At 67.0% G+C, this 169790-nt stretch carries 169 protein-coding genes and 4 tRNA genes (1 of these 173 cut by a window edge); 97 read left to right on the plus strand and 76 right to left on the minus strand.

The window, feature by feature from the left end; genetic code table 11:
- Positions 1-603, minus strand: the 5' portion of a protein-coding gene (locus N536_RS0125235) for a DUF6474 family protein (protein WP_029116168.1). It extends 54 nt beyond the left edge of the window; the window shows 603 of its 657 coding nt (coding positions 1-603); its start codon is at positions 601-603; its stop codon lies off the left edge, out of view.
- 208 nt (positions 604-811) lie between these two features.
- On the opposite strand from N536_RS0125235, the gene N536_RS40880 reads away from it, so the two are divergent.
- The 3 genes from N536_RS40880 to N536_RS0125250 are packed head-to-tail and all read left to right on the plus strand — an operon-like array spanning position 812 to position 3726.
- The gene (locus tag N536_RS40880; RefSeq protein ID WP_155948717.1) at positions 812-2062 is read left to right on the plus strand and encodes a hypothetical protein; all 1251 of its coding nucleotides are present in this window, start codon (positions 812-814) and stop codon (positions 2060-2062) included.
- Positions 2063-2119: 57 nt separating this feature from the next.
- A complete protein-coding gene (locus tag N536_RS0125245; RefSeq protein WP_029116170.1) occupies positions 2120-2611 on the plus strand; it encodes an ImmA/IrrE family metallo-endopeptidase in 492 nt (163 codons plus the stop codon).
- Positions 2608-3726 (plus strand): hypothetical protein, encoded by a 1119-nt coding sequence (locus N536_RS0125250; RefSeq protein ID WP_029116171.1) that lies wholly within the window; start codon positions 2608-2610, stop codon positions 3724-3726. The genes N536_RS0125245 and N536_RS0125250 overlap by 4 nt, the downstream gene beginning before the upstream one ends.
- Positions 3727-3777: 51 nt before the next feature.
- On the opposite strand, the gene N536_RS0125255 is transcribed toward N536_RS0125250, so the two are convergent.
- From N536_RS0125255 to N536_RS0125270, 4 genes are all read right to left on the minus strand, one after another.
- Positions 3778-4176, minus strand: coding sequence for a helix-turn-helix transcriptional regulator (locus N536_RS0125255; RefSeq protein WP_029116172.1), 399 nt, complete (start codon positions 4174-4176; stop codon positions 3778-3780).
- A 407-nt stretch (positions 4177-4583) separates the two neighbouring features.
- Positions 4584-5324: a TMEM165/GDT1 family protein gene (locus N536_RS39395; protein WP_036437620.1), complete on the minus strand. Its 741-nt coding sequence runs from the start codon at positions 5322-5324 to the stop codon at positions 4584-4586.
- 259 nt (positions 5325-5583) lie between these two features.
- Positions 5584-6117 carry a hypothetical protein gene (locus N536_RS0125265; protein WP_029116173.1) on the minus strand — a complete coding sequence of 178 codons (534 nt, stop codon included), beginning with the start codon at positions 6115-6117 and terminating at the stop codon, positions 5584-5586.
- A gap of 187 nt (positions 6118-6304) precedes the next feature.
- Positions 6305-6595, minus strand: a complete 291-nt coding sequence (locus N536_RS0125270; RefSeq protein ID WP_197040231.1) for a S26 family signal peptidase — start codon at positions 6593-6595, stop codon at positions 6305-6307.
- A gap of 86 nt (positions 6596-6681) precedes the next feature.
- On the opposite strand from N536_RS0125270, the gene sodN reads away from it, so the two are divergent.
- Positions 6682-7104, plus strand: coding sequence for a superoxide dismutase, Ni (gene sodN, locus N536_RS0125275; RefSeq protein WP_029116175.1), 423 nt, complete (start codon positions 6682-6684; stop codon positions 7102-7104).
- Between the two features lie 73 nt (positions 7105-7177).
- Here sodN and N536_RS42660 read toward each other — a convergent pair whose 3' ends face one another.
- Complete coding sequence (locus N536_RS42660) at positions 7178-7336, minus strand: hypothetical protein (RefSeq protein WP_197040226.1); 159 nt, start codon at positions 7334-7336, stop codon at positions 7178-7180.
- Between the two features lie 477 nt (positions 7337-7813).
- Between N536_RS42660 and N536_RS0125285 the strand changes: the two genes are divergently transcribed.
- The 3 genes from N536_RS0125285 to N536_RS0125295 are packed head-to-tail and all read left to right on the plus strand — an operon-like array spanning position 7814 to position 10067.
- Positions 7814-8155 carry a rhodanese-like domain-containing protein gene (locus tag N536_RS0125285; RefSeq protein WP_029116176.1) on the plus strand — a complete coding sequence of 114 codons (342 nt, stop codon included), beginning with the start codon at positions 7814-7816 and terminating at the stop codon, positions 8153-8155.
- Positions 8156-8173: 18 nt separating this feature from the next.
- Positions 8174-9226 (plus strand): DUF4328 domain-containing protein, encoded by a 1053-nt coding sequence (locus N536_RS0125290; protein ID WP_029116177.1) that lies wholly within the window; start codon positions 8174-8176, stop codon positions 9224-9226.
- Between the two features lie 4 nt (positions 9227-9230).
- Positions 9231-10067: a glycerophosphodiester phosphodiesterase gene (locus N536_RS0125295; RefSeq protein ID WP_029116178.1), complete on the plus strand. Its 837-nt coding sequence runs from the start codon at positions 9231-9233 to the stop codon at positions 10065-10067.
- Here N536_RS0125295 and N536_RS0125300 read toward each other — a convergent pair.
- The 4 genes from N536_RS0125300 to N536_RS0125315 all read right to left on the minus strand — a co-directional run bounded on the left by N536_RS0125300 (position 10064) and on the right by N536_RS0125315 (position 13588).
- Entirely contained in the window at positions 10064-10609 is a 546-nt protein-coding gene (locus N536_RS0125300; protein ID WP_029116179.1) for a ferritin, read from the minus strand. The two genes, N536_RS0125295 and N536_RS0125300, sit on opposite strands and share 4 nt — an antisense overlap.
- A gap of 125 nt (positions 10610-10734) precedes the next feature.
- Positions 10735-11979 carry an LCP family protein gene (locus N536_RS0125305; RefSeq protein WP_081809371.1) on the minus strand — a complete coding sequence of 415 codons (1245 nt, stop codon included), beginning with the start codon at positions 11977-11979 and terminating at the stop codon, positions 10735-10737.
- 18 nt (positions 11980-11997) lie between these two features.
- Complete coding sequence (locus N536_RS0125310; RefSeq protein ID WP_029116181.1) at positions 11998-12765, minus strand: CPBP family intramembrane glutamic endopeptidase; 768 nt, start codon at positions 12763-12765, stop codon at positions 11998-12000.
- Between the two features lie 31 nt (positions 12766-12796).
- The gene (locus N536_RS0125315; RefSeq protein ID WP_029116182.1) at positions 12797-13588 is read right to left on the minus strand and encodes a DUF2470 domain-containing protein; all 792 of its coding nucleotides are present in this window, start codon (positions 13586-13588) and stop codon (positions 12797-12799) included.
- Positions 13589-13703: 115 nt separating this feature from the next.
- Between N536_RS0125315 and pheA the strand changes: the two genes are divergently transcribed.
- Together pheA and N536_RS0125325 are read left to right on the plus strand one after the other, a co-directional pair.
- Positions 13704-14633 (plus strand): prephenate dehydratase, encoded by a 930-nt coding sequence (gene pheA, locus N536_RS0125320; RefSeq protein WP_029116183.1) that lies wholly within the window; start codon positions 13704-13706, stop codon positions 14631-14633.
- Positions 14630-15316, plus strand: a complete 687-nt coding sequence (locus N536_RS0125325; RefSeq protein ID WP_029116184.1) for a histidine phosphatase family protein — start codon at positions 14630-14632, stop codon at positions 15314-15316. The genes pheA and N536_RS0125325 overlap by 4 nt, the downstream gene beginning before the upstream one ends.
- 7 nt (positions 15317-15323) lie before the next feature.
- On the opposite strand, the gene N536_RS0125330 is transcribed toward N536_RS0125325, so the two are convergent.
- The 3 genes from N536_RS0125330 to N536_RS0125340 are packed head-to-tail and all read right to left on the minus strand — an operon-like array spanning position 15324 to position 17335.
- Positions 15324-15524 carry a hypothetical protein gene (locus tag N536_RS0125330; protein ID WP_029116185.1) on the minus strand — a complete coding sequence of 67 codons (201 nt, stop codon included), beginning with the start codon at positions 15522-15524 and terminating at the stop codon, positions 15324-15326.
- A 48-nt stretch (positions 15525-15572) separates the two neighbouring features.
- The gene (locus N536_RS0125335) at positions 15573-15923 is read right to left on the minus strand and encodes a metallopeptidase family protein (RefSeq protein WP_029116186.1); all 351 of its coding nucleotides are present in this window, start codon (positions 15921-15923) and stop codon (positions 15573-15575) included.
- A 5-nt stretch (positions 15924-15928) separates the two neighbouring features.
- A complete protein-coding gene (locus N536_RS0125340; RefSeq protein ID WP_029116187.1) occupies positions 15929-17335 on the minus strand; it encodes a septum formation family protein in 1407 nt (468 codons plus the stop codon).
- Positions 17336-17466: 131 nt separating this feature from the next.
- On the opposite strand from N536_RS0125340, the gene serS reads away from it, so the two are divergent.
- Genes serS through N536_RS0125355 form a run of 3 tightly spaced genes read left to right on the plus strand, consistent with a single transcriptional unit; the run spans position 17467 to position 20548 of the window.
- Positions 17467-18720 (plus strand): serine--tRNA ligase, encoded by a 1254-nt coding sequence (serS, locus tag N536_RS0125345; RefSeq protein WP_029116188.1) that lies wholly within the window; start codon positions 17467-17469, stop codon positions 18718-18720.
- Positions 18717-19547, plus strand: coding sequence for a DUF5718 family protein (locus N536_RS0125350; RefSeq protein ID WP_029116189.1), 831 nt, complete (start codon positions 18717-18719; stop codon positions 19545-19547). The genes serS and N536_RS0125350 overlap by 4 nt, the downstream gene beginning before the upstream one ends.
- Before the next feature lie 8 nt (positions 19548-19555).
- Entirely contained in the window at positions 19556-20548 is a 993-nt protein-coding gene (locus N536_RS0125355) for an MOSC domain-containing protein (protein ID WP_029116190.1), read from the plus strand.
- Here N536_RS0125355 and N536_RS0125360 read toward each other — a convergent pair.
- From N536_RS0125360 to N536_RS0125370, 3 genes are all read right to left on the minus strand, one after another.
- Positions 20545-21540: an esterase family protein gene (locus N536_RS0125360; protein ID WP_029116191.1), complete on the minus strand. Its 996-nt coding sequence runs from the start codon at positions 21538-21540 to the stop codon at positions 20545-20547. The genes N536_RS0125355 and N536_RS0125360 overlap by 4 nt on opposite strands.
- Positions 21541-21685: 145 nt before the next feature.
- Positions 21686-22030 carry a hypothetical protein gene (locus N536_RS0125365; RefSeq protein WP_036437585.1) on the minus strand — a complete coding sequence of 115 codons (345 nt, stop codon included), beginning with the start codon at positions 22028-22030 and terminating at the stop codon, positions 21686-21688.
- On the minus strand, positions 22027-23571 hold the full coding sequence (locus tag N536_RS0125370; protein ID WP_029116193.1) for an MBL fold metallo-hydrolase: 1545 nt from the start codon (positions 23569-23571) through the stop codon (positions 22027-22029). Before N536_RS0125370 ends, N536_RS0125365 begins: the two co-directional genes overlap by 4 nt.
- A 131-nt stretch (positions 23572-23702) precedes the next feature.
- Here N536_RS0125370 and N536_RS0125375 point away from each other — a divergent pair, with 131 nt between their 5' ends.
- Genes N536_RS0125375 through N536_RS0125385 form a run of 3 tightly spaced genes read left to right on the plus strand, consistent with a single transcriptional unit; the run spans position 23703 to position 26046 of the window.
- Positions 23703-24479 carry a 1-acyl-sn-glycerol-3-phosphate acyltransferase gene (locus N536_RS0125375; RefSeq protein WP_029116194.1) on the plus strand — a complete coding sequence of 259 codons (777 nt, stop codon included), beginning with the start codon at positions 23703-23705 and terminating at the stop codon, positions 24477-24479.
- Between the two features lie 8 nt (positions 24480-24487).
- Positions 24488-25234 carry a 1-acyl-sn-glycerol-3-phosphate acyltransferase gene (locus tag N536_RS0125380; RefSeq protein ID WP_029116195.1) on the plus strand — a complete coding sequence of 249 codons (747 nt, stop codon included), beginning with the start codon at positions 24488-24490 and terminating at the stop codon, positions 25232-25234.
- On the plus strand, positions 25234-26046 hold the full coding sequence (locus N536_RS0125385) for a Cof-type HAD-IIB family hydrolase (RefSeq protein ID WP_029116196.1): 813 nt from the start codon (positions 25234-25236) through the stop codon (positions 26044-26046). The genes N536_RS0125380 and N536_RS0125385 overlap by 1 nt, the downstream gene beginning before the upstream one ends.
- Positions 26047-26052: 6 nt before the next feature.
- On the opposite strand, the gene N536_RS0125390 is transcribed toward N536_RS0125385, so the two are convergent.
- The gene (locus tag N536_RS0125390; protein WP_029116197.1) at positions 26053-27669 is read right to left on the minus strand and encodes an N-acetylmuramoyl-L-alanine amidase; all 1617 of its coding nucleotides are present in this window, start codon (positions 27667-27669) and stop codon (positions 26053-26055) included.
- Positions 27670-27805: 136 nt separating this feature from the next.
- Positions 27806-28717, minus strand: coding sequence for a hypothetical protein (locus N536_RS0125395; RefSeq protein WP_029116198.1), 912 nt, complete (start codon positions 28715-28717; stop codon positions 27806-27808).
- A 244-nt stretch (positions 28718-28961) separates the two neighbouring features.
- On the opposite strand from N536_RS0125395, the gene glf reads away from it, so the two are divergent.
- The 14 genes from glf (at position 28962) to N536_RS0125465 (ending at position 50579) form a co-directional block, all read left to right on the plus strand.
- Complete coding sequence (gene glf / locus N536_RS0125400; RefSeq protein ID WP_036437587.1) at positions 28962-30173, plus strand: UDP-galactopyranose mutase; 1212 nt, start codon at positions 28962-28964, stop codon at positions 30171-30173.
- Positions 30170-32113, plus strand: coding sequence for a glycosyltransferase (locus N536_RS0125405; protein ID WP_029116200.1), 1944 nt, complete (start codon positions 30170-30172; stop codon positions 32111-32113). The genes glf and N536_RS0125405 overlap by 4 nt, the downstream gene beginning before the upstream one ends.
- Entirely contained in the window at positions 32110-32646 is a 537-nt protein-coding gene (locus N536_RS0125410) for a phosphatase PAP2 family protein (protein WP_029116201.1), read from the plus strand. Before N536_RS0125405 ends, N536_RS0125410 begins: the two co-directional genes overlap by 4 nt.
- Entirely contained in the window at positions 32643-33560 is a 918-nt protein-coding gene (locus N536_RS0125415) for a decaprenyl-phosphate phosphoribosyltransferase (protein WP_029116202.1), read from the plus strand. Before N536_RS0125410 ends, N536_RS0125415 begins: the two co-directional genes overlap by 4 nt.
- Positions 33538-35544: a flagellar motor control protein ZomB gene (gene zomB, locus N536_RS0125420; RefSeq protein ID WP_029116203.1), complete on the plus strand. Its 2007-nt coding sequence runs from the start codon at positions 33538-33540 to the stop codon at positions 35542-35544. Before N536_RS0125415 ends, zomB begins: the two co-directional genes overlap by 23 nt.
- Before the next feature lie 157 nt (positions 35545-35701).
- Entirely contained in the window at positions 35702-36721 is a 1020-nt protein-coding gene (locus N536_RS0125425; RefSeq protein ID WP_051574758.1) for an alpha/beta hydrolase family protein, read from the plus strand.
- 116 nt (positions 36722-36837) lie between these two features.
- Positions 36838-37830, plus strand: coding sequence for an esterase family protein (locus tag N536_RS0125430; RefSeq protein WP_029116205.1), 993 nt, complete (start codon positions 36838-36840; stop codon positions 37828-37830).
- A 131-nt stretch (positions 37831-37961) separates the two neighbouring features.
- Positions 37962-38843 carry an alpha/beta hydrolase-fold protein gene (locus N536_RS0125435; RefSeq protein WP_029116206.1) on the plus strand — a complete coding sequence of 294 codons (882 nt, stop codon included), beginning with the start codon at positions 37962-37964 and terminating at the stop codon, positions 38841-38843.
- Positions 38844-39005: 162 nt separating this feature from the next.
- The gene (locus tag N536_RS0125440; RefSeq protein ID WP_197040227.1) at positions 39006-39395 is read left to right on the plus strand and encodes a DUF732 domain-containing protein; all 390 of its coding nucleotides are present in this window, start codon (positions 39006-39008) and stop codon (positions 39393-39395) included.
- A 9-nt stretch (positions 39396-39404) separates the two neighbouring features.
- Positions 39405-40418, plus strand: coding sequence for a cutinase family protein (locus N536_RS0125445; protein WP_029116208.1), 1014 nt, complete (start codon positions 39405-39407; stop codon positions 40416-40418).
- 269 nt (positions 40419-40687) lie between these two features.
- Positions 40688-42577, plus strand: a complete 1890-nt coding sequence (fadD32, locus tag N536_RS0125450; protein WP_029116209.1) for a long-chain-fatty-acid--AMP ligase FadD32 — start codon at positions 40688-40690, stop codon at positions 42575-42577.
- A 41-nt stretch (positions 42578-42618) separates the two neighbouring features.
- The gene (gene pks13 / locus N536_RS0125455) at positions 42619-47934 is read left to right on the plus strand and encodes a polyketide synthase Pks13 (protein WP_029116210.1); all 5316 of its coding nucleotides are present in this window, start codon (positions 42619-42621) and stop codon (positions 47932-47934) included.
- Positions 47935-47939: 5 nt separating this feature from the next.
- The gene (locus N536_RS0125460) at positions 47940-49520 is read left to right on the plus strand and encodes an acyl-CoA carboxylase subunit beta (RefSeq protein WP_051574759.1); all 1581 of its coding nucleotides are present in this window, start codon (positions 47940-47942) and stop codon (positions 49518-49520) included.
- Between the two features lie 57 nt (positions 49521-49577).
- Positions 49578-50579: a DUF4331 family protein gene (locus tag N536_RS0125465; RefSeq protein ID WP_029116212.1), complete on the plus strand. Its 1002-nt coding sequence runs from the start codon at positions 49578-49580 to the stop codon at positions 50577-50579.
- 4 nt (positions 50580-50583) lie between these two features.
- Here the strand turns inward: N536_RS0125465 and N536_RS0125470 are convergent, their stop codons facing one another.
- Genes N536_RS0125470 through N536_RS0125500 form a run of 7 tightly spaced genes read right to left on the minus strand, consistent with a single transcriptional unit; the run spans position 50584 to position 65249 of the window.
- A complete protein-coding gene (locus N536_RS0125470; protein WP_029116213.1) occupies positions 50584-51462 on the minus strand; it encodes an MBL fold metallo-hydrolase in 879 nt (292 codons plus the stop codon).
- Positions 51459-54650, minus strand: a complete 3192-nt coding sequence (locus tag N536_RS0125475) for an arabinosyltransferase domain-containing protein (RefSeq protein WP_029116214.1) — start codon at positions 54648-54650, stop codon at positions 51459-51461. Before N536_RS0125475 ends, N536_RS0125470 begins: the two co-directional genes overlap by 4 nt.
- Positions 54647-57898, minus strand: coding sequence for an arabinosyltransferase domain-containing protein (locus N536_RS0125480; RefSeq protein WP_029116215.1), 3252 nt, complete (start codon positions 57896-57898; stop codon positions 54647-54649). Before N536_RS0125480 ends, N536_RS0125475 begins: the two co-directional genes overlap by 4 nt.
- 55 nt (positions 57899-57953) lie before the next feature.
- Positions 57954-61214 carry an arabinosyltransferase domain-containing protein gene (locus N536_RS0125485; protein ID WP_051574760.1) on the minus strand — a complete coding sequence of 1087 codons (3261 nt, stop codon included), beginning with the start codon at positions 61212-61214 and terminating at the stop codon, positions 57954-57956.
- A gap of 16 nt (positions 61215-61230) precedes the next feature.
- Positions 61231-63087, minus strand: a complete 1857-nt coding sequence (locus N536_RS0125490) for a galactan 5-O-arabinofuranosyltransferase (protein ID WP_197040228.1) — start codon at positions 63085-63087, stop codon at positions 61231-61233.
- Between the two features lie 32 nt (positions 63088-63119).
- Positions 63120-63884 (minus strand): decaprenylphospho-beta-D-erythro-pentofuranosid-2-ulose 2-reductase, encoded by a 765-nt coding sequence (locus N536_RS0125495; protein ID WP_029116218.1) that lies wholly within the window; start codon positions 63882-63884, stop codon positions 63120-63122.
- The gene (locus N536_RS0125500) at positions 63885-65249 is read right to left on the minus strand and encodes an FAD-binding oxidoreductase (protein ID WP_029116219.1); all 1365 of its coding nucleotides are present in this window, start codon (positions 65247-65249) and stop codon (positions 63885-63887) included.
- A 105-nt stretch (positions 65250-65354) separates the two neighbouring features.
- Between N536_RS0125500 and N536_RS0125505 the strand changes: the two genes are divergently transcribed.
- The 3 genes from N536_RS0125505 to N536_RS39400 are packed head-to-tail and all read left to right on the plus strand — an operon-like array spanning position 65355 to position 67944.
- Positions 65355-67112 (plus strand): alpha/beta hydrolase, encoded by a 1758-nt coding sequence (locus N536_RS0125505; RefSeq protein WP_029116220.1) that lies wholly within the window; start codon positions 65355-65357, stop codon positions 67110-67112.
- On the plus strand, positions 67109-67624 hold the full coding sequence (locus N536_RS0125510; RefSeq protein ID WP_029116221.1) for an LppA family lipoprotein: 516 nt from the start codon (positions 67109-67111) through the stop codon (positions 67622-67624). Before N536_RS0125505 ends, N536_RS0125510 begins: the two co-directional genes overlap by 4 nt.
- Entirely contained in the window at positions 67621-67944 is a 324-nt protein-coding gene (locus N536_RS39400; RefSeq protein ID WP_036437628.1) for a type VII secretion target, read from the plus strand. Before N536_RS0125510 ends, N536_RS39400 begins: the two co-directional genes overlap by 4 nt.
- Here N536_RS39400 and N536_RS0125520 read toward each other — a convergent pair.
- The 5 genes from N536_RS0125520 to N536_RS0125540 form a co-directional block, all read right to left on the minus strand.
- The gene (locus N536_RS0125520) at positions 67925-68320 is read right to left on the minus strand and encodes a GtrA family protein (protein ID WP_029116222.1); all 396 of its coding nucleotides are present in this window, start codon (positions 68318-68320) and stop codon (positions 67925-67927) included. The genes N536_RS39400 and N536_RS0125520 overlap by 20 nt on opposite strands.
- A gap of 24 nt (positions 68321-68344) precedes the next feature.
- A complete protein-coding gene (locus N536_RS0125525) occupies positions 68345-68788 on the minus strand; it encodes a PAS domain-containing protein (RefSeq protein WP_029116223.1) in 444 nt (147 codons plus the stop codon).
- A gap of 77 nt (positions 68789-68865) precedes the next feature.
- Entirely contained in the window at positions 68866-69624 is a 759-nt protein-coding gene (locus N536_RS0125530) for a GAF and ANTAR domain-containing protein (RefSeq protein ID WP_231514632.1), read from the minus strand.
- Positions 69625-69648: 24 nt separating this feature from the next.
- A complete protein-coding gene (locus tag N536_RS39405; protein ID WP_155948718.1) occupies positions 69649-70359 on the minus strand; it encodes a GAF and ANTAR domain-containing protein in 711 nt (236 codons plus the stop codon).
- 91 nt (positions 70360-70450) lie between these two features.
- Complete coding sequence (locus N536_RS0125540; protein ID WP_029116225.1) at positions 70451-71854, minus strand: PLP-dependent aminotransferase family protein; 1404 nt, start codon at positions 71852-71854, stop codon at positions 70451-70453.
- A gap of 49 nt (positions 71855-71903) precedes the next feature.
- Here N536_RS0125540 and N536_RS0125545 point away from each other — a divergent pair, with 49 nt between their 5' ends.
- Both N536_RS0125545 and N536_RS0125550 read left to right on the plus strand, forming a co-directional pair.
- Positions 71904-72368 carry a carboxymuconolactone decarboxylase family protein gene (locus tag N536_RS0125545; protein WP_029116226.1) on the plus strand — a complete coding sequence of 155 codons (465 nt, stop codon included), beginning with the start codon at positions 71904-71906 and terminating at the stop codon, positions 72366-72368.
- Positions 72320-73096, plus strand: a complete 777-nt coding sequence (locus N536_RS0125550) for a phosphotransferase family protein (protein WP_036437590.1) — start codon at positions 72320-72322, stop codon at positions 73094-73096. Before N536_RS0125545 ends, N536_RS0125550 begins: the two co-directional genes overlap by 49 nt.
- A gap of 6 nt (positions 73097-73102) precedes the next feature.
- Here N536_RS0125550 and N536_RS0125555 read toward each other — a convergent pair whose 3' ends face one another.
- The 5 genes from N536_RS0125555 to N536_RS43610 all read right to left on the minus strand — a co-directional run bounded on the left by N536_RS0125555 (position 73103) and on the right by N536_RS43610 (position 76862).
- Complete coding sequence (locus N536_RS0125555; RefSeq protein WP_029116228.1) at positions 73103-73450, minus strand: zf-TFIIB domain-containing protein; 348 nt, start codon at positions 73448-73450, stop codon at positions 73103-73105.
- Positions 73451-73668: 218 nt separating this feature from the next.
- The gene (locus tag N536_RS41725; protein ID WP_051574762.1) at positions 73669-74544 is read right to left on the minus strand and encodes a hypothetical protein; all 876 of its coding nucleotides are present in this window, start codon (positions 74542-74544) and stop codon (positions 73669-73671) included.
- Positions 74545-74549: 5 nt separating this feature from the next.
- Positions 74550-75545 carry a hypothetical protein gene (locus tag N536_RS0125565; protein ID WP_029116229.1) on the minus strand — a complete coding sequence of 332 codons (996 nt, stop codon included), beginning with the start codon at positions 75543-75545 and terminating at the stop codon, positions 74550-74552.
- Positions 75542-76249, minus strand: a complete 708-nt coding sequence (locus tag N536_RS40890; protein ID WP_369798471.1) for a DUF222 domain-containing protein — start codon at positions 76247-76249, stop codon at positions 75542-75544. Before N536_RS40890 ends, N536_RS0125565 begins: the two co-directional genes overlap by 4 nt.
- Positions 76131-76862, minus strand: coding sequence for a DUF222 domain-containing protein (locus N536_RS43610; RefSeq protein ID WP_369798470.1), 732 nt, complete (start codon positions 76860-76862; stop codon positions 76131-76133). Before N536_RS43610 ends, N536_RS40890 begins: the two co-directional genes overlap by 119 nt.
- A gap of 166 nt (positions 76863-77028) precedes the next feature.
- Here N536_RS43610 and N536_RS0125575 point away from each other — a divergent pair, with 166 nt between their 5' ends.
- Positions 77029-77793, plus strand: coding sequence for a DUF899 family protein (locus N536_RS0125575; RefSeq protein WP_029116230.1), 765 nt, complete (start codon positions 77029-77031; stop codon positions 77791-77793).
- On the opposite strand, the gene N536_RS0125580 is transcribed toward N536_RS0125575, so the two are convergent.
- The 5 genes from N536_RS0125580 to N536_RS0125600 are packed head-to-tail and all read right to left on the minus strand — an operon-like array spanning position 77794 to position 82846.
- On the minus strand, positions 77794-78624 hold the full coding sequence (locus N536_RS0125580) for an ABC transporter permease (protein ID WP_029116231.1): 831 nt from the start codon (positions 78622-78624) through the stop codon (positions 77794-77796).
- Positions 78621-79535: a glycosyltransferase gene (locus N536_RS0125585; protein WP_029116232.1), complete on the minus strand. Its 915-nt coding sequence runs from the start codon at positions 79533-79535 to the stop codon at positions 78621-78623. Before N536_RS0125585 ends, N536_RS0125580 begins: the two co-directional genes overlap by 4 nt.
- Entirely contained in the window at positions 79528-80379 is an 852-nt protein-coding gene (locus tag N536_RS0125590; protein ID WP_029116233.1) for an ABC transporter ATP-binding protein, read from the minus strand. Before N536_RS0125590 ends, N536_RS0125585 begins: the two co-directional genes overlap by 8 nt.
- Before the next feature lie 2 nt (positions 80380-80381).
- Positions 80382-80891 (minus strand): bacterial proteasome activator family protein, encoded by a 510-nt coding sequence (locus N536_RS0125595; protein ID WP_029116234.1) that lies wholly within the window; start codon positions 80889-80891, stop codon positions 80382-80384.
- Positions 80888-82846: a DUF6541 family protein gene (locus tag N536_RS0125600; RefSeq protein ID WP_029116235.1), complete on the minus strand. Its 1959-nt coding sequence runs from the start codon at positions 82844-82846 to the stop codon at positions 80888-80890. Before N536_RS0125600 ends, N536_RS0125595 begins: the two co-directional genes overlap by 4 nt.
- 121 nt (positions 82847-82967) lie before the next feature.
- On the opposite strand from N536_RS0125600, the gene N536_RS0125605 reads away from it, so the two are divergent.
- A complete protein-coding gene (locus N536_RS0125605) occupies positions 82968-84164 on the plus strand; it encodes a cysteine desulfurase-like protein (RefSeq protein WP_029116236.1) in 1197 nt (398 codons plus the stop codon).
- Here the strand turns inward: N536_RS0125605 and N536_RS0125610 are convergent.
- On the minus strand, positions 84161-85144 hold the full coding sequence (locus N536_RS0125610; RefSeq protein WP_029116237.1) for an NAD(P)H-quinone oxidoreductase: 984 nt from the start codon (positions 85142-85144) through the stop codon (positions 84161-84163). The two genes, N536_RS0125605 and N536_RS0125610, sit on opposite strands and share 4 nt — an antisense overlap.
- A gap of 45 nt (positions 85145-85189) precedes the next feature.
- Between N536_RS0125610 and N536_RS0125615 the strand changes: the two genes are divergently transcribed.
- From N536_RS0125615 to N536_RS39425, 6 genes are all read left to right on the plus strand, one after another.
- On the plus strand, positions 85190-85702 hold the full coding sequence (locus N536_RS0125615; RefSeq protein ID WP_029116238.1) for a MarR family winged helix-turn-helix transcriptional regulator: 513 nt from the start codon (positions 85190-85192) through the stop codon (positions 85700-85702).
- 19 nt (positions 85703-85721) lie between these two features.
- Positions 85722-85811, plus strand: a tRNA-Ser gene (locus N536_RS0125620).
- A 202-nt stretch (positions 85812-86013) separates the two neighbouring features.
- Positions 86014-86334 (plus strand): hypothetical protein, encoded by a 321-nt coding sequence (locus N536_RS0125625; protein ID WP_029116239.1) that lies wholly within the window; start codon positions 86014-86016, stop codon positions 86332-86334.
- A gap of 15 nt (positions 86335-86349) precedes the next feature.
- Positions 86350-87912 carry a Tox-REase-5 domain-containing protein gene (locus N536_RS40895; RefSeq protein WP_051574764.1) on the plus strand — a complete coding sequence of 521 codons (1563 nt, stop codon included), beginning with the start codon at positions 86350-86352 and terminating at the stop codon, positions 87910-87912.
- Positions 87913-87928: 16 nt separating this feature from the next.
- The gene (locus N536_RS0125635) at positions 87929-88831 is read left to right on the plus strand and encodes an Imm52 family immunity protein (RefSeq protein WP_029116240.1); all 903 of its coding nucleotides are present in this window, start codon (positions 87929-87931) and stop codon (positions 88829-88831) included.
- Between the two features lie 85 nt (positions 88832-88916).
- On the plus strand, positions 88917-89354 hold the full coding sequence (locus N536_RS39425) for a hypothetical protein (RefSeq protein WP_051574765.1): 438 nt from the start codon (positions 88917-88919) through the stop codon (positions 89352-89354).
- 91 nt (positions 89355-89445) lie between these two features.
- On the opposite strand, the gene N536_RS0125645 is transcribed toward N536_RS39425, so the two are convergent.
- The 4 genes from N536_RS0125645 to N536_RS0125660 all read right to left on the minus strand — a co-directional run bounded on the left by N536_RS0125645 (position 89446) and on the right by N536_RS0125660 (position 92584).
- Positions 89446-89946 (minus strand): isoprenylcysteine carboxyl methyltransferase family protein, encoded by a 501-nt coding sequence (locus N536_RS0125645; protein WP_029116241.1) that lies wholly within the window; start codon positions 89944-89946, stop codon positions 89446-89448.
- A 10-nt stretch (positions 89947-89956) separates the two neighbouring features.
- Positions 89957-91063, minus strand: a complete 1107-nt coding sequence (locus N536_RS0125650) for a type III polyketide synthase (RefSeq protein WP_029116242.1) — start codon at positions 91061-91063, stop codon at positions 89957-89959.
- A 264-nt stretch (positions 91064-91327) separates the two neighbouring features.
- On the minus strand, positions 91328-92152 hold the full coding sequence (locus N536_RS0125655; protein WP_029116243.1) for a crotonase/enoyl-CoA hydratase family protein: 825 nt from the start codon (positions 92150-92152) through the stop codon (positions 91328-91330).
- An 18-nt stretch (positions 92153-92170) separates the two neighbouring features.
- Positions 92171-92584, minus strand: coding sequence for a hypothetical protein (locus N536_RS0125660; RefSeq protein ID WP_029116244.1), 414 nt, complete (start codon positions 92582-92584; stop codon positions 92171-92173).
- A gap of 40 nt (positions 92585-92624) precedes the next feature.
- Between N536_RS0125660 and N536_RS0125665 the strand changes: the two genes are divergently transcribed.
- Positions 92625-93185 (plus strand): TIGR03086 family metal-binding protein, encoded by a 561-nt coding sequence (locus tag N536_RS0125665; RefSeq protein WP_029116245.1) that lies wholly within the window; start codon positions 92625-92627, stop codon positions 93183-93185.
- Here N536_RS0125665 and N536_RS0125670 read toward each other — a convergent pair.
- Positions 93182-93643: a DUF4334 domain-containing protein gene (locus N536_RS0125670; protein WP_029116246.1), complete on the minus strand. Its 462-nt coding sequence runs from the start codon at positions 93641-93643 to the stop codon at positions 93182-93184. The two genes, N536_RS0125665 and N536_RS0125670, sit on opposite strands and share 4 nt — an antisense overlap.
- Positions 93640-94695, minus strand: coding sequence for a histidinol-phosphate transaminase (hisC, locus tag N536_RS0125675; RefSeq protein WP_029116247.1), 1056 nt, complete (start codon positions 94693-94695; stop codon positions 93640-93642). Before hisC ends, N536_RS0125670 begins: the two co-directional genes overlap by 4 nt.
- A gap of 92 nt (positions 94696-94787) precedes the next feature.
- Here hisC and N536_RS0125680 point away from each other — a divergent pair.
- Together N536_RS0125680 and N536_RS0125685 are read left to right on the plus strand one after the other, a co-directional pair.
- Positions 94788-94876, plus strand: a tRNA-Ser gene (locus N536_RS0125680).
- Positions 94877-94914: 38 nt separating this feature from the next.
- Positions 94915-94987 (plus strand) — tRNA-Arg (locus N536_RS0125685).
- Here the strand turns inward: N536_RS0125685 and N536_RS41730 are convergent.
- Positions 94953-96365: an adenylate/guanylate cyclase domain-containing protein gene (locus N536_RS41730; RefSeq protein WP_081809375.1), complete on the minus strand. Its 1413-nt coding sequence runs from the start codon at positions 96363-96365 to the stop codon at positions 94953-94955. The two genes, N536_RS0125685 and N536_RS41730, sit on opposite strands and share 35 nt — an antisense overlap.
- Before the next feature lie 105 nt (positions 96366-96470).
- Here N536_RS41730 and N536_RS0125695 point away from each other — a divergent pair, with 105 nt between their 5' ends.
- The 4 genes from N536_RS0125695 (at position 96471) to N536_RS0125710 (ending at position 98044) form a co-directional block, all read left to right on the plus strand.
- A complete protein-coding gene (locus N536_RS0125695; protein WP_029116249.1) occupies positions 96471-96869 on the plus strand; it encodes a nuclear transport factor 2 family protein in 399 nt (132 codons plus the stop codon).
- Positions 96869-97360 (plus strand): metallophosphoesterase, encoded by a 492-nt coding sequence (locus tag N536_RS0125700; protein ID WP_029116250.1) that lies wholly within the window; start codon positions 96869-96871, stop codon positions 97358-97360. The genes N536_RS0125695 and N536_RS0125700 overlap by 1 nt, the downstream gene beginning before the upstream one ends.
- Positions 97353-97751 (plus strand): MmcQ/YjbR family DNA-binding protein, encoded by a 399-nt coding sequence (locus N536_RS0125705; RefSeq protein WP_029116251.1) that lies wholly within the window; start codon positions 97353-97355, stop codon positions 97749-97751. The genes N536_RS0125700 and N536_RS0125705 overlap by 8 nt, the downstream gene beginning before the upstream one ends.
- A 68-nt stretch (positions 97752-97819) precedes the next feature.
- Positions 97820-98044 carry a hypothetical protein gene (locus N536_RS0125710; protein WP_029116252.1) on the plus strand — a complete coding sequence of 75 codons (225 nt, stop codon included), beginning with the start codon at positions 97820-97822 and terminating at the stop codon, positions 98042-98044.
- On the opposite strand, the gene N536_RS0125715 is transcribed toward N536_RS0125710, so the two are convergent.
- Positions 98041-99354, minus strand: coding sequence for an APC family permease (locus N536_RS0125715; RefSeq protein ID WP_036437642.1), 1314 nt, complete (start codon positions 99352-99354; stop codon positions 98041-98043). The two genes, N536_RS0125710 and N536_RS0125715, sit on opposite strands and share 4 nt — an antisense overlap.
- Before the next feature lie 81 nt (positions 99355-99435).
- On the opposite strand from N536_RS0125715, the gene N536_RS0125720 reads away from it, so the two are divergent.
- Complete coding sequence (locus N536_RS0125720; RefSeq protein WP_029116254.1) at positions 99436-101325, plus strand: alkyl/aryl-sulfatase; 1890 nt, start codon at positions 99436-99438, stop codon at positions 101323-101325.
- 175 nt (positions 101326-101500) lie between these two features.
- Here the strand turns inward: N536_RS0125720 and N536_RS0125725 are convergent, their stop codons facing one another.
- A complete protein-coding gene (locus N536_RS0125725) occupies positions 101501-102262 on the minus strand; it encodes an SDR family NAD(P)-dependent oxidoreductase (RefSeq protein WP_029116255.1) in 762 nt (253 codons plus the stop codon).
- A gap of 58 nt (positions 102263-102320) precedes the next feature.
- On the opposite strand from N536_RS0125725, the gene N536_RS0125730 reads away from it, so the two are divergent.
- The 3 genes from N536_RS0125730 to N536_RS0125740 are packed head-to-tail and all read left to right on the plus strand — an operon-like array spanning position 102321 to position 104813.
- Positions 102321-102920, plus strand: coding sequence for a histidine phosphatase family protein (locus N536_RS0125730; RefSeq protein ID WP_029116256.1), 600 nt, complete (start codon positions 102321-102323; stop codon positions 102918-102920).
- Between the two features lie 9 nt (positions 102921-102929).
- Positions 102930-103952, plus strand: coding sequence for a phosphotransferase family protein (locus N536_RS0125735; protein WP_029116257.1), 1023 nt, complete (start codon positions 102930-102932; stop codon positions 103950-103952).
- Positions 103953-103985: 33 nt separating this feature from the next.
- The gene (locus tag N536_RS0125740) at positions 103986-104813 is read left to right on the plus strand and encodes a transglutaminase family protein (protein ID WP_036437595.1); all 828 of its coding nucleotides are present in this window, start codon (positions 103986-103988) and stop codon (positions 104811-104813) included.
- 3 nt (positions 104814-104816) lie between these two features.
- Here the strand turns inward: N536_RS0125740 and N536_RS0125745 are convergent, their stop codons facing one another.
- Positions 104817-105197, minus strand: a complete 381-nt coding sequence (locus tag N536_RS0125745) for a lipopolysaccharide assembly LapA domain-containing protein (RefSeq protein WP_029116259.1) — start codon at positions 105195-105197, stop codon at positions 104817-104819.
- 123 nt (positions 105198-105320) lie between these two features.
- Here N536_RS0125745 and N536_RS0125750 point away from each other — a divergent pair, with 123 nt between their 5' ends.
- From N536_RS0125750 to N536_RS0125770, 5 genes are read left to right on the plus strand one after another with little or no spacing between them, the layout of a single operon-like run.
- A complete protein-coding gene (locus N536_RS0125750; RefSeq protein WP_029116260.1) occupies positions 105321-106274 on the plus strand; it encodes an ABC transporter substrate-binding protein in 954 nt (317 codons plus the stop codon).
- Positions 106275-106285: 11 nt separating this feature from the next.
- Positions 106286-107401, plus strand: a complete 1116-nt coding sequence (locus tag N536_RS0125755; protein ID WP_029116261.1) for an ABC transporter ATP-binding protein — start codon at positions 106286-106288, stop codon at positions 107399-107401.
- 5 nt (positions 107402-107406) lie between these two features.
- Positions 107407-108105, plus strand: coding sequence for an ABC transporter permease (locus N536_RS0125760; protein ID WP_029116262.1), 699 nt, complete (start codon positions 107407-107409; stop codon positions 108103-108105).
- Positions 108102-108875 carry an ABC transporter permease gene (locus N536_RS0125765; RefSeq protein ID WP_029116263.1) on the plus strand — a complete coding sequence of 258 codons (774 nt, stop codon included), beginning with the start codon at positions 108102-108104 and terminating at the stop codon, positions 108873-108875. Before N536_RS0125760 ends, N536_RS0125765 begins: the two co-directional genes overlap by 4 nt.
- Complete coding sequence (locus N536_RS0125770; protein WP_029116264.1) at positions 108872-109480, plus strand: putative glycolipid-binding domain-containing protein; 609 nt, start codon at positions 108872-108874, stop codon at positions 109478-109480. Before N536_RS0125765 ends, N536_RS0125770 begins: the two co-directional genes overlap by 4 nt.
- Here the strand turns inward: N536_RS0125770 and N536_RS0125775 are convergent.
- On the minus strand, positions 109443-110387 hold the full coding sequence (locus N536_RS0125775) for a prephenate dehydrogenase (RefSeq protein ID WP_029116265.1): 945 nt from the start codon (positions 110385-110387) through the stop codon (positions 109443-109445). The two genes, N536_RS0125770 and N536_RS0125775, sit on opposite strands and share 38 nt — an antisense overlap.
- Before the next feature lie 102 nt (positions 110388-110489).
- Between N536_RS0125775 and N536_RS0125780 the strand changes: the two genes are divergently transcribed.
- The 3 genes from N536_RS0125780 (at position 110490) to N536_RS0125790 (ending at position 111607) form a co-directional block, all read left to right on the plus strand.
- The gene (locus N536_RS0125780; protein ID WP_029116266.1) at positions 110490-111008 is read left to right on the plus strand and encodes a tRNA adenosine deaminase-associated protein; all 519 of its coding nucleotides are present in this window, start codon (positions 110490-110492) and stop codon (positions 111006-111008) included.
- A complete protein-coding gene (locus N536_RS0125785) occupies positions 111005-111469 on the plus strand; it encodes a nucleoside deaminase (RefSeq protein WP_029116267.1) in 465 nt (154 codons plus the stop codon). The genes N536_RS0125780 and N536_RS0125785 overlap by 4 nt, the downstream gene beginning before the upstream one ends.
- 47 nt (positions 111470-111516) lie before the next feature.
- A tRNA-Ser gene (locus N536_RS0125790) sits at positions 111517-111607 on the plus strand.
- Positions 111608-111653: 46 nt separating this feature from the next.
- Here N536_RS0125790 and N536_RS39430 read toward each other — a convergent pair.
- Positions 111654-113396, minus strand: coding sequence for a hypothetical protein (locus tag N536_RS39430; RefSeq protein ID WP_051574767.1), 1743 nt, complete (start codon positions 113394-113396; stop codon positions 111654-111656).
- 207 nt (positions 113397-113603) lie between these two features.
- Between N536_RS39430 and N536_RS0125800 the strand changes: the two genes are divergently transcribed.
- On the plus strand, positions 113604-115970 hold the full coding sequence (locus N536_RS0125800) for an arylsulfatase (protein WP_029116268.1): 2367 nt from the start codon (positions 113604-113606) through the stop codon (positions 115968-115970).
- Between the two features lie 12 nt (positions 115971-115982).
- Here the strand turns inward: N536_RS0125800 and N536_RS0125805 are convergent, their stop codons facing one another.
- Entirely contained in the window at positions 115983-116465 is a 483-nt protein-coding gene (locus N536_RS0125805; protein ID WP_029116269.1) for a DUF2231 domain-containing protein, read from the minus strand.
- Positions 116466-116567: 102 nt separating this feature from the next.
- On the opposite strand from N536_RS0125805, the gene N536_RS0125810 reads away from it, so the two are divergent.
- From N536_RS0125810 to N536_RS0125825, 4 genes are read left to right on the plus strand one after another with little or no spacing between them, the layout of a single operon-like run.
- Positions 116568-117245 carry a response regulator transcription factor gene (locus N536_RS0125810; protein ID WP_029116270.1) on the plus strand — a complete coding sequence of 226 codons (678 nt, stop codon included), beginning with the start codon at positions 116568-116570 and terminating at the stop codon, positions 117243-117245.
- Positions 117242-118459, plus strand: coding sequence for a sensor histidine kinase KdpD (locus N536_RS0125815; protein ID WP_029116271.1), 1218 nt, complete (start codon positions 117242-117244; stop codon positions 118457-118459). Before N536_RS0125810 ends, N536_RS0125815 begins: the two co-directional genes overlap by 4 nt.
- A gap of 29 nt (positions 118460-118488) precedes the next feature.
- On the plus strand, positions 118489-119208 hold the full coding sequence (locus N536_RS0125820) for an MgtC/SapB family protein (protein ID WP_029116272.1): 720 nt from the start codon (positions 118489-118491) through the stop codon (positions 119206-119208).
- 2 nt (positions 119209-119210) lie between these two features.
- Positions 119211-119615, plus strand: a complete 405-nt coding sequence (locus tag N536_RS0125825) for a DUF1622 domain-containing protein (RefSeq protein ID WP_029116273.1) — start codon at positions 119211-119213, stop codon at positions 119613-119615.
- A gap of 3 nt (positions 119616-119618) precedes the next feature.
- On the opposite strand, the gene N536_RS0125830 is transcribed toward N536_RS0125825, so the two are convergent.
- Both N536_RS0125830 and N536_RS0125835 read right to left on the minus strand, forming a co-directional pair.
- Positions 119619-122138: a hypothetical protein gene (locus tag N536_RS0125830; RefSeq protein ID WP_029116274.1), complete on the minus strand. Its 2520-nt coding sequence runs from the start codon at positions 122136-122138 to the stop codon at positions 119619-119621.
- A gap of 20 nt (positions 122139-122158) precedes the next feature.
- Positions 122159-122923 carry a hypothetical protein gene (locus tag N536_RS0125835; RefSeq protein WP_029116275.1) on the minus strand — a complete coding sequence of 255 codons (765 nt, stop codon included), beginning with the start codon at positions 122921-122923 and terminating at the stop codon, positions 122159-122161.
- Between the two features lie 428 nt (positions 122924-123351).
- Between N536_RS0125835 and N536_RS0125840 the strand changes: the two genes are divergently transcribed.
- Positions 123352-123705, plus strand: coding sequence for a hypothetical protein (locus tag N536_RS0125840; protein ID WP_036437598.1), 354 nt, complete (start codon positions 123352-123354; stop codon positions 123703-123705).
- Between the two features lie 51 nt (positions 123706-123756).
- Here the strand turns inward: N536_RS0125840 and N536_RS0125845 are convergent, their stop codons facing one another.
- On the minus strand, positions 123757-125562 hold the full coding sequence (locus N536_RS0125845; RefSeq protein WP_029116277.1) for a bifunctional serine/threonine-protein kinase/transporter substrate-binding domain-containing protein: 1806 nt from the start codon (positions 125560-125562) through the stop codon (positions 123757-123759).
- Between the two features lie 169 nt (positions 125563-125731).
- Here N536_RS0125845 and N536_RS0125850 point away from each other — a divergent pair, with 169 nt between their 5' ends.
- The 4 genes from N536_RS0125850 (at position 125732) to N536_RS0125865 (ending at position 127663) form a co-directional block, all read left to right on the plus strand.
- Entirely contained in the window at positions 125732-125953 is a 222-nt protein-coding gene (locus tag N536_RS0125850; RefSeq protein ID WP_029116278.1) for a DUF3072 domain-containing protein, read from the plus strand.
- A gap of 50 nt (positions 125954-126003) precedes the next feature.
- Entirely contained in the window at positions 126004-126738 is a 735-nt protein-coding gene (locus N536_RS0125855) for a YqjF family protein (RefSeq protein ID WP_029116279.1), read from the plus strand.
- 65 nt (positions 126739-126803) lie between these two features.
- Complete coding sequence (locus N536_RS0125860) at positions 126804-127094, plus strand: hypothetical protein (protein ID WP_029116280.1); 291 nt, start codon at positions 126804-126806, stop codon at positions 127092-127094.
- Positions 127095-127258: 164 nt separating this feature from the next.
- A complete protein-coding gene (locus tag N536_RS0125865; RefSeq protein WP_029116281.1) occupies positions 127259-127663 on the plus strand; it encodes a DUF732 domain-containing protein in 405 nt (134 codons plus the stop codon).
- A gap of 7 nt (positions 127664-127670) precedes the next feature.
- Here the strand turns inward: N536_RS0125865 and N536_RS0125870 are convergent, their stop codons facing one another.
- A complete protein-coding gene (locus N536_RS0125870; protein WP_029116282.1) occupies positions 127671-128297 on the minus strand; it encodes a TIGR03086 family metal-binding protein in 627 nt (208 codons plus the stop codon).
- Between the two features lie 51 nt (positions 128298-128348).
- Here N536_RS0125870 and N536_RS0125875 point away from each other — a divergent pair, with 51 nt between their 5' ends.
- Both N536_RS0125875 and cmaA1 read left to right on the plus strand, forming a co-directional pair.
- Positions 128349-128768, plus strand: a complete 420-nt coding sequence (locus N536_RS0125875) for a MarR family winged helix-turn-helix transcriptional regulator (RefSeq protein WP_029116283.1) — start codon at positions 128349-128351, stop codon at positions 128766-128768.
- Positions 128769-128809: 41 nt separating this feature from the next.
- Positions 128810-129691, plus strand: coding sequence for a cyclopropane mycolic acid synthase CmaA1 (cmaA1, locus tag N536_RS0125880; RefSeq protein ID WP_029116284.1), 882 nt, complete (start codon positions 128810-128812; stop codon positions 129689-129691).
- Here cmaA1 and N536_RS0125885 read toward each other — a convergent pair.
- The 3 genes from N536_RS0125885 to N536_RS0125895 all read right to left on the minus strand — a co-directional run bounded on the left by N536_RS0125885 (position 129675) and on the right by N536_RS0125895 (position 132321).
- Positions 129675-130154 (minus strand): GNAT family N-acetyltransferase, encoded by a 480-nt coding sequence (locus N536_RS0125885; RefSeq protein WP_029116285.1) that lies wholly within the window; start codon positions 130152-130154, stop codon positions 129675-129677. The genes cmaA1 and N536_RS0125885 overlap by 17 nt on opposite strands.
- A 23-nt stretch (positions 130155-130177) precedes the next feature.
- Entirely contained in the window at positions 130178-131641 is a 1464-nt protein-coding gene (locus N536_RS39435; RefSeq protein WP_051574768.1) for a PE-PPE domain-containing protein, read from the minus strand.
- A gap of 182 nt (positions 131642-131823) precedes the next feature.
- Positions 131824-132321 (minus strand): lipoprotein LpqH, encoded by a 498-nt coding sequence (locus tag N536_RS0125895; protein WP_029116286.1) that lies wholly within the window; start codon positions 132319-132321, stop codon positions 131824-131826.
- A gap of 202 nt (positions 132322-132523) precedes the next feature.
- On the opposite strand from N536_RS0125895, the gene N536_RS0125900 reads away from it, so the two are divergent.
- Positions 132524-133435, plus strand: a complete 912-nt coding sequence (locus tag N536_RS0125900) for a haloalkane dehalogenase (RefSeq protein ID WP_029116287.1) — start codon at positions 132524-132526, stop codon at positions 133433-133435.
- Here N536_RS0125900 and N536_RS0125905 read toward each other — a convergent pair.
- Positions 133432-133866, minus strand: coding sequence for a lipoprotein LpqH (locus N536_RS0125905; RefSeq protein WP_051574769.1), 435 nt, complete (start codon positions 133864-133866; stop codon positions 133432-133434). The genes N536_RS0125900 and N536_RS0125905 overlap by 4 nt on opposite strands.
- A 19-nt stretch (positions 133867-133885) precedes the next feature.
- Between N536_RS0125905 and tgt the strand changes: the two genes are divergently transcribed.
- The 3 genes from tgt to N536_RS0125920 all read left to right on the plus strand — a co-directional run bounded on the left by tgt (position 133886) and on the right by N536_RS0125920 (position 137800).
- Positions 133886-135133: a tRNA guanosine(34) transglycosylase Tgt gene (tgt, locus tag N536_RS0125910; protein ID WP_029116289.1), complete on the plus strand. Its 1248-nt coding sequence runs from the start codon at positions 133886-133888 to the stop codon at positions 135131-135133.
- Positions 135134-135275: 142 nt separating this feature from the next.
- Positions 135276-136481 (plus strand): saccharopine dehydrogenase family protein, encoded by a 1206-nt coding sequence (locus tag N536_RS0125915; RefSeq protein ID WP_029116290.1) that lies wholly within the window; start codon positions 135276-135278, stop codon positions 136479-136481.
- A complete protein-coding gene (locus tag N536_RS0125920) occupies positions 136481-137800 on the plus strand; it encodes an acetyl-CoA hydrolase/transferase family protein (RefSeq protein WP_029116291.1) in 1320 nt (439 codons plus the stop codon). The genes N536_RS0125915 and N536_RS0125920 overlap by 1 nt, the downstream gene beginning before the upstream one ends.
- Before the next feature lie 3 nt (positions 137801-137803).
- Here N536_RS0125920 and N536_RS0125925 read toward each other — a convergent pair whose 3' ends face one another.
- The 9 genes from N536_RS0125925 to N536_RS0125970 form a co-directional block, all read right to left on the minus strand.
- The gene (locus N536_RS0125925) at positions 137804-138568 is read right to left on the minus strand and encodes an amino acid ABC transporter ATP-binding protein (protein ID WP_029116292.1); all 765 of its coding nucleotides are present in this window, start codon (positions 138566-138568) and stop codon (positions 137804-137806) included.
- On the minus strand, positions 138565-140046 hold the full coding sequence (locus tag N536_RS41735) for an ABC transporter permease subunit (protein ID WP_231514633.1): 1482 nt from the start codon (positions 140044-140046) through the stop codon (positions 138565-138567). The genes N536_RS0125925 and N536_RS41735 overlap by 4 nt, the downstream gene beginning before the upstream one ends.
- Before the next feature lie 73 nt (positions 140047-140119).
- On the minus strand, positions 140120-142942 hold the full coding sequence (locus tag N536_RS0125940) for a DEAD/DEAH box helicase family protein (protein ID WP_029116293.1): 2823 nt from the start codon (positions 142940-142942) through the stop codon (positions 140120-140122).
- Positions 142943-142953: 11 nt separating this feature from the next.
- Positions 142954-143823 (minus strand): tRNA glutamyl-Q(34) synthetase GluQRS, encoded by an 870-nt coding sequence (gene gluQRS, locus N536_RS0125945; RefSeq protein ID WP_029116294.1) that lies wholly within the window; start codon positions 143821-143823, stop codon positions 142954-142956.
- 23 nt (positions 143824-143846) lie between these two features.
- Positions 143847-144488, minus strand: a complete 642-nt coding sequence (locus tag N536_RS0125950) for an MBL fold metallo-hydrolase (RefSeq protein ID WP_029116295.1) — start codon at positions 144486-144488, stop codon at positions 143847-143849.
- Between the two features lie 101 nt (positions 144489-144589).
- Positions 144590-145366: a GntR family transcriptional regulator gene (locus N536_RS0125955; RefSeq protein ID WP_029116296.1), complete on the minus strand. Its 777-nt coding sequence runs from the start codon at positions 145364-145366 to the stop codon at positions 144590-144592.
- 43 nt (positions 145367-145409) lie between these two features.
- Positions 145410-146189 carry a 3-oxoacyl-ACP reductase FabG gene (gene fabG / locus N536_RS0125960; protein WP_029116297.1) on the minus strand — a complete coding sequence of 260 codons (780 nt, stop codon included), beginning with the start codon at positions 146187-146189 and terminating at the stop codon, positions 145410-145412.
- A 14-nt stretch (positions 146190-146203) separates the two neighbouring features.
- Positions 146204-147193: a phosphotransferase enzyme family protein gene (locus N536_RS0125965; protein WP_029116298.1), complete on the minus strand. Its 990-nt coding sequence runs from the start codon at positions 147191-147193 to the stop codon at positions 146204-146206.
- A 2-nt stretch (positions 147194-147195) separates the two neighbouring features.
- Positions 147196-148467, minus strand: coding sequence for an aspartate aminotransferase family protein (locus N536_RS0125970; RefSeq protein WP_029116299.1), 1272 nt, complete (start codon positions 148465-148467; stop codon positions 147196-147198).
- 206 nt (positions 148468-148673) lie between these two features.
- Here N536_RS0125970 and N536_RS0125975 point away from each other — a divergent pair, with 206 nt between their 5' ends.
- From N536_RS0125975 to N536_RS0126050, 16 genes are all read left to right on the plus strand, one after another.
- Positions 148674-150209, plus strand: coding sequence for an APC family permease (locus tag N536_RS0125975; protein ID WP_029116300.1), 1536 nt, complete (start codon positions 148674-148676; stop codon positions 150207-150209).
- A gap of 14 nt (positions 150210-150223) precedes the next feature.
- A complete protein-coding gene (locus tag N536_RS0125980) occupies positions 150224-152461 on the plus strand; it encodes a propanediol/glycerol family dehydratase large subunit (protein ID WP_029116301.1) in 2238 nt (745 codons plus the stop codon).
- Entirely contained in the window at positions 152458-152793 is a 336-nt protein-coding gene (locus N536_RS0125985; protein WP_029116302.1) for a diol dehydratase small subunit, read from the plus strand. The genes N536_RS0125980 and N536_RS0125985 overlap by 4 nt, the downstream gene beginning before the upstream one ends.
- Positions 152790-154511, plus strand: a complete 1722-nt coding sequence (locus N536_RS0125990) for a diol dehydratase reactivase ATPase-like domain-containing protein (protein WP_029116303.1) — start codon at positions 152790-152792, stop codon at positions 154509-154511. The genes N536_RS0125985 and N536_RS0125990 overlap by 4 nt, the downstream gene beginning before the upstream one ends.
- A 113-nt stretch (positions 154512-154624) precedes the next feature.
- On the plus strand, positions 154625-154834 hold the full coding sequence (locus N536_RS0125995; RefSeq protein ID WP_029116304.1) for a hypothetical protein: 210 nt from the start codon (positions 154625-154627) through the stop codon (positions 154832-154834).
- Position 154835: 1 nt separating this feature from the next.
- Positions 154836-155171, plus strand: coding sequence for a hypothetical protein (locus tag N536_RS0126000; protein ID WP_029116305.1), 336 nt, complete (start codon positions 154836-154838; stop codon positions 155169-155171).
- A gap of 318 nt (positions 155172-155489) precedes the next feature.
- Positions 155490-156224 (plus strand): hypothetical protein, encoded by a 735-nt coding sequence (locus N536_RS42330; protein ID WP_155948719.1) that lies wholly within the window; start codon positions 155490-155492, stop codon positions 156222-156224.
- Between the two features lie 6 nt (positions 156225-156230).
- Positions 156231-157310: an SRPBCC family protein gene (locus N536_RS0126010; protein WP_029116307.1), complete on the plus strand. Its 1080-nt coding sequence runs from the start codon at positions 156231-156233 to the stop codon at positions 157308-157310.
- Entirely contained in the window at positions 157310-157726 is a 417-nt protein-coding gene (locus tag N536_RS0126015) for a gas vesicle structural protein GvpA (protein WP_029116308.1), read from the plus strand. Before N536_RS0126010 ends, N536_RS0126015 begins: the two co-directional genes overlap by 1 nt.
- Positions 157726-158511 (plus strand): GvpL/GvpF family gas vesicle protein, encoded by a 786-nt coding sequence (locus N536_RS0126020; RefSeq protein WP_029116309.1) that lies wholly within the window; start codon positions 157726-157728, stop codon positions 158509-158511. Before N536_RS0126015 ends, N536_RS0126020 begins: the two co-directional genes overlap by 1 nt.
- Positions 158512-158513: 2 nt before the next feature.
- The gene (locus tag N536_RS0126025; protein WP_029116310.1) at positions 158514-158771 is read left to right on the plus strand and encodes a gas vesicle protein GvpG; all 258 of its coding nucleotides are present in this window, start codon (positions 158514-158516) and stop codon (positions 158769-158771) included.
- A gap of 5 nt (positions 158772-158776) precedes the next feature.
- Entirely contained in the window at positions 158777-159088 is a 312-nt protein-coding gene (locus N536_RS0126030; RefSeq protein ID WP_036437653.1) for a gas vesicle protein, read from the plus strand.
- A 6-nt stretch (positions 159089-159094) separates the two neighbouring features.
- The gene (locus N536_RS0126035; protein WP_036437601.1) at positions 159095-159469 is read left to right on the plus strand and encodes a gas vesicle protein; all 375 of its coding nucleotides are present in this window, start codon (positions 159095-159097) and stop codon (positions 159467-159469) included.
- Positions 159459-160235: a GvpL/GvpF family gas vesicle protein gene (locus tag N536_RS0126040; RefSeq protein ID WP_029116313.1), complete on the plus strand. Its 777-nt coding sequence runs from the start codon at positions 159459-159461 to the stop codon at positions 160233-160235. Before N536_RS0126035 ends, N536_RS0126040 begins: the two co-directional genes overlap by 11 nt.
- The gene (gvpJ, locus tag N536_RS0126045; protein ID WP_029116314.1) at positions 160232-160438 is read left to right on the plus strand and encodes a gas vesicle protein GvpJ; all 207 of its coding nucleotides are present in this window, start codon (positions 160232-160234) and stop codon (positions 160436-160438) included. The genes N536_RS0126040 and gvpJ overlap by 4 nt, the downstream gene beginning before the upstream one ends.
- Complete coding sequence (locus N536_RS0126050) at positions 160435-160728, plus strand: gas vesicle protein K (RefSeq protein ID WP_029116315.1); 294 nt, start codon at positions 160435-160437, stop codon at positions 160726-160728. Before gvpJ ends, N536_RS0126050 begins: the two co-directional genes overlap by 4 nt.
- A gap of 27 nt (positions 160729-160755) precedes the next feature.
- Here N536_RS0126050 and N536_RS0126055 read toward each other — a convergent pair whose 3' ends face one another.
- Positions 160756-161961 (minus strand): FAD-dependent monooxygenase, encoded by a 1206-nt coding sequence (locus N536_RS0126055; protein ID WP_029116316.1) that lies wholly within the window; start codon positions 161959-161961, stop codon positions 160756-160758.
- 76 nt (positions 161962-162037) lie between these two features.
- Between N536_RS0126055 and N536_RS0126060 the strand changes: the two genes are divergently transcribed.
- Entirely contained in the window at positions 162038-162580 is a 543-nt protein-coding gene (locus tag N536_RS0126060; RefSeq protein ID WP_029116317.1) for a TetR/AcrR family transcriptional regulator, read from the plus strand.
- Positions 162581-162737: 157 nt separating this feature from the next.
- Positions 162738-163511 carry an SDR family oxidoreductase gene (locus N536_RS0126065; RefSeq protein ID WP_029116318.1) on the plus strand — a complete coding sequence of 258 codons (774 nt, stop codon included), beginning with the start codon at positions 162738-162740 and terminating at the stop codon, positions 163509-163511.
- On the opposite strand, the gene N536_RS0126070 is transcribed toward N536_RS0126065, so the two are convergent.
- The 3 genes from N536_RS0126070 to N536_RS0126080 are packed head-to-tail and all read right to left on the minus strand — an operon-like array spanning position 163508 to position 165876.
- Complete coding sequence (locus N536_RS0126070) at positions 163508-164236, minus strand: peptidase E (protein ID WP_029116319.1); 729 nt, start codon at positions 164234-164236, stop codon at positions 163508-163510. The two genes, N536_RS0126065 and N536_RS0126070, sit on opposite strands and share 4 nt — an antisense overlap.
- 18 nt (positions 164237-164254) lie before the next feature.
- Entirely contained in the window at positions 164255-164866 is a 612-nt protein-coding gene (locus tag N536_RS0126075; RefSeq protein ID WP_051574770.1) for a hypothetical protein, read from the minus strand.
- Complete coding sequence (locus N536_RS0126080; protein WP_231514636.1) at positions 164863-165876, minus strand: AraC family transcriptional regulator; 1014 nt, start codon at positions 165874-165876, stop codon at positions 164863-164865. The genes N536_RS0126075 and N536_RS0126080 overlap by 4 nt, the downstream gene beginning before the upstream one ends.
- A gap of 221 nt (positions 165877-166097) precedes the next feature.
- Between N536_RS0126080 and N536_RS0126085 the strand changes: the two genes are divergently transcribed.
- Together N536_RS0126085 and N536_RS39445 are read left to right on the plus strand one after the other, a co-directional pair.
- Positions 166098-167465 carry a DUF1254 domain-containing protein gene (locus N536_RS0126085; RefSeq protein WP_369798472.1) on the plus strand — a complete coding sequence of 456 codons (1368 nt, stop codon included), beginning with the start codon at positions 166098-166100 and terminating at the stop codon, positions 167463-167465.
- A 143-nt stretch (positions 167466-167608) separates the two neighbouring features.
- On the plus strand, positions 167609-168268 hold the full coding sequence (locus tag N536_RS39445) for a 2-phosphosulfolactate phosphatase (protein WP_369798473.1): 660 nt from the start codon (positions 167609-167611) through the stop codon (positions 168266-168268).
- Positions 168269-168560: 292 nt separating this feature from the next.
- Here the strand turns inward: N536_RS39445 and N536_RS0126095 are convergent.
- A partial coding sequence (locus tag N536_RS0126095) for an HNH endonuclease signature motif containing protein (RefSeq protein ID WP_029116323.1) occupies positions 168561-169790 on the minus strand: 1230 nt, incomplete at its 5' end.

A 169790-nucleotide genomic window follows, 5' to 3' on the forward strand; every position in this document is an offset into this window, starting at 1 on the left:
GGTGATGGCGGCGTGCGCGGCCTTGCGACGCGTCGTTGGCATGTTCTCGGCGGCGGTAACGGCCGCCGCAAGGTCCCTCAAGCGGTCGTTGATGGCGGCCACGAACTGCTTGGTCTCGGCGTCCTTGGGTTTCTTCTCGGCGACCTGCCGCAGCGTGTGCTCGGCGCCGGCGATACGCGCGGACAGTGAGCCTCCGCTGCCGGAGAACTGCCCGAGCTGGCTGAGCGGAATGCCCAGGCGATCCGCCTTGCGCTGGTCCACGAAGCCTCGCGCGGCCACTGAGGCGCGGTAGATGAGCGGCACCGCGACCGGTGCGAGCAGACGCGTGACCGTCAGCACCCGGCGAATACGGGAGGGGGACAGGAGCTTGCCCTCCCTGGCCGCCTTCAACTGGGCCTCAGCAACCTTCAGAGCGGCCTTGTCGCTGTCGCGTTGCGACTTCACGCCCGCCTTGATGGCCGCGGCCTGCCGCCTGGCGTCGGCCTTGATGCGGCGAGCCTCGTTCTTGGCGGCCAGTTTGGCCTCCAGCTTGGCCTTGGCCTTGATTGCGCGGGCTTCGGCCCGCCGGGTTGCCCGGCTCTTGCGCCGCGTGAACAGGCCCATCCCGGCTGCCTCCCAGTCAATTCGTCGAGATCCCCGCGATTATGGCTGCGCTGGTGTGCTCAACCCTATCGCCGGGCAGGTCGCGGATCGGATTCACCCCTGGTCGAACGAGAACATCTGGCACTCCAGCAAACAGGCGACCGGGTTTGTGCGACAATCGTGGAACATCGGGACGTCTGACGGTTGACGCTGGGAGGGTGGTGACGACGTGGCACCACAAGTGAGGATCGCGGCGGCGGCATGCCTGATGGCTTCTGGCCTGCTCGTGGCCGGTACGGGAGCGGCACTGGCGCTCGCCGAGCCCGAAACCGGCTCGGGCGGCGCCACCAACGGCCCGACCAACGATCCCTCCGCTACCCCCACATCCGCGGCTCCGGTAACCGGCGGAGCGGCCGTCGGTTCTGGCCCCAGCGGCGGGGAGACGAAGCCCAGCTCGTCCGTCGGCGACGGCCGCAACGGACTTCCGTCGGGTTCCGTCGCCGCCACCCAGACCGCGACCGCGTCGGAATCCGCAACCGAAGTCGCACCGACGACCGAAGTGACGGAAACGTCCAGCAAACCCGCCGAGTCGGGCGGCGCGGCACCGTCGCCCACCGAATCCGGTACGCCCAGCGAACAATCCTCGGGCGTCACGACCAAGGTTTCCCAGGACCCCACCAACATCGCCGCGAAGCTCCCGGCGCTGGTGGAGGACCTCCCGCTCGGGGTTGAAGAGGTCGTCCCCGGCTCGTCCACTACCGAGACCACGTCCACCAGCGCGCCTCCCGAGCAGACCGGTTACGGCTGGCCCTGGTCGTGGTGGAACTGGTACCCGCAGGCGCCGTCCGGTGGCGGCGGCGGTAGCACCGGGGTGCAGGTGACCTGGCAGTCCCTGCCGTCGACGATGCAGATCCCCCAAATCCCCACGATCCCGCGTGAACTCGTTCCCCAGCTACCGGCGGGCCTCTCGTTCGACCCACTGGTCGACGCCGTCAACGGCGTCGTCACGGGCGTCAACGGCGCCGTCTCGGGTTTGGCCACCGCGGCGTCGGCCCTTCCCTTCACGCAGATCACCCTGCCGGTCGTCGTCATCCCGGGCGGTGCCCCCGCGGGCGCCGGCGGGGGTGGCGTGAACCACGACGCCGGTGGCCCCGGTGTCGTTCCGCATCCCGGCATCGCTTCCGCGCCGAAGCCCCCGATGAGCGTGCAGGGCGGCTCGGCGACGCCGGTGCCCGAACCCCAGCCGCAGCAGTCGTCGCCGAAGCCCAGCGACGACACGGAGGCGTTGTCGGCCCCGAGCTACCGGATGGGTTACGTGGAGTATCTGCGGGCCGCTGGTTTCAGTCAGGTGGCGGCGGTTGCCGTCCCCGGATTCACCGGGATTCTGATCCTGACCGGCGCGGGAGGGTTGATCGGATACCGCCAAGCGAGGGCAGGACGTTCAGTTCGGGCTGGGGCCACGGCGCGCTTCATGGGCTGACGGGTTGTTTCCAAGGGAAAGAACCCGTCATAGTGGACTCGTCGAGAGGGGGTTTGGATGCCTGCCAGCCGTCGCGTCACGCGCGCTGTCAACGAAGTGCTCGATCTCGCTCCCAGACGCGGCGAGGTCTCGCTCGCGCGCCTGGTCGACGCCGTAGCCGCCAATCGTGCGCGGCCCATCGAACTCAAGATGGCCGACCTGCCGTTGGGCGTGTGCGGCCAGTGGCGCCAGTACGGTGACCGCGACGTCTTCCTGATCCAGAAGGGTCTGCCCGCAGGGGACCGGACGCTCGCCCACGAACTCGGCCACCTCGTCCTCGGCCACGAGGGCATCTCCGTCGTCGAGGCCGCTCTCGACACCACGGAACTCGCGAGCTCGGACCTGATCGGATACATGCTCAACCAACGGACCGGTTGCATGGGTCCCAGTGGCGAGGATGCCGAGCAGGAGGCCGAGGACTTCGCGGCGCTGCTCATCTACCGGCTCGGCCGGTTGCCGTCTGACCGTTCATCGATCGTGCAGGTGCGGCTCGGAGAGGCGTTTGGTTGATCGTCTGGGTGATCGCCGGTCTTCTCGGATTGGCGACCGGCCTGCGAATCGGCTGGGCACTCGTCAACAAGCAGTCCTTGGTAAGCGCGGCGATGATCCTCGCGCTGGGCAGCCTCGGGCTGGTGGCCGCATTGAACTGGCAGCCGCTGACTCTGCTGATCGATACGATGCTGCGCTGGCCGAACGTCTCCACCGTGTTCAGCCAGGTGGCCCTAATTGCCTGCGCCGCAGGCAGTTGCGTGATGATCACGTCCGCTTCGTCCAGTCGCAAACCGGCCACCATCCGGCGCATCGCGATCATCCAATACAGCGTGGCGGCCGTGATCGGCGCGCTGACGCTGGTGGCCTTCTTCACGGCGCCGCAGCAGCCCGAGATGGCGCCGGAGGAGTACTTGCGGCGCAACCTCGGCACCGGCTCCACGTCGTTGTCGTGGCTTCTGCCGCTGCTCTACGTGCTGCTGGCGTTGACGCTGGTGGCGTGGGCGGGAGCTCGCCACTCCAACCGCACCCGTCGCGGCAGGGCATTGTTCGTCTTCACCATCGGCATCGCGTTGATCGTGCTGGCCAGCGCCTTCTTTCTGCTCCGCGCGGCAGGCAACACCCGGTTCGTCGGGGTGGGCGCCGCAGCCACGCTGCTGGGCTGCGCGATGCTCGTGGTGGCCAGCGGGTCGCTGCTCCCGAGCGTCGAGGACTGGTTCGGCGCACGACGTGAACTCCGGATCATCCAGCCGCTTCTCCAGGAGTTGAACAAACGCCATCCCAACGTCGGGATCGGCGTGCGCCCGCGAGGACCGCTGCTGTTCCGCGTCGCCGAGCAGATGTCACTCATCTCCGACGCGCTGTACCTGGAGGCCACCGGCGCACTCGAGACGGAGGACGGGATCCACGATTCGTCGGACTCGTCGGTGCCTACGGTGCCGCCGGAGAAACAGGCGCTTCGCATAGCGGAGTGGATTCACGCTGGCCGTGGAGCCGACCGCGATACGGCAAAGTCGCTTTTTCCCGGACCCAATTGGCTACGCCAGCCACAGTCATACTCCGATCGCGAGTGGATCCTCGCGATCGCCGACCAATATCGAACGTTGGAACGAGGAGGCGACGTTGCCGCGGCCTGATCGGATCAGCGATCCGATTTCGCCCACCGCCGCGGCTGTCGCGACCTCGGGCTAATCGTCCAGGTGCTCCATGCGGCGGAGCTCATCGACCTTGTGGGCGATGTCCTGCTTGGCCTCGGAGGACAGGCCCACGGTGCGCGCCGCAATACGACGGATGCCTTCATCGCGCATGTTGGCAAGCCACGTCAGCTCCTTGTCGAGCTTCTCGTAGTACTCGTCATCGGTGAAGTACGCCGGCTTGATCCGGAAGAAGTTGGCAAGTGCGGCCATGGTGGTCACGGACGGATTGGTCCGGTTGCCTGATCGCAGCTGTGAGAGGTACGGAGCCGACATGGTGACGCCCTCGGCCTTGAGTGCGGCGATCACTTCGGCCGACGTATGCGGACCACGTCCTGGCGGGTAGACGGTGTCGAACAGGCGGTTCAGCCTGGCGGCGAAGGTCATGCTCATCGATTAATCCTCCACTTAGCGATATGGGCGGTCGTTCTTCTCGGCGTATTTGCTGATCATCGTAGCGAGAACTGTGCCAACAGCCAAGTGCAAACCACCGAAAACTCGACATTACCCGTTGCCGGAGGTCGGTGCCACGTCGCCTAGCTGGGGTTCCTTGGAAAATCCGCGCCATTACTGCACCGCAGGGCGAAGCAAATAATAACGCTCGCGCAGTTTTGCCCAAGGTGCTGGTCACTGGGTCTTGGTCACAGCAGACCCATAGTTCACTCCCGGCTACCACGCATCCCGCGGAGACCTACTGACATCGTCCTTTGCTCAGAAAATGAGCTGGCCTCGCGATGCGTTGCTGCAGGCATCAACTTCACGCACGTAGCCAGACCGCGCGCGACGCCTCGAGGTGGAGGTCAGTCGGTCGGCTGGTAGTTGCCACGCTGGTTGGCGGCAGATCCTGGCGACGGTTCCCGTTCCGGTGTTTCGCCGCTGCCGGCCCGTCGGCGCCTGACCAGCCGGATCGCGGTCACGATGGCAACCGCGGCGACGACCCCCGCCGTGGACGCAATGGCGGCCCACTGCCAGTGCAGCGCGTTGTCGAACAACAGCCAGAGGCCGAACAACAAGAACAGGACCGCGGCCATCTGGTGCAGGAAGCGCTCCGGCATCCTGCGGTGCAGCAGCCGGCCGACGATGATCGCCACCCCGTCGGCGAGCACCATCCCGATGGTGGCCCCGATCCACACCCCGGCCCAGTTGTAGTCACTGGCGAGGGCGACCGTGGCGAGCATGGTCTTGTCGCCCAGCTCGGCGAGCACGAACGACGAGATGACCGCGAAGATGACGTACCGGGGCTCGGGCACCGCGGCCACGTCGTCACCATCGCCACCGCGACTGTCACGCCACGTCCAGGCGGCGAAGAGCAGAAACGCGATGGCGGCGGCGAACGCAATGGGACGCTCGGGGAGCGTCAGGCCGACGAAGTGGCCGATGGTCACCGACAGCCCGTGCACCAGGAACGACGCGATGGCCACCCCGGACAGCACGACCCACCACCGATGGCGCAACGCGTACGTCATGGTCATCAGCTGCGACTTGTCCCCGAGCTCGGCGAGGAACACGACTCCCAGACTGACCAGGGCGGCGGTGAACATGACGAAACCTTTCGACGCTTCGTCCGAGCGCGCCAACTACTCGCGACGCATCGGACACTCCGTCGAAGGTCTCGCCCACCGCTTCACGCGGTTCGCCGGCCGGGCTTTACGCCAGTATGTCGACACGACGATTGGGGGCTACTCCCCTTCGCTGATGACACGACGATAGCGGCCGTCGCGCGCGCGCGCCACCGCTGGGGCCGAGTTCGGGAACCCGTATTCGCAGTTTCGAGATCCGGATCTCTGGCTTCGAAAACCCTTATGCCGCAAGCAGCATGGCCAGAATGGCGGTGTCGGGGTGGCTGATCGGATCGACCCCGACGCGGCTGACCATCGACGTGACCGTGCCGTCCGATTCGGCCTCCACCCAGGCGGCGCGATGCTCGAGACCCAGATACGGGATGCCGGGTAGCAGAACACAACCCGACGCGGCTCCGTTGCACTCGGGCAGCGACGGCATGGTCTCCGACGGTGGGTGCAGCATCAGCAGGGCCGGTGGCATCCGCTCCGCGAAATAGCCTGGGGGGACGGCAGATTCGCCGACGACGGTGCCCTCGGCGAGGACGAGCCCGACGGTGCCGGGCGCAGGCTCGTCGGGCAGCTCCTCGCGAACGCCGAAAATGGTTGTGGTCGCCAGCAATCCGGGCAGCGACGCCACCCGCACCGCGACCATGAGGAGTTGCGCCCATTCCTTCGTCGAGTCGGGCCAACGACCCGAAACCACGAACCCCTTCAAGGATCCGCCCGCGTGGAAGGGTGCGACTTCGACGGCTCCGCTGGATCCTGTGTCCATCTCGCCTCCGATCGGTGCTAACGCTTGCCTCCGACACGACGGTGGGTCGATCCCGTCAGCATGCGTTAGCTGGTGGTTAGCACGCAAGACGACACGAGTGCCAGCGCGAGATTGAAACGCGATTGGAACGCAAAAGGAGCCAAAGCCTTACTCCCTCAGGCCTCCCGAGCGTCCCGAGCACCCGGTGTTAATTCCCCGGTCGCTTCGCTCCTGCCCTCCGAACCGTCCACACCACCCGGTACGAACCCGCCGCAGGCACCCACCCGAACTGCCGCGAGTCGACGACTCCCAGTGCGCCCGGATTGTCCGAGCAGGCTTCGAACGTCGCGCTGGAACCGGAACCGCGCACATCGCCGACGCGCTTCACCAGCCACCGCGTGGGCAACGTCGGGTCGCGGAACACCCGCAACTGCGCACGGCGGACGCGTCCGCCGCGCCACGCGAGGAGCCCGTCGCCGGGGCAAAGCGATGGCCGCATCGAGTCCTCCACGACGGCGAACCGGCGCAGCGGCCAGCGTCGGGAGCGATGGTTATCGTCCACGTCCAAAGGGTAAGTTAGGGCGCATGCTGCATCGACTCTTCGCCAACGCAACTCCTGCCCATGCCCACTGCGACCTGTACTGCGGCGTCTACGATCCCGCGCAAGCCAAGATCGAGGCGCTGTCCTGCCTGAAGACCCTTCAGAAGTACAACGACTCCGACGACGAGCACTTCAAGACCCGCGCCATCCTGATCAAGGAGCAGCGCGCCGAAGAGGTCAAGCATCACCTGATGGTGCTGTGGGCCGACTTCTTCACCAAGGATCACTTCGAGCAGTTCCCGAACCTGCACCAGCTGTTCTGGGACGGGGTCCACGGCGCGGGTGACGTCAAGAAGTCGACTGACGTCGCCGTCGCCGAGAAGCTGCTCGCCACCATCGACGAGATCTCCGACATCTTCTGGCAGACCGAGAAGGCCAAGGGCATGGGCGTCTACCCACCCGCCTGACAACGACGAAACGACGGCCGGCCCCGAGCATCGCTCCGGGCCGGCCGTCTTCGTTTGAGCTACGGGGTCCGTGTCAGAACAGCACGATCAGCGCGAGCACGCCGAGAAGCAGAAGGGCGATCACGCCGGCACGTACGAAGGCCATCAACTGACCCCGGGTGTAGACGTGGGCTGAGGAATTCCATTCCGAAGGCGGCAATGCGGAACCTGGACCAAAGGGCTGAGCTGCCATCACGAACTCCTGACCTGCACGATCAACGTTGTCCCCCAGTGAGATCTGTCACAACGATGGGCTGTGACGCCGATCATAGCCCTTGTGTAGCCGTCGCAAAAATCGGGCCGCACACCCTGAAACTCGGAGGTTTGCCGGTGTGGGAACGCGGGTATAGAAGCGTCACCTCGCCGAGCGGACGCGCGGCGCAGAAGGCTGTTGGCAGGATTGGTTAGGACGCCAATCCTCTTCGCTCATGTCCTCTGTGCCTGTTGATCGATGCTGTGAAATCCCCAGGTTTATCCCCAGTCAATTTCAGCTGACCCACAGACGGCGCGGTTCAGAGCCCATATCGCCCGTTGGCAGCCTGTGGATGAACCTGTGGAAACTGTGGATAGCCGCCGGATTGCTGCGATGACTCGAGAGCGTCGCCGCGACGAGCGTGCCAGCATGGTGGCATGGACCTGGTGAAGGGATCGTGCGTGAAGGGATCTTGCGTTGTCTGATGTCGAGGTTGGTCAAGCCGAGGTCGCCGACCTGCCCGTCGCGTTCGACGAGTCCGCGGTACTGCTGGACGTCCGGGAGGACGACGAGTGGCAGCGTGGACACGCGGCAGGCGCCAGGCACATCCCGATGGGTGACGTTCCCGCCCGCATCGGTGAGATCGACGCCGACGCAACGCTGTACGTGATGTGCCACGCCGGGGGACGATCGATGCGCGTCGCGCAGTACCTCGCCCGCAATGGATATCAGCCGATCAACGTCAACGGCGGCATGCTCGCGTGGGCCGAAGCCGGGCGTGCCGTCGTCACCGACGACGGCGGCGTGGGCACTGTCTGAGGGCCGTAGGCTGGTCGCGTGATTCAGGTCTGTTCGCGGTGCGGGACGCGGTGGAACGTCCGCGACCGTCGGCGGGACTGGTGTCCCCGGTGCCAAGGCACGCTGCTCGCGCCGACGGCGGACGCGCCTGAGCAGGCCTGGGCTGCCCGGCCCACGGCGTCGGCGCTGAGGTCGGGCCAACGCACCCCGCCGCGGCTGCCACAGGGCTACCGGTGGATCGCCGTGCGGCCGGGTGCCGCGCCGCCACCGCGTCGGCCTCGCCGTCCACTAGGGCCCACACCGCGCTATTCGGTGATCCCCCGCTGGGGTCTGACGGATCACTTCGACGGCGGATACGAGGCAGGTGGTCCGCAGGCCGAGACGCGCTCCGGCCCGTCGGCCGCAATGGTTCGCGGCACCCTGTTGACCACCGCGGTGCTGCTGGGTGCGGCCGCGGTGCTGCACATCGTTCGATACGCACTGCTGCTCATCAACCGCACGACGTTGTTGAACCCGTGGGTCGCCGGCGTGGCAACGTGGCTTGGCGTCGCGGCCAGCGTGCTGGCGTTGTTTGCGGTGATCGCCAGCGTCGTGGTTCTGATGAACTGGCTGATCGCCCGGCGTGGCCGAGCGTTCGCGCAACGCGACATGCCGGACCCGCGCCCGGCATGGGAGATTCGCGTCGGGTGTCTGGTGCCGGTGGTCAACCTGTTCTGGGCGCCGGTCTACCTCATCGAGTTGGCTGACGCCGAGGGGCGCCTCGAGCGGCTGCGCCCCACCATCGTCACCTGGTGGTGCGTCTGGATCATCAGCACGCTGCTGTCGGTCTTCTCGATCGCGACCAGCTTCACCAGCGACCCCCAGGGCATCGCCGACAACACCGTGACCACCATCGTGGCCTACCTGGGCGCCCTGGCGGCGCTCCTGCTCGTCCAGCGGGTGCTGGTGGGCTTCGAGAGCAGGCCGGTCGACCGGCCGGTGAAGCGCTGGGTGATGGTCGCGGACAAGACGTCGGTCCGAGACGAACCTGCCACTGGAGACGGCGAAGCTCCGGGCGCGGTTGAAGCCAAGCAGCGGGAACCGGCAGCATAACCTCATGAACTCGGGCGACGGCGCGCTCGGCGGCCACCCCTTCGTGGTCGCGCATCGCGGAGCGTCGGCCGACCGGCCGGAGCACACCGTCGCCGCCTATGAGCTCGCCCTACGGGAAGGCGCGGACGCCGTCGAGTGCGACGTCCGACTGACCCGCGACGGCCACCTGGTGTGCGTCCACGACCGCAAGGTGGACCGCACGTCGAACGGCGTCGGACTGGTCAGCGAGATGACCCTGGCGCAGTTGCGCGAGCTGGATTACGGTGCGTGGCATGCCAGTTGGCGAGCGGACGGCAGTCAGGGCGACACCGGCCTGCTGACGTTGGATCGGCTCATCGCCCTGGTGCTGGACTGGAACCGGCCGGTGAAGCTCTTCATCGAGACCAAGCACCCGGTGCGCTACGGCGCACTGGTGGAGAGCAAGGTGCTGGCCCTATTGCACCGATACGGCATCGCCGCGCCGGCGTCGGCGGACCTGTCCCGCGCGGTGGTGATGTCGTTCTCCGCGGCGGCGGTGTGGCGCATCCGTCGGGCGGCGCCGATGCTGCCGACGGTCCTGCTCGGGGAGACCTCGCGCTATCTCGGTGGCAGTGCGGCCACCACGGTCGGCGCCACGGCGGTGGGACCGTCGATCGCGACGCTGCGCGAGCACCCCGAGCTCGTCGACCGGGCAGCCGCCCATGGCCGCGCGCTGTACTGCTGGACCGTCGACCACTACGAGGACGTGCAGTACTGCCGTGACGTGGGCGTCGCGTGGGTCGCCACCAACCACCCCGGTCGGACCAAGGGCTGGCTGCAGAACGGGCTCACCGGCGCCGGGCGCGACCAACCGGACGGCTAGACGGCACCGCCCGCTGCCTTGGGCGCCACGGGATCGGCCGTTCCCGTCGCGACTTCACGCGCCACGAAGTCCTCGAGGTGGAACAGGTCCGCCCCGGCGCGTTCGCTCACCCGCACCAGCGTGGTGATCAGCGCGACCTCTTCGACCTGCTCCTTGAGGAACCACTGCATGAACTGCTCGCCGAGGTAGTCGCCCTCGTCGCGGGCGACCGCGGCGAGCCGGGTGATCTGTTCGGTGACGGCGCGTTCCTGCTCGAGCGCCAGACGCAGTGCATCCGTCGGCGAAGCGAACGCGTTGCGCACCGGATCGGTGCCCGGGATCTCCACCTCGACGTCGCGATCGATCAGATACTGCACGAGCATCATGGCGTGGTTGCGCTCCTCGAGGGCCTGCGCATAGAAGTGCTTGGCCAGCTGCGGCAAGTCGTCGGCGTCGAAGTGAGCGGCTATCGCGACGTATTGCTGTGAAGCGGTGAACTCGGTGCGGATCTGCTCCTGCAGCAAATGGTGAAATTTGGTGTCGGCCGTCGTCGCGTCAGTCATGGCACGAACGATAGTGCAGGTCAGAGGACACTGTCATCAAAGGTATGCCTTATTCAGGCAAGGTTGACCTTAGTGCTAGGACACTCGCTACCGGCCGTCGCCAGAGTTTGCTAGGCAAGCCTTGCCTAGCGTTGACCGGCCTCGAGCACGTCGGGCGGGACGGCTTCATCCGATGCCAGCGCGGTGAACAACCGGCTCGCGGCGTCGCCGTCCCACACCACCACCGCGCCCGCGTCGCTCCCGGTGAACTCGCCGATCGGCACAGTGGTGGTCGTGACGGTGCCGTGCAGCGACCACGCCAGCCGGACCAGATCCCAGATGTGCGCCCCGTCGTCGACCGTCACGGAGCCCGACGCGGCGTGGGCCATCGGATACCAGCGCAACGGGTTCGCCAACACCAGCGGGCTGGCGGCGCGGTGCATCAACGCCGACATGAACTGACGCTGGTTGACCATCCGGTCGAGATCGGCCCGCGGCGTGGCCCTGGTGCGGACGTAGCCCAGCGCCGTTCGGCCGTCGAATTCCTGGCAGCCCGCGGGCAGGTCGATGCCGGCGAGTGGGTCGTTGATGGGCTCCGGCGGGCACATCGTGACGCCGCCGACCGCGTCGACCATCTGGGCGAAGCCGTCGAACCCGATCTCGGCGTAGTGGTCCAGGCGCAGACCCGTCGCCTGCTCGACCGTCTGCGCCAGGAGCGCGGCGCCCCCGATGGTGAACGCGGCGTTGATCTTGTCCTCGCCGTGGCCGGGGATGTCGACGTAGGAGTCGCGCGGGATCGACACCATCGTGGTCTCCGTCGCCGATCCCAAGCGCGGCACGTGGACCACCAGGATGGTGTCGGTGCGGCCGTCGCCGATGTCGCCGCCGGTGGCCAGTTCGGCCTGTTGCTCCGGGCTGAGGCCCTGCCTGCTGTCCGAACCGACGAGCAGCCACGTCGTGCCCCGGCCCGCGCTGGGCCGCTCGGCATAGTCGGGCAGCGCGGCGATGCGGCGCAGATTTCCGTCGAGCCAGAATCCGGTGCCCACCACCGCGACGACGGCGACGAGGAGCACGGTCATGGGGTAGACGACGAGGATCCGTCCCCAGCGTCGCTTCCGGCGCGGCTTGCGCGCGGCCGGTGGTGGCGGCGGTGGTGCCGGGCGGGGCGGCGGCCGGTGCGGGGGCGGCGGGGGAGGAGGCCGTCGGTTGGCAGGAGGAGGCGGCCGTCGGATCGGTGGGGGCGGTGGCGGCGCTGGCGTCCGTGGTGGCGGCATCCGTGGTGGTGGTGGCGGCTGCTGATGCGGCGGGCGGCGGATCACCTGCGACGGTTCCCGCGGCGGGACCTGCCGCCGCGGGTCCGGCCACGGTCCTGGCGGCCGGTAGTCGTTCACGCAATGAAATCTACGGGCTCAGCGCAACCAGCCGAGGTGACCCGCTGCCAGCGCGTAGCCCACGAAGGCCACCGCATCGATGAGGCCGTGCGCGACGACCAGGGGCCACAGTCGGCCCGTGCGTTGCCACACGTAGCCGAAGACCAGACCCATCGCGATGTTGCCGATGCCCGCGCCGAACCCCTGATACAGGTGGTACAGGCCGCGCAGCACGCTCGAGGCCACCAGGACGACGACGGGCGTCATGCCGAGTTGGCGCAGCCGCGTCATGAGGAAGCCGACGACGATGATCTCCTCGGCCCACCCGTTGGCGAACGCGACCGCGAGCAGTACCGGGATCCGCCACCAGGTGTCGTTGAGTTCGGCGGGTTCGACCGCGACGCCGATGCCGAGCATCCGACCGACCACGTAGAGGCCGAGCCCGGGCAGGCCGATGATGGCGGCGAGCCCGAGGCCACCGAGCAGGTCGGGCTTGAGCCGAAACCGCCCGAGCCCGATCGTCGCGGGCCCAATGCCGCTGCGCCACAACAGGAACAGCCCGAGGCAACCCCACGCCAGCAACTGGAAGACCGATGCCAGGTTGAGGCCGAGGTCGATCAGGTCGATGGGCGACCGGCGTGGGTTGAGTGCGACGGTCTGGCCGGACAGGCCGAGGATGACGGCCTCGGTGAGGCGCAGTAGTGCGGTGTAGGCGGAGAGGCCGAACGTGACCGCGAGGACCACGGCGATCTCGATGCGGATCGCACGTCGCGCTGGGGTGATGAAGTCGTCGGGCGGCGCGGTCACCGCAGCCACGGTAGTGGGGCGCCGGGAGGGCCTAGATGCGGCGCGCGCGCAGTCCGTTCAGGAAGGGGCACCCCATCAGCACGCGGATGGCCTGACTGAGCCCCGTCACGTCGTCCACCGGCTTGGCGAACGGCAGCCGGACGTCGTGGTCACCGTCCTCGTTCTCCACCCGCAGCTGCACGCCGTAACGGTCCAGTCCGAGCGGACGCACGCGACCGCGGCGGAGCGTGGTCGGCAGCCGGTTGGCCAGCCGGTCGACCACCTCGCGGTGTGCCGACTCGAGGTGCTGCAACCAGGGGGACTCCAGCGCGCAGAACGGATCGGGTTGCGCGTCGAGCAACGTGCTGAGGCCGACCGACTCGGCGCCGGTGGAATCGGCGACCACGACGGAGTCGATCTCGAGGCGCACCAGGGCGTACGGGGTGTCGCCGCTCGCCGCCTCGTCGGAACCCGTATTCACCTGCAGCAGAGCGGGATTGGGATTCTCCGCGGCAACCAGGTCGAGCAGTTCGGCCACGTCGGCGCCCGGGATGTGGTGCACCCGCCCTCTGATCCACACCAGTGACCGCACCGGTTCGCGCAACGGCAGCGGCGCGTAGTCGGTCAGTTCGAGTACCGCCTGTACCCCGGCCGTGCCCGCGCTGACCGCCATGCCCGCGAGCAGGCCGTTGGCAGGCACCGTGATGGCGAACGAGCCGTCGTCGAGCAGATGGTGCACGGGCGTGGCGACCGGTTCGACGCCCTCCACGGCCAGCATTGCGCCGCCCCCGCGTGCGCATGCGCTACGAATTCGCTCGGCCGTGCTCGGTGCCAGTACGGTCATTCGATCGCCTTCCGGTTAATGAGGTAAGCCTAACTTAACTACGGCCCTGGGCCCGCGCAAGGCTTTCCAAACCAACTTCCGCGGCTGTCGTCGGCGAAGCCGATAGGGTTGACGGGTGCCACGCGTCGCCTACCTCGGACCCGAAGGGACCTTCACGGAAGCGGCGTTGTTGCAGATGGCGGCGGCCAGGGCGATTCCAGGAGCCTCGTCCGAACTGGAGCCGGTCTCGTCCGAGAGCCCTGCGGCCGCGCTCGCCGCGGTGCGCGACGGCGCCGCCGACTACGCGTGCGTGCCGATCGAGAATTCGATCGAGGGCTCCGTCCTGCCGACGCTCGATAGCCTGTCGGCGGGTGAGCCGTTGCAGATCTACGCCGAACACACGCTGGACGTCGCGTTCGGCATCGTGGTGCGCCCCGGCGCGGACCAACCCCTCGACCTGATCGAGACGGTGGCCGCCTTCCCGGTGGCCGCCGCCCAGGTGCGGCGCTGGCTTTCCACCCACCTGCCGAAGAGTCGCATCGTGCCCGCCAACTCCAACGCGGCGGCCGCTCAAGACGTGGCCAACGGCCTCGCGGATGCGGGCGTCAGCACCTCGCTGGCGGCCGCGCGGTGGGGACTCGAGTTGCTCGCCGACGGCGTGGTCGACGAACCGAACGCGCGCACGAGGTTCGTCCTCGCCGGCCGGCCAGGGCCACCACCGGCCCGCACCGGAGCCGACCGAACGTCGGTCGTTCTGCGCCTCGACAACGTCCCGGGCGCCCTGGTGGCGGCCATGACCGAATTCGCCATCCGCGACATCGACCTCACCCGCATCGAATCCCGGCCCACCAGAACCGAGTTGGGCACCTACCTGTTCTTCCTGGACTGCGTCGGGCACATCGATGACGATCCGGTGGGTCAGGCACTCAAAGCGCTACACCGACGTTGTAAGGACGTGCGATATCTGGGTTCGTGGCCGACTGGTGCCGCCGTGGGGTCCGCTCCTCCACCGATGGACGACGCCACGCGGTGGCTGACGTCCCTGCGTGAGGGTGGGGAGAAGTGAGCGGCCGCCTGGTGTTGGTGCGACACGGCCAGTCGCACGCCAACGTCGAGCGCCGGCTCGACACCCGCCCGCCTGGTGCGTCCCTCACCGATCTCGGCCACCAGCAGGCCCGCACGTTCGCCGCCGATTGGCAGCATCCGGTCGCGATGGTCGCCCACTCCGTGGCGCTGCGCGCGATCGAGACCGCCGCGGACATCGCCGAACAGCTCGGGCTTTCGCCGCAACCGCTCGACGGCATCCACGAGGTACAGGTGGGCGCGCTGGAGGACCGCAACGACGACGCCGCCATCGAGCACTTCAACTCCATCTACCAGCGGTGGCACGAGGGGCACCTGGACGAGCCGCTACCCGATGGGGAAACCGGTCAACAGGTGCTGGACCGCTACCTGCCCGTGGTGACGCAGTTGCGCTTGCGCCACCTCGACGACCACGCGTGGACGGGCGACATCGTGGTGGTGAGCCATGGTGCCGTGATCCGGCTGGTGTCTGCGGTGTTGGCCGGCGTGGACGGCAGCTTCGCGCTCGAACATCACCTGAACAACGGCGAGTGCGTGGTGCTGACCCCGATCACCGACGGCCGGTGGAGCTGCGTGCAGTGGGGAACGCTGACCCCGCCGTTCTATCCGGAGACCGAGGTCAACCCCGTCGAGGATGCGCTGCAGGGCGCCGACCCGATGGGCTGACCGACCGTCAGATCGCGACGTCGCCGGACGCCGCACCGCTGTCGGCACACGTGCAGCCAATGGCCACGCAATCGAGGCTGAACGCGTGCGCCACGTCGGGGCTGTCACAGTCCGGTTCCGTGCACTCCGCCCGCAGCCCGACGTGGTGAATCAGGGCGCCATGACAGTGCAACAGACCGTCCTGGCAGTCCCGGCACCACGAGCTCATGTCCCGTTCATAGCACCACGCGCCGACGAATCAACATCGGCGCGCGTGTCATGCCCACCCGAGTTCGTGCAACCGGTCGTCGTCGATGCCGAAGTGGTGTGCGATCTCGTGGATCACCGTCACCGTGACCTCCTCGACGACCTGGTCCTCGGTGTCGCAGATGTCGAGCAGCGCATCGCGGTAGATCGTGATGGCGTCGGGCAGGGAGCCGGCATACGACGAATCGCGCTCGGTCAACGCGATGCCCTCGTAGAGGCCGAGCAGGTCGGGCTCGTCGGCATGCCGCGCCTCGACCAGGACCACGACGTTCTCGATGGCCGCGGTCAGCTCGGGAGGGATCTGGTCCAAGGCGTCGGACACCAGCTCGTCGAACCGTTGCGGGCTCATCCGCACGGCCATCGCCGCTACGCCGGCGGAGGCAGGATCGCCGGATCCACCGGGCCGGGGGCCGGTGCGGGTGCGCCCCCATCCGGCGGGGGAGGTGGCACGTCACCGGGTGGAGGTGGCGGACCTTCCTGCGGTGCCCCGGGCGGTGGCGGCGGGCCGTTGAGGAACGTGTTGCCCTGTGGCGGCGGCGCCGGCGACGCAGGGGTGCTGCTTCCGGTGTCGCCGGTCGACGTCGATTGGCCAGGGAGGTGCTGATTGCCCTGGTTGCTGCTCTGGTCTTGCTGGCTGCTGCTGCTCTGATCCTGCTGGCTGAGGTCGATCTGGCTGGACGTGTCGACCGTCGGCATCGGGATCGGCGGCAGGTTGAGCCGCTCGTCGGGGATGTCCGGCGGCGGCACGGGCGCCTGCCCGTTGATGAGCAGCGGGCCCTTGGCGCTGTTGAGCAGCGTCGACCAGCCGCCGTTGCCCAGCGTGGCGCCGATGCTGCACGACACCTGGTGGCTGCCCGCCGTCCAGCTCGGCAGCGAGATGGTGCTGTAGATCAGGGTGAGCGTGGTGCTGCGCAGTTGGATGGGCGCCAGGTAGGCGTCGGTCATGCGGGTGCACTCGTCCTTGACGAACGAATCCTGGTCGGCCTCGGCGGGCGCCGCGCCGGGGAACTTCTCCGCGAGGTTCACCGCGCCGGTGACCTCCATGGCGTGCGGTGCGGCGCAGTCGACCGGGATGTCCGTGGGCTGGTTGGTCGCCGGGTCGATGCCGAGACACGTTCCGGCGGACCACACCTTCGACTGGTCGATGTTGGCGACCTTGCCGCGGAACGCCAACTGCTGATTGTTCGGGCCGGGCAGCTGCAGGCCGCACAGCATCCGGCGTTCACCGGACTGGCGCCATGCCTTGTCACCGGACCAGAGCAGGCTGACGCTGAACTTGCCGTTCGGGTCGTAGCGGGCGCCGAGGTACTGGCGTGCGGCGGCCTGGCACTGCTCCGAGCTGATCTGCTGGATGCGGGACGGTGACGGCGGCGCCGCGTCGGGGCCGTACTCGGTGCCGGGGAACGTCCGCATGTCGATGGCCTCGGAGACCTCGAAGCGGTGCTCGTCGGCGCAGTCGACGACCTGTGCGGCGTCGGGTGTGCGCTCCGGCCAGTTCAGGCAGTCACCGCTCTTGGCGTGGTCGAACGTGTCGCTGCCGCGCGCGCCGAGCGCAGTTCCGCCGCTCAGACCGATGGGGCTGCGGCCGTCCTCACCGGCGGGCAGCGCGGTGATGAGGCCGGCAATGAGGAGGCCGCCGAGGGCCGTGAGCAGCAGGCCGCGCCGCGTCGAGCTGGCGTGCAGGCTCCGCCACCAGGCCATCCGGCCAGGTGGCCGGTCAGCCTCGTCGGTGACGAGATCCGCGCGATCGGGTGCGTCCAGCATCCGGTCCATTGTGACAGGCGCGTCGAGTCCTGTGACAAGTGATGCAGTTGTAATGTTATGTGGTTGTGCCTCAGCGGTCCGATCTTCCGCGCTGACGGGCCGCGCCGCGGCGCCCGCGGGCCGAAAGTAGGGTTGCGCCCGTGATCGACCTCAAGCTGCTGCGTGAAGACCCCGATCGGGTACGCGCGTCGCAACGGGCCCGCGGCGAAGACCCCGGCCTCGTCGATGCGTTGTTGGACGCCGACGCCAAGCGGCGCTCCGTGATCTCCGCCGCGGACAACTTGCGCGCCGAGCAGAAGACGGCGAGCAAGCAGGTCGGCGCGGCGTCCCCCGAGGAACGCCCCGCCCTGCTGGCACGTGCCAAGGAACTGGCCGACCGGGTCAAGGCCACCGAAGCCGAACAGGCAATGGCCGAGACCGCCTTCACCGCGGCGCACATGGCGTTGTCCAACGTGATCGTGGACGGCGTCCCTCCTGGCGGCGAGGACGACTTCGTCGTGCTCGACACCGTCGGCGAGCCGCCCGTGCTGGACGACCCGAAGGACCACCTCGAACTCGGCGAGGCCCTCGGCCTGATCGACATGGAGCGCGGCGCGAAGGTATCTGGGTCGAGGTTCTACTTCCTCACCGGTTTCGGCGCCATGCTGCAACTCGGCCTGCTGCAGCTGGCGGTCCGCCTCGCCACCGACAACGGCTTCACCCTCGTCATCCCGCCGGTGCTGGTGCGTCCAGAAGTCATGTCGGGCACCGGTTTTCTGGGTGCGCACGCCGACGAGGTCTACCGCCTCGACGCCGACGACATGTACCTCGTCGGCACCTCCGAGGTTCCGCTGGCGGGCTATCACTCGAACGAGATCCTCGACCTCTCCGAGGGTCCCCGGCGCTACGCGGGCTGGTCGACGTGCTTCCGCCGCGAAGCGGGCAGCTACGGCAAGGACACCCGCGGCATCATCCGGGTGCACCAGTTCGACAAGGTGGAGGCCTTCGTCTACTGCACGCCCGACGAGGCCGAGGCCGAACATCAGCGGCTGCTCGGCTGGCAGCGCGAGATGCTGGCGCTGATCGAGGTGCCGTATCGCGTAATCGACGTCGCCGCAGGCGATCTCGGGTCGTCGGCGGCCCGCAAGTTCGACTGCGAGGCGTGGGTGCCGACGCAAGGCACCTACCGCGAGCTGACGTCCACGTCGAACTGCAGCACGTTTCAGGCGCGGCGGCTGTCCACCCGCTACCGCGACGAGAACGGCAAGCCGCAGATCGCGGCGACGCTCAACGGGACGTTGGCCACCACCCGGTGGCTCGTCGCGATCCTGGAGAACCATCAGCAGCCCGATGGCAGCGTGCGAATACCGGACGCGCTGGTGCCCTACGTCGGAAGGTCGGTGCTGACACCGTGACGGAACTCAAGACGGTCCAACTGGATGAGGCCGAACTGCGCACCTGGTTCGGGTTCGGCGTCGCGGGCAACTTCGCTGGCCACCTCGAGCAGGCCGGCGAGGCCGCGGACTTCGTCAACGTCACCTCCGAAGGGATCGCACCCAAGGGGATCTTCCCTTGGTACGCACCGGGATACGACGGATACCTCGGCGAGTTCCCGCTGTCCCACGACAGGATCCTGCTGCCGGAGCCCAACCCCGAGGACGGGCCGCTGAACCTGCAGATCGAGCCCGAGGTCGGCCTGGCCTGCCACGTGGTGTGGGAGGGCGACACGGTGGTGACGCTGCAACCGTTCGCGTTGGGTGCGTTCAACGACTGCTCGATCCGGCGGCCCGGCGCGCCGAAGATCAGTCACAAGAAGAACTGGGGTCCGGCGTCGAAGGGCGTGGCGGCGGAGTTCTTCGAGATCGGCGACTTGACCCCGGACGGCCCGACGGCGACCCTGCGGCTGCTCTGCGACCTGCACACCGCGGCGGGCGAGGAGCATGCCTATGGCGTCGACAGTCCGCTGCTCGGCTACTCCTACTACGGCGAGGTGCTGCTCGACTGGATCACCGAGCGCCTCGCCAACCAGAAGGGCTCACCCGAGACGCCGTTGGAGGACGTCGGCGCGCTCATGGTCGCCAGCGGACATCCGCGCAACGTGCTGATCGGGATCGGCGCCACGCGCTACACTCCGCTCGGCGAGTCGACGTTTCTGCAGGCCGGTGACCAGGCGATCGTCCGGGTGTACGACACGGCTTCCGACGCCTTCTCCGAACTGCGGCAGAAGGTTTCCTCGCGCTAGGAGGACCGATGCCCGACGTGACGGTGAGCCAGCTGTGGCGGTTTCCGGTGAAGTCGATGGGCGGTCACCGGGTCGATGAGGTGCGGGTCGAGCGCCGCGGGGTACACGCCGACCGATTGTGGGCGGTGCGCGATCTGGACAACGACATCACCGCGTCCGCGCGCCGGTTGCCCAAGCTGTTGGGCTGCTCGGCGCGCTACGCGGCTGAACCGGGACCGGATGCCGGTCCCGGCAATGTGCCCGAGGTGGTGATCACGTTCCCCGACGGCAGCGAGTGCTCCAGTTCGGATCCCAGTGTGCACGCGCGCCTGTCCGAGGTCGCCGGTCGCGACGTCCGCCTCACTGCCCTTCCTCCCGTCGAGGACACCAGCCTGCACCGGCTCTCCGTGCAGCAGTCGCGGGGCAACTTCGCGCCGCGCGACGTGCGCAGCGACTTCGGGATGGCGGAGTCCGAGGCCTTGCCGGACACATCGGTGTTCTCGGCGAAGCAAATCCTAACCCTGGCCCGGTTCGCCACGCCCCCAGGCACTTTCGTCGACCTGAGCCCGGTACACCTGCTGAGCACGACCAGTCTGGCGTCGCTGGCGGCCGACGCCGAACCCTACGACGTGCGGCGGTTCCGGCCCAACGTCCTGATCGACGTCGATCAGCCCGATGGGGAGTTTCCCGAGGCGGCATGGGTCGGCGGCGACGTCGCTATCGGCGCAGTAGGGCTGCGGGTCACCAACCCCACCATCCGCTGCGTGGTGCCGACCCGTCCGCAGCCCGGCGTCGAGCTGGACCGCGGGCTCACGCGCAGGCTCGCCGAACGCACCGACCGCTTCCTCGGTGTGTACGCCGACGTAACCCGACCGGGTGTGGTGCGCGTCGGTGACGTGGTGTCGGTTCGGCCGGCGCGGCCACCCGGTGCCGGTCGGCGCGCGGCGTCGGCGGCGGGACGCACCGCGATGCGTCAGATGCAGCGATTGCTGGAGGCAACGCTGCTGCGCGACAAGGGTTAACGCGCAGTTGAAGGTGCGGTGCCCAGCACCCGCTGCAGGTCGGGTTTCATCTGCTGCAGCTGTTGACCCCAATAACCCCAGCTGTGGATGCCGTCGGAAAAGTTGAATACGCCGTTGTTGCCCCCGGCCGCGACGTAGGCGTCGCGGAAGGCGACGTTGGAGTCGATGGCGAACCCCTCGAGGAAGCCCAGCCCCGCGATGGGTGCGTCCGGGCTGGCAAGGGCCGGGTCGCCGGGGGTGCCGTTACCGCAGTAGATCCAGACCCGGGTGCCGTTGGCGACGAGCCTCGCGACGTTGACCGTCGGGTCGTTGCGTTCCCAGGCGGGGTCGCCCGGCGGGCCCCACATGGCTTCGGGGCTGAAGCCGCCGTTCCAGGACATCGCGATTCCGACCTGTGGCCGCCAGTTGGGCGCCGAGAGGTTGAGGAAGCCCGACAACGATCCGGCGTAGACGAACTGCTGCGGGTGCCAAATGGCCAGCACCAGTGCCGATGAGCCACCCATGGACAAACCGACCGCGGCATTGCCGGTCGGCGCGACGGCCTTGTTGGCCGCCAGCCACGTCGGCAATTCCTGGGTCAGGAAGGTCTCCCACTTGTAGGTGACGGTCTGACCGTTGCCGACCGCTGGTTGATACCAGTCGCTGTAGAAACTGGACTTCCCGCCGACGGGCATGACGAGTGAGAGTCCCGACTGGTGATACCAGTCGAACGCCGCGGTGTTGATGTCCCAGCCGTTGAAGTCGTCGCCCGCCTCCATGCTGTCCAGGAGGTAGACCGCGTGGGAACCCGGTCCGCCGCTTTGGAACTCGACCTTGATGTCGCGGCCCATCGAGGGGGACGGCACGTCGAGGTATTCGATGGGCAGGCCGGGACTGGAGAACGCTCCCGCAGTCGCCGATCCGCCTGCCGCGCCGATCAGTCCGGGGAACAGCAAGGCCGATATGGCAGCGGCCGCCAGCCGGTGCCACCAGGAGCGTTCGACGAATGCCATCACTGACCCCATTCGCTGGTCCCATACCAGGTCAGCGTTCGGTTCCAGCCTCCGATGCATCCCCCGGGGTACATCGCACCGAACAGGCCCGGTACCCGACGTTAACCCAGCCCGGCTTTGCTGCGCAGCGAAATGCGAACGCGGCCTAGCGTTCGAGGAGTTCGTCGAGCACCGCGACGAACTCGCGCGCACGCAATGGCGTGAACGCCGGGCTGGGCCGGGTGCCGGGAACGTCGAGGGTTACCAGCGTCGACTTGATCGGGCGCCACACGTCGAGCGGAAGCCAGCGCCGGAAGTCCGAGCTGCCCCAGATGCGAAAGCGGTTGAGCACCAAGCCCAGCGACTCCGTCTTGTACCCACGGATCGACCGCAGCGGGATGACCTTCGACGTGCCGGACGGAAAGTGATAGCGGCGCAACGTGATCGCCTGCCGGTCCAGCTGGATGAGGCCGTCGTCGTACTGCGGGAGGGGTCCGGACTCTTGAGTCACAATTTGGACGCCCTCAGCTCGTGCCCCTTCGACGTCAGGCAGCGGCCGTTGGTCAGGTTCCACGACCACCCGTGCAGATTGCACGTCAACGTGGAACCTTCCACCACGCCGAACTTCGACAGGTCGGCCTTCAGGTGTGGGCAGCGGCGCTGGATCTCCCAGCCATCCAAGGTGATCGATGCCGTGGTGTCGTGGGTTTCGGCGAACCAGCCGTCGGCGTAGGCGATGCGTTCGTCGGTCAAGCACTTGAAGAACGTGTACAGGTATTCGTTGTAGCCGCCGACCCGCCAGGCGCGGAACCGGGTGGACAGGAAGATGGTGTTCACCCAGTCCGGTTCCTCGTCGCGTAGCACGGTGCGGATCAATTCGGGCGGAATCTCGAAGCCGTAGCGGAACTTCTCGTCCGGAATCGGTTCGCGCACAGCACGTTTCGGGAAGTCCAGCACGATGATCTCGGGGCCCACGCGCAACTCGACCGGGTATCCGATGCCGTCGCAGATCTGATCGCTCTGGCTCATGATCGGCTCGAGCCGCGCGCGGACTGGTTCCAGCAGCGGCTCACCGGTAGCCGGCGCCCAGCGCGCCTTCTCGGCGGCCAGCACCGGCGCCATTCGCTTGGCGTAGGCCTCGATGTAGTCGGCCTTGTCGCCTGTGAAGATCGCTTCCGGGTCGCTGACCGGGTGGGTCAGCGAATTCAGTTGCGCAGCAGTGAAATCCGCCACCGAGCCGGGGATCATCAGCAGTCCGCGGTCGTGGCCGTTGCGGCGCATCTGGTCGAGGAACACCACCTGGTCCGGGAAGATGTTCGCCGGATCGCCGTGATCGTCGTTGAGGTGGCGCAATTCTGGATCCAGGAAGCACGGCGGCCCCGCGGACGGCACCACCCAGGTCGCGTCGACCTGCGCGATGTACTGGCGGGAGCGGTCCATCTGGCGCTGCCGCTTCTGGATGCCGAAGGCCTCCTTGGCCCGCTCGGGCATGTCGTAGACCATCGGGTACCAGATGGCGCCGGAGTACTGCAGCATGTGTACGTCGACGTGGCCGAATTGGTCGTGCAGAACTTCAAGGTCTACGGGGCGCGCGTCGTTCATGTTGAAGGCGACGGTCTCGCCGTCGGAGACCACCAGGCCCGAATCGCCGATCGGACCGTCGGCCGGTGCGCGCAACGCGATGATCATAACGTCGAGGTCACCCTTGGGGCCGCTGACGCGATGCTTCACCGAGTCGGTGGTCTCGAAGAACCGGTGGAACCCCAGCTTCTCCAGCTCGGTACGCAGATCGGGCACCGGATAGTCGGGCAACAGCACGACCGCGTCCTTGTTCACGTGCTCGCGCAGGTTGACGGGGTCGAAGTGGTCCTTGTGCAGATGCGAGACGTACAGGTAGTCCACGTCGCCCAGCGCATCCCAGTCCAACTGGCTGTTGTCGGGGAAGGGGAACCAGGACGCAAAGTAGGCCGGGTTCACCCACGGGTCGCACAGAATGCTGCCCGCGGCCGTGTCGATCCGAAAACCGGCGTGGCCGACGCTTGTGACCTGCACGAATAACCTTTCCGGTGGTGACCTGCTCGCCATGGAGTTTAGCCGCACCTACGGGCCCATCCCGCCCAGCGCCCCCAACGCCGGCCCGCCTTTTCGTCGGGTTCTCCAGGTAATCCCATTAGGCTGAAGTCGTGGAGCCGGTATACGGGACTGTCATTCAGGCCGCCCGCCTCGTCTGGCGGGTGCAGGGTCTGACGTTCACCGTCGACGGAGTGGAGAACCTGCCCGTCACCGGTGGCGCCGTCATTGCCATCAACCACACCAGCTACTTCGACTTCACCTTCGCCGGATTGCCCGCCTACAAGCAGCACCGCGGCCGCAAGGTCCGCTTCATGGCGAAGAAGGAAGTGTTCGACTCCAAGGTCAGCGGGCCCATCATGCGCAGCCTGCGGCACATCCCGGTGGACCGCGACAGCGGCGCCGACTCCTTCGACGAGGCATGCCGCAGGCTCAAGGAAGGCGAGCTCGTCGGCGTCTACCCGGAAGCGACGATCAGCCGCAGCTTCGAGATCAAGGCGTTCAAGTCGGGGGCGGCCCGGATGGCCATCGCCGCCGACGTGCCGATCATCCCGCACATCGTCTGGGGAGCGCAGCGCGTCTGGACCAAGGGTCACCCGCGCAAGATGTGGCGCCCGAAGGTGCCGATCTCGATCACCGTCGGCGAGCCGATCTACCCCACGTTGCCCGCCACGGAGTTGACGGCGTTACTGCATTCCCGGATGCAACACCTACTGGAGCGGGTACAGGACGCCTACGGCCCCCATCCGCCTGGCGAATTCTGGGTTCCGCACCGGCTCGGCGGCGGGGCACCGACCCTGGCCGAGGCCAACAGGATGGACCTCGAAGAGGCTAGCCAGAAGGCCGCGCGCCGGGCCCAAGCATCCGGGCCGGACGAACCGCCGGAGTAGGACTCGACATGGAACCGGTCTTCCGCAGTCTGGAGATCGCGGGCCGGTCGGCGGTGCGGATCACCGGAACCCGGATCACCTATCACGGCTTGCAGAACATTCCATCGGTCGGCGGTGCGGTGGTGGCGATCAACCACACCGGCTACATTGACTTCCTCCCCGCGGCGCTGGCCGCGATGTACCGCGGACGCCGCATGCGGTTCATGATCAAGGCCGAGATGCAGGACATAAAGGTCGTCAACTTTCTGATCAGGCACACGCGCACCATCCCGGTGGACCGGCGCGCCGGTGCCGGTGCCTACGCGGTGGCCGTCGACCGGCTGCGTGCCGGCGAACTCGTCGGCGTCTATCCCGAGGCAACGATCAGCCGCAGCTTCGAACTGAAGGACTTCAAGACCGGGGCGGCGCGGATGGCCCTCGAGTCAGGCGCCCCGATCGTCCCCCTCATCGTCTGGGGTGCCCAACGGATTTGGACGAAGGATCACGCCCGGCAGCTGGGCAGGCACCGCATTCCGGTCACGGTGGCGGTCGGCCGGCCGTTCCCGGCGTCGGGCACAGTCGACGAGGTGATGGCCGAGCTGCGGGAAGAGATGACAGGAGTGTTGGATCGCGTTCAGCGGGAATACCCGCATCCCGACGGTGCGTGGTGGGTGCCGCGTCGGCTCGGTGGCAGTGCTCCCACGATGCAGGAGGCCAGGATGCTCGACGAGGCCGAACTCGCGGAGCGGGCGCGCAGGCGAGCGGAGAAGAACTGATGTTGCCCGCAATGATCGCCACCGACGTCGACGGCACGCTGCTCGACGCCGATGAACTCGTCACGCCGCGCACCAGGGCCGCGGTGCGCGCCGCCGTCGACGCCGGCACGCAGTTCGTGCTCGCGACGGGCCGCCCGCCCCGGTGGATCGCGCCCGTGGTCGACGCGCTGGGCTTTGCACCAATGGCGGTGTGCGCCAACGGCGCGGTGCTCTACGACCCGACGACCGACCGGATCCTGTCCGCCCGCACCCTGTCTCCGGAATTGCTCGCCGAACTGGCCGAGATGGCGCGGCGGGTAATCCCAGGCGCGGGCCTGGCCGTCGAGCGCGTTGGTCACAGTGCGCACGACACGGCGACACCGCAGTTCGTCAGCTCACCCGGATACGAGCACGCCTGGTTGAATCCGGACAACACCGAGGTCTCGGTCGAGGATCTGCTGAGCGCGCCCGCGGTCAAGCTGCTCATCCGCAAGGCCGGTGCGCGCAGCGCCGACATGGCGGCCGCGCTGGCGCAGCACATCGGCATCGAAGCCGACCTGACGTATTCGACGAACAACGGGCTCATCGAGGTGGTGCCAGTCGGCGTCAGCAAGGCGACGGGTGTCGAGGAGGTCGCGCGCCCGCTGGGCATCACCGCCGAGGACATCGTGGCGTTCGGCGACATGCCCAATGACGTGCCGATGCTGCGGTGGGCGGGGCTCGGCGTGGCGATGGGCAATGCCCATCCGGAGGCGATCGAGGCCGCCGACGAGGTCACCGCCCCCAACACCGATGACGGGTTGGCCCGGGTGCTGGAACGGTGGTGGCTCTAAGGGCGCCTAGCCCAGGTCGACGGGGGTGAACCGCTCCAGCTGCACCGGCATGCCCGGGTTGGCTGGTTTCGGAAGTTCCAGCGGCACACCGTCGATCACGCGGGTGACGGTGCCCTTCTCGCGGTCGAAGTTCAGCGTGCCGTGCTGGAAGTTCTGCACGATCCACTGGGGTTCCTGGATCTCGCCGCTGGTGGGCAGTCCCAGCGCGCCGCGCTCGAACCCCAGCGACGCCCACGCGTCGTAGATGGCGCCGGTGACCGGTTCCGCGCCGCTGTCCGGCGACCAGTACATCGCGCCCCTGGCGAAGTTGACGTACCGCACTGATCCCTCGCCGGACGCCTCCGGTGACGTCGGTGCGCCGAGCGCGCTCGCGTCGCCACCGATCGACGCCCACTTGGCGAAGATGGCGCCGCCGCGCAGGGTGTCGGCCAGATCTTGCGGTCCCGGAGGGGTGTTGAAGTGCGCGGCGATCTCGCGCAGCAGGGGCATCTCGGCGTACGCGGCATTGCCGGGGCATTCGGTGATGCCGACGTCGCGGTGCGCGAAGATGGCAGGCAGAGTCGCGACGACGCCCTGGCCGAAGCTGGTGAACGAGCCGCCAGCCGAGGTGAGGGTCACGCTGCCGAGCGGGTCGACGTGGTCGAGTCCGAGGCGCCAGCCCAGCAGTCGGCCGGTGGTGCGCAACTGAATCGGCGTCGGCGGCACGGTCTCGAAGTTGCCGATCATCGCGACGCCCCAGGTGTTCTGGTTGAAGCCGCCGGCGTGAGCGCCCTCTACCGGCCTGGTGATGCCGCCCGCACGGCCTTCGAAGACCTGGCCGTACTTGTCGACGAGCGCGTTGTAGCCGATGTCGCACCAGCCCAGCGTGCGGGTGTGATAGGCGTAGATCGACCGGACGATGCCCGCCGAGTCCTGCGGCGCGTACTCGTTGCTGCCCGCGGTGTGGTGCACGACGCCGGCGCGAACTCCGTTGTCGTACACGGTGTTTCCACACTTCAAGGCCTCGTCGGCGCCCCACTGGCCCCTGCTGATGATGTTGGGCGCCTCGCCTGGCGCGGGTAGGGCGGTGGGCGGTTCGAAGCCGCCGTCGACCGGTGATTGCGGCGGGCTGATCAGGACCGCGTTGAGGTTCTGTGCGAACGGCTGCTCGACGTTCGCGGGCACGTAGCCGAGTGCGGGTTTGGCGGCGCCTGCGGGCGCGGGTCCGGAGGGAGCGACGCCGGAGGGTCTGGTCACGGCGATCTGTACGGCCGTGGTGCGGCCGACGTAGATGGGATCGGTGCCGGAGCGCAAGGCGGGCCCGTCGCCCCCGCCGTCGACGGCACCGGTGGCGAACCACGGGCCCCAGGAGCCGTCGGCCTGCTTGGCGCGGACCCGCGCCGATGTGCCGGTCAGGTCTTCGGCGGTGAGCGCGACCAGGGAGAACGGCGTCTCTTGACGGACTTCGCGGATGGTCTCGCCGCCGCCGACGCCGGTGAGCGGTCGTTCGACGATCAGCGGGGTGCTTGCCAGCGTCCGATCGGCGTGGTTGCCGGGCAGCCCATCCACGGCCCACGGCAACATCACGACCGTTGCCGCCACCGCTGAGAACAGCAGCGACGGCAGGTTGCGGCGAAACAGCACGGCCTGATGTTACGTATGGGACAGCTGTTACCAGAGTTTCGACACGAATTCCGTAGCCACGAATCTTCGGCGTCAAACCTGCAACGGCACCGCAGAGCCAAGATCCGGCTTCTGCGGTGCCGTTTCGTTACAGGACCTAGGCGGGCGCAGGCGCTGCCGCAGCCGCGGCAGCAGGAGCAGCGGCCCCGGACTGAATGGCACCGGTGATCATCGGCATCACCATGCCCTTGAGCAGATCGATGGCCTGGCTGGCACCGAGCGTCTGCGCGGCGCTCGACAGATCGCCGAGCAAACCTCCGCTGCCGCCGCTGCCGGTGGCAGCGGGCATCCCGAGCGAGGGATCACCGAGGATCGGGTAGGAGCCGGCGCCGCCACCCAACGGGTCGAGCCCGATCGGGTCGGCGATCGGAATCTCGTTGACGCCGGGCAGGCCCGTGGTCGCGCTAGGTGTGGTCAGGCCCGGAAGTGAGCCGGCCGGGCTGGTCAACGCGGGGTTGGTCAGCGCCGGATTGGTCAGGCCCGGTGTGGTGAGGCCCGGCGTCGTCAGGCCCGGTGTCGTGAGACCCGGGGTCGTCAGTCCGGGTGTCGTCAACCCAGGCGTGGTGAGGCCGGGCGTCGTCAGACCCGGGGTGGTGAGACCTGGAGTCGTCAGTCCCGGTGTGGTCAGTGGCGGAGCCGTCAGACCCGGGGTCGTCAGCCCAGGACTGGTCAAACCGGGTGCGGTCAGGCCAGGGCTGGTCAGGCCGGGGCTGGTCAAGCCCGGTGACGTCAGCGTCGTCGGCGACGTCGGTGCGGAACCCGTCAGGATGCCCGTTGGCATCGGCGGCAGGTTGACCCCGAACTGCGAGAGGCCCTGCGACAGTGCGCCGAGCAGCTCATTGGGCAGATCGGTGACGAGGGCGGCCTGGACGAACTCGCGGTGTTGTGGTGCGGCGTTGGTACTCGTGGACGCGTCGGAAAGTGCGGCAACGGCTACTGGACTTGCGACGGCCAGGGCGGCGACTGCGCTCATGGCTGTCGAGAGCTTGCGTCGACGTCGGTTCGGCACGGAAGTCTCCTCAATCTGGACTACGTGTGTTTAGTGCTCGTGCGTGCGGTCTGCCGGTCGACGCAGCCCCTTGTGGAATCCGTCAATACCGACGTGGTCGATGGTACGGATGTGACTGGTGCTTCTAGAGTGACGATGCGGAATCGTGAGCGAATTGCGACCTGCCGCGGGGCGGTTGTCACATTGCGGCGGGCCGCCCGACGCATTCGGGCCCCAGCACCCGAGTCGGATACCCTTGCTGCCGATGACAGCTCCTTCAGCCGGCCCCTTTGACCTCTTCGTCGTCGGTTCCGGGTTCTTCGGTCTGACGATCGCCGAGCGCGTGGCGACACAGCTCAACAAGCGCGTCCTCGTCGTCGACCGCCGCCCGCACATCGGCGGCAACGCGTACTCCGAGGCGGAGCCGCAGACCGGCATCGAAGTGCACAAATACGGCGCCCACCTGTTCCACACGTCCAACAAGCGGGTGTGGGACTACGTCCGACAGTTCACCGAGTTCACCGGATACCAGCACCGCGTGTACGCGATGCACGACGGCCAGGCCTACCAGTTCCCGATGGGGTTGGGGTTGGTGTCGCAGTTCTTCGGCCGCTACTTCACCCCCGACGAAGCCAGGGCGCTGATCGCCGAGCAGGCCGCCGAGATCGACACCTCTGACGCGCAGAACCTCGAAGAGAAGGCCATCTCCCTGATTGGGCGGCCGCTGTACGAGGCATTCGTCAAGGGGTACACCGCCAAGCAGTGGCAGACCGACCCCAAGGAACTGCCCGCGGCGAACATCGCCCGGCTGCCGGTGCGCTACACGTTCGACAACCGGTACTTCAACGACACCTACGAGGGCCTGCCTGCGGACGGGTACACCGCGTGGCTGGAGAACATGGCCTCCGACGAGCGCATCGAGGTGCGGCTCGACACCGACTGGTTCGACGTGCGGGACGGGTTGCGCAAGACGAGCCCGTCGGCTCCGGTTGTTTATACCGGGCCGCTGGACCGCTACTTCGACTACGCCGAGGGACGGCTGGGCTGGCGCACGCTGGACTTCGAACTCGAAGTACTGCCCACCGGCGACTACCAGGGCACCCCGGTCATGAACTACAACGACCCCGATGTGCCCTACACGCGCATCCACGAGTTCCGGCACTTCCATCCGGAGCGGGCGTACCCGACGGACCAGACCGTGATCATGCGGGAGTTCTCCCGGTTCGCCGACGACGAGGACGAGCCCTACTATCCGATCAACACCGAAGCCGACCGGGCGTTGCTCGCGACGTACCGGGCCAGGGCCAGGGCGGAGACGGCGTCGGCCAAGGTGCTGTTCGGCGGTCGGCTCGGCACCTACCAGTACCTCGACATGCACATGGCGATCGCCAGTGCGCTGAACATGTACGACAACACCCTGGCGCCGCACCTCGTCGATGGTGCGCCGCTTGCCCAAGACGAAAGTGGCCCAGCATGAGCGACATTCCGTCCGGCGCGTTGAGCGCCGGGCAGACCCGCGCGGTCAGCTTGCTGTCGCGCGTCATCCTCCCGCGTCCCGGTGAACCGCTGGACGTCCGCAAGCTGTACATCGAGGAATCCGAAACCAACGCCCGGCGTGCGCATCCGCCGACCCGCACCAGCCTGGAGATCGGCGCGGAATCCGAGGTGTCGTTCGCGACGTACTTCAACGCGTTCCCGGCGAGCTACTGGCGACGCTGGTCGATCCTCGAGTCCGTGGTGCTGCGCGTCGAGCTCACCGGCACGGCCCGCGTCGATGTCTACCGCTCCAAGGCCACCGGCGCCAGGATCACGGTCGGGGGAGCACCGGTATCCAGCGGTGACACGACCGAACCCGCCTTTGTCGAGTTCGAGATCGGCCTCGACTCATTCGAAGACGGCGGCTGGATCTGGTTCGACATCACGACCGACACCAAGGTCACCGTGCACAGCGCGGGTTGGTACGCGCCCGTGTCGCCGCCAAGCCGGGCCAGCATCGCAGTGGGCATCCCGACGTTCAACCGGCCGTCGGACTGCGTCAACGCACTGGCCACCCTCACGTCGGATCCCTTGGTGGACGAGGTGATTGGCGCGGTCATCGTGTCGGACCAGGGCACCAAGAAGGCCGTCGACTACCCGGGCTTCGCGGAAGCCGCTGCCCCGCTTGGCAACCGGTTGACGATCCACAACCAGCCCAACCTCGGTGGGTCCGGCGGCTACAGCCGGGTGATGTACGAGGCGCTGAAGAACACCGACTGCGAACAGATCCTGTTCATGGACGACGACATCCGCATCGAGCCGGACTCGATCCTGCGGGCGTTGGCGATGAATCGCTTCGCCAAGTCGCCAACGCTCGTCGGCGGTCAGATGCTCAACCTGCAGGAGCCGTCGCACCTGCACGTCATGGGCGAGATCGTCGACCAAGAGAACTTCATGTGGACCAACGCGATCAACACGGAGTACGACCACAACTTCGCGAAGTATCCGCTCAACGACGAAGAGAATCCGAAAAGCAAGCTGCTGCACCGTCGCATCGACGTCGACTACAACGGCTGGTGGATGTGCATGATCCCGCGCCAGGTCGCCGAGGAGCTCGGTCAGCCCCTGCCGCTGTTCATCAAGTGGGACGACGCCGACTACGGCCTGCGCGCCGCCGAGCACGGATACGGCACCGTCACCCTGCCCGGCACCGCGATCTGGCACATGGCGTGGAGCGACAAGGACGACGCGATCGACTGGCAGGCCTACTTCCACCTCCGCAACCGGCTGGTGGTCGCGGCCATGCACTGGGACGGCCCGATCCGCGGACTGGTCGCCAGCCACATGAAGGCGACTATCAAACACCTTCTCTGCCTTGAATATTCGACCGTTGCCATCCAGAACAAGGCGATGGACGACTTCCTGGCCGGACCCGAGCACATCTTCTCGATCCTCGAGTCCGCGCTGCCCGACGTGCGGCGGATGCGTGAGGACTTCCCCGACGCAGTCGTACTGCCCAGCGCGACGGTGCTTCCGCCGCCGTCGGACAAGCGACGCAAGAAGGTGAAGATCCCGACCAACCCGCCTGCCATCGCGGTGCGCCTCGCGCGCGGTGTCAGCCACCAGTTGAAGCAGCACGACCCCGAGCATCATCGGCGTCCACAGATCAACGTGGCGACGCAGGACGCCCGTTGGTTCTCGCTGTGCGTCGTCGACGGCGTCACCGTCACCACCGCCGACGGTCGCGGCGTGGTGTACCGGCAGCGTGACCGCGCGAAGATGTTCGAACTGCTGCGCGAGTCGACGCGAAGGCAGCTGCGCCTGGCCCGCAAGTTCAATCGGATGCGCAAGGTCTACCGCGAAGCGCTGCCCGTGCTGACGAGCAAGCAGAAGTGGGAGACCGTCCTGCTTCCCGGGGCCTCACAGGCTTCGCGAAGATGAACCCTGCCGACACCGGGGCCCCGCGGGGTGAGGACGCAGTGCTGGTCGCCGTCCAGCAGGGGATCGCCGGTCGGCCAGGAGTGTTGAGCGGTGCCCGCGCCCTTTCGCACTTCGGCGAACACAGCGCAGGATGGGTGGCCATCTCGCTGCTGGGCGCGCTGCTGGTACCGCAGCGCAGGCGGGTGTGGTTGGCCGCCGGTGGCGGTGCGTTCCTGGCGCATGCGAGCGCGGTGGTGATCAAGCGGATCGTGAGGCGCGAGCGCCCGCACCATCCGGCGATCGCCGTGAACGTCGGCACGCCGAGCAGGTTGAGCTTCCCGTCCGCGCACGCCACCTCGACCACCGCCGCGTCCATCCTGCTGGCCCGCGCGACCGGACTGCCCCTGCCGTGGCTGCTCGTGCCGCCGATGGCGTTGTCCCGCTTGGTGCTTGGCGTGCACTACCCGACCGACGTCGTGACCGGTGTTGCGGTCGGTGCGGTCGTCGCGAAGGTCGTGGATGCCATCCGGGTCGAAGGAGACGGGAAGCGATGACTGAGGAAGCCGTGTCGGTGGCCGGTCCGCCGAAGAACCTGGCCACCGGCATCATCAAGGCATTGCGACCACGGCAGTGGGTGAAGAACCTGCTGGTCCTCGTCGCGCCGCTGTTCGCCCTCGGCGGCAACGTCGAGTACGACTACCGGCACGTGGTGATCAACGTCGGCATCGCCTTCGTCGCGTTCAGCTTCGCCGCCTCGTCGATCTATCTCATCAACGATGCTCGCGACGTCGCGGCTGACCGCGAGCACCCCACCAAGAGGTTCCGCCCGATCGCCGCCGGCGTGGTCCCCGTAGGACTGGCCTACGGGCTCGCCGCGGCGCTGGCCGTCACCGCGCTGGTCATCTCCTGGTTCACCACACCGAACCTGGCACTCGTGATCGCGATCTACATCGCGATTCAGCTGGCCTACTGCTTCGGGCTCAAACATCAAGCGGTGCTGGACATCTGCATCGTGTCGTCGGGCTTCCTGATCCGCGCCATCGCCGGCGGCGCGGCCGCGGACATCCCGCTGTCACAGTGGTTCCTGCTCGTCATGGCCTTCGGTTCACTGTTCATGGCAGCCGGAAAGCGTTACGCCGAGCTCCAACTCGCCGAGCGCACCGGTGCCAAGATCCGCAAGTCGCTGGAGAGTTACACCAGCACCTATCTGCGGTTCGTCTGGACGTTGTCGGCGACCGCCGTGGTGGTGTGTTACGGACTGTGGGCGTTCGAGCGCGACCGCATCACCGACGGGTCCTGGTTCGCCGTGTCGATGATCCCGTTCACCATCGCGATCCTGCGCTACGCCGTCGACGTCGACGGCGGCATGGCGGGTGAGCCCGAGGAGATCGTGCTGCGCGACCGCGTGCTGCAGCTGCTCGGCGTGGCGTTGATCGGAACCATTGGTGCCGCCGTCTACTTCAGCTGAGCGCATTCGTCTACGCCCGGCCGCGTGGCCGGCGTTCCCCTACGACGTCTCGGTCCGGATCAGCCTCTGGCTGAGCGTGCTGGTGACGGCAGGGTTGTTCGGCTGGGGCGCCTGGCAGCGCCGGTGGATCGCCGACGACGGTTTGATCGTGCTGCGCACCGTGCGAAACCTGCTGGCGGGCAACGGTCCGGTGTTCAACAAGGGCGAGCGGGTGGAGGCCAACACGTCCACGGTGTGGACGTACCTGGTCACCCTCGGCGGGTGGATCGGCGGCTCGACGCAACTCGAGTACGTCGTGCTGACACTGGCATTGACGCTCAGCGTGCTCGGCATCGTGTTCGCCATGCTCGGCACCGGCAGGCTGTACGCGCCGGGGCTGCGTGGGCGGCGGGCGCTGTTGCTGCCCGCAGGGGCGGTGGTCTACATCGCTATTCCGCCTGCCCGTGACTTCGCCACCTCCGGTCTCGAAAACGGTTTGGTACTGGCCTATCTCGGCCTGCTGTGGTGGATGATGGTGTGCTGGTCGCAGGCGCTGCGCCAACCCGTCGTCCCGGGTGGCGGGCCGGAGCAGAACGCGGTCAGCCGCGCCTTCGACGGATGGCTGGCCTTCGTCGCGGGCCTGAGCGTCCTGGTGCGACCCGAGCTGGCGCTGATCGGCGGGCTGGCGCTGGTGATGATGCTCGTCGCCGCGCGCGGCTGGCACCGGCGGCTGCTCATCGTGGTGGCCGGCGGTCTGCTGCCGGTGGTGTACCAGGTGTTCCGGATGGGTTACTACGGACTGCTGGTGCCCGGTACGGCCATCGCCAAGGACGCGACGGGTTCGAAGTGGGAACAGGGCTTCGCGTACCTGACCAACTTCAACAAGCCCTACATGCTGTGGGCGCCGGTGATGCTGCTCGCGGCGATCGGGTTGGTGCTGTTCGCGTCGAGGACGATGCCGTGGTGGACGCGCCACCAGATTCCGCGCGGCTACGGCAGGCTCGCGCGGACCGTCCAAAGTCCGCCTGCCGTCATCCTTTTCATGCTCTTCAGTGGTTTGGTGCAGGGCATCTACTGGGTCCGGCAGGGCGGCGACTTCATGCACGGCAGGGTGCTGCTGACCCCGCTCTTCTGCCTGCTGATGCCGGTCGCGGTCATACCCATCGTGTTGCCCGACGGCAGCAGGATCGGCCGGGCGACCGGCTACGCGCTGGCCGGCGCCACCAGCGTGATCTGGTTGGCCGTCACCGGCTGGTCGGTGTGGGCGGCGAATTCACCGGGGATGGGGGCGGACGCCACCCGGGTCACCTACACCGGGATCGTCGACGAGCGCCGCTTCTACGCGCAGGCGACCGGCCACGCGCATCCCCTCACTGCGGCAGACTATTTGGACTATCCGCGGATGCGCGCGGTGCTGACCGCCATCGACAACACACCCGACGGGGCATTGCTGCTGCCGTCCGGCAACTACGACCAGTGGGACGTCGTTCCTGCCATTCCTCCGCCGCCGCCACCGCCAGGTGCACCTCCGGTGAAGGACCAGATCGGGCCCCACACGGTGTTCTTCACCAACCTCGGCATGCTCGGCATGAACGTCGGACTCGACGTCAGGGTCGTCGACCAGATCGGCTTGGCCAACCCATTGGCCGCGCACACGGCGCGGCTCGAGGACGGCCGGATTGGTCACGACAAGAACCTGTTCCCGGACTGGGCCGTCGCCGAGGGGCCGTTCTTGAAGGAATATCCGTTCATCCCTTCGTATCTCGACGAGGACTGGATCGCCCAGGCGGAGGTCGCGCTGAAGTGCCCGGCAACCGACGCGATGCTCAACGCCGTGCGCGGTCCGATGGGCCCGCGCCGGTTCCTGTCGAACTTCCTGCACGCCGCGCAGTTGACCCAGTACCGCATCGACCGCGTACCGCTCTACGAGCTGGCCCGATGCGGTCTCCAGCCACCTCCTTCGAAGGGCGTTCCGTACACCGGGCTGCCCGCGACGGGGCCGTGAGCGACGTCTCGACGATTTGTCCGGTGCTCAGGTCTTCTGCTTTGGTTATGCCCTGGGTAACGGTTTCGCCATGTTGAGGCGATAAGCAGTCAGTTGACTCACCGCCTGCCACGACGCCGTGCGCCGGACACGAGAAATTGGATGGTCAGAGCAGTAGATGGGTAGGACTTTGCGTTTCGCCGCCGTGGGACGGGCGACCCGACGCCTGTCGGCGGGATTGGCCCTCGCATTGGCACTTCCCGCGTTGACGGTCCTCGGCGACGTCACCGGCGGCACCCCGAGCGCGGCGGCGTTCTCCCGCGAGGGTCTGCCCGTCGAGTACCTCGACGTCTACTCCGCGGCGATGGGCCGGATCGTCCACGTCCAGTACCAGCCCGCCTCTGGAGCCGCCCCCGGCGCGAGCCCGACCAAGGCCGTTTACCTGCTGGACGGCCTGCGCGCCCAGGACGACTTCAACGGCTGGGACATCAACACCGCCGCCTTCGAGTGGTTCTTCGACTCGGGCGTCGCGGTGGTGATGCCGGTCGGCGGGCAGTCCAGCTTCTACACCGACTGGTACTCGCCGTCGAGCTTCAACGACCAGCCCTATACATATAAGTGGGAAACCTTCCTCACGGCCGAGCTGCCGCAGTGGCTGGCCGCCAACAAGCACGTCTCACCCACCGGCAACGGGGTCGTCGGCCTGTCGATGGCCGGTGGTGCCGCGCTGACCCTCTCGGCGTATCACCCTGCTCAGTTCAGATATGCGGCGTCGCTGTCGGGCTTCCTGAATCCGTCCACGCTCTTCATGAAACAGGCCATCCGCGTCGCGATGCTGGATGCCGGTGGATACAACGTCGACGACATGTGGGGCCCACCGTGGGATCCCGCGTGGAAGCGCAACGATCCGGTCCAGCAGGTCGCCAGAATCGTCGGCAACGGCACGCGACTGTGGATTTACTGCGCCCCGGGCGGCGGCCCCATCGACGAGAACGTCGACCCAGGTCAGTCGTTCAACGCAAACAGCTTGGAATCACTGGCCATTGGCAGCAACAAACGATTTCAGGAGAAGTACGTCGCGGCAGGTGGCACCAACGCCACCTTCCAATTCCCACCCGCTGGGAACCATTCGTGGGCTTACTGGGGTGCGCAATTGCAAGCCCTCAAGCCCGACCTGATCGCCACCCTCAATGGCTGAGCGGCGACCAGGGATGTCACATCCACGACATGAGGGATCGCACACAGGTGTGGTTCACTACATGGGCACGCAGCAGGTCTGCCGTGCGGCATACGACAGATTGGATATGTAGAAGCATGAGTTTCGTTGGAAAGTTGGCGCGCCGTCTCGCGGTCGCGGCTGTAGCAACTGCCGCCCTGCCCGGACTGATCGGCGTCGTCGGCGGCTCGGCGACTGCTGGCGCGTTTTCCCGGCCCGGTTTGCCGGTCGAGTACCTTTCGGTGCCGTCCGCTGGCATGGGCCATGACATCAAGATCCAGTTCCAGAGCGGCGGCCCGAACTCTCCGGCCGTGTACCTGCTGGACGGCCTGCGTGCGCAGGATGACTTCAACGGCTGGGACATCAACACCCCGGCGTTCGAGTGGTACCTCAACTCCGGCCTTTCGGTCGTCATGCCGGTCGGCGGCCAGTCCAGCTTCTACAGCGACTGGTACAAGCCGGCGTGCGGCAAGGGCGGCGCCTGCCAGACCTACAAGTGGGAGACGTTCCTCACATCGGAGCTCCCCGCCTACCTGGCTGCGAACAACGGCGTCGACTCGAGTCGGACCGCCGCGGTTGGTCTGTCGATGGCCGGCTCCGCCGCGTTGACGCTCTCGATCTACCACCCGGGCCAGTTCCAGTACGCAGCATCGCTTTCGGGCTTCCTGAACCTGTCCGAGGGCTGGTGGCCCATGCTGGTCGGCATCTCGATGGGCGACGCGGGCGGCTTCAAGTCCGAGGACATGTGGGGCCCGTCGAGCGACCCGGCGTGGAAGCGCAACGACCCGATGGTCAACATGGCAACGCTGGTCAGCAACGGCACCCGCCTCTGGGTGTACTGCGGTGACGGCACCCCGTCGGATCTCGACGCGGGCACCAGCTCGGGCAACCTGTTCAACGCGAAGTTCCTCGAGGGCTTCACCCTGCGGACGAACAAGACCTTCCAGCAGAACTACATCGCCGCGGGCGGCAAGAACGCCGTGTTCAACTTCCCGCAGAACGGCACGCACAGCTGGGGCTACTGGGGCTCGCAGCTTCAGCAGATGAAGCCCGACATCCAGCGGGTGCTTGGCGCTACGCCGACGGCGTAACGACCAGAACGACTAAGGCGGCGGCGATCCCTTCGGGGGTCGCCGCCGTCGTTCGTTTCGCGCGCGGCCCGTCGCGGTGATGTGGTTCACTTCTTTGCGGCGGGGCAGCCAAACGACGTGAGGTGGCGTAGATGCGTGGGTTCTTGCGAGCGATCGTGACCGTGGTGCTGGCCGCGGGGCTGTGGTCGGCTTCGCCGGTCTCGGCGACGGCGGAAGGCGTCGAGTACCTGATGGTGCCCTCGGGCGCCATGGGACGCGACATCCCGGTGGCGTTCCAGGCCGGTGGACCGCACGCGGTGATCCTGCTCGACGCGTTCAACGCGGGTGACCCGGTGAGCAACTGGGTGACGGCGGGCAACGCGATGAACACCTTCGCGGGCAAGGGCGTCTCCGTTGCCGCCCCTGCCAGCGGCGCATGGAGCCTGTACACCAACTGGGAGCAGGACGGCGGTCGCCAGTGGGAGACCTTCCTGTCCAGCGAGCTGCCGGACTGGCTGGCGGCCAACAAGGGCCTCGCACCCGGCGGCCACGGCATCGTCGGCGCCGCGCAGGGCGGCACCGGCGCCTTGATGATGGCGGCGTTCCACCCCGACCGGTACCGCTACGCCGGGTCGATGTCGGGCTTCCTCACCCCGTCGCAGACCGCGTTGAACGGCGCCATCACGGCGGGCCTGGCGCAGTGGGGCGGGGTGGACACCCGCAACATGTGGGGTTTGCCACAACTCGGCCGCTGGAAGTGGCACGACCCCGACGTGCACGTGCAACTGCTCGCCGACAACAACACGCGGCTGTGGGTCTTCAGCCCCTCGACGCTGGAGTGCAGTGATCCCGCAGCGATGATCGGCTACTGCGATCAGGCGCAGGGCAGCAACCGAACCTTCTATCAGCACTACCGCGCAGTCGGCGGCCACAACGGCCACTTCGACTTCCCGACGGCCGGTAACCATGACTGGTCGAGCTGGGGTCCGCAGCTGGCCGCGCTGTCCGGCGACCTCGCTGCTGCGATCAAGTAGGCCGGCGCTGGCAAAGACCACGACGGTGCTGCGGCGACCAGCCGGTACCTTGGAGACGTGCGATACGAGGTAGGGCCGGCAGCCGGTCCGGCAAAGGGGCTGCCCCGTTACCGCACCCTAGGCACGGTCGCGTGTGCGGCGTTGCTGGTAAGCGGTTGCGGGATGAGCGACAGCATGCTCGCCACCATCGGGGTGGCGACATCGGAGACCGCTCCCGCGGGGTCCGGTGCGCAACCCATCGCGCAGCCGCCGGGACAGGGCGACGGTCCGGCCGAGGCCCTGCACGCGACGCCTCGCCAACGCGGCTACCTCGATGCGCTCACCGCTGCGGGCGTGCAACCGTCCAGCGAACTGCTGGCGCTGAGCATCGGCTCGTACGTGTGCCAGGCCAAGGCTGCGGAACAGAGCGACCAGGCGGTGTGGGACTTCGTGCTGCCGATGGTGCGCGGCGACGTCCGCGACGCCCACGGCAGCTCGCAGGCCCCACCGGTGGGTGAGGTCAACTCCGCCACCGCCGACTACATTCGCATCGCCACCGAACGACTCTGCTAGCAGGAGAACATGCCGACCACCCGACGCAAGCGTCACCGCATCCTCGCCCTGGCTGCCGCCGGGGCCGTCGCCGTGCTGGTGGCCGTCGTGGTCGCCGCGGTGGTGGTCTGGCTGCGGCAGCCCGAAACGCCGCCGTCCGCGGTGCCGCCCATCGCCAGTCCCCCGACGGCCGTCCCGCCGACCAGCGGGCAGCGCAAGCCGCGTCCGGAGTTCCAGAGTGCGGACTGCCCCGACGTCCAGTTGATGTCGATCCCCGGCACGTGGGAGTCCTCGCCGCAGCTCGACCCGCTGAATCCGACGCAGTTCCCGATTGCGCTGCTGCTCAACGTGACCAACCCGCTGCGTGACGCCTTCGACAGTGGTCGCCTCGCGCAGTTCACGGTTCCGTACACCGCGCAGTTCCACAATCCGTTCTCGGCGGACAAGCAGATGTCGTACAACGACAGCCGCGCCGAGGGCACCCGCGCCGCGATCGCCGAGCTGACGGCGATGAACGAGCGCTGCCCCCTGACCAGTTACGTGATCATCGGCTTCTCGCAGGGTGCGGTGATCGCCGGCGACATCGCCAGCGACATCGGCAATGGCCGCGGCCCCATCGACGAGGATCTGGTGCTCGGTGTGACGTTGATCGCCGACGGCCGCAGGCAGGACTCCGTCGGCCAGGACGTCGGCCCGAACCCGGACGGGCAGGGCGCCGAGATCACGCTGGCCGAGGTGCCCACCCTGTCGTCGCTCGGGCTTTCGATGACGGGACCGCGCCCCGGCGGATTCGGCACGCTGAATGACCGCACCAACGAGATCTGCGCGCGGGGCGACCTGATCTGCGCCGCACCGACATCGGCGTTCTCGATCATCAACCTGCCGAAGACGCTTGAGACGCTCAGTGGTGGCGCGGGCGCGCCGGTGCACGCGTTGTACAACACCCCGGAGTTCTGGAACCTGGACGGCAAGACCGCCCCGCAGTGGACGTTGTCGTGGGCGCAAGGCGTGATCGAGAACGCGCCTCACCCGAAACACGGTTGAGTAAAGATCCCGCCAAGGATTTGGCCTGTGCGGGGCGCTCACCTAACATTAAGAGAAACGTAAGAGTAGGGTTCGGCATCGGCCCGAGGGAACCCGATCAGACGCCGTGTGAGGCATCCAGAGAGTGTCTGACCAGTGATCCCGGGGCCGATGGCTACATCCCGGTACGATTCTCGGGGTTTGGCGTATGTGACGGCCGAACGACAGCGCGTCGGCCGGATACTCCGTGCGGAGCGAACCGTGACGATGTGCATTGACAGGAGAGTGAAATGGGATTCCACAATCCGTTCCTAAAGGACGGACTCCTCAGGTTTCCCGACAACGGCAGCGTGGTGCGCCACGTCGAGAAGTGGGCGAAGGTGCGCGGCGACAAGCTCGCCTACCGGTTCCTCGACTTCTCGATCGAGCGCGACGGTGTCGAGCGCGATCTGAACTGGGCGAACTTCAGCATCCGGAACAAGGCCGTCGCGGCCCGGTTGCAGCAGGTGACCGAGCCGAACGATCGGGTCGCGATCCTCTGCCCGCAGAACCTGGAGTACATGGTCGCCTTCTTCGGCGCGCTCTACTCCGGCCGCATCGCGGTGCCGTTGTTCGACCCGTCCGAGCCCGGGCACGTCGGCCGGCTGCACGCGGTGCTCGACGACTGCGAGCCGACGGCGATCCTGACCACCACCGACGCCGCCGAGGGCGTCCGCAAGTTCTTCCGCAGCCGCCCGGCCAACCAGCGCCCGCGTGTCATCGCCGTGGACGCCGTGCCCGACGAGGTCGGCGCCACGTGGCAACACGTCGACATCAGCACCGACACCATCGCCTACCTGCAGTACACCTCCGGCTCGACGCGCATCCCGACCGGCGTGCAGATCACTCACCTCAACCTGGCCACGAACGTCGTTCAGGTCATCGAGGCGCTCGACGGCGAGGAGGGCGACCGCGGGGTCTCCTGGTTGCCGTTCTTCCACGACATGGGTCTGATCACCGCACTGGTGGCGCCGATGATCGGCCACTATGTCACGTTCATGACGCCCGCGGCATTCGTGCGCAGGCCGGGCCGCTGGATCCGCGAGATGGCCCGCAAGCCCGGCGACATCGGTGGCGTCATCTCGGTGGCACCCAACTTCGCGTTCGATCACGCCGCCGCGCGTGGCCTCCCCAAGGACGGCGAACCGCCACTGGACCTGTCCAACGTCAAGGCGGTGCTCAACGGCAGCGAGCCGATCTCGGCCGCGACCGTGCGCCGGTTCAACGAGGCGTTCAACCCGTACGGTTTCAAGCCGGTGGCACTCAAGCCGTCCTACGGCCTCGCCGAGGCGACGCTGTTCGTCTCGACCACCCCGGCCAACGAGCCGCCGAAGATCATCTCGGTGGATCGCGACGAGCTGAACAACCACCGCTTCGTCGAGGTGCCCGACGATTCGCCGAAGGCCGTCGCTCAGGCGTCGGCTGGCAAGGTCGGCATCGCCGAGTGGGCCACCATCGTCGACGCCGAGTCGGCCAGCGAGCTGCCCGACGGGCAGATCGGCGAGATCTGGATCAGCGGCCAGAACATGGGCACCGGCTACTGGGGCAAGCCCGACGAAACCCGCGAGACGTTCCAGAACATCCTCAAGTCGCGGACCAATCCGTCCCACGCCGAAGGCGCGACGGACGACGCGACGTGGGTGCGCACCGGCGACTACGGCGCCTTCTACCAAGGCGACCTGTACATCACCGGGCGCGTCAAGGACCTGGTGATCATCGACGGCCGCAACCACTATCCGCAGGATCTGGAGTACTCCGCGCAGGAGGCCAGCCGTGCGCTGCGGACCGGGTTCGTCGCCGCGTTCTCGGTGCCGGCAAACCAGCTGCCCGACGAGGTGTTCGACAACGCCCACGCGGGCCTCAAGCGCGACCCTGACGACTCCAGCGAGCAGTTGGTAATCGTCGCCGAGCGTGCGCCAGGCGCACACAAGATGGACCTGACTCCGGTGGTGGACGACATCCGGGCGGCCATCGCCGTCCGGCACGGCGTGACCGTGCGCGACGTCCTGCTCACGCCTGCGGGGGCCATCCCACGCACGTCGAGCGGAAAGATCGGCCGGCGCGCATGCCGTTCGGCCTACCTCGATGGGTCGCTGCGCACCGGCAAGGTCGCCAACGCGTTCCCCGATCAAGCGGACTGACCGCGATCCAAGCCGCGCAGCGGCGAAAGTGAGCAGTGAAGATGACTGACGCCGAGAACGATTCGCCAGAGGCAGGCCAGAGCCAGCCACGCACCGACCTCACCGTGCCCGAGATGCGGGAGTGGCTGCGCAAGTGGATCGCCAATGCCACGGGGCAGTCGCCGGATTCGATCAACGAGTCCACGCCGATGGTCGAGCTCGGCTTGTCGTCGCGTGATGCGGTCGCAATGGCCAGCGACATCGAGGACCTCACCGGTGTGACGCTGACGGCCACCGTCGCGTTCCGGCATCCGACCATCGAGTCGCTTGCCACCGTGATCGTCGAGGGCGAGCCGGAACTCGAGGGCGGCGAATTCACCGAAGAGGACTGGTCGCGCACCAAGGACGTCGACGACATTGCGATCATCGGCATCGGCACCCGCTTTCCCGGTGACCTCAACACCCCCGACGAGATGTGGCAGGCCCTGCTCGAGGGTCGCGACGCCATCACCGACCTGCCGGAGGGCCGCTGGGAGGAGTTCCTCAACGAGCCGCGTCTCGCCGAGCGGGTCGCGCGGGCGCGTACCCGCGGCGGCTACCTGAGCGACATCAAGGGTTTCGACGCCGAGTTCTTCGCGCTGTCGAAGATGGAAGCCGACAACATCGATCCGCAGCAGCGGATGGCGCTCGAGCTGGCGTGGGAAGCGTTGGAGAACGCCCGCATCCCCGCCTCGGCCCTGCGCGGCAGCAGTGTCGGCGTGTACATCGGCAGTTCCGTCAACGACTACATGTTCATGTCGGTCGCCGACCCGACCACCGCACACCCCTACGCGATCACGGGCAACTCCAGCGCGGTCATCGCCAACCGGGTGTCGTACTTCTACGACTTCCGCGGGCCGTCGATGTCGATCGACACCGCGTGCTCGTCGTCGTTGGTCGCCGTGCACGAGGGCGTCAAGGCGCTGCGCGCAGGTGACGCCGACGTGGTGCTCGCCGGTGGCGTCAACGCACTCATCACTCCGTTGGTCACCATCGGGTTCGACGAGGTCGGTGGCGTTTTGGCGCCCGACGGCCGGATCAAGTCGTTCTCCAAGGACGCCGACGGTTACGCCCGCTCCGAGGGCGGCGGCATGGTGGTGCTCAAGCGCGTCGCCGACGCCCGGCGCGACGGTGACGACATCATCGCCGTCATCGCGGGCAGCGCGGTCAACCACGACGGCCGGTCCAACGGCCTGCTGGCGCCCAACCCGGACGCCCAGGCCGACGTGCTGCGCAAGGCCTACAAGGATGCAGGCATCGACCCGCGCAACGTCGACTACGTCGAAGCGCACGGCACGGGCACCATCCTCGGTGACCCGATCGAGGCCGATGCGCTGGGCCGGGTGATCGGCAAGGGCAGGCCCGCCGACAAGCCCGCACTGCTGGGCGCGGTGAAATCCAATGTGGGACACCTGGAGTCGGCCGCCGGTGCGGCGAGCCTGGCGAAGGTGGCGCTGTCGCTGCGCAACGACAAGCTGCCGCCGTCGATCAACTACACCGGGCCCAACCCCTACATCGACTTCGAGTCCATCCGGATCAAGGTCAACGACACGGTGAGCGACTGGCCGCGCTACAGCGGCCACGCCATCGCAGGCGTGTCCGGCTTCGGCTTCGGTGGCGCCAACGCCCACCTCGTCGTGCGCGAAGTGTTGCCTTCCGATCTCGTCGAGCCGGAACCCGAACCGGAGCAGGTCGCCGAGAAGCCGGCCGCGGCCGATGCCGACGCGGTGTACGTCGGCGGGGTCCGGATGGACGAGTACGGCGAATTCATCGACGACGACGAACCCGACCACGTGGCTGCCGCGGACGACTCGGAGCCGGAGCTGCCCGGTCTGACCGACGAGGCGCTGCGCCTGCTGGAGATTGCGCGCGAGGAGCTCGCGGCCGAAGAGGCCGAGAACTCGACCAAACCCCTTGTTCCGCTGGCTGTTTCGGGATTCCTTACCTCCCGCAAGCGCTCCACGGCTGCCGAGCTCGCCGACTGGATGGAAAGCCAGGAGGGTCAGGCGGCGTCGCTGGAGTCGATCGGCCGGTCGCTGTCGAGGCGCAACCACGGCCGCTCCCGCGCGGTGGTGCTGGCCCACGACCACGACGAGGCGATCAAGGGTCTGCGGGCGCTGGCCGAGGGCAAGCAGAGCCCGCTGGTGCTGTCCGCCGACGGCCCGGTCAGCAACGGACCGGTGTGGGTGTTGGCCGGATTCGGTGCGCAGCACCGCAAGATGGGCAAGAGCCTGTACCTGCGCGACGAGATCTTCGCCGAGTGGATCAACAAGGTCGACGCCCTGGTTCAGGACGAGCTCGGCTACTCGGTGGTCGAGCTGATCCTCGACGATTCGAAGGACTACGGCATCGAGACCACGCAGGTCACGATCTTCGCCATCCAGGTCGCGCTCGGCGAACTGCTCAAGGCGCACGGCGCGAAACCCGCTGCGGTGGTTGGCCAGTCGCTCGGTGAGGCGGCGGCCGCGTACTTCGCCGGTGGCCTCTCGCTGGCCGACGCCACCCGCACCATCTGCTCGCGCTCGCACCTGATGGGCGAGGGCGAGGCCATGCTGTTCGGCGAGTACATCCGGCTGATGGCGCTCGTCGAGTACTCCGCCGACGAGATCAAGACGGTCTTCTCGGACTTCCCCGATCTCGAGGTGTGCGTGTATGCCGCCCCGAACCAGACGGTGATCGGCGGCCCGCCCGAGCAGGTCGACGCGATCATCGCCCGCGCGGAATCCGAGGGGAAGTTCGCCCGCAAGTTCCAGACCAAGGGCGCCAGTCACACCCAGCAGATGGATCCGCTGCTCGGTGAACTGGCCGCCGAGCTGCAGGGCATCGAGCCGCAGCCGCTGAAGATCGCCTACTTCTCCACCGTCCACGAGGGTGGCTTCATCCGGCCCGGTGGTGAGCCGATCCACGACGTCGACTACTGGAAGAAGGGCCTGCGGCACAGCGTGTACTTCACGCACGGCATCCGCAACGCCGTCGACAACGGCCACACCACCTTCCTCGAGTTGGCGCCAAACCCCGTGGCGCTCATGCAGGTTGGCCTGACCACGGCCGCTGCCGGCCTGCATGACGCGCAGCTCGTCGCCACGCTGGCGCGCAAGCAGGACGAAGTCGACTCGATGGCCAACGCCATGGCTCAGCTGTTCGTGCACGGTCACGACCTCGACTTCCGCACCCTGTTCACCAGGGGCGACTACGCGGCCATCCCGCCGACCCGCTTCCGGCGCAAGCCGCACTGGCTCGACGTGCGGTTCTCCGGTGACGGTTCCTCGCTCATCCCCGGTTCGCACGTCGCGATGCCCGACGGAAAGCACGTGTGGGAGTACGCACCGCGCGGCGCGACCGACCTCGCGGCGTTGGTGAAAGCCGCTGCCACGCAGGTCATTCCGGACGCCAAGCTCACGGCCTTCGAGCAGCGCGCCGTTCCGGCCGACGATTCCCGCCTGGTGACCACGCTGGCCCGCCACCCCGGCGGCGCGACGGTGCAGGTGCACGCCCGCATCGACGAGTCCTTCACGTTGGTGTACGACGCCATCGTCACCCGCGCCGGGCAAGCGACTGCACTGCCGACGGCCGTCGGTGCCGGTGCGGCCGTGACCCAGGCGGCGCCGGTCGAGCTGGCTCCCGTCGAGGAGGAGGACGACGCGGCCATCCTGAGTGACAACCTCACTGCCGGTGCGGGTCTCGCGGCCGGCTTCGCGAAGTGGTCACCCGATTCCGGCGAAACGATCGCGCAGCGACTCGGCGCCATCGTCGGCGGGGCCATGGGCTACGAGCCCGAGGACCTGCCGTGGGAGGTGCCGCTGATCGAGCTCGGCCTGGACTCGCTGATGGCGGTGCGGATCAAGAACCGCGTCGAGTACGACTTCGACCTGCCGCCCATCCAGCTGACCGCCGTTCGCGATGCGAACCTGTACGCCGTCGAGAAGCTGATCGCGTACGCCATCGAGCACCGCGACGAGGTGCAGGAGCTGGCCGAGGTCCAGAAGACGCAGACCGACGAGGAGATCGCCGCGGCCCAGGCCGAGCTGATGGGCGGTGCCACCACGGTGGCCGAGCTCGAGGAGCGGCTCGCCGAGAAGATGGCGGAAGCGGCCCCCGAGTCGTCCACTGAGGCACCCGCCGCGGATCTCGAGATCCCGCCGCCGCCTACCGATCCCAGCGGACCGCCGCAGGCTGAGCCAGCGAAGCCGAGCGCGACGGCGGCTGCCGCCGCGGCCAAGGTGCTCACCCAGGAGGCCGTCACCGAGGCGCTCGGCGCCGACGTCCCCCCGCGTGATGCGGCCGAGCGCGTCACCTTCGCCACCTGGGCGATCGTGACCGGCAAGTCGCCCGGCGGCATCTTCAACCCGCTGCCGTCCATCGACGACGATGCGGCGCAGAAGATGGCGCAGCGGCTGTCCGAGCGCGCCGAGGGCACCATCACCGTCGAGAACGTGACATCGGCCAAGACCATCGAGGAACTGGCCACCCACGTCCGCAACCAGCTCGAGGACGGCGTGGTGGACGGGTTCGTGCGCACCCTGCGTGCGGCGCCCGAGGGCTCGAATCCTGTGCCGCTGTTCGTGTTCCATCCGGCGGGCGGGTCCACGGTGGTTTACGAGCCGCTGATCAAGCGGCTGCCCGCAGACGTCCCGGTGTACGGCATCGAGCGGGTCGAGGGCGCCATCGAGGAGCGGGCCGCCGAATACGTGCCCAAACTGCTGGAACTGCACGACGGTCCATTCGTGCTGGTTGGCTGGTCACTCGGTGGTGCGCTGGCCTACGCCTGCGCGATCGGTCTCAAGCGTGCCGGCGCCGATGTGCGGTTCGTCGGTCTCATCGACCTCGCGCTGCCCGGCGAGCCGATCGATCAGTCGAAGGAGGGGATGCGGGCCCGCTGGGACCGCTACGCCCTGTTCGCCCAGCGCACCTTCAACGTCGACATTCCCGAGATCCCCTATGAGGAACTGGAGAAGCTCGACGACGAGGGCCAGGTGAAGTTCGTGCTGGACGCCGTCGCGCAGAGCGGCGTGCAGGTCCCGGGCGGGATCATCGAGCACCAGCGCACCTCGTACCTGGACCAGCGGGCGCTGGCCACCATCGAGGTCCAGCCGTACGACGGGCACGTCACGCTGTATCTGGCCGACCGGTACCACGATGACGCCATCGTCTTCGAGCCGGCGTACGCCACCCGCAAGCCCGACGGCGGTTGGGGCGAATTCGTCTCCGACCTCGAGGTGGTGCACATCGGGGGCGAGCACATCCAGGCCATCGACGAGCCGTACATTGCGAAGGTCGGCGCCCACATGAGCGAGGCAATCACCCGCATCGAAGCGGAAACGGACGAGAAGGTTAAGTAGGCGACGTGACGGCAACCGAGTCTCCCACCACGCAGCACGCGGCCACCACGGCAGAGAAGCTGGCCGACCTTCGCGCGAAGCTCGAACTGGCCAAGGATCCCGGCGACGAGAAGGCCAAGGCCCGGCGCGACAAGAAGGGCATCCCGTCCGCGCGGGCCCGTATCCACGCGCTGCTCGATCCCGGCAGCTTCCTGGAGATCGGCGCGCTGGCCAGGACTCCCGGCGACCCCAACGCGTTCTACGGCGACGGTGTGGTTACCGGGCACGGCACCATCAACGGCCGTCCGGTCGGCGTCTTCAGCCACGACCAGACGGTGTTCCAGGGCTCGGTCGGTGAGATGTTCGGCCGCAAGGTCGCCAAGCTCATGGAGTGGGTGGCCATGGCCGCCTGCCCGATCATCGGCATCAACGACTCGGCCGGTGCCCGCATCCAGGACACCGCGACGTCGCTGGCCTGGTATGCCGAACTCGGCCGCCGCCACGAGATGCTGCGCGGCCTGGTCCCCGAGATCTCGTTGATCTTCGGCAAATGTGCAGGCGGAGCGGTCTATTCGCCGATCCAGACCGACCTGGTGGTTGCGGTCCGCGATCAGGGTTACATGTTCATCACCGGTCCCGACGTCATCAAGGACGTCACCGGCGAGGACGTCACCTTCGATGAGTTGGGCGGCGCCGACGTGCAGGCGCAGCGCGGCAACATCCACAAGGTCGTCGAATCCGAGGACGCGGCATACCAGTACGTGCGCGACTACCTGAACTTCCTGCCCTCCAACCACTTCGACGACGCACCGATCGTCAACCCCGGCCTCGAACCACAGATCACGGCGTCCGACCTGGAACTCGACACGATCGTGCCGGACAGCGACAACATGGCCTACGACATGCACGAGGTCCTGTTGCGGATCTTCGACGACGGCGACGTCTTCGAAATCGCCGACCAGCGCAGCCCGTCGATGATCACCGCGTTCGCCAGGGTGGACGGCCGCTCGGTCGGGGTCATCGCCAACCAGCCGATGCACATGTCCGGCGCGGTGGGCAACGAGGCCTCCGACAAGGCGGCCGGCTTCATCCGGTTCTGCGACTCCTTCAATCTGCCACTCGTTTTCGTCGTCGACACCCCGGGCGCCATGCCGGGAGTCGAGGAGGAGAAGGGCGGCATCATCAAGCGTGGTGGCCGGTTCTTCAACGCCATCGTGGAAGCCGACGTGCCGAAGGTGACCATCATCGTGCGCAAGGCCTACGGCGGCGGATACGCCGTGATGGGCTCCAAGCAGTTGTCCGCGGACCTCAACTTCGCCTGGCCCACCGCGCGCATCGCGGTGATCGGCGCCGAGGGCGCAGCGCAGCTGCTGGTGAAGCGGTTCCCGGATCCCACGTCCCCCGAGGTGCAGAAGATCCGTACTGACTTCATCGAGGGCTACAACCTCAACCTGGCCACGCCGTGGATCGCCGCCGAGCGCGGCTACATCGACGGGGTCATCGAGCCGCACGAGACGCGGCTGCTGATCCGCAAGTCGCTTCATCTGTTGCGGGACAAGCAGAATTTCCCGAAGGTGCTGCGCAAGCACGGCCTGACGCCGCTGTAATCCCGGTATCCCGATTCGACGGGAAACCTGGGCCGAAGTGGGGTTGAATTTGCACTTGTGTCAAACCACTTCACCGGCCTGAGCCTCGGACCCCCGCTCGGCGATCAACGCCTCGACCTCTGCGACCTGTACGCCTTCCAGTCGCCTGCCGATGCAGGCAAGACCGTGCTGATCCTGAACGCCAATCCACAGGCCGATGCGCTGCATCCCGACGCGATCTACCGCCTGGCGATCGACAACGACGGCGACCTGAAGAACGACATCGCGTTCAGCTTCGTGTTCTCCGAGCCGCGCGACGGACGGCAGACGGTCGACGTGTACCTCGCGAAGAACGACGAGGCCGAGGAGCCCGAAGCCGTCGGGTCCAAGATCTTCGACGGCGTCGAGGTGTCGTTCGGCAAGACGCCGAACATCTACGAGTCCGGCAGTTTCAAATTCTTCGCCGGGGCGCGCAGCGACGCGTTCTTCTTCGACTTCGACGGCATCAAGAACCTCTTCGACACGTCCGGAAAGCGCAACTTCACCGATCTGCACCTCGGGTCGGAATCCCCATGGACGGGCCAGGATTCGAACACCGAAGCCAACGTGTTCTCGATGGTCCTGGAGATGCCGACGAGCGCTCTCGGCGCCGATCCCGACATCCGCGTCTGGGGCCGCTGCAGCGTCCGCAAGGATGGTGAACTGCTCCACGTCGACCGGGCGGGCCACCCGTCGGTGAGCAGCTTCTTCAACACCGACGACACCAAGGAGGAGTACAACGCCTCCGAACCGGTCCGCGACCGTGAGCGGTGGATCGGGATGTTCATCCACCTGATGGGCCACACCGGCAACTACACCCGCGAGGAGGCCATCGCGGCCATCGACGAGGAGGGCACGCTGCCGGACATGCTCACCTACGACCCGTCGAAACCCGCGAAGTACCCGAACGGCCGGGTCTTCACCGACGACGTGATCGACTACCGGCTGGCGTTCCTCACCAAGGGCGAGTGCCCGCCGACGGGGCTGAGCCCGCACACCGACACGCTCGCGGAGTTCCCGTACCTCGGGACACCGCACTAGGCGCCTAGATCGCAGGCAGTTCCAGCCAGTCGTCGACCTCGAAGCGGTCACCGCGGGCCACGATCGTCGCACCGCCGTGTCCCGGGTAGTGCGCCGGAATCACGGCCGCCCTGGCCCGCGCCGCCTCGGTGAACACGCGCTTGCGCGTGACCGCGGCCTCGGCCGGATCGACGTCGAACGCACACGGATCGGCGGGCCGTGGGATCTGGATGGGGCAGTGGGTGAGGTCGCCGACGAACACGGCGGGCTTGCCGGCGTGCAGCCACAACACCGACGACCCGGGGGTGTGGCCCGGTGCGGGTCGCAGCCGCAGCGACTCACTGATCTGGAGATCTTTCGCCCAGAGCTCGGTCTGAGCCTCGACGGGAATGATGCTGTCCTCGAACAGGATTCGCCGCGTCTCGTCGATACCCGCGCCATCGGTTCCGAAGTACCGGTAGTCCGCTTCCGGCATCAGGTAGCGCGCGTTCGGGAACGTGGGCACCCATTCGTCGTGAACCCGCTGAGTGTTCCACCCCACGTGGTCGGTGTGCAGGTGGGAGTTGACCACGACGTCGACGTCGGCGGGGTCGATGCCCCCGGCCTCGAGCGCACCCAGGTAGTCGGTGTTCAGGTGATCCAGCGGCGGCATCTGGGGGCGGTCGCGGTCGTTGCCCACCCCGGTGTCGACCACCACGGTCAGGCCGTCGACCTCGATGACCCACGTCTGCATCGCGGTCTTCCAGAGGTCGGCCTCACGATTCCAGAACGCAGGCTCCAGCAGGTCGGCGTTGTCCGGCCAGGCATCGGCCGGGGTGTCGGCGAACAGCGACGTGCGCATCTCGACCCGGGTCTCCACGACGCGGGTGACGACGGCGTTGCCCAGCCGGACGCGGTCGGTCACGGCTTGATCCGGATCCGCCCCGGCTTCCACAGTCCGCTTCGGGTGGCGGTGCCGAGTTCGATCTGGGCGGGCTGGGCGTCGACGACGGTGTCGAACTTGCGCAGCGAGCCCCAGTCTCGGCCCCAGTCGTGCGACAGGTACGTCGCCATCACGTGTGCGCGCAGCAGCAGGTCGGTGATGCCGAGCAGGCCGCCGTTGAGGCCGTCCTCCCAGCTGTCAGTGTCCAGCTTCTTGGCGTTGTAGTCGGGCGTGATGCGGAACTTCGGCACCTCGGTGACGCCGTTGGCGTGCAGCATCGGCTGCTGGCACGGGAAGGCAAGGCCGACTGCCCAGTCCAGCAGCACCGGCTGCTCCGACCCGACGTACTCCTGCACCGACCGCAGCTCCGGCACCCGTGGAGGTGTCACGGCGATCCAGTCACCGGGGGTGAGCGACAGGTCCTCGGCGATCACGCGGACGGCGGTGGCGTCGGCGGGAATCTCGGAGCGGGCGAAGCGCAGGTTGCGCCACGACGGAATGGGCCCGAGGTCGTAGGGCTCCACCCGGCCCGCGGGCACGGGCACACCGTCCGGTCCGGGCCGCGAGTACTCCAGCACGACGGTCTGGCCCTCGGTGTGGCCGTTGAACACGCTGTTGCCGGTGATGCTGCCCGCCGCGGTGACGACGACCAACGGGTGTGCGTCGTCGGGCGCGGGCAGTTGGTACCACGCCGACGCGAGGCGGCTCTGCTGTTGTGCGCCTTGGACATACGTGCCGGCCAGTGGCACTCGCTTGGGATCCAGGCCGTAGGGCAGCGGCACGGTCGAGCCGTTCACACCCGGCGAGGTGAGCTTGACCGGCGCGTCCCAGTCGTAGTCGGTGCCCGGCGCGGGATTGGTCAGCCGGATCGCCTCGGCGACGATGTGTTCGGGCACGCCGTCGGGCGTGAAGCCGACCGGACTCGCGCCGCCCAGCGGCCCGAGCGGACCGTAATTGCCGGGCATGGGAGTCAGGAAGCCGTCGTTGGCGTCGGGTTCGACGAGCACGTCGTCGGCTAGCCCGCAGCGGCCCGCCAGCGCGCGCAGGTTGGAGGAGGCGTTGGAGTAGGTCGGGTACTGCCGCACCACGCCTGCCAGCATCGAGGCGACGAAGATCACCACCATGAGTCCTGCGGTGATCGGGATCGGCGCCGCGGTGACGATCCGCGCCAGTCGACTCTCGGGTCGGTCCCGCGGCGCGAAGTGCAGCCAGAACGCCCACAGTGCGGCGACGACGAACAGCGCAAAGAAGATCGTGCTGACGGTGGCCCCGTCGATCTTCGGCTTCGCGTTGTTGAACGGCACGCCGTAACTCGACACATACCACCAGCCGTTGGTGGTGGCGAAGCACAGCGCCAGCAGGAACAGCACGCCGGCCGTGAACGCCATCCGGTTGCGCGCCGAGCGCAGCACCACTCGCGATACCAGCACGGTGGCCAACGCGGCCATGGCCGCACCGACCGCGGCGAACAGGCCGAAGTGATGCACCCACTTGGTGGGGGTGAACATCAGGAAGAAGATCGTGCCGAAGATGACGCCCATCAGTCGCCACGCGGGCCCGCGCGCCACGCCGGGAACTCGCTTGCGCCGCAACATGATGAACAGCGAGGCGAACAGGCTCAGCGCGGTGATCATGAACCCGAACCGGCGCGACAGCGAGCCGTCGACGGTCGGCAGGATCAGGTAGTAGTAACGCAGGTTCTCGGTGTACCAGGGCTGACTCGGACCGATGTCGGTGCGAATCCTGGTGGCCTCCAACACCGTTGCCAACGTCTGGTCGGCGAACACCACGGCGAGGATCACGAAGGCGGCGGCCAGCAGTGGCAGCACCAGCGGCCAGGTGCCGACGATGCGGTGGCGGCGCACCAGGATGCGCAGCAGCGGGCGGCCACCGGCCAATAGCGCGGCGACCGCGATCAGGCCGGTCGGCTGAATGCCCAGTGTGAAGGCGGCGGTGGTGATCGCCAACGCCGCAGGGGTGAGCCGCCCGCTGATGATCGCCCGCTCGATGAGGACGTAGGTGATGAGCGCGCCGGTCGCGATCTGCCCCTCGGGCCGAAGACCGTTGTTGAACGGCATCCACGCGGCAAGCAGAACCAGGCCTGCCGCCCACATGGCGGCGCGGCTCGTCGACACCGCGGGACCCAAGCGGGGCAGCACTTCTCGGGACAGCAGCAGCCAGCAGACCAGTGCGCACACCAGGTCGGGCAGTCGGATCCAGATGCTGGCGTCGCTGACGTGGGTCATCAGTGCCAGCAGGTTGTAGTACCAGCCGAAGGGGTCCTCTGGACTACCGAACCACCGGAAGTAGTTCGACATGTAGCCGGCGTGATCGGCCACCCGGGCCATGCCGAGGATGTAGCCGTCGTCAGATGAGTTGGCACCCATCACGTGCCAGACCAGGAAGCCGCCGACCACCACGCCGTCGACGGCGGTGAACGTCCGCCAGCGCGACGGGATGATCCGTTGCATCCGCCTGCCGTCGAGCTGGTCGAGGCGCCACAGCGCGACCAGCGCGACGATGGTCGCGAGGACGGCCAGCACCATCGCGGTCAGCTTCAGCGCGGTCGGCTTGGTGGTGTAGCGGGTGTCGATGGTCGCCGACAGCGAAAGTCCTTGCGGTGCCGCACCCGTCAGGTCGGTGAACACGCCCACGACGGACGGTCGCAGGTTCGGGTCGGCGAAGCCGCTTCTCAGCGGCTGCCCGGCGGACTCAGTCCCCGGCAGAAACGTCAGGCCCACGAACGTCGCGAACGTGCCCGCCTCCGACGACGTGATCTCAATGCGCTGGCAGTCGGGGGACGCCACCCGCTCCCGCGGGACGCTGGAGATCACCACGTTGCGGTCGGTGACGTCGACGCGCGTGCGGCTGACGTTGACGTACAGCGCATTTAGCGCGGCCTGCTTGCCCTCGGCAGGCGCCGTGCCGAGCACCAGGCCGCCCTCGAGCGGCATGGACCGGATCACGTCGCACGGCACCGTCACCGACATCGTGACGGGCGTGAACGTGATCAGCGGCGCGGTAACGCTGTTCATCTGCCCGCCCTGCGGCCAGTTCAGCGTCGCGGTGGTCTGCACGACCGGCAGCAACGGTGTGAGCACCGCGCAGACGAAGCCGATCAGGCCGGCGATCATCGCGACCCAGCGGGCAGTCCTGACGTCTTGTTTCATGGCAGCGCCCTGATCGGGCCGGGGCGGCTCCAGCCGAACACCCGCATCGAGCCCTGGTCGATGACGGCGTTGGGCGCCCGCCGCTCCGGCACCACGCGCTCGTAGCGTTCGATCGAGCCCCAGTCGCGGTAGGGGTCGTCGCGCAGGTAGGTCGGGATCGACGTGGTGCGCAGCAGCGCCTGGATGAACAGGAACGGGCCGCCGTCCTCAGCCGACTGCCACATGTTCGACGAGATCACCACCTGTTTGAAGTTCGGAAGGATCCGGTAGTCCGGGAGTTCGGCGACGCCGAGGTGCTCGGTGAACTGCCGCTGGCACGGGAAGTTCGCGGTGGTGGCGATGTCCATCAGCACGGGTGTCTGCGAACCGAGCAGCTGCTGCGCGGTCTCCGTGACGGGCACGCGCGGCGGGGTGAACGCGAACCACTGGTCGGTGGACAGGTTCGGGTCGTCGGCGACGATGCGCGCCACGTTCGCCTCGGGCGGGGCCCAGGCCAGCGGGAAGCGCAGGTTGCGCCAGGCGTTGCCCGGCGTGATGTCGATCGGCTGCACCTGGCCCAGCGCCTGGAACGTGCCGTCGGGCCTGCTGACGCCCCACTGCAGTTTCAGCGACTGGCCGTAGTGGAAGCTGCCGTCCTCCTCGTAGGACCAGATGGCGCCCGCGGCGGCGACGGTGACGAGCGGGCGGTCCGGTGTGCGCGGCGGCAGTTGGTACCACGCCGAGGTGGCCTTGGCAGCGACCCGGTTCTCGTCGTGACTGCCCATCACCGGGGTGCGCGCCGGGTCGAGCCCGAACGGCAGGAACACCCGGGAGCCGTTCACACCGACCGGGCCGTAACCGCCGCCGGTGCCCGCGGCGAAGCCGATGCCGACGTTCGGCTTGTTGGGGGAACCGTCGGAGTTGACGGTGCCGGGGTTGGCGACGACGGGCTCGGGCGGCTCCAGCGTGTCGGCGACCCCGTTGGGGGTGAAGCCCGTCGGGTCGAGTCCGCCGAGCGGTCCGTCCGGACCGAAGCGTTGCCCGGGGACGGGTTGCAGCATCCCGGCGTTGGTGTCGGGCTCGACGAGCACGTCGTCGGCCATGGCGCAGCTGTCCTTCGAGAGCCCGGACACGATGGCGTCGGCGTTGGCCTTCGCGGTGGTGTACGCGGGATAGCGGCCCACCGCGCCCTTGGCCATCGACCCGACCTCGAGCAGCACCATGAGCGTCGCCACCACCAGCAGCGGGGTGGACGCCAGCACGCGGTTGCGCCGGGTGTTGGCCACCTCGGTGTGTCCGGTGTAGTCCATCCGGAAGTGCAGCCAGCCGGCCAGCACGCCGCTGATGACGGCCAGCGCCAGGAACATGTTGGTCACCGGCTGGCCCGCGATCACCGGTTGCTTGTCGAACCACGGCACCCCGTAGTTGCCGACGTAGAAGTAGGCATTGAGCCCCGACGTCGCCCACGCCAGCGCGAACAGCAGCGCGGTGACGTACAGCGCCAGATTGCGTCGGCTGTGCAGGCCCACCCGGGAGAACGTGAACGCCGTGACGGCGCCGAGGGCGCCGCCGATGCCCGCGAACACACCGAACTGCACGGCCCACTTCGTCGGCGTGAACGTCAGCAGCAGCAGACCGACGGCAGTGGCGCCGATCAGCCGCCACACCGGGCCGGTGGCCATGCCGGGCAGGCCGCCCCGGCGCAGCAGCACGGCCAGCATGCCGAACAGGCACAGCAGCAGGATCAGCACCGAGAACCGCCGGGACAGCGATCCGTCCACGCTGTCCTCGACCGTGAGGAAGTAGTAGCGCAGGAAGTCCTGATACCAGGGGATGGTGGGGCCGACGGAGTACTTGATCCTGGCCGCCTCGGCGACGGTGGCGAGGGTCTGGTCGCGGAACACGATCACGAAGATCAGCGCGGCGGACGCTGCGAGCGCGGCGATTGCGGAGAGCAGGCCATCGGTGCCGCGGCGGCGCTGAACGATGCTTGCGACGGCTCGCGCGCCGACCAGCAGCGGGGCCAGCGCGATCAGGCCCTGCGGCGCGAGCGTCACGGTGAACGCCGCGACGACGACGGCCGCGCAGGCCGGCCACAGCCTGCGGGTGCCGATCGCGTACTCCATCAGTGCCCAGGTGAGCAGGGCGCCGAACGCGATCAGCGGTTCGGGTCGCAGGCCGTTGTTGAACGGCAACCAGCTGGCCAGGAACACGGCACCCGCGGTCCAGACCGCGATCCGGTTCACCGCCAGCCGTCGGCCGAGGCGTGGGATGACCCAGCGGGACAGCAGCAGCCAGGTCGCGATGCCTGCCAGCAGGGCGGGTAGCCGCATCCACACGCCTGCCGTGCTGATTGCGGCGAGGTGGGCGAGCACCGACTGGTACCAGTCGAACGGGGCCTCGGCGGCGCCGAAGTAGCGGTAGTAGTTCCCGATGTAGCCTGCGTCGGCGGATGCCCGCGCGATGGCCAGGTTGTAGCCGTCGTCGGACGAGATCGCCCCGATGACGTGCCACAGCACCAGGGTGCCGACGACGACGGCGTCGGCCAGCCACGTGGCCAGCCCGACCCGCCATAACCTTCGCCACGCACGCGGCACCCGCCTGCCCGATCGGGCGTCCAGCATCGCCAGCGCCACGACCGACGCCAGCGTGGCCAGCACGCCGAGTGCCATCAGCACCGTCTTGAGCACGGTCGGGGCGGTGATGAAGCGGGTGTCCACGTCGATGCGTGCGCTCAAGCCGGGTTGCGCAGCCACCTTCAGCTCGGTGAACACGCCGACCACTTGAGGCTTCTTCTCGATCGGCACGGTGCCCGAAGCGCCGGGGATGCCGACGAAGTCAGCGCCGACGCTGCCGGCGTTGGCCCACAGGTGCAGCGTGCTGCACGCGCCGGACTCGACCGCAGGCCGAGGAGCGACGGCGGCCACCGAGTCACGGAACGCGACGACGACGGTGTCGGCGTTCGCGCGGACGAACAGACCGTAGCGGCTCGCGTCGATGCCACCGGACGGGATGGTGGAGAAGACCAGGCCGCCGGTCTCGGGCAGCGTCGCAACCGCAAGGCATGGAATGGAGGCGTCCAGCGCCAGTGGCGCGCCGGACACCAGGGGAGCGGTCACGTCGGTGATCAGGCCGTCGGAGCCGACGGCTTGCGGCCACGCGATGGTCGCGGTGGTCTGGCGGACCGGCAGGAGCGGTGTCAGTGCGCAGAGCAGCAAACCTGCGATGCCCGCGATGATCGCGACGAGTCGAAGAGTCCGGGCGGGCACGACGCTCAAGGGTATGCGACGACCCCGTGTGGGTTGCGGAGCCATGCGGCAGCGATCAGCTCAGCCGCAGCGGCCCAGGGCTCCACAAGCCGCTGCGTGTGGCGGTGCCCAGTTCGATGCGGGCCGGCTGGGCGTTGGGATACCAGGGCGTCAGCTGCTGCAGGGCTCCCCAGTCCCGGAACCAGTCGCCGCGCAGGTAGGTCGGCACGGGCGTCGCCCGCAGCAGCAGTTCGGTGATGCCGAGCGGGCCGCCGCCGAGGTAGTCCATGACCGGCGAGTTGGCCTCCGCACCGAACCGGTCGGGCAGGATCCGCCACTTGGGCACCTCGGTGACGCCATTCTGGTGGCCGAACGGCCGCTGGCACGGGAACGCCAGGCCGACGAGCCAGTCCAGCAGCACGGGATCGGCCGAGCCGACGACGTCTTGCAGGGTGCGCAGCTGCGGGATGCGCGGCGGAGTCACCGCGATCCAGTGCTGAGCCGCGAGGTCGTCGTCGGTGGCGATGAGCCGCACCAGGGTGGCGTCGTCGGGGATGGCCGACATCGGTGCCCGCAGGTTCCGCCAGGCGGGCGCCGCGCCGACGTCGGCGAAACCGAGGCCGCCGCCGGGCTGGTTCTTGGCGGCCTGTTCGTCGGTGGCCCACTGCACGAGCACTTCACCCGGGTCGAACCGTCCCGCGGCGGCGACGACAAGCAGCGGGCCGCGTTGATCGCGTGGCGGCAGCCGGTACCAGGCCGACCTCAGCACCGCGGGCTGCTGCGTGCCCGAACGCCAGCTGCCCATGACGGGCGTGCGCGCAGGGTTGAGGTTGTACGGCAGCCGGGCGCGGGACCCGTTGACCCCTGCCGCCGCGGTGGTGCCGCCCTCGGTTCCGGGTTCGCTGCCCGTCACCACCGAGCCGTCGGTGTCGGCGAAGTTGCCGCTGCCCTGCGGTTCCATGACGGGGTCCGCGGAGAGGTCGGCGGGAATGCCGTTGGCGTTGAAGCCCTGTGCGGCAACGGCGCCAAGCGCCTCGCCGACGGGCGCGCTGACGGGTTGCAGTAGGCCGGTATTGGGGTCTTGTTCGACCATCACGTCGCTGGCGAGGCCGCACGTCTTTCCGGTCAACGCGTCGAGGTTGGAGCGGCCGACGGACCACGCGGGGTACTGGTCGATCATCGCCAGCGTCAGCGACAGCACCTCGAAGATCACCAACAGCCATACGGCAATGGCCAAGGGTGCCTGCTTGATTCGCGTCCACCGCCCGGTCCCGTCACCGGGGGGCCGCGCGTCTCTGCCGGAGAAGTGGAACCACGTTGCCACGATCAGCACCAACACCGAAAGCCCGAGCAGGAAGGTGGTGAAGCCGAAGTGCCACTCCGGGAACGCATTCGACCATGGCACGCCGAAGTTCGACACGTACCACCAGCCGTTCACGCTGGCGAATGACAAGGCCATCACGAACAGCACCGCTGCGGCGAAGATGGTGCGGTTGCGGCGCGAACCCATCGCGGCCGCAGTGACCGCGACGGCGGCCAGCGCGCCCAATGACCCTGCCAGACCGGCGAACACGCCGAAGTGGTGCGTCCACTTGGTGGGGGTGAACATCATCGCGAGGAACGAGATGATCGTGATGCCAATGATGCGGCGGCTCGGTCCAGCCGCCGTGCCTGGAATCCGGCCCTTGCGCAGGGTCATCGCCACCGCCGTCGCCAACGCCAGCAGCAGGGTCAGCACCGCGAACCGTCGGGCCACCGAGCCGTCCGGGCTGGTGGTGAACAGCCGTTCGTAGCGGATGTGCTCGTCGAACCAGCTCAGGCTCGGACCGACCGCCGACTTGAATGAGTTGGCCTGCAGCTCCCCGATCAGGGTCTGGTCACGGAAGATCAGGATGATCGTCACGGTGGCGGCGGCCAGAATGGGTGCCAGCAGCGGCAGATAGCCGAAACGTGAAGTATGCGCGGAGACAATCGTTTTCAGCGGTCCGACGGCAACGAGCAGCGCACCCACCGCCGCGATGCCGGTGGGCCCGGAGAACAGGGTGAGCGCGCCGATGATGCCCGCGATCGCCACCGGAAGCAGTCTGCTGGTGGCCACCCCCCGTTCCACCGAGCACCAGGTGAGCAGGATGCCGAGGGCGATGATGGGCTCGGGCCGGAGGCCGTTGTTGAGCGGCAGCCAGAACACCAGAAACATGCCCGCCGCGGTCCATGCGGCCGCGCGGTTGACCTTCACCGCATGCCCCAGCCGCGGGATCACCTCGCGGCTGATCACCCACCAGCACACCAGGCCCATCACCAGGGTGGGCAGGCGCATCCACACGCTGGCGGTGCTGACGTGCGCCCACAGCGCGAGCAGGTCGTAGTACCAGCCGAACGGTGACTCGGGCGTACCGAACCAGCGGTAGTAGTTGGCCATGTAGCCGGCGTGCTCGGATACCCGGGCCATGGTCAGGATGTAGCCGTCGTCGGCGGTGTTGGCCCCGACGAAGTGCCACCACACCAGCGCCGCGGCGACGAGCCCGTCGAGCGGTTTCATCGACCACCACCGCGGCGGCAGGAACCGCCGGTGCCGCATGCCGTCGGCGGTGTCGAGCAGATGCAGCGCACCGAGGGCGACGACCGTCATCGCCACCCCGACGATCATCGCGAGGGTCTTCAACAGCGTCGGCGAACTGCTGTAGCGCGAGTCGATCGTGGCCGAGAACGTCAGCCCCGGCGGCGCGGGCCCGACGAGGTCGGTGAAGACACCGACGATCTGCGGCCGGAAGTCGTAGCCCCCACGCTCACCACGCAGCGGCGCGCCGGGGTCATCTGCGTCCGGTCCCTTCACCAGTCCGACGAACTCACCCGTGACCTTGTCGGCGTGAGCGGTGAACGTCAGCCGCTCGCAGGCCGGGCTGAGCACCTGATTCAGCGGTGCGCTGACCACCGGAGTGTTGCGGACGATCACCAGGATGTCGTCGCCGACCCGTTCGATCAGCAGTCCGCGGTCAACGGCCTTGGGCGCCTGCTTCGGAACCGTGGAGAGCAGCACGGTGCGCGGCCCGGTCAGCCCAGCGGCGGCACTGCACGGGATGGTGATCTCGAGGTCGGTGGCCACATAGCCGATCAAGGGGGCGTCGACGCTCTGCAGCACGCCGTTCTGCGGCCAGTTGAGCTTGGCGGTGGTCTGCGTGACGGGCAGCAGGGGGGTGGCGATGGCGAGCAGTGCGCCGAGCAGACCGGCGACGACGGCGACGGCGCGCGCGGTCCGGTGGTTGGTCCCCGTCGCTGCTTTTTGGACCACGGGCGTAGATGCTAGTGGCTGGGCCTGTGCCGACCCGTCACTGGTCATGTGAGGTTTCCCGCCGTTACTTCCGGATGGCCAGGACGAACGGCCCGATGTCGGACACGTCCCAGCGCGGATCTTCGAACAGCGCCGCGTCGAGAGCAACCTGGTAGCGGCGGACGTTCGGCTGGTTCGGGTACACGTCGCTGGCCAGTCGCAGCGTGTAGGTGTCGTTCGCGCCGTGGCGCATCAGGAAGACGGTCGGCGGCCGCCACGGCATGCCGTCGAGGGCAGCGATGAACTGGTCGGGCTTGGTCAGCGTCGCCCAGCCCTCGATGGCCGCCGAGCGCTCGTTGAACTGCGCGAGTGGGTTGGCGTAGTGCGACGTCAGGCCCTGGAACCCGTAGTAGGGCAGATAGGAAAGGAAGCTGTAGTCGGCGGTCATGACCACGGTCTCGTTGCGCGGCCGGCCGGTCACCTGACGGATCTTGGCGTCGACCTCGCCGTAGTACTTCTCGGCGCCGGGCGGCCTGCGGTCGGCGCGCTGGCCGTAGCCATCGGTGTCGGTGTAGGCGACGGCGATGTCCGGTCGGAGCACATCGGGAATGTCCTGGCTGAACGTCATCGCGCCGATGGCGCCCACCGCCGCGGCGGCCGCGACGATGCGTCGGCCTGACCGGGTAGAGCGCGCCGCCATCGCGCGCGTCGCCTCGATGAATCCGAACGCGCCCGCCGCGGTCAACAGCACGGTCAGCGTCGGCTGCAGGCGGAACGACAGCAGCGTCGTGCCCGCCAGCGTGGTCACCATCGACAGCAGTGACCAGACGTAGACCGCCAGCACGGCGACGGCCAATGCGCCGGCACGGGTGGACGTGCGCGCGTAGACCACCAGCCACACCGTGCCCACCATGCACAGCGCGCCGAGCAGCGTGAAGGACAGCATCGGGAACGTCAGCTGCGCACCGTCGGCAGGCAGATAGTGCTGCGCGGTCCCCTTATCGGCGGGGGCGCCCTTGGCGGCGGCGATCAGATACGGAGCCCAGCCGATCAGGGCGATGGCTCCCGCGATGACGCCGAGCACCGCCACCCGCAGCAGCGGATCCCACGCGCGTCTCGCCACGGCGAGAATCAGCGCCATCAGCGCCAGCGTGAACGCGGCGTACCCGAACAGCAGCGTGTAGAACAGTGCGGCGAAACCGAGGAACAGGCCGACGCCGATCACCGCGGCCCAGCCACCCGATCTGGCACCGGCTCGCAGTCCCGACCACGCCAGCACGAACACCGGCGGCAGCAACACGACGATGATGGCCGCGTAGGGCTCGGTCGACGAGTACGCCAGCATGGCGGCGACGGTCGCGGTGGACACGATGAGCGCGTACTCGAAGCGAATCATGGCCGCCCACAACACCAGTGCGACGACCGCGGCGGCGGTGATGGAGATGATGGCCCACGGCTTGAACATCTCCCACGCCGGGATGCCGGTGAGGTCGGCGAGCCGGCCGCCCAGCCAGAACCACCCGGCCGGGTAGTACGGCGGCAACCCGATGTAGGTCATGTCGCGTGGGATGACCGAGTCGGCCAGCCGGGTCATGTACTCGGTGCGGAACTGCTGGTCGACGGAGATGCCGAACAGGTACAGCTTGGTGGCGCCAAGCGGCATGGCGAGGGTGACGACGGAGAAGGCCGAGAGGAACACCACGGCTGCGGTCCTGGCGAGCCAAGCGCGCCCCGCCCGCCAGGCCCATCCCGCCGCGAAGATTCCTGCGAGACAGAAGAACTGGCCGACCGTCGTCAGCGCGTGCAGCTGGTTGCTCGAGTTGAAGGCCGGCCACTCGACGCGTGCGATGGCGGCCAAGGCGACGACTGCGACCAGCGCGGCAACCACCGCGGCAGCGGCCATCTGGCCGAGCGTCCTCATCGGCACCCGCGCAGAGCTCATCCCCGGGTCGCTTCGCTCCTGCCCGCCGGCACTCAGATCGGCAGCTTGCGGAAGATCGGACGCGGAACGTGCCTCAACACCATCATCACGTACCTGAACGCTCCCGGCGCCCATACCAGTTCCTTGCCCTTGGCCGATGCGGTGACCGCCAGTTCGGCAACGTACTCCTTGTCGACCGTCAGCGGCGCTTCCTTGACGTGTGCGCTCATCCGGGTGCGGACCTGTCCCGGCCGGATGACGAGGACGCGAACACCGAACTCGCGCAATGCCTCTCCGAGTCCGAGGTAGAAGCCGTCGAGACCCGCCTTGGTGGAGCCGTAGACGAAGTTCGACCGACGCACCCGTTCCCCGGCTGCCGAACTCATCGCGATGATCCTGCCCGATCCCTGGCCGCGCATCTTCTCGCCGAGCAGCACGCCCACCGAAACGGCTGCGGTGTAGTTGATCTCGGCGATCTGCACGGCCTTGCGCTGGTTCTGCCACAACTCCTCGGCGTCGCCGAGCAGGCCGAACGCCACGATCGCGACGTCGATGTCGCCGCCTGCGAACGCCTGGTCGATCACCTTGGGGTGGCTCTCGGTGTCGACGGCGTCGAAGTCGATCACCTCAACCGACTTGGCGCCCGCGGCCTTCATCTGCGCGACGGCGGCGTCGCGGCCGGGGTCGTCGGGAAGGCACGCAAGAACCACGCGGGCCTTCGCGTCGCGCAGGTAGCGCTCCGAGATCGCCAGGCCGATCTCGGACGTACCGCCGAGGACGAGGATCGCCTGCGGATTGCCGACCGCATCGAAAACCATTTAGAGCAACTCCAAACGTCGGGCCATGTCCGATGCGAAGACGCCGTCGGGATCCACCTTGCGGCGCACCGCGATCCATTCGTCGATCCGCGGGTACATGGCGTGGAAGGTTTCGGCGGTGGTGCGGTTGTCCTTGGCGGTGTACAGCCGCCCACCGAACTCGAGCACTCGGCGGTCGAGCTCGTTGAGGAACTCGCCGAGGCCGGGCTTGATCGGGAAGTCGACGCACACGTTCCAACCGGGAATCGGAAAGCTCAGCGGCGCTTGGTTACCGGCGCCGAACAGCTTGAACACGTTGAGGAACGAATAGTGCCCGGAGCGCTGGATGTCGACGATGATGCGCTTGAACTCGTCGACGGCCTCGGTGGGCACCACGAACTGGTACTGGCCGAAACCCGCAGGCCCGTAGGCGCGGTTCCACTCGCCGAACATGTCGAGCGGGTGATAGAACTGCGTCAGGTTCTGCACCTTGCCGCGGTAGGTACCCGACTTGCGGTACCATAGCTCACCGATCGGCCCGAACGTGTACTTGCCGACCAACATGCCGTTGGGCACGATGTCGGGCACCGTAAGTAGCTGCGGCGCATCGAATTTCAGCGGATTCTTCTGCAGCTTCTTCGGCAACTGGTCCAGCGTGGCCAGCGAACCCCTGGAAATCGCGGCGCGACCCAGTTTGGGCGGCGCGCTGATGGCGTCGAACCAGGCGCTCGAGTACGTGTAGTCGTCCTCGCTGCCGTCACTGTGAAAGGCGATGGTCTCGTCGAGGGTGCGCGTGACGTCGCCGTCGGCGATGAAGTACGCCGTCTCGGTCGGCGTCATCGCGATGGTGGCGCGCAGGATGATGCCGGTCAGCCCGTTGCCACCAACCGTGGCCCAGAACAACTCCGCGTCGTCACCGTCGGGGGTGAGGCGGCGGACCTGGCCGTCGGCGGTCAACAGGTCCATCGACCGGACGTGGTTGCCGAAGCTGCCCGCGCTGTGGTGATTCTTGCCGTGGATGTCGCAGGCGATCGCGCCGCCGATGGTGACCTGGCGGGTCCCGGGAAGGACGGGGACCCACAGGCCGAGTGGCAGCGCCGCCCGCATCAACTGATCGAGGTTCACGCCGCCGTCCACGTCGACGAGGTGGCTGTCGCGATCCATCGAATGGATCTTGTTCAGCGCGGTCATGTCGACGACGAGGCCGCCGCCGTTCTGCGCGTTGTCGCCGTAGGACCGGCCCAATCCACGCGCGATCAGGCCGCGTCCGTCGGCGTTCGCGACGGCCTTGACGATGGTCTCGGGATCGGGCGTCGAGAGCACCTGCGCGACGCTCGGCGCGGTGCGGGCCCAACCCATCAGCCGCTTGGTGGTGGTTGCAGACATCGTGAAGAGGGTACCGTGCGGCCCCCCGCGGCCCGGGAAAGTTGCTGCTCGGGACCCCCTCCGGTGCGCGGTAGGGTCGCCAAAGGGAAGGTGAGGAGCGTTCAGTTGCAGCTGAGCGAGATCGAGTCCTGGAGCGTGGGGGCATTGCTGTCGATTGCGTTCGAGCTCGGTGACGAACTGAAGACCATCGACGGGGTCGCCGACGAACTGGAGTTGATCTCGCAGCTGCCGGGGTGGGACTCACCCGCCGCCGACGCCGCCCGCGGACGCATCCGCTCGACCACCTCGAAGGTGCTCGACGACGCGGCCGTCATCCGTGCGGTGCACCAGCTCGCCGAGGAGATGGCGGCCGCGGTCGCGAAATTGCAGGCCGGGATCGAGGCGGTGCGGGCCGACGTCGCCGCCCAGGGCGGGCTGCTGCAGTTGTCCGACTTCGGGGACGTGACGATCAGCGCGCCTTCGGACATGCGCGACGAGCTGCGGGCGTTCGCGGACGACATCGAGGCCCGCGCCAAGGCGTTGATTCACCAGGCCGACGACGTCGACGCCGACTGCGCTGAAGTGTTCGGCCACCTCGAGCACGGTGACGTCACGTCGGGCGGCGGCACCGACGGCGGGCTGTCCGCGCCGTATCCACCAGAGGGCGACGCGAAGGACGTCAACGCGTGGTGGGACACACTGTCGGACGGCGAACAACGCAAGGTCATCGCTGAACATCCCGAGTGGATCGGCAACCGGGACGGGGTGCCCGCGTGGGCCCGGAGTGCGGCCAACATCCCTGCACTCGACCGTGAACTCGCCGCCGCCCAGCGCGACGTCGACGGGCTCGGCAGCCGGGACGACTTCATCCGCAGCCATCCCGAGATGGACCCGGCGCAGGCCGCCGCCGTTTACACCCAGGTGGGGGCCGATCGGCACACCCGGCTGGACAACGCCAAGGCTATGAGGGAGGCGCTGTCGGTGAACAACGATCCGTCGAAGGGCTACGACCCCGACCGGTATCTGATGCTGCTGGAGTTTCCCGGCGGACGGGACCCGCGCGCCGCCATTGCGGTCGGCAACCCGGACACCGCCGAACACGTCGCGGTCACTACGCCCGGCATGAACACCCACCCCACCAGCCTTCCGGCCATGGTGTTGGAGGCCAGCGCGCTGCGCTCGGAGACCGAGAGCCAGTTGGCTCTGTCGGGCCGGTTGGATCAGCAGGTCGCGACCATCGCGTGGCTCGGCTACGACCCGCCGGACACCGACGACATCTCGATCCTGCAGGCGGGGTATGAGGGGCGCGCCAATGACGCCGCGCCCGACCTGGCCGATTTCTACCGCGGCATCAACGCCGCCAACGAGCACGGGTCGGACGTGCACCTGTCGGCGCTCGGACACTCGTACGGCTCGCTCACCACCGCGCAGGCGCTCAACGAACTCGGCCAAACCGGCGTTGTCGACGACGCGGCGTTCTACGGCTCGCCAGGGCTGGGCTCCACCGATCGGACCGTCGGGTGGGGGCCGCTGGAACGTGCGGTCCCGATCGGCGACGAAGCGGATCTGTCGCTGGCCGATCACCACGCGTACGTGATGTCGACGCCCAACGATCCGGTGTCGGGCAACCCGACGCTGCTTGGCCTTCCCCTTCCTGCCCTCGGCGACCTGGGTCAACTGGGCCCGAACCCGACGACGCTGCCGTTGGAGCAGTTGTCCACGGGCGCCACGACGACGCACGACGGCGTGGCCAGGGACGGGGCGTCCGGCCACTCGGAGTACCCGCGCTTCGGCGGCAACGGCTACCTCCGCACCACCGGCTACAACCTGGCGATCATCACCGGTGGACTGGCCGGGGTACCCGGCCTGCTGGTGCGGCCATGATGCGCGCGCTGGCCGTCGTCCTGGCCGTCCTGCTGACGGTGTCCGGCTGTGGCGGCACCCCAGAATCCACCACCACCAGCAAGGAGGACGGGCACGTGATCGACATCGCCAACCTTCCCGACATCGAACAGACCCGCGCCCAGATGCTGGACCTGATCGAACGGGTCCGCGCCGAAGTCACCCGCATCGCCCCCGCGACGGACCCGTGGCAGTGGGGCGGCAGCGAAGGCAACGCCGGCTGCGCGGTGGACACCAAGGACGGGCAGAAGGGCGCGTCGCGATTCCTGCGCAAGCTCGCCTCGGCGACGCCCCTGACCGATGCGCAGTGGGACGAAGCGTTCCCGGTGGTGCGGCGGCTCGCCGCCGACGAGGGACTGAAAAACGTTTCGGCACCACAGAATTCGAGCGGCAACCACGACGCACGGTTCACCAGTGACGACGGCCTCGAACTCGTCTTCGGCTCGCGCGACGCAGCGCTGATCACCGGCGCCATCCTGTGCAGGCGCTCGTGACGGCGCCCGAGATCTACGTCGTCACCGCCGAACTCCGGCGGTCAGGGGATCACGCCGAACTCGTCGGGCGGGACGCTTCGTCCAGTCGTGCCGCGCTTGCGGGCGCGATGTCCGGCACGTCGGGTGCGTGGAAGTCGGCGGGCCGGGGCGGTTTCGAGAAGTTCATCGACATCCTGGAACAGCAGACCAACCGGCTGCGGACCGACCTGACCGAGCTGGGCGACAAACTGCGCGCGGCGGCCGACGACTACGACCGCCAGGACCTGGAATGCGCTGTGGTGCTGGCCGATTCGGTTTCCGTCATCGCAACCGGAAGATGACCGCCCGCTGCACCACGAAGTTGATCACCGTCGCGGTGCCCTGGGCGATGACGAACGCGACGGGCACGCGCCACGGCTCATCGGCCAGCTGGACGTAGAACAGGTAGTTGATGCCGACCTGCACGGCATAGGTGACGGCGTACAGCGCGCAGACCGCGACGAACCGGGCCCTGCTCGGCGGCGCCTGGAAGGTCCACCGCCGGTTGATCAGATACGCCGTCGTGGTGCCTGCGATGAAGCTCAGCGTCTTGGCGACGTTCACGTGCAGGCCGAGCCGTAGGAACAGCACGTAGAGGCCGAAGTCGACGATCGCGGAAAGACCGCCGGTGACGATGAACCGCCACGCCTGAGTGGTCAGGCTCAGGTTGGGTGACATCGGGGGCTCGGCCACGCGGGCAGCTTACGGGCTGTGGCCGTTCCTCTGGTGCTGGGCCTCGGCGCCCTTTCTCTCCCACAGCCACTCGGTGACGTCGGTGATGCTGACCAGCAGCAGGGGGTCGGTGGCGCGAACCAGTAGCGGTGGCGACACCATCGTCCGAATCACGTAGTCGTGGGCGTGGTTCCAGTTGATGATCGCGCCGGGCATCCGCAGTGTGGTGACGCACGCGCTCGGCGCGAGCGCGTGGTGGCCGGTCATCAGGTCCGGCAGGCGCAGGCGGGCCACCGCGGCCCCGTCGGCGTAGCCGAACATGTCGGCGCAGGCCGGGTTCGCGTAGGCGATGTTGCCGAGCGGCCCGATCCCGAGCATCGCCGTAGGAAGGCGGTGCAGAAGGAGAAGTGCCGGCATGTCACGGAGGTAGCCGGCCAGCTCGATCGGCGGCCGTTGGCGACGTCTCTCTTGCACTGTCGATCTCCCTCTCGACGCGCTGAATACAGCCCATCGCCGAGAGTCTGGAGCAACAGTCCGACGAGTCTAACCGTTCAGGCCGTCGAGTCGCCGCCGATCGGGAAGGCGCCGCTGGCGTTTTCGATCACTGCTCGGGCGGTGTCACTGAGGTGCCGATTGTTGTTGCGTGCCATGGTCCGCAGCTGGTTGAACGCCTGCTCCATGTCGAGTCCTTGCCGCTCGGCCAACACGCCCTTGGCCTGTTCGATCACGATCCGGCTGTTCAATGCGGTCTGCAGTTGGCTGTTGACCATGGCGCCGCGGGCCAGCACCCGCTGATGGAGGATGCCGATCGTCGCGACGTCGGCCAACGCCTGGGCGACCAGCAGGTCGGGGTCGGCCATCATGCCCGGTTGTCTGCGGAACAGGTTCAACGCGCCGATCCGCTCGTTGCGCAGGCGTAGCGGGATCGCGACGACCGCCCTGAAGCCCTCGGCCGCGGAACGGTCGCCGAACGTCGGCCACCGGCCGACGTCGGAGTCCAGGTCGTCGATCACGACCTGCTGGCCGGTGCGGTAGGCCTCCATGCACGGTCCGGCGTCCGACTGGATCTCCAGGAGTTCGAGCATGCGCGTCTGCTCGCTGGTCGACGCGAGTACCTGCAGCCCGCCCCGCAGGTCGGCAAGCAGTAGTCCGGCGGCGTCGGCGTCGAGCAGCGAGATGCAATCCTCGACCAGCTCCTGGGCGAACTCCACTACGTCGTAGTCGTCGACCAGGGTGTCCGCCAGTGCCACGAAGGCTTGTACCAATGGTCCTTCACGACCGTCCATCGCGATCTCCTCGTCTAATGCCATCGTCGCCAATCCGCCGGGTCGCCGTCAACGCTCGTCGTCGGGGTCGAAGCGCAGCCGCCGCTCGATGACGTCGCGCGCCACCTCGATCAATGGCCTTGCCTGTGAAAACGCGTGGGCGCGCAACCTGAGGTACGCAACCTGCGGGGGCACCGAGAGCTGGGCGACGATCATGCCGGTGGCCTGATGAATCTCGCTCGACGACGGAGTCGGCGTCCACCACACGTCCGATGGGCTGGTGACGAGGTCGGCAGGCGGTGCGTGGGAGAGCAGGACCATGGTGACGATGTCGGTGATGGCCAGCATCGCCGACACGTCATCGGCTTCGACGGGCACCGGCTCGGCGCGGTACAGATCGAGCACGCCTACGGCGATCGCGCCGATCTGCAGTGGGAACGCGTACATCGCACCGTGGGCGTCGCGGCCGAGCGCGGTGGCGAAACCTGGCCACCGATCGAACGCCGTTGCCAGGTCGTCGACCAGAACCGGGCCGCCGCCCGCGACCGCGTCCATGGCGGGACCCTCGCCGGTGATGACCTGTTGTGCTTCGATGCGTGACGCGGTTTCGTCGCTGGCGCACAACGGTTCCCATGTCGTGGATGCGACGCTGATCGTGAGTGCGGCCCTGTCCACCGGAAGCACCTGCACGCACGCGTCGCACAGCTGAAGGGGGCCCAGTGACCCGTCGGGGTACTCGGCGAGTGCGGTCATGAAGCGTTGCGACGTCGCGCTCGCCATCCACATCACTCGCCTCGGTCGGGTGGCACGACGCGGCGAGGTTCCGGGGCGCGGTGCTGGATGTCAGTATCGCACTCTCTTGGCCGCGAGATCAGATGCTGCCCAACACCTCGCAGAGGGCGTCGACCGCTGCGCCGAACGCATGCTCGGCGGGGGCGCCGAAGTTGACCACGATGCCGTCCTCGGCGGCCACGTCCGGACTGGCCAGCGGATGCCGCAGCCGCGCCAGGCCCGCCAGCGCGATACCCGCCTCGCCGGCGCGGCGCAGCACCTCGGGCTCGGTGCCGTCGGGCAACAGCAGCAACAGATGCAGACCTGCCGCCATCCCGCTGAGCCGGATGTCGAATGGGCGCAGGCGCTCGACCAGCTTGTCGCGGCGGCGACGGTAACTGATCCGCATGCGCCGAATGTGCTTGTCGTACTGGCCACTAACGATGAAGTCGGCCATCGTCAGCTGATCGATGGCGTTGACGTAGAACTGTTGGCCACCGGCGGCGGTGATGACGGGCTCGACAAGGTCGTCGGGCAGCGCCATCCAACCAAGCCGCAGTGCCGGGGACAGGCTCTTGCTGGCCGATCCGAGGTAGACCACCCGCTGCGGGTCGAGGCCCTGGACCGCGCCGACCGGTTGGCGGTCGTAACGGAATTCGCCGTCGTAGTCGTCTTCGAGTAGGTATCTCCCACTGCGGCGGGCCCATTCGACCACGGCGGTCCGCCGGGATGCGTGCAGCGGCACGCCGTGGGGAAAGAAGTGGGCGGGCGTCAGCAGCGCCGCCGCGTCGGTGTGCTCGAGCTCGTCGACTCTGGCTCCGTCGTCGTCGACGCCGATTGGTCTGGTCGGGACGCCCATCGCGTCGATCGCCTCGCGAAAGATGAAGAGCCCGTACGCTTCCACCGCGATTGGTCCCTGCGGCGCGAACACCCGGGCGAGGAGTTCGACGGCGTTGCGGGTGCCCGCGCAGATCACGATGGCGTCGGGCGAGATGCGCACTCCCCGTGCGCGGCCGAGGTATTCGGCCAGCGCCTCGCGCAGCTCGGGCCGCCCGCGGGGGTCACCGTTGCGCAGCGCGTCGTTGGGCGCGGAGGTCAGCGCCCGGCGCGCTGAGGCCAGCCAGGCCGCACGCGGGAAGGCCGCGACGTCGGGCGAACCGGGCATCAGGTTGTGGGTCGGCTGGCCGGGAGTGCCGCGCGGCCGGCTCGGCGAGCGGATGTCGCGCGTGTTGACGACCCACGTGCCCGCGCCCTGCCGGGACGCGAGCCAGCCCTCGGCGACCAGGTCGGCGTACGCCTCGGCGACGGTGTTGCGGGCCAATCCCAGGTCGGCGGCCAGCGAGCGCGATGGCGGCAGCGTGGTGCCGGTGGCCAACTGCCCCGATCGCACCGCGTCGCGCAGCGCCGTGACGAGAAGCTCCCGCGCGCCACGGGTCCCGGGGCGAATGGCCTCGCGCAGGTTCAGGTGCAGATCACGACTCTCCGAATTGGCCCATGAAACCATCCCTAAATTGAACCATGAAGATGGTTCTTTGGCCGCTAGCGTTGTCGGCATGACACAGACACTGGAAACCAAGACCGACCGCATCAACGTCTACAAGGTCTCGCCCGAGCTCTACGACGCGATGATGACGCTGAGCACCGCGGCCGCCAAGGACGTCGATCCGACCATCGGCGAGTTGATCAAGATCCGCGCATCGCAGATCAACCACTGCGCGTTCTGCCTCGACATGCACGTCTTCGACGCCCGCAAGCACGGCGAGACCGAGCAGCGTTTGGCCCTCGTGGCGGCGTGGCAGGAGGCCGGTGACCTATTCACCGAGCGGGAGCAGGCGGCGCTGGAGTTGACCGAAGCGATCACCGAACTGCACCACGGCCACGTCCCCGACGAGGTCTATGCGCGCGCCGCGGAGGTGTTCTCCGAGCGGGAACTCGGCCAGGTCATCGCGATGGCCGTCACCATCAATGCATGGAACCGCATCAACGTGTCGACGCGGATGCCGGCACCGCGGCGCTGATCACCGTCGACGGGGACGTCGTCACCAAGCTGCACCGACCGGGCACCGACCCGCAGGCTCTGAGACAACGCCTGCGGGTCGCAGCCCGGTCGGACTGCTTGTTGTCCCCGCTGAGTCTCGAGCCCGAACCGGTCGATGACCGGTGCCGGACCCGCTGGCCCCGCGTCGACGTGGTGCCGCAGGATCCCGAAGCCGTTCCGTGGGTGGAGGCGGGACGGTCGTTGGCGCGCCTGCATCGCGAGCCGACGGGTGGCTTCATCCTGCCGCACGGTGCGCCGGACCGGCTGGCGCGGGCGCTCGCTCGGCTGGGTGATGGACCCGACGCCGACGTGATCCGGCGGGCCGCCGCGAGCCTGCCCGGTACGACGCCCGCTGGTCGCCCACATACGTTGGTGCACGGCGACTTTCATCTGGGCCAGCTCGGTTGGTCGAGTGGCGCGTTGGTCTTGATCGACGTCGACGACCTCGGCGTCGGCGACCCGGCTACCGACCTCGCCCGGCCTGCCGGATTCTGGGCGGCCGGGCTGCTTCCCGACGCCGCCTGGCACCGCTTCGTCGACGGGTACCGAGAAGCCGGCGGGCCCGCGTTGCCTGCCGGCGACCCGTGGCCGGTGCTGGAGCCGCACGCCCGCGCCGCCGTGGTCCAGACCGCAGCCTCCGGCGCCGCGCGGGGTGATCACGATGAATCGCAGGCGGCGCTGCTGGCCGCCTGCGCCGGGATGATCTAGAGACAGCTAGCTGGAGAAGAACAGCCTGCCGAAACCCTGCTTCCGGTAGTGCTTGTTGCCGCGCTGCCCCCAACCGGGGCCGTGGCCGTAGCCCTGCTGGCCATATCCCTGGTGGCCGTAGCCCTGTTGAACGGGCGGCGGCGCGGACTGCACGAACCGGTTCTCCATCTGGGTGAGCGACTCGAGCTCGCCGAAGTCGAGGAAGATCCCGCGGCACGTATCGCACTGCTCCAGGTGAATTCCGTTGCGCTCGTAGGTCTTCATGATCCCCGCGCACTTGGGGCAGAGCAGGGTGTTGGGGACACCCGGCGACGACGACGGAGGCTTCGGTGGCTCATATGGCGGAATGCTCATGTGCGCACAACGGACGAGCACCCTGGGAAGTGCCTGGGAGTGGTGTCGCGGCTAGGACGCAGCTAGAAAGGCGGTGGATCCGCATCCATGCGCGCTCGGTTCACGCCGCGTTCTCATTCGATCCGCGCGGCCCGATCGGCGGCCCGGGTTACCGTGAGGAAAGCGCGTCGAAAATCTCGATGAGGTCAGCGTACTGCCGTCCCCGAGCTCTACCTCCGTTACAGCTCGTACGTCGGGATGCCTTGTTCGTTCGCCACTTCTTCAATCGCAGCGATCATCTTACGTATTTCACTGGCAATGGGCGAAGCCGGATGCATGGTAAAAAACCATGCCAGACTTTGGATTTCGGGCCTTAGTAGCTCTGGAAGGGTGCTTACGCGTGGCATCACCGTGCTACTCGGCAGAATTTCTAACAGCTCAATTCCCTGTAAGCGGTTGTACCGCTTGAAATTACGGATCCCGTTTTGCGTAAATTCGTTGTCTCCTACGAGGCGTATAGCAGTGACGAAACTGCGTTGAAGTGTCCACGTCACCTGTGTGATACCCAACAATCTGCCTGCTGGGGGCATGATTGGTCCAACGCCACAGAAGGAGTGGCGGTGCTCTGGGAGCTGTGTGCGACCGATGAAGACGTGCCATTCCGGTATGTCGTCGCCATCGTAAATCCGTTGGGGATCATCGGGTTCAACCGTAGCCGGATGTTCATAGTAGCAACGCAACAAGGCCACTTTGATCGACCAGCGTCGAAACTCAGTCGGATCGCAACGGTTGTCGTCATCGTCGGGATCGAAAACCCACGGCTCGACCACCGAATCAAGGTCGTTCATCCACTTGTTGTTGCACGGCGCGCAAACACGTTTCACGGTGACAGAAAACAAGTCTTCCTGTGTCGATTTCCTCTCTGCGTTGTCCAATCCGTACCGGATGAAGCGGCGGTGCTTCTCCGCGTCCGCGACGCTCACGCCGAAGGCACCTAGTCCGAGACTGACATCGAGTTTCTTCCGCCATGACGATCGGAAGATGTGTTCTCTCGTCATCGGGTCGGTGCTGCCACAGAAAATGCACGCCGGGCGAAGCTGCTTCTTCTTGCTCATGCCATTTAGCTCGGCCTGTCTCGCCTCGGCTGAACGCCGAAGAACACGCCTTCAGGCCCAACCGATTTTCGCGGCTGGTCTTCGAATCCCGTGTAATCAAAGTTGATTTCGTTGTTCATCATTGACCACCCGCTAGGGTCACCAATGGACGGACCCCAGATGCCACCAGGGGCCAACACATACGGCGTTGAAACCGTGAGCCGTTCGGAGAACTGATCAAGCAAATCCGGATGCTCTTTGCGCGCCTTCTCGAACAGCTCGGCCTGACGTTTGCGGTCGCTGATGAACAGCCCGGTTCGGATCGTACGTTCGGGATTGTCCAGAACAACCGTCATTACGTTGTCGCCCACTTTGTCGGTGATCGCGCTTGTTTCTAGTACGGCGTCTCTGAGGATGTCTCGAACCTGTTCGGGCACTTCATCAGCGGGGCAGTTGACCGCAGTCAAGCGGGCCTTCGCGCGGTCGATAATCGGCTTACTGACCATTCCAACGGCATCGATGTAAAACGAATTGAATTGCTGTGTATCAGGCCGCATTTCAACGCTCGTCGCGGTGTCGCCTACGATGATCATGCGGAACATCACCTTAGTGACCTTGTTGTCTTTGCGTTGAACGCCGGACGCGAGAACCACTGTGGTCAGCTTCTTTTCGAGCGCTGGCAGTCGCGAGTAGGCGTCTTTGAGCTTCTCCTCAACCCGTCGCCGGATTTCTCGGTAATGCAAGTCTGGTGATGGCTGCCAGAATGTCATCATGGCGGGTGCAAGCTCGTCGTATCCGCTGATTGCTTCGGCGATGACCCGATCAGTCGGCTTGCCGTCGAGAAACGCCAGCCCGGTGTAGCCCAGCACAACCCAGCAGTCGGTGCCCACCACAACGACCGTCTTGTTGCTGTGCGGGTCGTATTCGCCGGTGGGATTCGCAGGTGTCGGTTTGACACTCACGAATCGGTCGCTGGCATGAAACGCCCACTTGCCCGTCACTGCGGCGACGATCAGGGTCAATGAGAATCCGAGTTAGTCTCGTTGGCGGTAGGCGTGCTGGTTGCATCCATGTCCAGCAAAGTCGCGAGCTTCGCGCGTTGCTCTTCAGTCAGCGGTGGCGCGGCGTCGACCACCCGGCGAACGTATTCGTCAATCTCAGTCGAATAGCTCTGCGACATGACACCGACGATACGCCGAGTCCGCAGGTCAGGCACGTAAAAGTAGGAGCGTTCATCATCTAGCAGTTGGCGAGTTCGGCAGTACGCTTTCAGGTTGGCCGGGTGCGTCGGCCCGAACGGATACGGCACAGTGTGGTCGAGATCGCTCGCCTCCGCGGGCTTGTCGCAGTTGGGCCAGCGGCATGTCAGATCGCGGCACCGGATGTAGTCGGCAAGAGCTGCGGACGGCCGGTAGCCGGATTCCGCTGCGAAGTCCTTCGGCTGTTTGACGGGCCGAATCTTGGCCCCCTTGGCCAGTTTTCGCACGGTATCTGCGGGGACGGCACCGAAGCCGGGCAGGTAACCGGGCTTCGCACCGTCGGCTTCGACGGTGGCCTTCTCGGTGAGAACGTGGATGACGATCTGGGTATGACGGCCGTCGGCTACTTCACCAGCGGGGCAGTTTGGCGTCCCACACGCGCAGGCCAGGTTCGTCGCCCGGTTGTTGAGGGCGTCGATGGCGTCTGCCCGGCGTTGCGTCTTGGTGCGGGGATCGTCTCGGCACACCGAATTCGCGAGGTCGTCGAGCGTCGTGTCGGAGGCGGCGCCGCTCGTCGCCGGCAGCTGACCCCACACCTCGACCATCCCCGTTGACGGCGGGCCCCACTTCGATGTGCCGATCGATGTCGGCCCGCCGCGCCTTGCGCACGGCTTCGGGGTCGAGCTCACCCACGTGCCAGTCGACGAGCTCCGCCACCTTCTTTTGGGATAGCGCACTCCACTGCGGTACCTGCTCGGCCAACCTCTGGTCGATGCGGGCCAGCACGTCGCCATCGGTGATGAGCGCTGTGCGGAACTCGATCACCACGAGCATCCAGAGGTCCACGTCGCCCGCAAGACATACCGCCGCGAACTTGGGTAGGCGCTCGAGAAGAGTGAGGCCGTAGTTCATCTGCAAGGACGCTCGGCCGCGGCTGATCCCCAACTGGGCACCAACCTCAGCGACGATGGCCTCCCATTCATCGATGCACCACAGCCCGCGGCCTTGACCAGATTCGGTGAGCCGGCGCCTGCAGTGCCGTCCGACGGCGATAAGCCGCCGCGCCATTCCGATCCGCTCGGCGCGCTCACCCTCCCACGGCACTGTGAGGGCGTCACCGGCCCCACGGTCGTCGCTCATATGTTCGATTATCCGTGAAACCGCGACGAATCACCACGGCCAAATCCGCAAATCTGTGGATGAATGTGCGTCTGTGGATGACCCCTGCCGCGATGACTTCCGGCCCGGCCGACGGTCTGTTCTGGTGTCGTAGAACCAACCCCGAAGACACACCACGGAGGACGCCATGACTAGCGACCCGACCACCGGTCGCCCGCCCGTCGTCGATCTCGCCACCTGGCAGGCCGCTCGCGACGAGCTGCTGGTCCGCGAGAAGGCGTACACCCGCGAGGGCGATGCGCTCGCCGCCGCGCGTCGTCGCCTGCCGATGGTGGAGTTCGACGGGACGGTCGAAGTCGTCGGACCCGACGGCCCGGTGCCGTTCCTCGACCTATTCCAGGGGCGCGACGAACTCGTGGTCTACAAACACATGTGGTACGACGGCACGCCGCACCAGGGCCAGTGCGAGGGCTGCACCACCACGGCCTGGCACGTCAAGGACGCCGTCTACCTGAACGCCCGCGGCGTTTCCTACGCCAACCTCACCACGGGGCGCTGGGACGAGGTGGCCGCTTTCGTCGAGTTCATGGGGTACACCCAGCCCTGGTACTCGGTGCGCGACGTGGCCGCGCCGGTCGGCGACAACATGGGTTACATCACGTGTTACCTGCGCGACGGCGATCGCACGTTCCTCACCTACTCCACGACGGGCCGAGGCAACGAGCGGGTCAACGCATCCCTGGGTCTGCTCGACATGACGCCCTACGGCCGCGGCGAGGCCTGGGAGGACAGCCCCGCGGGCTGGCCAGAAGGCCGCGACGCGTGCTGGTCTTGGCGCTCCGATGCCGACGGGAACCCGGACTGGGGCCCGACCAGTCGGCCTGTGCCGCAATGGGTTCGCCCCGGTGCTGGCCCAGTGGAAACGCTCGGCCGACACGGCGACCCGAGCTGACTACACCCAGTACGCCACGCGCGCTCGGTACTGGCGCATCGCGAACGCCGTCACCGTCCAACCGATGATCGTCAACACGATCACGACGATCCAGTGCCGCAGCTCCTGATCGGCACCGAGGAGCGGGGCGCGCACGATGTCGACGTAGTGCAGCAGCGGGTTGAATTCGATGATCTTCGCCCACGTTCCCGCACCCTGCTGCCGCAACGTCTCGTCGTTCCAGATGATCGGCGTCATGTAGAACAGCAGCTGGACGAGGCTGAACAGCAGCGGGCTGATGTCGCGGTAGCGAGTGGCCAGGATGCCGAAGCACAAGGCCACCCAGATGCAGTTCAGCACGATCAGTCCCAGCGCCGGAATGAAGGCCAGATCGGTCCACTTCCATGGCTTCGGGTAGATGAGCGCGATGATGACGAAGATGATGATGTTGTGCGCGAACAGCAGCACCTGTCGCCACACCAGCCGGTAGACGTGCACCGACAGTGGCGTCGGAAGTTGTTTGATCAGGCCCTCATTGGCGACGAAGACGTCGGCGCCCTCGAGGATGGAGGCGTTGATCAGGTTCCAGATGATCAGCCCGAGCGTGACGTACGGCAGGTGCTCGGACAGCTCGAGGTGAAACAGCTTCGAGTACAGCCCGCCCAGCGCCACAGCCATGGTGCCCGTCGCGATGGTGATCCAGATCGGCCCGAGCACCGAGCGGCGATAGCGCTGCTTGATGTCCTGCCAGCCCAGGTGCAACCACAACTCGCGCTTGCCGAAACCCGCGACCAGATCACCCCACGCGCGCCCGAACGTCCGCGACTGCGCCGCCGCATCGGTGAAGGTCATGTTGCGCTGCCTCCGTTGCTCCGCGAGAACCTTTCGCGTCTACCCAAGCGCCGCAACCGAATCCACTCCCACAGGCCCTTGGGGTCGCGCTGCGTGATCAGGAAGAACCAGCCGAAGCGCAACCATTCCTGCGGGATCAACTTCCGCTGGCCCGCCAGAGACTGCACGTATCCGCGGTTGCGGTAGGTGAAGAAACGCTTCGACGCGTCGGCGGGGTACTGGGTGTGCATCCGGCCACCAAGGATCGGCTTGAACTCGTCGGAGCCCTGCGGGTGCAGATACACCGCCTCCAAGCAGGTACCGAACGGCAGCCCGGAGCGCAACAGCCTGCGGTGCACGTCCACCTCGTCGCCGCGAATGAACAACCGAATGTCCGGTACGCCAACGGCTTCCACGGTCGACGCACGAAACAACGCGCCGTTGAACAGCGAGGCGATGCCTGGCAGCAGATCACCCGATCCGTCGACCCGCAGTTCGGCGACGTGGCGCCGCCACGCCGTTCCGCGCCGCAGCGGAAAGGCCAGCCGCTGCGGGTCGTCCATGTCGCACACCATGGGGGAGACCTCGGCGAGCGAATACCGCGCAGCGCAGTCCAGCAGCGTGCCCAGCACCGACGCGTCGGCCGGTCTGCCGTCGTCGTCGGCCAGCCACACCCAGTCCGCGCCGGTCGCCAACGCTTGCAACATGCCGAGGGCGAATCCGCCTGCGCCGCCGAGGTTTCGGCGCGAACCCACGTACGTCGTCGGAATGGATTGGCCGTTGACGAGATCGCGCACGCGCTCGTCGAAGTCGTTGTCGACGACGATCAGGTGGTCGGGCCTGCGGCTCTGGCTCGTCACCGCGTCCAGGGACTTGGCGAGTTCGTCGGGGCGCCGATGGGTGACGACGACGGCGCAGACGACGTCAGTCATCGGCCCACGCACGCTGCGCCGTCGGGTCGTCGCCCGTGACGGGGCGTGCGTTCTCCTCCAGCACCTCGCGGACGTGTCGGGCGGCGTCCTCGCCCTCGTAGGCGCGCACCACTTCCTCGATGCCGCCGGTCATCTTGATGGTGCCGTGGTCGACCCACATCGCGGTCTTGCACAACTGGGCCAGGAATTCGTTGGAATGGCTGGCGAAGACGAGGATGCCGGACCGCTCAACCAGCTTCTGCAACCGGCTTCGCGCCTTCTTCATGAACTCGGCGTCGACGGCGCCGATGCCCTCGTCGAGCAGAAGGATCTCCGGATCGATGCTGGTGACGACGCCCATCGCGAGGCGCACCCGCATACCGGTCGAGTAGGTCCGCAACGGCATGGACAGGTATTCGCCGAGCTCGGTGAAGTCGGCGATCTCGTCGATCTTGGCCAACATCTGCTTGCGCGTCTGACCGAGGAAGAGCCCTCGGATGATGATGTTCTCGAAACCGGAGATCTCCGGATCCATCCCCACGCCGAGGTCGAACACCGGCGCCACCCGGCCCGTCACGGTCGCCGAACCGCGGGTGGGCTCGTAGATGCCCGAAAGCAGCCGCAGCAGCGTCGACTTCCCGGCGCCGTTGTGCCCGACCAACCCGACCCGGTCGCCCATCTCCAGGGACAGCGTGATGTCCCGCAGCGCCTCGATCACCACCACGTTGGACGTGTTGCGGCCGATCGTGCCGCCGGCCTTGCCGAGGAACGCCTTCTTCAGCGACCGCGACTTGGCGTCGAAGATGGGGAATTCGACCCAGGCGTTGCGCGTGGAGACATGCGGGTGCGGGGACGGAGACGTCACGGTCAGAGGTACTGGCCCGTCCCGCTGGGGTGCGCGCCGCCATGCTGTCCGGGAATGACGACGCCCGGCGGCAGCGCTCCCTGACGCATCTGCTCCAGCTGGGCGCGGGCCGCCATCTGCTGCGCGAACAGCGCGGTCTGGATGCCGTGGAACAGCCCCTCGAGCCAGCCGACGAGCTGCGCCTGCGCGATCCGGAGTTCGGCGTCCGTGGGAACGCTGTCCTCGGTGAACGGCAGCGTGAGGCGCTCGAGTTCGTCGCGCAGCTCCGGCGCGAGGCCCTCCTCCAACTCTTGGATGCTGGTGCGGTGGATGTCGCGCAGCCGGACGCGGCTGCCATCGTCCAGCGGCGCCGCGCGCACCTCCTCGAGCAGCTGCTTGATCATGGTGCCGATCCGCATCACCTTCGCGGGTTGTTCGACGAGGTCGGTCAGCGACTTTCCGTTCTCCTCGTCGTCCGTGCCGGACGCGTCGCTGCCGATGATCTCGATGTCGTTGTCGTCTGGATTGCTCACGGTTTCTCAGTTCCTCCGCGCCACTCGTATATGCGGGTCTCGCCGTTGTCGTAGACCTTGGCCCATGACTTCGACTTGTCCAGTGACAGTAGTCCGTCGGGCATCGCGAACTTGAGGACCACCGGGGTGCTGGTGATCACGTAGCGGATGTTCAGCGCCTTGACCGCCTCCGCTACGCGCGGATCGGTGTCCGCGTCGTCCGCGTAGGCCCAGATGATGAAGCGGTTGTATCCGGGGCCTTGTTGGACGGGGAAGTCGTAGTGCGTCCACAGCGGGTGCAGTCCCGCGATGGCGTACACCCAGGCCGTCCCGTCGGTGTTGGCGTTGCCGATCAACGTGTCCTTCGCGCCCGGCAGTGCGGCCAGGTAGGCGAACGCGTCGAGGTCCTTCTGGTCGATCATGATGTTGTCGTACTTCTCGCCGAACAGATAGCGATGGCGCGGAAAGTAGTGCCAGGCGCTGCCGATCGTCACTGCGAGCAGGATCGCTGCGGTGGCGGCGTGCCAGAACCTCGGGGACGCCGGCCGCTTGAACAGGACGCGGCAGCGCTCGACGACCCAGTTGGTGAGCGTGAACAGCGCGATGCCCGCCATCGGCGCGAGCAGCATCGTGACGACCGCCGAGAGCCGTCGGGGATCGCTGTAGAACAGGTCGCTGTACTTGCCGGTGATCGCGCCGATCGGACCACCGAACGGCGCGGCCGAGTGCACGATCGACACCATCAGGACCAGCCAGATGACCGCAGGCCACCAGATCCGTCGTAGCACCAGGATCAGTCCGCCGACGGCCGCAAGCCCGATGATGACGTTCTGGATCGGATAGTCGTTGAGGTGACGGGTGTGCTGGGTGATCGCCTCGAAGAGCACCCGCTTCCTGGTCTGATGAGTGGCGAATTCGTGGCCGACGATGATCTCGGCCTGCTGTAGGACGCCGACGAACTGGGGCAACAGCAGCACCACCGTTGGCACCGCGACGAGCAGCAGGCTGACGAAGTCCGTCATCCGGGCGCGCACCGGATGCCAGAGGGCGTCGAGCAGCCACCACGCGACGACGAACGTCACCACGACCACCCCGCCGGTGATGTGCACGGAGAAAACCCCGAACAGAGCCAGCACGGCGAGGGGGATGCGGTCGCGGTGTCGCAGCGTCGAGACGATCAACACGAACGTCGGGGCGGCCAGACCGTAGGCCACTAGGTTGGGCATCGCGGCCGTGTCGAACTCCACGTAGGGGACGGCGGTGAACGACGCGGACAGCGCGGCAGCGGCCGCCGCGCATCCCGCGGTCCGCCACTGGGTCGTCCGGCCGCGGAGCAACTGCCAGGCGAGGGCGGCGGCGCCGACGGGGAACAACCAGATGGACGCGGTCAGCGAGCTGATCGTGTACGCCGACGTGGCGGCCGCACCCGTGAGGTCGCTGAAGATCGCCGCCAGCGCGTGGAAGGTCGACGGGTAATACAGCGCATCGTGGGTTTCGACGTTGCGCAATTCACCCATGTGGGTCGGTGACGCCTGACCCGTGTCCAGGATGAATCGGATGGTGTTGGCGTGCCAGACGGAGTCCCAGTTGCTCGGAATCGATTGCCAGTGCGGCAGCCCGCGAATTGCTGCCAACCCGATGAGCACGGCGCCGAGCACCACGCCCGCGGCGACCACCAGAGCGGGTCCCGCCGCCATCGCCCTGGTCTCCGCGTCGCGGTCACGCCACCGCCCGAGCGCGAGCTGAAAAGCCGCAACGATGGCCATCACGATCAGGAGTGCGAGCAGTGCGGTCCACCCGTTCCACGGGACGCCGACGGCTCCCATCGGCAGTATGGCCAGCGCAACCACGCCGTACGTCACCGCCGGTCCCACGGCGACGGCGACCGGCCACGTTAGCTGTGCTGTGCGCCCGATGATTGCTCCGGGGACGACCAACAACAGGAGGGCCACTAGCACCCCGGACGTCAAGCTCACTGGACTAGTATGGCTGCCCAGGTGACCCGGTCCGATTGCGGCACGGGCGTCGAAAGGCGCCATCGGGCACCACCGAAATCGCTACGGGTCGCGTAAACGCGGATGCTCGAAGGTGGGTGGCATGGCATACGACGTCGCCCGGGTGCGAGGTCTGCACCCGTCGCTGGGCGACGGCTGGGTGCACTTCGACGCGCAGCACGGCATGCTGCTGCCCGACTCCGTGGCCACCACCGTCTCGACCGCGTTCCGGGGATCGATGACGACGTCGGTCGGCCCGCACCCCTCCGCCAAGCGCAGCGCGGCGGTCCTCGCGGCCGCCAGGGTGGCGATCGCAGATCTCGTCGGCGGTGACCCCAGCGGCGTCGTGCTGGGAGCCGACCGGGCAATCCTGTTGACTTCGCTGGCCGATGCGTCCTCGTCGCGCGTCGGGCTCGGCTACGAGGTGGTCGTGACTCGGCTGGACGACGAGGCCAACGTCGCGCCGTGGTTGCGTGCGGCCAATCGCTATGGCGCCAAGGTCAAGTGGGCCGAGGTCGACATCGAGACCGGCGAGCTGCCCACCTGGCAGTGGGAGAGCCTGATCACCAAGCCCACCCGGCTGGTCGCCATCACGTCGGCCTCGTCGGCCGTTGGCACCGTCACCGATCTGCGGCCGGTGACCAAGCTGGTGCACGAGAATGGCGGCCTGGTCGTCGTCGACCACTCGGCGGCCGCCCCCTACCGGCTCATCGACATCCACGAGACCGAAGCGGACGTCATCGCGCTCAACGCCGTCGCGTGGGGTGGCCCGCCGATCGGTGCGCTGGTGTTCCGCGACCCGTCGGCGATCGACTCGTTCGGGTCGGTGTCGCTGGACCCGTTCGCTACGGGTACGGCACGCCTCGAGGTCGGCACGCATCAGTACGGGATGCTCGCGGGCGTGGTGGCCAGCGTCGAGTATCTGGCCAACCTCGACGAGTCGGCGTCGGGCACCCGTCGCGAAAGACTTTCCGTCTCAATGCGTTCCGCCTCGACGTACATGAGTCGGTTGTTCGACTACCTGCTGGCGTCGCTGCGCTCGTTGCCGTTGGTCATGGTGATCGGGCAGCCCGAGGATCGGGTGCCGCTGCTGAGCCTGGCGGTGCACGGCGTGCCGGCCGATCGGGTCATCCAGCGTCTTGCCGACAACGGTGTGCTCGCAGTGTCGAACTCCACCTCGCGGGTGCTCGACGTGATCGGCGTCAACGACATCGGCGGGGCCGTCACCGTGGGCCTGGCGCATTACACGACGATGGCCGAGGTGGACCAGTTGGTCCGCGCGCTGGCGTCGCTGGGTTAATCCGCTACGCGCAGCAGCACCTTGCCGTGCACTTCGCCGGAGGAAAGCAACCGGTGCGCTTCGGCCACCTCTTGGATGGGCAGCTCGGCGCCGATGATGGGGCGCACCCGTCCGTCGGCGATCATCGGCCACACGTTGGCCACCACCTGCTCGACGATGGCGGCCTTGCCGGACGGTCCGTCGACCGGCCGGGACCGTAGCGCGGTGGCGATCACTCCGGCGCGCTTGGACAGCAGCTTGCCGAGGTTCAGCTCGGCTTTGACGCCACCCTGGAAACCGATGATGACGAGTCGCCCGTCGGCGGCCAGCGCGTCGACGTTGCGGTCGAGGTACGACGCCCCCATGATGTCGAGGATCACGTCGGCGCCGGCCCCTTCGGTCTCCGCCTTGATCCGCTCGACGAAGTCCTCGTCGCGATAGTTGATCGGCACGTCGGCGCCCAGCTCGACGCACACCGCGAGCTTCTCGGCCGACCCCGCCGTCACCGCCACCCGGCAGCTGAGGGCTTTGGCGACCTGGATGGCGTGGGTGCCGATGCCGCTGGCGCCGCCGTGCAGCAGAACCACGTGGCCCGGTGATAGCTCGGCGGTCATCACCAGGTTCGACCACACCGTGCACGACACCTCGGGCAGTGCGGCGGCCTCGTGCACGCCGACACCCTCGGGCAGGGGCATCACCTGTCCTGCGGGCACTGCCACCCGCTCGGCATAGCCGCCTCCCGCCAGCAAAGCGCACACCGGTTCGCCGACGGCCCAGGAGGTGACACCCTCACCCAACTCGGCGATACGCCCCGATACCTCCAGGCCCATGATCGGGCTGGCACCCGGAGGCGGCGGATAGTTCCCGGAAGCCTGTAGCAGATCGGCGCGATTGACGCCAGAGCTAATTACTTCGATCACAACCTCACCCGATTGAGCTGCGACGTCCGGTATTTCTTGCCAGCTGAGCTGCGACGGGTCCTCCGCGACGATGGCACGCATGTCAATAACGCTACTACCGACGTGAAACCGTCCTACCATGACGCCATGGAGGGGATCATTGGCGGGCGCACGGAAAGTGAAATGCCCGGACTGGACATAGCAGAACAACGGTCGTGGCAAAACTTTCTCGACTCCGCGTTGCGGCTGTACGCCACGTTGAACAAGTCGTTGGTGGAAGAACACCACCTCACGCTCAACGACGTGCGTCTGCTGGACGTACTGGACAAATCGGCCACCGGGTCGGCGAGGATGGGGGACCTGGCCGAGGATCTGATGTCGTTGCCCAGCAGGGTCACGCGCCAGATCCACCGGTTGGAGATGCAGAACCTCGTCAGCCGCTGTTCGAGCCCGGACGATGGCCGCGGTGTGCTGGCCCTCATCACCGATGACGGCAGAATGCGACTGAAGGAGGCGATGGTGACGTACGTCGGCGGTGTACGCGCCCACTTCCTCGGCAGGCTGTCGCGCGCCCAAGTCTCCGCGATAGGCGAGAACTGTCGACGGATCGGGTTGGCGCTGAAGGCCGACGCGACGCCCGGCAGGCTTGGCCGGGTCTAGACGCCTTACGCTTGTCGGCGGTGGCGTGGCAGAGCGGCCTAATGCACTCGCCTTGAAAGCGAGAGACGGCTAAAACCGTCCGGGGGTTCAAATCCCTCCGCCACCGCCACATGCACGGGCGTCGAAGTCTGCGGATGGATACGCATCAGACGCTGGTTTCGTCGCTATGAATGCGCTGCGGTTGCGTTGCTGCAGGTCGTTCGGGCGGCCGCGTCGCGTGTGCCTTTGCGCTGAATATTTGTGCGGAGAGGTCCTCCCTCGCAGCAGTAATCTGAGTCAGCGATCTTTGCTCGGAATTTGAGGGGGAGGCCGTGTCGGAGCTGAACGTCAACCCAGAGGACCTGCACGTATCCGCGTCCACGGTGGATATGCATGCCGACGATATGTGGACCAACCACGGCCTGGCTGACGGCCGGCTCGAAGAAGCGCAGGGCGGGCTTCCGGCGGGAGCAGTCGTTGCGCTGGGAGCTGCGGTGTCCAAATGGCAGGCTGACTCTGTCCACTTGTTTCGCGGGCTCGTCGGGCATAGTGACCGGTTACGCACTGCCGCAGGCGAATACACGTGTACCGATGAGCACGGGTCGACGGAGATTGCCAAGGCTGGCGAGCAAATCATCGACCTCGGGCTGTAGCGGGCAGCGTCCGCCGTGACCATCTCGGTGGCCGATGTCGATCGGTGGGATGCTGGCGATGTTCGAGAAGTGTTCCACGCTACGAGAAATCGAGCCGAGGCTGCATTCGAGGCGGCTGACGGCATTGCCGCCTTGCCTGCGTTCGGGACTTGGGGCGGCGAAGCGTCCGAGGCAGCCAAGGGTGCAATCGAGGCGTCGCGTAAGGATCTCGATGCACATGGCAACGAGGTGCTGGCCGTGTCGCAGGCGGCTTCTCGTGCAGCCGAAGACATCGAGCAGGTGAAATCGGACTTGGCGCAGTTGCGGGCAGACGCCGAAGCCATGGGAATGGCGATCGATCCCGTGACCAGCACCGTCGTTCCAGGCCCTGATATGGCCAACGCGCCGCCGATGGAGATTGAACTCAAGCGCGAACAACTGCAAGCGCGTCTGACCGCCATCTTGGTGGAAGCCGCCGCCGCCGACGAGGAGCTTAGCCGGGCGATCAACATGGCGATCGGCAAGGAACCGATCGCCGGTCAGTCCCTTGACAAGGAGAATGGCGACGCGGCCCAAAATGTCACTGGCTCAGAGGTATTGAAGGATCTTCAACGTGCCAACGACCAGAGCGTCCTGGCGGCAATCGATCGGGTCAAGGCAGCGCAGGCCGCCTATGACAAAGCGGCTGCGGCCGCTTACACCTATGGCCCTGGGAGCCCGCAAGGGGAAGCTGCGCTTGCGCAACTGCCCAAACTGAAGCAAGACCTCGCCACGGCGCTCGACGATCTGGGCAAGATCCCGGACTATTCGAAGATCGATCCTGGCTCACTGAGGGCCGACGCCAACGGCAACGTGTTCTTCCAGTACCCCCTTAACGGCCAGATGGCCGAGGTCTCCGGAACGCTGAAGAACGGAACCGGCCAGCTGTTCGACAAGGGTCGGCTGACCTACCTCACCTATGAGAACGGGAAGCTCGTCGGCACGCGGGTGCTCGACGAGGGTCGCGCGATTGCTTCGGCAGAGCCCCTGCTGACGGCCGTGACGACTGCCGTCGGTGTGGGGCCGATGGTCAAGGGTGGTGAAGGCGCATGGGTCGGCTTGCGGGCGTTGTTTGGAGCTGATGGTGCTGCAGCTGGAGCTGGTGTCACATCCGAGAACGTCATCCCTCGCGCGTTGGAGCTGGCGGCGGCGCGGGCCGAGTCGGCTGGAAACGAACTGGCTGCACTCGGGCCAGGCTCCTGGGGTCCGTCAAGTGAGTCATTCGCCGGGTTCTCGAAGGCGTACCAAGAATTTGTCACCGGCCACCCGATCAGTGAGGCGTACATCGTCAACGGAATAAAGTTCGACGATTTTGCGAACGGCGCGTTGATTGATGCGAAAGGTAACTACGGACAGTTCTTACTTCCAGATGGGCAATGGAAATCCTTCTTCCCAGGAGACGCCCGCTTCCTTGAAATGGCCGAGCGGCAGATGACCGCGGCCGGCGACAGCCCAATTGTGTGGAAGTTCGCGCAGCAGAATGCCGCCGAAAAGGTCGCTCAAGTCCTGGAGGACAACGGAATTACGCAGATAACGGCCATCTGGGTTCCGATGGGATGATCTAAGGTTGGATACGATGACGAAGGCTCAGCTCGGCGCGTACTGGGGTGCGCGGAATGAACAGGCGGGACAGGCCGCGGAGAAGATCGCACGGCTGCTGACGGTGCTTTCCGAAGTCGATCCACTGCTGACTGGCTGGCGGGATCAGGGGCTGTCCAAGAAGGCTGCTCAATCGCAAGCCTCGGTCACCACTGCCACTGACGACCTTGTCCGCCGCTTGGAGGCGGGCCGTACGCGCCGTGCCGACACCGACGCGGCTATCGAGGAATTTGGCTATTCCGTGTCGTGGTGGACCGGCCGAGATAAGGATGCCGAAAATGCGGTCTTGATGGTGCGGATCGGCAAGACATCATCAAAAATCAACAATAGTGTGTCCCTTCGCTTGCCGGAGCCAACCGTTGCTCCAGGCGCGTATTCGATCGATGGTGCGAAGCGCATCTTGTCGGCGGTCATCGATATTTTTGAACCGGACCGTGCGGTCTGGTTGAACAGTGAGCTCGAAAAGGGGCAGAAAGAACCGAATCGAACTCTGCCAGACGGCAGTGTCGCGATCGGCACGATTAAGGGTCCTGCGGCCGGATGGGCCACGTACCTCACTGGCGCAGACGCTGCCCGACTCGACCGTTCCTTATTGCCGCCAGCCGCCACGCTCGATCTCGTGGGCTCGGGCTCGCTGGTCACGCTAGGGGGCGACCCCGCGAATCCACTGCTCAATGATGTTCTCGCTGTGCGCGCTGCGATGGGTTATTCGGTGCCATCTGGCTTGACATCGACCACCGATGGCGGGGCGGCAGCCGGTGCTGCGATGTCTGGTACCGGTTCGGGCGTGGCGCCAATTTCGCCCAACCACCAGTCCGAGGCATCCGAAGGTACTGGGCGAGAACCGAAGTCGCTGCGGGGCAGAACCGACGCCGGCTAAACCAGCCTCGGTTGGGGTGCGCTCAACGAGGGCTGACGCCATCTTCTTCCCACCGCTACACGCCCCGGCGTCTTACTCTGCGCACATGGACATTCGGTTCAAGTCACGCGTCGTCGTCGCCGTGCTGGTGATCTACGGCATCTACTCGACGGTGGTCGGCCTGGCGATGTTGCTCGCGCCAGGCTTCTTCTTCGACACGTTCGGCGGGTTCGGAGTCTTCAACAGCCACTACATGTTCGACCTCGCCGGCTTCGAATTGCCGCTCGGCTTGCTGTATCTCGCGGCGATCCGATGGCCCAGCTGGCGGGTGCCGACGCTGGCGTTCGCCACGGCGCACTACGTGCTGCATGCGATCAGCCACCTGATCGACATCGGTGACGCGACGCCCGCCTGGGTCGGCGTGTTCGACTTCGTCGCAATCGTGGTCGGCCTGGTGGTCCACGCGATCGCGTGGTGGTTCAGCGTCGACGTCGCCCGCGCGATGACGTCGGCGGACAGCCGAAGCCAAATCAACCACGGCTAGGTCGTGAACGCCGCGGTGGCACGGCGATTCGACTGGAACAGGTCAGCCGGTCGCACACCGACCTAGTGACCAACCTGTGGTTGCGGGTCGTTCAGACGTAACCCAAAGCCGCGTTCTCCGCCCGGATTCGGACGTTGAGCACCAAGGCGTTCGCCAGGCTGAACACGATCGCGGTCAGCCACGCCGAATGGACCAGCGGCAGCGCCGCCACCTCCACCGCGACCGCCGTGTAGTTGGGGTGGTGGATCCAGCGATACGGGCCGCGCCGCACCAGCGGGGCGCCCGGGATGACGATGAGGCGGGGATTCCAATGCTTTCCCAAAAGGGCCACGCACCACCATCGAACGACGGTGCTGAGCACCACGAGGAGCACCATCGTCCAGCCCAGCCAGGGGATGAACGGCCGGCGCATCGTCCATACCTCGACCACGCAGCTCACCAGCAGCAGCGTGTGCATGGCAACCATCACCGGGTAGTGGCCCTGGCCGAATTCCCTGCCTCCGTTGGCAATCGACCATTTCGCATTGCGCCGCGAGACGACCAGCTCGACCAATCGTTCGGCGCCGATGGCAAGGATGAAGAGGTAGTACATCGCCGTCCCCCTACCAGCTCAACAGCAGCAGCTCGAACCCGAACCCCGGACCCATCGCCAGCATCACGGCCAGTTCGCCGTCGGCGGGCGGCGCGGCGACGGTCCGTCCGAGGACGTCGAGCACCGACGCCGACGAGATGTTGCCGTGCTCCCGCATGGAATCCCAGCTGTGCGCGAGTGCGCCTGGCGGCATACCGATCGCGTTCTGGATCGAATCGAGCACCTTGGGGCCACCGGGATGGCAGATCCACGTCGAGATGTCCTCAGTGGACAGACCCTGATCGGCCAGGAACCGGCTGACTTCGCCGCCGAGGTAGTCGTCGGCCATCTTGGGCACGTCGCGCGACATCACCAGTTGGAACCCGCTGGAGCTGACGTTCCACCCCATCACGTCGACGGTGTCCGGGAAGAGCCGGCTGCGGGTGGCCAACACCTTCGGACCGGGATGTGCGGTGGGATGCGACGGGACCCGGTCGGCACCGGTGGCGACGACGGCAGCCGCGCCGTCGCCGAACAGGCACACGCCGATGAGGGCGGGGATGGAGGCGTCGTCGCGCTGCAACGTGAGCGAGCAGAGTTCGACCGACAGCAGCACGGCGACGTGGGTCGGGTAGCCGCGCAGGTAGTCGTGCACGCGGGCCATGCCTGCGGCACCCGCCACACACCCGAGCCCAAACAACGGGACGCGCTTGACGTCCTGCCTCAGTCCGATCTGCGACGCTATGCGCGCGTCGATGGTCGGCACCGCGACGCCGGTGCTGGAAACCGTCACGATGACGTCGACCTCATCGGGTTTGATCCCCGCCGCGTCGAGCGCGGACAGCACGGCCTTGCCGCCCAGGTCGGTGGCCACCTCGACGTAGGCCGCGTTCGCCTCGGTGAACCCGGTCAGTTCCGGGTACCGCGACACGGGGAGGGCGAGGTTGCGGTACTGCACGCCGCTCGACTCCGCGAAGCGGGTGAATCCCGGGTCGACGACGGTGGTGAGTGCACTTGCGACCTGAGCCTGGTCGTACTTGTGCGGCGTGAACGCGACCGAGGTGCCCGCAATGTGTGGCGCTCCGGTCCTGTGGAAGGCAAGACCATCGGTGGATGGGAAATGCGTTGTATCTGTCATGCCAGTGAATACGAACCGCAGAACGGAATTGTTCGCCGATAATCGCAATCGTGAAAACAAACACACGCGATGGGAATTTGGGAATAATTCCGAGAATGTGAAAAGCAAAAGTGGCTACGAGCAGCGAAAACTTCCCTGAACTGCGGGAACGTCAACCAGTAGAGTTATTGCTGAATTTCAGCTGGGACGCCCATGAATTGCGGCTGGGAATTCTGAATCACTACGACTCTGCCAATTCGATTCGGAATTGCTGCCAATCGGCTGTCATTCGCCCTTGAATTCGGGTGGGCGTTTGGCGAACATCGCGGTAATTCCCTCGGTGAGATCCTTCGACGGCAGGAACGCGGAGTTCCACGCCGCGACGTAGCGCAAGCTCGCCGACACCTGCGCGATGCGCTGCTCGTCTAGGACGTCCTTGATGCCCCGCACCACCAATGGCGGGTTGGCGGCGATCTCCTTGGCGGTGGCGTGCGCGGCGGCCAATGCGGCATCTGCGTCGGCGTAGACGTCGTTGACCAGACCGATCTTCTCGGCCCGCGCCGCATCGATGTCCTTGCCGGTCAACGCCAGCTCGCGGAGGTGTCCCTCGGACAGGATCAGCGGCAGCCGCGCCAGGCTGCCCACGTCGGCCACCATGGCGAGCCTCACTTCGCGCACCGAGAACTTCGCGTCGGCGCTGGCGTAGCGGATGTCGACGGCGGAGATCAGGTCGACACCGCCGCCGATGCACCACCCCTGGATCGAGGCGATGACCGGGGTGCGGCAGTCCGCGACGGCGGTGATCGACTGCTGCATCGCGCGCAGCTTGGTGTGGAAGTCGGTGCGGGGGCCGGCCAGTGCACCTTCGGCCAGCGTCGGCGCGAGGACGTCACCCATTGCGGCCACGTCGAGGCCGTAGCTGAAGTTCTTGCCGGATCCGGTGAGCACGATCGCGCGCACCTCGGGATCGGCGTCCAGCGACGCGAACGCTTGCGGCAGCTCCGTCCAGAAGGCGGGCCCCATCGCGTTGCCCTTGCCGGGACCGAGCAGCGTCACCTGAGCGACGTGGCCATCGACGTCGACGGCGAGGGATTCGTACGTTTCACCCATGCCAGGAAGGCTAGCTGGCTAGGGAGGCCCGCCCCCGAGGAGGATCTCGCTGACGGTGCTGGTGGGAAGGAACTGACACACCGCGTCGGCGAGGGTCTTGGCGATCTCGGTGTTCTGCGGACCGAGCACCGAGCCCTCCTGCGCGAGGATCTCCTCGATCACTGCGGTCTGGGTGTCCGGGTCGAGGCCGACGTACTGCTCACACGTCATGGTGAGGGAATCTCCCGGCGGCGGAACGTTGGACGAGGTGCGGGGCGTCGACGTGCCCGGCCGCGTGGGCAAGGTGGGCAAGGGGAACGGCGTCGAGGTGCGCGTCGTGGTGAACCCCGGCTCGGTGGTCATTGCCACGGTGCCGGGCGTCGTGCGCTCGCACGCGGTGATCCCGGCGGCGAGCACCAGCGTCGCACCGGCGATCAGAACTCGCTTCCTCATCTCGGCAACGATAGGCGTACGCACGTTCTAGCGTGGTCGCATGCCCACCGACGCGCCCATCGACGAAATCGACAGCGCCCAGGCGACCCTCGCCGTCTTGGAGGGGGTCCTGGCGCAGCTGGGTCCCGACGACACCGCCAAGCAAACGCCGTGCCGCGAGTTCGACGTCGCCGGGCTGACGGACCATCTGATGAACTCCATCACCGTGATCGGCGGCGCCGCCGGTGCCCAGCTGCCGGAGCGCGACCCGAACGCATCGATCGAGCAGCAGGTGATGGCGGCGGCGCGGCCGGCTATGGATGCATGGCGGCGGCGCGGTCTCGACGGCATGGTCACGACGGGCCAGGGTGAAGCGCCCGCCAAGATGATGGCGGGCATCCTGTCGATCGAATTCCTGGTCCACGCTTGGGATTACGCATCGGCGACCGGCGCAGAAGTGGACGCGCCGGAAGGTCTGTCGGAGTACGTGCTCGGCCTGAGCCACGCCATCATCACGCCGGAGGGTCGGGTGGGAGCCGGGTTCGACGACCCGATCGACCTGCCTGCCCGCGCGGCCGCGTTCCACCGGTTGCTGGCCTACACGGGCCGCAAACCCAGCTAGACGCGTTCGAGGTAGAAGTAGAAGTAGCGCCCGGCATCGAGCACGTGCTTGCCGTTCATGATGCCCATGACCGCGCCGTCGTCGATCTTCTTGAAGTGGTCGTGAATGGGCTGGCCGTCGTAGACCATGGTCGCGGTCGCCTCGCCGCGGAACTCCTCGAGCCAGAGGCTGGCCTCGCCCTTGCCCATTTCGACGTTGGAGAACTTGTTGCCGTCGTCGTCGAGGCAGACGAGCGGCTTGACGTCGGCCGCGGAGGTGAAGGTCTTGCCGAACCACTTGGCCTTGGCCAGACCGCCGTTCATCATGTGGCCGGTGATGAACTCGCCGCCCTTCCATTCGCCGATCATGTCGGCGACGGTGGCCGGTCCCAGCGAGGCCCAGAACTCGTCGAGTTCCGCATCGGGAATCTGCTGGGCGCGTTGCTTGAGCTCGCTGAAGAGGTTCCGTGATTCCGTCATCGTTCGGCGATCCAGCGAGTGGCGAATTCGAGAAAGGCGTCGTTCTCGTGCGGGGCGGCGACGGTGACGCGGACGCCGTCGTCGCCGTAGGGGCGGACGATCACGCGGCTGTTCGCCGAGTCGTTGGCGAATTCCTGGGCGCGACCGGGAAGCGGTAGCCACACGAAGTTGGCCTGGGACGGCGGCACGGTGTACCCGGCGTCGCGCAGGGCTGCGGTGACGCGGGCGCGTTCTGCGACGACGGCATCGGTGCGGGCCAGTAGCTCGTCGGCGGCGTCGAGGGAGGCGATGGCCGCGGCCTGCGAGATGCTCGTCGCGGTGAACGGGACGTACACCTTGCTCAGCGCGGTGATGATGTCAGGATCGCCCACCGCGTACCCGATGCGCAGCCCGGCGAGCCCGTAGGCCTTCGAGAACGTCCGCAGCACAACGACATTGCTGTGGGCGCGGACCAGCCCGAAGCTGTCGGGCAGCAGCCCGTCGCGGATGTACTCCACGTACGCCTCGTCGAGCACGATGAGGATGTCCGACGGCACCGCGGCGACGAACCGGGCCAGGGCGTCGGGGTCGACGACGGTACTGGTCGGGTTGTTCGGGTTGCAGATGAAGATCAGCCGGGTCCGGTCGGTGACCGCGGCCAGCATCGCGTCGAGGTCGTGGGTGTGATCGGTCAGCGGCACCTGCACCGGCGTCGCACCCGCGGTGCGGACCTGCAGCGGATAGATCTCGAAGCTGCGCCAGCCGAACATCACCTCGTCGCCCACCGACGCGGTGATCTGGATCAGCTGCTGGCACAGACTGACCGAGCCGCAGCCCACCGAGATGTGCTCGGGCGCGAAGTCGACATGCTTGGCCAGGCGGTCGCGCAGTTCGACGTAGCCGTTGTCCGGGTAGCGGTTGATGTTGTCCACGGCGCGGTCGATCGCGGCGCGCACGCTGGGCAGTGGACCGTCGATCGTCTCGTTGCTGGCGATCTTGATGGCGCCGGGCACGGTCTTGCCCGGCGCGTAGGCAGGCAGATCGGCCAGCTCGGGGCGCAGGCGGGCAGTCACCCGGACAGTCTAGGCGGGCGCCGGGACGTGGCCCGACGCGCGCTTTGCCTTCCCGTCACCTGGCTGTGTACGCTTCTGCCTCGGATCGTTCAGGAGGCGTGCCAGAGCGGCCGAATGGGACTCACTGCTAATGAGTTGTCCCTCTTAAAGGGGACCGGAGGTTCAAATCCTCTCGCCTCCGCCGCTGCTGACCTGCGTCAGTGCGAAAATTTAATACATGCGCCCGTAGCTCAACGGATAGAGCATCTGACTACGGATCAGAAGGTTAGGGGTTCGAATCCCTTCGGGCGCACTCTCGTGTTCGCATCGACGAGCACTTCGTGCACTGCATCGTGCTCGCCGACGGGGGCGAACACCCGCCACTCCGACGGCACGCCCTTCAGGACGTGCGTCCCGCGGTCCTGGAACGTAATCCCGGAGCCGTTGACCAGATCCTTCACCGTGCTGGACACCAGAACCTCTCCTGCGTTCGCGAGCGCTGCGATGCGCGCACCGATGTGGACGGCGATGCCACCGATGTCGTCGCCACGCAGTTCGCACTCGCCGGTGTGCAGACCGCTGCGGACGTCGACACCCGCCTCGGGCATGTGCGCAGCCAGCGCGGTGGCGCACCGAACGGCTCGGGTGGGGCCGTCGAACGTCGCGAGGAAGCCGTCGCCGGTGTGCTTGATCTCGCGACCCTGAAACCGGGCGATCTCGGCGCGGGTGATCCGGTCGTGCCGCTCGAGCACCTCACGCCAGCGGCGGTCGCCAAGGTGGGCCGCTTGTGTCGTGGAATCGACGATGTCGGTGAACATCACCGTGGCCAGAACCCGATCCGGCGGCGGCTCGTGACGCTGCCCGGTGAGGAATTCCTCCACCTCGCCGGTGATCGCCCTGAAGTCGCCGACCGACGGGAAGTGGTCGATGCCGTCGAGTTCGACGATGCGTGCCATGGGGATGCCCGCTGCGAGCTCCCTCGCGAACTCGACCGGAATCGCGTCGTCCCTGCGATGCAGGACGAGGGTCGGGACGCGAACGCTTCCGAGGACGTCGCGAACGTCGATCTTCGTCAGCACCGCGGCCCACGTGAGGAGGGCCATCTTCGGGCTCATGCTTGTCCGTTCGAACACCGCGACGGCTCTGCGATAGAGGGGGTCTCGACTGTGACTCGGCGCCGCCCAATCGATGGTGCCGCCCTCGCCCCAGTGGTCGATCGACGTCCGAAGCTGGCTCGCCAGCCGCAGCCACTTCGCCCTGCCGGGCGAGCCGTCGTCGTCGAGGGACCCGTTCGCATACGTGCCGTAGAGGACCAGCGCGCGGACGCGCTCCGGGTAACTGGCGGCAACGACGATGCTGATGGGCCCACCCTCGGAGAAGCCGAACAGCGCGGGCCGGTCGCAATGCGTGGCATCCATCACCGCGAGCAGGTCGTCCGAGCGGCTCTCCAGCGTCGGCACCCCGTCGACGGGGTCGGACAGACCGGTGCCGAGCTTGTCGTACAGAACCACTCGGGCGAATGAACTGAGTTCGCCGACGAACGCCGCCCAGTTGGTATCGCTCCACATGAAGTCGACGTGGGAAAGCCAGCCGGGAACGACCACCAAGTCCATCGGACCGTCGCCAACCACCTGGTAGGCGAGGTCTCCGTTCGGCCCCTTCGCGTAGCGGGTCTCTGGCTGGGTGACCATCCGTCTCAGTGTCCCACCCGCGACGATCGACGACGAGGGCTTTGCCACCGCTAATCTTGTCGACCGATGTTCCCGGGCTGCCCCACCGCGGGGCAGGATGGCCCTATGACACCCACGGTGATCCAGCGCTGGATCGACATCATCGACAGCGATCCCTCCGACGGCCGCCTCGGCGAACTGGACGGCCTGCTGGCCGAGGACGCGGTGTTCTACTCGCCGGCCGTCTTCACGCCGCAGGAGGGACGCGCCAAGACGGCGATGTACCTGCGGGCGGCCGCGAAGATGTTCGCAGGAACGGACTTTCACTACGTCGGGCAGTGGTTCGCCGGGCGGTCGGCCGTGCTGGAGTTCGCCGCCACCATCGACGGCATCTACGTCAACGGCGTCGACATGATCGAGTGGAACGACGACGATCGGATCGTGTCGTTCAAGGTGATGATGCGGCCGTTCAAGGGCCTGCAGGTGATCATGCCGAAGATGGCCGAGTTGCTGCAGTCGGCTTGATGCGTCTGCTGCTCGTCGCCGACACTCACGTCCCCAAGCGGGCACGTGACATGCCGGCCGTGGTGTGGGACGAGGTGGCTCGCGTCGACGTTGTGCTGCATGCCGGTGACTGGGTGGTGCCCTCGCTGCTCGACGAGTTGGAGGCGCGCGCGAAACGTCTGGTCGCCTGCTGGGGCAACAACGACGGCGACGAGCTGCGTCGCCGGTTGCCCGAACGCGCCGACGTGACGCTCGGCGGGCTGCGATTCACCGTCGTGCACGAGACGGGAGCGTCCGGCGGGCGCGACGAGCGCATGGCCCGGCTGTACCCCGACACCGACGTGTTGGTGTTCGGGCACAGCCACATCCCGTGGGACGCGACCGCACGGAGTGGCCTGCGTCTGCTCAACCCGGGCTCGCCCACCGACCGCAGGCGCCAGCCGTTCTGCACCTACATGACGGCGACGGTCTCCGACGGAGTGCTCGACGAGGTGACGCTGCACCGTGTCTGACCGCCCCGCCAAGGTCGCCGACGTACATCGGCTCGCCGCCGCGATGCCTCACGTCACCCGCATCGAAGGACCCAAGGGCAACGCCATCTACCAGGTCGGCGGCAAGTCGTTCGTGTTCTTCCGCAACCCACGCAAGGACGCGCCCTTTCCCGACGTCATCGTGATCTGGGTGGAGTCCGAGGCCGACAAGGTGGCCCTGGTGCAGGATCCCGACTCACCGTTCTTCACCACCGACCACTTCAACGGCCATCCGTCGGTCCTGGTGCGGGGCAGCGAACTCCACCGCATCGGGGTCGACGAGCTGGCCGAGGTGATCCAGGACGCCTGGCTGTCGCGAGCCTCGAAGCGACGCGGTGAGCAGTGGCTGGCGGGCCGGAAACTCGTGGAATGAGTTGGTTTCTGGCCATCGTGTACGGGTAGCCGTCGGCTGTCCGATCCGAAGACCCTTGGAGGTACATGATGGCAACTGGAGAAACCGGATTCGACGATGTGTCGTTCGACCTGATCTCGGTGCAGTATCACTCGCTGAAGGCCGGCCACGACTACGGGCAGTACGTCCGTGATGCCAAGAACGCAGGCCGTGACGACATCGCGTCGTTCTTCGAAGAGGTCATGAAACAGGACTCCGAGCGCGGGCAGCGCTGCCACGAATTCTTGAGGGAACTCAGCAGCAGTTCACGCTAGGCGGCGGCACCGGGCACCGGCTGCACCTTCAGCGTGCGGCCGGTGCGCTTCCGGTAGACGACCTCGAATACGAAGCTCAGTACCAGCACCGCCAGCAGCGTGACCCACGTGCTCGCCGGCCCGGTGTGGACGGTGTAGCCGAGCAACAGGGCGAAGAGCGCCGCGTTCAGCGCCACCGCGAGTACCAGCAGCGAGCGCTTGGCGCCGGTCTCGCGGTGCACCCGCAGATGCCCGGCGCTGACCGTGCCGTACACGATCAGAAACGCCAGGCTGGCCATCGAACCCACCGCCGACAGCGGGAAGAACGCGACGAACAATGCGGTCAATACCGCGGCGACGAGCATGCCGACGGTGCCGCCCCGCCACACGCCACCGGTGAAATCCCTTGGCAATTCGCCAGATTTCGCGACCATGAAGGCCAGGTTCGCGTCGCCGTACATGGTGGCGTTGACCCCGGATGCGGTGGCCATCAGTGCCGCGATCCCGATCACGACGAAGCCGACGTGCCCCATCGCCGCGAGTCCCGCCTCCGACAGCACGTGTCCCTGGCTGGCGTCCATCGCGGGCAGGCTCAACGTCATCACCACCACCGTGCTGATCACGACGTAGACCACCACCACGATGGCCAACGCCGAGAACATCGCGCGCGGCAGCTCCCTCGCCGGGTCGCGCATGTCCCCGGCGGAGTTGGTCACCACACCGAAGCCCTCGTACGTCACGTAGAGCAGGCCCGCGGCGAACAGGATGCCGAGCCAGTGGTGGTCGCCGTTGTCGGTCAAACGAGCGGGATCGGCCTTGATCAGGCCGAGCACCGCGAACATCGCCAGGATGACCAATTCGACGGTGACGACGATCGATTCGGCCCGGCCCACCAGTTTGGAGCCCACCATGTTGATCAACACCACCACGGCGATCAGCCCGATCCCGATGAGCTTGCCCGACCAGGCGGGCGTCTCCCACGGCAGCAGCGCCCGGGCGTAGCCGGCGAAGCCCGCGCAGTAGAGCGCCATCGCGATGATCCAGCCGAGGAACTGAAAGACGTTGAGGCCGCCCGCAATCACCCCGTCGCCGAAGCATTGGATGAGGAATTGCGCGGCGCCGCCCCGGCTCGGATAGCGCGCGCCCAGCTTGGCGTAGGAGTAGACGCTGAAGACGGTCACCACGCCACCGACGAGGAATGCGACGGGCAGCCATACGCCTGCCGTCGTCGACGCCAAACCCAGCAGCGTGTACAGCCCGGCGCCCATCATCCCGCCGACGCCGATCGCGGTCGCGCTCGCAGCGGTGATCGAGCCGGATGATGTGGTCATCGCGGTCAGCTTCCCACACGATGGGATGAACATCGCGCCGATCCGCTCCGGCCGCGCCATGCGGGTGGCAATGTCGTTTGCATGGAACAGAAGCCGCCCACTGCCGTCATCGAATCCGCGCACGCGCAGCACCGCGACGGCTTTCCGTTCGAGGACACCCGCGACTTCGCCGATGCCGACCGCGGCTTCATCGGCGCGATGCAACCTTGCGTGGTGAAGGCCGCCGACGGGCGGGTGGTGTGGGACAACGACGTCTACGGCTTCCTGTCCGACGCCGACCCCGAACACGCACCTTCCACCGTGCATCCCAGCCTGTGGCGGCAGTCGACGCTGTGCGCCAAGCAGGGCCTGTACGAGGTGGTCGAAGGCGTCTACCAGGTTCGTGGCCTGGACCTGTCCAACGTCAGCTTCATCGAGGGCGACACGGGCGTCATCGTCATCGACCCCTTGGTGTGCACTGAGACCGCGGCAGCGGCGCTGGCGCTCTACCGTGCCCACCGCGGGGACCGTACCGTCGTCGCCGTCATCTACACCCACAGCCACGTCGACCACTTCGGCGGCGTGCTCGGCGTGACGAGCCAAGCCGACGTCGACGCTGGCAAGGTCGTGGTGCTGGCGCCCGAGGGTTTCATCGAGCATGCCGTGCAGGAAAACGTCTACGCCGGAACGGCAATGGCGCGGCGGGCGTCCTACATGTACGGCACGGTGCTGGCCCGCGGTGCGCGAGGACAGGTCGGCTGTGGCCTGGGACAGACGCCGTCGACGGGCGAGGTCGCGGTCATCGTGCCGACCCTCGACATCACCACGACCGGCGAGACGCACACCATCGACGGCGTCGAGATCGAGTTCCAGATGGCCCCGGGCACGGAGGCGCCCGCCGAGATGCACTTCTACTTCCCGCGCTACCGGGCGCTGTGCATGGCCGAGAACGCCACCCACAACCTGCACAACCTGCTGACGCTGCGCGGTGCCCTGGTGCGTGATCCGCACGGCTGGTCGGGCTATCTCACCGAGGCCATCGACGCGTTCACCGACCGCACCGACGTGGTGTTCGCATCGCATCACTGGCCGACGTGGGGCAAGGACCGGATCGTGGAATACCTTTCGCTGCAACGGGATCTGTACGCCTACTTGCATGACCAGACGTTGCGGCTGCTCAGCCAGGGCTACACCGGCACCGAGATCGCCGAGAACTTCGAGATGCCGCCCGCGCTGCACCGGGCGTGGCACACGCACGGCTATTACGGGTCGGTGAGCCACAACGTCAAGGCGGTCTACCAGCGCTACATGGGCTGGTTCGACGGCAACCCCGCACGGTTGTGGCCGCACCCGCCGGAGGCGATCGGACCGCGCTACGTCGAGGCGATGGGTGGCATCGAGCGCGTCGTCGAACTTGCGCAACGAGCGTTCGACGACGGCGACTTTCGCTGGGCCGCAACGCTCCTCGACCACGCGACGTTCACCGACACCGCGCATGCCGGAGTGCGTGAGCTGTACGCCGACACCCTGGAGCAGTTGGCGTACGGCGCCGAGAACGCGACGTGGCGCAACTTCTTCCTGGCCGGTACCACCGAACTGCGCGAGGGCAACTTCGGCACGCCCGGCCAGACGACGTCGCTGTCGCTGGTGTCGCAGTTGACGCCCGAGCAGCTCTTCGACAGCTTTGCGATCAGCATCAACGGGCCGAAGGCATGGGATCTCGACATCACCCTCGACGTGACGTTCACCGACGTCGCGACCAACTACCGGCTGACGCTGCGCAACGGCGTACTGGTGCACCGCAAGGCGCCCGCCGACGCGGCGACGGCGTTGGCCACCATCACGCTGGCCAACAAGCTGCGGCTGCTGATGTTCGCCGCGGGGGACACCACGTCGCCCGGCATCGACGTCGCCGGTGATGCCAACGCACTGCCGTCGCTCATGGGGGTGCTCGACCGGCCCGACCCGAACTTCAACATCGTCACGCCGTAGGGAAGCGTCGACTCTGCGTCCTGGGCGCATTCGTGCGAGTGGCCCCCGCCGCCAACGCAGAGTCGAGTGGGTGCCTTTTCCCGCCTAGCAGCGACTTTCGGCAAGGGCAGCCCGAAAAGTCGCTGATAGGTGGGCAATTCGTGTGCCCACTATCCGGCGGGCGGGTTCTCGAGAACTAGGGTAGGCCGCCGTCGGCCCGCAGGATGGCGCCGCTGGTGAAGCTCGACGCATCCGACGCCAGATACAGTGCGGCACCGATGATTTCGTGCGGCTCGCCGGCGCGCTCCAACGCCAAGTGGCGGAACGGATTCTCGGCGCCCGAGAAGTCCCACGCCTTGCTGATGTCGGTGAGGAACGGCCCAGCCATCAACGTGTTCACCCGCACCGTGGGCCCGTATGCCTTGGCGAGCCCTTCGGTCAACGCGTTCAGCCCGGCCTTCGCCGCCGCGTACGGCAGCATGTCGGGCGCCGGCCGCAGCGATCCGCTGGAGCTGACGTTGATGATCGACCCGCCACCTGCGGCCACCATCCGGTCGGCCACCAGCGTCGACAACCGGAACGGACCCTTGAGGTTGAGGTTCACCACGGCGTCGAACAGCTTCTCGGTCACCGAGGACAACGAGTCGTACAGCGGCGACATGCCTGCGTTGTTGATCAGCACGTCGACCTTGCCGAACCGCTCGTAGGCCGCGTCGACCAGGCCGTCGAGCTGCTCCCACCGGCCCACGTGCACCTGGTACGGGAACGCGGTTCGCCCCGTGGACGCGGAGATCTCCTCGGCCGTGACGACGCACGACTCCAGGTTGCGGCTGGCGATGATGACGTCCGCCCCGCACTCGGCGGCCGCGAACGCCATCTCCCGCCCCAGCCCGCGGCTGCCCCCGGTGACGAGCACGACGTGGTCGGTCAGGTCGAAGAGTCGGTCGGCGTAACCCACCTTGGCACTCCTATCGGTCGAGTCCGGTCGGGGCAGCGAATGCCCATATGGTGGCACGGTGCAACTGCTACTCGTGCGACATGCGCTGCCTCGCCGCAGTGAACCTGGGCAGGGTTCGGATCCGGACCTGTCCGAGGACGGCATCGAACAGGCCAAGCGACTGCCCGAGGCGCTGGCCCGATTCCCCATCACGCGATTGGTCAGCAGCCCACAGCGACGTGCGATCCAGACCGCGCAACCGGTAGCCGATGCGCTCGGGCTCGCCGTCGACGTCGACGAGCGGCTGGCCGAGTACGACTACGGCCTTTCGCACTACACGCCGATCGAAGAGGCCTCGCAGGAAGACCTGCAGCGACTCATCGACGGTCACCTACCTGGCAACGTGGACGAGGATGCGTTCATCGCCAGGGTCAACGCAGGGATCGGTGACCTCGTCGCAGCCGCGGACCACGAGGACACCGTCGCGGTGTTCTGTCATGGCGGCGTCATCAACGCGCTCGTCCACCAGACGATGGGCACCGAGCGGCTGCTGTGCGTCCAGGTCGACTACGCAGGCGTCACCCGGCTCCTGTCGTCGCGCAACGGAAAGCTGAGCGTCGCGTCCGTCAACGGGACCGAGCACGTATGGGACCTGCTGCCTCGAAACGTCCGGTGGTAGACAAGTCCGATGACATCCTCGTCGCCCGCCGGTCTTGACCTCGACGCGCTGGACCGCCACCTGCGGTCCATCGACGTGCCGCGCACCGGTGAGCTGCGGGCGGACCTGATCGCCGGCGGCCGCTCCAACCTGACGTTCCTGGTATTCGACGACGCGTCGAAGTGGGTACTGCGCCGCCCGCCGCTGCACGGCCTCACCCCGTCGGCGCACGACATGGCCCGCGAGTACAAGGTCGTGGCGGCACTCGAGGGCACCCCGGTGCCCGTCGCGCATCCGGTGACGATGCGCAACGACGACTCCGTCCTCGACGCCCCGTTCCAGATGGTCGAGTACGTGCCCGGCCGCGTGGTGCGCTACAGCGAGGAACTCGAGGCGCTCGGCGACCAGTCCGTGATCGACGGCTGCGTCGACGCATTGATCAAGGTGCTGGCCGACCTGCACGCCGTCGCCCCGGCCTCCGTCGGCCTCGGCGACTTCGGCAAGCCCACCGGATACCTCGAGCGTCAGGTGCGCCGCTGGGGTTCGCAGTGGGATCTGGTGCGCCACGAGGACGATCCGCGCGACCACGACGTGAAACTCCTGCACGCCAAGCTGGGTGAGGCACTGCCCGAGCAGAGCCGCAGTTCGATCGTGCACGGCGACTACCGCATCGACAACACCATGCTCGACGCGACCGACGCCACCAAGGTGCGCGCGGTGCTCGACTGGGAGATGTCGACGCTGGGCGACCCGCTCAGCGACGCCGCGCTGATGTGCGTGTACCGACACCCGATGTTCGACATGGTGCACGCGAACGCCGCGTGGTCGTCGCCGCTGATCCCGTCGGCCGACGAGCTCGCGCACCGCTACTCCCTGGCGGCCGACCAGCCGTTGGCGCACTGGGACTTCTACATGGCGCTGGCGTACTTCAAGTTGGCGATCATCGCCGCGGGCATCCACTTCCGCGCCAGGATGGGTGGCACGGACGAGGGTGACAAGGTCGGCGAGGCCGTCGCTCCGCTCATCGCGATGGGCCTCACCGCACTGTCCTAAGGCCGTCTGCGGTTTGATTGGGCGGTGAATGGGATGACGACGGGGACGCAGAGCACGCTCAAGCGGGATGTCGGCGTCGACCTCGACGTCTGGATCAGTGCGCCCACCACGCTGGAATTTCAGATCGCCGTCGCCCCTCAGCCCGGCGCCACGGTCACCGAGTCACTGTCGTTCACGTTGAACGGCAAGCAGATTGAGGCCACGGAGATCAGCGGCGACCACGGCAACCGCATCCACAAGTTCGACGCGGGCGAGGGCTCGCTGCTGGCCAGCTATTCGGCGACGATCATCGGGCAGAGCGACCCGGCGCCGGTGACCGAGATCGACCTGTCGACGTATCTGCGGCCCAGCCGGTACGCCGAGGCCGACAAGTTCTTCGGTTTCGCCGCGACCGAATTCGGCCAGTGGGTCGACTCGGCCACGCTGCTGGCGAAGGTGTCGTCGTGGGTGGGCACGCGGCTGCACTACGTGCCCGGCTCGTCGGACCCCATCGACGGGGCGGCCGACACGCTGCTGGCAGGCGCCGGGGTGTGCCGCGACTACGTGCACCTGGTGGTCGCGCTGCTACGCGCGGTGAACGTGCCGGCCAGGATGGTCGCGGTGTATGCGCCGGGCTGCGACCCCATGGACTTTCACGCCGTCGCGGAGGCGTACGTCGACGGTCACTGGCGGGTGGTCGATGCCACCCTGTTGGCGCCGCGTCAGACGCTGGTCCGGATCAGCACCGGACGCGATGCGGCCGACACCGCGTTCCTGGACAACCACAACGGGTCGATCACCCTGAACTCGATGTGGGTGCGGGCCGTGGTCGACGGCTACCTGCCGCACGACGCGGTCGAGGAGCTGGTGTCCATCCGCTAGCGACTACCGTTGCGCGGCCTTGTAGTTCTTCTTGGCGGCGCGGCGTAGTTGGAAGATCCGGGCAGCGCCGGCCAACACGGTGACGAGGCCGCCCAACACCGCGGAGAACAGGATCGCCACACCCAGCGGAAGGGACCAGTCCCACCCGAGGAAGTGGAAGGTGGCCGATTCGGTGTTCTGCGCGATGAAGATCAGCAGCACGATCAGGACGAGGAAGCCGACGATGAGCGCCGACCACAGGGCGCCGGCCCTGGTGAACTTCACCTTGGTCGCAGGCGGCGGCGGGTTCGGGGTAGGGGGGCCCGGCGGCGGCTCTTGCGCCATCGGTTCGAGGGGGCCGGGACGTACCGGCTCGACGGGCGGCACGTTCGGCTCGGTGCTCATGGCTCCATCCTTGCCCGTCCGGACCGGGATTGAAACCAGGCTCGGCACGAGGTAAAGCCGGGCAACATTGCGCGAAGGCCGTTAGGGTCGCGGGGAGCGTGTGCCGGCGGAAGGACGCAATCCATGGACCCCGCGCGACGAACCGTGCGCAAGAGAAGTCTGGCCGCGCTCGCCGCGGTCCTCGCCCTCATCACCGCGGCCTGCGGTAGTTCCAACCCGCTTGGCGGCGGCGAGGTGTCGGGTGACCTGAAGTCGATCGTGGTGGGCTCGGCGGACTTTCCGGAGTCGAAGATCATCGCCGAGATCTACGCGCAGGCGCTGGAGGCCAACGGCTTCACGGTGGGCCGGCAGTTCGGCATCGGCAGCCGCGAAACCTACATCCCCGCGGTCAAGGACCACTCCATCGACCTCATCCCCGAGTACACCGGGAACCTGCTGCAGTACTTCGACCCGAAGACCAAGGCCACCGACCCCACCTCCGTCGAGTTGGCGCTCTACCGTGCGCTTCCCGGCGACCTGTCGATCCTGGCGCCGTCGCCGGCCAACGACCAGGACACCGTCGCGGTCACCGAGGCGACCGCCAAGAAGTGGAACCTCAAGACGATCGGTGATCTGGCGCAGCATTCCGCGGAGGTGAAGTTCGGCGGGCCGTCGGAGTTCCTGAACCGGACCGAGGGCCTGCCCGGGCTGAAGGCGAAGTACGGCCTGGACGTCGCGCCCGTCAACTTCGTCGCGATCAGCGACGGCGGCGGCCCCGCGACCGTGCGCGCGCTGGTCGACGGCACGGTGACGGCGGCGGACATCTTCAGCACGTCACCGGCGATCCCGCAGAACAAGCTGGTGGTGCTCGAGGACCCGAAGAACAACTTCCTCGCCGCCAACGTCGTGCCACTGGTCGCCTCGCAGAAGCTGTCGGATCAACTCAAGACGGTGCTGAACGCCGTCAGCGCCAAGCTGACCACCGAGGCCCTCATCGAGATGAACGGCGCGACGTCGGGCAACGGCGGCATCGATCCCGACGAGGCCGCGCGAAAATGGGTACAGGACAACGGGTTCGACAAGCCGATGGCAGGCTAGGGGTAGGGCAGATGATCAAGTTCGACGCCGTCCGCAAGGTGTACCCCGACGGCACCGTCGCCGTCGACGACCTCACACTCGAAGTGCCCGAGGGCACGCTGGCCGCGTTCGTCGGCCCGTCGGGCTGTGGCAAGACCACCTCGATGCGGATGATCAACCGGATGATCGACCCCACGTCGGGCAAGTTGACCGTCGACGGCAACGACGTCACCAAGGTCGACGCCGTCAAGTTGCGCCTCGGGATCGGCTACGTGATCCAGAGTGCCGGCCTGATGCCGCACCTGAAGGTCATCGACAACGTCGCGACCGTGCCGGTGCTCAAGGGCGAATCACGGCGCAGCGCACGCAAGGCGGCGCTCGGCGTGCTGGAGCGCGTCGGCCTCGACCCGAAGTTGGCCAACCGCTATCCGGCTCAGCTCTCCGGTGGTCAGCAGCAACGGGTCGGCGTGGCCCGCGCGCTCGCCGCCGATCCGCCGATCCTGTTGATGGACGAGCCGTTCAGCGCGGTCGACCCGGTGGTCCGCGAGGAATTGCAGGCCGAAATCCTGCGGCTGCAAAGCGAATTGCGCAAGACCATCGTGTTCGTCACCCACGACATCGACGAGGCGATCAAACTCGGCGACAAGGTTGCGGTGTTCAGCCGCGGGGGCAAGCTGCAGCAGTTCGACGAGCCGGCGCGGCTGTTGTCCAACCCGGCCACCGACTTCGTCGCCGGGTTCGTCGGCGCCGACCGGGGCTACCGGGGCCTGCAATTCTTCGACGCGACGGGGCTTCCGCTGCACGACGTGCGGACCGTCGGCGAACCCGGCATCGACTCGCTGAGGCTGGATCCGGGGGAGTGGGTGCTGGTGCTCAAGCCCGACGGCACGCCGTACGGATGGATCACCGCCGACGGCGTCGAACTGCATCGTGCTGGAAAGTCGTTGTACGACAGCACGACTGCGGGCGGATCGCTGTTCCTGCCGAACGGCACGATGCGGTTGGCGCTCGACGCCGCGCTGTCGTCCCCGTCGGGCCTGGGCGTTGCCGTCGACGAGAACAGGCAGGTGGTCGGCGGCATCAAGGCCGACGACGTGCTGGCGGCGCTGACCGCCCAGCGCGGGACTGCGGACGGGGGAGGGGGCTAACCGCCGTGCGCTATCTGTTCACCCACCTCGACGACGCCTGGGCGTTGACGCTGATCCATCTGCGGCTGTCGCTGGTGCCGTTGGTGCTCGGCCTGTTGATCGCGGTGCCGCTCGGCGCGTACGTCCGGCGGACGAAGACATTGCGCAGGCTCACGACGGTCACCGCGAGCATCATCTTCACCATCCCGTCGCTGGCGTTGTTCGTCGTCCTGCCCTTGATCATCCCGACCCGCATCCTCGACGAGGCCAACGTCATCGTGGCGCTGACGCTCTACACCGTCGCGCTGCTGGTCCGCGTGGTCCCCGAGGCGCTGGACGCGGTGCCGCCCGCCGTGCTGGACGCCGCCACCGCCGTCGGCTACCGCCCGTTCACCCGCGTCGTCAAAGTCGAGTTGCCACTTGCCATTCCGGTGCTCGTCGCAGGCCTGCGCGTTGTCTCCGTCACCAACATCTCGATGGTGTCGGTCGGCTCCGTGATCGGCATCGGCGGCCTCGGCACGTGGTTCACCGAGGGCTATCAGGCCGACAAGAGCGACCAGATCATCGCGGGCATCATCGCGATCTTCGTGCTGGCGATCGTCATCGACACCCTCATCATGCTGATCGGCAAGGCCGCCACACCGTGGATCTCGGCGGGCAAGGTTGGGCGACGGGCGAAGGCGCCTCGGGCGAGCGAAGCGACGGGGAAAAAGGGGTCCTCATGAACTTCCTGCAGCAGGCGCTGTCCTACATCTTCACGGCCGACAACTGGGCGGGGCCAGCAGGCCTGACGGCCCGCATCCTGGAACACCTGCAGTACACCGCCGTCGCGGTCGTCTTCTCGGCGTTGATCGCCATCCCGATCGGCATGGCGATCGGGCACACCGGCCGCGGCACGTTCCTCGTCGTCACCGGTGTGAACGCGTTGCGGGCACTGCCCACTCTCGGTGTGCTGCTGCTCGGCGTGCTGCTGTGGGGGCTGGGCCTGGTACCTCCGACGGTCGCGCTGATGTTGTTGGGCATCCCGCCCCTGCTGGCAGGCACCTACGCGGGCATCGCCAACGTCGACCCGGCGGTCGTCGACGCGGCCCGCTCGATGGGCATGACGGAGTCGCGCGTGCTGCTGCGCGTCGAGGTGCGCAACGCGCTGCCACTGATCTTCGGTGGGCTGCGCACCGCCACGCTGCAGATCGTCGCGACGGCGACGGTCGCCGCGTACGCCAGCCTCGGCGGTCTCGGGCGCTATCTCATCGACGGCATCAAGGTGCGGCAGTTCTACCTCGCCCTGGTCGGCGCGCTGTTGGTGACCGCGCTGGCGCTGATCCTCGATGCCGCGCTGGCGGCGGTGGTGTGGTTGTCGGAGCCCGGCACCGACCGGTTCCGCCGGATGCCGCAGCCGTTGATCAGCGACGAGATGGCGCTCGGGTCACGATCTGCTGCGACTTCCCGAGGCGGCTACGAACGAGAGGGCCCGTCGCCTACGGTAGAGGGGTGAGTGCAGCAGCCCGCTCCGAAGCCACGCCCAGCACCTGGCCCGCGGTCCTGACGTGGAGCGCGCATGACGTTCCCCGGATGGAGTCCGTGCGGGTGCAGTTGTCCGGCAACCGCATCAAGGCCTACGGCCGAATCGTCGCGGCCGGCACGCCGACGCATCCGCCGTTCAGCGCGTCCTACGACCTCGTCACCGACGAGGGCGGCGGCACCAAACGCCTTTCGCTGACCGTCACGCTCGCCGAGCGCGAACGTCAGCTCTCGATCGCCCGCGACGAAGAGAACATGTGGCTGGTCCAGGATCACCAGAACCAGACCACGCGCGCGGCCTATGACGGCGCGCTGGACGTCGACGTGATCTTCAGCCCGTTCTTCAACGCGTTGCCGATCCGCCGCACCGGCCTGTATCAGCGGTCGGAGTCGATCACGCTGCCGGTGGTGTACGTGCGGCTGCCGGAGTTGACCGTCGAGCAGGTGACCATCAGCTACAGCACCGCGTCCTCCGACGCGGGGGCGATCAAACTGGTGTCGCCCGTCGCCGACACCACGATCTCCGTCGACGACGAGGGATTCATCCTCGACTATCCAGGACTGGCAGAGCGGATCTGATCACGCCGCCGGCGCGGCCCGCCGCGGCGAGTTCCTCACGCCACTTCGCGGCTCCGACCGTGATGGTGATGATCTCCGGCCTGCTGAAGCTGTCGTAGCGCATCCGCGCGGCGTGACCGGCTTCGACGAGCTCGCCGACCGACTTCCCGGCCGCGAGGTGGTCCCTGGCCCACGTGAGCAGTTCGATCGTCCGGTCCAGCGCGCCGTGCAGCTGGTCGGCATTCGCCTCGCACATGGCCCGGACCAGGTCGGGGGCGGTCGCGGCGACCCGTGTGCCGTCTCGGAACGATCCCGCGGCAAGCGCGAACGCCAACGGCACGTCACCCGCCGTCGCTGCGAGCGACTCGGCGAGCAGGTGCGGCAGGTGCGAGATGGCGGCGGCCGCGGCGTCGTGCTCGTCGGAGCGGGCGGGGACGACGACACTGCCGCAGTCCAACGCCAGGTGCATCACCATGGCCCACACTCGCGCGTCGACGTGGTCGTCGACGCTGATCACCCACGGTGCGCCGACGAAGAGACGCGGATTGCCCGCGGCCCAACCCGAATGCGCGGTCCCAGCCATCGGGTGGCCGCCGACGAACCGGTCGAGGAGGCCGTGGTCCCGGACCGTCTGCAGGACAGCGCCTTTCACGCTCGTCACGTCGGTCAGTGGGCACTCGGGAGCCAAGTGGCGGATGCGGTCGAGCATGGTCGGCAGGGCGGGCACGGGGACGGCGAGCACGATCAGCGCTTCGGTCTCGGCCGCGCGGGCCAGGACGTCGTTGATGCTGTCCGTCGCGTCGAACCCGTCGAAGCGGGCGGCCTCCACGCCGTCGATCGACCGGTTGTAGCCGAACACCTCGCGACCGGAGGCCTTCACGGCTCGCATCACCGATCCGCCGATCAGCCCCAAGCCGAGCACGCACACGGGTGTTGTCACTGTTCAAGGTTGGCATACGGTGATCCGGCGCTCACCGTGCATCGGTCGAATTGTGGTCAAACTTCCTGGTCTGGGACTAGCGTTGGCGTCATGGGAGCAGAGCGAGCGCAGGCAAAGAAAAAGGCCGCAGACCTCCCCGACGGCTTCGGCGTGGCGGTCGTCCGTGAGGACGGGAAGTGGCGTTGTTCGCCGATGCGCGCTGCCGCGCTGACCAGCCTGGGCGCGGCGGAAACCGAACTGAGGGAATTGCGCAGCGCCGGCGCGGTGTTCGGGCTGCTCGACGTCGACGACGAGTTCTTCATCATCGTCCGGCCGGCCCCCGCGGGCACCCGGCTGTTCCTGTCGGATGCCACGGCGGCGCTGGAGTACGACATCGCCGCCGAGGTGCTGGAGAAGCTCGACGCCGACCTCGACCCGGCCGAACTCGAGGACGCGGACCCGTTCGAGGAGGGCGACTTGGGCGTGCTGGCCGACATCGGCCTCAATGAAGGTGTGCTCAGCATCATCCTGTCCGACGACGAGTACGCCGACGTGCAGCTCTCCCGTATCGCTCAGGAGATGGGCTTCGACGACGAGATGTCTGCGGTTCTGGACAAACTCGATCGGTGAGGTCGGACTTCCCGTCTGATGACGAGCTGATTCGGCGCGCACTCGACGCGGCCGGTGCGGCGGGCCCGCGTGACGTGCCGATCGGCGCGGTGGTGTTCGGACCTGACGGTGCCGAGGTGGCCCGCGCAGCCAATGCCCGCGAGCAGTTCGGGGATCCGACCGCGCACGCCGAGATCCTCGCCATGCGTGCTGCGGCAGCGGTTCTCGGTGACGGCTGGCGGCTCGAGGGCGCGACGTTGGCCGTGACCGTCGAACCCTGCACGATGTGCGCCGGGGCGTTGGTGATGGCCCGGGTCGCGCGGCTGGTGTTCGGCGCGTGGGAGCCGAAGACCGGTGCGGTGGGCTCGCTGTGGGACGTGGTGCGCGACCGTCGGCTCAACCATCGGCCCGAGGTCAGGGGCGGCGTGCTGGCCGATGAGTGCGCGGCGCCGCTGGCGGAGTTCTTCGCGCGGCAGCGATGAGTGCTTGCGATTAGGGCCGCGGACCGGGCTTGGGTAAGCTGCCACGCGGTGGCGTGTCCGAGCGGCCTAAGGAGCACGCCTCGAAAGCGTGTGACGGGTAACCCCCGTCCGAGGGTTCAAATCCCTCCGCCACCGCCACAGCTCCCCACCCGTTAGTACTGGTGGGGAGCTTTTTTCGCGCAGCTCACGCCGCCAGGCCGGCCAGGTTCGGATTCGCCTGCGGCAGAGTTGTCGGCTCCGACGGCTCGATCGTGATGGGCTCCCGCAGGGACTTCGCCGCGGGCGCGGTGCCGATCACGACGCCGTGTGCCATGCCCTGCGAGGTCGGGATGTCGATCGTCGACCCGGGTACCAGGTCGTCGCCGACGTCGGTCTTGCCGTTGAACCAGTCAGTGAGCCACGCGACGGCCAACTCCTCGACCGCCGGCGGGTTCTGCGGTTGCGGGAAACCGGCGGCGAGGTACGCGGCGAACTGAATGAGCGGGTTGCCGCCGCGCATCGAATCCATGTGCACCCCGCCCGCGAGCACGACACCGTTGAACCGGTCAGGCCGCGCCGCGGTCAGGGCTTGGTTGATGTTGCTCACCGAGTTGAACAGGTTGGTCGGCGCGCCGATCTCGCGGATCGGAATGTAGTGGCCCGTCGCCGCCTCGTACGCGGCCAGCTTGTCGAGCGCGGCAACCATGGTGCCCTGCAGCGGCACCCCGTCGAGGGCGATCACCCCCACCAGATCGTCGGCGGCGCCGTTCTTGGCGAGGAATCCCGCCGCGGCCGACACTAGGTTGCCGCCCAACGAGTGACCGGCGAGAGCGAACTGCTGGGGCAGCCGCGCCGTCGCCGGATCGAGGCCGTACCTGGTCGCGTAGCCGGCGGCCAGCGCGCTCTGTGTCAGTGCGGCGCGGTCGCCGACGAACAGGTCGGCGATCGCCGACGCCATTCCCGTTCCGCCCAGCCACGCGGAGTCGCCTGCGAAGAAGTTGGACGGCAGCGTCGGGGTGACGACGATGCTGTTGGTCCGTTCGGCGAGGTTGGCCGCGGTGTAGCTGTACTGGGGACCGAGGGCCAGCAGGCCGTGTTGCAGCAGGATCATCCGCGTCGGCGGTTCGTCTCCCTCGGGGTAGTACCAATTGGCGGCCACCCGCTGTCCGGTGCCCAACCGGATCGTCGAGCTGCGCACCGTGACCGTGCTGTTCGGTGGCAGAACCGGCGGCCCGGTGACGAACGCCTCGACTGCCTGCAACGTGTTGATGAGCGCTGAACCGACGTTGACGACGACGGACGCCAGGACTGATCCGACGACGTCGAACAGCGACGGTGGTGGCGGGGCGGGCGCGACGGCGGCGGTCGCCCGCAACAGGCTCGTCGATGCCATCGGCGCGGCCGCGGTGTCCCTGGCGGCCGCAGACCGGTTCACGGTGGCGGGTGCGACGGGCGCGGGTGCCGCCGACGGCGTCTTCGTCTCGGCAGCGTCGTCGGTCTCGGTGATGTTGGTGGGCGTGGAGGCAGCCGGCTTCTGCGGCGCGTGGGTTGCCGGAGTCGAGTGTTTCGAGCCGGTCGACGTCTTGTCGGGTACCGAAGTGGGTCCGTCCGACTTGGTTGGGACGTCGTCGGGATCGGCTTCGGATGCGTCTGAGTCGTCCGCCGGATCGGTTGCCGGGTTGGTCTTGTCCGGCTCGTCGGCGTCTTTACTCGGGGTCGAATTACCGCTGCTCGACCCGGCTCCGGCAGGGTACTTGTCGTTGGTCGGCGAGTCCTTCTTGTCGGTTGCCGAGTTCGGTTTGTCCGCACCGGAGTTCGTCGACGTGGATGCGCCGGTGCCCGATGGAGAGTCCGTGTCGGCGGTTGCCACACCGGCACCCGTCACCAACGCTGCGGAAACTCCCGCGGCGACGACACCGGCACCCAACCACACCGACAACTGCTCCATACCTGACTCCCCAAGTCGTTCCGGACGTTCCCGGGTTCCGATCCTGACAGCCCGCACCGGGATTCGGAGCCGATTCCGAGCGGCCGCGTCAATAGGTACCGGGCGTGCGCAGCGTCACGGCGCCGATACGTCGGTTCGGCGGTGTTTCCCGGTGGTTCGCTCCTATTCTGAGCGCGGTCGAGAAGCGGCCACAGGAAGGCGACTGTCATGGTGGATGGCCCGATTTCGCGCACGATTCTTCCCATTCCCGATGTGCCGCACGTGGGGTTGACCACCTACGACGCCAAGGATCCCGACACCAGCTATCCACCGATTAGGGACGTACGTCCGCCGGCGACTGCCCCCAACGTGCTCGTCGTGTTGATCGACGACGTCGGCTTCGGCGCCAGCAGCGCCTTCGGTGGTCCGTGTGAGACGCCGAACTTCGAGAGGCTCGCGGCGGGCGGGTTGAAGTACACCCGGTTGCACACCACCGCGCTGTGCTCGCCGACGAGGCAGGCTCTGCTGACCGGCCGCAATCATCATTCGGTCGGCATGGGCAACATCACCGAAACTGCAACGGCGGCACCCGGATACACGTCGGTGCTGCCGAATACCAAGGCACCGCTGCCGTTGACGTTGAAGCTCAACGGCTACTCCACCGCCCAGTTCGGCAAATGCCACGAGGTGCCGGCCTGGCAGACCAGCCCGGCGGGTCCGTTCACTGCGTGGCCGACGGGCGGCGGCGGCTTCGAGTACTTCTACGGCTTCATCGGCGGCGAGAACAACCAGTGGGACCCGGCCCTGTACGAGGGCACCACGCCCATCGAGCCGCCGAAGACTCCGGCCGAGGGTTACCACCTCACCGAGGATTTGACCGACAAGGCGATCGGCTGGGTGCGCCAGCAGAAGGCGCTGCTGCCCGACAAGCCGTTCTTCATGTACTTCGCACCCGGTGCCACCCACGCGCCGCATCACGTGCCCAAGGAGTGGATCGACAAGTACAAGGGCAAGTTCGCGCACGGCTGGGACCGTCAGCGCGAGATCACCTTCGAACGGCAGAAGGAACTGGGCGTCATCGGCCCCGATTCGGTGTTGACGCCACGGCACGACGAGATCCCGGCCTGGGACGACATGGACCCCGCGCTGAAGCCGGCACTGGAACGTGAGATGGAGGTCTACGCAGCCTTTTTGGAGCACACCGACCACCACGTCGGCCGCTTGCTCGATGCTCTCGAGCCGGTCATGGAAGACACGCTCGTCTACGTCATCATCGGCGACAACGGCGCGTCGGCGGAGGGCACGCTGCAGGGCGCGTTCAACGAGATGGCCAACTTCAACGGCATGGCCGCCCTCGAGACCCCCGAATTCCTCCTCTCCAAACTCGAGGACTTCGGCGGCGAAGACTCCTACGGTCACTACGCCGTGGGCTGGGCCTGGGCAATGGACACGCCGTATCAGTGGACCAAGCAGGTGGCCTCGCACTGGGGTGGCACCCGCAACGGCACCATCGTGCACTGGCCCAAGGGAATCGACGAAAAGGGCGGCACGCGTGATCAATTCACCCATGTCATCGATGTCGCGCCCACGGTGTTGGAGGCCGCGGGCATCCCGCAACCGGTGCTGGTCAATGGAGTGATGCAGAGCCCGTATGAGGGAACCAGTCTGCTGTACAGCTTCAACGATGCCGAAGCACCGGAGCGTCACGAGACCCAGTACTTCGAAATGTTCTGCAACAGAGGCATTTACCACAAGGGCTGGAGCGCGGTGACCAAACACCGCACGCCGTGGGAGATGAGCGGGGGCAAGTTGCCGAGCTTCGACGACGACGTCTGGGAACTCTACGACGGCAACACCGACTGGACGCAGGCCAACGACCTCTCCAAGGAGTACCCCGATAAACTGCACGAGCTGCAACGGCTGTGGCTGATCGAGGCCGTCAAGTACAACGTCTTACCGCTCGACGACCGGCAGATCGAACGATTCAACCCGACTCTTGCCGGTCGGCCGTCGCTGATCAAGGGCAACTCACAGCTGCTGTTCGCCGGCATGGGCCGGCTCTCGGAGAACAGCGTCGTCGACATCAAGAACAAGTCCTTCGCGGTCACGTCCGAGGTGGAGGTCCCTACGGACGGCGCCGAGGGCGTAATCATCGCTCAGGGCGGAAAATTCGGCGGCTGGAGCCTGTACGCCAAGGCGGGCAAGGCCAAGTTCTACTACAACGTATTGGGCATCAAGTCGTTCGCCATCGAAGCCACCGAGCCGATCCCTGCCGGCACCACCCAGGTGCGCATGGAGTTCACCTACGACGGCGGTGGCATGGGCAAGGGCGGTGACGTCGCCCTCTATTGCGACGGCAAGGAAGTCGGCAAGGGCCGGGTCGATCAGACCCAGGGCTTCGTCTTCTCGGCGGACGAAACCACCGACGTCGGCAACGAGACCGGAACCAGCGTGAGCCCGGACTACACCGCCCACACCAGCAAGTTCACCGGCAAGATCAACTGGGTTCGCATCGACCTCGGTGAGGACGCCGAGGCCGCCGAACACTACATCGAACCCGACGAACGCTTCAGGATCGCGATGGCACGGCAATAGGCGCCGATCCAATCAGGGCGCGGACGCCGAGTCCGCGCCTGACTCCTGTCCCCACGTGGCCTTCGCCCCGGAATCCCCGATGCGGTACACCTGCACCGTCGTCGCTACGCTCGCGACGACCACGATGGCCGCAATGAGCCACCGTGCAACGGGTTTCACTGACCGGCCGCGCACTTCCCGGACGTGGACGTACGCGATCAAGGCGGCTGCGGCCACCAAGGCGATTGAGAAGTACAGCATCGTGTCGCCCAGTTCCGTGTGGGTGTGAAGTAACGGTGACCTTCCCTCACGGTGCTCCAGCCATTCACCCGCTTCCGTCGTCAACGGCGTCAGCACTGCCGTCAGCGACGCCAGCCCGAGGACCAGCCATGCCAATCGTTGCCGTGCTGCCGGCCACAGCGCGCAGACGATCGCAAGGACCGCGGTGAGTGGAGCCAGGACAACGATGAAGTGCACGAGCAGTACGTGGGCGGGCAGGCCATTGAACGTCGACAACGTTTAACTCCTCATAGATTGTTCACGGAAGTGAATCCCCACCGAAGAGCGTGACATCGGATTCTTAGAGCCGTCGAAGAAGTGGCGTGGCACGCTCGTGGGGTGGCCGAGCAACGTCCCGCACCGACTTTGTTGATCGTCGAAGACGACCGCGTGCTCAGTGCGATGCTCGCCGAACTGTTCACCAAGGAGGGTTACCTCGTCGACGTCGTTCACGACGGACAGCAAGGCCTGCACCGTGGCCTGACAGGCAGCTACGACGCGGCGATCATCGATCGGGGGCTGCCGGTGATGGACGGATCCGAGCTCGTCGCGGTCCTGCGGTCACGCGGTGTCGCGACTCCGGTGTTGCTGCTCACCGCCCGCGGGTTGCTGGCGGACCGAGTCGAAGGACTCGACGCCGGCGCGCACGACTATCTGGTCAAACCATTCGAAATACCCGAATTGCTGGCGCGGGTGCGGGCACTGCTGCGCCGCCCCGACGGCCGTTCGACGCTTCGCGTTGGTGGGCTCTGCCTGGACCGGCTGACGCGCACGGTCAGCGGTGGCACAGCGGGGGTCGACACCGTCGAGCTGTCGGAGCGCGAGGCCGCGCTGCTCGCTGTCCTGATGGGCGCCCCGCGGCAGGTCTTCACCCGCAGTCAGTTGCTCGAGGCGGTGTTCGCCGGTGTCGATTCGGTCAGCGCCGTCGATACCTACGTTCATTACCTGCGGCGCAAGCTCGGCCGAGCAGTCATCCGCACCGTGCACGGCACGGGCTACCGGCTCGGAACCGAATGAGGCCCGACGACGATCTCGGCGTCGTCAACCGGGCGGGCCGCGTCGCCGCGGTGCAAGCCTCACTTGCCCTTGCCGCAGTCCTTTTGATCGTCGGGGCGGTGGTCTACTTCATCGACGCCCGCATTCGAGAGCAGCAACTCAGGACCCAATTGTCGTCGGTGGCTTCGGCCGCCGACGATGCGACGGATCCGCCGCCCGGAATGATCCTCTTGCTGCGGGACCGAACCGGGAAGGTCACGGCAAGCGCTGGCGGAGTTCCAGCGGAGTTGCTGGCACGGCCACCGGGATTCTCCGACGCGCACATCGATGGTGCCCGGTACCGCGCGGTGGTCATGGACAAGGCCGACGGCAAGGTGGTCGTGCTTGTGGACCTCGGGCCGTACGAGGCGGGCCGAAACCGTCTGCTGCTATCGCTGGGGATCGCCGAGCTGGCGGGCATCCTGGCTTCTGTCGCCGTGGTCATTCTGCTCACCAGACGGTCGATTCGCCCGCTTGCCGACGCGTTGGCCCTTCAGCGGCGTTTCGTGGCTGACGCTTCGCACGAACTTCGCGCCCCGCTGACGGTGCTGCACACCCGCATTCAGCTACTCTCCCGCGGTTTCGATGACGGGGATGGGCACCCGACCAAGGAACAGATCGATGCGCTCGCATCCGACACACGAGCGCTCGGTGAGGTGATCGACGACCTGCTTGCTTCGGCCGCCATGACGACGGGCAAGGCGCCGCGACATCCGATCGATCTCGCGACCGTCGTGCAATCCGCCTGCGAGAGCATGGCTCAGCACGCCGAGGCGGGCGGGGTCGGCCTCGTCGTCGAATCGAACAGCACCGCACCAGTTGATGGTTTCGTCGTCCTGGGATCTGGTCCCGCGCTTCGCCGGGCGGTCATCTCCCTCGTCGACAACGCTCTGGCTCACGAGCATCCCGGCGGGACGATCACGGTCACGGTCAGGCGGCAGGACGGCGACGTCGTGGTCGACGTCCGCGATGACGGCGTTGGGATCGATCCAGCCGCCCTGGGAACGTTGTTCGACCGTTTCTCACACGGGCGAACGCATACCGCCGCAGGGGGCCGCCGCCGCTACGGCATCGGTCTGGCGCTGGTGCGAGAGATCGCGCGCGCTCATCAGGGGGACATTCGCGTCGCCCAAACGCCAGGAGGCGGTGCAACCTTCACACTCGCCATTCCCGCAGAGCGCGTGTCTGCCGGATAGGCCAGGCGACAGGGGGGAGGATCGAAGGCATGCTGGCCGTCGATCTCCTGACCCGGGTCGGGCTGGCCACGGTCCTCGGCATCGCGATCGGGTTCGAACGCCAATGGCGCTCGCGCATGGCGGGATTGCAGACGATGGCGCTCGTCAGCATGGGGTCGGCACTGTTCCTGATCTTGAGCGCCTACAGCTTCGATCAGCAGGGCGACCGGCTTCGCGTCGCCGCCCAGATCGTCTCGGGCGTTGGCTTCCTCGGCGCCGGTGTGATCATGAAGCAGGGCCTGTCCGTGGTCGGTCTCAATACTGCGGCAACGCTGTGGTCGACGGCAGCCGTCGGTGCTCTCGCGGGGGCGTGGATGTGGCGGGAGGCGACGGCGGGCGCGGTCATCATCGTGACGGCGAACTGGTTCCTGCAGTTGCTTGCCGCGCGAATGGACCGCGTGCACAACAAGGGTGGCCGCGACGCCCCGCCCGCCGACTACCTGCTCGACGTCGTGTGCGGACGGGATGTGCAAGCCGAGGTCAAGGCGGAGCTGGCGCAGAGCATGCCGCGTCAGGCGTTTCGACTGCGCGGGGTGCGCGCGCTGCCCGCCCATGCCGCCGAAAACATGGAACTGCAAGCCGATTACGCCGCCGCCGTCCGCGACGACGCCGCAGCCGAGGACGCCGTTCGCACGCTGAGCCAGCTACCCGGCGTCACGTCCGTGCGATGGAGCATCGCCGGTGAACCGGCGTCGGACTGGGGCAGGTAGCGATGCAGCTACAGGATTTCTTCGAACGGGCGACGCAGGCCTTCGAAGCGTCCGGCGTGCTGTCGATGGTGCTGGGCTTCCTGTATGCGTTCGCGCTCGCCGCGGTCACCTGGAAGCGAACAGGCAACGGCGGGCGGGCATTCAAGACGCTGCGCGAGTCGCTCGGCGGGGCGATCCTGCTCGGCCTCGAGCTGCTCGTCGCCGCGGACATCGTCAAGACCGTCACGTCGACGCCGTCGCTCACCGATGCTGCCGTGCTCGGGATGATCGTCCTGATTCGCACGGTGCTCAGCATCACGATCGAGATCGAAGTCGACGGCGTTGCGCCATGGCGCAAGGCACTGACCACCGGCCCACAGGTCCTTGCACGCGCGACCCGCGAGTCGGCACGGCCCGATCCGCAGTGACGGCTACGGCGAGGTGGTCCCGTCCGACGTCGTCCCACCCGAAGTAGTCCCGCCCGAGACGGTCCCGTCGGACGTCGTTCCGGCGGAAGTGGTTCCGTCAGAAGGTGTCCCGGCCGAGGTGGTCGGATCCGGTGTGGACCCACTGGACGTCGTGGGGGCGCTGGACGTCGTGGGATCCGGGGTGGGGTTGCTCGACACCGTCGGATCGCTGGTGGGCGTCGGCTCCGGAGCGGGGCTGGTCGGTGGTGGGCTGGTCGCCGACGGAGAGGTCGACGGCGCCACCGAGCTGGTCACGGGATCGGCGGCCGGCGCGGTCGGGGTCGGCGTCGCAGTCGGTGACGGGAACGTGCCGGGTTGATCCGCCTCGACGATGGCCTGGATCTCGGCGGTGTACTCCTCGAGCTGCCCGGAAATCTCGCGCAACGGCACGTCGCCCGCCTCGATCGCATCTTCGTAGGCGGCGATCTCGACCCACAGGTCGTCGAGCGCGGACTGGGCGTCCTCGGACAATGGCTTGTCCAGCGTGACGAACAGCTGCCTCGCCAGCGCATACGTCAGACAGTTGACGCAGTCGTAGTTCAGGGCGCCTGCCAAGTTCTGCGGCACCGCCACGTTGGCGTCGTTCTCGTCGGTGTCGATGACGAAGACCACCTGGTACGCGACCGCGACGGCGGCGCAGTTGTTGCACGACGCGTAGGCCTGGGCCTCGTTGACGTTCATCGCCTCGGAGTTGTCGGTCACCCACACCATGGCGAACGCCGCCTCGTAGACCACCGTGTTGTCGGTGGTGTTGACCGCCAGCGCCTGGTTGTCGCTCGGCCCCGGGGCCAGCGGCTTGTCGAACGGGAACACCCAGCCCTGGTCCGCCGCGGGCCGCACGGTGCCGGCGAACGTGGCGGCACCACCGCCGACGTGCGCCGCAGGCATCGTCCTCGGAACCAGGATGACCGCTAACTGCGGCTGGGTGAACGTCGGCGGCGGGGTCCTGGTGTCCCAGAGCGTCTGCATGGCGCCCCGCTGCCCGACGGCCAATCTCGTCGAGGCGGCCACCGGACGAGTCGGCGACGTCCGTTCGGGCGGACCGCCGGTGGGCTCGGTCCGCAGCGCGTAGACGATGTCGCTGAGCGTGCCGCGTTCACCTGGCTGAATCGGCCGGTAGTTGCCGTCGCGCGGCAGCCAGGCATAGGCGATTCCGGCGAGCACGGCGGCGCCTAGCACGCCAACCAGCAACCGCTGCAACGGCTTTCCGGCCGTGGCCGCCCACGCGCCGGCCGCGCTGCGCCTGGCGACCCGGATCAACAGGTAGATGACGCCGGCCACGGGGATGACGATCGCGATGATCGCCAACAGCCGGGCGGTGGCCTGGATCATGTCGCCGTCCGCCCAAGCGGTCGACAGCACGTCCTCCTGCTTGCCGAGGCTGGCCCACGCTGTGCCCAGCAGCCGGGGCAGCGCAACGATCGCCGCGAAGAGGGAGCCAAGGAGGAGGGGCACGACGAACAGCACCCACAGGGTGATCACGATGCGTGCCCACGGCTTCAGCAGGCGCGCGTGCGGATCGCCCCACCGCCACGGCAGCACACCGAGCAGCGTCGGCTTGATGCGGCCATACAGATCGGGAACGCCCGTGAGGTCGGCCAGGACGTGGTAGCCGTCGAACCTCACGAGTGGAGCGAGCTGGCGGATCATCTGAAGGATCTGCGTGGCGACGACGAGCAGCAGGGCGTCGTAGTGCTGCCACATCCACACGCCGGTGATGGCGACGGCCACGATCGCGTTGAAGTACAGCCCACCCAGGTCGGTGCGCAACCGACCGCGGCGTCCGAGGCGGTATGAGTCGGTCACGTCGGTGTAGAACGCAGGCCACACCAGGTAGAGGCCGAAGCCCATCACGCCGGGCGTCGCACCGCCGTATCTCGCCGCGGCGGCGTGGCCGAATTCGTGGAACCCCGCGGACAGGATGGTCACTGCGAAGACCAGGATCAGCAGCCCTGGGCGTTCGAAGGCGTCATAGGCCGCCGACGCCAACCCCTTCCGGAAGGACACCCACCAGAACACGACGGCGAAGGCCGCCAAAATCGGCACCACCATCCAGGGCCGGAAGAGGAAGCGGAACGGGTCGGTCACCCGCCGCGTCCGATCCGGTTCGGTGACGGCGTAGCGGAACCGCAGTCCCAGCAACGGGTTTCGCTTGCGCACCACGGGCTGGCTGCCGTCGGGCGCAGCCAGCAGGCCAAGCGGGCGTAGCTTGTCGACTAGCTGACCGACGTTGTCTGCGTTCACTATTCGACCGGTCGACCGCGTTACGGCATCGGCCACCTCCTCCGGTGTACGGCGACCGTCGATTTCGCGCAGCGTCGCGTACAACAGTGGAGTCAGCTGGATGGTCTGGCCGTCGGTCCGGCGGACCAGGGAAGGCGGGACGCGGTAGCCGGATCCCGCCATCTCCCCGATCAGCTCGACATCGTCCGCGCGGCGCAGGACCGCCTGCTGCGTCCTGGCATCTTCGTCGGTGACGGTCATCTGCGTGCTTCCCAGTCGGGTCAGCCCGCCGAACCACCGCTGTCGGCGCCACCGGTACTGTCGGCGCCGGCCGTCGCGCCGCCGGCGGTGCCGCCAGCAGTCGTGCCGCCAGCAGTCGTGCCACCAGCGGTGCCACCGTCAGGCTGCGCGGTTCCCTGCGCGACGGTGGAGTCCTGCACCGCGTTGGCGGAGGTCACGCCCGTCAAGCTCTGGTGGATGACGGCGTCCTGGTACGAGATCGCGTCGGCGTCGGAGTCGACCGAAAGGACGTTGGCTGCCACGGCGGCGCTGATCGGTGCGGCCACGTTGGCGTTGGCCGCGACGGCGCCGGCGATCGGTGCCGTCAGGTCGGTGTCGACGTCGACGTCGACGTTGACATTGAGCAGAGGGCCGCTGAGGGTGGCCAGATCGCCGACTTCCACGGTGCCACCGTCGTCTGGAGGCGGCGGGACGGGATCGCCGTCGGCGACGTCGGTCTGGTCGATCGCGCTGACCTGATCCGACACCGCGTAGGCATCGGCGTCCAGGGTCTGGTCGATCGAGGCGTTCTGGTCGACCATGGCGCCCGACGTCGAATTGGACGAGAGCACGTTCGCACCGGCGGCGGCGTCGATGGGCGCCGCGACGTTGAGTTGGGCGGCCACGGCCAGGTCGATCGGGGATGCGACGTCGAGGAACACGTCGACGTCGACGTTGAGGTCGAGAATCGATACGACCTCCTTGTCCGGGAGCGCAACGGCGCCCTCGGCCTGCAATTCCTCTGGTGTCAGTCCTAACTCGCGCATGTCTCCCACTCCTGTCTCTGTGCCGGGCGCCTGGGCCTCGAGGACTCGATGTGCCGGACGGCTACCCACCGGATTCCATGATCAAGCGCGAAATTCGGCAAGGACGGGTGGTAGGCGCGGTTCTTTGCCTCGAACTCCGCTGCGGAAAGCGTTGCGGAGTAACGATCTTGAAGCGACATCCGACGTTCGAACAAGCACGTAGCGAGCGAACTCACCGCTACATATTGTCGACCCAGTTAATTAGTTAGGCCATTTTACTCTCGGCAAAATTAGGGATCCAGAAAATTTGAGTTTTCTCATGTGCGGCCCGGGGTAGTAGTGCGGTCAGGAAGCAGGGGGATGCGAGTCATCGGGCGGGAGTACTCCGTACGCGGTACGCATCACGGTCAGGGGCGAGTCGCTGCTTCCGGGAACGAAGGGAAATCCAAATGAGCACCACCATGATGAAGAGGGTTGCCGCCGGCACTGTGGTCGGGGGATCGATGCTGCTCACTGCCGGTCTCGGCGTCGCGAACGCCGCGCCGGTTCAGGTACAGGACGGACTCGTCAATCTGGCACTCGGGAACATCACCGTTCTTCAGGACGTGAATGTCGGTGTGGCTGCGCAGATTACGGCGCTCGTCTGCGACGTCGCCGACATCGGCAACATCACGGCCTTGGCGACTGCAGTGGACACGGGATCGGATGATCAAGAGGTGCTGTGTCAGAGCACGGCGGGCCCGGTGACCGTCACCCAGAACGGCCCAGGCAACTCGGAGAACGCCCCGGGTCACACTCGCTAACGACCATCGTGCATCACCGCCCGTACCCGTCCGGGTGCGGGCGGTGATGTCTCAGCTGTAGGCGCCGTTGATGACCGGCTGGTTGATCATTCCGGCCTCGACGCCCCAGCCGGTCATGATCGTCCGGTAGTCGCCGGACGCGATCAGGTGCATCAGGGCCTGCCGCAAGGACTCTGCCAACGGTGACCCCTTTGCCACCGGCCAGCCGTAGGGCGCGGCGTTGAAGATCTCGCCCGCCGGCTCAAGGGCGCCGTTGCTCTGGTTGATCGCATACCCAGTCACCGGCGAGTCGGCGGACATGGCGTCGACCTCGCCGGCGATCAACGCACTGGTGACGTCGTCCTGGCTGTCGTAGTCGATGGTCTCGATCGGAGGTGATCCGACCGCGACGCATGCCTTGCTCTTCACCGGCAGTTCCTGGGTGTCCTGAATCGTCCTGGACTGCACGCCAACTCGAAGGCCGCAGGCGTTGTTGGGGTTCACCGCCGCGCCGGGGCGCTGCGCCCATTGTGTGCCGGCCTGAAAGTAGGTCACGAAGTCGACGGCCGATTCGCGATCCTTGGTGTCGGTGAAGGACGAGAGCCCGACGTCGAACGCCTTCGCCTGCACGGATGGAATGATGCTCTCGAATGCCGTCTCGCGATACTCCACGTCCAGCCCGAGCGTGTTCGCGACGGCGTTCATCAACTCGACGTCGAAACCGACCAGATCGCCATCGCCGTTTCTGAATTCGGCTGGCGCATAGGGCTCGTTGATGCCGACCACCAGTTTCCCGGTCGACCTGATCGCTGCGGGGACGGTGGCTGCGATGGCCTCCGGATCACCGATCATCGGGGCTTCGTTCGGCGCCGACGAACCGGAGCTGGCCGCCTCCGTGGCGTCGCGCGCGTGCCATTCCGAATCCCCTGGGTTATTGCGCATTTGCCATGTGACCAAGGCGGCAACGAGGATTCCGACGAATGCGGCCGCTGACAGCGCGAGCGTGCTCAGTCGCCGGGGCGACCCTGCGAGCATGGGGCGCCGCATCCGGCGCATCCGCCGCCCGCTGAGGACGGAATTGGCGGCGTCCGCGAGTTCCGTTGCGGACTGGTACCGCTTGCCGGGGTCCTTCGCCATGCCCTTGGCGATCACGTCGTCGAAACCCTCTGGCAGCGAGGGGTTTATCGCCGACGGGCGCGGTGGCGGCGTCACCAGGTGGCCGGCGAGTTGCTGTTCGAGACTGTCCCCCGAGTAGGGCCGCCGACCTGTCAGGCATTCGTGCAACACGCACGTCAACGCATAGATGTCCGAACGCGGGTCACTGAAGCCGGATTTGAACCGCTCTGGCGCCATGTAGGCCATGGTGCCGAGAGTGCTTCCTACACTGGTCAATCCGGTTTGCGTGGTGGTGCGGGCGATGCCGAAGTCGATCAGGTACACGAAGTCACGGGCCGCGACGAAGATGTTCGACGGCTTGACGTCGCGGTGCACCAGACCGACCGCGTGCGCGGCCTCCAAGGCGGCAGCCACCTGCTCGATGATCCGCACGGCCCGCTCCGGCGGCAGTGGGCCGTCGGCCTCGGACAGCACGGTGCCGAGATCCTGACCGTCGATCAACCGCATGTCGAGGTAGAGTTGGCCGTCGATTTCGCCGTAACCGTGGATGGGCACGACGTGCGGATCGGTCAGGCCCGCCGCGGCGTGTGCCTCACGTCGGAAGCGTTGCTGGAAGACCGGGTCGCCCGCGAGGTGGCTAGGCAGGACCTTGAGCGCGACGATTCGATCCGTGACGGTGTCGCGCGCACGGAACACCTGGCCCATTCCGCCCCGGCCCAGCAGTTCCAGCAACTGGTAGTGCCCGAACGGCGTCGCATCCAACGGCTGCTCCTCGACGCCCTGGTAAACCCTGCAGTGACGGTCGAAATGCTAAAGCAGGTTCGCCAGAAATGCCTGGATAAGTTCATTTTCAGCCGCAGATCACCAGGGCAACCGGCAACTGGTTTCGAACGTACGAGCGATGGATATCCCAGCCGCGGAGGTGATGTCAGTGAGCAACGAAGCGCATGCAGCGCCACGCGAGAACGCCGAGAAGGACACGTCGGAGTGGGTCACGGGAGACGAGCCCATGACCGGTCCACAGCGCAGCTACCTGCACACATTGGCGCAGGAAGCTGGACAGGAGATCCCCGAGGACATGACGAAGGCAGAGGCGTCCGACCTGATCGAACGGCTCCAGGAGAAGACCGGCCGGGGCACCGGGTCCTCGTGACAAGATCACCGGGTGTCTGGTTCCGCTGATCCGCCGAACTCCCTCGGCGGTTGGCACTGACCGACATCCCGCTCGTCGCGCCGCCGCTGCTGTGGCCCGTCTTCACCCACCAGTACTGGACCGACCTCACCTTCGTGCACTGGCCGGTCCATCCGGCGGACGTCGCGCACCTGTACCCGGCGGGTGCGCGGCCCGACGTCTTCGCCGACGGCATGACCTACGTGGGGTTGGTCCCGTTCGCCATGACCGACGTCGCGCTGGGCGTGTCGCGGCCGCTGCCCTACTTCGGCCGATTCCTGGAGACCAACGTCAGGCTGTACTCGACGGACGACGCAGGCCGCCACGGCGTCCTGTTCCGATCGTTGGAGACGGCCAGGCTGGCGGTGGTGCCGGTGACCCGGATCGGGCTCGGCACCCCGTACACGTGGGCGAAGATGCGGCTGACCCGCAGCGGCGACCGCATCACGTACGAGAGTGAGCGGCGTTGGCCCCAACGGGGATTGCGCAGTCGCGTGGTGGTCGACGTGGGCGCGCCCATCGATCCCACCCCGCTGGAGGTCTGGCTGACCGCGCGCTGGGGTGCGCACACCCGTTCGGCAGGCCGCACGTGGTGGGTGCCCAACGAACACGAACCGTTCCCGCTGCACGCGGCCGAGGTCGTCGACTTGGAGACCGACCTGGTGGCCGCGGGCGGTGTCCGATGCGCCGGTGAACGGCTGCGCGCGCTCTACTCGCCGGGCGTGCGTGCCCGGTTTGGCCGACCACGCTTGGTGACCGGCAGGTGAACAGCCCGCTACCAAGACGTTGACCGATTAGCGGGTGGACGTGACAGCCGAGATGATGGAGGAATATGAACGCGTTCGTGTCGGTCTACGTCGATATGGCGGCTCGGGCGGACGACGTCCGCGTCGCCGTTGCCAACCTGCCCCTGCCCGAGGGAGTCTCGGAGGTCAAGGTCGACTGTGACGCGGTCACCGACACCTTCGGCTGCCGCATCGCGGTCGATCTGACGGGCACGTTCGACGAACAGACCGAGGGACTGGTCATCGCCCGCGCTTACGCAGAGGATCTGTCGGCCGCGCTGGGCGTCCCCGCATTCGCCTTCTACGACCTGTTGAGGCGCGACTATCCGGCGAGTTGAAGCCGAAAATGATCGCACCGCCGGCCGAGGACACGCTCTAAGAAAACGCATAGGTTGCGAATCGTTACCCGATCTTGTTGCAAACGTGTCTGCAGTGAAAGAGGGTTCCAGTGTGACTCAAGTGCCAGAAGTGCACCGAGCGCACAACGGAAGAGTAAATGCATATGACTTCTTGCAAATCGACATTCCGAACGGCAGTCGTCGCCATTGGCGTCGTCACGGCGGCGGCCGCGGGCGTCGCACCGGCGCACGCTGACAACGGCAACGACGCGTTCCTCAACGCGCTCAACAATGCCGGGGTCGGGTACTCGGATTCGAACGCGACGGCGGCGTTGGGTCAGGCGATCTGCCCGATGCTCGCCAAGCCGGGCGGGAACTTCGCGCAAGCCGCGTCCACGGTTACGGGAAAGGGCATCTCGCCTGGCATGGCGGGTCTCTTCACGACCCTGGCGATACAGATGTACTGCCCGACGATGATCAGTCAAATGGCCGGCGGTGACTTCTCCGGAATCGGGAACCTGGCGGGACTGGGCAACTTCGCCGGGCTGGGGCAGATCCCCGGGTTCTAAGGGCCGCTCACCCGACCGACGTCGGCTCCCATGCGGGAGAACGACCGAGGTGCAACAGGATTCGGTCCAAGACGGTCGCGGACTCGTCGGCTTCGATGGCGCGCCGGAACGGCGAACCCTCGGCCGTGCGGAACTCCCCGTCGGGAACCGCGAGGACGATCGGCAGTACAGCGGTGAGCACGTCCTCCGGCAGGTCGAGTGGTGCGCCGATGGTGCGGGCGACATCCCAGGAGTGCACGACGTAGTCGACGAAGTGAAACCCGATGGCCGTCGCGCCGGGAGCCGTTGCGCCCGGCCCGAATTCGGGCAGCGCGAACGACGCGTCGAGGACGCCTTCCGCGGCGAAGGCCTCGAGCACGTCGTCCGCCGCCGCGGCATAGGCACCCGCCGGATCGCGGGAGACGGCGTCGCTGACCGTTGCGACGTCCCACACTGCCGGATCGGCGCCCTTGCCCCGCGCGGCCGCGGCGAAGCCGTGATGCTGCACCGTCATGTGGGCGAGTAGGTCGCCGAGATCCCAACCGGCGCAGGGGGTCGGCCGACGCAGGTCGTCGACGGTGACCGCCGAGACCAGGTCGACGGATGTCTGCACCGCGGTGCGGTGGAAGGGGCGAACGTCCGAAATAGTAGTCATGTGTAGATCGTAAGCAGATGCGTACGATATGTCCAGGTTTAGCATCGTGCGATGACCCGGCGAAGCGACTTGGCGGCGATGCTCGCGCCGCTGATCCGGCAGCTGATCGCGGCCGAGCGCCCGGTGCTGGACGAGCACGGGCTGTCCATGTGGGGCTACAGCGTGCTCGTCGCGCTCGACCAGTCCCCGGTCCGCACCCAGGCCGCCCTCGCGGAGGCGATCGGCGCGGACAAGACGCGCATCATCCCGATCCTCGACGAACTGCAGGAGCAGGGCTACATCGAGCGCTACCCCGACCCGGATGACCGCCGGGTCCGGCTGCTCGCCGTCACCGACGCGGGTCGCAAGGTCAAGGATGCGGTGCAGGCAAAGATCCAGCGCGGTGAGGAGCGCTGGCTTGGCGTGTTGTCGCCCCGTGAGCGCGCGGCCTTCCTGCGCGCCCTCGAACGGCTGACCGACCAGCCCGGCTGACCGCCCGGTTGCCAGCGGAGTTGGCCTGGCATCCTGTCACCATGCCCAAGCGACCCAGCGGCAAAGACGACCTGGCCCCGCACTTCGACGACATCCAGGCCCACTACGACATCTCCGACGACTTCTACCGGCTATTCCTGGACCCGACGCAGACCTACAGCTGCGCGTACTTCGAGCGTGACGACATGACGCTCGAGGAGGCGCAGATCGCGAAGATCGACCTGGCGCTTGGCAAGCTCGGCCTACAGCCCGGCATGACGCTGCTCGACGTCGGGTGCGGCTGGGGCGCCACCATGCTGCGGGCCATCGAGCGCTACGACGTCAACGTCGTCGGCCTCACCCTGAGCAAGAACCAGGCCGAGCACGTCGAGGCGGCGTTCGCGAAATCGGACAGCCCCCGCTCCAAGCGGATCCTGCTGGAGGGTTGGGAGCAGTTCAGCGAGCCCGTCGACCGCATCGTCAGCATCGGTGCCTTCGAGCACTTCGGGCACGAACGCTACGACGCGTTCTTCAAGATGGCCCACGGCGTGCTGCCCGACGACGGAATCATGTTGCTGCACAGCATCACCGGGTTGCATCCCGACGAGATGCGCGAAAGGGGATTGCCGCTGACTTTCGAGTTCGCGCGGTTCCTCAAGTTCATGCTGACCGAGATCTTCCCGGGCGGACGGCTGCCGTCGATACCGATGGTGCAGGAGCGCGCGACGGCCGGCGGCTTCCGGGTGACCAGAGTCCAGTCGCTGCAACCCCACTACGCCAAGACACTCGACCACTGGGCGGCGGCGCTGGAGGCCAACCACGACCAGGCCGTCGCGATCCAGTCACAGGAGATGTACGACCGGTACATGCGGTACCTGACCGGATGTGCCGACATGTTCCGCGTCGGCTACATCGACGTCAACCAGTTCACGCTGGAGAAGTAGCGCTCGATTCGGCGAGGTTCTTGACGAAGAACACCCGCCGGTAGCCGTCCTCGATCCCGCGCCGCGTCTCGCGGTAGCCGTGCCGTGGGTAGAACACCAGGTTCTCGGTCATGGCCTCGTTGGTGCACAGCCGCACCTCGGTCAGGCCCTGCTCGGTGGCGTCGCGTTCGGCCCGCTGCAGCAGGCGCCGCCCGTGTCCGCTGCCCTGCGCGTCGGACGCGACGGCGATGGTCTCCAGCAGCAGATGGTCCCCGTGGTGCTGGGTGACGAGCATCGCGACAATGGCGTCTCGTTCTTCGATCACCCAGATGCGCGACTCACGCAGCAGTGCCGCGTAATCCGCGACCATCGGGGCGGGTGGCCGTCCGATGCGCTCGACGTACTTGCCGAACGCGTCCTTGGCGAGCCCTTCGATGGCGTCGACGTCGTCCTTCGTCGCACCACGCAGTACGGGCTCGTCCATTCCGGCGAGCCTAATCGGCGGGACTATGCAGCGTTGGCCGTCGTGTCCCCGGAATGCTCACCGTCGGCGGGGTCGGCGTCGGTGGGCGTGGGATCGGTGGTGGTCGTGGTGGACGTCGTCGTGGTGGTCGTGCCAGTGCCAGTGCCAGTGCCAGTGCCAGTGCCGGTGCCGGTCGCGTTGGGAGTCGCATCCGTCTTCTCACCGGGGGTGACCTTGTTGCCGTCCGACGTCAGCGTGGGATGCAGCCCATCACCGGCCGGGTTGGCAGTGGGGGTCGACGTGGCGGTTGGCGCCTTCGAGGACGGAGTGGCCTTGACCTCGGGCTCGGGTTCGGCCGCCTGCACCGGCTCGGCGTCCGGGACGGCCGCGAGTCGTGCCGCGCTGGGGCTGCCGGTGTCGGCGGCGTGCGGCGCCACCGGAACCAGGTTGCCGAGGGGGTCGGGGAGAGCGGTGGGGCCTTGCCCGCCGTTCGTCAGGTTCGTCGCCCCTTGCGTCAATGCACCGGGCACGCCGGCCAGTGCCTCGAGGATCTTCGCGGGCGGGGTGATGAACGAGAACGGTGTCGGGGTAGCGGGATTGGCGTTGACCCGATCGGTGTAGCCCATGTCGACGATCAGCCGCAGCAGCGGTTCGACGGCGCCGAGGACGGGTTCGGTGAGCGGTGTCAGGAAGAGGACTCCCGCGAGTTCGCGTACCGGTGCGAGGAGCGGCAGGTGCGGGTTGTAGTAGAGGACGTAGGTGTCGGTGCCACCGGCGGTGTTGTGCACGGTCGTCACGTAGGCCGGGCTGGTTCCTGGAACGAGCTCGTCGTAATACGCATCGGGATGGCCGTAGCGGACGGCCAGCAAGGAGTTGGCGAGCGACAGCGGATTGAAGTAGGCGGGGAAGTCGCCGTACGGGTCGTACATCAGCACGTCGTATTCGGTGTCGTAGCGAGTGGCCTGTCCGACGCCCATCGCGTCGGTGATGCCGGGGATCCCGATACCGGGGAACCGCGCATACAGGCCGCCGTTGCCCGCGAACGGTGAGGCGATCTGCTGGAAGCTGAGTTGGGAGGGCAGCGGCGCGTCTGCCTCATCGAGGGCCTGCAGGTCCCTGCGCACCCGTTCGGCGATCAGGGTGCCCTCCGAATAGCTGACGACGATCAGCTGGGCCTCGTCGGACCTGTCACTGATGGCGGTGTGCATGATCGGCACCCCGACGTCCCGGCTGGCTTGGAGGTTGATGGTGGCCGGGTATGGCACCCCGTAATAACCGAAGCCGTCCGGCACGACCGTGTTGTTCAGCTTGGCGGGGACCCGCACACTGGCCGGGTCATCCCGGCCGCCCGCCCCGATCACGGTGTTGCTCAGCTCCACCAGAAAGTTGGCTGCGGTGGTGTTGGTGGCGTGTCCGAGGACCAGCGAACTGGAGATTCCCGCCGCGGCCGCACAGGCCAGAGCCGCCTTGCGGGCCCTGCGCTTCTTCGGAATCCGGTGATTTGCCATGGGTGCTCCCTTGATCCCAGTGGCGCGCCTACGCGCGTGCTGGCGACACTATCGCGGAGCAGGCATGTCGCGGATCGAAATGAGCGTCGCCGTCGGTATCTGCCACTCGTTAGCTGCAGACGACAACGGCGGCGCCCCCGTTGGGGACGCCGCCGCTTCTACTTGCTCTCAGAGCACCCGAACTAGGGGCAGGTGACCTCGATCGTGAACGGCTTGGTCACGGGGGCCATGGGGTTGGCCATGTCGATACCCGTGGCGTTGCCGGTGATCTTGTAGGTGCTGCCGCTCTTCTCGGCGGTGGCGTCACCCGCGCCGGGGCCGACGGCCAGCGTCACGCCGTTGACGTTGCCAAGGCCCACCGAGGTGACCTTGGGTGCGTCGCCCTCGCTGACGACGGCGGCGATGCCGGTGCCCGCGTCGCCGATGGCGATGTTCATGTTGCCGCCCATCGCCGCGCACACGACTGTGCCCTTGACGTCCTGGTCCGCGCCGTCGATCGTGACCTTGGTGCCACTGCCGGGTGCCGCAGTCGCGCTCGCCGATCCCGTCTCCGAGGCGGCGCTCGAACTCGCCGAGCTGGACGAGCTCGACGATGACTTCTTGTCGTCCGATGAACAGCCAGACAGGCTGGCGATCAGGATCGCCGCACCTCCTACTGCGACGAGCAACCCACGTTTCACGACTTCTCCTTTTGGTAATCGCGACCAGTCAAGATCACCGATCGTCCTGAGTACTATGGCCCGCGCGTCGGCCCTGGTCATGGGTTTGCGTTAATTGTTCGCCGGGACATCGGCACGCCGACGGCAGTCGGTCAACCGCAGCACATCGCAAACGCGGTCATCGTGCCTTGGCGGCGACCCGGCGAACGGTATGTTCGCGGGCATGCAAACCGTGCGCACGCCCGATGAGCGGTTCGACGAACTGGTCGACTTCCCTTACCGCCCTGAGTATTGCGAGGTCGACGACGCCGACGGTGGTCGTCTGCGCGTGGCATGGGTGGAGCACGGTCCCGCCGATGCGGATCCGGTGCTGATGCTGCACGGCGAACCGTCCTGGTCGTTCCTGTACCGCAAGATGATCCCGATCGTCGCGGCCGCCGGCCATCGGGTGATCTGCCCGGATCTGGTGGGTTTCGGCCGGTCGGACAAGCCGACCGAGATCTCCGACCACACCTATGCGCGGCACGTCGAGTGGATGCGCGCGGTCGCGTTCGATGTCCTCGACCTGAACCGCGTGACGTTGGTGGGGCAGGACTGGGGTGGCCTGATCGGGCTGCGCCTGGCGGCGGAGAACCCGGACAGGTTCGCGCGGATCGTCGTCGCCAATACGGGGTTGCCCACGGGCGACTTCCCGATGCCCGACATCTGGTGGCAGTTCCGCAAGGCCATCCAGGGAATGCCAGAGATCGAGGTCGGCAGGTTCGTCCAGGCCGGCTGTGTCCGTCCCATGAGCGACGCCGTCCGCGCCGGTTACGACGCCCCGTTCCCCGACGACTCGTACTGTGCGGGCCCGCGGGCGATGCCCGGACTGGTGCCCACGGCACCCGACGACCCCGCGTCGGCGCCGAACCGGGCGGCGTGGGAGACGTTGTCCCACAGCGAAACACCGATGCTGGTGGCATTCAGTGACGGTGACCCCATCACCGGTGCGATGGCACCGATCCTGCGCAGTCAGGTGCGCGGCGCGCAGGGCGTCGAGCACACGAGCATCGAGAATGCCGGCCACTTCCTCCAGGAGGACGCCGGTGAGGATCTCGCGGAGGCGATCGTGCGGTTCCTGGCGGCGACGAGTTAGCAGGCGACCTTGATCAGGAAGCTGCCGTTGGTGCGGAAACTCGGCTGATCGGTGGCGAATCCGTCGGCGGTGCCTTCGATGGAATAGGTGCGTCCGGTCATGGTGACCTTCGCCTCGCCGCCGAGCCCCGCGTTGTAGCTGCCCGTGAAGCCGCCCAGGTTGTGGATGCTGACCGATTCGACGGTGAGCGCGTCCTTGTTGGACACCATCGCCGTCGAACCCGATTCGGCATTGCCGGTCGTGATGGTGGTCAGTGACCCCGCGGCGGTGCAGGCGACCGCGTCGGTGGTGCCCGCCTTGGCGTCGTTGACGGTGACCTCGGCGGAGCCGGCCACCAGGGTGCCCGGCTTCGGTTGCGCGGGCGGCGGCGATGATGAGCAGCCGGCCACCGCAAGCAGGGCGAAAGCCGCGGCGGTCAGCACGATGCGCATGGTGTGAGAATCTACAGCGGTGAACGGATATTCCAGGCAGTTCTTCGAGGTTGAGGCCGAATTGCCAGGACGGTCGGGACGAGTCGGCGTCATCCACACCCCGCACGGTGACATCCGCACTCCGGCGTTCATCGCCGTCGGCACCCACGGCACCGTTAAGGCGGTATTGCCGGAGACGATGAAGGCCCTTGGCGCACAAGCGGTTCTGGCCAATGCCTACCACCTGTATCTGCAACCCGGGCCTGACGTCGTCGACGCGGCAGGCGGCCTTGGCGCGTTCATGAACTGGCAAGGACCCACCTTCACCGACAGCGGCGGCTTTCAGGTGCTGTCGCTTGGCGCGGGTTTCCGCAAGGTGCTGGCAATGGACACCGAGCGCGTCCAGGCCGACGACGTGATCGCCGAGGGCAAGGAACGCCTGGCTCACGTCGACGACGACGGCGTGACGTTCCGGTCGCATCTGAACGGTTCGACCCACCGGTTCACCCCGGAAGTCTCCATCGGCATCCAACACCAGCTCGGCGCGGACATCATCTTCGCGTTCGACGAGCTGACCACGTTGGTGAACACGCGCGGGTATCAGGAGCAGTCGGTGCAACGCACGCACGAATGGGCGGTGCGGTGCCTCGCCGAACACCGGCGCCTCAGCATCGTGCGCCACGACAAGCCGGACCAGGCGCTGTTCGGGGTGGTGCAGGGCGCCCAGTACGAGGACCTGCGACGGCAGGCGGCGCGCGGGCTCACCGAGATCGTCGACGACGAGGGCCGCGGTTTCGACGGCTACGGCATCGGCGGGGCGCTGGAGAAGCAGAACCTCGCGACCATCGTCGGCTGGGTCACCGACGAACTGCCCGACGACAAGCCTCGCCACCTGCTCGGCATCAGCGAACCGGACGATCTCTTCGCCGCGATCGCGGCGGGCGCCGACACGTTCGACTGCGTGTCACCGTCGCGGGTGGCGCGCAATGCCGCGGTGTATTCGGCGACGGGTCGCTACAACATCACCGGTGCCCGGTACCGGCGGGACTTCACGCCGATTGACGCCGAATGTGACTGCTACACCTGTGCGCACTACACGCGTGCCTACCTCCATCACCTGTTCAAGGCGAAGGAAATGCTGTCGTCCACGCTGTGCACCATCCACAACGAGCGGTTCGTGATCCGTCTCGTCGACCGGATCCGCGCGGCGATCCTCGACGGTGACTTCGACGAGCTGCGCGACGACGTTCTCGGGCGCTATTACGGATCGACGCCGGCACCCTGTTAAACGCCCCTCCCTCCCTCTTCGCCGAGACCGCTGTCAGATCGCAAAATCGCGCGAAATTGCGATCTCCCAGCAGTGTCGGCGGGGGGAAGGGGTGCTAGGCGATTCTGTGTGCGGCGATCGGGCCGCCGCGTAGGTTCACTGCATGCGAATTCTGTTGGTCGGCGCGGGCGGCGTCGGGTCGGCGTTCTGCGCCATCGCGGCGCGGCGGGACTTCTTCGAGGAGATCGTCGTCAGCGACTACGACGAGGCGCGCGCCAAGGAGGCCGTCGACGCCGTCGGTGATGCCCGCTTCTCTGCCGCGCGGGTCGACGCGACCTGGGCTGACGACGTCGCGGCAGTGGTTGATCAACATCGCATCACGCACGTCATGAACGCCGTCGATCCGCGGTTCGTGATGCCGATCTTCAAGGGCGCGTTGGCGGGCGGCGCCGACTATCTCGACATGGCGATGAGCCTGTCGCACCGACACCCGGACAAGCCGTACGAACTCACCGGCGTGAAGCTTGGCGACGAGCAGTTCGCCGCCGAGGAGCAGTGGACGGCCGCGGGGCGGCTCGCGCTGGTCGGCATCGGCGTGGAACCAGGCCTGTCCGACGTCTTCGCCCGCTACGCCTCCGACCACCTGTTCTCCGCGATCGACGAGCTCGGCACCCGCGACGGCGCCAACCTCACCGTCGACGGCTACGACTTCGCACCGTCCTTCTCCATCTGGACCACCATCGAGGAATGCCTGAACCCGCCGGTGATCTGGGAGGCCGACCGCGGGTGGTTCGTCACCGAACCGTTCAGTGAGCCGGAGGTCTTCGACTTCCCCGAAGGCATCGGACCGGTCGAGTGCGTCAACGTGGAACACGAGGAAGTGCTGTTGATGCCGCGCTGGGTGAAGTGCAAGCGCGCGACGTTCAAGTACGGGCTCGGCGAGGAGTTCATCGACGTGCTCAAGACGCTGCACAAGCTGGGCCTCGACCGTACCGACACGGTGAAAGTCGGTGGCGCCGAGGTGAGCCCGCGCGACGTCGTCGCCGCCTGCCTGCCCAATCCCGCGACGCTCGGGCCGAAGATGCACGGCAAGACCTGCGCCGGGCTGTGGGTGACGGGCACCGGCAAGGACGGCAACCCGCGTTCGACGTACCTGTACCACGTCGTCGACAACCAATGGTCGATGTCGGAGTACGGCCACCAATGCGTGGTGTGGCAGACCGCCATCAATCCCGTTGTGGCGCTGGAGCTTCTGGCCAACGGCTCGTGGAGCGGCAGTGGCGTGCTCGGCCCGGAGGCGTTCGACTCGGTGCCGTTCCTGGAGCTGCTGACCGCGTACGGCTCGCCGTGGGGCCAGAAGGAACTTTGATGCCAGAGGAACTCACCGCCGAGCAGGCCGCGGCGCTGCTGCGGACTGCCGATACGTTGGGCATGCCGCTCGGTCCCGGCCAGCCACCGGCGTTCCTGCGCGCGCTCGGTCAGCGCCACGACTGGACCGAGCTGCACGTGTACGGCGCGCTGCTCGCCGTCGGCACCGAACTGTTCTCGCGCACCGGTGTGCACTACCTGTCCGGCTTCTACGGTCCGCTCGAGCGGGCGCTGCGCGACATGGGCGCGGACATCGAATTCGCGCCCGCCGACTTTCGACGCTTCGGACCGCTGCTCGAGCAGCAGGCGCCGCGCGTGATGACGACCGTCGCGACGCCGCCCGATGCCGACGGCTGGTGCTCCCTGTCGCTGCACGCCGGCGGCACCGTCGCCGAAATACGCTGCGCGGGAGCGGATCCCGAACGACTGCTCGTCGTGGAGGTTTCGGAGGCGTACCCGCGAACGTCAGGACTTGGCGAGTACCGCCATGCGCTGCACGTCGACGAGATCGACGTCCTGGTGCGCTCGACCGATGCGCCGCTCGCGCTGCCCGGCGGCGGAACGCCGCCTACCGACGTCGATACGGCGATCGCTCGGCACGCCGTCGAGTTCATCCCGTCCGGCGCGACATTGCAGACCGGGATCGGCTCGATTCCCAGCCAGATCGCCGCGCTGCTGGCCGAAGGCGACGGCGGCGACTACGGCCTGCACAGCGAGATGTTCACCGACGGCTGCATGCAGCTGCACCTCGCAGGCAAGGTGACCAACGCCTGCAAGGGCCAGTACGACGGCGTCAGCGTGACGACGTTCGCGTTCGGCTCGGCGGAGCTCTACGCCTGGCTGGGCGGCAACTCCGACGTCGCGTTCCTACCCGTCGAAATCGTCAACGCACCCGAGGTGATCGGCGCCAACCGAAACATGGTCACGATCAACGGCGCGCTCGCGGTCGACGTTCAGGGCCAGGTCGTCGCCGACACGATCACCGGCGACCAGTTCAGCGGGATCGGCGGCGCGGAGGACTTCGTGGCGGGCGCCGGCCTCGAACTGTCGGACCGCTCGTTGATCTGCCTGCCATCGACGTTTGCGAAAGACGGTGTGCTGCAATCGCGTATCGTGCCGTGGTTCGGCCCCGGCGCTGTCATCACGACGCCGCGGCACCAGGTCGACGTGATCGTGACCGAATACGGCGCCGCGCAACTCGAGGGCAAGACCGTCCGCGAGCGTGGCGAGGCGCTCGCGGCCATCGCGCACCCGCAGTTCCGCGACGAGTTGCTGGCGGCCGCCGAACGCGCCGCGAAGGGCCGCTCACCCGTCGCGTAGGCGCTAGAGCGGGTTGAGGATGCGCTGCAGGAACTGCCGCGTGCGCTCTTCCTTGGGGTCGCCGATGACCTCGTCGGGCGTGCCACGTTCGAGGATGACGCCCTGATCGGTGAACAGCACCTGATTGGAAACCTGTCTGGCGAACTGGATCTCGTGCGTGACGATCACGAGTGTCCAGCCTTCGAGGGCCAGGTCGCGGATCACCGCCAGCACCTCACCGACGAGCTCGGGATCCAGCGCTGAGGTCGGCTCGTCGAACAAAACGACCTTGGGGCGCAGTGCCAGTGCCCGCGCGATGCCGACGCGCTGTTGCTGGCCGCCGGACAACTGATACGGGTATTGGTCGCGCTTCTCGGCCAGCCCGACTTGGCGCAGCAGTTCCAGGGCCTCGGCCTCCGCTTCCTCCTTCGGGCGCTTCTGCACGATCACGGGACCCTCGGTGACGTTCTGCAGCACCGTCTTGTGGGGAAACAGGTTGTGTCCCTGGAACACGAAGCCGCTGCGCGATTGGAACCGGCGCACTTCGGGTTTCGGCACCGGCTTGGAGAAGTCCAGCTCGATGTCGTCGACCCGGATCACTCCGGCGTCGGGCCTGTCGAGCGCGTTGAGTGCACGCAACAACGTCGTCTTGCCGGATCCCGACGGTCCGATGATGGTGGTCGCCGTTCCCCGCTCGACGGTGAACGAGACGCCCTTGAGCACCTTGTTGTCGCCGAACGCCTTCTCGACGCCCTCGGCGGTGACCCGGTATTCGGGTTCTTCGGTCATCGAGCCACGTACCTTTCCAGTCGGCGTTCGAGACGACTCTGGCCGAACGAGAGCACCAGGCAGATCACCCAGTAGTACACGGCGGCAGTGCCGTACAGCGCGAAGAACTCGAACGTCGGCGCCGCGACGTTCTGGGCGGTGCGGAACAACTCGGTCACCAGAATCGTCGACGCCAACGACGTGTCCTTGACCAGTGAGATCAAGGTGTTCGACAACGGCGGAACGGCGACCCGCGTCGCCTGGGGAAGGATGATGCGGCGCAGCGCACCGGCGTAGTTGAACCCGATCGTCTCCGCGGCCTCCCACTGGCCCTTCGGGATGCTCTGGATCGACGACCGGATGATCTCGGCGGCGTAGCCACCGACGTTGAGGCTGAACGCGATGATCGCCGCGGGGAACGGGTCGATCCGAATACCGAACTCGGGCAGCGCGAAGAACACGATGAACAGTTGCACCAGCAGCGGCGTGCCGCGGATCAGGGAGATGTAGAACCGCGCGAGGTTCGAGACCACCACCTGCTTCGACAGCCGGGCCAGCGCGACGCCGAGCGCGATCACCAGGCCGATCACGAAGCTGATGATCGTCAGCGGGATGGTGACGGTGATCGCGGCCTTCGCCAACGGCCACAGGTTGTCGGCGATGAGCTTCCAGGTCGAACGTGGTTGCACATCTTGCGATTGCGACGCGGCGGGCGCGCCAGAGACGTTGGCCTTCAAGTACCTTTCCGAGATCTTGGGCAGCGTGCCGTCGTCGCTCAGATCCTTGAGCGCCTTGTTGAGCTCCGGCAGCAGCCCGCTGTCCTTGCGAGCGGCGAAGCCCTGTTCGCTCTTCTCGTCGGTCTGCGCGGCGATCTTGACCGACTTGTCACCGGTCTCGGCGAGGTACTGGTAGACCGCGATGCTGTCGTTGACGACGACGTCCACCCTGCTCTGGTTGAGCAGCTTGATGGCCTGGGCGAAGCCGTCGACGGACTCGACGCGGGCACCGTTCGCGCGCGCCAGCTCGGCCCAGTTGCTGGTGGGGTTCTCCGCTGCGACCTTGCCCTTCAGGTCGGCGAGCGACTTGATCGAGTCGTCATCCGCGCGGGTGACGATGACGCCCTGGCCGATCGCGTACGGGTCGGACAGGTCGTACTTCGCCTTGCGTTCGGCGTTGATGGTGACCTGGTTGGCCACGATGTCGAACCGGTTGGCCTCCAGCGCCGCGAACATCGAATCCCACGGCGTCTCAACGAATTCAACTTTGACGCCGAGCTTGTCACCCACCGCCTTCGCGACGTCGACGTCGTAGCCGACCAATTGGCCGCTCTCGTCGTGGTAGCTGAACGGGGCGTAGACGCCTTCGGTGCCGACGCGCAGCACGCCGGCGGACTGGATGCGGTCCGCCTTGTTCGAATCGGGCGCCCCGCACGCCGCGGCGGCAAGCACCGTCGCCAGCAGGATCACCGCGAGCAGCGCTCGACGAAGGTAGGAGGTCACCGCGGCAACCTAGCAAGCTGCGCGACGACGACCAAGGGTTTGGCTCAGTCCGGCCGGTATGTCCCGAATTGGCCTATTGCCAGGTCGTGCGGAGTTGGGTGACGAGCGAGAGTGGGTTGTCGCCGCGGAACAGGTCGAGGATGGCCTGGCCGTCCGCCGAGTCGGCGCGCGTGAGTCGGGGCGGGCCGATGTGCTGTTCCCAGGAGGACAGCAGAGCGCCAAGGCGTTGCTGGTTCTGGGCGAACCACCGGGGCACGGGGTGCCAGGCGACGGCGCCGGGCAGCGACAGCCCGACGACTGCGCGGGCAGCGAAGAGCGCACGGGCCAAGCGAGCGGTCGGCGGGACGAGGATCTTGCGTCCGATCAGGTAGCGCGGTTCGGCCAGCGGTGCCAACAGCTCATCGAAAGCGGCGGAGAAACGTTGCGCCTGCTCGGTGGGCACGCCGCCGAGCTCGCACCGCAGCCAGCCGTCAGCGTCGGGAGTGAACCGTAGTGCGGCAGCGCCACTTTCGGCGCCGCCAGCGGCCTTCAGGGCGTCCGCGACGACTGCGGCCAGCTGCTCGAGCGCATTGGGCGCCTCCGCCAGTCGGCGACTCTCGGTTGCTGCTGCGGAGGCAAGGAGGCCGGCACCCGTGGCAAGTACGGCTCCGACCGCAGTGAGACCGGCGAGTGGACCGAAACTGGCAGCGGCGACGGCACCGCCTGCCCCCGCGCCGGCACCGGACAGTCCCGCGACGATGGCGGCGCGCGCGGAACCCCACCTGCGATGGCCTGGCAGCGGTGGGGTCAACGCCGATCCCGTCGTCTGCGGCGTGGCGATTCCGAGTGGGCGCTGCGACCGGACGCGGATGGTGGCGACGTCGTGTCCTTCGTAGGGTTCACCGATCCGCCACCAGGTGCTTGCACGTGGGCGTTCGGCAACGCGCTCCAGGGCGCGCGCGGTCACCTCCCGGGCCTCGGTCGGCGCAGGAGGGCCGTAGGGCGACAGCGTTGGATCGCAGTGCGTGACACCCGACTCGATGAGCCCCTGCGGTGTTGCGGCGTAGTAGGCATCGTGTTTGCGCACCAGCCGGAGGTAGTCGGCATCACCGCGGGGATGTTCCGAAGTGATGCAACAGACCGACCAGTTGTCCGCGACCTTCTGCGTGTCGGAGGGGTCGAGGCGAAGCGCCCGACCGCGCATCTGCGTGATCGCCATCTGCGTCGTCGCACTCGTCAGGTCGACAGTGACGTTGACCGCCGCGCAGTCCCATCCCTCGCCGAGAAGTGCGCGCGTGCCGATGAGCACGCGGGCGTGCCCGGCGACGAAGTAGGCCGTCGCCAGGATGACCCAGACGCGGGGGGTGAACCTGCCGTCTCCCCGGATCACTCGTAGCCCGGGTTGGGCCTCGAACGGCTCGGCCGCGAGGAGCACGCCGCGCGCGGCGCAGAAGCTGATCAGGTGGTCTGAGACGTCGGCAGGACAGGCGAAGGTCTGACCCGTTACCAGAAGGGGGTGCAGCGGTGCACTGCGACGGCTGTCGGATGCGCAGAGCATGGCCGTGACGAGCTGGGCCGAGCCTGACTGTGTGCTCATTGGTGCTCCCGTCAGCGATGCGGGAAGGGTGGCCGCCATCCTTTCGAAGTCGCAAAGGACCAGCGCACGCAGCCGTGTTCCGAGCACGGCGTCCTCGGCGTCGAGGATGTGCGTCGTCGCTGCGATCTTCGATTCCGACAGCGCGCACACCCTGTCCACCGGCGAGGTCGCAACCCGCACTCCGCGGGTGGTGAGCCGGTAGCCCAAGCCGGGCAGAACCCGTTTGATCGCAGTCAGCGCTTGCGCGTCACGCAGATCCTGACTGTTTTGCAGATGTCCAATGCTGAAGTCGGTCAAGACGTTGACCCAATCCTCTGCGGCCGGCTTGACGCGGTGTTGCTCACGTAGTCGCGCACCGTCAGGCAGTGGAATCAAGCCGTCATATGCGAAACGTAGTCCGCTCAGGGCCAAGTCGGGTTCGGCACGCTCGAACGACGACCAGGCGAGTTGGTTGCCGTCGCTCGTCGATCGGTCGACGATTCGGGCGCGCAGCCACACGGCGAGCGACATGCTGCCGACCTTCTGGTCGATGAGCTCCAGCATGAGCTCGGCGAAGCGCGCGCGGTCGGTCGCGACCCAGGCCGATTCGTCGGGAGTCGGTTCGGTTAGATACACCAACTCTTGGTACGGCGCGAGATCGCCCTCCTTGACGAGTGCAGGTGTTGCGACCACGAAGTCAGCGGTGCCGAACAGCTCATCGTGCAGCGTGCGCTGCCACTGGGTGAGTGCCGTCACCGGGGTCGCCGTGAGGCCGATCAACGCCGTCTGCGGTCCCAGCACCGACGCCAGTGCGTTCACCAGCGCACCCCACGTTGCCAGCAGATGGTGGCATTCATCGAGCACTAGCGTCCACGGGCCCATCGTCGCCGCGCGCTCGATGAGCGCAATCCCGTTCGGGTGCAACAACTTCAACAAGGCTTGCTGGTCACCGCCGCGCAGGACTGCCCTTCGGGAGTCTCGATCGGTTTCGTCATCAATGACCGCCAGCGACTGATACGTCAGCACGTTCATCGCCGACATCAGGTCACGCTCAGTGCCGCACGCAGTGGCCGAGGGCTCCTCCGACGGAAAGTGCTTGTCCCACGCCGCCGCCCACTGTGCCTGCACCGCCGTGTTGGGCACCAGCACCAAGGTCCGCCGGCCCAGCCGGCGCGCCGCTTCCAACCCGATCATCGTCTTTCCGGCGCCCGGCGGCAGAACCAGGTACGAGCGGTTGTCACCGGCGCGGACATCGACGTCGAACGAATCCAGCGCTTGCTCCTGGTACATCCGCCACGCACCGACGAACCCTCGCGACTCGAGGTCTCGACGGGGCTCCACGACTGTTCACCCTAAGGTTTGAACACCCAGGGATCGCGGGGTAGCCGCATCGGGTCGAACTCGGCGAGCATCCCGTCAGCCGTGGTCGCGGTGAACCCCAACGACGCGGCGATCCGGGCCAGCGCGGTCGGCACGCCGATCTCCGGCAACGTCACCGCGCCGTCGCGCTTGGCCAGGCGCTTGCCCTCGGCGTTGAGCACCAGCGGGACGTGCGCGTACATCGGTTCGGCATGGCCCAGCAGCGCGCCGAGGTAGGCCTGCCGCGGCGACGACGAGAGCAGGTCGTCGCCCCGCACCACCTGATCGATGCCCTGCGCCGCGTCGTCGACCACCACGGCAAGGTTGTAGGCGGGTACGCCGTCGCCGCGGCGCAACACCAGATCGTCGACGACGCCGGTGTAGCGGCCGTGCAGGACGTCGGTCACCGTGTACTCGGCGACGTCGGCGCGCAACCGCAATGCGGGCGGTCGGCCCGATTCCCGCCGGGCGGCGCGCTCGTCGTCGCTCAGATCGCGGCACGTGCCCGGGTAGGCCCCCTCGGGTGCATGCGGGGCGCGCGGCGCCTGCGCGATGTCCCTTCTGCTGCAGAAGCATTCGTAGGTCAGGCCGCGCGCGGTCAGATCGTCGATCACCGCGTCGTAGCGCGATTCGTGCGCGGTCTGGTACTCGGGCGGCTCGTCCCACGTCACCCCGATGGCGGCGAGGTCGCGCAGTTGCCGCTGCGCGACGTCGGCGAACGTGCGGTCGTCGAGGTCCTCGACCCTGACCAGGAATCGCCGCCCCGTCGACCGTGCGAACAGCCACGCCAGCAGCGCCGTCCGCAGATTGCCGATGTGCAGATCGGCCGACGGACTGGGCGCGAACCGGCCCGCTGGGGTCATGCGCGCAATCTAACCGCCCCGGCTCACGCCACGTCTTCCAACCGGGCGCTGGCCTGTTCGACGCACTCGCGCCAACGCCCGCGCGTCACGTGCACCGCGGTATCGCCCGCGAACGCGCTGGAGATCACCAGGTCGGGCGTCAACCTGGCGAGCGTGCGCAGACTGTCCGCCAGGGGCCCGGCATCGCTGATCGGCGGGATGTAACCGGCCGACCAGGCACCGTCGTCGCCGAGGTAGATCGTGTCACCCGTGAACAGGTAGCTCTGGCCGTGGGCGCCGGGCACCAGGTAGCACGTGCTGCCGGGGGTGTGGCCCGGCGTCGGGATCACCTCGATGCCGTTGCCGTCGACGTGCCTGCTGCCGAGTGGGACGTCGACGTGTGCGTGCTGGCCGATCTCCACCAGTTCGGCGACCGGCGCGTGCAGCCGCGCCCCGAAGCGGTCCGCGACCTTGCGCAGCATCGGACCGGCCTCGTCGCGGTGCGACAGGTAGTGGTGGGCCACACCGCCGAGTGCCTCGATGTCGTCGAAGTCGGCGTCGGTCTGCGTCCCGTAGAAGAGCACGTTGCCATCCGGGCCACCGGTCCACAGGTAGGCGTGGGTCGTGAGCCCGGGAAAGGGGCTGTCGACGCGGGTTTCCCAGAGATCGGATCGAATGGGTCGCATGGTGTTTTCCTCCTTGCTTGGGTTTGCACCAAGTTGTTTGGGTTGCACCTAGCGTGAAACATCAACTTAAGTTGAGGTCAAGATCTTTTTCAGGAGTGGCGTCAGCTCGCCTTGATCTCCTGGCTCTGCAGCGCCACGGAGGCCGTGCTCGCGGCCGACTGCACTCCGACGCCACGTCCCTGGACCGTGACGGCGAGCCGCGTGCGGTCCCCCCGGAACAGGTCGCGGGAGAACTCGCACGGCTTTTCGTTCTGGTCGTAGGTGATTCGCGTGATCAGCAGCAGGGCCGACTTGGGTTTGATGCCAAGCAACGAGGCCTCGTCGGGGGTGGCGTTGACGGCTTCGATCCGCTCGTCGGCGCGCGACGTGACCAGACCGTAGAGGTCTTCCAGAATCTCGTAGATCGATCCGCCGAGCTGTTGCTCGAGCAGTCCGGGGAAGGCGTCGGCGGGAAACTGCGCGAGTTCCAACGAGATCGGCGACCCGTCGGCGAGGCGGAGACGCTGGATTTCGATGACGAAGTCGCTCGGGCCGATGCCTAGTGCCTTCTGCGTGATGCGGTCCGGCGCGGTGATCTTCGTGGACAGCACGCGGCTGCCGGCGACGTAGCCCTGGTTGGCGAGGAAGGCGGGCACGCCGACGACGTCGGACAAGCTTCGTTGCACCTGGACGTGGCTGATGAAGATGCCACCGGAGCGTCCGATCACCCGGTGCACCAGGCCCGCTTCCTCCAACGCCGCCAACACCTGACGCAGGCTGGAGCGGCTGGTGGCGTAACGCACCGCGAGGTCGCGTTCGCTGCCGAGCTTCGCGCCGGGGACGCCGGCGTTGATGTCGGCGACGATCCGGCGCCGCAGTTCCTCGGTTTGCGTCGCCACCGATACCCCCTCGCGATTTGGTACGTCCAATTCTAGAGGAGCGTCATTGCTCGGCGATCGCCATGTGCGATTCGGGCAGGATCTGACCGCCGTCGACGACGAGTGTCTGGCCGGTGACGTATCCCGCCTCGTCGGTGGCGAAGAACAGTGCGGCGTTGCCGATGTCCTCGACGCTGCCGAGCCGCCCCGCGGGAACGGCGGATGCCATTTGGTCCATGTACTCCTGGCCCATTTCGACGAGGCCGTCGGTGACGATGTTGCCGGGAAGAACCGCGTTGATGGTGATCTGCTTCGGCGCCAATTCCATGGCTGCGGTGCGAATGAAACCGAGCTGAGCGGCCTTGCTGGCTCCGTAGTGTGACCAGCCCGGGTAGCCCGTGATCGGGCCGGTGATGGAAGACGTCACGATCACCCGGCCGTGGCCGCTGGCCGTCAGGGCATCGAGCGCGGCTTGGACGATGAACACCGTGCCCTTGAAGTTCACCGACATCACCTGCTCGATGTCCTCGGGGGTGAGGTCGGCGAGCCTGCCGGACGGGAAGATGCCTGCGTTGGCGCAGACGATGTCCAGGCCGCCGTGCCGTTCGACCGCGGCTTCCACCGCGCGCCGGCAGTCCGCCGGATCGGAGACGTCTGCGCTCAGGCCGCTCACCCGTCCGGGGTGTTCGGCGAGCGCGGCCACAGTGGCGTCCAGGTCGGCCTGATTGCGCCCCGTGACCAGGACGTCGACACCGGCCGCCGCGAACGTCGCGGCGATGCCGCGGCCAATGCCCTTGCTACCGCCCGTGACCACGGCGGATCGACCCTGAAGTGAGGTGAACATGAGGTGTCCTTCGGTCAGGCCAGACGGTGGCCGCTGGAGCCGAGATACCGCTCGGCAAGGGTGCAACTGCCCTCGGCGTAGGTGATCGCCTTGGTGCGGGATTCGCGTGAGTGGCTGTGCGTGCCCATCCAGGCCAGCAACAGCAGCCGGCGCAACAACACGAAGGACGCGAGCATGTCTTCGTCGGCGGCGGTGATTGGCCTGCGGCTGCGGTAACCCGTGACCCAGGCATCCTGCCAGTCGGGCAGTGCCGGATCATCCTCGATGAAGGACACCGCGGTGCCGAAGTCGTAGAAGAACCAACCGAATCCGCAGTCGTCGAAGTCGATGACCGTGATGTTCGAGCCGTCGACGAGCAGGTTGGCCAGTCGCAGGTCGGCGTGCACGAGCCCAAACCGCTCCGGCCCGGACCCGTAGTCCGCCAGGCGGTTTCGGAGCAGCTCGGCGGCGCGGTGCAGAAGGTCGTGCTCCGCGGCGCCGACGCCCGCGGCATCCTGCCAGCGGCCCCAGCGCGGCTGGTCGCCGAGGCTGTGCTCCCAGTCCCAGGAGAACCTGTCGAACCCGGGCGGACGGGTCCAGTCATGCGAATGCTGGTGCAGCTCAGCGGTTATCCGGCCGAGAGTGTGAAAGTCATCCGTGGTCAGGGTGGTCTCGTCGGGCTCGACACCGGCGACCATCTCGAAGTGCACGACGTGCCGCGGCGTGCCGTCCTGGTCGACGGTCACCACGCGCCGGCCGTCACGCGCGGGAAGGACGGTCGGCACCGTGATTTCGCTGTCGCGCCGTAGCGCGCCGAGCCAGTCCAGTTCGGATTCGATCTCGTGTGGGCGGTGGTAGTCCTTGCGATGCACGCGCAGGATCGACCGCGTGCCGGTGTGGGCGTCATCGACGGCGTACGTGGCGTTCTCGGAGAGGTTGAGCAGGCGCAGCGTCGAATCGGGGGCCAGGTCGTACTCCGCGAGTGCGCGCTCGGCGACGTCGACGTCGTCCGCCACGAACGTCATCGTCAACCCCGCTGTGCGGCCGCGGCGGCCTTGCCGACTGCCACGTCCAAGCGGTCCAGCACCTCGTCGCAGAGCTCGCGGCTCAGTAGGAGACCCGGTTTGAACTGCAGCACACGGGGATCCAGTGTCGAGAAGATCGCCCACACGCCGTTCTCGTACAGCTCGCGCATGACGAACTTGGCGCCCTCCGGATGGTCGAACTCCAACCCGATGACGACGCCGTTCTGCCGGATGCCGACGAACCAGTCGGGATGATCGGCCCGGATGCGGGCCAGCCCTTCGGCGAAGACCGCGGTAATGTCGTGCACCGACGACCGAACCTCCGGTCGGCTGGTGATCTCCAGCGTCTTGATGGCCGCGACGCAACCGAGCTCGGCACCGCCGAACGTCGAGATGTGGGCGAAGCCGTCCTGGTCGAGCCACTGCGCGGCGCGGTCACTCAGCATCGCGGCGGTGATCGGGTACATGCCACCGGACAGACCCTTGCCCGCGACCATGATGTCCGGCTCAATTCCATGCTTGGTGATGCCCCACATCTCTCCGGTGCGCATCAGGCCGGTCTGTACCTCGTCGGCGATGTACAGGGCGTCGTGACGCTCCGTCAGCTCCTTGACCGCCTCGAGGTAACCCGGTGGGGGAAGCGGGAATCCGTACGTGGCGGGGATGGTCTCCATGATGACCGCGGCGACGTCGCCTCCAGACAGGGCCCGCTCCATGGCGTCGACGTCACCGAACCGCACCTGAACGAACTCGTCGGGCCGGTCGGAGAGGAACAGCTTCGAGAACCGGTCGTCACCCGTGGCGACGGCCAGGCCGGTGTGACCGTGGTAGGCCTTGATGATCGAGACGATCTTGCGGCGCTGGGTGGCGTGCCTGGCACTCTTGAGCGCGATGTCGATCGCCTCGCCGCCGCCGGATCCGAAGGCCACCTTCGTGATCGACGCCGGGGCCGAGTCGACCAGGCGCTGCGCCAGTGCCGTGCGGGCGACCGACGGGAAGTGGTGGTTGCCGATGTCGAAGTGCTGCATGCCGTCGATCAGCGCCTGCATGATCTCGGGATTGCGGTGGCCGAGGTTGTACGTGCCGCCGTTGAGGTGCATATCGATGAGCCGTCGGCCGCTCATGTCCCAGAGGAAGTAGCCCTCCCTGCGGTCGATGACGAGGTCGACGCCGGCGTCGGTCCAGAACTGCGTCTTGTCGGGATTCCAGTACTTCTTGGCCTGTTCCAGTACCTGGGCCTTGGACTCGAACGAGAATGTGCCGTAGTCGTACAACGGGGCTCCCTGCCTGAGACGGGCCTCTCTTCACCTGGCCACCGGGTACTCACCCTAAAAAGGTACGACCAATTCTGTCAATGGACGCCCAAAAGGTTGCGCAGGTCAATTGGCAGTGCCAATATACGAAAGTTCGTTGTGGCCCAGACCACACAGGGCCCGTCCACGGCGGGCCCCGAATCCCTGGCTGGAAGGTATCTCCGCAGATGACCGATCAAGCTGTTTCACCACCAGAGAGCTCCAAGCAGAACGTCCAGCACCTCAAACGCAACGCCATCGGCACCATCGCCGTCATCTTCATGGCGGTGGCCACGGCGGCCCCCATCACGGCAATGGTCGGCAACGTGCCGATCGCGGTCGGTTTCGGAAACGGTTCGCACGCGCCTGCCGGTTACATCGTCGCCACCGTCGTGCTTGGGCTGTTCGCGATCGGCTACGCAACCATGGCCAAGCACATCACCGCGACCGGCGCGTTCTACGGCTACATCTCCCACGGACTGGGCCGCGTCGTGGGCTTCGGCAGCGGTGTGATCATCACGATGGCCTACGTCGTGTTCGAGGGTTCGTTGATCGGCATCTTCAGCTACTTCTTCCGGGATTTCGCCGCGACGGTGTTCTCCATCGACGTGCCCTGGCTGGTGCCCGCGATCCTGATGCTCGTGTTGAACTGCATCCTGACGTACTTCGACGTGAACCTCGCCGCGAAGGTGCTCGGCGTCTTCCTGGTGACCGAGATCGCCATGCTGTCGCTGGGCGCCCTGTCGGTGCTGTTCAAGGGCGGCGGTCCTGACGGCTTCGCGGTGGCCGAGACGCTCAATCCCGTCGGCGCGTTCACTCCAGCGGCAGGCATCGCCGGTGCGAGCGCAGGGATCGGGCTCTTCTTCGCATTCTGGTCGTGGGTCGGCTTCGAGTCGACGGCGATGTACGGCGAGGAATCCAAGGATCCGAAGCGGATCATCCCGCGCGCCACCATGATCAGCGTGCTCGGTGTCGGCATCTTCTACGTCTTCATCTCGTGGATGGCAATCGCGGGCACGGGACCGCAGAAGTCCGTTGAGCTGGCGCAGGATTCGGCGACAGCAGGCAACATCTTCTTCGATCCGGTGCAGAGCACCTACGGAGACTGGGCCATCACCCTGTTCAAGCTGCTGCTGGTGACGGGGTCGTTCGCGTGCGGCATGGCGTTCCACAACTGCGCGTCGCGCTACCTGTACGCGATGGGCAGGGAGGGCCTGTCCGTCGGTCTGCAGAAGACGCTCGGCGCGACCCACCACAAGCACGGCTCGCCCTACATCGCGTCGTTCGTCCAGACCGGCATCACGCTGGTGTTGATCCTGGCGTTCTTCGCCGCGGGCATGGACCCCTACGTCCACCTCTACGGGTTGCTGGCGATCCTGGGCACCATGGCGATTCTGATCGTGCAGTCGCTCTGTGCGTTTGCGGTGATCGCCTACTTCCACTTCCACAAGAACCACCCGTCCAGTGCGCACTGGTTCAAGACGTTCCTCGCTCCGCTGCTCGGCGGCATCGGCATGCTCTACGTGGTGTACTTGCTGTGGGTGCACAAGGACACCGCGGCCGGCGCAGCATCGGGCACACTGCTGTTCAAGCTGACACCGTGGATCGTGGTGGGGCTCTTCGTACTCGGGGCCGCGATGGCGCTGTACTTCAAGCTCCGTGATCCTCGCCGCTACGACCTGATCGGCCGGGTCATGTACGAGGACGCCGAGGTTCGCGATTAGGAGGAGGCTCGCCGGTGGATGAGCTGGGGCGATTCCGCGTCCTCGACGCCAAACCGGTCAACCTCGACGGCTTCAGCGTCGCCAACCCCGACCTGGGGTTGGTCGCGATGCACAGCCCCTACGACCCCTCCCCGTCGCTGATCATTCGCGACGGGGAGGTCACAGAGCTCGACGGCAAGGCGGTCGACGACTTCGACGTGATCGACGAGTTCATCGCCCGTTACGGGCTGGATCTCGACGTCGCGCAGGAGGCCATGGCCCTCGACGACGCGGCGCTGGCGCGGATGACCGTCGACGTCAACGTGTCTCGCGCGGACGTCGTGCGCTTGATCGGTGGGGTGACGCCGGCGAAGCTGGCCCGCGTCGTCGCGCTGCTGACCCCCGTCGAGATGCAGATGGCGATGACGAAGATGCGGGCCAGGCGGACGCCGAGCAATCAGGCGCACGTGACGAACCAGCTCGACGATCCGCTGCTCATCGCGGCCGACGCCGCCAGCGCCGTGGCCTACGGATTTCGCGAGGTCGAGACGACGGTCCCGGTGCTTGGCGACGCGCCGTCCAACGCGGTGGCGCTGCTCATCGGCAGCCAGGTCGGCATTCCCGGGGCGATGGCGCAGTGCTCCATCGAGGAGGCGCTGGAGCTGCGGCTGGGCCTGCGCGGGTTGACCAGTTATGCCGAGACGATCTCCATCTACGGCACCGAGCAGGTGTTCGTCGACGGCGACGACACGCCGTTCTCGAAGGCGATCCTCACCTCCGCGTACGCCTCCCGGGGCCTGAAGATGCGGGTGACCAGTGGCGGCGGCGCCGAGGTGCTCATGGGGGCGGCCGAGAAGTGCTCCATCCTGTACCTGGAATCCCGCTGCGTCGCGCTCGCACGGGCACTGGGGTCACAGGGCGTGCAAAACGGTGGCATCGACGGCGTCGGGGTGGTGGCCTCGGTACCGGACGGCATGAAGGAACTGCTCGCCGAGAACCTGATGGTCATGCTGCGCGACCTCGAATCCTGCGCAGGCAACGACAATCTCATCTCCGAATCGGACATCCGGCGCAGCGCGCACACCCTGCCCGTGCTGCTGGCAGGCGCCGACTTCGTCTTCTCCGGCTTCGGCTCGATCCCGCGTTACGACAACGCGTTTGCGCTGTCGAACTTCAACTCCGACGACATGGACGACTTCCTCGTGCTGCAGCGGGACTGGGGAGTCGACGGCGGCCTGCGCACCGTCTCGGCCGAACACCTCGCCCGAGTGCGACGCCGGGCCGCCACCGCGGTCCGCGCCGTGTACCGGGACCTCGGCCTCGCCGAATTCGGTGACGACCGGATCGATGCGGTGGTGGTGGCCAACGGATCCCGCGATCTCCCACCCGGCGACCCGAAGGCCGTGGCCGAGGCGGCCACCGCGATCGAGGCCAAGCAGCTGACCGTCTTCGACGTCATCGCCTCCCTGAAACGGACCGGCTTCGACAAGGAGGCGGAAGCCATCATGCGGTTGACCCGCGAGCGTCTGCGCGGCGATCAGCTCCAGACGTCGGCGATCTTCGACGAGAACTTCCGGGTGCTGTCGAAGATCACCGACCCCAACGACTATGCGGGCCCGGGCACCGGGTACGCCATGACCGACGAACGTCGCGCCGAGATCGACGACATCCGGCAGGCGCGCACCGCGGCGGAGTTGACCGCCGATCAGGCACAGCACGCCGCGCACCTGACGATGACCGAGATCGAGGAGGCCCGCCAGGGCAGTGATCCCCGCGAGGTGTGCATTGGGCTGTCCCCTGCGCTGGGCCGCACGGTGTGGCTGACGCTGTGCGGGCTCACCGTCGGCGAGGCGCTGCGCCAGATCTCCGCCGGACTCGAGGAAGAAGGATGCGTCCCGCGCCTGGTACGGGTCCGCTCCACCATCGACGTCGGACTGATCGGACTGACCGCCGCCCGGCTGTCCGGGTCGGGCATCGGAATCGGGCTGCAGGGCAAGGGAACCGCGCTGATCCATCGTCGCGATCTCGCGCCGCTGGCGAACCTGGAACTGTTCAGCGTGGCGCCCCTGCTGACCGCGCAGATGTACCGCGAGCTTGGCAAGAACGGGGCCAGGCACGCCAAGGGAATGGCTCCGGTGCCGATCTTCACCGGCGGTACCGACGAGTCGATCTCGGCGCGGTACCACGCCCGCGCCGTGGCGCTCGTCGCGCTCGAACGAGAAGCCTGTGAGCCAGGGCAGCCGCCCGTCACGGTGGCGGTGACGCGGACATGACCGACGAGAAGTTCACGGTCGAGGCTGCACTGGACGGCAAACTGCGGCTGTCGGATCTTCGGATGAATCCGGCGACGCTGGCGCACCAGGCCGTCGTCGCCGAGGAGGGCGGCAATCCACAACTCGCCGAGAACCTCTTGCGCGCAGCCGAACTCGCCACCATCGACGACGAAGACGTGATGAACCTCTACGAAGCGCTGCGCCCGCACCGCTCGACCGCCGACGAACTGGAGGCGCTGCGGGTCTCGCTGGAGACGCGTGGCGCCGCCCGGTGCGCGGAACTCGTGCGTCAAGCTGCCGTCGTCTACGCCCGGCGCGGTCTGTTGCGGTGACGGTCGTGGCGGGCGTGGTTGCCGGGGTGGACGTCGGCAACCACACCACCGAGATCGTGCTGGCCCGGGTCGGTGCGGGAACACCCGAGCCGCTCGGCCATGGACACGCACCGACGCGGGGGCGCAAGGGTTCTCGCGAATCACTGGAAGGTGCGGCGGCGCTGCTGCGCAAGATGGAGGTCGACTCGGGAGTGAGCGCCGACGTGCTTCTGCTGTCGGCGTTGCGACCGGTGGACACGTCGACGGCTCCCATCCCGCCCCCGTCGTCGCCCAGATCACCGGTGCGCAGCCTGCGCAAGCCCGACGCCAGCACCCCCGCGGGCACGGGGTCCGGCGTGGGTAGGCACGTACCGCTGGCTGGCCTGGCCGGTGCCGTCGCCGACGGTCCGGTGATCGTCTCCGTCGATGCCGTCACCGATTTCGAGGTGGCAGCACAGCAGATTTCGGCGGCCGCGAGCCGCGGCTGGCGCATCGTGGGCGTGCTCGCCGCGCAGGACGACGCGGTGCTGATCCGCAACCGGATCGCGATCGACGTACCGGTGGTCGACGAGGTCGACCTCGACGGGCTCGAACCGGGCGCCGTGGTCGCGGTGGAGGTGGTCGCCGAAGGCCGCGCCTACCGTGCGTTGGCCGATCCGATCGCGCTCTGTGCCGCACTGGAACTCGGGCACGACCAGATCCGGGCGGTCGCCGAGTTCACCCGCGAGCTGGCGGACTCTCCTGCGATCGCGGTGACACCCCGTACCGGGCCGCCCGATCCGCCCGCAGTCGACGACGATTACGTCGACTGCACCGTCGACGGCCGCGTGGTCCGGTACACGCCCGCGCAGGCGCACGCCGTCCTGAGGCTGGAACCGCCCGGCAACGTCGTGGCGGTTCGATTGCACTCAGTCCCAACGGCGGTCGATGGCATCGCCGTCGACGACGCCTTCTTCACCAACCTGGCGTCGATCGACAACGGTGCATGGTTGCGGCGTGGCGTCGCCGACGCGCACGGCACCGTCGTCGCCCTCCTCGCCGCCGATCACGTCGCCGACGCGGCAGCGACCCTGCAGGAGCTGACCGGCCGCCCGACGCGGACGATCGCCACCGAACCGGAGGCAGCGGCCGTCGGCGCCCGTACCACACCGGGGCTGCCACCAGGCTCGGTGGTATGCGACATCGGCGGCGGCACAATCGATCTCGTCGGCGACCACTGCGCGGTGACCGCAGCCGGAGCGGGGGAGGCGATCACCACGGCGGTGGCCCGCGTGCTGGGCATCCCGCGTGCACTCGCGGAGCGGGTGAAGCGGACACCGGCGCTGCGGGTGGAGGGTCCACACGTCGCGCACGAAGAGGACGGACGCCGGTTGTTCCTGGACAGCCCGGCACCGGCCGACGCGATCGGCCGGTTGTGCACGCGCGGAAGTGCCGGCCTGGTGCCGTTCTCGTACAAGCTGGCCGCGGAGGAGTGGCGCAGCCTGCGCCTGGCGATCAAGCAGGAGACGGTGGCGGCGAACATCGCCCGCGCTTTGTTGGCGTTCGACGGGGCGCCGACCGCTCTCGTCCTGGCCGGGGGAGGGGCGCTCGACGACGAACTGCTCCGCACCGTCGGAGAGTCGCTGCGCTCGATTCCCGTCGTCGTCGGGCGCGCGAACGTCGACGGCGTGCACGGCCCCCGGTTCGCGGTCGCATCCGGTCTGGTTCACCTCTACGCGGCCCGTCACACCGGCGACTGACGGCAGGGTTAATTTTCCGAGGAGGGGGTAGGCCCCGGTATGCGAGGAGCGGAGCCGTGGACCAAGCCCGCTGCGCTTCGCCGGCTCTGATCCTCCACGTTGAGGAGGTCATGATGCAGGTTCTCAATCGGCTAGTCGGTGTGGTGCTCGGAATCCTCGGTGCGGTGCTCGGCGTGGTCCTTGGCGTAGTCGCGGCATTGGTGTGGCTCGTCGGAGCCGTGCTGTGCGTGACGGTCATTCTGATTCCGCTCGGTATCCCGGTCATCAAACTCGGGTCTCGGCTGTTCAGCCTCGCCGGCGACATGATGCACATCGGGGGCTGAGATGAGGCTCTTGCGAGGGCTGCTCGGCGCGCTGCTGTGGATCGTCGCGGCGCTTCTCGGTCTCGTGGGCTTCGTACTGTGCGTGACGGTCATTCTGCTGCCGGTAGGTATTCCGTTGTTGGCGGTCGCAAGACGGCTGCTGACGCGCGCGGTACAGCTGATGTTGCCGCGTGCTCTGGCGCATCCGGTCGACGAGGTGACGAAGACGGCGAAGAAGAAGGGCCACGAGGCGAAAGCCGTCAGTTCGAGCACGGCCGATGACATCGGCAAGTCCTTCGGTGACATCGGTAAGAAGGCGCGAAAGGTCGCACGCAAGCAACGCAAGCGGGTGGCTTGAGCTGAGCGCCCGGATTCTGGCGAATATTGACGACTCCGGTAGTCGCCTGTTTGACGGCTTAAGTAGCTAGGCGAAGCGGAGTTCAACGATAGGGCGATGTGATCGCGATCACAGGCAGCTTGCAGCAACCCCGGGCAGTTTGCAATTACTGACGGCTGCGCAGAAACGCATTTCTACCTGCAGATTCGTGGTTAAGACGGTTCTGGGTGGGGTAGTGCTGGTTGCAGACAACGATCACGGACTTGGGCGAGCTGAAGTGTGATCCACGCGCTGACGGTCGGCTGAATCAGACATACGACAAGTGGAAAGGGGCGCATCGTGTCGAACGGAGCAAAGGTTGCGCTGGCTGTCGGAGCGGGCTACTTCCTGGGCAGAACCCGGAAGATGCGAATCGCGATGATGCTGGCAGCAGCCGGAATAACTGGAAAGTTCCCGGCCATGCCGGCCAGCCTGGTCGCGCAAGGACTGAAGTCGCTTGGCACCGCGGACCAACTGCATGACTTGTCCGATCAGTTACGCGGAGAGCTATTGACTGCGGCGAAGGCGGCTACCCTTGCCGCCGCCACGAATCGGGTGGATGCGCTCAATGACCGCTTGCAAGGCGTGGTGCCCACGGAACACGTCGGGCGGGCCGCTGGTTCCGCCACGCGCGGGTTGACGTCGGTCACCGGACGAGCGCGCGGCGCCAGTGACGACGACTTCGAAGACGCTTATGGCGATGAAGAGCCGTTGGACGTCGAGGAGGAGGACCTCGAAGACGACTTCGAGGATGACGATGTCGACGACCAAGATCTCGACGACGAAGATCTCGAAGACCAAGACCTCGAAGACGAGGACCTGGAAGACGATCTCGAGGCTGAAGCCGAGGACGAGGAAGAAGAGCCCACTCCTCCTCGACGGCGAGCCTCGCGTAGGGCGGCGACTCCAAGAGCATCGGCACGGAAAACGAGAACGACGGCGGCCGATCGTAACGGTGAATCTCCGAAGGCTCCCGCGCGCCGCGGACGTGCGTCGACGGCCACCAAGCGGGCTCCCGTACGGCGAGGCAGGTGAACTGAAATGGCAAGGCAAACAACGACTCAACGGCAGAGTCCGAAGCGAGGAGCGCCGAGTTCGAACGGCACGAGCCCCCTCCAGGAAGCCCTTCAACAGTTGGCGGGGTCGATGACCGACCGAGCGGTGAGTTCGGTGTCCGGGCGGCTCAGTGGAGCGTCTGATCGCCTGACCGATTACGCACAGAACGGCGGCGGCGGTCTGCTATCGGCCGTCACCGGCGTCGACGATCTGTCGTCGCCGGTCAAATCGGCTCTGAAATCGGGCGTTGGTAGTGCGACGGGAAAGGTCAAGGACTCACTGAAGGGCGTGAAGGACTCGGTGACCGAAGCGCTCGGCGGCAAGGGCGGTACCGGGGGTGGCGGAAAGATCAAGGTGACCAACATCGTCGAGGAGATCGACGTCGGCGTACCGGTCGACGTGGCGTACAAGCAATGGACCCAGTTCGCCGAGTTCCCGAAGTTCATGAAGAAGGTTGAGCAGGTCGAGCAGGTCTCCGACGAGAAACTGCGATGGAAGGCTCAGGTCTTCCTTTCGCATCGGTCATGGGAGTCGACCATCGTCGAACAGGTTCCCAACGATCGGATCGTATGGAAGTCCAAGGGCGACAAAGGATACGTGGACGGCGCGATCACCTTCCACGAGCTGGCGCCCGACCTGACCCGGGTCGTGGTGGTGTTGGAGTACCACCCGCAGGGACTCTTTGAGAAGACCGGCAACCTGTGGCGCGCGCAGGGTCGGCGAGTACGACTCGAACTCAAGCACTTTCAGCGGAAGGTGATGACGGATACCGTTCTGCATGCCGACGAGGTCGAGGGATGGCAGGGCGAGATCCGAGACGGTGAAGTCGTCTCGGATGACGAGTCCGAAGAGCCCGACAAGGCGACGGCCCAGCGCAAGCCGCGACGAAGGGCTGCTGCCCGCAGCGGTTCCGGTGAATCCAACTCCCGCAAGACCGGTACCGGTGGCTCGAGTACCCGCCGTGCCGGCACGAGTCAATCACGGACATCGAAGACGAGCCGATCGACGACTAGCCGGTCCGCTTCGGGGCAACGACGTTCCCCAGCCAAGAAGGCGGCACGCTGATGACAACGGCAATTCAACCTGCGGGTGGTGACGGCGCCGGCGGACACCCAAGTTCGAGCAGCCTGGCTGACGTCATCGACACCATCCTGGACAAGGGTCTCGTCATCGACGCGTACGTACGGGTATCGCTTGTTGGCATCGAGATACTCACCGTCGACGCGCGCGTGGTCGTCGCCAGTGTGGATACCTACCTACGCTTCGCCGAAGCCGTGAACCGGCTCGACATCTCGCAGGACGAGCCCAAAGCCGGCCTGCCCGACCTCGTCGGCGAAGTCACCGAAGGTGGCTCCAGACACAAGACCAAGGGCGCTCTCGAAGCCGCCGGGGAGAAGCTTGGCGACCTTCTCGGTGAGTCGAAATCGTCGTCCCGCGAACGTGAGCGCGCTCCGCGTCGTTCAAACCGAAGGGGGGAGTGATGGCTAACACCGATACACGCGGCGACCCGAGCCAGGCGACGGGGATCTACATCTACGGAATCGTCCCAGCGGACGTTGAGGTCGAACCGAGCGCACAAGGCGTCGGTGACCCTCCGGCACCTGTCGAGATGATCCGCGTGGGCGACATCGCTGCGCTCGTCAGCCCCGTCCCCACCGATCAGCCACTGGGCAAACCGGACTGCCTGCAGGCGCATGCCCGGCTGCTTGATGGCACTGCATTGGTGGCGCCGGTGCTGCCGTTGCGGTTCGGAGCGGTGATGACCGACGAGGAATCGGTCGCCGAAGAACTGCTCCGCAAGAACCACGACGAGTTCGCCGAAGCGCTGGATGCCCTTGAGGGACACGCGGAATACGTCGTCAAGGGCCGCTACGACGAGGACACCATCCTGCGCGAGGTGATCTCGGAAAGCACTGAAGCGCAACAGCTGCGGGAACAGATGCGCGGCATGTCCGAAGACGCTGCCCGCAGAAAGCGGATGGCGCTCGGTGAGATCGTGGTCAAGGCGCTCGATGCCAAACGGGCGGCTGACACCGAGGCGGCGGTCAAGGCTTTCGACGGCATCGCCAAGCAGGTCAACGTGCGACAACCCACCCATGAACTGGATGCCGTGAATGTTGCCCTGCTTGCGGAAGTCGATCAGCAAGAAGAGCTGCAGGCGAAGGTCGATGACCTTGCCGAAAACTGGGACGGCAGAGTCGAAATGCGGTTGCTTGGGCCGTTGGCTGCGTACGACTTCGTTGTCGCTCGCAAGCCGGAGGGCTGACCGTGGGCCTCTTCTCGTCGCTGGTTACCTGGCCCCTGGGACCCGTCCGCGGCGTCATCGCCCTTGGCGAGCTCATTCAGCGGCGCGTCAACGAGGAAGCCCACGACCCGGCACGAACCCGGCGACTGCTCGAAGACCTTGAGGACGCGCGCAAGCGTGGCGAGATAACTCCGGAACAGGAGCGGCAAGCACAGGAACAGATCCTGAGAACCAGGATGTCGCCGGGTGCAGCCCACAACACACCGCATGAGGATGGGTGACAACGATGACCCGTACGCGTACGCACTCCCGAGATGACGGCCAGACGCAACAGCCGCTGAACGCCAAGGATGCGGCCGCGGTGGCCAAGGAGTACATCACCGAGCTGAACGGCCAGGACCCCGTCGCGATGACGTCGGTGGAACTCACCGACCAGGACGGCTGGGTCGTCGAGTTCGAAGTAGTCGAGGACCGGCGGATCCCATCGTCGTCGGACGTTCTCGCGTTGTACGAAGTCGAAATCGACGCCGACGGAGAACTGTTGGGGTTCCGCAGGACTCGTCGGTACCTCCGGGGTCAGACGAGAAGCGAGGGGTGAGGCGACGTGACTGTGGGAGACGACAGCCTCGTACCCCGAGGCTATGGAGGCGGCGCAGTCGCGAATCCGCAGCCGGCCAACCTTGCAGACATTCTGGAGCGGGTGCTGGACAAGGGGATCGTCATCGCGGGTGACATCCAGGTCAACCTTCTCGACATCGAGCTCTTGACGATCAAACTGCGTCTGGTCGTCGCGTCCCTCGACACTGCCAGGGAAGTCGGAATCGATTGGTGGGAACGTGATCCGTGGCTGACAGGCAAGAAATCGAACCTCGAACTCGAGAATGAGAGGCTGCGGGCTCGGCTCGATCGCCTCGAACAGGGCGATGGGCAACGCCGCGCAGTCCGAGCGCGATCGGCGGAGTACGAGGATGAACGCTGAGGGCATCTGGGTCTACGCGGTCATCCGCGGCGAGCGAGCCGAGGACCGCGTGGCCGGGTTGCGGGGCGTCGGCGGAGAGCGGGTCCGCGTGGTCGCATCCGACGATCTGGCAGCTGTGGTGGGTGCCGTGGGTCTCGACGAGTTCGGGCGCGATGCGCTGCACCGCAACCTCGAAGACCTCGATTGGGTTGCCGACAAGGCGCGGGCCCACGACGCCGTCATCACCGCGGTCGCCCGGTTCGGGGCAGTGATTCCCGTGCGGATGGCGACCGTCTACCTCGACGACGGGCGAGTTCGGAAGCTGCTGGAGAACCGACACCAGGATTTCGAGGCGACGCTGAGCCGGCTGTCCGGGCGGGCTGAGCTCGGTGTCAAGGTATATGCCGACCCGCGGCGGTTGCTGACTCCCGATCGTGGGCAGCATGGCCCCGGAACTCATACGGGCACTGCGTATTTGATGCGCCGTCGGCGTGAACTCGCGTCACGCGAAGAGGCCTATCAGGCCGCCGCCGCCGAGGCGGACCATGTCCACACCACGCTGATGCGCCATGCCGTCGATGGCAAGCGCAGACCACCCCCCGACCGCAGTCTGTCCGGGAGAGACGAAGTAACCGTGCTCAACGGTACGTATCTGGTCGACTCCGATGCGGTCGAGCTGTTTCGGGAAACCGTTGCTGCTCTGTCGATGTCGACGGGAAGGCTGTCATTGGAGTTGACGGGCCCATGGCCGCCGTACTCCTTCGCGGGCGAACCGGTGGCGGAATGACCGAGGTGTTGCCCGCCCAGGAGGATCGGCGCATTGCGCTGGTGGATCTGCTCGATCGTGTGTTAGCCGGTGGTGTCGTGATCAGCGGGGAAGTGGTGCTGTCGATTGCGGATGTCGACATGGTGGTCATCTCGCTGCGCACGTTGGTTTCATCGGTCAGCTCATTGATGTCGGACGACGATGTCCTTGGCGGTGAGCGATGACCGGTCCAGCGCGTCAGCGAATCAACTCCGACCCGGCCAATGTGGAGCGCGGCTTGGTGAGCCTGGTCCTGACACTGGTCGAGTTGCTGCGCCAACTGATGGAGCGCCAGGCGATCCGCAGAGTGGACCAGGGGGCGTTGTCGGACGAACAGGTCGAGCGCATCGGAACCACGCTGATGCTCCTCGAGGAGAAGATGGCCGAGCTGCGTGACCACTTCGGTTTGACACCAGAAGATCTCAACATCGATCTGGGGCCGTTGGGGCCCCTGCTTCCCACAGATCCGTCGTGACTGGTCGCTAGCCGTCGGCGTAGCCGGTCACACCCGAACCGGGTAGACCGGCGGCTGCATCGAGTCGTACAACCGGACACCCTTGTCGTTGAGCTTCGCGACCCGCCGCGTCACACCGGCCGGCAACAGCGAAATAGCTTGGGCGGCACCGACGAGCGCGCGTACCCCAAGCGCCGAGCTGGGAACGAGGGTCTTGGCCGCGCGCCGGGCGAAGGCGCGGCTATGCAGCACCGGACCAGCCATCACACGCTCGTAGGCGGCGAAGGCGCGGATGTGGTCGCCACCGGCCCGTTCGAGCTCGCCGGCCAGCACGTAGGCGCCGAGCACCGCCAGACTGGTGCTGCCACCCACGCCAGGACCCGGGCAGTAGCCGGCGTCGCCGACCAGCGTGACGCGACCCCGCGACCAGGTCGTCAGATCGAGCTGCAGAATGGAGTCGAAGTAGAACCCACTGGCGTGATCGAGCTCGGCGAGCCAGCTGTCGACCATCGAACCCATGCCGGTGAACGCGTCGCGCAGCAGCGTTCGCTGGCGCGCGTCATCGCGGTAGTGATACTGCAGCTCCGCGCCGGGGCGGAACAAGAAGACGGCCCGTGCGTCGTCGAGATGGTCGGCGGTGTAGATCATCGCCCACCGGTTGGCATCGACGACGCCCGTCGTCTCCCCGTTGCGTGCAAGGGCTTTCGGGACGGACAGCACTGCCAGATAGCTTCCGAGGAAACGGCTCTGGCCGGCATCGGGACCGAACACCAACTGCCGCACACCCGAGTGCAGGCCATCGGCGCCGACGATGACGTCGTAGCGACGAGGTTCGGCGTGCGCGAAGGTGACGTCGCCGTCATCGGAGATCGAGGTGATCTCGTCGCCGAACAGGTACTCGACGTCGTCGCGGCCGGCCTCGTAGTAGATCTGGCCGAGGTCGTCGCGCATGATCTCGACGTGCCGGTCGGAGATGACGGCCAGCAGTTTGAGGTAATCGACTTGTGTCGGCCGTCGGGCGCCCAACCGCTGCAGGACGAGCCGGTTGGTGCCTGTTGCACGCGCCTGGATCTGCGGCAGAACGCCCATCCGCTCGGATATCTCCATGGCGGGGCGAAACAGATCGACGGCGTGACCACCCGTTTTGCGCAGCGCGGGGGCGCGTTCGACGACCGTGACGTCGAACCCGCGCCGGGTCAGCCAGTAGGCGAGGACGGGTCCGGCGATGCTGGCCCCCGAAACGAGAATGCGCATGACGACTCCTTACTTAACGGTCGGTAAGTGCTTCGCCGACGAGCTTACCTATCGGTCGGTCAGCTAGGGTGGCTACGTGAACAGGCCGGTGTCGGGCACCCGATTGCGCATTCAGGAGGTGGCGCGCGAACTGTTCAGTGAAAAGGGCGTACAGCGCACCAGCCTGCAGGACATCGCAGGCCGGCTGGGGATCACCAAACCGGCGCTTTACTACCACTTCAGTTCGCGTGAAGAGCTGGTGCGCAGCATCCTGCAGCCGCTCATCGAAGAGGGCGAACGCTTCGTCGCCGAACAGGAGGCGCGCAGCGGTCCGGCGGATCCGCGGGAGCTGCTCGAGGGGTTCTTCGACTTCCACTTCCGGCATCGCGCAGACCTCGTGCTGGCGGTCACCGAGCTGACGACGCTGGCTGACCTCGGTCTCGTCGACAAGATGTTGGCGTGGCGGGAGCGGCTGTGCACGTTGGTGTTCGGATCCCAACCCACGCTGGAACAGTCCACCCGCGGCGTCATCGCGTTCGGCGGACTACAGGACTGCTGCCTCCAGTTCCCTGACACGCCGTACGAAGAATTGCGTACCGCGACGGTGGATGGCGCGATGATGGTGCTGTCGAGCGCCTGACTGCTTCAGGTGGGGTCGAGGTGCACTCTTCCAGCTAGCCCTACCGTCCCGATTGGCGTCAGTGGGGTCGACACCGAATCATCGGCGGCCGAGCATGAACACACGCACCCTACCGTTCAGCGCGCGCACAGCTACCCGTATGAGAAAGGCACCGATCGTGAAGATCTCGGGCAACACCATCTTCATTCCCGGCTCGACCAGCGGCATCGGCCTGGCTCTGGCTCTGGCGCTGCAGGCCAAGGACAACACCGTGATCGTCGGAGGTCGACGCAAGGAGCTGCTCGACGAGATCGCGGCCAGACACCCGGATCTGGGCACCGTGCAGATCGACGCGAACGACCCTGTCAGCATCGACGCGGCGGCGCAGAAGGTTCTGGTGAACTATCCGGAGCTCAATGTTCTGATCCCGATGGCGGGCATCATGCAGATCGAGGACTGGCACCGGCCCGAATCGTTTCTCGAATCCGCGGAAGCCGTGATCAGCACCAACGTGCTTGGTCCCATCCGTCTGATCGCCGCGTTCATCGAACACCTGCAGGCTCGACCCGCGGCCACCATCATCACGGTGTCGTCGGGACTCGCGTTCGCGCCGCTGAAGGTCACGCCAAGCTACAACGCATCCAAGGCCGCGATCCACATGCTCACCGAATCGCTCCGACTGCAACTCGCCGACACCAACGTCGAGTTCAAGGAACTCGAGCCGCCATCCGTCGCCACCGACCTACTACCCGGCCAGCGCGAGAGCGAGTTCGCGATGCCGCTCGATGAGTTCGTCGCCGAGGTGGTGGCGATACTGGAGAATGACCCCGCCGCCAAGGAGATTCAGGTCGAACGGGTGAAGTTCCTTCGCTACGGCGAAGCGCGCGGCGACTACGACCAGGTCGTGACGATGTTGAATGCGGCCGATCCGCATGCCGGTAGTGACCGCTAGAGCGCCGTCGTGTCGAGCCGTACCTCGGTTGCGGTGCCGTCGGCGTCGGACGAAATGAAATACGCTGCAGCATCGGGCTTCTCGGCGACCGCCTCGACGTAGGTGGTGCCTCGGTACAGCACGCCGACGCCGTCGTCGGTGGCGTAGCCGGCGGGGAGGGCTCCGTCGGCGATCAGACGCTGGAACAGTGGCCGCCGCTCCGGCTCGGAGTCGTAGTGCACTCCGTTGGAATGGGGGATCAGGCCGAGCCCGTTGGTGACGGGGCGCAATCGTGGACCGAACGAGTCGGTGGTCCCGCCGATGTGCCAGCAGATCGACCCAGCTGACACGCCTGTGAGCACTACTCCCGCTTCCCATGCCGCTCGCATGGCGGCGTCGACACCGTGCAAGCGCCACATGGCCAGAAGGCCGGCGACGCTCCCCCCGGCGACCCAGATCACGTCCTGGTCGAGCAAGTGAGCGGTGATGTCCTCGACGTTGGGCATCGGGAACAACGACACGTGCGAGCCGGCAATCCCGCGTTGTTGCGCTGCCGCGTAGAGGTTGTACAGGACCGTTGGATTGTCACCCTGGGCCGTGGCGAGGAAACACATCCGCGGCGGACGCCCGGACACCCCGGAGAGTTCGATCGCATATTCCGTCAACGCACTGAATTCCCACCGCAACCGGCGTCCAGGGACGATTCCTCCGCTGGTCGCCAAGATCGTCGGTGAGTCGGCTGGCATCAGACCAACCTAGCTGGGTCATTCGGTCAGTGCTTCGATCCATGGATGGCCAGGGTGGACTCGAGCCAGCCAGCCGATCAGTCGTGAGCGTCGTGTCTCGTCCATCGCGGGCACGACACGCTGGAAGTCAGCGATGTCCTTCTCGCGCAGGTGCTTGGCCTTGAACAGGAGCACTACTTCGGGGGCTGCGTACGGGATGCCCTCGCTGTTGTGAAGGATCAGCTCGCTGTAGGGAAGGGTTATCGATGTGTCGCGTCGGCACACCCAATGGTGGCCGACGTACGGTTCGCGAAACACGTCGACGCGATAACGCCCAGTTCTTGGTTCGCGTAGCCATGTCTGATGTTGGCTCGCAAACTGCTCGGGGAACGGCCAGACGTGACCGTCTCCTACGACGTCCCATTCGAAGTCGGGAAATGCCTGCATGACGTCGCCGAATAATGCAGCCGATACGCCGATCTCGAGATCGGCGTGTTCGCGGGCAGCATCGCCGGTGAACAACTCCAGCGCCCATCCGGCCGCGACGTACCACGGCGCGGTGACTTTCGACAGGCGCCGCGCGACCTCGCTGGGCGTCCACGCGTCCCAGAGTTCGTTGATCTCGGCGTCGGTGAGTTCACGTCCGGTCATGGTGTCTGTCTGTTGCGGCGGTAGGCGGTCGGGGTCGTGTCGAACCAGCGTCTGCAGGATCGGGTGAGCACACTTTGTTCGGCGTAGCCGAGTTGGCGACACACCTGGTTGAGACTGAGGTCGGTGTCGAGCAGTAGCCGGTGAGCGATGTCGCGGCGGGTCTGATCGAGCAGCTCGGCGAAGCTGGTCCCTTCGGCGGCCAGCCGGCGGCGCAGCGCTTTGGGATGGAGGCCGAATTGGCGCGCGGCCATCTCGGCGGTGAGGTCCCCGGTGGGCAGCAGTTGGCGGACAACGCTGCGCAAGGTGTCGGCCAGACCGCGGGTCTGCTGGCCGACGGTGTTGGACAAGTAGTTCAGGGCGAGTTGGTGGGCGAGGGTGTCGTGGGTGAGTGGTCGCTGAAGATCGGTGGCGCGCATGCTGAATCCGGCGATCGGCTCGTTGAACTGTGGTGGGCAGCCGAAGTAGCGGCGATAGTCGGCGTTGGTGCTCAGCGCGGGGTGGGGCAGATGCACGGCCACCGCTCGGTAGGTGGTGCCCAAAAACAGCTGCAGCATCCGCACCGTGACACCAAGAGCCAGTTCGACTGCTTGGGCTTGCGGGGGTGGCGGGTTGAGCAGGAAGTCGAATTCGAACCGGGCCAGCGCGGGGTCGGGATGGGGACAGATGCGGGTGGCGATCCCGGGGCTGTAGGCGTCCATGTAGGTATCGAGTATGGCGAAGGCGTCGGCGACGGTGGCAGCGGTGCGGGCCGCGAGACCGACTGGTCCGAGGATGTCGACGCTTTGGCGCAGTGCGAGCTGACGGCCGAAATCGGCCACGTTGAGAACCACGGCCGCGTCCTCCACGGCGGCAATGGCGCTGCGCAGTGGGATGAATCGGTCACGAGCTCCGACATCCTCGGCATCGATGTTGGCCAATGCCAGGACCTCACTGGGGTTGCCGCCGAGGGCGGTCACGAGTGGCGAGAACCCCGTTAGCGACGAGCCCCGCACCAACAACATGTCCACCACAGTCAAGAAGATGTCCATAAATGTCAAGACGACCATCGGGGTGGACGGCAAGGATGGTCGGGGCCCCGTTCACCGCCGACGGTGACATGGCAAGGGCCGGTCTATTTCGACGAGCCCGGTGCGACGAGCCGGGCGGTCCAACCGAAGGGTCCGAGTTGAAGCTTTCTGGTGCGTGGTGGCGGTGGCCGAGTGTGGTTGCCGTAGTGGCGATGTCGGCGGCGATGTCGGCGTGCAGTGACAGTGGCGCATCCGACGACGATGGTGAGGTGAGCATGGAGCAGGTCCGAGCGATCGCAAAACAGGCATACGTCTACGGCTTCCCTATGGTCGACAACTACCGCATCCAGTATTCGTACTTCGTCGACAAGCAGGGCGCGAACTACAAGGGCGCGTGGAATCAGATCCACAATCTGGGCCGTGTGGCCACACCCGCCGACACCGCCATCCAGACTCCCAACTCCGATACGCCCTACTCCTTCATCGGTGCCGACCTACGGGCCGAGCCACTGGTGCTCACCATCCCGCGCATCGAGGCGGACCGCTACTTCTCGGTGCAGTTCATTGACGCCTACACCTACAACTTCGCCTACGTCGGCAGCCGCACCACGGGCAATGGCGGCGGCAAGTATCTGCTCGCCGGACCGAGCTGGCACGGCGAGAAACCTGCTGGCATCACCGAAGTCATCCAGTCCAACACCGAGTTTGCGTTCGTCGCCTACCGCACTCAGTTGTTCAGTCCCGACGATCTCGACAACGTCAAGAAGGTCCAGGCCGGCTACCAAGTTCAGCCCTTGTCGGCGTTCCTGAACCGGCCGCTGCCTGCCACACCGCCGACGATCGACTTCGTCAAGCCCCTGACGCCCGACGAAGAGAAGACCTCACCGCAGTTCTTCGACATCCTGAACTTCACGCTGCGCTACGCCCCAACGCTGCCCATGGACGAGGACCTGCGGGCCCGCTTCGCCACCATCGGCATTGGACCCGACGGCAGCTTTGACGCCGACACGCTCACATCCGAGATGCGCACCGCCATCGAGGGCGGAATGGCCGACGCCTGGGCAGAATTCGACACCCTGCAGAAGGACAAGATCAACACCGGGAAGGTCACTACCGCCGATCTCTTCGGCAGCCCCGAGGAGATCGGCGACAACTACCTCTACCGTATGGCCGGCGCGGTGCTCGGAATCTACGGCAACACTGCGCAAGAAGCGATCTACCCGTTCCTCCCGAACGACTCGACCCGCGCAACGCTGAACGGGGCCAACAACTACACCTTCCGGTTCCCGCCCGGGCAGCTGCCCCCTGTCAACGCGTTCTGGTCGCTGACCATGTACAAGCTGCCGGAAAGCCTGTTGGTGGCGAACCCCATTGACCGGTACCTGATCAACTCGCCGATGCTGCCTGATCTCAAGGCCGACGCTGACGGTGGCTACACCCTGTACGTCCAGAGCGAATCACCCGGTCTGGAGAAGGAATCCAACTGGCTGCCCGCGCCGGACGGTCCGTTCCAGCTACTCCTGCGGCTGTACTGGCCGAAAGAGGAAGCGCTAGACGGCAACTGGCAAGCGCCCAAGCCGGAGAAGATTTAGCGTCCGTCCCGGCTTGTGCCCGCGAACGTTTCCATGATTGGTGGCATGAAAACGAGGGCCCATCTCCAGGACGGCTATGACGTTCGCTTCGATTGGGGCTCGGTGGGGCTGAAACCCTCGGCGCAGTAGCAGATCTCGCCGTGATGGTCGACGTGTTGTCATTTACCACCGCCGTTTCGGTCGCGGCCGATAAGGGCATCGACGTGTACCCATATCGTTGGCAGGATCGCGAAAGCGCGCTTCGCTTCGCGTCAGATCGGGACGCAGTCTTGGCGGTGGGTAGATCGCGCGCTGCGTCTGGAGACGTGACTTTGTCACCCGAATCGATCCGCCATGCCGGCTTCATCGCTCGACTGGTGCTGCCATCGCCAAACGGCTCTACCATCGCTGTCACGCTTGGCGCGGCGCACGGGCCGCAGGTGGTCGCCGGGTGCTTGCGCAACACCAGGGCCGTTGCAGAGTGGATCGGGCGACACCTTCCGCGGCATGCGACGATCGCGGTGATCGCCGCCGGTGAAATCCGCTCGGACGCGAGCCTGAGCCCCGCAGTCGAAGATCTGTGGGGCGCAGGGGCGCTCATAGAACTACTGGCGGCCGACGGGCGCAGCATCTCACCCGAATCGGGAGCCGCCCTCGCAGCGTGGAGTGCCGTGGCGCCGTCGGTCCAGACGCTGCTGATTGATTGCGTATCGGGTCGAGAGCTGAGCGAGCTCGGCTTCGAGACCGATGTGTCGGTCGCGGCCGAGCTCGACCAGAGCCGTTCCGTTCCGGTACTCCAAGGCGACTGCTTCGTAGCTGAGTAGCGTGGGCCTCGTCGAAACGCCCCGTACCTCGGGAAGGTAAAGCCCTCGAGTGGATCTCGAGCCTGAAGTCCGCACGGCTACCGGAACCGTGTGTGGTCGATGGGAGAACTCCGTCGCGGTCTTCAGGGTATCCCCAACGCGCAGGCACCATTCGGCTTCTGACGATTCACCGCTCCCGTTCCGGTAGGCCGGTGAGACGGCGTCCGCGACGCATCCGAGTCTCGAACGAATTACGCGATGCCCGAACCCGTTTGCTTCGATCCGGTGTTGATCAGGACCGGTGGCGACCAACCTAGTTGTTGGTGGGTGGTGGTTTGGGTTGGTATGGGGTGTACCACCACCAGTCGGCGCGTTCGCCGGTCGGCCCCTTGCAGGGTGGAACATCAGGCGGGGGTGTCGTGGGCGGACGGGCTAGCGATCCCGAACTCATCGGTCGGCCGCGACTGTCGGTGACGACGAGATCCTGGGCGGGTCCGGTGATGGTGACGACCCCGCGATGGTGGGCCCGGTGATGGTAAGGGCAGACCAGCACCAGGTTCTCCAACTCGGTAAGACCGCCATCCTCCCAATGGATTATGTGGTGAGCCTGCAGACCACGGGTGGCCCCGCAGCCGGGGACCACGCAGCAGCGATCTCGGTGCTCCAGCGCGCGGCGCAGCCGGCGGCTGATCTGGCGGGTCTCGCGCCCGGATCCGATGACCTGGCCGTCGCGTTCGAACCACACCTCGCAGGTCGCGTCGCAGGTCAGGTATTGGCGGTCGGCGTCCGTGAGTAGCGGCCCCAGGTGCAGTGCTGCGATGCGGCTCTCGAGGTCGACGTGCACGACCACGGTGGTGTGCTGCCCGTGCGGGCGGCGAGCCACGTCGGCGTCCCAACCCGCTTTGACCACGCTCATGACCGCATCGACGGTGTTCGGGAACGGCGGCGCCTGCTCGGACGCCCCGTCTGCGTCTGCGTCTGCGTAGCCGTCGGTATCACGGTCATCGTCGGGGTCGTGGTGGTGTTTCCAGTCGGTGATCAGCGCGTCGCGATGCGAGTCCACCGCAGCATCGAAGATCGCAGCCTCCTCATGCGGCAGGGTGAGCCGATAGGTGGTGGACTGCTCGTCGGAGGTCTTGCTGAACGAGCGTGGCGGTTCCGGCCGCGGCGGCGGCGCCTCGTCCTCGTCCTCGTCATCGTCAGTCTCGGCCTCAGGTTCGGGTTCGGGTGGCGGTTGCAGCTTCAGCGCAGTGCTCAACTGGTTCACCGTCGCTGACGCAGCCAGATTCGCGAAGTGCTGATCGGATCCCTCGGGTGCCCGCTTGGCGATCACCCCGACCTGATCCAACGAGAATCGGCCCTCCCGCATCCCCGCCGCACACTGAGGGAACTCCTCGAGCCGGCGCGCGACGGCGACGATCTTTTGCGCCGTGTGCGGTGACACCCCGGTCTTCCAGGCCACCAACGCCGCAACCGAACTACACCCCGTAGCACCCCACAACCCGTCGCGGTCGATCTCGGCGACGACCTCCACCAGCCGACC

The organism is Mycobacterium sp. URHB0044 (genome assembly GCF_000620625.1).
GTDB lineage: Bacteria > Actinomycetota > Actinomycetes > Mycobacteriales > Mycobacteriaceae > Mycobacterium.

Bases quoted from the DNA above. Each gene is read 5' to 3' on its own strand.
- N536_RS0125245 (WP_029116170.1), top strand. From the start codon at position 2,120: ATGCCTGCCAGCCGTCGCGTCACGCGCGCTGTCAACGAAGTGCTCGAT.
- N536_RS0125255 (WP_029116172.1), bottom strand. From the start codon at position 4,176: ATGAGCATGACCTTCGCCGCCAGGCTGAACCGCCTGTTCGACACCGTC.
- N536_RS39395 (WP_036437620.1), bottom strand. From the start codon at position 5,324: ATGTTCACCGCCGCCCTGGTCAGTCTGGGAGTCGTGTTCCTCGCCGAG.
- N536_RS0125265 (WP_029116173.1), bottom strand. From the start codon at position 6,117: ATGGACACAGGATCCAGCGGAGCCGTCGAAGTCGCACCCTTCCACGCG.
- N536_RS0125270 (WP_197040231.1), bottom strand. From the start codon at position 6,595: ATGCGGCCATCGCTTTGCCCCGGCGACGGGCTCCTCGCGTGGCGCGGC.
- sodN (WP_029116175.1), top strand. From the start codon at position 6,682: ATGCTGCATCGACTCTTCGCCAACGCAACTCCTGCCCATGCCCACTGC.
- N536_RS42660 (WP_197040226.1), bottom strand. From the start codon at position 7,336: ATGGCAGCTCAGCCCTTTGGTCCAGGTTCCGCATTGCCGCCTTCGGAA.
- N536_RS0125295 (WP_029116178.1), top strand. From the start codon at position 9,231: ATGAACTCGGGCGACGGCGCGCTCGGCGGCCACCCCTTCGTGGTCGCG.
- N536_RS0125300 (WP_029116179.1), bottom strand. From the start codon at position 10,609: ATGACTGACGCGACGACGGCCGACACCAAATTTCACCATTTGCTGCAG.
- N536_RS0125315 (WP_029116182.1), bottom strand. From the start codon at position 13,588: ATGACCGTACTGGCACCGAGCACGGCCGAGCGAATTCGTAGCGCATGC.
- N536_RS0125330 (WP_029116185.1), bottom strand. From the start codon at position 15,524: ATGAGCTCGTGGTGCCGGGACTGCCAGGACGGTCTGTTGCACTGTCAT.
- N536_RS0125335 (WP_029116186.1), bottom strand. From the start codon at position 15,923: ATGGCCGTGCGGATGAGCCCGCAACGGTTCGACGAGCTGGTGTCCGAC.
- N536_RS0125340 (WP_029116187.1), bottom strand. From the start codon at position 17,335: ATGGACCGGATGCTGGACGCACCCGATCGCGCGGATCTCGTCACCGAC.
- N536_RS0125355 (WP_029116190.1), top strand. From the start codon at position 19,556: ATGCCCGACGTGACGGTGAGCCAGCTGTGGCGGTTTCCGGTGAAGTCG.
- N536_RS0125360 (WP_029116191.1), bottom strand. From the start codon at position 21,540: ATGGCATTCGTCGAACGCTCCTGGTGGCACCGGCTGGCGGCCGCTGCC.
- N536_RS0125380 (WP_029116195.1), top strand. From the start codon at position 24,488: ATGGAACCGGTCTTCCGCAGTCTGGAGATCGCGGGCCGGTCGGCGGTG.
- N536_RS0125385 (WP_029116196.1), top strand. From the start codon at position 25,234: ATGTTGCCCGCAATGATCGCCACCGACGTCGACGGCACGCTGCTCGAC.
- glf (WP_036437587.1), top strand. From the start codon at position 28,962: ATGACAGCTCCTTCAGCCGGCCCCTTTGACCTCTTCGTCGTCGGTTCC.
- N536_RS0125405 (WP_029116200.1), top strand. From the start codon at position 30,170: ATGAGCGACATTCCGTCCGGCGCGTTGAGCGCCGGGCAGACCCGCGCG.
- N536_RS0125410 (WP_029116201.1), top strand. From the start codon at position 32,110: ATGAACCCTGCCGACACCGGGGCCCCGCGGGGTGAGGACGCAGTGCTG.
- N536_RS0125415 (WP_029116202.1), top strand. From the start codon at position 32,643: ATGACTGAGGAAGCCGTGTCGGTGGCCGGTCCGCCGAAGAACCTGGCC.
- N536_RS0125425 (WP_051574758.1), top strand. From the start codon at position 35,702: ATGGGTAGGACTTTGCGTTTCGCCGCCGTGGGACGGGCGACCCGACGC.
- N536_RS0125430 (WP_029116205.1), top strand. From the start codon at position 36,838: ATGAGTTTCGTTGGAAAGTTGGCGCGCCGTCTCGCGGTCGCGGCTGTA.
- N536_RS0125435 (WP_029116206.1), top strand. From the start codon at position 37,962: ATGCGTGGGTTCTTGCGAGCGATCGTGACCGTGGTGCTGGCCGCGGGG.
- N536_RS0125440 (WP_197040227.1), top strand. From the start codon at position 39,006: ATGAGCGACAGCATGCTCGCCACCATCGGGGTGGCGACATCGGAGACC.
- N536_RS0125445 (WP_029116208.1), top strand. From the start codon at position 39,405: ATGCCGACCACCCGACGCAAGCGTCACCGCATCCTCGCCCTGGCTGCC.
- fadD32 (WP_029116209.1), top strand. From the start codon at position 40,688: ATGGGATTCCACAATCCGTTCCTAAAGGACGGACTCCTCAGGTTTCCC.
- pks13 (WP_029116210.1), top strand. From the start codon at position 42,619: ATGACTGACGCCGAGAACGATTCGCCAGAGGCAGGCCAGAGCCAGCCA.
- N536_RS0125475 (WP_029116214.1), bottom strand. From the start codon at position 54,650: ATGAAACAAGACGTCAGGACTGCCCGCTGGGTCGCGATGATCGCCGGC.
- N536_RS0125485 (WP_051574760.1), bottom strand. From the start codon at position 61,214: ATGACCAGTGACGGGTCGGCACAGGCCCAGCCACTAGCATCTACGCCC.
- N536_RS0125490 (WP_197040228.1), bottom strand. From the start codon at position 63,087: ATGAGCTCTGCGCGGGTGCCGATGAGGACGCTCGGCCAGATGGCCGCT.
- N536_RS0125495 (WP_029116218.1), bottom strand. From the start codon at position 63,884: ATGGTTTTCGATGCGGTCGGCAATCCGCAGGCGATCCTCGTCCTCGGC.
- N536_RS0125500 (WP_029116219.1), bottom strand. From the start codon at position 65,249: ATGTCTGCAACCACCACCAAGCGGCTGATGGGTTGGGCCCGCACCGCG.
- N536_RS0125510 (WP_029116221.1), top strand. From the start codon at position 67,109: ATGATGCGCGCGCTGGCCGTCGTCCTGGCCGTCCTGCTGACGGTGTCC.
- N536_RS0125520 (WP_029116222.1), bottom strand. From the start codon at position 68,320: ATGTCACCCAACCTGAGCCTGACCACTCAGGCGTGGCGGTTCATCGTC.
- N536_RS0125530 (WP_231514632.1), bottom strand. From the start codon at position 69,624: ATGGCATTAGACGAGGAGATCGCGATGGACGGTCGTGAAGGACCATTG.
- N536_RS39405 (WP_155948718.1), bottom strand. From the start codon at position 70,359: ATGGCGAGCGCGACGTCGCAACGCTTCATGACCGCACTCGCCGAGTAC.
- N536_RS0125540 (WP_029116225.1), bottom strand. From the start codon at position 71,854: ATGGTTTCATGGGCCAATTCGGAGAGTCGTGATCTGCACCTGAACCTG.
- N536_RS0125545 (WP_029116226.1), top strand. From the start codon at position 71,904: ATGACACAGACACTGGAAACCAAGACCGACCGCATCAACGTCTACAAG.
- N536_RS0125550 (WP_036437590.1), top strand. From the start codon at position 72,320: ATGGAACCGCATCAACGTGTCGACGCGGATGCCGGCACCGCGGCGCTG.
- N536_RS0125555 (WP_029116228.1), bottom strand. From the start codon at position 73,450: ATGAGCATTCCGCCATATGAGCCACCGAAGCCTCCGTCGTCGTCGCCG.
- N536_RS41725 (WP_051574762.1), bottom strand. From the start codon at position 74,544: ATGAGCAAGAAGAAGCAGCTTCGCCCGGCGTGCATTTTCTGTGGCAGC.
- N536_RS43610 (WP_369798470.1), bottom strand. From the start codon at position 76,862: ATGAGCGACGACCGTGGGGCCGGTGACGCCCTCACAGTGCCGTGGGAG.
- N536_RS0125575 (WP_029116230.1), top strand. From the start codon at position 77,029: ATGACTAGCGACCCGACCACCGGTCGCCCGCCCGTCGTCGATCTCGCC.
- N536_RS0125580 (WP_029116231.1), bottom strand. From the start codon at position 78,624: ATGACCTTCACCGATGCGGCGGCGCAGTCGCGGACGTTCGGGCGCGCG.
- N536_RS0125585 (WP_029116232.1), bottom strand. From the start codon at position 79,535: ATGACTGACGTCGTCTGCGCCGTCGTCGTCACCCATCGGCGCCCCGAC.
- N536_RS0125605 (WP_029116236.1), top strand. From the start codon at position 82,968: ATGGCATACGACGTCGCCCGGGTGCGAGGTCTGCACCCGTCGCTGGGC.
- N536_RS0125610 (WP_029116237.1), bottom strand. From the start codon at position 85,144: ATGCGTGCCATCGTCGCGGAGGACCCGTCGCAGCTCAGCTGGCAAGAA.
- N536_RS0125615 (WP_029116238.1), top strand. From the start codon at position 85,190: ATGGAGGGGATCATTGGCGGGCGCACGGAAAGTGAAATGCCCGGACTG.
- N536_RS0125635 (WP_029116240.1), top strand. From the start codon at position 87,929: ATGACGAAGGCTCAGCTCGGCGCGTACTGGGGTGCGCGGAATGAACAG.
- N536_RS39425 (WP_051574765.1), top strand. From the start codon at position 88,917: ATGGACATTCGGTTCAAGTCACGCGTCGTCGTCGCCGTGCTGGTGATC.
- N536_RS0125645 (WP_029116241.1), bottom strand. From the start codon at position 89,946: ATGTACTACCTCTTCATCCTTGCCATCGGCGCCGAACGATTGGTCGAG.
- N536_RS0125650 (WP_029116242.1), bottom strand. From the start codon at position 91,063: ATGACAGATACAACGCATTTCCCATCCACCGATGGTCTTGCCTTCCAC.
- N536_RS0125655 (WP_029116243.1), bottom strand. From the start codon at position 92,152: ATGGGTGAAACGTACGAATCCCTCGCCGTCGACGTCGATGGCCACGTC.
- N536_RS0125660 (WP_029116244.1), bottom strand. From the start codon at position 92,584: ATGAGGAAGCGAGTTCTGATCGCCGGTGCGACGCTGGTGCTCGCCGCC.
- N536_RS0125665 (WP_029116245.1), top strand. From the start codon at position 92,625: ATGCCCACCGACGCGCCCATCGACGAAATCGACAGCGCCCAGGCGACC.
- N536_RS0125670 (WP_029116246.1), bottom strand. From the start codon at position 93,643: ATGACGGAATCACGGAACCTCTTCAGCGAGCTCAAGCAACGCGCCCAG.
- N536_RS41730 (WP_081809375.1), bottom strand. From the start codon at position 96,365: ATGGTCACCCAGCCAGAGACCCGCTACGCGAAGGGGCCGAACGGAGAC.
- N536_RS0125695 (WP_029116249.1), top strand. From the start codon at position 96,471: ATGACACCCACGGTGATCCAGCGCTGGATCGACATCATCGACAGCGAT.
- N536_RS0125700 (WP_029116250.1), top strand. From the start codon at position 96,869: ATGCGTCTGCTGCTCGTCGCCGACACTCACGTCCCCAAGCGGGCACGT.
- N536_RS0125710 (WP_029116252.1), top strand. From the start codon at position 97,820: ATGGCAACTGGAGAAACCGGATTCGACGATGTGTCGTTCGACCTGATC.
- N536_RS0125715 (WP_036437642.1), bottom strand. From the start codon at position 99,354: ATGACCACATCATCCGGCTCGATCACCGCTGCGAGCGCGACCGCGATC.
- N536_RS0125720 (WP_029116254.1), top strand. From the start codon at position 99,436: ATGGAACAGAAGCCGCCCACTGCCGTCATCGAATCCGCGCACGCGCAG.
- N536_RS0125735 (WP_029116257.1), top strand. From the start codon at position 102,930: ATGACATCCTCGTCGCCCGCCGGTCTTGACCTCGACGCGCTGGACCGC.
- N536_RS0125740 (WP_036437595.1), top strand. From the start codon at position 103,986: ATGACGACGGGGACGCAGAGCACGCTCAAGCGGGATGTCGGCGTCGAC.
- N536_RS0125745 (WP_029116259.1), bottom strand. From the start codon at position 105,197: ATGAGCACCGAGCCGAACGTGCCGCCCGTCGAGCCGGTACGTCCCGGC.
- N536_RS0125750 (WP_029116260.1), top strand. From the start codon at position 105,321: ATGGACCCCGCGCGACGAACCGTGCGCAAGAGAAGTCTGGCCGCGCTC.
- N536_RS0125755 (WP_029116261.1), top strand. From the start codon at position 106,286: ATGATCAAGTTCGACGCCGTCCGCAAGGTGTACCCCGACGGCACCGTC.
- N536_RS0125765 (WP_029116263.1), top strand. From the start codon at position 108,102: ATGAACTTCCTGCAGCAGGCGCTGTCCTACATCTTCACGGCCGACAAC.
- N536_RS0125780 (WP_029116266.1), top strand. From the start codon at position 110,490: ATGGGAGCAGAGCGAGCGCAGGCAAAGAAAAAGGCCGCAGACCTCCCC.
- N536_RS39430 (WP_051574767.1), bottom strand. From the start codon at position 113,396: ATGGAGCAGTTGTCGGTGTGGTTGGGTGCCGGTGTCGTCGCCGCGGGA.
- N536_RS0125800 (WP_029116268.1), top strand. From the start codon at position 113,604: ATGGTGGATGGCCCGATTTCGCGCACGATTCTTCCCATTCCCGATGTG.
- N536_RS0125815 (WP_029116271.1), top strand. From the start codon at position 117,242: ATGAGGCCCGACGACGATCTCGGCGTCGTCAACCGGGCGGGCCGCGTC.
- N536_RS0125820 (WP_029116272.1), top strand. From the start codon at position 118,489: ATGCTGGCCGTCGATCTCCTGACCCGGGTCGGGCTGGCCACGGTCCTC.
- N536_RS0125825 (WP_029116273.1), top strand. From the start codon at position 119,211: ATGCAGCTACAGGATTTCTTCGAACGGGCGACGCAGGCCTTCGAAGCG.
- N536_RS0125830 (WP_029116274.1), bottom strand. From the start codon at position 122,138: ATGACCGTCACCGACGAAGATGCCAGGACGCAGCAGGCGGTCCTGCGC.
- N536_RS0125835 (WP_029116275.1), bottom strand. From the start codon at position 122,923: ATGCGCGAGTTAGGACTGACACCAGAGGAATTGCAGGCCGAGGGCGCC.
- N536_RS0125840 (WP_036437598.1), top strand. From the start codon at position 123,352: ATGAGCACCACCATGATGAAGAGGGTTGCCGCCGGCACTGTGGTCGGG.
- N536_RS0125860 (WP_029116280.1), top strand. From the start codon at position 126,804: ATGAACGCGTTCGTGTCGGTCTACGTCGATATGGCGGCTCGGGCGGAC.
- N536_RS0125865 (WP_029116281.1), top strand. From the start codon at position 127,259: ATGACTTCTTGCAAATCGACATTCCGAACGGCAGTCGTCGCCATTGGC.
- N536_RS0125870 (WP_029116282.1), bottom strand. From the start codon at position 128,297: ATGACTACTATTTCGGACGTTCGCCCCTTCCACCGCACCGCGGTGCAG.
- N536_RS0125875 (WP_029116283.1), top strand. From the start codon at position 128,349: ATGACCCGGCGAAGCGACTTGGCGGCGATGCTCGCGCCGCTGATCCGG.
- cmaA1 (WP_029116284.1), top strand. From the start codon at position 128,810: ATGCCCAAGCGACCCAGCGGCAAAGACGACCTGGCCCCGCACTTCGAC.
- N536_RS0125885 (WP_029116285.1), bottom strand. From the start codon at position 130,154: ATGGACGAGCCCGTACTGCGTGGTGCGACGAAGGACGACGTCGACGCC.
- N536_RS39435 (WP_051574768.1), bottom strand. From the start codon at position 131,641: ATGGCAAATCACCGGATTCCGAAGAAGCGCAGGGCCCGCAAGGCGGCT.
- N536_RS0125900 (WP_029116287.1), top strand. From the start codon at position 132,524: ATGCAAACCGTGCGCACGCCCGATGAGCGGTTCGACGAACTGGTCGAC.
- N536_RS0125905 (WP_051574769.1), bottom strand. From the start codon at position 133,866: ATGCGCATCGTGCTGACCGCCGCGGCTTTCGCCCTGCTTGCGGTGGCC.
- N536_RS0125915 (WP_029116290.1), top strand. From the start codon at position 135,276: ATGCGAATTCTGTTGGTCGGCGCGGGCGGCGTCGGGTCGGCGTTCTGC.
- N536_RS0125920 (WP_029116291.1), top strand. From the start codon at position 136,481: ATGCCAGAGGAACTCACCGCCGAGCAGGCCGCGGCGCTGCTGCGGACT.
- N536_RS0125925 (WP_029116292.1), bottom strand. From the start codon at position 138,568: ATGACCGAAGAACCCGAATACCGGGTCACCGCCGAGGGCGTCGAGAAG.
- gluQRS (WP_029116294.1), bottom strand. From the start codon at position 143,823: ATGACCCCAGCGGGCCGGTTCGCGCCCAGTCCGTCGGCCGATCTGCAC.
- N536_RS0125950 (WP_029116295.1), bottom strand. From the start codon at position 144,488: ATGCGACCCATTCGATCCGATCTCTGGGAAACCCGCGTCGACAGCCCC.
- fabG (WP_029116297.1), bottom strand. From the start codon at position 146,189: ATGTTCACCTCACTTCAGGGTCGATCCGCCGTGGTCACGGGCGGTAGC.
- N536_RS0125965 (WP_029116298.1), bottom strand. From the start codon at position 147,193: ATGACGTTCGTGGCGGACGACGTCGACGTCGCCGAGCGCGCACTCGCG.
- N536_RS0125975 (WP_029116300.1), top strand. From the start codon at position 148,674: ATGACCGATCAAGCTGTTTCACCACCAGAGAGCTCCAAGCAGAACGTC.
- N536_RS0125985 (WP_029116302.1), top strand. From the start codon at position 152,458: ATGACCGACGAGAAGTTCACGGTCGAGGCTGCACTGGACGGCAAACTG.
- N536_RS0125995 (WP_029116304.1), top strand. From the start codon at position 154,625: ATGCAGGTTCTCAATCGGCTAGTCGGTGTGGTGCTCGGAATCCTCGGT.
- N536_RS0126000 (WP_029116305.1), top strand. From the start codon at position 154,836: ATGAGGCTCTTGCGAGGGCTGCTCGGCGCGCTGCTGTGGATCGTCGCG.
- N536_RS0126010 (WP_029116307.1), top strand. From the start codon at position 156,231: ATGGCAAGGCAAACAACGACTCAACGGCAGAGTCCGAAGCGAGGAGCG.
- N536_RS0126015 (WP_029116308.1), top strand. From the start codon at position 157,310: ATGACAACGGCAATTCAACCTGCGGGTGGTGACGGCGCCGGCGGACAC.
- N536_RS0126020 (WP_029116309.1), top strand. From the start codon at position 157,726: ATGGCTAACACCGATACACGCGGCGACCCGAGCCAGGCGACGGGGATC.
- N536_RS0126030 (WP_036437653.1), top strand. From the start codon at position 158,777: ATGACCCGTACGCGTACGCACTCCCGAGATGACGGCCAGACGCAACAG.
- N536_RS0126040 (WP_029116313.1), top strand. From the start codon at position 159,459: ATGAACGCTGAGGGCATCTGGGTCTACGCGGTCATCCGCGGCGAGCGA.
- gvpJ (WP_029116314.1), top strand. From the start codon at position 160,232: ATGACCGAGGTGTTGCCCGCCCAGGAGGATCGGCGCATTGCGCTGGTG.
- N536_RS0126050 (WP_029116315.1), top strand. From the start codon at position 160,435: ATGACCGGTCCAGCGCGTCAGCGAATCAACTCCGACCCGGCCAATGTG.
- N536_RS0126055 (WP_029116316.1), bottom strand. From the start codon at position 161,961: ATGCGCATTCTCGTTTCGGGGGCCAGCATCGCCGGACCCGTCCTCGCC.
- N536_RS0126070 (WP_029116319.1), bottom strand. From the start codon at position 164,236: ATGCCAGCCGACTCACCGACGATCTTGGCGACCAGCGGAGGAATCGTC.
- N536_RS0126075 (WP_051574770.1), bottom strand. From the start codon at position 164,866: ATGACCGGACGTGAACTCACCGACGCCGAGATCAACGAACTCTGGGAC.
- N536_RS0126085 (WP_369798472.1), top strand. From the start codon at position 166,098: ATGTCGGCGTGCAGTGACAGTGGCGCATCCGACGACGATGGTGAGGTG.
- N536_RS39445 (WP_369798473.1), top strand. From the start codon at position 167,609: ATGGTCGACGTGTTGTCATTTACCACCGCCGTTTCGGTCGCGGCCGAT.